At 39.4% G+C, this 230,686-nt stretch carries 226 protein-coding genes, 20 tRNA genes, 2 rRNA genes, 3 pseudogenes and 1 riboswitch (2 of these 252 only partly in view); of the genes and pseudogenes, 239 read left to right on the top strand and 12 right to left on the bottom strand.

Annotated elements, in window-relative coordinates; genetic code table 11:
* The 20 genes from H9L19_RS01500 to H9L19_RS01405 all read left to right on the top strand — a co-directional run.
* A 23S ribosomal RNA gene (locus H9L19_RS01500) occupies positions 1 to 1,109 on the top strand; it begins 1,807 nt to the left of the window's first position.
* A gap of 86 nt (positions 1,110 to 1,195) precedes the next feature.
* Positions 1,196 to 1,312: ribosomal RNA gene (rrf, locus tag H9L19_RS01495) — 5S ribosomal RNA — on the top strand.
* Positions 1,313 to 1,318: 6 nt separating this feature from the next.
* Positions 1,319 to 1,391, top strand: a tRNA-Val gene (locus H9L19_RS01490).
* A 2-nt stretch (positions 1,392 to 1,393) separates the two neighbouring features.
* Positions 1,394 to 1,466 (top strand) — tRNA-Lys (locus H9L19_RS01485).
* Positions 1,467 to 1,491: 25 nt separating this feature from the next.
* Positions 1,492 to 1,564, top strand: a tRNA-Thr gene (locus tag H9L19_RS01480).
* A gap of 73 nt (positions 1,565 to 1,637) precedes the next feature.
* A tRNA-Leu gene (locus H9L19_RS01475) sits at positions 1,638 to 1,721 on the top strand.
* A 14-nt stretch (positions 1,722 to 1,735) separates the two neighbouring features.
* Positions 1,736 to 1,809: transfer RNA gene (locus H9L19_RS01470), tRNA-Arg, on the top strand.
* A 35-nt stretch (positions 1,810 to 1,844) separates the two neighbouring features.
* Positions 1,845 to 1,918: transfer RNA gene (locus tag H9L19_RS01465), tRNA-Pro, on the top strand.
* Between the two features lie 36 nt (positions 1,919 to 1,954).
* A tRNA-Met gene (locus H9L19_RS01460) sits at positions 1,955 to 2,028 on the top strand.
* Positions 2,029 to 2,042: 14 nt separating this feature from the next.
* Positions 2,043 to 2,116, top strand: a tRNA-Ile gene (locus tag H9L19_RS01455).
* A gap of 27 nt (positions 2,117 to 2,143) precedes the next feature.
* Positions 2,144 to 2,233: transfer RNA gene (locus tag H9L19_RS01450), tRNA-Ser, on the top strand.
* Positions 2,234 to 2,263: 30 nt separating this feature from the next.
* Positions 2,264 to 2,337: transfer RNA gene (locus tag H9L19_RS01445), tRNA-Met, on the top strand.
* 3 nt (positions 2,338 to 2,340) lie between these two features.
* Positions 2,341 to 2,414 (top strand) — tRNA-Asp (locus H9L19_RS01440).
* 5 nt (positions 2,415 to 2,419) lie between these two features.
* Positions 2,420 to 2,492: transfer RNA gene (locus H9L19_RS01435), tRNA-Phe, on the top strand.
* Positions 2,493 to 2,523: 31 nt separating this feature from the next.
* Positions 2,524 to 2,595, top strand: a tRNA-Gly gene (locus H9L19_RS01430).
* A gap of 7 nt (positions 2,596 to 2,602) precedes the next feature.
* A tRNA-Ile gene (locus tag H9L19_RS01425) sits at positions 2,603 to 2,676 on the top strand.
* Between the two features lie 25 nt (positions 2,677 to 2,701).
* Positions 2,702 to 2,789, top strand: a tRNA-Ser gene (locus tag H9L19_RS01420).
* A 526-nt stretch (positions 2,790 to 3,315) separates the two neighbouring features.
* The gene (locus H9L19_RS01415) at positions 3,316 to 4,182 is read left to right on the top strand and encodes a helix-turn-helix transcriptional regulator (protein WP_187529416.1); all 867 of its coding nucleotides are present in this window, start codon (positions 3,316 to 3,318) and stop codon (positions 4,180 to 4,182) included.
* A 169-nt stretch (positions 4,183 to 4,351) separates the two neighbouring features.
* Positions 4,352 to 5,029, top strand: coding sequence for a glycoside hydrolase family 73 protein (locus H9L19_RS01410; RefSeq protein ID WP_187529415.1), 678 nt, complete (start codon positions 4,352 to 4,354; stop codon positions 5,027 to 5,029).
* Positions 5,030 to 5,062: 33 nt separating this feature from the next.
* Positions 5,063 to 6,151, top strand: coding sequence for an ATP-grasp domain-containing protein (locus H9L19_RS01405; RefSeq protein WP_187529414.1), 1,089 nt, complete (start codon positions 5,063 to 5,065; stop codon positions 6,149 to 6,151).
* A gap of 90 nt (positions 6,152 to 6,241) precedes the next feature.
* On the opposite strand, the gene H9L19_RS01400 is transcribed toward H9L19_RS01405, so the two are convergent.
* Positions 6,242 to 6,358, bottom strand: coding sequence for a DUF4044 domain-containing protein (locus H9L19_RS01400; protein ID WP_187529413.1), 117 nt, complete (start codon positions 6,356 to 6,358; stop codon positions 6,242 to 6,244).
* Between the two features lie 109 nt (positions 6,359 to 6,467).
* Here H9L19_RS01400 and H9L19_RS01395 point away from each other — a divergent pair, with 109 nt between their 5' ends.
* The 46 genes and pseudogenes from H9L19_RS01395 to accA all read left to right on the top strand — a co-directional run bounded on the left by H9L19_RS01395 (position 6,468) and on the right by accA (position 48,589).
* Positions 6,468 to 6,836, top strand: coding sequence for a DUF3397 family protein (locus tag H9L19_RS01395; protein WP_187529412.1), 369 nt, complete (start codon positions 6,468 to 6,470; stop codon positions 6,834 to 6,836).
* Between the two features lie 5 nt (positions 6,837 to 6,841).
* Positions 6,842 to 7,051 carry a cold-shock protein gene (locus H9L19_RS01390; protein ID WP_187529411.1) on the top strand — a complete coding sequence of 70 codons (210 nt, stop codon included), beginning with the start codon at positions 6,842 to 6,844 and terminating at the stop codon, positions 7,049 to 7,051.
* Positions 7,048 to 7,608, top strand: coding sequence for an NUDIX hydrolase (locus H9L19_RS01385; RefSeq protein WP_187529410.1), 561 nt, complete (start codon positions 7,048 to 7,050; stop codon positions 7,606 to 7,608). Before H9L19_RS01390 ends, H9L19_RS01385 begins: the two co-directional genes overlap by 4 nt.
* A 12-nt stretch (positions 7,609 to 7,620) precedes the next feature.
* The gene (locus tag H9L19_RS01380) at positions 7,621 to 7,905 is read left to right on the top strand and encodes a hypothetical protein (protein ID WP_187529409.1); all 285 of its coding nucleotides are present in this window, start codon (positions 7,621 to 7,623) and stop codon (positions 7,903 to 7,905) included.
* A gap of 52 nt (positions 7,906 to 7,957) precedes the next feature.
* On the top strand, positions 7,958 to 8,647 hold the full coding sequence (locus tag H9L19_RS01375; protein ID WP_187529408.1) for a 5'-methylthioadenosine/adenosylhomocysteine nucleosidase: 690 nt from the start codon (positions 7,958 to 7,960) through the stop codon (positions 8,645 to 8,647).
* 146 nt (positions 8,648 to 8,793) lie between these two features.
* Positions 8,794 to 9,749: pseudogene (locus tag H9L19_RS01370) on the top strand (VOC family protein).
* A gap of 135 nt (positions 9,750 to 9,884) precedes the next feature.
* On the top strand, positions 9,885 to 10,754 hold the full coding sequence (locus tag H9L19_RS01365; RefSeq protein WP_187529407.1) for a DegV family protein: 870 nt from the start codon (positions 9,885 to 9,887) through the stop codon (positions 10,752 to 10,754).
* A gap of 56 nt (positions 10,755 to 10,810) precedes the next feature.
* Positions 10,811 to 11,236: a JAB domain-containing protein gene (locus tag H9L19_RS01360; protein WP_187529406.1), complete on the top strand. Its 426-nt coding sequence runs from the start codon at positions 10,811 to 10,813 to the stop codon at positions 11,234 to 11,236.
* 77 nt (positions 11,237 to 11,313) lie between these two features.
* Positions 11,314 to 12,318, top strand: a complete 1,005-nt coding sequence (locus H9L19_RS01355; RefSeq protein WP_187529876.1) for a rod shape-determining protein — start codon at positions 11,314 to 11,316, stop codon at positions 12,316 to 12,318.
* Positions 12,319 to 12,376: 58 nt separating this feature from the next.
* On the top strand, positions 12,377 to 13,225 hold the full coding sequence (gene mreC / locus H9L19_RS01350) for a rod shape-determining protein MreC (RefSeq protein WP_187529405.1): 849 nt from the start codon (positions 12,377 to 12,379) through the stop codon (positions 13,223 to 13,225).
* A 293-nt stretch (positions 13,226 to 13,518) separates the two neighbouring features.
* Positions 13,519 to 14,343 (top strand): alpha/beta fold hydrolase, encoded by an 825-nt coding sequence (locus H9L19_RS01345; protein WP_187529404.1) that lies wholly within the window; start codon positions 13,519 to 13,521, stop codon positions 14,341 to 14,343.
* 796 nt (positions 14,344 to 15,139) lie between these two features.
* Positions 15,140 to 16,057, top strand: coding sequence for a hypothetical protein (locus tag H9L19_RS01340; RefSeq protein ID WP_187529403.1), 918 nt, complete (start codon positions 15,140 to 15,142; stop codon positions 16,055 to 16,057).
* 563 nt (positions 16,058 to 16,620) lie between these two features.
* Positions 16,621 to 16,920, top strand: a complete 300-nt coding sequence (locus H9L19_RS01335; RefSeq protein WP_187529402.1) for a hypothetical protein — start codon at positions 16,621 to 16,623, stop codon at positions 16,918 to 16,920.
* Between the two features lie 159 nt (positions 16,921 to 17,079).
* Positions 17,080 to 17,249, top strand: a riboswitch (Lysine riboswitch).
* 96 nt (positions 17,250 to 17,345) lie between these two features.
* Positions 17,346 to 18,818, top strand: coding sequence for an amino acid permease (locus tag H9L19_RS01330; RefSeq protein ID WP_187529401.1), 1,473 nt, complete (start codon positions 17,346 to 17,348; stop codon positions 18,816 to 18,818).
* Positions 18,819 to 19,030: 212 nt separating this feature from the next.
* Positions 19,031 to 19,984 (top strand): 50S ribosomal protein L11 methyltransferase, encoded by a 954-nt coding sequence (gene prmA / locus H9L19_RS01325; RefSeq protein WP_187529400.1) that lies wholly within the window; start codon positions 19,031 to 19,033, stop codon positions 19,982 to 19,984.
* Between the two features lie 3 nt (positions 19,985 to 19,987).
* On the top strand, positions 19,988 to 20,731 hold the full coding sequence (locus H9L19_RS01320; RefSeq protein WP_187529399.1) for a 16S rRNA (uracil(1498)-N(3))-methyltransferase: 744 nt from the start codon (positions 19,988 to 19,990) through the stop codon (positions 20,729 to 20,731).
* Between the two features lie 18 nt (positions 20,732 to 20,749).
* The gene (locus tag H9L19_RS01315) at positions 20,750 to 21,136 is read left to right on the top strand and encodes a hypothetical protein (RefSeq protein WP_187529398.1); all 387 of its coding nucleotides are present in this window, start codon (positions 20,750 to 20,752) and stop codon (positions 21,134 to 21,136) included.
* Positions 21,137 to 21,442: 306 nt separating this feature from the next.
* The gene (gene mraZ, locus H9L19_RS01310) at positions 21,443 to 21,883 is read left to right on the top strand and encodes a division/cell wall cluster transcriptional repressor MraZ (RefSeq protein WP_187529875.1); all 441 of its coding nucleotides are present in this window, start codon (positions 21,443 to 21,445) and stop codon (positions 21,881 to 21,883) included.
* Between the two features lie 19 nt (positions 21,884 to 21,902).
* Positions 21,903 to 22,847 carry a 16S rRNA (cytosine(1402)-N(4))-methyltransferase RsmH gene (gene rsmH, locus H9L19_RS01305; protein ID WP_187529874.1) on the top strand — a complete coding sequence of 315 codons (945 nt, stop codon included), beginning with the start codon at positions 21,903 to 21,905 and terminating at the stop codon, positions 22,845 to 22,847.
* Between the two features lie 54 nt (positions 22,848 to 22,901).
* A complete protein-coding gene (gene ftsL / locus H9L19_RS01300) occupies positions 22,902 to 23,276 on the top strand; it encodes a cell division protein FtsL (RefSeq protein ID WP_187529397.1) in 375 nt (124 codons plus the stop codon).
* Positions 23,277 to 23,311: 35 nt separating this feature from the next.
* Positions 23,312 to 25,444 (top strand): penicillin-binding transpeptidase domain-containing protein, encoded by a 2,133-nt coding sequence (locus H9L19_RS01295; RefSeq protein WP_187529396.1) that lies wholly within the window; start codon positions 23,312 to 23,314, stop codon positions 25,442 to 25,444.
* 48 nt (positions 25,445 to 25,492) lie between these two features.
* The gene (mraY, locus tag H9L19_RS01290; protein WP_187529395.1) at positions 25,493 to 26,485 is read left to right on the top strand and encodes a phospho-N-acetylmuramoyl-pentapeptide-transferase; all 993 of its coding nucleotides are present in this window, start codon (positions 25,493 to 25,495) and stop codon (positions 26,483 to 26,485) included.
* Between the two features lie 50 nt (positions 26,486 to 26,535).
* Positions 26,536 to 27,885 carry a UDP-N-acetylmuramoyl-L-alanine--D-glutamate ligase gene (gene murD / locus H9L19_RS01285; protein ID WP_187529394.1) on the top strand — a complete coding sequence of 450 codons (1,350 nt, stop codon included), beginning with the start codon at positions 26,536 to 26,538 and terminating at the stop codon, positions 27,883 to 27,885.
* 1 nt (position 27,886) lies between these two features.
* Complete coding sequence (murG, locus tag H9L19_RS01280) at positions 27,887 to 28,987, top strand: undecaprenyldiphospho-muramoylpentapeptide beta-N-acetylglucosaminyltransferase (RefSeq protein WP_187529393.1); 1,101 nt, start codon at positions 27,887 to 27,889, stop codon at positions 28,985 to 28,987.
* 41 nt (positions 28,988 to 29,028) lie between these two features.
* On the top strand, positions 29,029 to 29,955 hold the full coding sequence (locus H9L19_RS01275) for a cell division protein FtsQ/DivIB (RefSeq protein WP_187529392.1): 927 nt from the start codon (positions 29,029 to 29,031) through the stop codon (positions 29,953 to 29,955).
* Between the two features lie 105 nt (positions 29,956 to 30,060).
* Positions 30,061 to 31,401 (top strand): cell division protein FtsA, encoded by a 1,341-nt coding sequence (gene ftsA, locus H9L19_RS01270; protein WP_187529391.1) that lies wholly within the window; start codon positions 30,061 to 30,063, stop codon positions 31,399 to 31,401.
* Between the two features lie 30 nt (positions 31,402 to 31,431).
* Complete coding sequence (ftsZ, locus tag H9L19_RS01265; RefSeq protein ID WP_187529390.1) at positions 31,432 to 32,700, top strand: cell division protein FtsZ; 1,269 nt, start codon at positions 31,432 to 31,434, stop codon at positions 32,698 to 32,700.
* 22 nt (positions 32,701 to 32,722) lie between these two features.
* Positions 32,723 to 33,187 carry a cell division protein SepF gene (locus tag H9L19_RS01260; RefSeq protein ID WP_243198190.1) on the top strand — a complete coding sequence of 155 codons (465 nt, stop codon included), beginning with the start codon at positions 32,723 to 32,725 and terminating at the stop codon, positions 33,185 to 33,187.
* A 12-nt stretch (positions 33,188 to 33,199) separates the two neighbouring features.
* Entirely contained in the window at positions 33,200 to 33,469 is a 270-nt protein-coding gene (locus H9L19_RS01255) for a YggT family protein (protein ID WP_187529388.1), read from the top strand.
* Positions 33,470 to 33,487: 18 nt separating this feature from the next.
* Entirely contained in the window at positions 33,488 to 33,910 is a 423-nt protein-coding gene (locus H9L19_RS08250) for a YlmH/Sll1252 family protein (protein ID WP_243198189.1), read from the top strand.
* Entirely contained in the window at positions 33,907 to 34,272 is a 366-nt protein-coding gene (locus tag H9L19_RS08245) for a S4 domain-containing protein (RefSeq protein ID WP_243198188.1), read from the top strand. The genes H9L19_RS08250 and H9L19_RS08245 overlap by 4 nt, the downstream gene beginning before the upstream one ends.
* A gap of 15 nt (positions 34,273 to 34,287) precedes the next feature.
* Positions 34,288 to 35,052: a DivIVA domain-containing protein gene (locus H9L19_RS01245; RefSeq protein ID WP_187529387.1), complete on the top strand. Its 765-nt coding sequence runs from the start codon at positions 34,288 to 34,290 to the stop codon at positions 35,050 to 35,052.
* Between the two features lie 279 nt (positions 35,053 to 35,331).
* On the top strand, positions 35,332 to 38,127 hold the full coding sequence (gene ileS, locus H9L19_RS01240) for an isoleucine--tRNA ligase (RefSeq protein WP_187529386.1): 2,796 nt from the start codon (positions 35,332 to 35,334) through the stop codon (positions 38,125 to 38,127).
* A 303-nt stretch (positions 38,128 to 38,430) separates the two neighbouring features.
* Positions 38,431 to 38,871 (top strand): 3-hydroxyacyl-ACP dehydratase FabZ, encoded by a 441-nt coding sequence (fabZ, locus tag H9L19_RS01235; RefSeq protein ID WP_187529385.1) that lies wholly within the window; start codon positions 38,431 to 38,433, stop codon positions 38,869 to 38,871.
* 19 nt (positions 38,872 to 38,890) lie between these two features.
* Positions 38,891 to 39,346: a MarR family winged helix-turn-helix transcriptional regulator gene (locus H9L19_RS01230; protein WP_187529384.1), complete on the top strand. Its 456-nt coding sequence runs from the start codon at positions 38,891 to 38,893 to the stop codon at positions 39,344 to 39,346.
* Between the two features lie 21 nt (positions 39,347 to 39,367).
* Positions 39,368 to 40,336 (top strand): beta-ketoacyl-ACP synthase III, encoded by a 969-nt coding sequence (locus H9L19_RS01225; protein ID WP_187529383.1) that lies wholly within the window; start codon positions 39,368 to 39,370, stop codon positions 40,334 to 40,336.
* A gap of 31 nt (positions 40,337 to 40,367) precedes the next feature.
* Positions 40,368 to 40,607 (top strand): acyl carrier protein, encoded by a 240-nt coding sequence (locus tag H9L19_RS01220; RefSeq protein WP_187529382.1) that lies wholly within the window; start codon positions 40,368 to 40,370, stop codon positions 40,605 to 40,607.
* Positions 40,608 to 40,747: 140 nt separating this feature from the next.
* Positions 40,748 to 41,701 carry a nitronate monooxygenase gene (locus H9L19_RS01215; protein WP_187529381.1) on the top strand — a complete coding sequence of 318 codons (954 nt, stop codon included), beginning with the start codon at positions 40,748 to 40,750 and terminating at the stop codon, positions 41,699 to 41,701.
* A gap of 12 nt (positions 41,702 to 41,713) precedes the next feature.
* Entirely contained in the window at positions 41,714 to 42,649 is a 936-nt protein-coding gene (locus H9L19_RS01210; RefSeq protein ID WP_187529380.1) for an ACP S-malonyltransferase, read from the top strand.
* Between the two features lie 2 nt (positions 42,650 to 42,651).
* Positions 42,652 to 43,371 carry a 3-oxoacyl-ACP reductase family protein gene (locus H9L19_RS01205; protein ID WP_187529379.1) on the top strand — a complete coding sequence of 240 codons (720 nt, stop codon included), beginning with the start codon at positions 42,652 to 42,654 and terminating at the stop codon, positions 43,369 to 43,371.
* A gap of 66 nt (positions 43,372 to 43,437) precedes the next feature.
* Positions 43,438 to 44,670, top strand: a complete 1,233-nt coding sequence (fabF, locus tag H9L19_RS01200) for a beta-ketoacyl-ACP synthase II (RefSeq protein WP_187529378.1) — start codon at positions 43,438 to 43,440, stop codon at positions 44,668 to 44,670.
* A gap of 1 nt (position 44,671) precedes the next feature.
* Positions 44,672 to 45,127, top strand: coding sequence for an acetyl-CoA carboxylase biotin carboxyl carrier protein (locus H9L19_RS01195; protein WP_187529377.1), 456 nt, complete (start codon positions 44,672 to 44,674; stop codon positions 45,125 to 45,127).
* An 11-nt stretch (positions 45,128 to 45,138) separates the two neighbouring features.
* A complete protein-coding gene (fabZ, locus tag H9L19_RS01190; RefSeq protein WP_187529376.1) occupies positions 45,139 to 45,570 on the top strand; it encodes a 3-hydroxyacyl-ACP dehydratase FabZ in 432 nt (143 codons plus the stop codon).
* 1 nt (position 45,571) lies between these two features.
* Entirely contained in the window at positions 45,572 to 46,975 is a 1,404-nt protein-coding gene (accC, locus tag H9L19_RS01185) for an acetyl-CoA carboxylase biotin carboxylase subunit (RefSeq protein ID WP_187529375.1), read from the top strand.
* On the top strand, positions 46,959 to 47,807 hold the full coding sequence (locus H9L19_RS08365) for an acetyl-CoA carboxylase carboxyltransferase subunit beta (protein WP_187529374.1): 849 nt from the start codon (positions 46,959 to 46,961) through the stop codon (positions 47,805 to 47,807). Before accC ends, H9L19_RS08365 begins: the two co-directional genes overlap by 17 nt.
* The gene (gene accA, locus H9L19_RS08360) at positions 47,807 to 48,589 is read left to right on the top strand and encodes a carboxyltransferase subunit alpha (protein ID WP_187529373.1); all 783 of its coding nucleotides are present in this window, start codon (positions 47,807 to 47,809) and stop codon (positions 48,587 to 48,589) included. The genes H9L19_RS08365 and accA overlap by 1 nt, the downstream gene beginning before the upstream one ends.
* A 173-nt stretch (positions 48,590 to 48,762) precedes the next feature.
* Here the strand turns inward: accA and H9L19_RS08425 are convergent, their stop codons facing one another.
* Positions 48,763 to 49,413 carry a class Ib ribonucleoside-diphosphate reductase assembly flavoprotein NrdI gene (locus tag H9L19_RS08425; protein WP_338061920.1) on the bottom strand — a complete coding sequence of 217 codons (651 nt, stop codon included), beginning with the start codon at positions 49,411 to 49,413 and terminating at the stop codon, positions 48,763 to 48,765.
* A 345-nt stretch (positions 49,414 to 49,758) separates the two neighbouring features.
* Here H9L19_RS08425 and nrdH point away from each other — a divergent pair, with 345 nt between their 5' ends.
* The 3 genes from nrdH to nrdF all read left to right on the top strand — a co-directional run bounded on the left by nrdH (position 49,759) and on the right by nrdF (position 53,285).
* Positions 49,759 to 49,992: a glutaredoxin-like protein NrdH gene (gene nrdH, locus H9L19_RS01165; RefSeq protein WP_187529371.1), complete on the top strand. Its 234-nt coding sequence runs from the start codon at positions 49,759 to 49,761 to the stop codon at positions 49,990 to 49,992.
* Between the two features lie 119 nt (positions 49,993 to 50,111).
* Positions 50,112 to 52,283 (top strand): class 1b ribonucleoside-diphosphate reductase subunit alpha, encoded by a 2,172-nt coding sequence (nrdE, locus tag H9L19_RS01160; protein ID WP_187529370.1) that lies wholly within the window; start codon positions 50,112 to 50,114, stop codon positions 52,281 to 52,283.
* A 36-nt stretch (positions 52,284 to 52,319) separates the two neighbouring features.
* Complete coding sequence (gene nrdF, locus H9L19_RS01155; protein WP_187529369.1) at positions 52,320 to 53,285, top strand: class 1b ribonucleoside-diphosphate reductase subunit beta; 966 nt, start codon at positions 52,320 to 52,322, stop codon at positions 53,283 to 53,285.
* A gap of 89 nt (positions 53,286 to 53,374) precedes the next feature.
* Here nrdF and H9L19_RS01150 read toward each other — a convergent pair whose 3' ends face one another.
* Positions 53,375 to 54,475 carry a M24 family metallopeptidase gene (locus tag H9L19_RS01150; protein ID WP_187529368.1) on the bottom strand — a complete coding sequence of 367 codons (1,101 nt, stop codon included), beginning with the start codon at positions 54,473 to 54,475 and terminating at the stop codon, positions 53,375 to 53,377.
* Between the two features lie 217 nt (positions 54,476 to 54,692).
* On the opposite strand from H9L19_RS01150, the gene ccpA reads away from it, so the two are divergent.
* The 9 genes from ccpA (at position 54,693) to H9L19_RS01105 (ending at position 64,231) form a co-directional block, all read left to right on the top strand.
* Complete coding sequence (gene ccpA / locus H9L19_RS01145) at positions 54,693 to 55,694, top strand: catabolite control protein A (protein ID WP_187529873.1); 1,002 nt, start codon at positions 54,693 to 54,695, stop codon at positions 55,692 to 55,694.
* A gap of 228 nt (positions 55,695 to 55,922) precedes the next feature.
* Positions 55,923 to 56,011: transfer RNA gene (locus H9L19_RS01140), tRNA-Ser, on the top strand.
* Between the two features lie 288 nt (positions 56,012 to 56,299).
* Positions 56,300 to 56,986, top strand: coding sequence for a ribosome maturation factor RimP (locus tag H9L19_RS01135; RefSeq protein ID WP_187529367.1), 687 nt, complete (start codon positions 56,300 to 56,302; stop codon positions 56,984 to 56,986).
* Positions 56,987 to 56,999: 13 nt separating this feature from the next.
* A complete protein-coding gene (gene nusA, locus H9L19_RS01130; RefSeq protein ID WP_187529366.1) occupies positions 57,000 to 58,163 on the top strand; it encodes a transcription termination factor NusA in 1,164 nt (387 codons plus the stop codon).
* Between the two features lie 16 nt (positions 58,164 to 58,179).
* Positions 58,180 to 58,479, top strand: a complete 300-nt coding sequence (gene rnpM, locus H9L19_RS01125) for an RNase P modulator RnpM (RefSeq protein ID WP_187529365.1) — start codon at positions 58,180 to 58,182, stop codon at positions 58,477 to 58,479.
* Positions 58,469 to 58,789: a L7Ae/L30e/S12e/Gadd45 family ribosomal protein gene (locus tag H9L19_RS01120; protein ID WP_187529364.1), complete on the top strand. Its 321-nt coding sequence runs from the start codon at positions 58,469 to 58,471 to the stop codon at positions 58,787 to 58,789. Before rnpM ends, H9L19_RS01120 begins: the two co-directional genes overlap by 11 nt.
* Positions 58,786 to 61,077, top strand: coding sequence for a translation initiation factor IF-2 (infB, locus tag H9L19_RS01115; protein WP_187529363.1), 2,292 nt, complete (start codon positions 58,786 to 58,788; stop codon positions 61,075 to 61,077). The genes H9L19_RS01120 and infB overlap by 4 nt, the downstream gene beginning before the upstream one ends.
* 49 nt (positions 61,078 to 61,126) lie before the next feature.
* On the top strand, positions 61,127 to 61,513 hold the full coding sequence (rbfA, locus tag H9L19_RS01110; protein ID WP_187529362.1) for a 30S ribosome-binding factor RbfA: 387 nt from the start codon (positions 61,127 to 61,129) through the stop codon (positions 61,511 to 61,513).
* 66 nt (positions 61,514 to 61,579) lie between these two features.
* The gene (locus H9L19_RS01105; RefSeq protein ID WP_243198187.1) at positions 61,580 to 64,231 is read left to right on the top strand and encodes a DNA translocase FtsK; all 2,652 of its coding nucleotides are present in this window, start codon (positions 61,580 to 61,582) and stop codon (positions 64,229 to 64,231) included.
* Positions 64,232 to 64,305: 74 nt separating this feature from the next.
* Here H9L19_RS01105 and H9L19_RS01100 read toward each other — a convergent pair whose 3' ends face one another.
* Positions 64,306 to 65,031 (bottom strand): MIP/aquaporin family protein, encoded by a 726-nt coding sequence (locus tag H9L19_RS01100; protein ID WP_187529361.1) that lies wholly within the window; start codon positions 65,029 to 65,031, stop codon positions 64,306 to 64,308.
* 229 nt (positions 65,032 to 65,260) lie between these two features.
* On the opposite strand from H9L19_RS01100, the gene H9L19_RS01095 reads away from it, so the two are divergent.
* The 16 genes and pseudogenes from H9L19_RS01095 to H9L19_RS01020 all read left to right on the top strand — a co-directional run bounded on the left by H9L19_RS01095 (position 65,261) and on the right by H9L19_RS01020 (position 81,984).
* Positions 65,261 to 65,662 carry a DUF948 domain-containing protein gene (locus H9L19_RS01095; RefSeq protein WP_187529360.1) on the top strand — a complete coding sequence of 134 codons (402 nt, stop codon included), beginning with the start codon at positions 65,261 to 65,263 and terminating at the stop codon, positions 65,660 to 65,662.
* A gap of 4 nt (positions 65,663 to 65,666) precedes the next feature.
* Positions 65,667 to 66,257: a hypothetical protein gene (locus H9L19_RS01090; RefSeq protein ID WP_187529359.1), complete on the top strand. Its 591-nt coding sequence runs from the start codon at positions 65,667 to 65,669 to the stop codon at positions 66,255 to 66,257.
* Between the two features lie 25 nt (positions 66,258 to 66,282).
* On the top strand, positions 66,283 to 66,561 hold the full coding sequence (locus tag H9L19_RS01085; RefSeq protein ID WP_187529358.1) for a hypothetical protein: 279 nt from the start codon (positions 66,283 to 66,285) through the stop codon (positions 66,559 to 66,561).
* A gap of 207 nt (positions 66,562 to 66,768) precedes the next feature.
* The gene (locus tag H9L19_RS01080) at positions 66,769 to 67,536 is read left to right on the top strand and encodes a hypothetical protein (protein WP_187529357.1); all 768 of its coding nucleotides are present in this window, start codon (positions 66,769 to 66,771) and stop codon (positions 67,534 to 67,536) included.
* Positions 67,467 to 68,654, top strand: coding sequence for an alpha/beta hydrolase family protein (locus H9L19_RS01075; protein ID WP_187529356.1), 1,188 nt, complete (start codon positions 67,467 to 67,469; stop codon positions 68,652 to 68,654). The genes H9L19_RS01080 and H9L19_RS01075 overlap by 70 nt, the downstream gene beginning before the upstream one ends.
* A gap of 57 nt (positions 68,655 to 68,711) precedes the next feature.
* On the top strand, positions 68,712 to 70,550 hold the full coding sequence (locus H9L19_RS01070) for a ribonuclease J (RefSeq protein WP_187529355.1): 1,839 nt from the start codon (positions 68,712 to 68,714) through the stop codon (positions 70,548 to 70,550).
* A 61-nt stretch (positions 70,551 to 70,611) separates the two neighbouring features.
* Positions 70,612 to 71,523 (top strand): hypothetical protein, encoded by a 912-nt coding sequence (locus tag H9L19_RS01065; RefSeq protein WP_187529354.1) that lies wholly within the window; start codon positions 70,612 to 70,614, stop codon positions 71,521 to 71,523.
* Between the two features lie 196 nt (positions 71,524 to 71,719).
* Positions 71,720 to 72,907: an elongation factor Tu gene (gene tuf, locus H9L19_RS01060; protein WP_187529353.1), complete on the top strand. Its 1,188-nt coding sequence runs from the start codon at positions 71,720 to 71,722 to the stop codon at positions 72,905 to 72,907.
* Positions 72,908 to 73,090: 183 nt separating this feature from the next.
* Positions 73,091 to 74,605 (top strand): phosphoenolpyruvate carboxylase, encoded by a 1,515-nt coding sequence (gene ppcA, locus H9L19_RS01055; protein WP_187529352.1) that lies wholly within the window; start codon positions 73,091 to 73,093, stop codon positions 74,603 to 74,605.
* Positions 74,606 to 74,767: 162 nt separating this feature from the next.
* On the top strand, positions 74,768 to 76,066 hold the full coding sequence (tig, locus tag H9L19_RS01050; protein WP_187529351.1) for a trigger factor: 1,299 nt from the start codon (positions 74,768 to 74,770) through the stop codon (positions 76,064 to 76,066).
* 154 nt (positions 76,067 to 76,220) lie between these two features.
* Positions 76,221 to 77,466, top strand: a pseudogene (gene clpX, locus H9L19_RS01045) (ATP-dependent Clp protease ATP-binding subunit ClpX).
* Between the two features lie 30 nt (positions 77,467 to 77,496).
* Positions 77,497 to 78,141 carry a ribosome biogenesis GTP-binding protein YihA/YsxC gene (gene yihA / locus H9L19_RS01040; RefSeq protein WP_187529350.1) on the top strand — a complete coding sequence of 215 codons (645 nt, stop codon included), beginning with the start codon at positions 77,497 to 77,499 and terminating at the stop codon, positions 78,139 to 78,141.
* A 203-nt stretch (positions 78,142 to 78,344) separates the two neighbouring features.
* Positions 78,345 to 78,572 (top strand): cell division protein ZapA, encoded by a 228-nt coding sequence (gene zapA, locus H9L19_RS01035; protein WP_187529349.1) that lies wholly within the window; start codon positions 78,345 to 78,347, stop codon positions 78,570 to 78,572.
* On the top strand, positions 78,569 to 79,105 hold the full coding sequence (locus tag H9L19_RS01030) for a CvpA family protein (protein ID WP_187529348.1): 537 nt from the start codon (positions 78,569 to 78,571) through the stop codon (positions 79,103 to 79,105). The genes zapA and H9L19_RS01030 overlap by 4 nt, the downstream gene beginning before the upstream one ends.
* A gap of 17 nt (positions 79,106 to 79,122) precedes the next feature.
* A pseudogene (locus H9L19_RS01025) lies at positions 79,123 to 81,500 on the top strand (endonuclease MutS2).
* Between the two features lie 46 nt (positions 81,501 to 81,546).
* Complete coding sequence (locus H9L19_RS01020; protein WP_187529347.1) at positions 81,547 to 81,984, top strand: pyridoxamine 5'-phosphate oxidase family protein; 438 nt, start codon at positions 81,547 to 81,549, stop codon at positions 81,982 to 81,984.
* Between the two features lie 45 nt (positions 81,985 to 82,029).
* Here H9L19_RS01020 and H9L19_RS01015 read toward each other — a convergent pair.
* Positions 82,030 to 82,101 (bottom strand) — tRNA-Glu (locus tag H9L19_RS01015).
* Between the two features lie 104 nt (positions 82,102 to 82,205).
* Between H9L19_RS01015 and coaBC the strand changes: the two genes are divergently transcribed.
* The 44 genes from coaBC (at position 82,206) to map (ending at position 124,229) form a co-directional block, all read left to right on the top strand.
* Positions 82,206 to 83,408 carry a bifunctional phosphopantothenoylcysteine decarboxylase/phosphopantothenate--cysteine ligase CoaBC gene (gene coaBC, locus H9L19_RS01010; protein ID WP_187529871.1) on the top strand — a complete coding sequence of 401 codons (1,203 nt, stop codon included), beginning with the start codon at positions 82,206 to 82,208 and terminating at the stop codon, positions 83,406 to 83,408.
* A gap of 6 nt (positions 83,409 to 83,414) precedes the next feature.
* Positions 83,415 to 84,581 (top strand): hydroxymethylglutaryl-CoA synthase, encoded by a 1,167-nt coding sequence (locus tag H9L19_RS01005; RefSeq protein WP_187529346.1) that lies wholly within the window; start codon positions 83,415 to 83,417, stop codon positions 84,579 to 84,581.
* An 81-nt stretch (positions 84,582 to 84,662) separates the two neighbouring features.
* Positions 84,663 to 84,887: a hypothetical protein gene (locus tag H9L19_RS01000; RefSeq protein WP_187529345.1), complete on the top strand. Its 225-nt coding sequence runs from the start codon at positions 84,663 to 84,665 to the stop codon at positions 84,885 to 84,887.
* Between the two features lie 10 nt (positions 84,888 to 84,897).
* Complete coding sequence (locus H9L19_RS00995; RefSeq protein WP_187529344.1) at positions 84,898 to 85,338, top strand: nucleoside 2-deoxyribosyltransferase; 441 nt, start codon at positions 84,898 to 84,900, stop codon at positions 85,336 to 85,338.
* Positions 85,339 to 85,351: 13 nt separating this feature from the next.
* Positions 85,352 to 86,257, top strand: coding sequence for an N-acetylmuramoyl-L-alanine amidase family protein (locus H9L19_RS00990; RefSeq protein WP_187529343.1), 906 nt, complete (start codon positions 85,352 to 85,354; stop codon positions 86,255 to 86,257).
* Between the two features lie 276 nt (positions 86,258 to 86,533).
* On the top strand, positions 86,534 to 87,856 hold the full coding sequence (hisS, locus tag H9L19_RS00985) for a histidine--tRNA ligase (protein ID WP_187529342.1): 1,323 nt from the start codon (positions 86,534 to 86,536) through the stop codon (positions 87,854 to 87,856).
* Positions 87,853 to 89,655, top strand: coding sequence for an aspartate--tRNA ligase (aspS, locus tag H9L19_RS00980; RefSeq protein ID WP_187529341.1), 1,803 nt, complete (start codon positions 87,853 to 87,855; stop codon positions 89,653 to 89,655). Before hisS ends, aspS begins: the two co-directional genes overlap by 4 nt.
* 23 nt (positions 89,656 to 89,678) lie before the next feature.
* On the top strand, positions 89,679 to 90,560 hold the full coding sequence (locus tag H9L19_RS00975) for a YitT family protein (protein ID WP_187529340.1): 882 nt from the start codon (positions 89,679 to 89,681) through the stop codon (positions 90,558 to 90,560).
* A gap of 105 nt (positions 90,561 to 90,665) precedes the next feature.
* Positions 90,666 to 90,737 (top strand) — tRNA-Asn (locus tag H9L19_RS00970).
* Between the two features lie 183 nt (positions 90,738 to 90,920).
* Positions 90,921 to 92,285 (top strand): cytosine permease, encoded by a 1,365-nt coding sequence (locus H9L19_RS00965; RefSeq protein ID WP_187529339.1) that lies wholly within the window; start codon positions 90,921 to 90,923, stop codon positions 92,283 to 92,285.
* 105 nt (positions 92,286 to 92,390) lie between these two features.
* A complete protein-coding gene (rpsU, locus tag H9L19_RS00960) occupies positions 92,391 to 92,576 on the top strand; it encodes a 30S ribosomal protein S21 (RefSeq protein ID WP_166011014.1) in 186 nt (61 codons plus the stop codon).
* Positions 92,577 to 92,654: 78 nt separating this feature from the next.
* A complete protein-coding gene (locus H9L19_RS00955; RefSeq protein ID WP_187529870.1) occupies positions 92,655 to 93,098 on the top strand; it encodes a GatB/YqeY domain-containing protein in 444 nt (147 codons plus the stop codon).
* A gap of 126 nt (positions 93,099 to 93,224) precedes the next feature.
* Positions 93,225 to 94,229: a PhoH family protein gene (locus H9L19_RS00950; protein ID WP_187529338.1), complete on the top strand. Its 1,005-nt coding sequence runs from the start codon at positions 93,225 to 93,227 to the stop codon at positions 94,227 to 94,229.
* Between the two features lie 2 nt (positions 94,230 to 94,231).
* Entirely contained in the window at positions 94,232 to 94,714 is a 483-nt protein-coding gene (gene ybeY / locus H9L19_RS00945) for an rRNA maturation RNase YbeY (protein ID WP_187529869.1), read from the top strand.
* Complete coding sequence (locus tag H9L19_RS00940; protein WP_187529337.1) at positions 94,692 to 95,141, top strand: diacylglycerol kinase family protein; 450 nt, start codon at positions 94,692 to 94,694, stop codon at positions 95,139 to 95,141. Before ybeY ends, H9L19_RS00940 begins: the two co-directional genes overlap by 23 nt.
* Before the next feature lie 61 nt (positions 95,142 to 95,202).
* The gene (gene era, locus H9L19_RS00935) at positions 95,203 to 96,111 is read left to right on the top strand and encodes a GTPase Era (protein WP_187529336.1); all 909 of its coding nucleotides are present in this window, start codon (positions 95,203 to 95,205) and stop codon (positions 96,109 to 96,111) included.
* 15 nt (positions 96,112 to 96,126) lie between these two features.
* The gene (gene recO, locus H9L19_RS00930) at positions 96,127 to 96,903 is read left to right on the top strand and encodes a DNA repair protein RecO (RefSeq protein WP_187529335.1); all 777 of its coding nucleotides are present in this window, start codon (positions 96,127 to 96,129) and stop codon (positions 96,901 to 96,903) included.
* A 152-nt stretch (positions 96,904 to 97,055) separates the two neighbouring features.
* Positions 97,056 to 98,057: a HoxN/HupN/NixA family nickel/cobalt transporter gene (locus H9L19_RS00925; RefSeq protein WP_187529334.1), complete on the top strand. Its 1,002-nt coding sequence runs from the start codon at positions 97,056 to 97,058 to the stop codon at positions 98,055 to 98,057.
* 152 nt (positions 98,058 to 98,209) lie between these two features.
* On the top strand, positions 98,210 to 99,208 hold the full coding sequence (locus tag H9L19_RS00920; protein ID WP_187529333.1) for a VOC family protein: 999 nt from the start codon (positions 98,210 to 98,212) through the stop codon (positions 99,206 to 99,208).
* A 25-nt stretch (positions 99,209 to 99,233) separates the two neighbouring features.
* Positions 99,234 to 99,488, top strand: coding sequence for a hypothetical protein (locus H9L19_RS00915; RefSeq protein WP_187529332.1), 255 nt, complete (start codon positions 99,234 to 99,236; stop codon positions 99,486 to 99,488).
* A 162-nt stretch (positions 99,489 to 99,650) separates the two neighbouring features.
* Positions 99,651 to 100,163, top strand: a complete 513-nt coding sequence (locus H9L19_RS00910) for a tRNA (cytidine(34)-2'-O)-methyltransferase (RefSeq protein ID WP_187529331.1) — start codon at positions 99,651 to 99,653, stop codon at positions 100,161 to 100,163.
* A gap of 73 nt (positions 100,164 to 100,236) precedes the next feature.
* Positions 100,237 to 101,145, top strand: a complete 909-nt coding sequence (gene truB, locus H9L19_RS00905; protein ID WP_187529330.1) for a tRNA pseudouridine(55) synthase TruB — start codon at positions 100,237 to 100,239, stop codon at positions 101,143 to 101,145.
* Between the two features lie 86 nt (positions 101,146 to 101,231).
* Positions 101,232 to 102,197 (top strand): riboflavin biosynthesis protein RibF, encoded by a 966-nt coding sequence (gene ribF / locus H9L19_RS00900; RefSeq protein ID WP_187529329.1) that lies wholly within the window; start codon positions 101,232 to 101,234, stop codon positions 102,195 to 102,197.
* Complete coding sequence (locus tag H9L19_RS00895) at positions 102,187 to 103,887, top strand: NFACT RNA binding domain-containing protein (RefSeq protein WP_187529328.1); 1,701 nt, start codon at positions 102,187 to 102,189, stop codon at positions 103,885 to 103,887. Before ribF ends, H9L19_RS00895 begins: the two co-directional genes overlap by 11 nt.
* A 95-nt stretch (positions 103,888 to 103,982) precedes the next feature.
* Positions 103,983 to 104,450 (top strand): copper homeostasis protein CutC, encoded by a 468-nt coding sequence (locus tag H9L19_RS00890; protein WP_187529327.1) that lies wholly within the window; start codon positions 103,983 to 103,985, stop codon positions 104,448 to 104,450.
* A 42-nt stretch (positions 104,451 to 104,492) separates the two neighbouring features.
* Entirely contained in the window at positions 104,493 to 105,470 is a 978-nt protein-coding gene (locus H9L19_RS00885) for an ABC transporter ATP-binding protein (RefSeq protein WP_187529326.1), read from the top strand.
* A gap of 5 nt (positions 105,471 to 105,475) precedes the next feature.
* A complete protein-coding gene (locus tag H9L19_RS00880) occupies positions 105,476 to 106,303 on the top strand; it encodes an ABC transporter permease (RefSeq protein WP_187529325.1) in 828 nt (275 codons plus the stop codon).
* A gap of 62 nt (positions 106,304 to 106,365) precedes the next feature.
* Positions 106,366 to 107,481 (top strand): glycosyltransferase family 2 protein, encoded by a 1,116-nt coding sequence (locus H9L19_RS00875; protein ID WP_187529324.1) that lies wholly within the window; start codon positions 106,366 to 106,368, stop codon positions 107,479 to 107,481.
* Positions 107,482 to 107,670: 189 nt separating this feature from the next.
* Positions 107,671 to 109,056, top strand: a complete 1,386-nt coding sequence (locus H9L19_RS00870) for a gluconate:H+ symporter (protein ID WP_187529323.1) — start codon at positions 107,671 to 107,673, stop codon at positions 109,054 to 109,056.
* 104 nt (positions 109,057 to 109,160) lie between these two features.
* Positions 109,161 to 110,687, top strand: coding sequence for a gluconokinase (gene gntK, locus H9L19_RS00865; protein ID WP_187529322.1), 1,527 nt, complete (start codon positions 109,161 to 109,163; stop codon positions 110,685 to 110,687).
* A gap of 33 nt (positions 110,688 to 110,720) precedes the next feature.
* Positions 110,721 to 112,223: a gluconate:H+ symporter gene (locus H9L19_RS00860; RefSeq protein WP_187529321.1), complete on the top strand. Its 1,503-nt coding sequence runs from the start codon at positions 110,721 to 110,723 to the stop codon at positions 112,221 to 112,223.
* 102 nt (positions 112,224 to 112,325) lie between these two features.
* On the top strand, positions 112,326 to 113,780 hold the full coding sequence (gene cls, locus H9L19_RS00855) for a cardiolipin synthase (protein WP_420832601.1): 1,455 nt from the start codon (positions 112,326 to 112,328) through the stop codon (positions 113,778 to 113,780).
* 39 nt (positions 113,781 to 113,819) lie between these two features.
* Complete coding sequence (yfmF, locus tag H9L19_RS00850) at positions 113,820 to 115,073, top strand: EF-P 5-aminopentanol modification-associated protein YfmF (RefSeq protein WP_187529319.1); 1,254 nt, start codon at positions 113,820 to 113,822, stop codon at positions 115,071 to 115,073.
* Positions 115,074 to 115,075: 2 nt separating this feature from the next.
* Entirely contained in the window at positions 115,076 to 116,338 is a 1,263-nt protein-coding gene (yfmH, locus tag H9L19_RS00845) for an EF-P 5-aminopentanol modification-associated protein YfmH (RefSeq protein WP_187529318.1), read from the top strand.
* Between the two features lie 54 nt (positions 116,339 to 116,392).
* Positions 116,393 to 117,286 (top strand): helix-turn-helix domain-containing protein, encoded by an 894-nt coding sequence (locus H9L19_RS00840; RefSeq protein ID WP_187529317.1) that lies wholly within the window; start codon positions 116,393 to 116,395, stop codon positions 117,284 to 117,286.
* 16 nt (positions 117,287 to 117,302) lie between these two features.
* Positions 117,303 to 117,878, top strand: a complete 576-nt coding sequence (gene pgsA, locus H9L19_RS00835) for a CDP-diacylglycerol--glycerol-3-phosphate 3-phosphatidyltransferase (protein WP_187529316.1) — start codon at positions 117,303 to 117,305, stop codon at positions 117,876 to 117,878.
* A 91-nt stretch (positions 117,879 to 117,969) separates the two neighbouring features.
* Complete coding sequence (locus tag H9L19_RS00830) at positions 117,970 to 118,485, top strand: nicotinamide-nucleotide amidohydrolase family protein (RefSeq protein ID WP_187529315.1); 516 nt, start codon at positions 117,970 to 117,972, stop codon at positions 118,483 to 118,485.
* 41 nt (positions 118,486 to 118,526) lie between these two features.
* The gene (gene recA, locus H9L19_RS00825) at positions 118,527 to 119,663 is read left to right on the top strand and encodes a recombinase RecA (RefSeq protein ID WP_187529314.1); all 1,137 of its coding nucleotides are present in this window, start codon (positions 118,527 to 118,529) and stop codon (positions 119,661 to 119,663) included.
* Between the two features lie 168 nt (positions 119,664 to 119,831).
* Entirely contained in the window at positions 119,832 to 120,524 is a 693-nt protein-coding gene (locus tag H9L19_RS00820) for a VIT1/CCC1 transporter family protein (RefSeq protein ID WP_187529313.1), read from the top strand.
* A 5-nt stretch (positions 120,525 to 120,529) separates the two neighbouring features.
* Entirely contained in the window at positions 120,530 to 121,219 is a 690-nt protein-coding gene (locus H9L19_RS00815) for a VIT1/CCC1 transporter family protein (protein WP_187529312.1), read from the top strand.
* Positions 121,216 to 121,671 carry a Fur family transcriptional regulator gene (locus tag H9L19_RS00810; RefSeq protein WP_187529311.1) on the top strand — a complete coding sequence of 152 codons (456 nt, stop codon included), beginning with the start codon at positions 121,216 to 121,218 and terminating at the stop codon, positions 121,669 to 121,671. The genes H9L19_RS00815 and H9L19_RS00810 overlap by 4 nt, the downstream gene beginning before the upstream one ends.
* Positions 121,672 to 121,773: 102 nt before the next feature.
* Complete coding sequence (locus tag H9L19_RS00805) at positions 121,774 to 122,352, top strand: phosphoribosyltransferase family protein (RefSeq protein WP_187529310.1); 579 nt, start codon at positions 121,774 to 121,776, stop codon at positions 122,350 to 122,352.
* Between the two features lie 24 nt (positions 122,353 to 122,376).
* Positions 122,377 to 123,333 carry a Dyp-type peroxidase gene (locus H9L19_RS00800; protein WP_187529309.1) on the top strand — a complete coding sequence of 319 codons (957 nt, stop codon included), beginning with the start codon at positions 122,377 to 122,379 and terminating at the stop codon, positions 123,331 to 123,333.
* Between the two features lie 110 nt (positions 123,334 to 123,443).
* Complete coding sequence (gene map / locus H9L19_RS00795; protein ID WP_187529308.1) at positions 123,444 to 124,229, top strand: type I methionyl aminopeptidase; 786 nt, start codon at positions 123,444 to 123,446, stop codon at positions 124,227 to 124,229.
* 50 nt (positions 124,230 to 124,279) lie between these two features.
* Here map and H9L19_RS00790 read toward each other — a convergent pair whose 3' ends face one another.
* Complete coding sequence (locus tag H9L19_RS00790) at positions 124,280 to 124,693, bottom strand: YslB family protein (protein ID WP_187529307.1); 414 nt, start codon at positions 124,691 to 124,693, stop codon at positions 124,280 to 124,282.
* 113 nt (positions 124,694 to 124,806) lie between these two features.
* On the opposite strand from H9L19_RS00790, the gene H9L19_RS00785 reads away from it, so the two are divergent.
* The 7 genes from H9L19_RS00785 (at position 124,807) to H9L19_RS00755 (ending at position 132,063) form a co-directional block, all read left to right on the top strand.
* Positions 124,807 to 125,718 (top strand): ADP-ribosylglycohydrolase family protein, encoded by a 912-nt coding sequence (locus H9L19_RS00785; protein ID WP_187529306.1) that lies wholly within the window; start codon positions 124,807 to 124,809, stop codon positions 125,716 to 125,718.
* Positions 125,719 to 125,806: 88 nt separating this feature from the next.
* Positions 125,807 to 126,766, top strand: a complete 960-nt coding sequence (locus H9L19_RS00780) for a glycosyltransferase (protein ID WP_187529305.1) — start codon at positions 125,807 to 125,809, stop codon at positions 126,764 to 126,766.
* Between the two features lie 217 nt (positions 126,767 to 126,983).
* Positions 126,984 to 127,610, top strand: a complete 627-nt coding sequence (gene plsY / locus H9L19_RS00775) for a glycerol-3-phosphate 1-O-acyltransferase PlsY (RefSeq protein ID WP_187529304.1) — start codon at positions 126,984 to 126,986, stop codon at positions 127,608 to 127,610.
* Between the two features lie 19 nt (positions 127,611 to 127,629).
* Positions 127,630 to 128,187 (top strand): cysteine hydrolase family protein, encoded by a 558-nt coding sequence (locus H9L19_RS00770; protein ID WP_187529303.1) that lies wholly within the window; start codon positions 127,630 to 127,632, stop codon positions 128,185 to 128,187.
* A 22-nt stretch (positions 128,188 to 128,209) separates the two neighbouring features.
* The gene (gene rnz, locus H9L19_RS00765) at positions 128,210 to 129,202 is read left to right on the top strand and encodes a ribonuclease Z (protein WP_187529302.1); all 993 of its coding nucleotides are present in this window, start codon (positions 128,210 to 128,212) and stop codon (positions 129,200 to 129,202) included.
* Entirely contained in the window at positions 129,203 to 131,509 is a 2,307-nt protein-coding gene (recJ, locus tag H9L19_RS00760; RefSeq protein ID WP_187529301.1) for a single-stranded-DNA-specific exonuclease RecJ, read from the top strand.
* Positions 131,510 to 131,535: 26 nt separating this feature from the next.
* A complete protein-coding gene (locus H9L19_RS00755) occupies positions 131,536 to 132,063 on the top strand; it encodes an adenine phosphoribosyltransferase (protein WP_187529300.1) in 528 nt (175 codons plus the stop codon).
* 81 nt (positions 132,064 to 132,144) lie between these two features.
* Here H9L19_RS00755 and lexA read toward each other — a convergent pair whose 3' ends face one another.
* Positions 132,145 to 132,756: a transcriptional repressor LexA gene (lexA, locus tag H9L19_RS00750; protein ID WP_187529299.1), complete on the bottom strand. Its 612-nt coding sequence runs from the start codon at positions 132,754 to 132,756 to the stop codon at positions 132,145 to 132,147.
* Between the two features lie 148 nt (positions 132,757 to 132,904).
* On the opposite strand from lexA, the gene H9L19_RS00745 reads away from it, so the two are divergent.
* Positions 132,905 to 133,141, top strand: coding sequence for a DUF896 domain-containing protein (locus tag H9L19_RS00745; RefSeq protein WP_187529868.1), 237 nt, complete (start codon positions 132,905 to 132,907; stop codon positions 133,139 to 133,141).
* A gap of 83 nt (positions 133,142 to 133,224) precedes the next feature.
* Positions 133,225 to 133,449, top strand: a complete 225-nt coding sequence (locus H9L19_RS00740; RefSeq protein WP_187529298.1) for a YneF family protein — start codon at positions 133,225 to 133,227, stop codon at positions 133,447 to 133,449.
* A gap of 78 nt (positions 133,450 to 133,527) precedes the next feature.
* Here H9L19_RS00740 and H9L19_RS00735 read toward each other — a convergent pair whose 3' ends face one another.
* On the bottom strand, positions 133,528 to 134,172 hold the full coding sequence (locus H9L19_RS00735; protein WP_187529297.1) for a lysophospholipid acyltransferase family protein: 645 nt from the start codon (positions 134,170 to 134,172) through the stop codon (positions 133,528 to 133,530).
* A gap of 130 nt (positions 134,173 to 134,302) precedes the next feature.
* Here H9L19_RS00735 and H9L19_RS00730 point away from each other — a divergent pair, with 130 nt between their 5' ends.
* From H9L19_RS00730 to H9L19_RS00465, 54 genes are all read left to right on the top strand, one after another.
* Entirely contained in the window at positions 134,303 to 135,055 is a 753-nt protein-coding gene (locus H9L19_RS00730) for a tRNA1(Val) (adenine(37)-N6)-methyltransferase (protein ID WP_187529296.1), read from the top strand.
* On the top strand, positions 135,055 to 135,342 hold the full coding sequence (locus tag H9L19_RS00725; RefSeq protein WP_187529295.1) for a GIY-YIG nuclease family protein: 288 nt from the start codon (positions 135,055 to 135,057) through the stop codon (positions 135,340 to 135,342). Before H9L19_RS00730 ends, H9L19_RS00725 begins: the two co-directional genes overlap by 1 nt.
* A gap of 317 nt (positions 135,343 to 135,659) precedes the next feature.
* Entirely contained in the window at positions 135,660 to 136,445 is a 786-nt protein-coding gene (gene rpsB / locus H9L19_RS00720; RefSeq protein ID WP_187529294.1) for a 30S ribosomal protein S2, read from the top strand.
* 172 nt (positions 136,446 to 136,617) lie between these two features.
* Positions 136,618 to 137,049: a pyridoxamine 5'-phosphate oxidase family protein gene (locus H9L19_RS00715; RefSeq protein WP_187529293.1), complete on the top strand. Its 432-nt coding sequence runs from the start codon at positions 136,618 to 136,620 to the stop codon at positions 137,047 to 137,049.
* A gap of 331 nt (positions 137,050 to 137,380) precedes the next feature.
* Entirely contained in the window at positions 137,381 to 138,259 is an 879-nt protein-coding gene (gene tsf, locus H9L19_RS00710; RefSeq protein WP_187529292.1) for a translation elongation factor Ts, read from the top strand.
* Positions 138,260 to 138,279: 20 nt separating this feature from the next.
* Entirely contained in the window at positions 138,280 to 139,002 is a 723-nt protein-coding gene (pyrH, locus tag H9L19_RS00705) for a UMP kinase (protein WP_187529291.1), read from the top strand.
* Positions 139,003 to 139,007: 5 nt separating this feature from the next.
* The gene (frr, locus tag H9L19_RS00700; protein ID WP_187529290.1) at positions 139,008 to 139,553 is read left to right on the top strand and encodes a ribosome recycling factor; all 546 of its coding nucleotides are present in this window, start codon (positions 139,008 to 139,010) and stop codon (positions 139,551 to 139,553) included.
* Between the two features lie 134 nt (positions 139,554 to 139,687).
* A complete protein-coding gene (locus H9L19_RS00695) occupies positions 139,688 to 140,884 on the top strand; it encodes an ammonium transporter (protein WP_187529289.1) in 1,197 nt (398 codons plus the stop codon).
* 165 nt (positions 140,885 to 141,049) lie between these two features.
* The gene (gene glmS / locus H9L19_RS00690; RefSeq protein WP_187529288.1) at positions 141,050 to 142,876 is read left to right on the top strand and encodes a glutamine--fructose-6-phosphate transaminase (isomerizing); all 1,827 of its coding nucleotides are present in this window, start codon (positions 141,050 to 141,052) and stop codon (positions 142,874 to 142,876) included.
* A gap of 114 nt (positions 142,877 to 142,990) precedes the next feature.
* Positions 142,991 to 143,776: an Mbeg1-like protein gene (locus H9L19_RS00685; RefSeq protein ID WP_187529287.1), complete on the top strand. Its 786-nt coding sequence runs from the start codon at positions 142,991 to 142,993 to the stop codon at positions 143,774 to 143,776.
* Between the two features lie 81 nt (positions 143,777 to 143,857).
* Positions 143,858 to 144,502, top strand: a complete 645-nt coding sequence (locus H9L19_RS00680) for a deoxynucleoside kinase (RefSeq protein ID WP_187529286.1) — start codon at positions 143,858 to 143,860, stop codon at positions 144,500 to 144,502.
* A gap of 130 nt (positions 144,503 to 144,632) precedes the next feature.
* The gene (locus H9L19_RS00675) at positions 144,633 to 145,256 is read left to right on the top strand and encodes an HAD family hydrolase (protein WP_243198186.1); all 624 of its coding nucleotides are present in this window, start codon (positions 144,633 to 144,635) and stop codon (positions 145,254 to 145,256) included.
* 14 nt (positions 145,257 to 145,270) lie between these two features.
* Positions 145,271 to 146,107: a glutamate racemase gene (gene racE / locus H9L19_RS00670; protein WP_187529285.1), complete on the top strand. Its 837-nt coding sequence runs from the start codon at positions 145,271 to 145,273 to the stop codon at positions 146,105 to 146,107.
* A gap of 1 nt (position 146,108) precedes the next feature.
* Positions 146,109 to 146,708, top strand: coding sequence for an XTP/dITP diphosphatase (locus H9L19_RS00665; RefSeq protein WP_187529284.1), 600 nt, complete (start codon positions 146,109 to 146,111; stop codon positions 146,706 to 146,708).
* Positions 146,708 to 147,226 carry a YfcE family phosphodiesterase gene (locus H9L19_RS00660; RefSeq protein ID WP_187529283.1) on the top strand — a complete coding sequence of 173 codons (519 nt, stop codon included), beginning with the start codon at positions 146,708 to 146,710 and terminating at the stop codon, positions 147,224 to 147,226. The genes H9L19_RS00665 and H9L19_RS00660 overlap by 1 nt, the downstream gene beginning before the upstream one ends.
* Positions 147,227 to 147,273: 47 nt before the next feature.
* The gene (locus H9L19_RS00655) at positions 147,274 to 147,618 is read left to right on the top strand and encodes a cysteine desulfurase (protein WP_187529282.1); all 345 of its coding nucleotides are present in this window, start codon (positions 147,274 to 147,276) and stop codon (positions 147,616 to 147,618) included.
* Positions 147,619 to 147,994: 376 nt separating this feature from the next.
* Positions 147,995 to 150,184, top strand: a complete 2,190-nt coding sequence (gene nrdD / locus H9L19_RS00650; RefSeq protein WP_187529281.1) for an anaerobic ribonucleoside-triphosphate reductase — start codon at positions 147,995 to 147,997, stop codon at positions 150,182 to 150,184.
* The gene (gene nrdG, locus H9L19_RS00645) at positions 150,126 to 150,713 is read left to right on the top strand and encodes an anaerobic ribonucleoside-triphosphate reductase activating protein (RefSeq protein WP_187529280.1); all 588 of its coding nucleotides are present in this window, start codon (positions 150,126 to 150,128) and stop codon (positions 150,711 to 150,713) included. The genes nrdD and nrdG overlap by 59 nt, the downstream gene beginning before the upstream one ends.
* 125 nt (positions 150,714 to 150,838) lie before the next feature.
* The gene (purB, locus tag H9L19_RS00640) at positions 150,839 to 152,164 is read left to right on the top strand and encodes an adenylosuccinate lyase (RefSeq protein ID WP_187529279.1); all 1,326 of its coding nucleotides are present in this window, start codon (positions 150,839 to 150,841) and stop codon (positions 152,162 to 152,164) included.
* A 172-nt stretch (positions 152,165 to 152,336) separates the two neighbouring features.
* Complete coding sequence (locus H9L19_RS00635; RefSeq protein WP_187529278.1) at positions 152,337 to 152,999, top strand: histidine phosphatase family protein; 663 nt, start codon at positions 152,337 to 152,339, stop codon at positions 152,997 to 152,999.
* A gap of 58 nt (positions 153,000 to 153,057) precedes the next feature.
* On the top strand, positions 153,058 to 153,711 hold the full coding sequence (locus H9L19_RS00630; RefSeq protein WP_187529277.1) for a tetratricopeptide repeat protein: 654 nt from the start codon (positions 153,058 to 153,060) through the stop codon (positions 153,709 to 153,711).
* Positions 153,704 to 156,187, top strand: a complete 2,484-nt coding sequence (gene recD2 / locus H9L19_RS00625) for an SF1B family DNA helicase RecD2 (RefSeq protein ID WP_187529276.1) — start codon at positions 153,704 to 153,706, stop codon at positions 156,185 to 156,187. Before H9L19_RS00630 ends, recD2 begins: the two co-directional genes overlap by 8 nt.
* 61 nt (positions 156,188 to 156,248) lie before the next feature.
* On the top strand, positions 156,249 to 157,463 hold the full coding sequence (locus tag H9L19_RS00620) for a CCA tRNA nucleotidyltransferase (RefSeq protein WP_187529275.1): 1,215 nt from the start codon (positions 156,249 to 156,251) through the stop codon (positions 157,461 to 157,463).
* A 1-nt stretch (position 157,464) separates the two neighbouring features.
* Positions 157,465 to 159,369 carry an ABC-F family ATP-binding cassette domain-containing protein gene (locus H9L19_RS00615; protein WP_187529274.1) on the top strand — a complete coding sequence of 635 codons (1,905 nt, stop codon included), beginning with the start codon at positions 157,465 to 157,467 and terminating at the stop codon, positions 159,367 to 159,369.
* A 12-nt stretch (positions 159,370 to 159,381) separates the two neighbouring features.
* Positions 159,382 to 159,882: a dihydrofolate reductase gene (locus H9L19_RS00610; protein ID WP_187529273.1), complete on the top strand. Its 501-nt coding sequence runs from the start codon at positions 159,382 to 159,384 to the stop codon at positions 159,880 to 159,882.
* A gap of 167 nt (positions 159,883 to 160,049) precedes the next feature.
* Entirely contained in the window at positions 160,050 to 160,298 is a 249-nt protein-coding gene (locus H9L19_RS00605) for a YjzD family protein (protein ID WP_243198185.1), read from the top strand.
* 110 nt (positions 160,299 to 160,408) lie between these two features.
* Positions 160,409 to 163,786 (top strand): DNA polymerase III subunit alpha, encoded by a 3,378-nt coding sequence (locus tag H9L19_RS00600; RefSeq protein WP_187529272.1) that lies wholly within the window; start codon positions 160,409 to 160,411, stop codon positions 163,784 to 163,786.
* A gap of 153 nt (positions 163,787 to 163,939) precedes the next feature.
* Positions 163,940 to 166,177 (top strand): RelA/SpoT family protein, encoded by a 2,238-nt coding sequence (locus H9L19_RS00595; RefSeq protein WP_187529271.1) that lies wholly within the window; start codon positions 163,940 to 163,942, stop codon positions 166,175 to 166,177.
* Positions 166,178 to 166,195: 18 nt separating this feature from the next.
* Positions 166,196 to 166,642 carry a D-aminoacyl-tRNA deacylase gene (gene dtd / locus H9L19_RS00590; RefSeq protein WP_187529270.1) on the top strand — a complete coding sequence of 149 codons (447 nt, stop codon included), beginning with the start codon at positions 166,196 to 166,198 and terminating at the stop codon, positions 166,640 to 166,642.
* Between the two features lie 135 nt (positions 166,643 to 166,777).
* Positions 166,778 to 166,951, top strand: coding sequence for a type II toxin-antitoxin system RelB/DinJ family antitoxin (locus H9L19_RS00585; RefSeq protein WP_187529269.1), 174 nt, complete (start codon positions 166,778 to 166,780; stop codon positions 166,949 to 166,951).
* A gap of 201 nt (positions 166,952 to 167,152) precedes the next feature.
* Positions 167,153 to 168,034 (top strand): CvfB family protein, encoded by an 882-nt coding sequence (locus H9L19_RS00580; protein ID WP_187529865.1) that lies wholly within the window; start codon positions 167,153 to 167,155, stop codon positions 168,032 to 168,034.
* A gap of 3 nt (positions 168,035 to 168,037) precedes the next feature.
* On the top strand, positions 168,038 to 168,943 hold the full coding sequence (xerD, locus tag H9L19_RS00575; RefSeq protein WP_187529268.1) for a site-specific tyrosine recombinase XerD: 906 nt from the start codon (positions 168,038 to 168,040) through the stop codon (positions 168,941 to 168,943).
* A gap of 27 nt (positions 168,944 to 168,970) precedes the next feature.
* Positions 168,971 to 169,342 carry a hypothetical protein gene (locus H9L19_RS00570; RefSeq protein WP_187529267.1) on the top strand — a complete coding sequence of 124 codons (372 nt, stop codon included), beginning with the start codon at positions 168,971 to 168,973 and terminating at the stop codon, positions 169,340 to 169,342.
* On the top strand, positions 169,335 to 170,102 hold the full coding sequence (locus H9L19_RS00565) for a segregation and condensation protein A (RefSeq protein ID WP_187529266.1): 768 nt from the start codon (positions 169,335 to 169,337) through the stop codon (positions 170,100 to 170,102). Before H9L19_RS00570 ends, H9L19_RS00565 begins: the two co-directional genes overlap by 8 nt.
* Positions 170,099 to 170,716: an SMC-Scp complex subunit ScpB gene (gene scpB, locus H9L19_RS00560; protein WP_187529265.1), complete on the top strand. Its 618-nt coding sequence runs from the start codon at positions 170,099 to 170,101 to the stop codon at positions 170,714 to 170,716. The genes H9L19_RS00565 and scpB overlap by 4 nt, the downstream gene beginning before the upstream one ends.
* Positions 170,709 to 171,455 (top strand): pseudouridine synthase, encoded by a 747-nt coding sequence (locus H9L19_RS00555; RefSeq protein WP_187529264.1) that lies wholly within the window; start codon positions 170,709 to 170,711, stop codon positions 171,453 to 171,455. Before scpB ends, H9L19_RS00555 begins: the two co-directional genes overlap by 8 nt.
* Before the next feature lie 16 nt (positions 171,456 to 171,471).
* Entirely contained in the window at positions 171,472 to 172,032 is a 561-nt protein-coding gene (locus tag H9L19_RS00550) for an ECF transporter S component (RefSeq protein ID WP_187529263.1), read from the top strand.
* 83 nt (positions 172,033 to 172,115) lie between these two features.
* Complete coding sequence (locus tag H9L19_RS00545) at positions 172,116 to 173,156, top strand: helix-turn-helix domain-containing protein (protein ID WP_187529262.1); 1,041 nt, start codon at positions 172,116 to 172,118, stop codon at positions 173,154 to 173,156.
* A 2-nt stretch (positions 173,157 to 173,158) separates the two neighbouring features.
* Positions 173,159 to 174,604 (top strand): RecQ family ATP-dependent DNA helicase, encoded by a 1,446-nt coding sequence (locus H9L19_RS00540; RefSeq protein WP_187529261.1) that lies wholly within the window; start codon positions 173,159 to 173,161, stop codon positions 174,602 to 174,604.
* Between the two features lie 82 nt (positions 174,605 to 174,686).
* Positions 174,687 to 175,247: a LysM peptidoglycan-binding domain-containing protein gene (locus H9L19_RS00535; RefSeq protein ID WP_187529260.1), complete on the top strand. Its 561-nt coding sequence runs from the start codon at positions 174,687 to 174,689 to the stop codon at positions 175,245 to 175,247.
* An 85-nt stretch (positions 175,248 to 175,332) separates the two neighbouring features.
* A complete protein-coding gene (gene cmk, locus H9L19_RS00530) occupies positions 175,333 to 176,007 on the top strand; it encodes a (d)CMP kinase (protein WP_187529259.1) in 675 nt (224 codons plus the stop codon).
* A gap of 125 nt (positions 176,008 to 176,132) precedes the next feature.
* Positions 176,133 to 177,386, top strand: coding sequence for a 30S ribosomal protein S1 (gene rpsA / locus H9L19_RS00525; RefSeq protein ID WP_187529258.1), 1,254 nt, complete (start codon positions 176,133 to 176,135; stop codon positions 177,384 to 177,386).
* A 157-nt stretch (positions 177,387 to 177,543) separates the two neighbouring features.
* The gene (der, locus tag H9L19_RS00520) at positions 177,544 to 178,854 is read left to right on the top strand and encodes a ribosome biogenesis GTPase Der (RefSeq protein WP_187529257.1); all 1,311 of its coding nucleotides are present in this window, start codon (positions 177,544 to 177,546) and stop codon (positions 178,852 to 178,854) included.
* Positions 178,855 to 179,062: 208 nt separating this feature from the next.
* Positions 179,063 to 179,335 (top strand): HU family DNA-binding protein, encoded by a 273-nt coding sequence (locus H9L19_RS00515; RefSeq protein ID WP_187529256.1) that lies wholly within the window; start codon positions 179,063 to 179,065, stop codon positions 179,333 to 179,335.
* A gap of 273 nt (positions 179,336 to 179,608) precedes the next feature.
* Positions 179,609 to 180,574, top strand: a complete 966-nt coding sequence (locus tag H9L19_RS00510) for a GRP family sugar transporter (RefSeq protein ID WP_187529255.1) — start codon at positions 179,609 to 179,611, stop codon at positions 180,572 to 180,574.
* Positions 180,575 to 180,669: 95 nt separating this feature from the next.
* Positions 180,670 to 181,482 (top strand): Cof-type HAD-IIB family hydrolase, encoded by an 813-nt coding sequence (locus H9L19_RS00505; protein WP_187529254.1) that lies wholly within the window; start codon positions 180,670 to 180,672, stop codon positions 181,480 to 181,482.
* 64 nt (positions 181,483 to 181,546) lie between these two features.
* Positions 181,547 to 182,056, top strand: coding sequence for a GNAT family N-acetyltransferase (locus tag H9L19_RS00500; RefSeq protein WP_187529253.1), 510 nt, complete (start codon positions 181,547 to 181,549; stop codon positions 182,054 to 182,056).
* Between the two features lie 194 nt (positions 182,057 to 182,250).
* A complete protein-coding gene (locus tag H9L19_RS00495) occupies positions 182,251 to 183,249 on the top strand; it encodes a lipoate--protein ligase (protein WP_187529252.1) in 999 nt (332 codons plus the stop codon).
* A 13-nt stretch (positions 183,250 to 183,262) separates the two neighbouring features.
* The gene (locus tag H9L19_RS00490; RefSeq protein WP_187529251.1) at positions 183,263 to 184,399 is read left to right on the top strand and encodes a thiamine pyrophosphate-dependent dehydrogenase E1 component subunit alpha; all 1,137 of its coding nucleotides are present in this window, start codon (positions 183,263 to 183,265) and stop codon (positions 184,397 to 184,399) included.
* A gap of 1 nt (position 184,400) precedes the next feature.
* Positions 184,401 to 185,381, top strand: a complete 981-nt coding sequence (locus H9L19_RS00485) for an alpha-ketoacid dehydrogenase subunit beta (protein ID WP_187529250.1) — start codon at positions 184,401 to 184,403, stop codon at positions 185,379 to 185,381.
* Positions 185,374 to 186,675 (top strand): dihydrolipoamide acetyltransferase family protein, encoded by a 1,302-nt coding sequence (locus tag H9L19_RS00480; RefSeq protein WP_187529249.1) that lies wholly within the window; start codon positions 185,374 to 185,376, stop codon positions 186,673 to 186,675. The genes H9L19_RS00485 and H9L19_RS00480 overlap by 8 nt, the downstream gene beginning before the upstream one ends.
* Before the next feature lies 1 nt (position 186,676).
* A complete protein-coding gene (lpdA, locus tag H9L19_RS00475) occupies positions 186,677 to 188,083 on the top strand; it encodes a dihydrolipoyl dehydrogenase (RefSeq protein ID WP_187529248.1) in 1,407 nt (468 codons plus the stop codon).
* Positions 188,084 to 188,143: 60 nt separating this feature from the next.
* Positions 188,144 to 188,938 carry an alpha/beta fold hydrolase gene (locus H9L19_RS00470; RefSeq protein ID WP_187529247.1) on the top strand — a complete coding sequence of 265 codons (795 nt, stop codon included), beginning with the start codon at positions 188,144 to 188,146 and terminating at the stop codon, positions 188,936 to 188,938.
* A 177-nt stretch (positions 188,939 to 189,115) separates the two neighbouring features.
* Positions 189,116 to 189,205: transfer RNA gene (locus H9L19_RS00465), tRNA-Ser, on the top strand.
* 328 nt (positions 189,206 to 189,533) lie between these two features.
* Here H9L19_RS00465 and H9L19_RS00460 read toward each other — a convergent pair.
* The gene (locus H9L19_RS00460; protein ID WP_187529246.1) at positions 189,534 to 189,899 is read right to left on the bottom strand and encodes a hypothetical protein; all 366 of its coding nucleotides are present in this window, start codon (positions 189,897 to 189,899) and stop codon (positions 189,534 to 189,536) included.
* Positions 189,900 to 190,563: 664 nt separating this feature from the next.
* Between H9L19_RS00460 and H9L19_RS00455 the strand changes: the two genes are divergently transcribed.
* The 4 genes from H9L19_RS00455 (at position 190,564) to H9L19_RS00440 (ending at position 193,637) form a co-directional block, all read left to right on the top strand.
* Positions 190,564 to 190,653 (top strand) — tRNA-Ser (locus H9L19_RS00455).
* 293 nt (positions 190,654 to 190,946) lie between these two features.
* On the top strand, positions 190,947 to 191,756 hold the full coding sequence (locus tag H9L19_RS00450) for a DUF5677 domain-containing protein (protein ID WP_187529245.1): 810 nt from the start codon (positions 190,947 to 190,949) through the stop codon (positions 191,754 to 191,756).
* 346 nt (positions 191,757 to 192,102) lie between these two features.
* Entirely contained in the window at positions 192,103 to 192,816 is a 714-nt protein-coding gene (locus H9L19_RS00445) for a hypothetical protein (protein WP_187529244.1), read from the top strand.
* A 26-nt stretch (positions 192,817 to 192,842) separates the two neighbouring features.
* The gene (locus H9L19_RS00440) at positions 192,843 to 193,637 is read left to right on the top strand and encodes a hypothetical protein (protein ID WP_187529243.1); all 795 of its coding nucleotides are present in this window, start codon (positions 192,843 to 192,845) and stop codon (positions 193,635 to 193,637) included.
* Between the two features lie 948 nt (positions 193,638 to 194,585).
* On the opposite strand, the gene H9L19_RS00435 is transcribed toward H9L19_RS00440, so the two are convergent.
* Positions 194,586 to 195,077 carry an Ltp family lipoprotein gene (locus H9L19_RS00435; protein ID WP_187529242.1) on the bottom strand — a complete coding sequence of 164 codons (492 nt, stop codon included), beginning with the start codon at positions 195,075 to 195,077 and terminating at the stop codon, positions 194,586 to 194,588.
* Between the two features lie 1,342 nt (positions 195,078 to 196,419).
* On the opposite strand from H9L19_RS00435, the gene H9L19_RS00430 reads away from it, so the two are divergent.
* From H9L19_RS00430 to H9L19_RS00405, 6 genes are all read left to right on the top strand, one after another.
* Positions 196,420 to 196,590, top strand: coding sequence for a type II toxin-antitoxin system RelB/DinJ family antitoxin (locus tag H9L19_RS00430; RefSeq protein ID WP_187529241.1), 171 nt, complete (start codon positions 196,420 to 196,422; stop codon positions 196,588 to 196,590).
* A 205-nt stretch (positions 196,591 to 196,795) separates the two neighbouring features.
* A complete protein-coding gene (locus H9L19_RS00425) occupies positions 196,796 to 196,939 on the top strand; it encodes a hypothetical protein (protein ID WP_187529240.1) in 144 nt (47 codons plus the stop codon).
* 381 nt (positions 196,940 to 197,320) lie between these two features.
* A complete protein-coding gene (locus H9L19_RS00420) occupies positions 197,321 to 198,652 on the top strand; it encodes a Y-family DNA polymerase (RefSeq protein ID WP_187529239.1) in 1,332 nt (443 codons plus the stop codon).
* Between the two features lie 61 nt (positions 198,653 to 198,713).
* The gene (locus H9L19_RS00415) at positions 198,714 to 199,274 is read left to right on the top strand and encodes a dihydrofolate reductase family protein (RefSeq protein WP_187529238.1); all 561 of its coding nucleotides are present in this window, start codon (positions 198,714 to 198,716) and stop codon (positions 199,272 to 199,274) included.
* Positions 199,255 to 199,668, top strand: coding sequence for a hypothetical protein (locus tag H9L19_RS00410; RefSeq protein WP_187529237.1), 414 nt, complete (start codon positions 199,255 to 199,257; stop codon positions 199,666 to 199,668). Before H9L19_RS00415 ends, H9L19_RS00410 begins: the two co-directional genes overlap by 20 nt.
* A gap of 290 nt (positions 199,669 to 199,958) precedes the next feature.
* Entirely contained in the window at positions 199,959 to 200,504 is a 546-nt protein-coding gene (locus H9L19_RS00405) for a GNAT family N-acetyltransferase (RefSeq protein WP_187529236.1), read from the top strand.
* 210 nt (positions 200,505 to 200,714) lie between these two features.
* Here H9L19_RS00405 and H9L19_RS08480 read toward each other — a convergent pair whose 3' ends face one another.
* A complete protein-coding gene (locus H9L19_RS08480; RefSeq protein WP_420855813.1) occupies positions 200,715 to 200,777 on the bottom strand; it encodes a hypothetical protein in 63 nt (20 codons plus the stop codon).
* 195 nt (positions 200,778 to 200,972) lie between these two features.
* Positions 200,973 to 201,425 (bottom strand): GNAT family N-acetyltransferase, encoded by a 453-nt coding sequence (locus H9L19_RS00395; RefSeq protein WP_187529234.1) that lies wholly within the window; start codon positions 201,423 to 201,425, stop codon positions 200,973 to 200,975.
* Between the two features lie 381 nt (positions 201,426 to 201,806).
* Here H9L19_RS00395 and H9L19_RS00390 point away from each other — a divergent pair, with 381 nt between their 5' ends.
* The 28 genes from H9L19_RS00390 to H9L19_RS00255 all read left to right on the top strand — a co-directional run.
* Positions 201,807 to 201,965, top strand: a complete 159-nt coding sequence (locus tag H9L19_RS00390) for a hypothetical protein (RefSeq protein ID WP_187529233.1) — start codon at positions 201,807 to 201,809, stop codon at positions 201,963 to 201,965.
* A gap of 213 nt (positions 201,966 to 202,178) precedes the next feature.
* The gene (locus H9L19_RS00385) at positions 202,179 to 203,408 is read left to right on the top strand and encodes a MucBP domain-containing protein (RefSeq protein WP_187529232.1); all 1,230 of its coding nucleotides are present in this window, start codon (positions 202,179 to 202,181) and stop codon (positions 203,406 to 203,408) included.
* Positions 203,409 to 203,520: 112 nt separating this feature from the next.
* Complete coding sequence (locus H9L19_RS00380) at positions 203,521 to 204,243, top strand: IS30 family transposase (protein ID WP_187529231.1); 723 nt, start codon at positions 203,521 to 203,523, stop codon at positions 204,241 to 204,243.
* A gap of 634 nt (positions 204,244 to 204,877) precedes the next feature.
* A complete protein-coding gene (gene dnaG / locus H9L19_RS00375) occupies positions 204,878 to 206,797 on the top strand; it encodes a DNA primase (RefSeq protein ID WP_187529230.1) in 1,920 nt (639 codons plus the stop codon).
* On the top strand, positions 206,775 to 207,911 hold the full coding sequence (rpoD, locus tag H9L19_RS00370; RefSeq protein WP_187529229.1) for an RNA polymerase sigma factor RpoD: 1,137 nt from the start codon (positions 206,775 to 206,777) through the stop codon (positions 207,909 to 207,911). The genes dnaG and rpoD overlap by 23 nt, the downstream gene beginning before the upstream one ends.
* 105 nt (positions 207,912 to 208,016) lie before the next feature.
* A complete protein-coding gene (locus H9L19_RS00365) occupies positions 208,017 to 208,928 on the top strand; it encodes a WxL protein peptidoglycan domain-containing protein (protein WP_187529228.1) in 912 nt (303 codons plus the stop codon).
* Between the two features lie 280 nt (positions 208,929 to 209,208).
* Positions 209,209 to 210,231, top strand: a complete 1,023-nt coding sequence (gene hrcA / locus H9L19_RS00360) for a heat-inducible transcriptional repressor HrcA (protein WP_187529227.1) — start codon at positions 209,209 to 209,211, stop codon at positions 210,229 to 210,231.
* A 15-nt stretch (positions 210,232 to 210,246) separates the two neighbouring features.
* A complete protein-coding gene (gene grpE, locus H9L19_RS00355; RefSeq protein ID WP_187529226.1) occupies positions 210,247 to 210,798 on the top strand; it encodes a nucleotide exchange factor GrpE in 552 nt (183 codons plus the stop codon).
* Positions 210,799 to 210,955: 157 nt separating this feature from the next.
* Positions 210,956 to 212,776: a molecular chaperone DnaK gene (dnaK, locus tag H9L19_RS00350; RefSeq protein WP_187529225.1), complete on the top strand. Its 1,821-nt coding sequence runs from the start codon at positions 210,956 to 210,958 to the stop codon at positions 212,774 to 212,776.
* 92 nt (positions 212,777 to 212,868) lie between these two features.
* Positions 212,869 to 213,771 (top strand): DnaJ C-terminal domain-containing protein, encoded by a 903-nt coding sequence (locus H9L19_RS00345; protein ID WP_187529224.1) that lies wholly within the window; start codon positions 212,869 to 212,871, stop codon positions 213,769 to 213,771.
* Between the two features lie 201 nt (positions 213,772 to 213,972).
* Positions 213,973 to 214,251, top strand: a complete 279-nt coding sequence (locus tag H9L19_RS00340; RefSeq protein WP_187529223.1) for a hypothetical protein — start codon at positions 213,973 to 213,975, stop codon at positions 214,249 to 214,251.
* A gap of 25 nt (positions 214,252 to 214,276) precedes the next feature.
* A complete protein-coding gene (locus tag H9L19_RS00335) occupies positions 214,277 to 215,005 on the top strand; it encodes a hypothetical protein (protein WP_187529222.1) in 729 nt (242 codons plus the stop codon).
* A 48-nt stretch (positions 215,006 to 215,053) separates the two neighbouring features.
* Positions 215,054 to 215,686: a sugar transferase gene (locus H9L19_RS00330; RefSeq protein WP_243198184.1), complete on the top strand. Its 633-nt coding sequence runs from the start codon at positions 215,054 to 215,056 to the stop codon at positions 215,684 to 215,686.
* Between the two features lie 74 nt (positions 215,687 to 215,760).
* Positions 215,761 to 216,951, top strand: coding sequence for an MFS transporter (locus H9L19_RS00325; protein WP_187529220.1), 1,191 nt, complete (start codon positions 215,761 to 215,763; stop codon positions 216,949 to 216,951).
* Positions 216,952 to 217,031: 80 nt separating this feature from the next.
* On the top strand, positions 217,032 to 217,742 hold the full coding sequence (locus tag H9L19_RS00320; RefSeq protein WP_187529219.1) for a response regulator transcription factor: 711 nt from the start codon (positions 217,032 to 217,034) through the stop codon (positions 217,740 to 217,742).
* 11 nt (positions 217,743 to 217,753) lie between these two features.
* Positions 217,754 to 219,130 (top strand): sensor histidine kinase, encoded by a 1,377-nt coding sequence (locus tag H9L19_RS00315; protein ID WP_187529218.1) that lies wholly within the window; start codon positions 217,754 to 217,756, stop codon positions 219,128 to 219,130.
* A gap of 27 nt (positions 219,131 to 219,157) precedes the next feature.
* Positions 219,158 to 219,787, top strand: coding sequence for a uridine kinase (gene udk / locus H9L19_RS00310; RefSeq protein ID WP_187529217.1), 630 nt, complete (start codon positions 219,158 to 219,160; stop codon positions 219,785 to 219,787).
* A gap of 15 nt (positions 219,788 to 219,802) precedes the next feature.
* Entirely contained in the window at positions 219,803 to 220,879 is a 1,077-nt protein-coding gene (gene pepA, locus H9L19_RS00305; protein ID WP_187529216.1) for a glutamyl aminopeptidase, read from the top strand.
* 2 nt (positions 220,880 to 220,881) lie between these two features.
* Positions 220,882 to 221,529, top strand: coding sequence for a YtpR family tRNA-binding protein (gene ytpR / locus H9L19_RS00300; RefSeq protein ID WP_187529215.1), 648 nt, complete (start codon positions 220,882 to 220,884; stop codon positions 221,527 to 221,529).
* 12 nt (positions 221,530 to 221,541) lie between these two features.
* Positions 221,542 to 221,937: a hypothetical protein gene (locus tag H9L19_RS00295; RefSeq protein ID WP_187529214.1), complete on the top strand. Its 396-nt coding sequence runs from the start codon at positions 221,542 to 221,544 to the stop codon at positions 221,935 to 221,937.
* A gap of 15 nt (positions 221,938 to 221,952) precedes the next feature.
* On the top strand, positions 221,953 to 223,293 hold the full coding sequence (gene murC, locus H9L19_RS00290) for a UDP-N-acetylmuramate--L-alanine ligase (RefSeq protein ID WP_187529213.1): 1,341 nt from the start codon (positions 221,953 to 221,955) through the stop codon (positions 223,291 to 223,293).
* A gap of 71 nt (positions 223,294 to 223,364) precedes the next feature.
* Positions 223,365 to 224,087, top strand: a complete 723-nt coding sequence (locus H9L19_RS00285) for a Bax inhibitor-1/YccA family protein (RefSeq protein WP_187529212.1) — start codon at positions 223,365 to 223,367, stop codon at positions 224,085 to 224,087.
* Positions 224,088 to 224,244: 157 nt separating this feature from the next.
* Entirely contained in the window at positions 224,245 to 226,107 is a 1,863-nt protein-coding gene (locus H9L19_RS00280) for a heavy metal translocating P-type ATPase (protein WP_187529211.1), read from the top strand.
* A gap of 68 nt (positions 226,108 to 226,175) precedes the next feature.
* Complete coding sequence (locus H9L19_RS00275) at positions 226,176 to 226,412, top strand: heavy-metal-associated domain-containing protein (protein WP_187529210.1); 237 nt, start codon at positions 226,176 to 226,178, stop codon at positions 226,410 to 226,412.
* Complete coding sequence (locus H9L19_RS00270) at positions 226,409 to 226,948, top strand: ferritin-like domain-containing protein (protein WP_187529209.1); 540 nt, start codon at positions 226,409 to 226,411, stop codon at positions 226,946 to 226,948. The genes H9L19_RS00275 and H9L19_RS00270 overlap by 4 nt, the downstream gene beginning before the upstream one ends.
* Positions 226,949 to 226,957: 9 nt before the next feature.
* On the top strand, positions 226,958 to 227,629 hold the full coding sequence (locus H9L19_RS00265; protein WP_187529208.1) for a Crp/Fnr family transcriptional regulator: 672 nt from the start codon (positions 226,958 to 226,960) through the stop codon (positions 227,627 to 227,629).
* A 158-nt stretch (positions 227,630 to 227,787) separates the two neighbouring features.
* Complete coding sequence (gene polA / locus H9L19_RS00260) at positions 227,788 to 230,466, top strand: DNA polymerase I (protein WP_187529207.1); 2,679 nt, start codon at positions 227,788 to 227,790, stop codon at positions 230,464 to 230,466.
* 12 nt (positions 230,467 to 230,478) lie between these two features.
* Positions 230,479 to 230,686 carry the 5' portion of a bifunctional hydroxymethylpyrimidine kinase/phosphomethylpyrimidine kinase gene (locus tag H9L19_RS00255; RefSeq protein ID WP_187529206.1) on the top strand. The gene runs 605 nt beyond the window's last position, so 208 of the gene's 813 nt are visible here — the first part of the coding sequence; its start codon is at positions 230,479 to 230,481; its stop codon lies beyond the right edge, outside the window.

The following is a 230,686-nucleotide window of genomic DNA, read 5'->3' as shown; positions in this document are numbered from 1 at the left end:
ACAGGTTTCTGCAAAATCGTAAGATGACGTATAGGGGCTGACGCCTGCCCGGTGCTGGAAGGTTAAAAGGAGTGCTTAGCTTCGGCGAAGGTGCGAATTGAAGCCCCAGTAAACGGCGGCCGTAACTATAACGGTCCTAAGGTAGCGAAATTCCTTGTCGGGTAAGTTCCGACCCGCACGAAAGGCGTAACGATCTGGGCACTGTCTCAACGAGAGACTCGGTGAAATTTAAATACCCGTGAAGATGCGGGTTACCCGCGACAGGACGGAAAGACCCCATGGAGCTTTACTGTAGCTTGATATTGAGTGCTTGTGCAGCTTGTACAGGATAGGTAGGAGCCGTAGAGATCGGAACGCTAGTTTCGATGGAGGCGTTGGTGGGATACTACCCTCGTTGTATGATCACTCTAACTCGCATCACTAATCGTGATGGAAGACAGTGTCTGGCAGGCAGTTTGACTGGGGCGGTCGCCTCCTAAAAGGTAACGGAGGCGCTCAAAGGTTCGCTCAGAATGGTTGGAAATCATTCGCAGAGTGTAAAGGCACAAGCGAGCTTGACTGCGAGACTAACAGGTCGAGCAGGTACGAAAGTAGGACTTAGTGATCCGGTGGTTCCGCATGGAAGGGCCATCGCTCAACGGACAAAAGCTACCCTGGGGATAACAGGCTTATCTCCCCCAAGAGTCCACATCGACGGGGAGGTTTGGCACCTCGATGTCGGCTCATCGCATCCTGGGGCTGTAGTCGGTCCCAAGGGTTGGGCTGTTCGCCCATTAAAGCGGTACGCGAGCTGGGTTCAGAACGTCGTGAGACAGTTCGGTCCCTATCCGTCGCGGGCGTAGGAAATTTGAGAGGAGCTGCCCTTAGTACGAGAGGACCGGGGTGGACGTACCACTGGTGTATCAGTTGTTCCGCCAGGAGCATCGCTGAGTAGCTATGTACGGATGAGATAAACGCTGAAAGCATCTAAGTGTGAAACTCGCCTCGAGATGAGATTTCCCATTCGAAAGAAGTAAGACCCCTTATAGATGATGAGGTAGATAGGCTAGAAGTGGAAGTGCCGCGAGGCATGGAGCGGACTAGTACTAATGGTTCGAGGACTTAACCAAGTTGAATAAAACGTGGTGGTTCAATTTATTTCATAAATTTACTTGACAATATGGTTCAGTTTTGAGAAAATTAATTCTCGTAAGCGTGTCGTGATGATGGCACTGAGGTCACACCTGTTCCCATACCGAACACAGAAGTTAAGCTCAGTAACGCCGAAAGTAGTTGGAGGATCGCCTCCTGCGAGGATAGGAAGTCGCGATGCAATTTTGGACGTTTAGCTCAGCTGGGAGAGCACCTGCCTTACAAGCAGGGGGTCACAGGTTCGATCCCTGTAACGTCCATTGGATCGTTAGCTCAGTTGGTAGAGCAGTGGACTTTTAATCCATGGGTCCAGGGTTCGAGCCCCTGACGATCCATTGCCGAGAGGCATGGCAATAAATTGCCGACTTAGCTCAGTTGGTAGAGCATCGCTCTTGTAAAGCGGGGGTCGAAGGTTCGAGTCCTTTAGTCGGCATGGTAGTAACGAATGTAGTTTGGTTTAAGAAACTAATGTTTCTTAACAGGTTCGAATCCTGTCATTCGTTTCTGCTGGATTGGCGGAATAGGTAGACGCAGGGGACTTAAAATCCCCCGATAGAAATATCGTACCGGTTCGATTCCGGTATCCAGCATTTTAAAATTTAATGCACCTGTAGCGCAACTGGATAGAGTGTCTGACTACGAATCAGAAGGTTGCAGGTTCGAGTCCTGCCAGGTGCATCAGCTAATTTTATTAGCTATTTAAAAATTTAATTCGGGATGTAGCTCAGCTTGGTAGAGCACCTGGTTTGGGACCAGGGGGTCGCAGGTTCGAATCCTGTCGTCCCGACTATTATGACTACTCTTGAAGAGATCAGTTGTATTTCGCGGTGTAGCTCAGCTGGCTAGAGCGTCCGGTTCATACCCGGGAGGTCGAGGGTTCGATTCCCCCCGCCGCGATTTGACTTAACCACGGACCTTTAGCTCAGTTGGTTAGAGCAGACGGCTCATAACCGTCCGGTCGTCGGTTCGAGTCCGACAAGGTCCATTATTCGGTCCTTTATTTATTAATCATGGAGATGTACCCAAGTCTGGCTGAAGGGAACGGTCTTGAAAACCGTCAGGTCGGGAAACCGGCGCGTGGGTTCGAATCCCACCATCTCCTTTGGTTCGTAAGAACTTTATTATTTATTATCGCGGGTTGGAGCAGTCTGGTAGCTCGTCGGGCCCATAACCCGAAGGTCGTAGGTTCAAATCCTGCACCCGCAATTTGGTCGCATGGTCTAGGTGGTTAGGACGCCTGCCTGTCACGCAGGAGATCACGGGTTCGAGTCCCGTTGTGACCGTTAATGGCTCGGTAGCTCAGTTGGTAGAGCATACGATTGAAGCTCGTAGTGTCGGGGGTTCGATTCCCTCCCGCGCCATTGGCTTTATGCCATGTATTAATTTAATTAAGCGGATGTAGTACAATGGCTAGTGCTCCAGCCTTCCAAGCTGGGAATGCGGGTTCGATTCCCGTCGTCCGCTCTTATATGGGCCTGTAGCTCAGTTGGTTAGAGCACTGTGTTGATAACGCAGGGGTCACAGGTTCGAGTCCTGTCAGGCCCATTATCAAATAATTATTTTTGATAATGGGGACATACTCAAGAGGCTGAAGAGGCGCCCCTGCTAAGGGTGTAGGTCGGGAAACTGGCGCGAGGGTTCGAATCCCTCTGTCTCCGTCAAATAACATTAAGAATTTGCTATATCAGTCGTCACGCTGATATAGCATTTTTTTGTTTATCTGTCGTATACAAATTGGCGTTATGAAATGACATGTAAAGGTCTTGTATATGATAATGATGATCATAGGCGAGCCTGCTAGTGTATGCAAGCTAAGAACGCATCACTTTTAAACTGTCGGCTTCAAGATGATATGTATTTTCAATGTGGCTGAAAATTGTTTTTTTAAATGGTGTGTCATCGATTATTACGCATTGTGAATAATGCAGTAAATTAAATACGGACATAATGACGCTAGTTTTTTGAAAAAAATTTGATGAAAAAAGACATGATGACATTAGAATACATCTAATAATTCTATTGTGAGGTCCGATATAATCAACTTTGTTGAACAAATATGATTTATGACATGATGAAAACTTGCACAAGTAAAATTCCGAACATCAAAGGAACTAATCAAGGGGTTGTATTGGTATTTGATACAAAATATACTAAGAATAGTTCATAGAATTGGGAGACACTGATATGATTATCCGAGGGAACTTATTAAGACAGCATAGAGAAGCAATGGGATTAAGTCAGCGTGCTTTAGCAGATGGTATTTGTCATCAATCGTTAGTGTCAAGAATGGAAAGTGAAAATCATATTACAAGTATGGTCATTTTACAGGAATTGTGTCATCGCTTGCAGCTTAACATGGAAAACATTGTTTCTTTTGATGAGCCAAACCACAATAATTTAAGTGCTGTGAGAAATGCCATTAACAATGGTGATTATGGAACAGCCAAAAACTTATTAAAAAAACAATGTCATATTAATCGGTTACCTCAAGAAGCTAAACCTTTATATCATGTGTTGCATGGCAAACTTGAATTAAACAAAAAGAATTATTATGGTGCATTGAATGATTTACAGAATGCTTCGATGGCAGTTACTGCCTTACAAAGAAGTTTAATTTTGGAAATAGAAACGGTGACAACGGAGGTGTGGTTAGGTTTGCATGATTTGGCAAAAGCTAGGTTCTGTAATGAGGTCGCATTAAGTAAGTTGCGGTCGTTCATTCAAATGAAAAATAGTAATATTGATCATAATACAATCGTGACAATTTATCGTCAAAGTGCACAGCTAGAGTTAGCAAACGAAGCAACTGAGAGTGCAGAACGTTTCTTAAATCAAGCCCAAAGATATGTTTCTGCTCAAACGTTTGCATGTGAAATTGTGAAGCTAAATTTTATTCGTGGCCGTGTCCATCAAAAAGATAATGAAATAAAGGCTTCGTGTCGGGCATATCTTAGAGCATATACTGCAGCTGAAGAGTTAGGCGACACTGTAATGATGGATGACATTAAACCATACTTATTGGCTCAAAACGTGGATATATTTGATCAATGATGTTGTAAGCAAACTGTTGACACAACTCTGACTAAGGTTAACGTGTTGTTTAACACATCGGTAGTTAGAAATATTTTGTTGCTATCGGAGCCTGAAAAATATTTGTTATAATGTTAGTCTATAATGGTAAAGATGTAAATTATGATTAACATGATTGAGGGGGAATATCGTGACACGTAAAAAAAGAAAAAGAAAAATGAAAGGTTGGTCACGGTGGCACCCCGCAAAATTTTTTATCAGAGCTGGTCATTTGCGCCCCTGGCGTATCATTATAGTCATTAGTGGCATTATGTTCATTTCATGGCATATTAGTGATTTAAGACAGGTTAAAGTTGCTGATCCAGAAATGGTTGATGTCACCAAGTTGCCGATGAATCAATTGACAAAAGATCAATTTATCAGACGATTGGCACCTGAAGCTCAAACCATTCAATTACAGTACGGCGTACGTGCATCAATTACACTTTCCCAGGCTGCCCTGGAGTCAGATTGGGGACAGTCTGAGTTAGCTTATAAATACAATAACTTTTTTGGGGTTAAAGCTTCCAGTGGGATGAAACAAGTGAGTTTACCCACAAGTGAGTATGTCAATGGTAAGTGGATTAAAGTTGATGCGCCATTTCGGGCATATGATTCATGGCAAGAATCAATGGTTGATCATGCCAAATTATTAGTGAACGGGACAGCTGATAACCATGCGCGATACCTTAAAGTAATTCAAGGATCGACAGCAGAGGAGTCCGCCAAAGAATTGGTTGAAGGTGGGTATGCAACTGATCCAAAATATGCGGAGAAACTAATTTACATTATAAATACGTATCATTTAGAACAGTATGATTATCAATAACGGCAAAAATTGAAAATGAAGATAGGAAATGAAATGACATTATTACCAGGTGCAACAATCGGTATTATTGGCAATAACCTTGTAAGCTGGCGAATTGCACAAGCAGCGAGAAATACAGGGTATTTAGTTGCTATGTATTTAGAAAATGCAGATACAAGACAAAATACAAGTGCTGACTATATATTTATTGGTCGTAAAGATTGGGAAAGCTTTGTCAATCTGTCCGCCATCGTGATTTATAATGATTTAGGTTTGCCATTTGAGCTTGTGTCCGAATTGGACCAATTAAATTTACCACAGGGTACTATGACCTTAGATTTGGCAGATGATTTATCATTGTCACGTAGTTTTTTTGATGAACATGCGATTAATATCCTACCATACAAATTGGCAAGTACCTTAGATGAAATTGCTTTAGCCGCGACTGCACTCAGTTACCCAGTCGCAGTAAAACCAATATTTAAGCATGCTGAAAGTGCAGAAACAGTCATTTTGTCTGGTGCTTGGGACTTAGGATTGGTTGCACCATTAATAGATGGTGGTCAATTACTGGTTGAAACATGGTTAGAAGATGCAGTTGAATATCGCGCATCCGTTGTACGAGATGCCAATGGTAATGTCATTAATTATCCATTAACTCAAATTCGACGGAATTCGCAACATCAAGTAACGCAAATATGGCTAGAAGACGGACCAACGACTGACGTTATAGAGGCAATGCAACAGACGATTCAACAAATTGCACGACCCTTGGATTATGTTGGTGCTTTTTATGTCACGTTTTTGTATAGTACAACTGGTAATTTGTATGTTGGCGATATTTTCCCAGGTATTGGATCAGAACAGTTCGTTTATTCAGCTACGATGACAACTGACTTAATTGAGCAACATTTGCGAGTGTTAACTGGTCAAGCTTTAAAACCAACGCGTCAACATTCAGTAGCTATTTATCGACCAATGAATGATGAAGAAATTTCGCGATTATATCCGCAGTGGGCGATTAAACCTAATTGGCAAATAACGATTGATACTGAAAAAAATGAAGGTTATGTTATCGCCAGTGGTGAACAATTAGTTGCATTGGAAGCGCAAATGGCCGTTGCTGACATTTGGATTGATTGAAGAATGATTGAAAATACTATCAGTTCTCAAATAACTGACAAAAAATAAAAAAGCCTAATGTACCTGATAGTACTACTAGGCTTTTTTTATTTAATTCATAAATGCTTGGAGTAAAACGACGAACACACTAGCAAGCGATAAGATTAGCATAATCACAACAAATACTTGATTGATTCGTGTTAGTCTTGATTTCTTTTTTTTAGCCATGATAATGCCTACTTTCATTTCAATAATAGTTTAATTGTATCAAATCCTATCCAGCTTGAGTAGACGAACATGCTATAATGATAGGATAAATAATGAGTGAGGGACAACCATGTTATCTTTTCTTGATTGGAAAGCTGGGTTAGGTATCTTAGTGATTGTGTGGGGGATACTTTTATTCAGTCAGCGGATTGGGCTGAAAAATTTAATGCCAACACAAATTAAAACATTTGATTTAATGATTCCGCTCATTTGGTGGGAAATTGGTGCGATTACTTTTCAAAATTGGCAGCATGCTTTCGTTCCATATATGTGGCTAACCTTCATCTTGTGGGGAATGGCTGTTGTCATTTACCAGGCATTTGTCCGTCAGAATTACACACTTCGTCGCTTTGTGGTCTTGTGGTGGCGAATAATTGGACTTGTATCATTGTTGATCTTAATCGTTTGTGTGGTAGCTGTGCTATTGAAGCTGAGGTGAAAAATATGGAAAAAATAATTGGAAAAGTTAAAAATTGGGAATCAGAAAAAGGTTATGGCTATATTGAAGTTTCAGGAGAACCAGATGTGTTTGTACATTTTTCAGGATTAGAAGGTTCTTTGAGAAATTTAGTGCCAGGTTCAGATGTGAAACTAGTTGTGATCCAAGGTGTTAGAGGACCACAGGCGGCACTAGTTGAGGAGATTAGTGAATGATAGATGAACCAGAAAAAAGTCAATTCGAAGAAAAAGTAATCGATGAGCAATTAGTGTATGATGGGCACATTATTCAAGTTGTCAACGAAACAGTGACGCTGCCTAATCGACAGGTCAGCCATCGGGATGTTGTCCATCATGCTGGCGCAGTTGCGATTTTGGTGTTAAATGCTAAAAATGAAATGTTAGTTGAACGGCAATGGCGGGCACCAGTTAGAAAAGTAACGACTGAAATACCGGCTGGTAAGATTGACGCGCGTGACAGTACACCCCTTGATGCGGTTGTTAGAGAATTAAACGAAGAAACCCGATTAGAAGCTGCAGAAATCAACAAAATTACTGGTTTCTATACTTCAATTGGCTTTGCTGACGAGTATATGCATTTGTATGTAGCAAAAAAATTATCACCAGTTGCATCAGCTTTACCGCAGGATATAGACGAACATATCGAAATGATTTGGCTCGATTTTAACATGGCAACAAGGATGTTCCTTTCGGGTGAATTTGAAGATGGCAAAACCATTATGGCTTATTTATATTGGCAGACGTTGCAATAGCGGAGGACAAATGTGTTTAAGATAGTAAAAAATCTTTTTAAGCGAAATGAAGTGGCCGAACAAAATACTAATTCCACGTTTGAGCAACTCAAACAACAGGCCGGAGACGACCTTAAACGGCCGTTAACGCGTGAAGAACGACGATTGACGCGCAAAGGAAAATATGAATTGGATGAAGTGACACGGCAGCTGACGCCAACAGGTAAGACAGCTAGGCTAAAATATCGGTTGAATTGGTTAATTGTATTCTTAATGACTAGTATTGTTGTGGTATGGTTAATTTTATTTTTTGGGTAGTGACATTAATATTACGTGATTAGACTTAATCACAGGAGTAAAGAGGTTCTTTATGCGTTATGGAATAATTAATGCTGAGCAAACTGAGATGACAGCCTTAGTTGCAGCGATGGTAGATGATCATGTTTCGACAATTGCGGGGAAAGTATTTCATCATGGGAAAATTGGTCATGTTGATGTGGTTGTGGTGAATGGTGGCATTGGTAAGGTGGCGGCAGCCCTAACGACAACTTTGTTGATTACCAATTTTGGCGTGGATCGTTTAATTAATTCTGGGTCAGCTGGTGCGTTAGATGATCATTTACAGGTTGGGGATATCGTTATTGCGCAGTCATTAGCATATTTTGATGCAGATGCGCAAACTTTCGGATATACTTTTGGACAAGTACCACAACAGCCTGCCCGTTTTATAACAGATGTTGAATTATCAGAAGGATTAGGCCGAGCTTACCAGAGTGAACAAGCAAAGGTAGTCCATGGGCTTATTGTTTCAGGTGACACATTTATTGATTCACAAGAAAAGCGCATGGCCATTAAACAACATTTCTCCGATGGCCTATCAGGTGAAATGGAGGGCGCAGCTGTCGCACAAATCGCCCATCATTTTGATGTGCCATTTACAGTTGTCCGCGCAATTTCAGATAATGCTAACGGAGATGCGGGTGTCTCATACGATGAATTTGTGATTCAGGCAGGACAGCAGTCTGCTCAAGTACTGATTGATTTTTTCAATCAGAAATGATTAAACGATTGAATTTAAAAACTAGTTAGTAAGCACACTGCTGTTTATTGACTGGTTTTTATTTTTGGGATTAGTCCCTTTTTTGTTTAAAAGCCATATTGTGCGTGGTAAATTCAAAGCAATACTTTTAATTAAGGAGTAACTAAATGACTCATCAAATATTAGGACTACATCATTTAACAGCAATGACATCAAGTGCACCAAAAATATTTCATTTTATGTCGCAAATATTGGGCTTGCGTTTGGTAAAAAAAACAGTTAATCAAGATGATGTATCAGCCTACCATCTATATTTCACAGATGATATTGGTCAAATTGGAACCGATATGACATTCTTCGAATTTAAGCAACTACACCAAGCACAAAGAGGGACGGACGAGATTACTCGTACAAGTTTTCGAATTCCGAATCAGCAGGCGTTTGATTATTGGATTGACCGATTTGATGCGTTTCACGTCAGACATGATCAAAAAGTTCATGAACAATTTGGCGTACAATATTTGAATTTCTATGATTTTGATGATCAACAATATGCTTTGGTGTCAGACGAAGACAACCAAGGTGGCTTCGTTCAGGGGCATCCATGGGTAGCGGCCACAGTTAAGCCCGAATATGCTATTTTGGGTCTTGGTCCAGAATTGATGACAATCAATAATGAAAACGCAATGCACTTAATTCTAACGAATGTGTTAGGGCAGAATTGCTGACAACAGATGTTCAGAGTAATTTGTATGAATTTAATCATGGTGGATTGAGTGCCCAGATTCAAACGCAATTCAAGTCAAATTTAAGGCGTAGTGTACCAGGATTTGGCATGCCACATCATTTAGCTTTGGCAGTTGACACGACTGAAAATTTGATATGGTGGCTGAATCGATTTAATCAAATTGGCATGCCACATTCAGAATTGGTTAATCGATTTTATTTTGATTCGATTTATTTTCAAGCAACTCCAGGTATTTTATTAGAATTAGCAACGTCTGGGCCAGGATTTTTTACAGATGAAACTTATGAAGAGGCGGGACATCAACTTGAATTACCACCGTTTTTAAATCATCGGCGCCAAGTAATTGAATCTCAATTAATACCGTTTGAATCATAATTCATCAAGGATGTCTCAGATGTCATGAGGCATTTTTATTTTGGTAATCAACTAGTATTTGTATATATCATTGACTGGGGTATGGTTAGAATATGCTATGATGAAAGCAAGAATGATTTTTTAAAGGATGACAAAATGGAAAAAATTGCGGTTTTAGTTGATAGCTCTAGTAATGTGACACAAAGTGAGCAAGCGGCATTAAACATGTATGCAGTGAATGCGCCAATTTTAGTTGGGGAACGTGTGTATCATGAAAATGTTGATTGGCAAACACAAACTGATTTTTTTAAATTTCAATCACAAACGCAACAACCATTAACCACGTCACAAGTCGAGATTGGTGCTTGGTTGGAAAAGTTTGCTGAAATCGCAGCAGATGGCTATACAGATGTGATAGTAGTGACGATTTCGAGTGGTATTTCCGGGACATTCTCTACCGTAGAGAGTTTGAGCGCAACGGTAGATAGTATTCATATACACGCATGGGATTCGCGGATTGCTGCAGCTGGAGCAGGTAATCAAGCCCGTCTTGCTGCTTATTTAGCACAGTCAGGTGCTCATTTAAATCATATTTTTGAACAATTGACTCGTCTACGTGATAGTACACACGTCTTGTTTGTAGTTGATGATGTGAAGCATCTCAAGCGAACGGGGAGAATTTCAAATAGTGCTGCTTTTTTAGGAACAATGATGAATATTAAGCCAATGCTCACTTTTAATCCCCTTGGTCAAATTATCGCAATTGATAAGGTGCGACAAATGAAGCGTGCATGGGTGCGTATCCAACAACGCTTTGTAGAAGAAATAGACAACCAAGATCAAATCCGCATATCAATTATTGATGCCAATAATCCTGAAATCGCGGATGAGTGGGCAGCAACGATGCGTCAAAAGTATGAGAATTTTGCGATTGAAAGAGGACCAATTGGGGCATTCATCGGTGTGCATACTGGCGAAAAAGCTTTGGGTTTCATCTGGGCGCTTGATTGGCAGAAATTAATTTAAAAAGAATGTCATACTTTTTATGAGTCATACTCCTTATTGACATAAGGAGTATGCAAATGAAAGAAACGATTGATAGGGTGATGTTGAAAATGCAAAACCATTTAGTCGACTTACCACAAGAAGAATGCTGGGTTATCTATCTTAGTCCACAAATGACATGTTTGGGTAAACAATGTATTGCTAAAGGTAGTCTGACCGCTGTTAACATTCATCCAAGAGATGTTTTTCGGTATGCAGTTGCTTATAATGCTTATGCGATACTCGTCATTCATAATCACCCAAGTGGACAATATTGGCCATCAACAGCTGATCGAGAATTGGCGCGACAACTTGTATTGTGTGGCACCATTATGCAAATGCCATTACAGGATTTTGTGATTATTGCCAGAATGGGTACCTATAGCTTTTTTAATCAAAAGGTATTACCAAAAATGACACGAAAAACAATTTTAGAATTATGGACGCTGGCTACGAATTTGTGATAAAATTTATTATACTGTTTAGAACATTTATTCAAGAATAAAAATAAAAAAATTAAAAAGAAAAGTGGGTGAAAGCTGTGTTTTCATTTGGAACTCGAAATGTGGGAATTGATTTAGGAACAGCCAATACACTTGTCTATATTGAAGGTAAGGGTATTGTGTTACGCGAACCGACTGTTGTTGCACGTAATACGAAGACCAACGAAGTCGTTGCAGTAGGTGCAGCAGCTAAGGATATGTTAGGACGGACGCCTGAATCAATTAAGGCAATTCGGCCAATGCGAGACGGTGTAATCGCCGATTATGACACAACGGTAGAGATGTTAAAGCACTACTTAGGTACAGCATTAGCTGGACGTGGGTCAAAGCCATATGTCACAATTGGTGTACCTTCAGGTGTGACAGCTGTTGAAAAGCGTGCCGTAATTGATGCGGCTCGTGTGGCGGGTGCAAGAGATGCATACGTTATTGAAGAACCATTTGCAGCGGCTGTTGGTGCTGGATTGCCAGTCATGGAGCCTATGGGATCAATGGTTGTTGATATGGGTGGTGGTACTACTGATGTTGCAACTATTTCGCTTGGCGGAATTGTTTCATCACGTTCAATTCGAATGGCAGGCGATAAATTAGACGAAGCCATTGCATCATATATTCGACAAAAATACTCAGTATTAATTGGAGAACAAACGGCTGAGCGATTAAAGGTCGAGATTGGTTCAGCTGATGTTGAGGCAGCAAAAGATATGGCAGGTACGACAGCACGTGGTCGTGACTTAGTGACTGGATTACCAAAGACAATTGAAGTCACAGCCGTGGATGTTGCCACTGCGATCAAAGATGTCATCGCTGAAATTATTATGGCAATTAAAGAAACCTTGGAAGAAACATCACCAGAAATTGCAGCTGATGTGATTGACCATGGTATTGTCTTAACGGGTGGTGGTGCACTATTGCAACATATTGACGAAGCAATTGCCGAAGCAACTAAGGTACCAGTGTTCATTGCGCCTGAACCATTAGAGGCAGTTGCAATTGGCACTGGAGAAGCATTAAAGTCAATTGATGTTTTAAAGAATAATTAATTCATTGAAACATTTGTGACAGGAATAATGCGTAAATAGATCAAAGGATAGTCAAATAATGAAAAAATTTTTTTCATCACGACGACTGGTAGTGGCAGTTATTATCGCAATTTTGACCATTAGTGTCATTACGGTTAGTTCGCAGGCAAAACAGTCTCAAAAAGAGCCGTCGATTCCAAGTCGAATTATAAGTGATATTACTGGTTGGTTGTCCGATGTCGTTTCTGTGCCGATTGGTGGAGTGCATAATGGCTTTGATAGCTTAGGAAATTTGATGAACACGTATTCTGAAAATCAAAAGATGAGTGCACGTGTTGATGAACTGGCGCAAGCTAAGGTACAATTACAAGTTTTAAAGGCTGAGAACAAAGCATTAAAAGATCAAATAGAAATTAATACGACTTTGACCGATTATTCAATTGTGAGTGCGTCAGTCATTTCTCGTTCCCCTGTCAATTGGCAGTCACAATTGATTATTAACAGGGGTAGCAATGCGGGTGTCCAAAAAGGAATGCCAGTCATGGGTTCAGGCGGATTAATTGGACGTATTGCACAAGTGAATACGACGAGTGCGAAAGTTGAATTATTATCTGATAATAGCCAATTGACTGATCGCTTTGCGATTCGCGCAACAAATTCAGATGGGCAAGTGGTCGACGGTATTATCACCGGTTTTGACCAATCGAAGAATGAAATCGTTATGGCCGATATCACTTCAGATGTTAAGTTAAAGAAGGGTGACCTCGTTACGACGTCTGGTTTGGGTGGCGTCACACCGGCTGGGCTTTACGTCGGAAAGGTGAGTTCTGTTGAGGCTAACGACTATGGTCTATCGAAAAAAATTTACATTAAACCATCAACTGATTTTAATAATATTCCGGTAGTATCAGTAGCTATCCCTAAATAATCGTTCACATATATGTCCGTTTCATCCTACATCTTAGTTGTAGGGTGGACGGACTTTTTTATGTATTATGTGCCTGAGATAAAGAAAATGTTTACTTAATTGTGTGTAAAAACTTCAAACCATCGCGGTATAATGACATCAGTGATATTTTTTTGGAATCTGAATCTGTAAATGAAACCGTTGTTGGTAATAATTTTGGCAAATGTTGCCGATGTATAGAACATTTAACGATTCTTAAACACGATGAGCAAACTGAATGACTATGAGTGTGTGTAAAAATAGAGGATGAGGAAATGCCAGAAGTGAAGCGAAAATGGTTAGATGTAGTGGTGATGGGGCTAGTAATAATGGTTGCCTTATTGCCGATTGGTGTTGAAGCCTATTACAACTATCAAGTTGAGGATGGATTAATTCGAAATGCTAAGTTAGTGCCGACATTATTGGTGCCAGGTTCATCGGCATCACAAAATCGATTTGATACATTGGTGTCTGAATTAGACCAACATCGGAGAAAACATAGTGTGATTAAAGTAACTGTTAGCAAAACGAGTTTGGTTTCAATTCGTGGTAAGTTAAAACGCGATGATCATCATCCATATGTTGTTGTGGCATTTCAAGATAATGCTGATGGTTACGACAATATTAAAAAGCAAGCACAATGGTTGGATCTAGCACTAAAAAAATTACAGAATAAATATAATTTTGGCGCAATTAATGCAATTGGGCATTCAAATGGTGGGTTAATTTTAACCCGGTACCTTGAAAAGTATCATCACGAAAAACAGTTTAACGTCAAGAAATTAATGACAATCGGGACGCCATATAATGGGGATGAAGAAAATTGGGAGACGCAAACGATGATGTTGAAAGATCTGATTGCCAACAATACGCACTTGCCAGAAAAAATGACAGTTTTTAGTGTTGGTGGAGCTGATGTCGATACTAGTGATGGGATTGTACCTTTTCAAAGTGTTGCAAAGGGTCGGCAAATTTATCAGAATCAGGTGGCACATTACACATTAATTATGGTGACAGGCGAAGATGCTGATCATTCGGCACTACCCCAAAATGATGAGATTATAGACTTGATTCAGCAGTTTATCCTAACGAATAAATAAGTTTCGAGAGTTTAGTTAGAACCCAAAAACCCCATCATATAAACGTTTGAAGGAATAGAGAAATTTATTCCTTTTTTTGTTTTTTGGAGAGATGGTTAAAAAAATTCATGAGATTGGGCGATAGATTTTTTGAGATTTACTGGCGGTGCGTATGAATTTATGATGGCCACACATATTGAGTGGGGAGACAGTCATAATCACCTTGGTTTTAATTCAACGAATATGGTGACTGATAAATAATTTGATGGAGAGGTACTAGTGATGAATAATGGGAAGCCATTAAATTGATTTTTGATTGGATTGCATCAAAATATGAACATTCCTCAAAAATACGTACCCAAAGTATACGCATTGACAGGTAGCGTCAATTTATAAAAGTAAAAGCAAACAACGTTTAGATTATCCATTAATGTATCACTCTGATTCAGATGATTTTAAATTGAAAGCGAAAGCGTCGAATTTTAAATTTTTTTAGGCCAGCAAGGTTAGTCAAAATTGTGAATTAAAAACTAAAACTGCCTTAAAAACTAGCAAAAACAAGGCGGGAAAAGTCCGGAAAAACAGACCATAGAAAATGGTGTGAAATTTGCAAGATTATTTTAAGAACAAACGTCGGAATTACTTGTTTAATTGATTTATAAACATTAATATACTTTTTAAGTGTTAACTAATTATTTCAATCGTCCATTAATGATTTTGCTGATTACTCTGTGTATTGGGTGATTAATTAATGTATTTTGTTTTAGTTAGTTGTTGTGAATGTAATATTACATTTGCGGGAAAATGGAGATTTTTCATGAAAAAATACATAACAATTTTTTTTGCTACGGTTACTTTAGCATCGTCAGCATTGGTGCTAATCGCACCGGTTTTAGCTGATGAACTCAATGCTAAAGAATACACCATGGATAATGGTAAGAAAATTACTATTAAAGATAGTGATATTGTCGATACTATTACAGGAGATCCAAAGGGCGATCGTTCGGAGGTTTACGCAGGTGATGATAATAAATCACTGATCCAAACTGCAGATTTTGATTTAGTCCCTCATGTTGATGGCAAATGGGATAAAATGTTTCACAATTTAGGAGATAATAAAACTGCTGTTCTTCAATCTGTACAAAATATTGGTGGTATTTATGGAGATTGGCACACTGATGATAAAGCGTATGATGCTAATGGTAAGTATGTACCAATGACTGGAGCAGATGGGTTGAGCTATGCACGATCATTGCAATTGTACGGTGCAGCTAAACAAGCAAAATCGAGTATGGGAACAGTTTCTGATTGCGTAAATTTGTTGGCTAAAGCCATGAACATTGGAAATGTAAAGATTAGTTTACCTGGGTCGGTATTGACATTCTTTTCTGATTGGGCAAGTTTAACCGTTAGTGGATTTAATGCAAAATGTGACAACATTATTCATGCAACCGATAAAACGACTGATCGTGGATTTGGGACGGTCATTACTTATACATGGGGTGATTACCCCAATAAAGGAAGAGTGTATACATACAAAGATTATTTTTATAATGATAGCTGGGATACGCCACAAGTTGCGCTAAGTAAACCAGATGGCTCAGATCCAAGGACGCCTAATGATTGGCCAGGCGGATTGAATTATATTCGTAAAGATTTTTATGGTGGATGGTCTTGTGATTATAATAAGAATGCTCATTGGGTAGGAGTAGGAGGGGTTAAAAATGCGTACTAAAATTTCACAGGCTCTGATGTGTTTACAGTTCTTTTTTGTGATTTTGATTATTTTTTTGGATTTCATACCAATTAATTTTATTAATTATTTTAGAATAAATAATTTGTCCCCTTTTTTGTTGTTAATTCTCTTTTTTTTAATAATTATTCCGAGACTATTATTGCGATATTCAGATAAGACAAATCATGAGAAATGATTTTTTATTATTTATTCGACTTGATTTTTACCGTGTTCTGATTGGGAGAGATACCAATAGTCTTTTATGGCGGTTGGTCTTGCGACTATCGTAGTAATGGTACTTGGACAGGAGTTGGAGAAGTTAAGAATGATTATTAGATTTCTAAATATTTCAATCATAACTATAGTGTTATTACAAATTTTTATTTATTTGTTTATTGAAGGGTATTCTGTTTGGATTTCTTGTGGTTTGTCGATAATCTTGGCTATTGTATTGATACTGAAAGAAATTATGATGAAAAAAGACTAAAAGCAGATTCTCATAGGAACAAGATACTAAAGAAAATGAAGATTATAAATATTATCAGGATGACGAATTGATCCAGATGAAAAAAGTTAATGAAATTTATCTTGAGAGCGATGGCATCCAGATTAAAATGATAGAGGGTGAAACACACAGGAATGATTTAGTGCATCTTGTCACACATGAAGGCGTGGCAAAAATTCAGCCGAACAGAAAAGCATTGATCAATAGGAAAGAATTTATGGCTGAAAGCACTCATCAAGCCGTGATAATGGATGAGATTATTTGTATAACATTAATGATATTAATGGAGATACAGGGTTGGTTGCAAGTTCTGACATGGGTCACTATACGTTTTTCGCGTACTTGTCAAAACGTTTAAATGTAAGCATGAACATTTTTGGAATACGCACCATTTAACAATGCGGATTGAAAATGAATACAAGCAGTACCTGAAAAACTAAAACACCGTCAAATATAATAAATAATATTAATTTGACGTCACAAAGATAAACACGTATACTGAACGCATGTAATTAAATAAATGATTAGAGGTCGCAACCAACAAAAGTAACTAATTGAACCGACAGGTCAAGAGATTAGTGAAAGGGGCGGTTGCCGAAATGGAGTGCAGGTATGTTGACTCTGTTGGTCTAAATGTTAATAGCATTTGGACTGTCGTAACTTTTGTTACGGAGCGCTATCGACAAATACTATCGACTAATTGAATGTCTGTAGTCTGTTTGATGGAGCAGATTGCAGACTTTTTGTTTATTACAAATTTATGCTAGCCGAGGAGTGGGTTACATGGCAAAAGAAACAGGCGAATTAAAACGAACAATGCAGACGAGACATCTTTCAATGATTGCTTTAGGAGGCACTATTGGAACGGGTCTTTTTGTAACATCAGGTGCCACAATTTCACAAGCAGGGCCCATGGGTGCTTTAGTAGCCTATGGCGTTATTGGTATTATGGTATTTTTCTTAATGACATCGTTAGGGGAGATGGCCACGCATAATCCAGTTTCTGGGTCATTTTCAACCTATGCAGATATGTATGTTGAACCAGCGTTTGGATTTGCAATGGGGTGGAATTATTGGTTTAATTGGGCAATTACTGTGGCGGTTGAGGCGTCGACCGTGGGGGTAGTGATGGAATTTTGGTTCCCACATGTGCCAACATGGATTTGGTCAGCAATTGTCCTTGCGTTAATTACGGCGATTAATTTAATGTCGGCAAGAACATATGGTGAAACTGAATTTTGGATGGCCTTAATTAAAGTTGTAGCAGTGATCGCCTTTTTAGCCATTGGTATTCTAACCATCGTGGGTGCTTTTCATTATCATCCTGATGTTACTAAAAACCTTTCAGCTAATGGACATTTTGGTTTTGTTGGCGGAATAAATGGTATCTTGGCTGTTTTCATGGTGGCAGGGTTCTCATTTCAAGGAACAGAACTGATTGGTATCACAGCTGGTGAATCAGCAACGCCTGAAAAATCAGTGCCTAAAGCGATTAAACAGGTATTTTGGCGTATATTATTATTTTATATTCTTGCAATTTTCATTATTGGGGCATTAATTTACTATCGCGATCCTAATCTGTTAAAAGCATCTGAAACTAATATTGCAGTTTCGCCATTTACATTGGTCTTCAAACAAGCGGGCTTTGCAGCAGCGGCCTCATTGATGAACGCTGTGATTTTAACCGCAGTTATTTCGTCGGCTAATTCTGGTGTGTACGCATCATCTCGTATGCTTTGGTCAATGGGAAAAACTGGTATGGCACCAAAGATTTTTGGGCAAGTTAATCGACAAACAGGTATTCCGGTACCAGCACTGTTATTGACGGTCTTCATTGGCTTATTAACATTTTTAACAGCCATTTTAGGACCCCATGTTTACTATTATCTTGTTGCTGCCTCTGGCTTATCAGGTTTCATTGCTTGGATTGGGATTGCTATTTCACATTTCCGCTTCCGTCGCGCATTTATTAAACAGGGACATCATGTTTCTGAATTGCGATATCATGCTAAATGGTTCCCAGTGGGGCCAATTATTGCGTTAGTTTTGAGTATTGTAGTTGTTATAGGACAAGATACAGCAGCTTTCTCGGGTACAATTACACATTGGAATTGGCAAGGAATTATAACGACCTACATGGCATTGCCATTGTTTATTGGGCTATATCTTTACTATAAAATCAAGCATCATTCTAAACTACGACCATTAGAGACCATTGATTTGGGCGACAATGTATCAAAAAAACAGAATGATTAATCTGACCTTAACATCGATTGTTGATCGATGTTTTTTTTGTGGCTAATCTTTGTCTGCCGATGACATTTAATGATTTGTTCATTCATCGTATTAAATCGATGTAGGTTAACAAAAAATGTTTTTTAAGGAACTGGGATACGCGTAAGAAGGGCAAGAAGTATTTAAAATAATATGGTATTCTATAGTAAATAAGCAAGGATGAGGGACGAATAATGAGCTGGCACGAAGTGAGCGTGGACACACAAACAGAAGCAGTTGAAGCGATTAGTAATATTTTGATGGAGGCAGGTGCTGAAGGGATTCAAATTGATGATTCGGCAGATAAGGCGACATTTGAGGCGCATGATTCAACTGTGATGGTTGATTGGGAGACTATGCCACATCGAATCTCAGGGGCTGTTGTTACTGGTTTTTTTGCGACGACCATTGATGTTGAAAAAATTGCTTTGGACGTACAAACACGTGTCAATCAGCTGGCAGATTACGGGCTTAATGCGCTGCCTGGTTCTGTTAAGACGAATATTGTTAAAGAAGAAGATTGGGCAACGGAATGGCAAAAGTATTATCATCCGGTTCGAGTGACTCGCCATCTGACCGTTTTACCAAAGTGGGAAACAATCCCTGCTAGTCAACCTGATGAAAAATATATTATATTAGATCCTGGAATGGCATTTGGAACTGGTACCCATCCGACGACTCAATTGATGCTTCAAGCACTAGAGATTGTCGTTCGCGGGGGTGAGCGTATGCTAGACATTGGCACTGGTTCGGGTGTGCTTAGTATCGGCGCTAGACAACTTGGAGTACACCAAATATTGGCAACGGATATTGATGAAGTTGCAGTGCAATCGGCACAGCAAAATATTGATCTTAACCCAAGTGCAACGGGAATTAAAGTGATTCCAAGTGATCTTTTAACTTCAGTACCAGTGCAACGATATGATATTATTGTTGCAAATATGTTATCCGAAGTATTAGTCTTATTGATCCCTGATTTAAAAACATATGTCACACCAAACGGATATGTATTACTTTCAGGCATCTATTTTGACAAAAAAGAAGCAATTGTATCACAACTAGGTTCCGCCGGTTTTGAGATAATGGAAACACTTCAAATGGGTGATTGGTTTGGTTTGATTTGTCAATTAACGACTACAGAGGAATAACATATGCAAAGATATTTCCTAAAGCAAACACCTAAAGCAAATACCTTTCAACTGGATCAAGAGACACAGCATCATTTAATGACTGTTTTACGTGGAAAAATAGGGACCCGTGCTGAGTTTGTATATCCCGATCATTCGGTTCATGTCGCTGAGGTAGTTAAAATTAGTGCTGAAGCGATTGACATGTTAGTCATTGAGGATCAATCGAAACAAGTCGAACTACCTGTTCGTGCAACTTTGGTCTTAGGATTAGCAAAGGGTGATAAACCAGAACTCGTTGTTCAAAAGGGCACTGAATTAGGTGCGGCGAATTTTATTTTTGTTGAAACTGATTGGTCGGTTGTGCATTGGGGGATGAAAGTTGAGCGTAAAATTGAACGCTTGCAAAAAATTGCTCAAAATGCAGCTGAGCAGAGCCACCGATTAATTATTCCAACAGTGGGGTATGTTAAACAATTGTCAGATTTGTCACAGGCGCTATTGCAAAATGCGACCAAAGTGGTTGCGTGGGAAGAAAGCGCAAAAATGGGTGAGACACAGCAATTAGTTAAATCAATTAGTGATGCAAAAATATCCGGCGAAATTGTATTTTTAATTGGTCCTGAGGGTGGTTTAACGCCTGACGAATTAACTGAATTAGAACGACAAAATTTTGTTGCAGCCGGATTTGGCCCAAGAATTTTACGTGCTGAAACAGCGCCACTATATGCATTGAGTGCATTGAGTTATAGCCTAGAATTAGAATAAAAAAGGAAGAGATTAGTTATGCGAGAATTTAAAAAAATCAGTAATTGGCGTTTTTGGATTTGGATGCCAATTCTAGCGTGGGGTGTGCCATTGTTGTTTAATAGCTTACCAAGCGGCTTTAAACAATATAAATTAGTGCTTTCACTCTTTTTGATCAATATGATATTTAGTATTTTTGTGGGGATATATTTACGTAAGCATGGGTCGTTTTGGATGCTATTGCCTGTATGGCCAATTATTTTTGCGATTGGTGTCATTTTTGGGCTAAATGCGCTAAGCTATGGTTTTTTTCTAGCGTTAACGTATTTAATTATTGAATTGTTCGCATATACATCTGGTCAAGAAGAAGAGGTTGATGTAGAACAACAGATTCCAATCGATGGTGGTATCAAAGAGGTGAAATAATGCCACCACTTTGTCCCACTCAATAATAAACTTGAAAAAGCTGACAAATGTTAATTTGTCGGCTTTTTTTAGTGTAATTTGAATTAAAACATCAATGTTAATAAATTATTAACAAATTGTAACCAAACTGCAACATATTGTATTTTTAGCGCTATCAGTGGATTTGTCGGCTTAAAGTATGGCTATACAAGGTGGGGAGTGGTGGTGGATAGTGGTAAATGGTGGTGGAAAGTGGTAAATTATACATATTGAATGACTAAATTTGGAACTAAAGACGATGAAATTGACGAAAGGGGGATGATACCAATGTTTATGGGTACATACGAACATACGCTTGATACAAAAAATCGGTTAATCATTCCCGCAAAATTTCGGAATCAATTAGGTGATAGTTTTGTTATCACTAAAGGTAACGAACAGTCACTTCATGCTTATAGTCAAGTGGGCTGGGAAGCATTTGAAAATAAATTGAACCAATTACCATCAAATAATCCAAAAGTACGGCAATACAAGCGTGCCGTGTTAGCGGGTGCTACTGAAGCTGAGTTTGATAAGCAAGGTCGAATTGTGATACCGATGAATTTAAAAGAACATGCCGTATTAAACAAAGAAGTTGTGATTATTGGTTATGGTGAAAATGAATTTGAGATTTGGGACGCACAACACTTCAAGCAGTACAATACCGAAATCACTGAGAACTTCGATGATATTTCTGCCGAATTGGCAGATTTAGGCTTTGAAATTTAAACCAACGTTAGGAGAAATGATGGTCGAATTTAATCACGTCACAGTATTACTTAATGAAGCCATCGATAACCTAGCGGTAAAACCGAATGGGATCTATGTTGATGCAACCTTAGGCGGTGGTGGCCACTCAAAATTATTGGCTAGTCATATTACCAGCGGTAAATTATGGTCTTTTGATCAAGACATCACGGCCATTAATTATAATCAAAACCATTTAACGGATGAATTAGCGGATGGGAAAATTGCTTTTATTCAAGATAATTTTCGTCATTTAACAGCAGCGCTTGCCAAACAGGGTGTACATGCAATTGACGGTATTGTCTATGATTTAGGTGTTTCATCACCACAGTTTGATGATGGTCAGCGCGGTTTTTCTTATAACTATGATGCGCCACTTGATATGCGTATGGATCAGAGTCAAACGTTAAATGCGCGAACAATTGTGAATACATGGCGGTTTCAAGATTTAATGCGAATTTTTTCGCGTTACGGTGAAGAAAAATTTGCAAAGCAAATTGCGCGAAAAATCGAGCAAGCCCGTGAAGTACAACCAATTGAAACGACTTTTGAACTTGTTGAGATTATTAAGTCAGCGATTCCGATGGGCGCACGACGCACAGGCGGACATCCTGCTAAAAAAACCTTCCAAGCCATCAGAATTGCGGTCAACGATGAACTAGGTGCGGTTGAAGAATCATTACAACAAGCTTTAGATTTATTGAAGGTTAACGGACGTATTTCTGTCATTACTTTTCATAGTTTGGAAGATCGTCTGGTTAAAACGATGTTTAAAGAACGCAGCTCGCTACCTGATTTACCAGCTGGATTGCCGGTGATTCCAGAAAATATGCAACCTGATTTCAGACTAGTGACACGCAAACCAATTACAGCGTCGGAAATAGAATTAGCAGATAATCACAGAGCACATTCAGCTAAGCTGCGAGTGATTGAACGTATTCGATAGATAAAAATGAGTAGTCAATTAAGCTAAAAAGCAGGATAATGAAAGGAAAGGCCTATGGCTCAGTCAGTGCAACAGATTCAAGCAACTAATGTGGCACCTCAAATTCGCCCATTGCCCAATCGACAAACTAAAACGCAACCGCGGCGTGTGCCGTATGCACCTGTGTCATGGGGCCGAGACATCAAACATTTAATTGGCGCGATAGCACTAATTACCATTTTTGCAATTGGTAGTGTTTGGGTTACCAATCAGACAACTGCTTATAATGATGAATCACGGGTTAAATCGGCACAATTAGATAAACTACGAAATTCAAATACCGATTTAAAAGAACAAATTAGTGCATTAACCACACAGGATCGGTTAAATGAGATTGCTCAAAAAGCGGGCATGACCCTAGAAAATGAAAATATTAAAAACGTTAAATAGATGATTGAAACATTAATAGTAATCGAGGAAGACGGATGTTTAATAAAGTGAACTTAAAACGGTCTAAGTCTGCAATTTTAATTATGTTGCTTGTGCTCACACTGGTAGTTTGCTATATCGGCTACCGTTTTTTTTGTGTCGCCATAACAAAACGTGTTGACAATGTTAATTTAGAACAGCGTGCCCAGACACTATATCGTACCCAAAGTAAGGTTACAGCAAAGCGTGGACAGATTTATGATGCTGTTGGAAATGTTTTAGCTGAAAATGCATCAGTTTATACGATTCAAGTGGTATTACAAAAAGATCAACCAAGTTATGTTAAAGCCAGTCAGATTGGCGAGGTGGCGCAACAACTTGCGAAATATCTAGGTGGGTCTGCTAGTGATTATGAAAAAACAATGACGAATGGTCGTAAGAATAAATATTTTCAAGTTCAATTTGGTACACGTGGTTCAAATATTGCGCAAGATAAATATTTAGAGATAAAAAAAGCCAAAATTCCAGGTGTTACCTTTGAATCTCATCCTGCTCGGCTCTATCCAAATGGACAATTCGCGTCTGATTTAATCGGCGCGGTCAGTGCACAAGGGACTGATTCTTTAAAAGGTATTTCAGGGATTGAAGCTGCATGGAATAAAAAATTGACGGGTAAAGATGGGATTAATACGACAAGTCAAGATAGTACAGATGTCGATGTTGCCAAAGTGAGCCTAGCGACAAAAAATGGTTACGATATCTATACCACATTAAATACGAAACTGCAGTCTGCATTAGAATCAAAAATGGATGCCTTGCAAAGCGATTTACAACCTAAACAGGCATTTGCGGCAATGATTGATACGAAAACTGGTAATATTGTGGCTGAAACGCAAAGGCCAACCTATAATGCGACAACCCAAAAAGACTTTGGAAAGTTTTGGTCAAATTTGTTGGTTCAAGAACCGTATGAGCCAGGATCAGTGATGAAAGGTATCACCTTAGCGTCAGCCATTGATTCAGGTAATTGGGATGGTAACGCAACATATCAGTCTGGGACGATTCAGATTAATGATAAAGAAGTAAAGGACTGGAATGATGGCGTTGGTTGGGGAAGAATTTCTTATTCTGATGGGATTGCTCTGTCATCCAACGTGGCAATGGTTTTGACCGAACAAAAAATGGGTGCTGATACTTGGCAAAAGTATCTCAACAAGTTCTTGTTCTTAAAGCCCACGCAAATTGGTTTTAATTCTGAAGCATCAGGCTCAATGAATTTTAGATACCCAATTGAACAAGCTAGTACTGCATTTGGCCAAGGTATTAAAACAACACCAGCCCAAATGTTACAAGCTTATTCAGCAATAGCAGATAATGGGGATGAAATTAAACCACATATTATTTCTAAAATTGTTGACCCGAACACCAAAAAAGTGATTTACGCTGCAAAACGTGAAAAAGTTGGGAAGCCTATTACGGCTGAGACGGCCAAAGCGACACGTGAAGAATTGGAAAATGTTATTTATAGTTCTAAGGCAATTGGGAGAATGTATGCCATTCCAGACGTTCGAACAACTGGTAAATCTGGAACGGCTCAAATTTCAACCGCGAGTGGTTACTCATCGCCGGGTGATAATAAAAATGAAATTCATTCATGGATGGGGATGGCACCTTCGGATAATCCGCGGTATATGATGTATATTGTTGTGAAAGAACCACAAAAAAATACAGGTAATCTCGCTAAAGATATGTCAAATGTCTTTGTGTCTATGATGCAACAGGCATTACAAATGACACCGGCTGATGATAAAATTGTGGTGAGTTCAAAACAACAGGTCAAAATCCCAACGGTTGAAAATGAGAGTATTTCGGCCGCAAAAAAAGAGATTGAAGCTAATCGCTTAGCAGTTGAAGTGATGGGGAATGGTAAAAAAGTAATTACGCAGTATCCAAAAGGTGGTCAGGCATCATTAATTAATCAGCGTATTATATTAAATACTGGTGGTGATATTTCAGTACCTAATATGCAAGGCTGGTCAAAGTCTGACGTGATGGCTTGGGGTAGTTTAGCAAAAATTAAAATCAATGCCAGCGGTGAAGGATTTTTAACCGAGCAATCAGTCTTAGCAAATACTGCGTTATCAGACGGGATTCATGAAATAACGGTTAAGTTTGTGACACCGCAATAAGAAAAACGTGATGGCATGTAATGAATGATGATTAAAGGAGACAGTTGAATGATAGTGAGTTGGTTGCCAGGCATGATAATTGCATTTTTGATGACATTTATTGGAACTCGAATTTTACGAGACTGGTTTATGAAAATTAAAGTGCAACAATTAGTGATTCGAAATGCAGGAAAAGGGCCAGATCATCAGGCAAAGGCTGGCACACCGACAATGGGTGGTGCAGGATTTATTAGTATTATTTTGGTTCTCTTTTTGATTAAGCAGTTTTTCTTTGGGGGAATGAACTTAACCAGTTGGTCAGCCATGATGGGGATTGTGTTGTACGCTGCTGTAGGTGCATTTGACGACAGCATTAAGATTTTTGAACATCGTGATGAAGGCTTTCGGTTTATTCCTAAGTTGAGTGCACAAATCTTTGCTGGTATCGTTGCATTGTTATTCTTGATTCTGGGGAAATTTGATTTCACAGTTAATATTTTTGGTATGACAACAAATCACTTAATTGTTTTTGGAATATTAACGATTATCTGGTTAGTCGGCTGGTCGAATGCAGTAAATTTAACGGACGGTCTGGATGGGTTAGCCACCGGATTATCTGTGATTGCGTATGCAGTGTACCTCATCATTGCCTTACATCAAGGCAATTTAGACATGGTTTATCTTAACGGGTTGATTATTGGCTCACTTTTGGCATTTTTTGCTTGGAATCAGTTTCCTGCCTTTATATTTATGGGGGATACAGGTTCATTAGCATTGGGTGCCGGACTTGCGATGAATGCTTTGGTCTTACACACGCCATGGTCCTTATTACTCATTGGGTTAGTATTTATGTTAGAAACTTTGTCTGTCATGATTCAAGTAGGTAGTTTTCGACTAAGGCATAAGCGTGTGTTCTTAATGACACCGATTCATCATGCTTTTGAAAAAGGTGGTATTACGATGAACCCGGAAAAGCCTTGGCGTGAATGGCAAGTTGATCTACTATTTTGGGCAGTTGGACTCGTTGCAGCATTAGTATTTTTAGCAGTTTATTTTTATTAGACATTAGACATAAGCTTACGTTGGATTTGATTGAAAGAAGGAATGCTTAAATGGGAAAGCATGTATTGGTTATTGGATTTGCACGTTCTGGTTCAGCAGTTGCAACGTTATTAGTTAGGGAGGGGGCTGAAGTCACAGTGTCTGACCCAAAGTTGGATATGACTGATCATCAAGTTGTGGCCCTTCAAGAAAAAGGTGTGCACTTCACACAGACGCAGGATATTCGTTTACTCGATCAAATTGATTTGATTGTCAAAAATCCAGGCATTCCGTATTCTGCACCAATTTTGCAAGCGGCATTAGAACAACATGTGCCAATTGAAGTTGAGGTTGCAGTAGCTCAAAAATATATTCAAGGTAATTGGATTGCAGTGACAGGGTCAAATGGTAAGACGACCACAACAGAGATGATTGCAGCCGTGCTTAGGGCTGATGCGGACCAGCAACATCAAGTGAAAGTGGCGGGAAATATTGGCGTACCAGTATCAGAGGTCGCACCAACATTACGTCAGACGGACACGATTGTGACAGAACTGTCGAGTTTTCAATTATGGGATATGCCCGATGCACGGCCGCATTTTGCTGTCATTACTAATATTTTCGCATCACATTTGAATTGGCATGCGGATCGGCATGAATATATTGAAGCTAAGATGAACATTACGCTGTATCAACAACCAAGTGATTACTTGTTAATCAATTGGGATCGGGAAGAATGGCAGCGTTTGTCAGAACGAACACAAGCCCAGGTCGTTCCTTTATCTCGTGAGGGTCGTTCGACGCAAGGCGCTTATCAAAAAGATGGCATACTTTATTTTAGAGATGAAGCAATTATGCCGGCCGACCAATTGGGTGTTCCTGGTGAACATAATATTGAAAACGCATTAGCTGCAATTGCCATTGGCCGTTTGAATCAAGTGAAAGCTGAGACAATCGCAGAGGTGCTTCGACAATTTTCTGGCGTCCCACATCGGTTGCAATACATTGGTGACTATGCAGGTCGAAAAATTTACAATGACTCCAAAGCAACTGATATCGAAGCCGCACAAAAAGCATTGTCAGGCTTTAAAGCACCTGTCATATTGTTGGCAGGGGGATTAGATCGGGGTGATGATTTGAAGCGATTATCAGATGATTTCAAAACACATGTCTCTGCTTTAATCACATTTGGAGAAACTGGTCCAAAATTAGCACAATTGGCCAACCAATTATCAATTCCCAATCAAGCTGTTGAACGGGTTGAGTATGCTTTTGAGCCAGCATTTAAAATGAGTCAACCTGGTGATGTTATCTTGTTGTCACCGGCCGCAGCATCTTGGGACCAATTCCCTGACTTTGAAACCAGAGGCAATTTGTTTATGGATTCGGTCCAGACGTTTATAGAAAAAGAGGAACAATAACATGAAAGTCGTTTTTTCAGGTGGTGGTACTGGCGGTCATATTTATCCAGCTTTAGCGACGATTGATGAATGGCTGAAACGTGATACGACTTTAGAGGTGCGATATATTGGTGGTGAGCGTGGCTTAGAGAAGGAAATCGTGCCTGCTGCGGGAATAAAATTTGATGCCGTAGCCATTCAAGGTTTTGTGCGTGCGTTATCACTACAAAATGTGAAAACTGTTTACTTGTTTCTAAAGGCGGTAAAACGTGCTAAACGTCAATTGCGTACTTTTCAACCCGATGTAGTCGTTGGGACTGGTGGGTATGTCTCAGGACCTGTTTTATATGCGGCGCAACTTTTAGGAATCCCAACAGTCATTCATGAACAGAATTCAGTTGTTGGTGTGAGTAATCGTTTCTTGGCTCGGCATGCGACAAAAATTGGTGTTGCCTTCCCGGCAGCTCGTAGCCAATTTAAACAAGCGACAGTGGTTGGCAACCCGCGTGCTCAGCAAGTTGTTGCTGGACAAAAAGATAATCGGTTTGATTTTGACACATTTGGTTTGAAAAATGATCAGCCAACTGTATTGATATTTGGTGGTTCACAAGGGGCACCAAAAATCAATCAGGCTGTGGTTGAGGCACTATCTCAGTTTAATAATCAAAATTATCAAATACTGTTTGCCACTGGTAAAAGTCGATTTGATGAGGTACAAGCGATGATTAAGCAACGACAAATGACAGTCGCAAAAAACATTGCAATTGTACCGTATATAAGTAATATGCAAGAATTAATGCCTCGTGTGGAATTGGTCATTGGTCGAGCCGGTGCAACAAGTATGGCTGAACAAACAGCATTGGGTAAGCCAATGATTTTGATTCCAAGTCCGTATGTGACAAATGATCATCAAACAAAAAATGCTAGAAGTATGGCTGATGCTGGTGCAGCGGCAATGATTATAGAATCAGAATTAGATGGGGCAGTCTTGTTTAAGACCGTACACCAATTAATGAGCGATGTTGCCAAACGACAGGAAATGGCTCAGCACGCCGCACAACTTGGGGTTCGTGATGCTGCGGACGAATTCATCGCATTAATTCAGTCAGCTGTTAAAAAGTAGTGCCAATTATCGGTCAATGATTTGGAAAGGAGGGCGAGTGGATGACGAAAGAAGAGCAATCAGATGAAAAGATTCTTGATAAAACTAATCAAATCAACACATCGAAGAAAATTACACAACATTTAGATGAACTGTTAGGCCTCACGGAAGATCAAAATCAGCCTGAATTGGTCAGTGAACAATCGCATGACAAGCAATCTAAATGGACGTCAGGCTCGCCCGTGTTCTCAACTCGATTTGTATCGACGCATTGGAGACATGTGCAACGGAAATTAACATTAACAATGCGCGAGAAACATGCCATAATTATGTTATTAGTTTTACTTGTTTGTGCGATAGTCTTAACATGGATGATTTCACCACTTGGGAAAGCTAAGCAAATTGAAGTGATTGGGAATTCTGATTTGACGCGACGAGAAGTCTTAAACACAGTGGGGATTAATCATCAAACAGCCATGAGCGAAATCATCATGGAGAAATCACACTATTTGGCACAGGCTAAACAAAATCCACAAATTCAACAAGTTCAAATTAAAGTCACAAAGATGAATACAGTTCAGATTCAGGTCAAAGAAGTTGTTAAAGTTGGCTTTATTCGCAAAAATAATCAGTACCATTATATTTTGGCGGATGGTAAGAGTCTACAACAACCGATTAATCTGCAACAGACGCGTAATTTACCAATTTATAATCAATTTAAAAGTGATACGACTTTGGCGATGGTCGCTAAACAAATTGGACAACTTTCACCCGCATTACGTAACGGTATTTCAGAAGTTGTTTGGTCACCAACTAAGGACAATCCTCAGCGCATTATGATGTTCATGGATGACGGTAATGAGGTCTTAGTTAATGCCAAAAAGATCTCAGATAATATGAAATATTATCCGGGGATGGTCGTGCAAGTATCCCAAAAAGGAGTGGTTGATTTACAGGTTGGGGCGTATTTTAAACCATATGGGCAATAATATGATAAATACCATAGTTACCAAGCGGTAATTTATGGTATTATTTTATTTATAAGGATTAAAATTAAAATGATAATAAATGCCTAAAGAATAGGAGGGTTGCAAATGGCCAATCACGGAATGATTGTTGGCTTAGACGTCGGGACAAATACAGTTAAAGTATTAGTTGCTGATGTTCGGGACAAACAAGTAAATGTGATCGCTGTTGGGCGGGCCGTTTCACATGGTGTCAAGCGTGGGGTAGTAGTCGATATTGATGCTGCAGCAAATGACATCCGAATGGCCCTTGCTCAAGTAACCGAACAAACCAATCAAGAAGTAAAAGAAGTGATTGCAAGTATTCCGGCAACCGCGATTCAAATGCGGGCCGTTAACGGGACAGTCGCGGTACACGACTCACAACATATTTCATATGCTGACGTAGCGGCAGCAGTCCAAGCAAGTATTTCACAGTTGACACTGAAGGATCAGACCGTTGTTGACTTGACCCCGCAAGAATTTATTGTAGATAATTTTGCTGGTGTGACAGACCCAAATGATATGGTTGGTACACATTTAACGATGCGCGGTATCGCTTACGTTGGACCACATCAATTAACTGACAACTTACGTGCTGCAATCGAACGTGCTGGCTTACGATTACGTGACATGGTGCTTGCGCCATTAGCAGCCAGTCAAACCATTGTTTCTGATGCAGAACAAGAATTTGGCACGATTATGCTGGATATGGGAGCCGGTCAGACGACTGCTGCCATTGTGCATAATCATCAGATGAAATTTATCGCAACATTTTCAGCTGGCGGCTCGAATATTACAAAAGATATCAGTACTGTTTTCAATATTAGTCATCAAGATGCTGAACGTTTAAAACTGGATGCTGGATTAGCTGCACCGCAATTTGCTAATAATAGTAATCAGTTAACGATTCAGCCAGTGGGTCAATCTGATATGCGAATTACTGAAAGTGAATTAGCTGAAGTCATTGGCGCGCGCGTGCATCAAATTCTGACAAAATTAGGTCAGCGAATTGATACGGTATCTGGCTTCCAATTACCAGGCGGTTTAGTGGTCTCCGGTGGTAGTGCGGCATTAAGACATACACAAGATGTTTTAAAATCGACGTATGGGGTTAATGTTAAACTCTATATGCCAAATGAAATTGGCCTAAGGCACCCAGCATATGTTGGAGCTTGGAGCATTGTCAATTATGCGGCGCGTCAGACGCAGGTCGCTTTGGTCGTCAAACAGGCATTATATGGCTTACCTATATCATTTATGACAAATGGTAGTCAGAACTTAAGGCAAGGTAATCATCGACCACAAACAGTGAAAAAGCAAAACACGCCACAAAATTTTGAAGAACCAGCGCGTGAATCTGAACCTGTAAGAAATCGCATGTCGTTTGGGCAACGCGTGAATACGTGGTTTAAAGAACTATTTAACTAATAAATGCTAATTATGAAAGAGAGTTATCCCATGGATATGCAAATTGAAAACCAACCAATTGGCGCAGCAATCAAGGTTATCGGTGTTGGTGGTGGTGGTGGTAATGCCATCGCTCAAATGGTGGCAAGTGGTGTTTCTGGCGTGCAATTTATTGTTGCCAATACTGATGCGCAAGCACTGGCTGACTCGCCAGCTGAAGTAAAAATTCAAATTGGGACCAAAGCAACTAAGGGATTGGGTGCTGGTGCACGACCAGAAGTTGGTGCAGAAGCGGCTTCAGAATCCGAAGCTGAAATTGCCGATGCTTTAGCTGGTGCTGATATGGTCTTTGTCACTGCAGGTATGGGTGGAGGAACTGGTACTGGTGCAGCTCCGATTGTGGCTCGAATTGCAAAAGAGGCCGGGGCCTTAACAGTTGGTGTTGTGACCCGCCCATTTAGTTTCGAAGGGCCTAAGCGTGGGACTGCCGCAGCTGAAGGATTAGCTAATTTAAAGAAAAATGTTGATTCGTTAATCGTAGTTTCAAATAATAACTTATTACAGGTACTTGATCGTAATACAACAATGATTGACGCCTTTAAAATGGCCGATTCAGTGCTTGTGAATGGTGTGAGTGGTATTTCACAATTAATCACAAATCCTGGCCTAATCAATGTCGACTTTGCGGACGTTAAAACGGTAATGGAAAATAAGGGTACGGCTGTTATGGGAATTGCAACTGCGACTGGTGAAAGTGCAGCGGCTGATGCGACAAAGGCTGCCATTAAATCCCCATTATTGGAGTCAAAAATCGATGGTGCAACAGATGTCTTGCTATCTGTTAAAGGTGGGTTAAGCATGCCATTGTTCGCAGCTCAAGAAGCCGCAGACGCAATTAAAGAGGCAGCTGGCGATGATGTGAATGTTATTTTTGGAACCACTTTGGATGAAGGTCTCGGTGATGATATCATGGTAACAATTGTTGCTACGGGTATTGATCGACCAGCGGCCACTAAGATGGGATTGAATGTTAATCAAACAGCACAATCTGCTGCCAGTGCATTTACTCAAAGTAATCCGGCAAATGAAACGACGACTACCCAAGCAGTAAAACCTAGCGTGACTACTAATGATCCGTTTGCAGGTTGGAATGCGTTTGAAACGAAGCCAGAAAAACGTGAAACTGAAGAAAATTTGGCGCAACAAGCACCAGCTGCTGCAGATCAACAAGCATTTGATTCATTTTCAAACGATGAAACAGATGAGGATGAGGTTGAACGTCCACCATTCTTCGCATGGAAGAATCGGGACAACAACTAACGGAGAATAGGAAATGGGATTCATGGACACGTTTAAAAAGTTTTTTAATTCAGACGAAGATGATTATGAATATAGTGCCTCGTCACAAGGCTATTATGAAAATGATGACGCCACGTTTGACAATCAAGAAAATGTGAGTCAACCACAAACAGAGTCACGGCCAAAAGCTAACAAACGAGCTAATGTTTTAGCAATGGATGCGGCTCGTCAAGGAGAAGCGGCAAAGATTGTCGTTTTTGAACCTCGCATTTATTCAGATGTCAAAGAAATTGTTAATGAAATTCTTGGCGGTAATGCGGCCTTGGTAAATTTTAGTTCAATTGACAATGCGCAATCAATGCGAATCGTCGATTACCTAGCGGGAGCAGCACAAGCAGTCGATGGTAGTGTGCAACGTATTGGAGAATCAATTTTCCTAGCTGCACCACATAATTTTGAAATTTCAGGCACTATCTCTCAAAATTTAGGTAATGCATTTAGTAATTAATCTGGAGATTGTATGAATTTAATCATTGCTTTACTACATTATCTGATCCAAGGATTAGAACTTATTATTGTTATTTCTGCATTAATGTCATGGTTACCCGGTGCTAGTCAATCGCCGCTAGGACGCTGGGTTAATAGTGTGGCAAGTATCTTGGTCAATCCGATTCGGCGAATCATGCCAAGGACTGGCATGATTGATTTCTCACCACTAATCGCGCTGTTGGTTTTGCAAGCAGCAGAAATGGGAATTCGAATGTTGGCCCAAATATTATTTATTTACTAAAAAGAAGGAGGCAGCGCTATGGCTGATAATGTGAAACAACATTTTCGTCCAGACGAGGCCTCTTTTATTGATTTCGCAGTGGCTTTAATCCGTCAAGTCGAGGATGAATACCGCTTAGTGGCAACGAATTTTCTTAATCCACGGCAACAATATATTTTAACGACCTTAATTAATGCCCAGGATACGGTAAAAATGCAAATGTCAGGTGGCTTTTTGGACGCAGAGAATCAACGCGCTGTATTATTCCCTGCTTATTATGAGCCGACGCCTACCGATTATGACATGCAGGCCCTACAAATAAATTATCCAATTAAATTTTCCGTGCTACATCATAGTACAATTTTAGGGGCGTTAATGCATGCTGGTATTGAGCGTGACAGTATTGGTGATATTGTTTCCAATGACCAAGGTGTTTGGCAACTGATGGTGACAACCCGATGAGCAGGTACATTCTTGCAACTTTAACGCATATTGGTCGAACAAAAGTTCGAATGCTGGCCATTAATCAGCAAGATTTGATTATCCGAAATGAAGTGTGGGAAACGATCGAAAAGACAGTTTCATCACTTCGATTGGATATTATTGTGGCAAATGGGTATAATATATCTAGAACGCATGCAAAAGAGTTAATTGAGCATGGGAAAGTTCGGGTCAATTGGGCTGAAATTCGGCGCCCCGACTATGTGTTAGCCATTGACGATTTAGTTTCAGTGCGTCAATTTGGACGTTTGAAATTACTAGCAGAAAATGGATTAACTAAAAAAGAAAAATGGCGAATTATACTTGCTGTTATAAGGAAATAGGAAGAGGTTAATTGTATGACACTTACACCACAAGAAATTCATTCAAAAGAGTTCACTAGTCGTGGACGCGGATTTGATAAGACAGAAGTTAATGACTTTTTGGATCAAGTTGTGATTGATTTTGAAACATTGATTAATGAAAATCAAACTTTGAAAACAAAGTTGGCTGAATCAGAAGCCAATGTTAAACAAGTTGAAGATATGAAGCAATCAGTTAACTCATCAATCCTAATTGCCCAAGAGGCTGCAGAGCGTTTGAAGAAGCAAACTGAAGCTGAAGTTGAAGCCACAAGAAACCAAGCAGAAGAACAAGCACAACAAACGGTCTTAGATGCAACTGCTAAGGCGAATACGATTGTGACAACTGCTAACGAAGAAGCAGCGCAAACTGAGGCAGCATCTGCCGCAGAAATTGCTAAGTTAAAGTCTGAGAAAGAAGCGTTAACTCAAGAAATGGCTGGCTTCAAAGCAAAATTGACTGGTATGCTACAAAATCAAATTGATTTGGTTAATGGTGACCACAATTGGACCGATGTTGCCGTTGCTGCTGAAAAATTAGCACCGGCGGAAGCAACGACTGAGGCTAATAACAACAAGGAAGCAGCACAGATTGAGAAAACAAGCACGCCTGACTCATCTGCTTTGAGTGAAGAAGAATTTGAAGCTGCTGTTCAAGCTAAATTAGCTGAGTTTTCTGAAAAGGAACAAGCGGAAAATGCTTCTGAGACAGTTGTTGTTTTCCCTGAGGCAGATTCTGAAAGTGACAAGTTTTTGAATTAGGATTGATGGTGGCTTGTCGATAATATTTTTTGACCAAACGGTATTAATGATACTTTAAAGCGACCTGGAGATGGTGTGAGCCAGGAAAGTTCAAACAGTAATACTTATCAGCAAAAAATTAAAGTTAATACCAAATTGAGACCCAGTGATGGGTGAATTCGGGTGGTACCACGTTGTTATAGACGTCCCGCACTGATGCATTTGCGTCAGCGCGGTTTTTTGATCTTTTAATGTCGTCGGATAAACCGAATGTTAGTCATTTGAAAGGATGATTGGAATATGAAAATTAAAGAAACATTGAACATTGGAAAAACAAAATTTCCTATGCGAGGTAATTTGCCAACAACTGAAGCCCAACGTGAGAACATTTGGTTTGAAAACAAAGTGTACGAAGCGCGTCAAAAATTGAATGCAGGTAAGCCTACCTTCATGCTTCATGATGGGCCACCATATGCCAATGGTAATATTCATATCGGACATGCGATGAATAAAATTTCAAAAGATATCATTGTTCGATATAAGTCAATGAATGGCTTCCGTGCACCATACGTTCCTGGCTGGGATACACATGGGTTGCCAATTGAGCAACAATTGACAAAAATGGGAAAGGATCGCAAGGCGGTTGGCCCCGTTGTTTGGCGAAAGATGGCCGAAGAATTTGCGCGTAAGCAAGTTAAAACCCAGATGGCTGACTTTAAGCGCTTAGGTGTTTCAGCGGATTGGGATCACCCATATTTGACATTATTACCTGAGTTTGAAGCGGCGCAGGTGCGAGTTTTCGGTGAAATGGTCAAAAAGGGTTATATCTATAAAGGTAAGAAACCTGTTTTCTGGTCATGGTCATCAGAATCAGCCCTCGCGATGTCTGAAATTGAATACCATGATGTGACTTCACCAACTGCATTTTATGCTGAACAGGTTAAAGACGGTCAAGGTAAACTTGATACAGATACTTACTTTGTTGTTTGGACAACAACGCCTTGGACGATTCCTGGTTCACGTGGTATTTCTGTTAATGCCAACTTTAAATATAGTCAAGTTCAATCAAAGGGTTCAGATAAGAAGTATATTATTGCAACCGAATTGTTAGCCAAAGATGCTGAAATGTTTGGTTGGGACGAGTATACTGTACTGGCTGAATTTGAAGGAAAAGATTTAGAGTACATTACTGCTCAACACCCATTTTATGATGATGTCTCATTATTGGTGATGTTAGCTGATTTCGTGACACTAGATGCAGGAACAGGATTAGTGCATACCGCACCAGGATTTGGTGAAGATGATTTCTTTGTTGGTCAAAAGTACGGCTTAGAAGTAGCCGTACCGGTTGATTATCAGGGAAAAATGTTGCCAGAAGCAGGCGAAGATTTTGCGGGTGTTTTCTATGAAGACGCTAATGCGATTTCATTGAAAAAATTAGCCGATTTAGGTGTTTTACTTAAACAAGAAGACATCACTCACTCATATCCGTTTGATTGGCGTACAAAAAAGCCGGTTATCTACCGAGCAGTGCCACAATGGTTTGCCTCAATTCAATCCTTTAGGGATGATTTGTTGAATGAATTAGATCAAGTCTCATTTTCACCTGAATGGGGTAAGAAACGTCTGTATAATATGCTAAAGGATCGTGGTGACTGGGTCATTTCACGTCAACGCGTTTGGGGAGTGCCTTTGCCAATCTTTTATGCTGAAGATGGTACGCCAATTATGGAGCCTGAGACAATTGAGCATGTCGCTGAATTGTTTGCAGAACATGGATCAACCTATTGGTTTGAAAAGGAAGCTAAAGAATTATTGCCAGAGGGTTATACGAATAGCCATTCACCAAATGGTATTTTCACCAAAGAATTAGATATCATGGATGTTTGGTTTGATTCAGGTACTTCGCATCAAGGTGTCTTGGCTGCCCGTGATGATTTAAGCTTCCCCGCTGATTTATATTTGGAAGGCTCAGATCAATATCGTGGTTGGTTTAATTCATCACTGATTACTTCAGTTGCAGCGACTGGACAGGCACCATATAAGCAAATTTTGTCACAAGGATTTACGCTTGATGGCCAAGGCGAGAAGATGTCAAAGTCACTGGGAAATATCATTTCACCAAACGATGTGGCAAAAGAAATGGGTGCAGAAATCATTCGCTTGTGGGTATCATCAGTTGATACCTCTCAAGATGTTCGTGTTTCAATGGCTGGCTTCAAACAGACAGCGGAGGCATATCGTAAAATTCGTAACACAATGCGCTTCTTATTGGCCAATACCGCTGATTTCAATCCAAATGAAAATCAAGTTGCTTTCAAGGATTTGACACCGGTAGATCAATATTTCTATGCACGATTCAATGAGTTGGTTCGTGATGTTAAAAACGCCTACGACCAATTTGATTTCCAGACGGTCAATAAGTTAATGATGAACTTTATCAACGTTGATTTGTCAGCATTCTATCTGGACTTTAATAAGGATGTTTTGTATGTTGAAGCACCAAATGGTGATTTGCGACGCTCAGTTCAAACTGTGTTGTATAAAATGTTAGTTGATATGACAAAATTGTTGTTGCCAATCTTACCACATACGGCTGAAGAAATTTTTGAATATTTACCATTCGAAACAGGCGATTTTGCTTATTTAACTGGCATGGCAACGGTTGAGGATCTTGGTGATACCACTGATTTAATTGCTAATTGGACAAAATTTATGACCGTACGCGATGCTGTTAATAAGGCACTGGAAGTAGCACGAAATAATGAATTGATTGGAAAACCAGCTGAAGCAGCGGTAACATTATATTTGACTGATGACCAAGCTAAACTAATCGATAGTTTGCACCAAAATGTTCGGGTAACGCTGTTGGTGTCACAACTGACATTGATGCATGTGGAAGAGGCGGATGATACGGTTGCTAGTTTTGATGGTTATCAGATTCGAGTTACTCGGGCGGCTGGTGAGATGTCGCCTCGTGATCGTATGTACCATACTGACTTAGGGGCGGATTCAGCTTTTCCTATGTTGTCAGCACACGAAGCACAAATTATTCGTGATAACTTCCCAGAGGCATTGGTGGAAGGTCTTGAATAACTAGAATCAAACGAAAGAAAGACTTACTTCATATTGGTAAGTCTTTTTTGTTTAAAACTATTTACTTAGCTATCACCATTTATTCATACCTCTTATTTATGATGATAGTAAGTGTTTGGTACTGATTTGAGGTGAATAGTTGCTGTTCTTTTGCATGGGTTGCTTTTTAGTTAATTGATATTGATATGAATGTGCATGTCATTGAAAAGATTAAATGATTAATTGACAAATTATTTTGATTTTATTATTATTAGTCTATCGGATATTTCGATAACCGAAACATATTTAGAAAGGAGGTTGATTATGGCAGTTCTTACAACAACAGAAATTATGGCCATTATTCCTAATCGCTATCCGATATTGTATATGGATCAAGTCATCGAGATGGTCCCAGATGAATCATTAGTTGCAATAAAAAATGTCACAATTAATGAACAATTCTTTCAAGGCCATTTTCCAGGAAATCCGGTAATGCCTGGCGTATTGATTATTGAATCACTGGCTCAGGCTGCGTCAATTTTAATTTTGAAGTCGCCGCAGTTTACAGGTAAAACAGCATACATGACAGGCATTGATAATGCGAAATTTAAACAAATGGTACGACCAGGAGACGTCCTAGAATTACATGTCAAATTAGGTGCAGTCAGGGGCAATATGGGAACGGTTGATGTTGAAGCAATTGTTGCTGGAAAGATTGCAACCAAAGCGACACTAATGTTTGTAGTTGCACCAGAGGACAAATAGAATCGCTAAAATTAATGCTATGACAAAAGAAAAAGAATATTCCTTTGAATTGGTTAATGAAGCACTTGTTGACGTTTTTAATAATGTGATGTGGATTGAGGAAGCCTCACTTCGTGAATCAGAATTTAATGATATTACGATTAAAGATATGCATATCATTGCTGCTATTGATGGTAAGAATGATGTCCCAGCTTCAAAATTGGCTGAAATTGTTCATGTGACGCCTAGTACAATGACGAGTGCAATCGATAAATTAGTAAAAAAGGGTTATGTTGAGCGTCATCGCGATGAAACGGATCGGCGCTTGGTAATGATTAAACTGACTCATAAAGGCCGAATTGTGAATCGTGCACATGATGCATTCCATCGTGGGTTGACACATGCATTATTCGATCAAGTTGAACAGAAGGATACGGGAACGATTCAGACAGCCGTGATGGCATTACAGGCATATTTACATCAATTAGTTGAATGAGCAGTGGGTGTGGAGACATAGATGGAACATATTAGAATTTCAGGTTTTGCCAAATCAATTCCAAAACGTATTGTGACAAATGATGAATTAGCGCAACAGTTAGATACCTCTGATGACTGGATTTATTCCCGAACGGGTATTCATCAGCGTCACATAGTGACTACTGAAAATACCAGTGATTTGGCAATTGATGTGGCCAAGCAATTAGTTGAAAAAAATCAGATTGATGTATCCACACTGGACTTTGTGATTGTGAGTACGATGTCACCTGATACTTTGACGCCGAGTGTGGCGGCAAAAGTACAAGGCGCTATTGGTGCAAATCATGCATTCGCTTTTGATCTAGATGCTGCTTGCTCAGGGTTTGTATATGGTTTATCTGTTGCCAATGCACTTTTGTCGACACAATATCAGCGTGGTATTTTGATTGGTGCGGAAGTTTTGAGTAAGTTAGTTGATTGGCAGGATCGATCAGTGGCTGTGCTATTTGGAGATGGCGCAGCAGGTATTTTACTTGAGCGGACACAAACGCCCAGTCGAATTATGAGCGAGTCTTTGAAAGCATACGGTGCACAATCGGATGCGTTGACTGCGGGTGAATTTCCTAACCAAAATTTATTGGGTACGATAACATCAGGTGATTCTTTTTTTCACATGGATGGACGTGCAGTCTATGGTTTTGCAACTCGGGAGGTGCCAAATGTGCTTAATGATGCTTTGTCGAAAGCACACCTAACTGCTGACGATATTGATGTGTTTATATTACATCAAGCTAATCGACGGATTATTGAATCAATCGCTAAACGTTTTGGTCAGTCAATTGAGAAATTCCCGATGAATATGATGGCTTATGGTAATACAAGTGCGGCTAGTATTGGAATTGTTTTGACGGAACTATTTGAGCAACGTCAGATACATGAAGGTCAATTAATTGCCTTAGCAGGCTTTGGTGGTGGTCTAACCGCCGGAGCAATGATTATAAAACTATAAATTAATGAGAGAAAAGAAAGAGGATTAAATAATGACAAATGAAGTAATTTTTGAAAAAGTACAAGAAATTTTAATGGATCAATTTGACTTAGAAGCAAGTGAAGTTGAGATGACAACGAATATGGCCGAAGATATTGACGCTGATTCGTTGGATCTGTTTGAAGTGCTTAATCGCGTTGAGGATGACTTTGATATCAAACTTGAAGCCACTGAAAATGTAGCAACTGTAGAAGATTTAGTTGCTAAAATTGCTGAACAAGTTAATAAGTAAGTAGTAAGTGATAAATGATAAATAAAGTCCCTGGATAAGGTGACTTCATGACATATGTTGTGCCAGTAAAACATAAAATGTGTCATGAAAGCATCTTATCAATATGACATGGGTTGAAATGAAGAAAAGGAAAAAGGTATATGAGCGTGAATTTAACGAATCCGTTGTTTGAGAAGTTAGGGATGAAGTATCCTATTATTCAAGGCGGGATGGCGTGGGCCGGAACTGGTGCTTTAGCCGGCGCAGTATCGGAAGCTGGTGGGCTTGGTATCATTGGTACGGGCTATTGGCATGCAGAGGATGTTCGTCGTGAGATTCATCGGGCGCGTGAAATTACTGATAAGCCATTTGGTGTCAATGTGATGCTTATGTCGTGGCATATTCGGGAAGTATTTGATGTCATCATCGAAGAAGGTGTCAAGGTTGTGGCCACAGGAGCGGGTGATCCGTCGCCTTTTATCGATGAATTACATGCACATGATATTATTGTCATTCCTGTTGTTCCCTCAGTTGCTATGGCCCGAATGATGGAAAAAAAAGGTGTTGACGCCGTGGTTGCAGAAGGAATGGAATCTGGTGGGCACATCGGAAGCTTGACCACTATGACGCTAGTGCCTCAAGTCGTGGACGCTGTATCGATTCCAGTTATTGCAGCTGGTGGTATGGCGGATGGCCGTGGTGTTGCAGCAGCTTATATGTTGGGTGCAAACGGTGTGCAAATGGGGACTCGTTTCCTAGCAACCAATGAATCAGAAATTCATGATAATTTCAAAAATGCGGTCTTAAAAGCAAAAGACGTCGATACAATTGTAACGGGTGAATTGATTGGCAATCGGGCCAGAGTTTTAAAAACTAAAATGTCAAAAAACTTTGTCAAAAAAGAACGAGAATTAATTTCACAGCCAGCATTAACACCTGAGCAACGTGAAGAATTAGAAAATGGGACACTTCGAAATGCTGTCGTTGATGGTGATAAAGATAACGGTGCCTTTATGGCTGGTCAAATTGCCGGAATGATTCATGAAATCAAACCAGTTGCTGAAGTGATGGCCGATATATGGACACAGGCTGAGTCATTATTAAATCGAAAGTAAGGGAATAAGACTGTGAAAATTGGGATTTTAATGAGTGGGCAGGGCGCACAGACAGTTGGTATGGGACAAGATTTGTTTGACAATTTACCTGTTTATCAAGCATATGTTCAGCGTGCAAATCAAGTTCTGGGCTATGATTTAATGGCTGATGTATGTGGCAATGCGAATCGCATTCAGCAAACGGCTTTCGCACAACCCGCAATTATGACGATGAGTGTCGGTATTTATCAAGCACTTTTTGAAGGGCTTTCGCAGCCAAACTACCTTTTGGGACTGAGTTTGGGCGAATATTCAGCGTTAACAGCGGCACAAATTTTTAATTTTGAACAGTCAGTTGCCATTTTGGCCGATCGTGGCCGCTATATGCAAGATGCTGGTGAGACCCAACCTGGCAAAATGGTTGCTGTGATGAGTGATAATCAGTCCCAGATTGTTAACCTGTTAACTCAACTTCAAGCACAAGGTAAGCGCGTTTATCCAGCAAATTTTAATACATTTAGTCAATTGGTAATTGGTGGTGTGGCTACAGATGTAGATGTAGCAGTTGAACAACTGTCTCAATTAGGAATTTCACGAATGGTCGAGTTGCCGGTTGCCGGCGCATTTCATACGCCACTCCTAGCAACAGCAGCTGAAAAATTAAAACAAAGATTAAGCCATGAGAAAGTTATGGCTTCTGACAAGATTGTATTTTCAAATACTACAGGACAACCGTTTTCAGGAGTCTTGCCAACGCTAGAAAAACAGATGACCCATCCAACGTATTTTGCACAAGCTTTACAGGCGATGATTGATCAAGGTGTTGATACATTGATTGAACTGGGCCCCAGTGATACTTTGAGCAAATTTGCGAAAAAAGTTGTTGGGAAAGAAATTAAGCGATATGCAGTCAATGACTTAGTCTCATTTCAACAAGTGCGAACATTGTTGTTAACGGAGGGGAAATAGGCATGGAAATTGAAGGAAAAACAGTTTTAATTACTGGATCAGTCCGAGGAATTGGGTTGGCAATTGCTAAAGCCTTTGATTTAGCAGGGGCAAAAGTTATCTTGCATGGTCGCCAAATACCATCGGCAGAAATTTTAGCCCAATTCTCAAAGGATATGCCATATATTACAGGTGACATTTCAAACGCTGAATTGATTCAAAATGAGATAAACAACCTCTATCAACAAGGCACACAAATAGATATTTTAATTAACAATGCTGGTATGACCAATGATAAACCGGCAACAATGCGTTCAGAAGATTTTGCTCAGGTCATTAATGTGAATTTAAATGGTACTTTTAATGTCACACAACCAGTCTTCAAACAAATGCGTAAAAAGAAACAAGGCGTCATTATTAATTTAAGTTCAATTATTGGGTTGATGGGCAATATTGGCCAAGCTAATTATGCGGCTTCAAAGGCTGGTATTATTGGCTTGACCAAGTCGTTGGCTCGTGAAGGGGCGACAAAAGGCATTCGAGTGAATGCGATTGCGCCAGGTATGATTGAATCTGATATGACAAACGCATTATCGGAGGCGCAACGTGAGACAATTTTGACAAATATTCCATTAAAACGCTATGGCCATGTGGATGAAATCGCACAAACAGTTCTTTTCTTAACTCGAAATGATTATATTACTGGACAAACAATAACTGTTGATGGTGGTTTGTATATTTAACAGATGAATCAGAAATATTGCAACTGAATAAGCCTATGAATAACGTATAATGAAATGGAGATAGATATGACACGAGTCGTAATTACAGGTATGGGTGCGATTACACCACTTGGCAATAATGTACAAGACTTTTTGGACGGCATCTATTCTAATCAAGTTGGGATTGCACCAATCACACACTTTGACGCCAGTGAAACGGGCATTACGGTCGCTGGTGAAGTGAAAGGGTATGATCCAGCTGAGCGTGTGGGGAAACGTGAAGCTCGGAAAATGGATATTTTTGCGCAATATGGTGTTCATGCGGCAGGTGAAGCGCTTGAACAAGCAGGATTAAAAGATGGGTTTAAAAATCCAGCAAGAGTTGGTGTGGTCTTAGGTAATGGTATCGGTGGTTTAACAACAATTCAAGATAATGTCATTAAAATGAATCAAAAAGGGCCACAGCGTGTTAGCCCACTATTCGTGCCCAATGGCATTCCAAATATGGCCTCAGGTAATGTGTCACTTCGATATGGCGCACAGGGAGTCAATTATACAATTTCAACAGCGTGTGCATCTGCAACAAATGCCATCGGTGAATCATATTTAAGAATTAAACATGGTTTAAATGATATGATGATTACAGGTGGGACTGAAGGTACCATTAATGAAATTGGGATTGCTGGATTCGCGGCATTAACAGCTTTATCAACGGCAACAGATCCATTACAAGCATCGACACCGTTTGATGTTAATCGGCATGGCTTTGTAATGGGTGAAGGGGCTGGTGTTCTAATCTTAGAATCTTTGGCGCATGCAACAGCACGCGGTGCAAAGATTATTGCTGAGGTCGTTGGATATGGTGCGAATTCTGACGCGTATCATCTAACGAGTCCAACACCAGACGGTTCTGGTCCAGCGGGTGCGATGCAATTAGCGATTGATGATGCGCAATTAGAACCAGCAGATATTGATTACGTAAATGCGCATGGAACGGCAACCGGCGCAAACGATGCAGCCGAAGCAAAGGCTTTAGCATTGACCTTTGGACCGCGGGGCGTATTGACGTCTTCGACAAAAGGTATGACTGGTCATCTTTTGGGCGCAGCGGGTGCGATTGAAGCCATTGCTGCAATTGGCGCCTTTGAGAAGCATTATTTGCCTGAAAATGTTGGCTTAACAAACCAAGATCCGGATACTATGGACGCATTATTAGTTGATGCTGAAAATAAGCAAGTCGATCCAAAATATGTTTTGAGTGCGAATTATGGATTTGGTGGGCATAACGCCGCGATAATCTTTAAAAAATGGGAGAATTAAAATGAGCTTGGATTTTTCAGAGATTCGTCAATTAATGGCGGAATTGGAACAATCATCATTGCGAGAGTTGCGTATCGATGATGGTGATTTTCACCTTCATTTGAGTAAAAATGAACAATTAGCGGCAATGTCCACTGGGTTAACTAGTGAACCAACAGTAGACCCTGTATCTGATGAAGTGAAAGTCAATCCAATGGACAAACCTGCAAAACCAACAAGCGCCATTAAGGCACCACTAGTTGGGACGGTTTACTTAAAAGCTAAGCCCGATGCCGCAGCATTTAAACAAGTTGGGGATCACGTGGCAGTTGGTGAGCAAGTTGCCATTATTGAGGCGATGAAGTTAATGACGCCAGTTAAGTCTGAAGTGTCGGGCGTGATTACTGAAATTTTAGTCGAAGAAGAAGAAGTGGTAGATTTTGACAAGCCATTGTTTTTGGTCACAGAAGAAGGGTAGGTCGTGGTGAGATGACAATTTTAAACACAACTGATATAATGGCAATTTTGCCGCATCGTTATCCAATGCTCTTATTGGACACGGTCGAAGAACTTGAACCGGGCGTGAAATGTGTTGCAAAGAAGAATATTTCGATTAATGAAGAAGTGTTTTTAGGTCATTTTCCAAATAACCCCACATTTCCTGGTGCTTTAACCGTGGAGGCGCTGGCGCAAACTGGTGCAGTTGCGTTATTGTCAATGCCTGAATTTAAAGGGAAAACTGCTTATTTTGGGGGAATTAAGAAAGCGCGTTATCGGCAAATGGTTCGACCAGGTGATCAGCTGCGATTAGAAGTGACCCTGGACCGTATGCGTGGGCCAATTGGTCAAGGGAAGGGCGTTGCATATGTTGGCGATAAGAAGGTAACGACTGCTGACTTGACGTTTATTATTGGTGATTAAATTGTTCAAAAAAGTATTAGTTGCAAATCGTGGTGAAATAGCAGTTCGGATTATTCGAACGCTGAAAGAAATGGGCATTCAGTCAGTTGCAGTTTATTCAACTGCCGATAAAGATAGTTTGCATGTCAAGTTAGCAGATGAAAAAATTGCGATTGGTGGACCACGTGCAAAAGATAGTTATTTAAATATGAAAAATATCTTGAGTGCGGCACTGTTAACTGGTGCTGAGGCTATTCATCCCGGCTATGGTTTTTTAGCTGAAAACGAATTGTTTGTTGAGATGGTTGAAGCTGTTGGATTGAAGTGGGTTGGTCCAAGTCCACAAGTGATTGAGTTGATGGGAAATAAGGCAAATGCACGTGAATCCATGCGTCAAGCTGGTGTACCAGTGATTCCAGGATCCGATGGTTTTATTAAAAGTCGGGATGATGCACGAGCTGTTGCAGCACGAATCGGTTATCCTTTACTAATTAAAGCTGCTGCAGGTGGCGGTGGTAAAGGTATGCGTTTTGTCTACAATGAAAAGGAATTATTTGATAAATTTTCTGATGCTCAAAATGAGGCAAAAGCATCTTTTGGGGATGATCACATGTACATTGAAAAAGTGATGACTAATGTGAGACATATTGAGATGCAAATTATGCGTGACCAGTTTGGACAAACAGTGTATTTTCCAGAGCGTAATTGTTCACTGCAAAGGAATAATCAAAAAGTACTTGAAGAATCACCAGCAATTGGCGTGACAGAAGATATGCGACGTCAACTGGGCGAGATCGCCACTAAAGCGGCGAATGCAATTAATTATGAAAACACCGGTACATTCGAGTTTTTACAAGATTCTGACGGCCATTTTTATTTCATGGAGATGAATACACGGATTCAAGTTGAACATCCAGTAACAGAAATGGTTACTGGTTTGGATTTAATTAGAATGCAGATTGAAGTAGCTGCAGGAGAACATTTACCATTAACACAGGCGGATGTTCAATTAAATGGCTACGCGATGGAAGTCCGGTTAACGGCCGAAATTCCAGAGCGTAATTTTGCACCTTCAGCAGGTGAAATAAACTTCTTGTTCTTACCAACTGGTGGACCAGGTATTCGAATTGATACAGCGCTATATAGTGGTGATAGAGTGCAACCATTTTATGATTCAATGATTGCAAAACTTTTAGTGCATAGTGCGACACGTCAGCAGGTGATTGTTAAAATGCAACGTGTTTTAGATGAATTGGTCGTTTATGGTGTGCAAACTAGTGCGGATTTTCAGGCCGCGCTTTTGCGTGATCCACAAGTAGGACGTGGTGATTTTGATACGCGCTACTTAGAGGAAAGTTTCTTGCCTCGTTGGCAAAAAACGCAACCATTGACGGAATTAGGGGGCGGAGATGGATTTATTCAATAATCAAAGTAATGATCACCCAGCACCCAAGTTGAAACGGAATGCGCAATTAAATAATCAGATACCAGATGGTCTATTTTTAGCTTGCCCATATTGTGGGGCACAAATTTATTCAAAACAGTTAGGACGAGAACGTGTTTGTCCTAATTGTGCGTATGGATTTCGGCTCCAAGCGCATGAGCGCGTGGCATTGTTGACGGACGAATTCATTGAATTGGATGCCGATTTAGTTTTGCCACCAGACGATTTTCCAGGATATCAAGCTAAACTAGATCGGGCGCGACAACAAACTGATTTAAATGATTCGGTTCTAACTGGGCTCGCAAAACTTGGTCAAGAAAAAATTGCGCTTGGTATTATGGACTCATACTTTATTATGGGGTCATTAGGCGTGATAACTGGTGAGAAAATTGCGCGTTTATTTGAAACGGCAACTCAAAAAAGCCTACCAGTTGTTTTGTTTACAGCATCAGGTGGTGCACGGATGCAAGAAGGTATCCAGTCATTGATGCAGATGGCAAAAACGTCGGCTGTCATTGCCGCCCATCAAGAAGCAGGATTATTGTTTATCGTTGTCATTACCGATCCCACGACTGGCGGTGTCACCGCATCGTTTGCAAATGACGGCGATATTACTTTAGCTGAACCACATGCACTAATTGGATTTGCTGGTCGCCGGGTGATTGAACAAACCATTCATGAGAAATTGCCAAGTGATTTTCAGCGCGCTGAAACCGTCTTAGAAAATGGCTTTATTGATGCGGTCGTTGATCGACGTGAATTAAAGTCGATGTTGATGACATTGATTGGCTTCCATACGAAGGAGAAAATCTAATGGCTTTATTTAATCGAGAAAAGACAGCCGCACAGGTGGTCAAAAAATCACGAGAAGATACGTATCATGCAGAAGAATTAATTCAAGGCATTTTTGATGAGTTCGTCGAACTGCATGGCGATCGTTTGGCTGGCGACGATCCGGCTATTATTGGTGGTATTGGACGTTTACAGGGGCAAGCGGTAACTGTCATTGCAATTGATAAAGGGTTAGATATTAATGACAAAATTAATAAACGAAATGGTTCGCCTGAACCATGGGGTTATCGGAAAGCATTACGTCTGATGAAACAGGCGGAAAAATTTCACCGGCCAATTATTACGCTAATTAATACACCAGGGGCATTCCCAGGTAAAACGGCTGAGGATCAGGGTCAAGGCGCTGCTATTGCGCAAAGCATTTTAGCTAGTATGTCATTATCCGTTCCAATGATTGCCATTATTTATGGAGAAGGTGGATCTGGCGGTGCCTTGGCACTTGCGACAACGGATCGATTATGGATGTTTGAAAATGCGACTTATTCGATCCTATCACCTGAAGGTTTTGCGGCGATTCTTTGGAAAGACGCGAAACGTGCTGATGAAGCCGCAGAAATGATGGGCTTAACGGCAAATACATTACTTGCAAAGCAAGTTGTTGATGCCATAATTCCTGAGAATCGAAATAAATTGAAACTTTATAAAGGCCTTCAAGAAAAGTTAGGCCATGAAATTAATGCATTAATGCAATTGGACACGGAGACACTAATTGCACAACGACGAGCTCGTTTTCGTGCGTTTTGATGACAAGACGGTCTAAATATAATAAAAGTCTAAGTTAATCGGTTAGCCAGTCGAGATAATGCAAGCCATTATTCTGAGCGGTAGTTGATTAGCTTAGACTTTTTTTGTTGGTATGATCAACGAGTCGATTGTAGGAATTTCCAATGAAATAGATTAGTTTGTGCACTTAAGCATCATTTAAAGGTTAATGATTTTTTCTTAATTGGGCACATCCAGTAATGTTCATTGGCAATGAGATTAATCTGTTCTGTATAAATGTTTTCAGGTGACGTTACAGTTGTGATATTAGTAATGTGTTCAAATTGATGTTGATCGGCAGGCAAAATTTGTGAAACATAGCGAGCATCGTCATCGATGACAATTGCTTCACCATGTTGTTCTTGTTCGAAAAGTAACATTCTTAAATTTGATTGTATTTGTGTCGTATCAGATGCGCTTGTCGTTGAGGTTGTTAAGCGGCGTAAGATGTTTTGATAAATTCGTTCGATATCGGCTTGGGTCCCACGTAGTTCGTATTCTCCAATCATTGGGACGTTAAAATGGGTTGCATATCGACGTGCGGTTAGTAGATATTGGGCATTAAAATTTTTATTACCAGAGCCGATAAGACCTAATAATTGATGATTAGTGTCATTTAATGACAGATATTCCATTAATCCATTAGTCATGATTTCTTTGACGCCACTGTGAATACCATTACCACCATCAAGATAAGTCGGCACAAAGGCAAAAAAAGGTGTCGTGAGCTCGATGTCATCGCTGACATCAGAAATCTCAATTGGCGTAAAAATGTAAGTTGATTGAGCGTTTGCATAGGTAGTCAAGCGGTTAACAAAATTTTTAGTATTACCCGCGATTGAAGTGTAAAGAAGTTGAATATTCATGTCAGAGACCTTTCTAACTGGTTATTTAGCTATAAAGATACACTTTTAATGAAAATTAAACAAGCCTGTTTTTACATAATGTAACAGAGCGTTAGATTTACTTAATATTTAAATAAAACGTTTAAGCGCTTATTTAAAGGCGTTTTGAGCGATATGTAATCAAATAGAAACATAATCGTCAGGATTTAAATGTTGCTTTCTGTTATATTCATAGTTATACTGAATGACATAGAAAACATGATAGATTGAAAATAAGAACTTATAGTAAGGAAGAGGATGAAAACTATGGCAATTACCGTTTATACAAAGAATAACTGTGTACAATGCATGATGACTAAGAAAACATTAATGCAATATGGTGTAACGTTCGATGTCAAAAATGTTGACGAGGAGCCAGAGGCACTTGCTTTCCTAAAAGCGGAAGGCTTTCAAGCGGTTCCTGTTGTATTCTCAAATAATAGTGAACCAATTAAGGGCTTCCGGCCTGACCTGCTAAAAAATTTAAAAGAAGCAATGTAATTAGTGTTTATTGCTAGAGAAGTAATGACCACTGGTGACGAATGACGGTCGTCAGGGCATTAACTTCTCTTTTATTATCAAAAAATTAAATGATTTAAAAAATGGGAGGCGGTGCATTTATGGCACTAGGTACACTTGATCAAAATACTGTGACATATTTTGACTTAAATAATGAGCTCAATATTCCAAAAAATGGCACAATTCAGTTAGATAAGGATAAAGAAGCGTTAGCCGCATTTATCCGTGAAAATATTGAACCAAATACGTTGCAATTTGATTCTTTGAAGGCGCGTTTTGATTATTTAATTGAAAATGATTTTGTTGATATCGCAATGGTTGAGCAATATGAATTTTCATTTATTGAACAGCTCTATCAATACCTCCGACAAGAAAACTTTCAATTTAAATCATTTATGGCGGCCTATAAGTTTTATGCGCAATATGCGATTAAAACGAACGATAAGCAGTTTTATGTTGAAAATTATATTGATCGTGTGGCGATGAATGCATTATTTTATGCGAATGGTGATGAGCGTTTGGCTTTGAATCTGGCTGATGAAATGATTCACCAAAGGTATCAACCAGCAACACCTTCATTTTTAAACGCAGGACGCTCACGACGTGGTGAGTTGGTATCATGTTTTGTGTTACAAACAACTGATGATATGAATGCAATTGGTCGGACAATCAATTCAGCATTGCAACTCTCTAAAATTGGTGGCGGTGTGGGAATTAACCTGTCGAACTTACGAGAAGCTGGTGCGACAATCAAAGGCATTGCAAATGCTGCATCTGGGGTAGTCCCAGTCATGAAATTATTGGAAGATTCATTTACGTATTCCAATCAAATGGGGCAACGGCAGGGCGCAGGTGTTGTTTATTTGTCAGTATTCCATCCAGATATTATGTCATTTTTGGCAACCAAAAAAGAGAACGCAGATGAAAAAATTCGGGTTAAAACTCTATCACTTGGATTAACTGTCCCGGATAAATTTTATCAATTAATTCGCGAAAATGCGGATATGTTTTTATTCTCACCATATGACGTTGAACGTGAATATGGGACAGCCTTTAACTATGTTGATATAACTGCAGAATATGACAACATGGTAGCCAATCCAAAAATTAAAAAATACAAAATTCGTGCACGTGATTTAGAGAATGAGATTTCAAAAATGCAACAAGAATCTGGTTATCCTTATGTGATTAACCTTGATATTGTTAATCGGGCCAATCCGATTGCTGGAAAAGTCGTCTCATCCAACTTGTGTTCAGAAATTTTGCAAGTCCAGACGCCTAGCCAAATTGATAATCAGCAAAACTATACGCAATTAGGTTCAGACATTTCATGTAACCTGGGATCAACTAATATTGTTAATATGATGGCAACCACAGATTTTGCGACTTCAGTCGAAACAATGGTTCGAGCCTTATCGTTTGTTTCTGATCAATCACAATTAGATATGGTACCGTCAGTTCAGCATGGTAACCAAGAATTGCATGCCATTGGCTTAGGTGCGATGGGCTTGGCGGCTTACTTTGCTAAGAATCAAATGCACTATGGGGATGAAGAAGCGTTAGACTTTACGAATGTTTACTTTATGATGTTAAATTACTATACGTTGGTTGCGTCAAATAAAATTGCTAAAGAACGGCATGAAACTTTTGCCAATTTTGAACAATCTGACTATGCAAATGGCCAATATTTTGACAAGTATTTGCACCAAGATTTTGGACCACGCACACAAAAGGTTGCTGATGCTTTTGCTAGTCATCATGTGCCAACACCAGCAGATTGGGCGCAATTGATGGCAGGTATTAAGCAATACGGACTTTACAATGCTTATCGATTGGCTATTGCGCCAACGGGGTCAATCTCATATGTGAATGATTCAACGGCGTCATTGCACCCAATCATTAATAAGATTGAGGAGCGACAAGAAAAGAAAATTGGTAAAATTTACTATCCAGCACCTTATTTAAGCAATGAAACGTTGCCGTATTACCAATCTGCATATGATTTAGATATGCGTCGTGTGATTGATGTGTACGCAATTGCACAACAACATATTGATCAGGGGATGGCCTTGACGTTGTTTATGCGGTCGACATTACCAAGTGGCTTGTATGAATGGAAGGATGGTCACACCGATAAAATGACCACGCGTGATCTGAATATTCTTCGTATGTATGCGTTCCATAAACAAATCAAATCAGTGTATTATGTTCGGACGTATACTGATGATGCTGGTGAGATGGGTGTTAACGAATGCGAATCGTGTTCGATTTAAACGATTGTCATATGTGGATATGAAAGAAGGGTAATTATGACGGAAAATTACATTGCCATTAACTGGAATGAAATTGAAGATCAAGTTGACAAGGCGACTTGGGAGAAATTGACTGAACAATTTTGGTTGGATACACGAATCCCATTGTCGAATGATTTAGATGATTGGCGGCAGATGTCTTCAGATGAACATTATTTAGTTGGGCATGTTTTCGGTGGTCTTACATTGTTGGACACACTACAATCACAAGACGGGATGTCGTCACTTAAAGAGCAAACACGCACACAACATGAAGAAGCTGTTTTAAATAATATTGAATTTATGGAATCGGTGCATGCCAAATCATACTCATCAATTTTTGAGACCTTAAATACGCCAGATGAAATTGACGAAATTTTTAATTGGACGAATCAAAATGAGGCACTTCAATTTAAGGCACAACGGATTAATCAGGTGTATCAAAAAGGTACAGCGTTACAAAAAAAAATAGCGTCAGTGTTCCTTGAAACATTTTTGTTTTATTCAGGCTTCTACACGCCATTATATTATCTTGGTCACAACAAATTGAATAACGTTGCTGAAATTATTAAATTGATTTTGCGTGATGAGTCAGTGCACGGCACATATATTGGGTATAAATTTCAGCTTGGATTTAATGAGTTATCCGATGCGGAACAAGATAAATTAAAGATGTGGATGTATGACCTACTAATGGAACTATATGCCAATGAAGAGGTTTACACCCATGCACTTTATGATCAAATGGGTTGGTCTGAGTCAGTATTAACGTTCATTCGATACAATGCAAATAAAGCGTTGATGAATTTGGGACAAGATCCATTGTTTCCAGATGGGGCAGATGACGTTAACCCGATCGTTATGAATGGTATCTCAACGACAACATCAAATCATGATTTTTTTTCACAAGTTGGAAATGGCTATCGATTAGGTCAAGTCGAAGTGATGGAAGATGAAGATTATAATTATGGGTTAAATGATTAAAGTAAAAAAGGCTTGCAGCATTGCTGTAAGCCTTTTTGTTATAGACAAATTCGTCAATGATTAACTTAAAATTGAAACTGACCAATGGCCTAATCAATGATCTGTAAATCTTTAGTATGGTGAGTGAAAGATTCAGCGCCATGTTCGGTTAAGACAATTGAATCTTCAATTCGAACGCCCATGTCGCCAGGAATGTAGATACCGGGTTCAATGGAGAAGGCCATCCCTGGCTCCAAAATGAAATCATTACCAGCCATAATTTGAGGGAATTCATGGACGGATGAGCCTAATCCGTGACCCAAGCGGTGCACGAAATACTCCCCAAATCCAGCCTTGGTAATGATTGTCCGTGCGATATCATCAAGCTCACCAGCTGTCATCCCCGGCATGACCATTGATTGGGCTGCCAATTGGGCTTCGAGGACAGTTTGATAAACTAAACGTTGATGGTCCGAGACGGCGCCATAGGCAACGGTTCGTGTCGCATCAGACACATAACCCTCATAAATCGTCCCAAGATCAAATAGGGCCATATCGCCGCGCTTAAGTTGAGTTTTCCCGGTTGCACCGTGGGGTTCGGCGGCATGTGCGCCAAATTGAACCAACGTTTCAAAAGACATACCAGGGATACCACGCTTTTTTGTTTCAAATTCTAAAGCTGCCGCAACGGCTAGCTCTGAAACACCATCGGCTAAGGCTGCAAACCCATATTCGAATGCACGGTCAGCATCGCGACCAGCACCGTGCATTTTTTCGATTTCTTGTGCGTCTTTGTGAAGGCGCATCGTTTGAATCTTAGGGGTGATATCTGCTGTGAATATGACTTGTGGTAAAGCTGTTTGAATTTTTTTGGCACGCTCTACGGTTAATTGACTTTCTTCAATCGCCCAGCGTTTAATTGAAGGGGTAACTGCCGTAATATGACCAGCAAGGCGTTCCCAACCATTTTCATGATCTTGATAACCAAAAACAGGTGCAGTCCATCCAGTACTTTTAACTGCTTGTACCTCGAGGGCTGGTGCAAAAATTAGTGGGTCGTTTTGAGCGAAAACAACCAATGCCAAGATTCGTTCGATTGGGTCAGATTCAAAACCAGTTAGATATGAAATTGTATGGTAATCAGATAAGAATGCAACATCTAATTCGTTTTCATTTAACCATTGTTGGATGGCTTGAATTTTATTATTCATGAAAGTTCTCCTTTATGTGAATTTACTCTAGTGTACGCTTTTTTTAGTTTTATTTCACGCTCATGAATTGCGCTTGAAAATGAAAATATGATGAATGATATTTGTGAAAATACAAATGAAAGCGAATGTAATCAAGGTTGTAACCGGTTGCAATTGATTTCATAAATCGGTATACTTAACAATTAATACGGTAAAAATGATAAGGAGGTAGCAAATGATGGAAAAACAAGCCATTACAATTTATGATGTTGCCCGTGAAGCTAAGGTGTCAATGGCTACCGTGTCACGAGTTGTGAACGGTAATACAAATGTGCGTGGGGAAACAAAAAAGAAAGTTGAAGAGGTTATTGAACGACTAGGTTATCGGCCTAATGCGGTTGCACGTGGATTAGCGTCTCGCAAGACAACCACCATTGGCGTGATTATTCCAGATGTAACAGATGTCTATTTTTCCGAATTAGCTCGAGGAATTGATGACGTTGCGCAAATGTATAAATACCAAATTATTTTGGCAAATTCTGATGAATCGAATGCTAAAACAGAATTAGTTTTTGAATCATTACTTGGTAAGCAAGTGGATGGTATCTTATTTATGGGCGATATGCTGGATGATAATCTACGAGCAAAATTTGCCGCTTCAAATGTGCCAGTTGTCTTAGCTGGGTCAGTTGATGTCACCGGAAATGCGGCATCAGTTAATATTGATTACATTTCTGCGGTGGCAGAAGTCACGACACGTTTGATAAAGGCTGGGCATCAAAAGATTGCATTTGTGTCTGGGCCAATTGATCATTCTATCAATAAAGATTTTAAGCTAAAAGGATATCAACAAGCACTTGAGGTCGCTGCGGTGCCATTCGATGAGTCACTTGTGATTACAGCGGATTATGATTATCAAAGCGGTTATCAACTGGGCAAGATGGTCCAAAGCGTCCATGCGACTGCAGCAGTGGTAGTTGATGACGAAATGGCAGCTGGTCTTTTGAATGCATTAACGGATGATGGTGTCCATGTGCCTGATGATTTTGAAATCATTACGACGAATAATTCTCATTTGACGGTGATTACACGCCCGCAGTTGAGTTCAATTACACAGCCCATTTATGATTTAGGTGCAGTTGCGATGCGAATGCTTACTAAATTAATGAATGATGAAAAGTTGTCGATGAATACGATGATTTTACCGCACGGTTATGTTAAGCGTGAAACGACGAAATAATGATAGAAACGACTAAAATGTTTTGGTCGTTTTTTATTTTGAAAATAGATTTGACTTTGAAATCAGATGAGTTTAGTGGTGTACTAAAATGTTGTTCGTCTTGCAAACTGTTAGAAATGAAAAATTTATTCTATCGAATTAGGCGTATTTTTGGCGCAAAGCGTGGTCAATACCATCGCTACTTGTTTATCGTTTAGATTTTGTATATAATAAACTAGGTATTTCCATGGAGATATGGCAGAGTGGTAATGCAGCGGACTCGAAATCCGCCGAACCGGTGTCGAGCCGGCGCACGGGTTCAAATCCCGTTGTCTCCTTAAAATAATGGTTGGTATTTGGTACTTTTTTATTTTTGCTTCAATAGATATGTTGAGGCTTTTTTTATTCATTCGGACGTTTATGTACTCTGTAGCGATGGACACACTATCGATTGTGGTTGGTCAGGCGTAGGGCAAGGCTTGCCATTTTACAAAATTTAGTAAAATATGTTATAATTAAAATTGTAAATAAAGCTCTTAACTGAGTGGCCTGGAACTTTCTTCCGAGGCCGCTTATTTTTTTGAGAAAACATGTCGATGTGCATGATAATCAAAGGAGGGATACAAGTGACAGAAATCGTTGAAACGGTCCGGTTGGCAATTGCTCCCAGCTTGGCAACACAAGGCTATCAGCTTTGGGATGTTGAGTATGAGAAACTCGGGTCAGACATGATTTTGCGAGTGTTGGTTGATCGTCAACAAGGACAAATCAATATGGATGAGTTAGTGGATTTGACGGAAGTCATTGGTGATTTGATCGATGAGATTACACCTGATCCATTCCCAGCAGCGTATATGCTGGACGTCTCATCACCGGGTGCAGAACGGGATTTGAAGCAACAATCAGATTTTGAATGGGCACAAAATCATCAGATACAAGTTATCTTGGCTGCGACTAATGAACAACCTGAAATGGAATTGGTAGGTGAGCTATCGAGTGTCTCAGAAAATGGCGTGACACTCTTGATACCTGAAAAAACAAAACGTGTCCCTCATCAAATTGATTGGCAACAAATCAAGCATGCACAAATGGCCTTGAATCAAGACCGCCTATTAACAACCAATGAAGATTTTGAGTGGGCAGTCAATAAATTGGTTCAAGTGACGACCTATCAAAAAATTGATGGTAAAAAGGAGTTCATTGGCGAACTTGTAGCAGCGACACCAAGCCATTTGATGGTTGATGTTGAAGGAAATCCGTTTGAGATACCACGACAGAGCATCGCAAAAGCGCGACACACAACTACTTACTAATGGAGAAAAAAAGATGAGTAAAGAAATTGTAGCAGCTTTGGACGCGCTTGAAACAGAGCGAGGAATTAAAGCAGACGTTTTAATTGAAGCGATTGAAACAGCGTTGGAAAAAGCATATGAAGAGAATTACCATGATGCAACCAATGTTGAAGTTAATTTTGATCGAAAAAAAGGAAACATTAAAGTCTTTCAAGTGAAAACGGTTGTTGCCGATGATGATGTGTTAGATCACAACGTCCAGTTATCACTAGAAGATGCGCACCAAATTCATAAAGATTATGAAATTGGTGATGAAATTAAGTTTGAAGTCACACCTAGTGACTTTGGACGTTTGGCAGCTGGAAAAGCCAAGCAAATTATTATCCAAAAAGTACGCGAAGCTGAGCGACTCAAGGTTTATGACGAATTCAAAGATGATTTGGATGAATTATTAACTGGTGAGGTTGCCTATCAAGATGCACGCTATTTATATGTGACATTACCAGGTGGAAAAGAAGCAGCAATGCGGACGCAGGATCAGATGCCAAATGAGAATTATCGTAACGGTGATTTGATAAAAGTTTTGCTGACTGAAGTCGAACAAGAGAGCAAACGTGGTCCTCAGATTTTTGTTTCACGGACGGCACCTAGTTTGGTTAAACGTCTGTTTGAAGCTGAAGTACCAGAAGTTCAAGATGGTACAGTTGAAATTAAGTCAATTGCACGTGAAGCGGGTGATCGTTCAAAGGTCGCAGTTGTTTCTTATAACGATAACTTAGATGCTGTTGGCACATTAATTGGACAACGTGGGGCACGTGTGCAAACCGTGATTTCTGAATTGTCAGGTGAAAACTTAGATATCATCCAATGGTCTGAAGATCCAACCGAGTTTATTGTCAACGCCTTGCGGACAACTGATAAAGCAGAAGTATTGGAAGTGATTTTTGATCCAAGTAATGACCGTGGTGTTACGGTGTTAGTCCCAGATGATCAACTATCATTATTTATTGGAAAGCGTGGACAGAATGCGCGTTTGGCTGCTAAGTTGACTAATTTCTCGATTGACATTAAACCAGAATCACAGCGTGAGGCGGTTTACACTGATATGGAAGAACGCGCTGTAAAAGCGACCCAATCTGATGTGGTAAGCACTGCTTCAGAAGATGATGTGTCATTTGAGGATGTAACTCTCGATTAGATTACGGAGGTTTAGCATGAAAGAACGCAAGATTCCGATGCGCAAAGACATAGTAACTGGTGAGATGGTGCCTAAAAATGATTTGATTCGAGTAGTGAAAACGCCGGATGGTCAAATTGAATTAGATCCAACTAGCCGGGCAAATGGTCGTGGCGCCTATATAAGCATTGATGTTGAGATCGCAAAGCTGGCCAAAAAGAAGCGTGTGTTTGATCGCACGTTTGAAACAAAATTAACGGATGACTTCTATGATGACTTAATTGCATATGTTGATCATCAACAAGGTCGACGGGAATTATTTGGACATGCAAAATAAGCAAAAACTATTAGGCTTATTAGGCCTAGCTAGACGTGCTGGTAAATTGGTTACTGGTGAAGATATGGTACTGGCTGCGATTCGTAAGGGCAAAGTTAATCTTGTATTCTTTGCACAAGACGGTGGTCAAAGTACGAAAAAGAAATTTACAGATAAAACTAATAGCTATGACGTGGCATTCACAACTGCATTAACCCGTCAAGAAATAGCTGATGCAACAGGCATGGCCCGCTCACTAATTGCGGTTGCCGATCGTGGCTTTGCACGGAAAATGCAGGAGTATTTGAAACAAGAGGAGGATATTCAATGACCAAGCGAATTTTTGAATTAGCAAAAGAATTGAACGTGCCATCAAAGGAATTAGTCGCAAAAGCGCAAAAAGCTGGGTTAGACGTCAAATCACACATGTCGACAATCGATGATGCACAAGAAAAATTATTGCGACAAGGTGGGAAATCATCAGCACCAAAAGCCGCGGACAAAAAAGTAACCCAGGATACCCCTAATAAAACAGCAGCAGTAAAGCATACAAAAGCCCAACCTGCTGTTAAAAAAGATACGAAAGCAAACACAAATAAGCAGACTTCAACAGAACACAAGACTAACGAGACAGCTAAGCCCAAGCAACCGGTCGTAAAAAAAGTTGTCGTTTCACAAAATAACCGATCAACGACAAATTCAAGTAATAACAACCGCAATAATAATCGCGGTGGCAACAATAATGGTGGTTGGAATGACCGCCGTGGGAATAATAATAATCGCCGTGGTAAGAAGAACAATCGGAATAATCGTCGGGATGAAAATCGGCCAGCACCAACGGTTCGAAAAGATCAACCATTACCAGATGTTTTGATGTATTCAATCGGAATGAATGTTCAAGATATTGCAAAATTGATTCATCGAGATGCAACTGAAATTATTAAGAAGTTGTTTATGCTGGGTGTGATGGTCAATCAAAATCAATCCTTGGACGCTGATACAATTGAAATTTTAGCGGCAGATTACGGCATTGAAGCACAACAAAAAGTTGAAGTTGATATTGCTGATATTGATAAATTCTTTGAAGAAGAGCAAGACAATACTGAAAACAATGTTAGTCGGGCACCTGTTGTGACTATCATGGGCCACGTCGATCATGGAAAGACAACGTTACTTGATTACCTCCGGAATTCACATATTACTGAGGGTGAAGCTGGTGGTATTACGCAACATATTGGGGCTTATCAAGTTAAATTGCATGATCGAGTGATTACTTTCTTGGATACGCCTGGTCACGCGGCCTTCACAGCAATGCGTGCGCGTGGGGCTGATATTACCGATATTACGATTTTGGTTGTTGCGGCTGATGACGGCGTGATGCCACAAACCATTGAGGCAATTAATCACGCCAAAGCTGCTGGCACACCAATTATTGTTGCAGTTAACAAAATTGACAAGCCAGGTGCAAATCCTGAAAATGTGATTAACCAGTTGATGCAACATGAGTTAATTCCAGAAGAATATGGTGGTGATACGATCTTTGTTAATATTTCGGCTAAATTTGGTCAAAATATCGACGAGTTACTAGAGATGGTCTTACTACAAGCCGATGTGTTAGAATTACAAGCCAATCCTGACCAACGTGCAGCCGGATCTGTGATTGAAGCGCGTTTGGATAAAGGACGTGGAACAGTTGCAACAGTGCTAGTACAACAGGGAACAATGCACGTAGGTGATCCAATTGTGGTCGGAAATACGTTTGGTAAAGTTCGAACTATGACCAATGATCGTGGCCGCCGTATTAAAGAGGCTGTTCCTTCGACACCAGTTGAAATAACAGGGTTGAATGATGTCCCTGGTGCTGGTGATCGATTCGTGGTCTTTGAAGATGAAAAGACAGCGCGCGCAGCCGGAGAAGAACGTGCAAAACGTGCCTTATTAATTGATCGTCAACGCAATAATGTTGTATCGGTTGCTGACTTGTTTAACAAGATGGCTGAAAACCAGATGAAGTCTGTTCCGGTCATTATCAAAGCGGACGTTCAAGGATCAGTTGAAGCATTAAATGGTGCTTTGAAGAAAATTGATGTTGAAGGTGTCAAGGTTGATATCATTCACACTGCTGTTGGTGCAATTAATGAATCTGACATCACGTTGGCCGAAGCATCAGGGGCCATTATTATTGGATTCAATGTTCGGCCAACGCCACAAGCAAGGCAACAAGCCGAATCTGATTCTGTTGATATTCGTTTGCACTCGGTAATTTATAATGCGATTGATGAGATTGAAGCGGCCATGAAGGGTCAGCTAGAGCCAGTGTATGAAGAACAAGTTATTGGAACAGCACAAATTCTTGAATTATTCCGTGTGTCAAAGATTGGAACAATTGCTGGTTCAATGATGATGAGCGGAAAGATTGTTCGCGATGCTAGTGTTCGCTTGATTCGTGAAGGCATTGTTGTCTTTGACGGAAAGATTGGTTCATTACGTCGTGGTAAAGATGACGTGAAAGAAGTTAAAAATGGTGTTGACTTTGGAATGACCATTGAAAACTTCAATGATGAAAAAGTCGGCGATGAAGTTGAAGTTTATCAAATGGTTGAAGTTAAGCCAAAATAATGCGTCACTTAATGAGATAAATTGTTATTTAATTTAGAAAGGAGATCTTATGGCACAACAAAATTTTCGCGTTGGTCGTTTAGAACAAGAAATTCAACGGTCAGTGAATGACATCCTCTTAAAACGAATTCGTGATCCACGAGTTGAAGGAGTGACGGTTACCGGCGTTGAAGTTACTGGTGATTTACAACAGGCAACTATTTTTTATAGTGTGTTGTCAGAATTAGCATCAGTGAATCAAAAAGCTGCTGACGGATTGGATGCAGCAAAGGGCTTGATACGAAAAGAAGTCGGTGCACGGCTTAATATTTATAAAACACCTGAATTATTCTTTAAAAAAGATGATTCTGTTTTATATGGCAATAAGATTGATGATTTGATTCGACAACTACATGCAGATGATAAACCAATGCATGAACAGGAAAATCAAAATTAAAGACCTGAATAAGGTTTAATAGAGTATAGTTTTGCAAAGAAAGTAAGCATGCTATACTTTTTTTATATGTTTAAAAAATTAATTTCGCATTTTAAACGCAAGATTAGAAATGAGATGGAGTGGTTTATGGCAGCAACTAGAAAAACAGCAGCGCGCAAACCAAGTAAAAAAAGAACGGTAAGCAAAAGTAAGCAAAAGCAAGCTGAGCAAAAACGCCTGGTACTGCACACAAGTGGCATTATTGGGCTATTGATTGTTATTACGGCAATTGGTCAATTTGGCTTAGTTGGAAAGTTTTTGGCTAACTTATCACGTTATTTTGTTGGTGGCACTTATCAGCTAGGATTAATTTTAATCTCGTATTTTTTGGTCGGTTTGGCGGTCTATGGCCAATTTCCTAAACCAAAATTGCGCCATATCATTGGGACGAGTTTATTTTATTTAGGGGTAATCCTTGTAAGTGCAATTATTTTGTTCAATCAATTAGATTTACATCATGATTACATTCAAACGATCACAAAGTTTATTAATCAAGATTTGAATAATCATTTGGTTAAAACACCAGTTGGTGGCGGTGTTATTGGTGCAAGTATTTTATCAGTGACATATTTGGCGACCGCTAATCTTGGTTCATGGTTGCTAGCAATTGTTCTTTTGTTTGCAGGTATTGTTGTGACCTTTGACTTGCCAATTCGGGCACTATTCGTTAGTTTGTTTGGCGCTACCGAGTACGCTGCTAACGTCGTGCAGGATAAGACACGTGAAGCAGTAACGACAGGTGCACAGAAAGTAACAGAAATTAATCAAAATTATAAGGTACGCCAAAATCAAATTACGAGTGAATTATTTGAGAAAGATTTTGCTGTCAATCAGCCAAAGTCTGATGCTGAATTGACAACTTCACTATCTGCATCAGAGCCGGAGTCGCCAGCATTTGTGATGCCTGAAATTGTGGCGCCAGAAGTGACGAACGAAGAGTTGATGACAACTGTTGCTCCAGGTTATGAAGGGGAACAACGACATGTCGATTTGGAAACCGGCGAAATTTTGTCTTCGGTTCAAACCGTCGTGGCACCGCCAGATGATGAAAACGTTAGCCATGTTGATTTGATACGTAATCAAGAGCAGTATCTAGAAACACAACATTTGGAGACACAACATCAACCAGTCACCTCAACACCAGAGTTAGGGGTGGACATTAATGGCTTTGGTCGTCAAATTGATGATGCACAATACGTTATGCCATCAGTTAGCTTGTTGACAAAGACTGGGTCGACAGATCAGACAAAGGAAAAGAATCAGCTGGCAGAGAAGTCACGTATATTGCAACAAACATTAGAAAGTTTCAATATTAAAGCCACTGTCGAAAAGGTTGTGTTGGGGCCAACCATTACGCAGTATGAAATTAAGCCAGCTGTTGGGGTTAAGGTATCGAAAATTACTAATTTGTCAGATGATTTGGCAATGGCTTTGGCAGCAAAAAGTCTTAGAATTGAGGCGCCGATTCCAGGTAAATCATTGGTTGGGATTGAGGTGGCAAATGAGCAGCAAGCAATGGTTGGTTTCCGTAATATGTTTGAACAATCAGGAACCGATCATGAACACGTTTTGAAAGTACCGATTGGTAAGAGTGTGACCGGTGAAATTGTAAAAATGGACTTAACAAAAATGCCACATCTTTTGATTGCTGGCTCAACCGGATCGGGAAAATCAGTTGCGATTAATGCCATTTTGGCATCAATCCTCTTACAAGCCAAACCATCTGAAGTGCGACTTATGCTTGTTGATCCTAAGAAAGTTGAACTAAGTGTTTATAATGATATACCGCACTTGATTACGCCTGTAGTGTCAGAACCACGGAAAGCCGCTGCAGCTCTGAAGAAGGTCGTTGCTGAAATGGAAAAACGCTTTGCTCGGTTGGCTGAATATGGTGTGCGAAACATTGACGGTTATAATAAAATGGTCGAAACGCACAATGCAACTAACAGTGATCAGTTGATGAAGATGCCTTACTTAGTCGCGGTTGTCGATGAATTGGCCGACCTGATGATGACTGTGGCTAGTGAAGTTGAGCCAGCAATTGTCCGGATTGCACAGCTAGGACGTGCCGCAGGAATTCATCTAATTGTGGCGACACAAAGGCCATCGGTTGACGTTATTACCGGCTTGATCAAAGCCAATGTACCTTCTCGGATTGCCTTTGCAGTTGGATCAGGTGTTGATTCTCGAACGATTTTGGATACAAATGGGGCCGAAAAGCTACTTGGGCGTGGCGATATGTTGTATAAGCCTATTGGTGCTAATGGCGGTGTACGTGTGCAGGGTGCATTTTTGTCGGATGAAGATGTTGAAAAGTTAACGGATTTTGTCAAAAATCAAGGTGGTGCACAGTACGACGAGAGTATGGCTGTTACGGACGATGACTTGAATGCAATGACTGGGAATGGCGACGAATCAACGGATAGTGCGAACGCACTGGATGAAAAGTGGGATGAAGCGTTAGACTTTGCGTACGCTGAGGGTGAGGTGTCGGCTTCAATGATGCAACGTCACTTTAGAATCGGCTATAATCGTGCGGCGCGACTTGTCGATGATATGGAAGATCAAGGCGTAGTTGGAACAGCCGAAAGTGGTGGTAAAAGACGACCAGTATTGATGAGCAAATCTCAATGGTATGCGCGTCAAGCGGCCATTAAAAATGTTGACCAACAATATTAACAAAAAAGCAGGGTGGTTCTAAACATCGTTTAGAACCACCCTGCTTTTTTTAATGATTAATCGAATTTATGAAATTAAATTGTGATAAAGAAATGCATATAAAGTAGTGCAGCAGCAATTCCACCTAGGGTTGGTCCGATAACTGGTACCCATGAATATTCCCAATGTGAAGAACCTTTGAAGTGCATTGGCAAAATGGCATGCATTACACGAGGTCCCAAGTCACGTACTGGATTTAAAGCCGGACCTGTTGCGCCACCTAATGACATTACGAGGCCTGCGACAAGAACACCTAACATAATCCCTTTTACCACAAGGTTATCAATTGTAGAGGCAACAGAAAGGAAGCCAAAGATTAAGATGAAGGTACCAACAAATTCATTGACGAGCCCATTGAAACGCGACTCAGCCGCATCAGTTGTGGCAAATGGTGTGAAAATAATTTCTGGGTCTGTATTCACATCGAAGTATGGCTTATATGATAGCCATACAACGAATTGACCAAACATTGCGCCTAACATTTCAACTGAGATATAGGGCATTACTTCTGACCAAGGCATCTTACCAATAACGGCTAGTGCGAAAACGGCTGCCGGATTAGCATGAGATGAGATAGTGCCAAAAAACATTGTGGACATGGCAACGGCAATTCCAAAGCCCATGGCAATATTCAACCATCCAGCGCCGGATCCTTTTGTACGCTTTAACTCAGCATTGGCAACTGCGCCGTTACCAAGAGCGACCATGAGCGCTGTTGCAAAAAATTCTGATAATAAACGTATCAATAACGTGTGTGACATGACTTCCTCCGAAAAAAGTGCATAATTAATCAATGTCTCATAAATTTACCATGAAAAGCCCTTGTTATCAAGGGTTTTCGTGAAGTTTATCTTGGGAATGAATTTACTCTGATTGACGTGGATTAAATGATTGCCCTTGGAAACATTTACCGATGACGTGTATACTTAAATAAAGCATGGAATGGTATGTTCGTTTATGCTTGAGATAATAAATTTGGAGGGACATAGCATGACACCAGGAGATATTGCATTCTTGATGATTGCCGCAGCAATCTTAATTTTTGTACTCTTTATTGGTTATTTTTTAATCCAATTGGGGCGTACGTTAGAATCAGTTACCAAAGACGTAAAAATGTTGTCAAATGATGCAGACGATATCTTAGCTAATGCCAATGTGATGTTAACCGATGTTAATGGCAAATTGGTGACGGTTGATCCATTGTTTCATGCGGCTGGAGATTTAGGACAAAGTGTTTCAGACTTAAATGCCTCAGCGCGTGATTTAAAAGAAAAAGTATCAAGTAAAAAAAGAAATCGTTCAGGCGCTGGTATGGCGACTGCCATGGCAAGTTTGTTGTTTGGCTTGGCCAAAAAAAATCAAAATAAGCAAAATTCAAAGAAAGTAGGGTAAAATCATGGGAAAAGTAGCTAAAGGGTTCGCATTTGGTGCATTAACAGTAGGTGTGGCAGCTGTAGCAGCAGCGGCATATTATAAGACGCTATCACCACAAGAGCAAGAAGCATTGCAAGACAAGTTCTTAGACGGGATTGAAGCAGGAAAAGAAAAAGCTGTTGTATTAACTGACTTAACACGTGATCAATTAGCGACATTGACTGAAAAAATTAACCAAATTGATTTATCTGATGATAGTGAGATCAAAACAAAATTGGCTGGGTTTAAAACAAATTATGCGTTGTTGAGTGAGCGTGCCAAGACGTTGTATGCTGAAGGTAAGCAGTTTTTACAAGCACAAAATTCGACTAATTTGAGTGTCGAGGCACAAGAAAAGTTAGCGCAAATTAAGCAGAGCTATGCTGATTTACGTGCTCAAGCTGATGATTTGTTTTTGAACGCAAAAGATATCGCCGTTGAAAAATCAGCCCAATTGAAAGCTAAAGCTGAAGAAAAATTTGGTGCTGCTCAAGAAGAATTTGACATTGTGTTAGACTCTCAAGCTGCTGAATTTGAAGCGCAGTTGACTGATGATACACCTGAAAATATATAGGCGTAAACGCTAAAGGAGAATCAGTATGGTATCAATTATAGCGTGGTCAATAATTGTTCTTTCAATGATTCTATTATTTGGTTTTGTGGTTATATTTATACGACACATCAAGCCTTTATTTGATGAGCTTGTATTAAATGCTGATATATTGCAGCGAGAAATAACACCTATTTTAGATTTAGTGACAAAGATAGCACAGATTGCCAATCAGCACACAGAAAGATTAACTGAACTAGGGCAACAGTGGCAACGATTCAAGCACATTTTGACTGACGAAGTAACGCCATTTGAAAATGACGATTAAACACAGAAAAGTTGACACAAAACGTATGTCTATACATACTCTAAATGTGTTAATTTTGATCAATCGATGAAAGGCCTTGCTCATTAAGGCCTTTTTATTTTAGCGTGTGGATTTTAACAAATGGATAAAGATTCAGACTGTGATTACCGCAGATTGTTAAAATTGTGCGATACTAAAACAACGAAAATAAGTTTAAAGAGGCCAAAAATGAAATCCTTAACAGAGCATTTATTTGAAATAAAGAGTCTCACTAATCCATTTGTGATTGATGGACAAATTTTCATTACTGTCAGTCAAGCAGATAGTGAAAATAATAGTTATCGACATGATTTGGCACGTGTGATTGATAATCAGCTTGAAACTGTAGTCACTGATATCACAGATGTCCAAGTAACAAATGAACATATTTTTTATTTGAAAGCGAATCAAATTTATCAGTATTTCGAACATTCGGAAGATAAGCAACTAACTCGTCAAAGTGAGATAATCACGCAAATATTACCGTTGCCAGATGATGAGCATATTTTGTATGTGGCGCAAATAACCGCCAGCCAACCAGGTTTGAATGTGGATCAAAAACGTCCCCAGATTCATCAAGTCTCTCAATTGACGTATAAGGCTGATGGGAAGGGCTTTATTTTCAGTCAACCACAATTCGAGTTGCGAAGTGTAGACGTGACATCAAATGACCGATTGCTTAAACAATTTGAGCAGGAGATTCAAATCGCAGATGCTCGAAGTGAACAGAAAATCTTGTTAATGCTTGTTGATTATGACAAAGATGGATTGGGTCAAAAAAAGCAATTAGTTGATTTTGATTATCGGACCGATTTGACACGGATCATTTCTGACAAAACCATGGTAATGGTTGATGAGGCGATTTATAACCCGAGGGTTCAGCAATTTTGTTCACTGCAAAAGACGCCGCTTTTCCAAACCGACGCGTGTCACAACTATTCTTATATCAGATGTTAGATCATGAAACTTTTCTACAATTTAGTGCCGAAGAACTTAGTGAAACCCCACTTTCAGATACGGTTTTTAAAGCACAAAATCGATATGTTCAATGGTTAGACAATACAACGTATGCTTTTGAAACTGGCTATCATGGACATAATCGTTTGTATTTAGCAGACATTTCGGGTGCTAGAGAGTTAGTTCGCGATGAGGCTGAAGCGCTATATGATTTCAAATTTCTCGATGATTTTGCACTGGCAGTCCGCTCAACATCTATGCACCCTTCTCAGTTGATTAATTTGACTTCTGGCAAAGTGATTTTGGATCCCAATCAACGCTATGAGGAACATCAAAAATATGTTTTTCGTAGTAAAAATGGTGATATCGTTGATGGTTGGTTTTTACCCAATCAACAGCACAAGAAAGCACCGGTCATTGTGTACGTTCATGGTGGACCACATAGCGCGTATGGTGAAGCTTTCTTTTGGGAATTTCAAATGCTTAGTCGTGCTGGTTATAATTTGGTATATGTTAATCCTCATGGATCTACAACGTATGGTCAATCATTCATTGAAAGTGTGATTGGTCACTATGGTGAACAAGATTTTGAAGATATATTAACCGGCTTAGATGTTGCAATAGCACAGCATAGCGATTTAATCGATGAACAAGCCCAATATATTATTGGTGGCTCATATGGTGGTTTTATGACTGGGTGGGCAATCACGCATACCAATCGATTTAAGGCAGCAATTGCGCAACGTTCAGTGATGGACTGGCAGTCGTTGGTAGGCACCTCAGATATTGGCTATTATTATGTGGCGAGCGAGATGGATGCGGCACCTTATACGGCTCGTGGTAGAAAGGTTTTGGCTGAAAAATCGCCAATTACGTATGCTGAACAGGTTGTTACACCTTTGTTATTAATGCATGGTGAATATGATATGCGGACGCCAATTGAACAATCAGAGGCTTTTTTTGCGGCCGTTAAATTGACAACGTCTACCGACGTAGTCATGGCAAGATTACCACAGGCTTGGCATGATGTTTCTAGACATGGATTGCCTAGTTTACGACTAGATCGAATGGACTTGATAGTTGAATGGCTCACACGATATGGTACACTGAGAGTATAACAATATCGTTTGGGAGAAATCTCCCTTTGAAATAAAATGAAAATGGAATAAGAACATATGAGCACAAATTTAACAGTGATGCCGTTTGGTGGTATGCGTGAAAATGGAAAGAACATGTATGCTGTTACGGTTGGAGAAGATATTTTTATTTTGGATGCCGGGTTACAGTATCCAGAAAGTGATTTACTTGGGGTTGACGTCGTTATCCCTGATTTTCAATATTTGGTTGACCATGCTGATAAAGTGGCAGGTATTTTTTTGACCCATGGTCACGCCGATGCAATTGGGGCTTTGCCATATTTATTAAGTGAGCTTTCGGCGCCAATTTTTGGATCTGAATTAACGATTGAATTAGCTAAATTGGCGATTGATGCAGAACCAAGAACCAAAGGGTTTGATGATTATCATGTTGTCCGTGGGGATCAAGAAATTGATTTTGGCGCGGTAAAGATTTCATTCTTTGAAACGACACACAGCATTCCAGAATCATTAGGGATTGTTGTTGAAACACCACAAGGGTCAGTCGTATATACTGGCGATTTTAAATTTGACACAACCGCTGCGCCATATTATCGAACGGATATGCTCCGCTTAGCCGAAATAGGGCGTAAAGGGGTCAAAGCGCTACTAATTGATGCGGCAGGTACGGCTAATTATGGACAAGCGGCACATGAGTCAGAAATTGCAGATTATATTTATGATGGCTTTAGGCATCATAAGGGACGTATCGTTGTCGCCGCAGTGGCATCTAATATACAACGGATCCAGCAAGTGATTTCGGCAGCCTATCGGACACACCGAAAAATTATCTTGTCAGGTAACGATCTGGAAAAGGTTGTTCGAACAGCATTGCGCTTAGGTAAATTACATTTACCGGTATCAGAAAACGAGTTATTCGTATCACTAAAGAATATTAAAACACTCGCTCCAGAAGAAACAGTGATTTTAGAGACTGGTAAGATGGGGGAGCCTATCCGTCATCTACAACGCATGGCGCATGGTGATGATCGACATATCCAAATTACAACTGGCGATTTAGTATTCATCACAACCACCCCCTCAACAGCAATGGAAGGGTATGTGGCACGTACTCGTGATATGTTGTTCCGCGCGGGTGCAACGGTTAAGCAAATTTCGACTGATTTGAAATCATCAGGTCATGCTTCAAAAAATGATTTTCAATTGATGTTGAATTTGTTGCAACCTGAAAATGTAATTCCAGTTCAAGGCGAATATCGCATGTTAAATGCTGGATTACATGCGGCAGAAGAAGTCGGATATACGGCTGAACATGTCTTTATTTTGCAAAATGGCGACCGGTTACATTTGACGGATAAAGCCGCTGAATTATCAGGCTCAATTCAAGTGAATTCAACGATGATTGACGGCTCTGGTGTCGGAGACATTGGGTCAATTGTGTTAAACGATCGACGAATACTATCAGAAGATGGTGTCTTTATTGCAGTTGTGACGATTGATCGAAAGAAAAAGAAAGTCATTGCTGCACCAAAAATTGATTCACGTGGCTTTGTGTATGTTAAAACCTCAAAAGATTTATTGCATGAGGCAGCTGAGTTAGTGCAAACAACAGTTGCAGATGGGATTAAAAATACTAAGGAATTTGATTGGGGCAAGTTAAAAGGTTCCGTCCGAGATGCATTAGGTAAGTTTTTGTATGAAAAGACGCGTCGCAAGCCAGTCATTTTACCAGTTATCATGGAAGCTAACCAGAATGGTCGTCGTCGAAAGACTAACTTAAAGCACGCTGCTAAGTCAGCGGGCAATAAGGCGACAAATAATAAAAAAACAACAAATGGTAATCAAAGCCAAAATGATAAAAGTATGCCACACGTAGCGCAAACAACAAACCAAAAACAAGTGCAACATAAAGCATAATGATGAGTATTAAGGTTAACCAATTGGTTGACCTTTTTAGTTTTTAATTAGGAGGATCAAAATGACAGCTTTTGAATCAGATGAATATCAGAAAATAGTTGACAAAGCGCAACTAGCAGTTGAACAGCAAGAAATTGGACGCGCTTTAGAGTTGTTAAATCAAGCCTATGAAATGCAGCAAACGCCGACGTTAAATCACTTGCTAACGCAGATCTTATTATCAGATGGTCAGAATCAATTGGCGCATACATTGGCTGATGAGTTCATTGATTCATATACTGAAAAAAAAGTTTTAGCGGAGCAATACGTTGAAATTGCGTTGAAGAATCATCATTACCTTATCGCAAGAGAGTTTGCCTTAGCAACTAAGTGGCAATTAGCGCTTTGCGAGAAAATAAATCAACAGGAACAAGCAGACCGAGAATTATATGCACAAACGTTGCAAACGACGGCTAAACATTTTTATCATTTAAGTGATGGTGACCTGATTCAGCAACAAACGCGATTAACAGCAGCCGAACATTTACCATTAGCTGATTATGTAACTGGCGCGAGATTTGTGCTTGTTGATCCATTTTTAACACCGATTACACGGGTTACTGTTTTAGATCGCTTGCGACGACTACAGGTCGATCAAGAGGTTAAAATGCTCTGGTTTGACGGTAGCGAGTTAATAGTTGTCCCTAAGTCCCTATTAGCGATTGAAGAGATGCCAATTTATCAGCAATTAATGGCTATCTTAGACACGAATGACATGCAGGTAGATGGCGCCACCTTAGCAGCAATCAAAGCAGGATTACGTCTAAATATGTTAGTTGCGTACCCACAACTTAATCAGGTCGTTCAGTCACCAACTGATTGGATTAAAGCAATGTTAGCCGAGGCAAAAGGCGAGACTTTATCAAATGAAAGCACCGCTCAACGCCAAATTCGTCAAAAATTACACCAAATCATTTTAGAACTGATGCCGTAGAAAAAAATTACGGATAAAATTATTTACAAAAGGGAAAGTGTCTTATATAATTGTTTACAGCTTCCCATAGGGGAGAAATCAATTAAATTATTTTCGCCAGGTTGTTTCTGATACGCTAAGAATAGTGTATACTAGTAATAACAACTTTTAAGTTGTAAACATGTTTTCGACTTACGAAAATTAGGAGGATAAGCTTTTGGCTAAGGAACATTACGAGCGCACTAAGCCGCACGTTAACATTGGAACTATCGGACACGTCGACCACGGTAAGACGACTTTGACGGCTGCTATCTCAAAGGTATTGGCTGATAAGGGCTTGGCTGAGCAACAAGACTTTGCTGCTATCGACGCCGCTCCTGAAGAGCGCGAACGTGGAATCACGATCAACACTGCTCACATCGAGTATGAGACTGAAGCACGTCACTATGCCCACATCGATGCCCCTGGGCACGCGGACTACGTTAAGAACATGATCACTGGAGCCGCTCAAATGGACGGTGCCATCTTGGTTATCGCTGCAACTGACGGTCCTATGCCACAAACACGTGAGCACATCTTGTTGGCACGTCAAGTTGGTGTTGAATACTTGATCGTATTCTTGAACAAGACTGACTTGGTTGACGACGAAGAATTGGTTGACTTGGTTGAAATGGAAGCACGTGAATTGCTTTCAGAATATGATTTCCCTGGGGATGATATTCCATTCATCCGTGGATCAGCCTTGAAGGCTTTGGAAGGTGACCCTGAACAAGTTAAGGTTATCGAAGAATTGATGGATACTGTTGATTCTTACATTCCAACACCAGAACGTGACACTGACAAGCCATTCTTGATGCCTGTCGAAGACGTATTCACAATTACTGGACGTGGAACTGTTGCTTCTGGACGTATCGATCGTGGAACTATCGTTTTGAACGATGAAGTTGAAATTATCGGTTTGAAGGAAGAAATCCGTAAGACTGTTGTTACTGGAATTGAAATGTTCCGTAAGACAATGGATCAAGGACAAGCTGGAGATAACATCGGTGCTTTGTTGCGTGGTGTTGATCGTACAGAAATCGAACGTGGACAAGTTTTGGCAAAGCCAGGATCAATTCACACTCACACTAAGTTCTTGGCCGAAGTCTATGTTTTGACTAAAGAAGAAGGTGGTCGTCACACACCATTCTTCACTAATTACCGTCCTCAATTCTACTTCCACACAACTGACGTAACTGGTGTTGTTCAGTTGCCAGAAGGTGTAGAAATGGTTATGCCTGGTGATCACGTGACATTCGATATCGAATTGATCTCACCAGTTGCCATTGAGCAAGGTTTGAAGTTTACTGTTCGTGAAGGTGGACGTACTGTCGGTGCCGGAACTGTTTCAGAAATCAAAGACTAATACGTTAGATCTTACTTTTTGAAAAGGTAAATTTTTAAGAAAAGAGTTTCATACATGTATGAAACTCTTTTTGTTTGCCATAAAACCCGCTGAAAACCTAACATTAAACTATAAAATTTGATGAATGTATGTAATACTAGAAAGAGTACAGGATACGAGAGTTGAATAAAAGGGGAAAATAGCATGGCACGAAAGATTCCAGTAACGATGGGTACGCAACATCCAGACAATGCAAATGCGGCATTTTGGGATAATACTAATAGTCCATTCATTTCTGCATATAGTGAAACCTATGAGGCCTTCCAAAATTTTTCAACACTGAATGTTGATGAATACATGTGGGATTGGGAAGGAAAACATGCGGATGCAGCTGTGATTGATCGACTGTTTTCAAGTGAATACGACTATTTTAAGGACCACGCACTCGGTCGTGATGAATTTATTACCTTCAGATTTCCGAATATTTGGGAGGAAACTGGTTATAATTTAATGCAAGCGATGACAGCTTTTCTTTCCGCTGAAGACTTTGGTCATGATTTGGGATTTCAACAACGACCATTATTCGAAGCAATTCTACCGATGGCGGAACGTGCCGATCAAATTATCGAAATGCAGCGTCTATTTGAACGATTAGCTTCGTTTAAAACTAATGTTTTCACCGAAGGGCGCAAGAACTCATCGTATATTAAGATGATTCCATTATTTGAAGGATTTGAAACGCAATTGCATGCACCGGAAATCTTGCGGGAATATCTTACTTTACATGAAAAGCATTTTGGGGTTAGGCCTGAATATATGCGTGTTTTCCTTGCGGGCTCTGATTCAGCATTGTCTTCAGGCTTTATGAGTTCAATTATTGGTAATAAGTTAGCAATTGCCCGGTTACACGAGTTTTCAGAACAAGAGAGGTTGCCCATTTATCCGATTGTCGGTATGGGGTCAGCTATTTTCCGTGGGGGACTATCACCAAAACGGATTCCACGATTTATTGAAGAATTTAGTGGTGTTAGAACGGTAACCGTTCAATCGGCTTTCCGATATGATTATCCACTGGTAACGGTTAAACGTGCGATTGCTGATTTAAATGAGGCACTGCCTACTGCACAGCCAATAAGCTTTACGGCAGCTGCTCAAGCAATACTTATCACGATTGCGGAAAAGTCAGCTAAAATTTATAAACAGACGTTAGACGAACTTGTACTAGATATGCAACCAGTATTTAAGGCGTTTCCAAAACGGCGCGATCGACGACAACACGTTGGTGTTTTAGGTTATTCACGCGAAGTTGATGGCATTTCATTACCACGAGCAATCACATTTACAGGTGCTTTTTATTCGGTCGGTGTGCCACCAGAGTTTATTGGCTTTGGACGTGCGTTGAAGGCCTTGAGCGCAGATGAATTAGCGGTATTAGTGCAAAGTTATCCTAATATGGCAAAGGACTTTTCCGAATTGTCAGCATATGTTAGTCAATCGGCATTGCGGAAGTTAGCTCAGAGTAATGCCGCATGGCAAGCTGTGATCGAAGATATCGAAATTTTGACAGATGTCTTTAATTTACCAATTGGGCCAGTAACCGACGAACAGCGACAACATGCCGAATTAGCTGATCATTTGGTTGATGACTTATCGGGGGCACCCGTAGCATTGACGGCGATGATCGAACGTCAAGCCCAATTACGCCATTTTTTGGGATAAAAAATTAAAATAAGGTGTCGTTGAAATGTTTTTGTCTAAGTTGCAGGGGAGTTTGTCTTTTCAAAGTGTGCAAAGTAGGGTAAACTAGTTAAGTATGTTAAATAGAAATTTAACTAGTCATTTTAATGTGTTTAGAGTGACTTGTTATGGAGGAATTTAAAAATGGTTGCAAACAACGCAGAATTTACACGTGGAGACGGGAACAAGGGAACATTAAAGTTTGAAATTCCAGTTGAAGATCACGCCGCAGCAATTGATGCTGCATTTAATAAAGTTAAGGGTACTTTGAATGTGCCTGGATTCCGTAAGGGAAAAATGCCAAAGCAAATGTTTATTTCTCGCTTTGGAGAAGAAGCATTATATGAAGATGCATTGAACTTTGCGCTACAAGAAGCTTATCCAGCTGCGATTTCAGCAACAGCAATTACACCTGTTAACCAACCACAAATTGGGGTGGAATCACTAGAAAAAGGAAAGCCTTGGGTGATTACAGCCGAAGTTGAAGTGGCACCTGAAATTGAACTTGGTGAGTATAAAGGGGTTCAAGTTGCTAAGCAAGACGTTGAAGTGTCTGATGCAGACGTGGATGCTGAAATTGAAAATATGCGTCAAAACCAAGCTGAACTTGTTTTGGTTGAAGACCAAGCTGCAGCAAAGGGTGACACTGTTGTGATCGACTTTGATGGTTCAGTCGATGGTGAGCACTTTGATGGTGGAAAAGGGGACAACTTTAGCCTTGAACTTGGTTCAGGTCAATTCATTCCTGGCTTTGAAGACCAATTAGTTGGACATAAAGCTGGTGAATCAGTTGAAGTGAACGTTACTTTCCCAGAAGACTATCAAGCAGAAGACTTAGCAGGTAAAGAAGCATTGTTTGAAACAACCATTCACGAAGTTAAGGTGAAGGAAGTACCAGCTTTGGATGATGAATTTGCTAAGGATGTGGATGAAGAAGTGGCAGGCTTGACTGAATTAAAGGCCAAGACAAAAGACCGTTTGACTGAAGCTAAAGTTCAAGCAGCTAAGGAAGCAAAAGAAGACGCAGCAGTTGCTGCTGCTGTTGACAATGCAAAAGTTGTTGGTGACGAAATTCCTAATGCAATGATTGAAGAAGATGTTCATCGTCAAATGAATTCATTCTTTGCTTCAATGCAAAATCAAGGTATTTCACCTGAAATGTATTCACAAATTACTGGGCAATCAACTGATGATATTCATCATCAATATGAAGAAGGTGCCGAAAAGCGTGTGAAGACGAACTTGGTTTTGGAAGCAATTGTAAATGCTGAAAATATTAAGCCATCACAAGCTGACATTGATGCCGAAGTTAAAGCATTGGCAACTGAATATAACATGGATGAAGCAGGTATTCGTAATGCTTTGTCAGAAGACATGTTGGCCCACGATATCGCGATTAAGCAAGTAGTTGCTTTAATCGTTGATTCAGCGGTCGAAGCTTAAGTTTTGGATAAGCGTTAAAATTGAAAAAATCATCAGCTCGTCTTTGATCGAGATGATGATTTTTCTTTAGTGTCCATTCTGACGTTTCAGCATTCTTGACGTTAGTTTGGTACAATGGAAGTAATAAATTTAATCGAAATCAGGAGCTATTAGTATGTTTAATACCACCGATAATACTAATGGGCCAGCCTACTGTTCATTTTGCGGTAAGTCATCGACTGAAGTAAAGAAATTAGTTGCTGGACCAGGTGTGTTTATCTGTAATGAATGTGTTGCTTTAGCACAACAAATTATCGAAGAAGATCTTCGTGAAGATGCTAAAGAACAAATGATTACGTTAATGACGCCACATGAAATTGTTAAAAATCTTGATGAATACGTGGTTGGACAGGCGGACGCTAAGCGCACACTAGCGGTTGCCGTATATAACCATTATAAGCGAGTTAATGCGATTTTGGCTGAGGATGGGTTGGAATCTGATGTTGAATTGCAAAAGTCAAATATTGCAATGGTTGGTCCAACTGGTTCGGGTAAAACGTATATTGCGCAATCGTTGGCCAAGATGTTAAACGTACCCTTTGCGATTGCCGATGCCACAACGTTGACAGAGGCAGGTTACGTTGGAGAAGACGTTGAAAATATTTTGTTGAAATTGATTCAGGCTGCAGATTTTGATGTTGAACGGGCTGAAATGGGTATTATCTACATTGATGAAATTGATAAAATAGCTAAAAAGTCAGAAAATGTATCAATTACACGTGATGTTTCAGGTGAAGGTGTTCAACAAGCTTTACTCAAAATGATTGAGGGCACCATTGCAAACGTGCCGCCTCAAGGAGGTCGAAAGCATCCCAATCAAGAGTTTATCCAAATTAATACAACAAATATCCTCTTTATTGTTGGTGGTGCTTTTGCAGGCATCGAGGAGATTGTTAAGAATCGATTGGGTGCTAAGACCATTGGTTTTGGGATAAACTCAACTGACGTCAATCAACAGGCCGGTCAATCAATTATGCAACAGATTCAAACTGAAGACCTAATGACGTTTGGATTGATTCCTGAGTTTATTGGTCGCTTGCCAATTTTAACTGCTTTAGAAACATTGACTGAAGATGATCTTGTGCACATTTTGACAAAACCTAAAAATGCACTTACAAAGCAATATGAAGCCCTATTAGCGCTTGATAATGTGACGTTAAAGTTTGAACCCGCCGCGTTAAAAGCAATGGCTCACTTAGCGATTGAAAGAGAAACGGGTGCTCGAGGCTTGCGCTCAATTATCGAAGAGGTCATGCGCGACATTATGTTTGATGTTCCCAAGCCGACATGATATCTCTGAAGTCGTTATTACAAAAAATAGTGTGATTAAACATCAAACGCCAAAATTGATTTTGAAATAAAAAGAGGCGTTGATTTGAGGAGATAAATTCATGGAAGTTCATAATGTCGAAATGGTGATGTCAGCGGTACAACCTAGTCAGTATCCAACAGATGGTTTGCCAGAAATTGCTTTAGTTGGTCGATCAAATGTTGGTAAGTCTTCTTTGACTAATACATTAATTAACCGTAAGGCGTTTGCTCGAACTTCATCTCAACCTGGAAAAACGCAAACATTGAATTTTTATAAGGTCGAAAATCAAGTATTTTTCGTTGATGTCCCTGGTTATGGTTATGCAAAAGTTTCAAAATCAGCACGTGAGAAGTTTCAAGTAATGATCGGTGAATATTTAGAAAAGCGGCAGGCTTTACGCGGAGTTGTGCAATTAGTTGATGCACGACACGCGCCGTCACGTGAAGATATTGAAATGTATCATTGGTTAACTTCCGAAGAGATGGGTGGATTACCAGTGTTAGTGGTCGCAACTAAGGCGGATAAAATAGCACGTGGTCGTTGGAATAAGGCCGAACGTGAGATAAAAAAAACACTTCAGTTTAGTGACCAAGTCTCTGATTTTGAAATGTTTTCGTCAGAGACAAAATATGGTAAAGAAATCGTCTGGGAGTGGATTGAAGCCCGTATGCTTGATGGCACAGACTTTTCTGTAGATGACGATACACCAGAAACATCAAATTAACGATTCAATAAAAGACTGTGTTAATAGAAAAAACCGATGGCTTTGACCAAGATAGTGTCAGTTATCGGTTTTTGTGTGTCATAATGGGGTGATTTTGGTGGCACATGCCAATCAAATGTGGTGATGCTGTGATTGATTGACACATATTCACTACCTTGATTATGGTAAAATAAGAACAGAAAATAAAACGGTAGGATGATTTGATGGTAAAGAAAATTCGGTTTAAGGGAACCATTCAAAATAAAGAATATGTATTAACAACGACTGAAAACCAAACGCATATGGAGGCGGTTTTTGAGTTGGCGAATCAACAATTAGATGCTATCAAGGTGCAAAGCCAAGAGTTAAGTGAGACAGATGCGATGACATTATTGGCCATTAATGCATTGTCTGAACAATTGAAAATGGCATCAGAGCGTGAACAATCGTGATTATTTCAGTAATCATTATTTTGGCGATGGTGGTAGCTGGCTATAAAGGTTACCAATATGGGTTCTTGCGTACTTTCGCGATTTCGGTTGGTCGAGTGATTATATGGACGTTAGCTGTTTTATTAGCACATAATTTGGGCACAGTCATGCAAAATTTTTTCACCTCAGCCGTTAACGCACAATGGTCAACAGAAGTAGGCGGTCAATTTATCGGGAAAGCCACTGAATTTTTATTTTCAGGCATGGGTTTTGCAATAATCACAATCATAGGTACATTGCTTTTACGTATTATTGTACGGGGGCTGAAATTCATCAATCATTTGCCACTCTTAGGTTTCACTAATCGATTAGCGGGCCTATTATTAAATATGATTATGATGTATGTTACTGTATTTTTTACCTTGCAAATTATTGGTATTTGGCCCATATCAGAATTGCATGTGCAACTGACACATTCGCCCGTTGCGCAAATGATTATGCAAAAAACGCCGGTCTTATCGAGAACGATTTATGAGTGGTTCTTATTAATTTAATGACATTTGAGGGACATATGAATACAAAAATACTAAAAACTTTAGAATATGACGCAGTAAAAAATAAATTGACACCTTTTATTACAACAGCGGGGGGGGCACTAGAATTAGAGAAGTTACAACCAACTACCAACAGTGATGAAATGCAAACGTGGCTGGCTGAAACAACTGATGCCATGCAAGTGATTCGGTTAGCTGGTGGTATGACGATTCCGCAGTTGGCAAATATTAATCCGCATATGCAACGTCTGATGATTGACGCTGATTTAAATGCAACGGAGTTAGCACAAGTTGGACGTGTTTTATATACGACCAATCAGCTTAAAAATTTTTTTGATAACTTCATCCTTGATAAGGATGAAGCATTAATCGCGTTAAAACCATACATTGAACGACTATTAACGTTGCCACAAGTCAATCAACGTTTGAATGAAGCGATTGATACTGATGGTCGAATAACTGATGAAGCCTCACCAGAATTACATCGGATTCGTCAACAGATTAAGGGGACGGAGGCGGCAATCCGTCAAAAAATGCAGGATTACACACGTGGTAAGTCCGCACAATATTTGTCTGAACCCATCGTGACCATCCGGAATGAACGGTATGTTGTACCGGTTAAAGCTGAATATCGCAGTAAATTTGGTGGTGTTATTCATGACCAGAGCCAAACGGGTCAGACACTGTATATTGAACCAGCTGACGTTGTGGATATGAATAACCGATTACGTGAAAGTCAATTGAAAGAGCGGCATGAAGAGGCGCGTATTTTGCAAGAATTATCGGCCTTACTACGACCAGAAGCGCAGATAATTTTAGAAAATGCAGTCGTTTTAGGCCATCTAGACTTTGTTAATGCAAAGGCGCGATATGCAGTGACAATTCGGGCGATTGCACCAGAATATAGTCCAAATAATGTCGTGCGCTTATTACAAGCACGCCATCCCTTATTAGATCCACAGCTTGTTGTCCCTAATGATATTGTGATAGGTGAAGAATATTCAGCCATCATCATTACCGGGCCAAACACTGGTGGTAAAACAATCACATTAAAAACGCTAGGCTTGTTACAAATTATGGCACAGTCGGGCCTCTTTATCCCAGTTGCTGAGTATTCAACAGTTGGAATTTTTGAAGAAATCTTTGCTGATATTGGCGATGAACAATCTATTCAACAATCGTTATCAACATTTAGCTCACACATGGTTAATATTGTGAGCATTTTAGAACATCTCAATGACCGATCGTTAGTTCTGTTTGATGAATTGGGTGCAGGAACTGATCCGCAAGAAGGGGCAGCCTTGGCGATGTCAATTTTAGACGCGGTTGGGGCCGCAGGTGCCTATACAATTGCGACAACGCATTATCCTGAATTGAAAGTTTATGGCTATAATCGAGTTGATACAATTAATGCGTCAATGCATTTTGATCTTGAAACGCTTCGACCAACCTATCAACTATTGATTGGTGTGCCCGGTCAGTCAAATGCCTTGGAAATTTCAAAACGCTTGGGATTAAATCCAGAAATCATTCAAGAAGCACGTGAATTAGTGAAAAAAGATTCACAGGAATTGAATGCGATGATTCAGGATTTGGTTCTGCGACGTGATGAGGTTATGACACAACAAAAGCTATTAGACACGCAAATCAATGACAATCGCCAGCTTAAGTTAAATTATGAGACAAAGTTAGAAAAGTTAGATCAAGAACGGGCAAAATTGATTGAGAAAGCCAAACAAGACGCCAATCAAATGGTGTCACAATCGCGTCAAACAGCTGATAAAATCATCAAGGATTTAAGACAGCGACAATTGGCGGGGATGTGGTTAAAGAAAATGAATTGATTACCGCAAAAAGTGCATTAAATGCGCTGAAACAAGCGCCGTCGGCTGATAATAACCGTATTTTACGACGAGCAAAGGCCGCAAAATCAGTCAAATTCGAAGTTGGAGATACGGTCTTAGTACGGGAATATGGTCAACAAGGTACAATCGTGCGAGCCTTAAAAGATGGCAAGTTTGAAGTACAAATGGGTATTTTAAAGATGATTGTCGCAGCACCGGAAATTGAGAAACAAAACATTCAAAATCAACCCAAACAAGCTTCTCGTCACCCCAAGCATACGGGTGTAACAACAGCTAGGGCAAATAATCGTGCACAGGCTTCAGCGACACTTGATTTGCGCGGCGAGCGGTATGAACCAGCAATGGCTAAATTAGATCGCTTTATTGATTCTGCGTTATTGAATAATTTACCAAGTGTCGAAATCATTCATGGGAAAGGGACTGGCGCAATTCGTGAAGGTGTCTTAAGTTATTTACGCTCACATCGCTCAGTTGCTAACTATCAGTTTACTGGGCCTGATCAGGGCGCGACCTATGCAGAATTAAAATAGGCCGTTTACGGTGACATGAATGGGTAGGTTTAATTGGAGGTGAATTATGGAACAAACGTCAATCAGCACAAAAAAACTTTGCGAAAAGTATTTAAGGGGTTCACATATTTTGAATTTAGCGACTTCAAGTCAAAATCGACCTAGTAATCGTGATATGTTTTATATCGTACCAACTGATTTTACGCAGACGATTTATGTCATGACACCGACCAATGCGCAAAAGCTCATTGAAATTGAAGACAATCCGTATGTGGCATTTTCAACTGAACCAACTAAAGAAGATCAAGGTGTTGTGACATCGAATACGGCCATGATTGCGCGTTCGAATTTATCATTCAATGACGTTGCACACCTAGTAGCAAAACAGGTGCCAGAGTGGGAAAATCAGGTAGGTAAGGGCCGTGATAATTTTGTGGTGTTAGCCATCACTTTTCCAACTGCTAAAATCTTTGGTAAACAGGGCATTGAATCAATTGTTCTATAGATATAAAAAAGTCATCCAACAAGTGTGGATGACTTAATAGGACGATAGCCCATCAGGGAGTCGAACCCTGGATGCCGGTGTGAAAAACCGGAGTCTTAACCGCTTGACCAATGGGCCATAAAATATGGGTTGTTTAAACAACAAATAATAGTATAGCAGATTGTTTTAAGCAATGCAAGTGTTTTTGAAGAATTAAGCGCTGTTCAATTTGGGAGAAAATGATGTTTAAAGATAAAAAGGTGATTTTGATTGTTACTGGTGGCATTGCAGCATATAAAGCAGTTATTTTTGCGCGTCTCTTAATGAAACGTGGCGCCTTCGTCCGCGTTGTTATGACGCGGTCGGCAACTGAATTTGTAACGCCAAAAACATTTGCGACGCTTACAAATCAACCGGTTTTAACCCAGCTGTTTTCAGATACACCAGACGTGCCACATATTGCTTTAGCTGACTGGGCAGACCTCATGTTTGTTGTTCCGGCAACAGCTAACATAATTGGTAAAATTGCTAATGGTATTGCAGACGATGCGGCGTCAACAGTATTGTTAGCACGCCATACCCCACTCGTGATTGCGCCCGCAATGAATGAACACATGTATCAAAATCCAGCTGTTCAAAGAAATCTTGACCGTTTAAGCGCCGATGGGGTGCTGATTGTGGCACCGGTTACTGGTCTATTAGCAGAGGGTTATCTTGGTCAAGGCCGATTGCCTGAGCCGGAAGATATTTTGACCGTAGCTGAGATGCAATTACAACAATTAACGCATCACGCATTGAATGGAAAACATTTTATTGTGACAGCTGGTGGTACTAAAGAGGCAATTGATCCGGTGCGATATATTACCAATTATTCATCTGGTAAGATGGGTTATAGTTTGGCGCAGGCATTGGTTGAAAACGGGGCTACAGTGACTTTGATCTCAACAGTTGATGATTTAAAGCTACCGTTTGGTGTTAAGTATATAGCTGTATCAAGTGCTGAAGAGATGAGAAACGCGGTTGAATTAGCATTTGATCAAAGCGATGGGCTGATTATGGCCGCAGCTGTGGCGGACTATCGACCAGAAAATGTCGCACAACAAAAAATTAAAAAGCAAACGCATGATCCAATGACAATGACCCTCATTCAGAATCCAGATATTGTGGCAATGATGGGAGCTAAAAAGGCCAAACAAATCGTTGTTGCATTTGCAGCGGAGACACAAGATCTGTTAAAAAACGCTAAAGCAAAGCTGCTCAAAAAAAATGCTGATATGTTGATTGCAAATGATGTGACAGCGGTTGATGCCGGCTTTGGCGTTGACACGAATCGTGTCACCATTTTGCAAAAGGATGGTGACAGCATATCATTACCGGTGATGTCAAAAATTGAAGTCGCGCGGCAAATAGTTGAACACATGATTATCAATATGACAAAGGAGTAAGACAACATGACAAAAATTGGAATTGATCGGATGAGCTTCTTTTCGCCACATCTGTATATTGATATGACAGATTTAGCGTTAGCTAGGCATGAAGAACCTGACAAATTTCTAATTGGAATTGGACAAAGTGAACAGGCGGTCATTCCACCAACACAAGATGTTGTCACAATGGCAGCCAATGCGGCTGATCAAATATTGACCGATGATGATCGACAAGCCATTGATTTGATTTTATTTGCCACTGAATCTGGTATTGATAATTCAAAATCAGGGGCAGTATATGTTCAACGCCTATTGGGCATGAATCGTTATGCTAGAACCATTGAGTTAAAGCAGGCATGTTATGCCGGAACTTTTGGCCTAATGACGGCCCGTGACTATATTAAAGCGCACCCAGGTAAAAAAGTGTTAGTACTAGCGACTGACATTGCACGCTATGGATTACAATCAAGTGGTGAGGTGACACAGGGTGGTGGTGCCGTTGCGATGATTGTGTCTGAGAATCCGAAAATAGCGGTTCTAGAAAATGATAATCAGTATCAATCTGAAGATATAATGGATTTTTGGCGGCCAGTTTATGCAACTGAAGCTTTGGTTGACGGCAAGTATTCGAGTGAGGTCTATCAAACTTTTTTCAAAGATCTATGGCAACGTTACCAAAAAAACAGTCAAAAGACCATTGCTGATTTTAATGCATTTGTATTCCACTTACCATTTACCAAGTTGGGGTTAAAGGCTCTACGCCAAATCTTGCCAGAAGCAAATGATGAACGACAAAATCAGTTGTTAGCTAATTTTGAAGCTAGTCGTGTCTTCAACCGTCGCATTGGTAATTTGTACACTGGATCAATATATTTGAGTTTAATGTCCTTACTTTTGAATAGTGAGACGTTGCAGTCTGGTGATCGCATTGGATTATTCTCCTATGGATCTGGTGCAGAGGGTGAATTCTTCTCAGCTATTATTCAACCTGAATATCGAACGGGAATGGTCACAAATCAATTTGAACAATTATTCGCACATCGACAACGTGTATCGATTACAATGTACGAAGGAATTTATCAGGCAGCATTGCTTGAATCATCTGATCAGTCCCTAAATCATGCTGATGATCCTGCAAAATTCATTTTGACTGGCTTAAAAAATCAGCAACGCCAATATGAAACACATTAATTTCTTCAATTTTTTTACGCAACACGTCCCAATTTGTTGCGTAAAGTCTAAGTTAAATGATTAGACAGGAGGAATTGGGGGATGAACGATCAAATTACTATTGGAGACCTAGTTTACTGTCAAGGGATACAAGCCATACCGCAAGCATTTATTGGAGAGGTCAGACAGGTTAATCATGATTCTTATTCAGTACAAATAAAGTATGTTGGTGATTTGGGCGTCAGTGGGTTAGAATTAATAAATCAGGTTTTTTTGGTACCTAAACGCGGTACGAAAATTTTTATGCAGAAAACACAAAGAGAATAAGAGAGAGAATATGACAAAAGTATATTTGGCAGGCCCTTTTTTTGATGATGAACAAATTGCACGGTTAGAACGAGTTGAAGCTGCATTGCAAGCAAATCCTACGGTGGAATCTTTTTATAGTCCATTTCGTGATTCTTTTGACGATTATGAATTTGGTAGTAAAGCGTGGGCCAAAGTCGTCTTTGAATCAGATCGTCAGCATTTGCATGATGCGGATGTCGTTGTCGGAATTGTTGATTATGACCAAGACTATGTTGACCCAGGTACGGCATGGGAATTGGGCTATGCCGGTATGCAAGGAAAAAAAGTTGTCATCTTTAAAGAAAAAGAAGGTGGCATTAATATCATGATTTCAGTACCAGCACATACCTTTATCCGACAAGCAGATCAGCTGGCCACGTATGATTTTAATGTGATGCCAGCGAGCGAATGGGATGGACCAGTGTTCTAATCGAGGGGAAAATATGCTAGGTATTCGACGACTCACTAATTTGATTTTTAAATTTATTACACGATTTTGGGTGCCACTAGCAATTACCATTGGTATGCTGACAGTCGCAATCACTTTTACGATGGTCTTATTGGTGAAACAACAGATTACGGTCCAAATTCCCAATTTGACGTTGCGTGTTGGCCCAGATGTTTTAAAAGCAGCCAAAGGCACTTTAAAACAAGGTGAACATTTAAATATATTAGCCAAAGACAATGGTTGGTATCAGGTACAAAGAGAAGATGAATCAACGGGATGGGTTGCTGGATGGTTGCTGGAACGCAAGGTGCCTTTAAAGCATATGAGTTTACTGTCTGAAGCAACGATTGAGTTGGACCCAGGTCATGGTGGGTCTGATTCAGGTGCCCAGAGTATTGATGAAAAACATTTCGAAAAAACATATACATTGCAATTGGCAAAACGTGTTCGAAATGAACTTGTTGAAAACTATGGTACACGCGTCGTGATGTCACGAGATACAGACAAATTAGTCTATTTGGCAGTGATTCCAAAAGTTGGTGAAGCTAATCGAGCAAATGCTTTTATCTCGTTTCACTTTGATTCGGCAAAACCAGATAATTCAGCGAGTGGTTTTACAACCTATTATGGCCGTGAGAATAATGGCTCAAAAGACTTAGCAACACAAATGAATCAGGCAATGAGTCCGGTGATGCCGTTGACTAATCGCGGCGTTGAGCAAGCGGATTATGTGGTTCTGGAAGCAAATTCAGTGCCAGCCATTTTGCTAGAAAACGGCTACATTAACACGAGCAAGGATTTTAGTTACATTAAATCACCTGCGTATCAGCAAAAAATTGCACAACGCATTCCAATTGGTCTACAACGTTATTTGAATGCAGCAGCTAAAACGAGTCATTAGCTTGAAAAGTATTTAGGAATGGTGCATAATAAAACATATTATAAAACCAATGAGAAAGCCTAACTTATGTTGGATGCTTAGCGAACGGGGTCTGGTGTAAGCCCGTCATCTATCAGCATAAGGGGACACTTTTGAGGTTCGCCTCGGCGCGTCATGGCCTCGTTACGGCAAAAGCATAAAGCAAGGTGGTACCGCGCCCACATCAGCGCCCTTGACGATTTTTTCGTTAGGGTGCTTTTTATTTATAATTTTCGTTAAATATGAAAGGATGAAAAAATGGCAAAAGCAACATATCAAAAACCCAAAGGGACAGCTGATCTCTTACCTGGAGAGTCAAGTAAATGGCATTTTGTTGAAGAAACGGCTCGGTTACTATTTAACGATTACCAATATCACGAAATCCGAACGCCAATTTTTGAAAACTTTGAAGTCTTTTCACGTACCTCTGGGGATACTTCAGACGTTGTTACAAAAGAAATGTATGATTTTTTTGATAAAGGCGAGCGTCGAATGGCGCTCAGACCAGAAGGTACGGCAGGTGTCGTCCGCGCGTTTGTTGAAAACAAATTATTTGGACCTGAGTTTCAAAAGCCTTATAAAGCCTTTTATATTGGCCCCATGTTTCGATATGAACGACCACAAGCGGGTCGTATGCGTCAGTTCCATCAAATCGGGGTGGAGGCATTTGGCTCAGAATCACCAGCCTTAGATGCTGAAATGATTGCGATGGTTGTTGATTTATTCCAAACACTTGGTCTGACACAATTAAAGGTTGCGGTAAATTCATTGGGTGATATTGAATCACGGCACAATTATCGTGAAGCGCTCATTGCTTATTTAACCCCATTTTTTGATGAACTATCAAAGGATTCACAGGTGCGATTAGAAAAAAATCCATTACGTGTCTTAGATTCAAAGGATCAAGCAGACCAAGCAATTGTGGCCAATGCACCGTCAATTCTTGACTATCTTAGTGATGATGCAAAAGTTCGATTTGAACAATTGCAGCGTTATTTAGACGCTCTAGGTGTTGAATATGAGGTTGATGCCACAGTTGTTCGGGGACTAGATTATTATAACCATACAATTTTTGAGGTGATGACACAGTCCAAAGCCTTGGGAACTGGTTGGACTACGATTGCCGGTGGTGGTCGTTATAGTGGCCTCGTATCTGAATTAGGTGGTCCTGAATTGCCGGGAATTGGTTTTGGGATTGGTTTAGAGCGCCTGATGTTGTTATTAGCTGATGAACAGGCTAATTTACCTGGGATAGCACCACTTGATGTGTATGTTGCACATCAAGGCGAAGGAACTGAAGTGACGGCTTTACAGATGGTTCAAGCAGTACGTGCATTTGGTTATTCGGCTGATTGCGATTTCTCAGATCGAAAGTTGAAAGGGCAGTTTAAAACGGCAGATCGTGAACAAGCACGTTATATCATTGTGATTGGTGAGCAAGAATTACTAGCGCAATCCGCCAACTTAAAGAATATGACAACGGGCCATGAAATAACTGTTAAATTGGCTGAACTATATACAAATCTGCCAGCATATATTGATGAATCTATCGAACAAAACGAAGGGGAGAATAACGCATGAAAAGGACAAATTATGCAGGATTAATTGATGAAAAGTATTTAGGTCAAACTGTTGTTTTACAGGGATGGGTTCAAAAGCGACGTGATTTGGGGGCGCTTATTTTCGTTGACCTTAGAGATCGTGAAGGACTGGTACAGTTAACATTTTCTGAGGCAATTAATGCCGATGCATTAACCGTGGCTGATCAAATCAGGACCGAATTTGTGATTGAGGCGACTGGTGTCGTTGTTGCGCGTGATGAAAATGCGATTAATGCGCAGATGCGTTCAGGTAAAATTGAAGTGCAGGTGCAACAAGTTGAGATTTTATCAACTGCTAAAACAACCCCATTTTATATTGAAGATGATATTAATGTATCAGATGAGCTCCGTTTGAAATACCGATATCTTGATTTGCGTCGTCCTGAAATGCAAAGGAATCTACGCATTCGGTCAAAGGTCACCGCAGCAACCCACGAGTTTTTAGATGCTAATGGGTTTATTGATATTGAAACCCCATACTTAGCTAAGTCGACGCCTGAAGGTGCGCGTGACTATCTGGTACCATCACGGGTTAATCCGGGTTCATTTTATGCATTACCACAATCACCACAACTATTTAAACAGTTATTGATGGGAGCTGGTTTTGACCGTTATTATCAAGTAGCGCGTGCGTTTCGTGATGAAGATTTACGAGGTGACCGTCAGCCCGAATTTACACAACTTGATTTGGAGACCTCATTCATGTCGCAAAGCGAAATTATCGCATTGGTTAATGAATGGGTTGCTGCGATTATGAAAAAAACAGTTGATTTTGACTTGAATATAGCTGAAATTCCAACTTTAGATTGGGCTGAATCAATGGCTCGTTTTGGAACTGATAAACCTGATATGCGTTTTGGTATGGAGTTGATTGATTTATCAAGTTTACTAGCGCAATCTGAATTTGGTGTCTTTTCAAAAGCTATCGCAAATGGCGGGCAGGTTAAGGCAATTGTTGTGCCAGGGGCAGCAGAACATTATTCACGCAAAGATATTGACAAAATGGCACAATATATTGAACGCTTTGGTGCCAAAGGGTTAGCTTGGTTAAAAATTACAGCAGATGGCATTACTGGTCCAATTGCTAAGTTTTTGACGGCCGAAAGTGATGCACTGCTTGCAGCTACAGAAGCAAAAGAAGGTGACTTAGTGTTGTTCGCAGCTGATAAACCGGCTGTAGTTGCGGCAACCCTTGATGCATTGCGACGTATGACAGCTAAAGCGCAGGGATTAATTGATGAATCAAAGTGGCAATTTGCATGGATTGTTAATTGGCCATTGTTTGAATATCAACCAGATGAAGATCGTTGGATTTCAGCTCACCATCCATTTACAATGCCAAATGAGGAAGATTTGCCATTGATGGATACGACTGAGGGTGCACATCAAGCACACGCACAATCTTATGATTTGGTGTTGAATGGCTATGAATTGGGTTCAGGGTCAATTCGTATTCATCGAATGGATATTCAGCAAAAGATGCTTGCTGCACTTGGCTTTACACCTGAAGCGGCTGAAGAGGCCTTTGGGTTCTTACTTGAAGGTATGACCTATGGATTCCCACCCATGGGGGGGATTGCTCTTGGGTTAGATCGCTTAGCCATGTTATTAGCTGGTGTTGATAATATCCGTGAAGTAATTGCATTCCCTAAGAACTCAAAAGGGAGTGAACCGATGACTGATGCGCCATTGCCAGTGGCAAAGGCGCAATTAGATGAACTTGGTTTGGTTGCACCAATTTATGCTGAAACGTCAACGCCAAATATGGCAGAAGAATAGACTGAGAAAGCTGGATTGAATAAATGCAATCATTTGAAGATTATATGCGTAATCATGAGTATACTGGTCGCTTAACGGCAGCCGTTGTTTACGCTGTTGCAGCAGCTATTGCTTTGAATTTTTTCTGGACTAACGGTCATATTTATTCTTCTGGGATCACTGGGTTATCACAATTAGTCAATACTTTATTTGAACGTCTATTAGGATTTGACTTACCGGTGTATATCTTATTAGTTTTATTGAATATTCCGCTATTGTTCTTTTCATATCGCAATATTGGGGCTAAATTCACTATTTTCACCGCAATTGCCATTGTTATGGCATCAATGGCAATGCGTTTTATTGCGGGACCTGTTGTGCCCTGGACCAAAGATCCGCTTATGGACGCTATTTTTGGTGGCTTGATTAATGGTTTTGGCACTGGATTTGCTTTACGTAATGGCCTTTCAACTGGGGGGCTTGACGTCATTGGGATTGTCTTAAAGCGTAAATATGGGATTAATATGGGAAAAGCCAATTTGATGTTTAATTTCTTCATTTTGCTTGGATCGGGATTCTTATTTGGCCCCAAATACGCTTTATATACAGCGATTGGCTTAGTAGTGAATGCACGAATGATTGATACGGTTTATACACGGCAGCAGAAAATGCAATTAATGGTGATTACTGAAATGCCACAAGAAGTTGCGATGGCATTGCAAAGTCAGTTACGCCGTGGTATTACGATTGTGCACCATGCGGAAGGCGCCTATAATCATCATCCAAAAGAAATTTTGTTTACAGTGATTTCTTTGTATGAAGAAGTTGATGCTTACGCGGCAATTCATCAGGCGGACCCAGGCGCTTGGGCATCGATGTGGCGAATCGAACGGACATTCGGGCGCTTTTATGAACCACGATTGTGATAATTTAACAGTACAATAAGTTTTCACTCATAAAACACTCACTAAAAATAAATAAATTATTGATATTCTCTAATTATCCTTGTATGATTATTGGCATAGGGTAATTGCTCCATAGTTCAGCGGTAGAATAACGCACTGTTAATGCGCAGGTCCCTGGTTCGAATCCAGGTGGAGCAGTCAATGATTGTAAATGAAATCGAGTTATCAATTGATAACTCGATTTTTTATTAGAAAAAATTAATTTCGAAACGGATGAGAATAATTTGTATGTATTTTTTTGTTATTTAAAGTAACTATCTTTGTATTATTTTAGCAATGTTAATTTGTTATTCTAGGTAGAATAAAATTTTGGAGGAAGATATGACAACACGTGAGATTAAAGTTGACAGTGATCAACACATTACACAAATGGGATTTTGGGATGAACTTGCGACATGGATTGGCGCAAACGCAAATAATGGGACTTGGTATATGGGTGGTGTTTTGGCCGCACTTGGGTTAGCCGGTGCTCTAGGTGTCATCTTAATTTCTGGCCCTTTAGCGTATGTCTTTTTGGCAGCAGTGGGTTATATTGGTTATCGCGTGGGTGCTTCGACGATGAACCTGATGCGGCCCGCTTTTGGCGTTCGTGGCTCGATTGGACCGTCATTAATTAACGTCGTTCAGTTTATGGGCTGGGCAGCTGTTAACACATATATTGCCGCAATTTCAGTGAGTTATTTGCTGAGTGATCTTTTTGGCACAAATTATTTTAAGCCAGGGGGCCTAAATGGGATGGTGATTGGGGTTGTCATCATGGGATTGTTGCATTTGATTTCAATCTCATTAGGTCAAAGGTCAATTCGACTCATTGAGCGAATCGGAATTATACTTGTGATTGTGCTTGTTTTGTGGGAAACAGTTATCGTCCTTAAGTCAGTGCCATTGTCAAAAATCTTTGCTTGGCAACCACCCGAGACAGCACATTTGTCATTTGGGACAGCCATTGATATTTTTGCTGCGTTTAATCTAGCGTGGGTTACTGCTGCGGCTGATTTTACACGATTTGCTAAACATCGTTCAGCTGCAACCAAAGCCCCATTCTTTGGGGCGACAATGGGCCTTTATTGGTTTTCAATCGTGGGTTCATTGACAACCATTGCGGCTGCTATTAGTACGAACACGTTCAGTACTGACAGCTCAGATCCGTCAACTGTCGCATCAAAATTGGGCCTAGGCGTTTTGGCATTGCTCGTCATTATGATCACGTCAACGACGGCCAATGCTGTTAATTTAATGGCAGCTGGCTCAGCATTGAATAATATTGTGCCACGAGTTAAATTAACACCAGCATTGTGGATTGTGACAATCATTGCCACCTTGATGAGTTTCATTCCATTTGTTGTCGGTGGGTTTTTAGCAACTTTCACATGGTTTTTAGATTTAGTGGGCATGATTTTAGGGCCAGAAATCGCCATTTTGTTAGTTGACTATTTCCTCATCCATCAACAAAAGTACCAATTGTCATCATTCAATCAAGTCAAGGGTCCATATTGGTATACACGTGGATTTAATGTTAAAGCCTATCTCACATGGGGTTTGAGTGTCGGTATTTATTTTGGTTTGCAACAGCTAACAGTAATTAAAGAAACGATTGGTGCGACATGGTTAACAATGGGAATTGCAGCAATTATCTATAGTAGTCTGGTACGTTTTTCGATGCATTTCAAAATGAGAAAAAAGTGAATTTTATTCTGCTTGATTTAAGCAGTTGAGTTTGCTAAACTAGTTAATTGAACAGAGTGTGGGCTAGTGATAGTTAATTAAACACGAGAAAGGAGGGAATTTATCATGACTAAGACTGTTGTTCGTAAGAATGAGTCTCTTGATGATGCTCTCCGTCGTTTCAAGCGTGGTGTGTCAAAGGATGGTACTTTGCAAGAATATCGTAAGCGCGAATTCTACATCAAGCCATCTGTACAACGAAAGCTTAAAGCTGAAGCTGCACGTAAGCGTAAGAACAAGAAGAGCCGTTAATAGGTTCATAGCCGGGCTACTTTGTAGTCTGGTTTTTTGTTTGAAACTATAATAGGTAAATGCATGAAGGAGAACATGATGGCATTATTAGAAACGCTAACCGCTGATATGAAAACTGCAATGCGCGCAAAAGATAAAGAAACTTTATCAGTTGTTCGCATGTTAAAAGCAGCAGTCTCAAATGAACAAATTAAATTAGGACATGATCTAACGGCTGATGAAGAATTGGCTGTGTTATCACGAGAAATGAAACAGCGTGTTGAGGAATTGGAATCATACAAGGCCGGCGAACGGACAGAATTAGCCTTAGAAGTAGAAAAACAAATTGCAGTTGTTAAGCAATATATGCCAGCTCAAATGTCTGAAGCTGAAGTGATTGCAACAGTTAAGGAAACAATTGAACAAGTCGGTGCAACCACAAAAGCGGATTTAGGCAAAGTAATGGGTGCTTTGATGCCTAAGGTTAAAGGCAAGGCTGACGGTAAGCTAGTTAACGCCACCGTTCAATCATTATTGAAATAATCATAATAAAAGAATCATGATGATGATTCTTTTTTTGTACATAAAAAATACCTCAGTTGTCATTTTTGTTATTGCCTATTGTGCGGTATAATTAAATGAATATTTAGATGATAAGAGGGCCTATTATTGGCAACGATTGAGAAAGATTATAAGTTTGAAAATGCTGAACAAGAAATTGGTTTATTAGGTGTCCAAGATGCTAATTTAGCTTTGATTGAAGAAAGTTTGTCAGTATCTGCTGTGACAATTGGTGACCAAGTGAAGTTATCAGGTGAAGAAGATAATGTTTTGGCCGCTGTTCAGATTATTGATGAACTCGCGCAGTTAATTAAAAAGGGAATTAAAATTTCTGCCGCTGACATTGTCAGTGCCATTAAAATGAATGAGCGTGGGACTTTAGAATATTTTTCTGATTTATACAGTGATACATTAATTCGTGATAATAAAGGACGTGCAGTCAGGGTTAAAAATTTTGGGCAACGCCGGTATGTTCAAGCCATTGCCCATCAAGACGTCACTTTTGGGATTGGCCCTGCAGGAACAGGAAAAACTTACCTTGCTGTTGTGATGGCAGTTGCAGCGCTTAAGCGTGGTGAAGTCAGCCGCATTATTGTGACACGACCAGCGGTTGAAGCTGGCGAAAGCCTAGGCTTTTTGCCAGGTGATTTACGCGAGAAAGTTGACCCATATTTGCGACCTATTTATGATGCGTTATATCAAATTATTGGTAAAGAACATACTGAAAGACTACTCGAACGCGGTACAATTGAAATTGCACCTTTAGCGTATATGCGTGGACGTACGCTTGATCAAGCGTTCATCATCTTAGATGAGGCGCAGAATACAACGCCACAACAAATGAAAATGTTTCTGACACGGTTAGGATTTGGATCAAAAATGATCGTCAACGGTGACATTTCTCAAATTGATTTACCACGACAAGTAACATCGGGATTACTTATGGCACAAAAAATATTGAGTGATGTTAACCACATTGAATTTATTCAATTTGAAGCGAGCGATGTGGTTAGGCATCCAGTAGTTGGTGCGATTATTAATGCATATGACCAATTTGATCAGCAACAAAATCGACGGCAGCAAAATGTAGTAAAAGATTCGGAGGGCGAATGACAATGGATTTGGCGATTTATGACCAAACACAAAAAGGCGTTTCAACTGAACATATTGAGTTGGTGACGTCAGTATTAAATTATGCAGGTGATTTTTTAAAGCTGCCTGAAACGACCGAAATGTCGGTGACGTTTGTTAATAATGATGAGATTCAAAGAATCAATCGTGAGTATCGGCATTTAGACAAAGCAACGGACGTGATTTCATTCGCACTTGAAGATGAAGATGATGATTTACCAATCGTTTTTGACGATGAGATGGCTGCTGATTTGGCGAAGAATATTGGTGATATTTTTGTTTCAGTTGATAAAGTGCAAGAACAAGCAGACTTTTTGGAACATTCATTTGAACGTGAACTTGGCTTTTTAGTTGTTCATGGTTTCTTACATTTGAATAATTATGATCATATGCGTGGCGAAGCGGAAGAAAAAGAAATGTTTGGTTTGCAACGGGAGATTTTGGATGGGTATGGACTTACACGATAAGAAAGGCCCACAACCAATTAAACCAGAACAGCAAATGCAGGTAGAGAAAAATTCGCATTTTTTACAATCCTTTGGTCATGCGATTGAAGGTATCGGCCAATTATTGGTTCGTGAACGTAATATGCGTTTCCATATCTTTGCTGCGCTGGTTATTATATACGTTGGGCTTTCATTACATGTTAACCGACAGGATTGGTTATGGTTGGCGATGGCAATTTTTGCAGTCGTCATGTCTGAATTTGTTAACACCATGATTGAAACCATGGTTGATTTGATTGTCGGTGAGACGTATCATCCATTGGCTAAGACAGCAAAAGATGTTGCAGCAGGGGCGGTTGTTTTTGCTGTACTGTTTGCTATTGCGGTTGGTGGCATCGTTTTTTGGCCTTATCTTTGGCCCTTGATTAAACAAATGTTTACCGTGTGAACAAATGCAAAATATGAAGTATGTAACGTGCACTTAGAAGCACGCAAAAAAAGGAGTAATAATGAGCGCAGAAGATTTCAAATCCGGTTTTATTGCCTTAGTGGGACGTCCTAATGTGGGAAAGTCAACACTGCTCAATCAAATGATTGGGGAAAAGATTGCCATTATGTCACCCAAAGCGCAAACGACGCGAAATAAAATTCAAGGTATTTATACAACCGATGAAGGACAAATTGTTTTTCTAGATACACCGGGGATTCATAAACCACAAAATTCCCTAGGTGATTATATGGTTAAAACGGCCATGTCAGCGATTCGAGAAGCAGACATGGTTTGGTTCCTAGTAAATGCTGATCAACCTCGAGGCGGTGGTGATGATTTTATTATTAACCGACTCAAAGATACAAAAACCCCGGTATACCTAATTATTAATAAGATTGACTTGGTTAATCCAAGTGATTTACTAGCTATAATCGCTGATTATCAAGCACAAATGGGTTTTGCTGAAATTTTCCCGATTTCTGCATTAAAAGGCGATGGTGTGTCAGAATTGTTGACATTTGGTATGGACCAAATGGCGGCTGGTCCCCAATATTATCCGGCCGATCAAATCACAGATCACCCAGAACGTTTTATTATGGCTGAATTAATTCGTGAAAAGGTCTTGCAATTAACACGACAAGAAGTCCCTCATTCAGTGGCAGTCGTGATTGACAAGATTGAACGACAAACGGAAGGACACTTACATGTTCAAGCAACGATTGTTGTTGAACGGCCGACACAAAAAAATATTGTGATTGGTAAACAAGGTGCTATGATCAAAGAGATTGGTATCCGTGCCCGGCGAGATATCGAACGCTTACTAGGTGATAAAATCTTTTTGGAGACCTGGGTTAAGGTTGAAGATCGTTGGCGGGATAAACCACAAGCATTACAATCCTATGGTTATAAAGAGGATGCAGAGATTTAACACAAGGGGATTTGAATGGTTGATAAACGTGAGATAACATTTGATGGCATTGTCATGTATCAACGAGAACATAAAGAACGTGATTTACTGGTGAAAATTTTAACCCGTAATTCGGGGAAAAAAATGTTTTTCATAAAAAATGGTAAATCAAAAAGTAATCGGATTGCTGCGGAATTACAACCACTGACGCAAGCAACGTATGAAGGAATATTAAATCAGTCGGGACTTAGTTTTGTTGATGACGTAAAAGCCGTTCATTTTTATCGTTCTTTAGTGAATGATATTGAAAAAAATGCTTATGCTACTTATATTTTAGGTTTAATTGATTCGGCTTTTGTCGATAATCAACCGATTACCCTTTGGTTTGACCGTGTGCAACAGGGATTAGAAAAGATAGCAGACGAGTTTGATGCACAAGGTATTGCTAATTATTTTGAAATCGCCTTATTACCAGCGTTTGGTTTGTCAATCACTTGGCAACATTGCGTTGTTTGTGGCCGTTCGGATTTACCGATGGATTTTTCTGAAAAGATGCAAGGTACGATTTGTCAGAATCACTTTGGTGTTGATGCTAATCGCATGCAAGTTGACTCACGCGCAATTCTGGTGCTCTCAAAATTAGCGCAGATTTCATTATCACAATTAGGTTCATTAGAGTTAAAAGAAACAACCAAAAAAGAAATGGCACGTGTGTTAGATCGGATTTATGATGAACAGGTCGGTGTGCATTTAAAAAGTAAAACGTTTATTCAACAATTGGGTGCCTGGCAAAGTCGATTACGTGATCGCTAGTTAATAATCTCTCACTGCAAATTATTAAATGTAATTTGCAGTGAGAGATTATTTTTTTATCACAAATCGTGAAAAGTTGATAATCGAAAAATACACACATTTTGGGCATAATTTAATCTTAGAATAACAGATAGTAAAGGAGAGTTCACACGATGAAATGGGACGGGTTACGCTATGGTGGATTTATTGTTTTGTTATTAGTCGCTGGGATACTACTGCTTGGATCAAGTGCCAGTATGCATCCGGAAATGATTGGGATGGCAATTTTATCATTTACTTTTGGCCTGCGACATGCGTTTGACATTGATCACATTGCTGCGATTGACAATATGACACGAAAAATGCTCAACGATGGGAAAAACACACGTGGTGTGGGGTTTAATTTTTCGTTTGGTCATTCTTTAGTTGTGATTTTAATGACGGTTGCTACAGTTCTATTTGTTTCTTGGGCAAAAAATACAATGCCAGTTTTACAAGCAATTGGTGGTCAAATTGGGACCGTTGTTGCCGCAGTGATGTTAATTGGACTATCTATCATGAATAGCTTTATTTTAGCAACCATTTGGCAAAATTTTCAGTGGTTACGACAGCACCCGGGCGAAAAGCAACCAGAAACACAAACTAAAATTTATCAATTATTTGAACGACTACTTAATTTGATTCAGTATAACTGGCAAGTGATGCTGGTCGGTTTCTTATTTGGGTTGGGCTTTGATACTGCAACTCAGATTGCTGTTTTGAGCACTTCTGCTACGGCCACTGGCGCTGGTGTTGCGTGGTATGGTGCACTGGCGTTCCCACTGCTATTTACTGCGGGGATGTGCCTGATGGATACGCTTGATGGTTTTTTCATGAGTGGGGCATATAGTTGGATCTTTTCTTCGGCGTATCGAAAAGTATATTTCAATTTAATTATTACTAGCATTTCAATTCTAGCAGCCGGGTTTATTGGTCTTGTTGATCTCATTCAAGCTGTTAAGAGCATTTTCAATTGGCGAAATCCATTAACTGATTGGGCAAGTCATTTAGACTTTAATACAATGGGCTTTGTCTTGGTATTCATTTTTGGTCTGACATGGGGCACTGCGTTATTAATTTGGCATGTCTTTGGTCTTTCACAGCATGAAACACAGAGAGGTACGAATATCATTTGAAGTGATATGAATTACATGGCTAATTAGTTGGCATGATGTGGTGAATGTCAGCGGTGATGCCTATTTTCTTGGACAATTAATTCAAACGATTTTATACTTGCTATTAAGAAGTAGATAGAATTGCAATGATGTTTATCACAGTGGAGGCAATCATGACTTTAAAAACGCACCATATTTCATTATTGACATCAGATGTGGCCCAAAATGAGCTGTTTTATACGTCAGTCTTAGGTTTGAGGTTTATTAAAAATTCGATTAATCAAGCTAACCCCAAAATGCGCCACATTTATTATGGTGATTTTATGGGGACGCCAGGAACGGTCGTCACTTTTTTCCCAATTGAGCATTTAAAAGACCGTGTGGATGGTAAAATGTTTTTCTCGGGCATTCACTTTTCCATTCCAACAGGCACGAGTTCATTTTGGCAACAAAGGTTGATTGAGCATGGTTTTCCGGTGACCGTCGATGGACTGGGCCGTTTGCATACGGCTGATCCGGATCAAATTCCCTTAAGGTTACAAGAAGTACCGGGGACATTGTTTGATTGGCATATTAATTATTTCTCAGATATTTCAGCTGATTCACAAATTACGGGTGTCGTTGGGGCAGAATTGCATGTACCGGATGTGGAAGCGACGGGTCAATTTTTTGAAGCTTTACTGGATTTACCGGTGAAGGGCAATGTTGTCTCACTTGATGGTGTTCAGGCGATTGAATTGTATGAAACAAGAAAACAGGCGCCAGAATCCCGATTTGGTCGAGGATCAACGGATCATTATGCATTAGCTGTTGAATCAGGTGCAGATTTATTAAAGTATTGGGACCGAGCTAAAACGTTAGGGTTTAAGCGTGAGGTGTTAATTGACCGTGGGTATTTCCGGTCGGTTTATTTTATTGAACCAGGTGGTAATCGGGTTGAATTAGCAACAACGAACCCTGGCTTTACCTTAGACGAATCATTATTTGATTTAGGAACAACGCTAGCGCTACCACCTCGATTTGAAGCACAACGCGAAAAAATTATGGCTTATTTTGCAGAACGAGGGGTTAAATTCGATGAATTTAAGCCGTATACAGGTACTGGACACCTTGAGGCCGACGGTAAAGTACGCGCCATTCATGATGAACAAGGAAATACTCGGAACGATTAAGTAGAAAAGAAATTGAGAAGAGACAATGGCATATACAAAATCAGAAATTCAAACATGGATTAAGCAATTGCAGTTAGATACGTGGGGACCTGTTGAAGTCAATTGGACGGATGATATTCATCGTGTCCACGTTATTGCTGGTGATCATCAAGCTGACATTGTACGTGCACAAATTGAGGCAGCCACGCAGCGTGAAATTGATGCACGGACGACTAATCCTAACGATGCACAAGACTTCTTAACACATTTATTTGTGACTGACTATGCGCAAGAAGACTAATGTGGGTTTGATAAATTAGTACCAAAAAGCTAGTCGCAGACTAGCTTTTTTTGTAATTGAGCTTGTGATTGCAACAACGATAACTTGGAATCATGGTAAAATAAGGCTTAATACATTGGTTATTATCAGAATAATCAGCCGTTTGAAAGGAAATAACATAACATGACGAATCATATTGTATTATTTGAACCATTAATGCCTGCAAATACCGGTAATATTGCACGGACCGCAACAGGAACCAATACAAAGTTGCATTTAATTGAGCCTTTAGGATTTCAATTGGACGATAAGCATTTAAAGCGTGCAGGCTTAGATTATTGGGATACAGTTGATTTAACAATTCACCCCAACTTAGAACAGTTTTTGTCAACTTTGATAGCTACTGATGAGTTGTTTTTGATTTCAAAGTTTGCCCCGAGAAGTTATCATGAAGCAAATTATCAAGCGCAAGACCATGATTATTATTTTATCTTTGGTAAAGAAACAACAGGTTTACCAGAGGATTTCATGCAAAAGTATGCGCAACAGGCTTTGCGGATACCGCAAAATGATCACCATATTCGAGCATTGAATTTATCGAATACAGCTGCAATTGTTATTTATGAAGTCTTACGGCAACAATCATTTCCAGGGCTTGAATTAACGCATACTTATGTGGATGATAAATTAAAGTGATTGTGACTGTGTAGCCGAAGTTACTGGATTTTTGGTATACTGTTTGTATTAACATTAATAGATGAGGCGAAATATGGACGGGATTTTAGCAGTTCACAAACCGAGTGGTATGACATCACATGATGTGGTATTTAAATTACGCAAAATATTGCAAATGAAAAAAATTGGGCATGCCGGAACGCTGGATCCTTCTGTTGATGGTGTCTTACCAATTGCATTGGGTAAAGCAACAAAGGCAATTGAGTTTTTACAAGCGACTGGTAAAACGTATGTTGGTGAGGTAACGTTAGGCTTTGCGACTGAGACCGAGGATCTTGATGGTGCAGAGGTGGCCAGACAAGCGATTATCAAGCCGTTTACGCGACAGCAAATTGAAGCCAAAATGGCAGAATTAACTGGTAATATTACCCAAATTCCACCAATGTATTCAGCAGTGAAGGTTAATGGTCGACGATTATATCACTATGCACGAGCCGGAGAAACTGTTGACCGACCAGAGCGTCAAGCGATAATTTACCGCTTTGAATTATTAGATGAGCCACGATACGATGCAATTAATCAACTACAAAAATTTAAATTTGTCGCAGAAGTATCGAAGGGAACTTATATCCGAACATTAGCGGTTGATTTAGGGATGAAACTTGGTGTTCCAGCAGTGATGAGTCAGTTGACTCGGACCGTAGCTGGTGGGTTTTCATTAGCAAATGCGCATACTTTAGAAGAAATCAAAGCACGCGCTGCGGAAGGATTAGGTGACTGGTTACGACCAATTGATGAAGCTTTAGGTGATTTACCAAGGTATGAATTGACGCAGGCACAATGGCAATGGGTACGCGACGGTAAGGGCTTGCCTGCGGAAGCAATTCCATTTACGGCACCACGGATTGTATATACGTATTCCGGTGAAGTTAAATCCATTGTTGATTGGCACGCGGATAAGCAACTGTACCGACCATACCGAACTTTTACAATTTTTGACTGATAATGGCTGTTATGGCGGTTGACAAACGAATTTAACAGCCTTTTTTGATGTTAAAAGAAGATCAGTAAATTGATGGGAGAAATAATATGCAAGTGGTTCATTTACACCATCCATATGACAAAACAAAAATCATTGCAGGACCAGTCGTATTGGCAATGGGTTTTTTTGATGGTGTACATATTGGGCATCGTGCAGTCATTGACCGGGCGAAAAGAGAGGCGCGTGCGCGTGGCGCGCAACTTGCTGTTCTTACATATAATCAGCATGCGTCAGTGGTTTTTGAAAAGCATGATACACCAATCAAATATTTGACGACTATTCAGCGGAAATTAGAGATTTTTGAACAACTGGCGGTTGATGTGGTTTATTTGGTTGATTTTACATCTGCATTAGCCCATGTGGCGCCGGTTGATTTTGTTCAGCAATATATGGCTGATTTAAATGCTGTGGCAGTTGTTGCCGGCTATGATCATACCTTTGGTCCAAAATTGACTGCTAATATGACGACCTTGCCAAAATTAGCTCAGGGACGGTTTGATGTGATTGAGGTGCCACCGGTCTATCTGGCAAAACAAGCGAGTGCATCAACCTTAGCGCGTCAAGTCTTAGCAGCTGGAGATTTACAAACGCTCACGCAATTATTAACGATACCTTATGAAACGACTGGGGTCGTTGTTCACGGTGAAGCCCGTGGTAGAACTATGGGTTTTCCAACGTTAAATATTGAAACACCGATTGATGAAAGACTACCAGGTGAAGGGGTATACATTGCACAAGTTGCCATTGCTGGACATTGGTATCAAGGTATGGGACAGATTGGCTATAATGTGACATTTGGCGCTGGACGAGCGCAGACCGTTGAAATCAATTTGTTTGATTTTAATGAAGAAGTCTATGGAGAACAGGTTCATGTCAAATGGGAGAAATACCTTCGCGATGAGCAAAAGTTTTCGGATATGAATGCGCTCATTCAACAACTTCATCAGGATAAAATTTCAGCAGGAAATTATTTTTCTCACCTTGAACGGCAGGGAGGTCACGATGTCATTTGATGGGTTATTCACACATGCGATGGTGCATGAGTTAAAGCAACAATTAGTTGGTGGACGGATTATGAAAATTCATCAGCCATATCCAAATGAAGTGTTTTTAATTATTCGAAATAACCGCACCAACTTTCCATTATTATTAAGTGCGCACCCAACGTTTGCGCGGACACAAATTTCAAAAATTAAGTACGCTAATCCACAAACTGCACCTAATTTTGCGATGATGCTACGTAAACACTTAGAAGGCGCACAATTACTAAATATTGAACAAATTGAAAATGATCGAATCATAAAATTGTCGACAACTGGGCGCAATGAATTGGGTGATGAAGAAAAAACATCGTTGTATTTAGAAATGATGGGTCGGCACTCAAACCTCTTTCTTGTTGATGAAGCTTCACAAAAAATTATTGATTTGATTAAACATGTGTCGCCGGATCAAAATCGCGTTCGGTCATTAATTCCTGGTGGGCAATACGTCATGCCACCTAAGCAAGACGTGATTAATCCTTATCAGTCTTTAAGTGGTTTGGCAAAAATGGTTTTGGATTTGCCAAAACTTGATGATTTGGTCCCAGCTATTCAACATCATTTTCAAGGCTTCGCCCGAGATTCAGCGCGCGAATTTGCCATGGTGGTGCAGTCGGAGGGGGATCCAATGGCGAATGCACAGGCATGGTTAAAGCACTTTGAAAATCCGACTCCTCAGCTGATAATGTCGGATAATGGGGTGTCATTTGCGCCATTTGATTGGTTGAGCTTATCTGGAGAGCGTGTTCATTATCCAAGTTTGTCTGAAATGCTAGATCAATATTTTTCTGAAAAATCAGAACGTGATCGCGTACAACAACAAGCGGGGACAGTGATTCGTATTGTAAAAAATGAATTAAAAAAGAATCAAAATAAAATTAAGAAATTTCAACAGGAATTAAAAGCAGCGGACAATGCAGATGAGTATAAGATTAAAGGCGAATTATTAACTACTTATATGCATCAGGTCGAACGGGGAATGACTGAAATTTCGTTACCAAATTATTATGATGATAATCGGCCACTAAAAATTGCACTTTCAAATCAGATTGGGCCGTCACAAAATGCGCAGAAATATTTTACCCGTTACAATAAATTAAAAGTGTCAGTTAAGTTTATTAATGAACAAATGGCTCTGACACAACTTGAAATTGATTACTTTGACAGTTTGATGACGCAAATTGAATTGGCTGCCCCTAAAGATATTGAAGAAATTCGACAAGAATTAATTCAAGGGGGTTATTTGCGTGTTCAAACCAAGAAAAAACAAAAGTCGCAAATTAGTGCACCGGAAAAATTTTATACGCATGATGGCACCCTGATTGAGGTTGGGAAAAACAATCTTCAAAACGAACGCTTATCAATGAAAACTGCCGCAAAAAACGATATTTGGCTTCATACAAAAGACATTCCTGGATCCCATGTCGTCATTCACGCTTCAGAACCAACAGATGAGACCTTGATAGCTGGTGCTAAATTAGCGGCTTTCTTTTCAAAAGCTCGAGCATCAACCCACGTGCCCGTTGACTATTTACCGGTTAAACGGTTAAGAAAGCCCAATGGGTCAAAACCTGGTTTTGTTATTTTTGAGGGGCAACAAACGATGACGGTGACGCCAGAGCTGGAGTTTGTGCAGCGTTTACGAGCAAATAAGCCCTCATGATTCGTTAAAATTTATTAAGGATACCAGGTAGAATACCCCAATCTGAAACAAATTGTGATAAATTCAATGATAATGACCATAAGGAGGACCTGAATGTGCTCACTGAAATGGCAGTTACCGATTTTATCACGTTGCAAGCGAGCGTTAAACAAAGTGCTCGTAAAATTAGACTGACGGTTCGTATGAACGCAACCGGACGCATTGAAAATCTTGATTTGTTGAATTCAGCTGTAGAGGTTGCACAAGATAATCAGATGCTACTGGTAGTGCATGTCTGGTCTCGAAATGGTGATTATCAATTTGATACGAAGGATGTTGACAGAACGATTCGTTTATTCCAACTATTACGCACATCCGGGGTGCAATGCGTATCATTTGCTGCCTTGAACGGTCAATTTGAATTAGATCGTAGTGCGATGATTAAATTAATCGAGGCAGCTGGGTCGATGCAGATATTTTATGCTGCGGCACAACTTGAAATGATGCCAGAAATACGACAGAAAAACCAACGTTGGCTAGATTGGTATGGTGTACAGTCTGAATCATCAATTATATGTAATTAACATGATTATTTAACAGTCATGATAAAGCAAAGCGAGAATAAAATGTCGAATGAAAATGATAAATTTAGTGTCAGAGCGAAAGGTATTACGAAAAACTTTCAGCTTTTTTCGACACAATCTGAAAAACTAAAATCAATTTTTACTGGAAATAAAGACGGGGCAAATTTTTGGGCCTTACGGGGCTTATCTTTTGAAATTGAACCCGGTGATGTGGTTGGTATTGTCGGAACAAATGGTTCAGGGAAATCAACCCTACTGAATGTTTTAAGTGGTGTTATTCCACAGACGTCAGGTTCGCTTGAAATTAACGGTAAAATTGGCGTTGTTGCCATTAATGAAGGCCTGAATTGGGATTTAACTGGGCGCGAAAACATTAGGCTGAAACAATTAATGATGGGGATGTCAAACCGAGAAATCGATGCGGCCATGCCAAGTATTATTGAGTTTTCGGAGTTAGGTGAATTTATTGACCAACCGGTTAAAGACTATTCTTCTGGTATGCGTTCGAAACTAGGCTTTTCAATTGTTACGCATAATGATCCGGATATTTTAATCGTTGATGAGGCCTTGTCAGTTGGTGATCAAAATTTCTCAAAAAAGGCATTGGGAAAAATTCGTGAATTTATCGCAGAAGGCAAAACCATTTTCTTTGTGTCACATGATTTAAATCAAGTACGTGAGTTCACGAATAAAGTGATGTGGATTCAATATGGAGAAATGCGTGCTTTTGGTCCAACGAAAACAGTAGCTGATCAATATCAAGCCTTTACACGGCAGCTTGATGACATGTCAGAAGACGACCGCGCACGGTATGTGACTGAACAAAAGCATTACCAACAAATTTTCACAATTGACCAACTAAGGGATGACTATGCTAGAAAAGGGTTGCCTGAATCGGAGATTCGACGGGTTACCAGATTAAGAAGCTTCGAGGGCTTTAGTCGGTTAAGTTTAATGATTACTCTATCAGCAATTATTCTCATGATTGCCGTGGTAATCTGGATGAAATTTGGTAGGTAAATTAAATGTGGATAATTATTAAATCGATTTTTGGACTTGCCGCTGATCAAATTAAGCATTTAGGGTTGACGGTTCGTTTAGCAATTTATGATACACGTGCTAATAATGCACATAAGTATTTAGGTAGTTTGTGGGAAATTTTGGACCCATTATTTCAAGTGTTAACCTATGCGGTTATTTTTGGGGGCGGTTTTCAAACACGAGCACCACAAGATGGGATGCCGTATTTTACATGGATGGCGGTTGGATTTGCCGGCTGGTATCTGGTCAATCAGGGTTTTTCCGATACCATTCGTTCCATTCAAACACAACTATTTATGGTTCGAAATGTTAAGTTTCCAGTAGTTATTCTTCCGATGATTCGTGTTGTGCAGGTAATACCAGCCGTGATGTCGATTTCAGTTGTCGCAGCCATCGCCATGATTACAACGGGACATTTCCATCCTAACCTTTACTGGTTTCAAATCATATACTATGGGTTCGCGGCGGCTGTGATGCTGTTTTTCTTGGGTATTTTTAGTGCCACAATCAATATTTTGATTCCTGATTATGATTTGGCCATTCGTCAAGTGCTACGCTTATTATTCTTCGTTTCAGGTATCCTTTCTGAACCAGTACAAGGTAATAGCTTTAATAACTTTATTTATTTTATTTCTAGAGTTAATCCGTTCTACTATATTGTGAATGGTTGGCGTGCAACATTTTTAAATAATCAGTGGTTTTGGAATTCGCCAACTATGATGGCAATCTTTTGGTTAGAGATGGCTTTCTTTGCAGTCATTGGTACGCATTTATATCTGAAGTTTAAAGATCAATTAATTGATTTTATTTGATTCCATTTTACACGGATGATTAGTCATAAATACAAGAATAAAACCAATTTAGGGGTAAATTAATGAGTAATAAACAAGTTACAGCAGCAATCGTCACGTATAATCGTTTGGATCTGTTAAAAGAGTCTCTGGCTGCTGTATTGAACCAAACTGAATACCTTAGTCATGTGATTGTCGTGAATAATTTGTCGACTGATGGGACGGCAGCGTATCTGGATACGATTCAAGATGAACGGGTGATTGTTTACAATTCAACCGAGAACCTAGGCGGTGCTGGTGGCTTTAATAAGGCTGTTCAACTCTTTGCAGAGAAATTAGATGATGAATATGTTTGGTTAATGGATGATGATACAATTGTTGAACCAGACGCATTAGTACATTTGGTTGATTTCATTGAAGATAATGAACATGTAGGTTTTGTTAACTCAGTTGTTCGATGGGGAACCAAAGATGGACATCCATCATGGATGAATGTGCCTGCACCACGTGGCTTTACTTGGCAATCACCTCTGAATAGTGATAATCCGGGTGTTGAAGTCGTTAACTCGACTTTCGTCTCGGTTCTGTTCTCACGTCAAATGGTGAGCATGATTGGATTACCACAAAAGGAATACTTTATTTGGGGTGATGACATGGAATATACTAATCGTATTGCTGACGTCAATCGTGGCTACACAGTATTGAAGTCGGTTGTCGTCCACAAGTCAAAAGAAAACTCGATGCCAGGTGATATTGTTCGAGAAGTTGATGCAAGTCGTTTGTGGCGTTATGCATATGAATTTAGAAATCGTATCTTAACTGCGCGCCGTATTTCAAAACGCGATATGCGGCATAGTGCATTAGGGGCAATTCGTTTTGAATTACCACGGGTGTTATTAAAGCGTAATGTTAAATACCGTTGGCAAAAAGCTAAAATGATTGTCGGTGGTGTTTGGCGGGGTATTTGGTTTAATCCTAAAATCGAGTTTGCTGCCGGTATGCAAAGCTCAGACGTACGTTCAATTAATGCCATCTTACGTGCTTATCAGTTAGCACATCCAACAGAGCGCATGACTTTAGATCGTGAAATTGAATTGATTAATCATTGTCAATTAGAAGATTTAAAGGGCATTAATCAAGCAACTGATCGCTTTATTATGGATTATAAAGTTCAAATGGCGAATAAGTTCAAAAAATAAATGAATCGTATTAGAAAGGGATAATATCGAAATGATATTGTCTTTTTTTGTATATTTTTGCAGAAAATGAAAAAACTTTTCACTTTTAGCTTGCAAAATGTAAGCGCTTTACTTATAATTTATGAGTGGTCTTAAATTGATGAGACTGGCGCACAGCATTTATTCCGCTAAATAGGAGAGGAAAATACTATGTCATTTTTGGTATTATTTTTAGGAATTTTATTCTTATTGTTATTAATTATTAAGTTTAAGGTCAATACATTCATTGCATTGATCCTAACTTCAGTTGTTGTCGGATTGGGATTGGGTATGAATTTTGCCCAAATCCCGGTTTCAATTCAAAATGGTATTGGTGGGTCATTAGGTGAACTAGCCATTGTCTTTGGATTTGGTGCCATGCTTGGGCGATTAGTCGCTGATGCAGGTGGGGCTTATCGAATCGCACATACTTTGATTAATGTTTTTGGTAAAAAACGTGTGCAAATTGCGATTATGGCCGCATCATTTATCATTGGGATTGCATTGTTCTTTGAAGTTGGAATGGTTTTGTTGATTCCGATTGTCTTTGCCATCGCTTTGGAAGCCGGAATTCCTTTGCTGACGCTTGGAATTCCAATGGCGGCAGCATTGTCAGTTACTCATGGTTTCCTACCACCACACCCAGCACCAACAGCAATTTCAGGTGCATTAGGTGCGAATCCGGGTCAAGTCCTCATGTACGGGGTGTTGATTGCAATTCCAGCGGCAATTATTGCTGGACCATTGTTTACAAAGTTAGCACAGAAGTTTGCACCAGATGCTTTCCAAGTTAAGACTAAGTTAACAGCATTTGGCGCACAAAAGACATTCAAATTAGAAGAAACGCCTGGTTTTGGATTATCAGTTTTGACGGCATTAATGCCAGTTATCTTTATGGGAATTACGACGATTTTCAATGTCGTGATGAATGACGGACAACCATTTGCAATTGCTAAGAATGCCGCCGGCTTGATGGTTGGTAAAAATAATGTTGAAGCATTCTTAACGATGATTGGGAATCCCGTCACAGCTATGATTTTCTCGTTGGTCTTTGCAATGTGGTCAATGGGACTACATCAAGGACTCGGCTTTAAGACAATGATGGTAACGGTGGAAGAGTCCGTTAAATCAATTGCCATGTTGCTATTAATTATTGGTGGTGGGGCAGCCTTTAAGCAAATTTTGATTGATGGCGGAATTTCCGGCCAAATCTCAAATTTATTTGCCGATTCAAATATTTCACCGTTAATCCTAGCTTGGTTGATCACCGTGCTGTTACGTGTTGCATTAGGCTCAGCCACAGTGGCCGCTTTGACCGCCGCCGGATTAGTGGCGCCATTGATGACCGCCGCCGGTGTTAACCCAGCCTTAATGGTACTTGTCATTGGTGCTGGTTCATTGGCAGCTTCACACGTAAACGATGCTGGCTTTTGGATGTTTAAAGAATATTTTGATTTGGATGTTAAACAGACCCTTCAAATCTGGACAGTGCTGGAAACAGTCATCGCCGTGGTTGGTTTACTAATTGTATTATTACTAAATGCCATGGGTGTTTAATCAATGTAAATAAATTACTATAAAAACGCTTGCTATATGTAAGCGTTTTACATTATAATAATCATATTGCGTTCATGATTGGTAATTTCACAACGGAGGATCAAATGGACTATTTAATTGGTGTTGACATGGGAACGACCTCGACAAAGGCCGTCCTATTTGATAAAGCAGGACATGTTATTACGTCTGCAAATAAAGGTTATAACTTATATCGTGATGCGCCGGACATGGCGGAAGAAGATTTGAATGAAATTTTCGAAGCATTTTCTGATGCCATTCGAGAAGTCGTTCGGTTTGATAAAGATGCCAATATTTTGGCTGTGTCATTCTCGTCGGCAATGCATTCTTTAATCGCTTTTGATGAGCAATGGAATCCATTGACACGTGTTATCACATGGGCTGATACACGTGCGGTTAAATATACAGAAGAATTACGTGCAAATGGGGTGGGACAGGAGATTTATAATAAAACTGGGACCCCAATCCATCCAATGGCACCTTTATCAAAGATGCTATGGTTGAAAAATGAACGAACGGATATCTACAATCAAGCTGCACACTATTTGGGTATCAAAGAATATATTTTCCATCGACTATTTGGTGCTAACAAAATGGATATCTCGATTGCTTCTGGGACCGGAATGTTTAATATTTTCGAACTCGATTGGGATAAGCAAGCCTTAGAAGTTACAGGTATTCGAAAGGAACAAATGCCAACGCCGGTTGAACCCTATGAAATCGAACGGGGTATGGCCGATGAATACTCGGCACTTTTGGGCCTACCAAAAGACACACCATTCGTATATGGTGCTGGTGACGGACCACTATCAAATTTGGGAGTGAATGCCGTACAACCTGGTGTAGCCGCAGTTACAATTGGGACTTCTGGTGCCATTCGAGTCGTTGCTGATGCACCAATGATTGATCCAAAAGGACGAACATTTACTTACGCCTTGGATAAGGAACATTGGGTAGTTGGTGGGCCGGTTAATAATGGTGGTGACGTATTCCGCTGGGTGCGTAATAACTTATTTGATTCAGAAAAATCGACCGCTGAATTATTAGGCATGGATTCATATGATTTGATCACAGAAATTGCTAGCAATGTGCCAGCCGGTGCCGATGGTTTGTTGTTCCACCCTTATCTTGGTGGTGAACGAGCACCAATCTGGGATGCTAACGCACGTGGTTCATTCTTTGGATTAACGCATGGACATACGCGTGCGCACATGGCACGGGCAGTCCTAGAGGGTATTATTTTTAATATCTATATGGTTGAATTGGCTTTGGAAGAAGTTGTTGGCGATTTGAAGTCAGTACAAGCGACAGGTGGTTTTGCACGTTCAGCTTTGTGGCGTCAAATGCTAGCGGATATATTTGAACAACCGGTTACAGTACCTGAGGCCTTTGAATCTGGGGCACTTGCTGCCACAGTGATGGCCCAAAAGGCGCTTGGGTTGGTTGATTCACTAGATGTGATTGGGGATATGGTTGGTCAAGCCAATACGTATGAGCCTAATCCAAAAAATTACGAAGTATATCGCGAGTTAGCGCCGATCTTCATTCGCTTGAGTCGACAGTTGCAAACTGAGTACGCAAATATTGCGGATTTCCAGCGAAAGCATAATTAATATTGATCGAAAAAGGAAGCAGGAAAAAGAAATATGTTTAATGTAGCATCAGGATTAACAACTAATCCTGAGACGGGATTTTATCAATGGATGTTAAATGGATTGAATGTTTGGCCATTCTTAATCTTAGTATTGGGAATTATTGCCTTACTGATCTTAATCTTGAAGGTTAAAGTCAATACGTTTGTCTCTTTGATTATTACATCGATTTTAGTGGCCTTGGGATTGGGTATGAATCCAGCCGGGATTGCGGATGCTTTGAAAAATGGTATCGGTGGTACGATGGGCGAGCTGGTCATTGTCTTTGGATTTGGATCAATGATTGGTCGTTTGGTCGCAGATGCGGGTGGTTCTTATCGTATCGCGTCGACATTAATTGCACGATTTGGTAAAAGTAAATTACAATGGGCAGTTGCAATCGCATCATTTATTATCGGTATTTCATTATTGTTTGAAGTCGGAATGGTTGTTTTAATTCCAATCGTCTTTACGATTGCGCTTGAAGCTGGTGTATCACTTCTTTACTTGGGTATTCCGATGGCAGCTGCTTTATCAGCCGCGCAAGGTTTCTTGCCACCCCAACCATCACCTACTGCAGTGACGAATATTTTAGGCGCTAATATGGGCGTCGTCCTCATGTATGGGGTGATTGTTGCAATCGTGGCTTTGGTGATTGCCGGGCCATTATTTACACGGGTGATTCAAAAGATAGAACCATCTGCCTTCAAAATAACTAAAAAGTTAAATGCCATTGGTGAAGTTAAAAAATTCGAACTCGATGAGACGCCAAGTTTTGGAATTTCAATTTTAACGTCATTATTACCCGTATTTTTCATGTTGATTTCAACCGTTTATACAATGGTGCACAATGGTGGAAAGCAAGTCTATAGCGGTGAAATTGGTGATACGGCTTGGCAAGGAATGACTGCCGCCGCACAACATGGTTATTTAATGCATCCTTCAACAATGGATCAAGTCGTAGCGATGTTTGGTAATCCTGTCATTGCAATGGTGATTGCAATGTCATTTGCAATTTGGTCAATGGGGCCAAAGCAAGGCCGGACAATGACCGAAGTCGGCACATCATTGTCAGACGCCTTAAAGTCAATTGCTAACTTATTGATGGTTATTGGTGGTGGTGCAGCCTTTAAGGGTGTTTTGACAGCAGGTGGTATCTCAACTGCAATTGCTGCTGCATTTTCACACACATCACTTTCTCCAATTATCTTTGCATGGTTAATTGCGGTTATTATTCGAGTGTCCGTCGGTTCAGCCACAGTTGCGGGCCTGACATCGGCCGGAATTGTTGCACCTTTAGTTGCTAGCCAAACGGCAGTCAATCCAGCCTTCGTGGTCTTAGCCATTGGGGCAGGGTCGTTAGCCGCTTCACACGTCAATGATGCAGGATTCTGGATGTTTAAAGAATTCTTTGACTTGAGTGTGCCACAGACATTGAAAATTTGGACTGTGTTAGAAACGCTTATTTCCGTAGTCGGACTAATTATGGTGCTTATATTAAGTGCTTTATTCTCATAGTGAATAAATTAATTCGAATTGAAAAACGCCTTATTATTAAGGCGTTTTTATGTTAAACTCAAACTATTACACTAAACGAAAGGTAGAGGCAGCATGCGTCTGATGCTACTACATTTTAATTTAAATTTTATTACAATTAGCTTACTTGCTATTAATGCCATTTTGGCATTTATTATTGTTTTTCGAGGAAAACGTGAGGTGACGGCCATTTGGGCTTGGTTGCTAGTTCTTTTAGGTTTACCATTCATTGGCTTTATTATCTATATGTTTATTGGTCGTAATTTGACGAGTGCCAAAATTTTTAGTCTTCAAACGCAAGAGGTTTTGGGTATTGATAAAATTGTGACCAATCAAAAGGAACTGGCTAATTCAAATGTCACCACTGATCATTTTGATGAAGAAAATAGTTTTGTACGGCTGTTTTTGCAAAATGATGAAGCAATATTAACTTTTCATAATGCAGTCCGTATTTTTACTGATGGTCATAAAAAATTTGAGCAACTTTTTGATGATATTCAAAGGGCCAAGCATCATATTAATATTGAGTATTTCACAATTTATGATGATGAAATTGGTAATCAATTAGTGGACTTGCTAGTCGCTAAAGCCAAAAAAGGCGTACGTGTGCGTGTCCTATTTGATCAATGGGGGTCACATGGTCGGCATGAAAAAATGTGGCGTCGTTTGAAAGAGGCGGGTGGTCAGGTTCTACCCTTTATGGCACCAAGATACGTATTAATCACATTTCGAATGAATTTTCGTGATCATCGAAAACTTGTGGTGATAGACGGTAATGTCGCTTATATTGGTGGTTTCAATGTCGGTGATCAATATTTAGGTAAGAGTAAGAAGTTCGGTTATTGGCGGGATACACATCTTAGAATTGAAGGTGACGCAGTTTTGGCTGTGCAATCACGTTTCTTTACTGATTGGAATGCAACAACGCATAAGCAACAGTTGACATTTTCAGATGATTATTTTCCTAGTCGACGTGAATTGGTGAATGACACAACTGCTATTCAGATTGTGTCATCAGGACCCGATAATTCGGATAAACAAATTCAAACTGGCTATTTAAAGATGTTTGCAACGGCAACAGAAAGTATTACGATTCAAACGCCGTATTTTATTCCTGATCAAGCGGTCTTAGAAGTCTTACGAATGGCAATTCAATCGGGTATTCGTGTTCGATTGATGATACCATCAATTCCTGACCATCCTTTTGTGTATCGAGCAACGGAGTACTACGCCTCACAATTGTTAGAAGTTGGTGCGGAAATTTATCGTTATGATAATGGATTTTTGCACGCAAAAATGGTCAGCATTGATGGGCGAATTGCTTCAGTCGGCTCTGCAAATATGGATATTCGTTCGTTTGTGTTAAATTTTGAAGCGAATGCATTTTTATACGACCATGAAATCGCAGGCGCACTTGAAAAAATATTTGAAATAGATATGCAGAAATCAACACGTTTGTCAAAGGCATACTTTAGCAAACAACCAGCTTGGAAACATGTTTTACAACAAGTTTCGCGTCTATTATCACCTATTCTATAGGCCAACGCGTTAATACCAAATAGAAATCGGGTAATACCATTGAAAACAATTGAACTAACAAATGGTGTCTATGTGCACATCGTTCAGACGACACAATTTGCGACAAATCAAATCAGTATTAATTTTTCCCAGCCGAAAGCTAAAGCACATTTCGCTGAACGTTTTTTAGTGAGTAACATGCTTGAAACGGTTTCAAAACAATATTTTAGTCAGACATTGATGGCAAAAAAAATTAGTCAAATGTATGGGGCTGATTTTAGTGTCGATGTTTCAAATCTAGGTGCGATTCACAATCTAAGGTTAAATTTATCATTAGTGAATGATGTATTCACTAATGATAAGACTAATATGGTGCAGACTGGGTTGGAATTTTTACAAGAAGTTTTATTAAGACCACTCGGTAATGACGAGATTGGATTTGATTTAACAGTTTTTTCTCGACAGCAAGAAATTGCCCTGGATGAAATCGCAGGCTTATTTGAAGATCGTGAATATCAAGCGATTAGAACAGCTCTAACAGCGTATTTTCAGACATCATATCTTGGAGAAACCGCCTTCGGTCAGTCTGAGTCCATTGAACACGTCACACCATTAATGGCGTGGCATGAATTGAAACGTATGTATCAAAATGATCGTGTCGATATTATGTTGCAAGGTGATTTTAGTGACACAAGTATTTTACCGCTTTTGAATCGTTTTAATTTTCAACCTCGTATGAGTCAAATATCGCCATTTGAGCAACAGACACAGCAGGTACTTCAGATGCATTCACTGGCTGCAAACGTTAATCAGGCACGTTTAGTTCAAATATACCAATTGAATTTAACAGTGCAACAACGATTTGTTGGTTACGTTTTTAATGCACTTTTTGGTGGATTGGGTGTCTCACGATTATTTTCGAATGTTCGTGAGAAGGCTGGATTGGCGTATGCTGTTTATTCTGATTTTAATCCCTATACAGGTGTATTATTAGTGTCAGCCGGTTTGGAACTTGATGATTTAGCACAAGCTAGGCAAATGATTGCACAACAAATCGAGCAACTTCAAACACAGCCGATTACAGCTGAAGAGTTATCAATCGTGAAACGGCTGATGATTAATGATTATGTTGTGGCGTTAGATCGACCAGAACGTCAACTCGATTATTTATTGTCACAGCAGTTAACAGGATTAATTTTAACTGATCAACAGTGGACTGAACAAATAAATGCTGTCACGGTAGCGGCAGTGCAAAAGGTTGCACAAGCTTTGATTTTGCAAATTGACTTGATGTTAACAAGGGAGAGGAATTAGACATGGCGCACAAAATTTTGCAGGTGAGTCATGATCAATTAGATAATGGGCTGAAAATTCATTTAGTACCACGTTCGGATTATCATCAGATGATGGCGATGGTGACAGTTGATTATGGCGCTCGTGACCAGATTTTTGAAGACAAAGGTGTGCTTACGCATGAACCAGCTGGATTAGCTCATTTCTTAGAGCATCGATTGTTTGCACAACCAGCCTATGATGCTTTCACCAAAATTAGTAGTTTTGGTGATAACGTGAATGCATTTACATCACAAACCCGAACAAGTTATTTTTTAACTTCGCGTGGTTATCAATACGACAGTTTTGAAGAATTATTATCTTTTACACAAACCCCTTATTTTCCGGAAAAAGAACTGAAGAAAGAAATTGGGATTATTGGACAAGAAATCGAGATGTATCAGGATGATCCAGCTTCTCGTTTGTATCGTGCAATTTTGAATCGACTTTTCCCACAAGACCCATTGGGCACTGATATTGCTGGAACACTTGATAGTATCAAACAGATTGATGCGAGGGCACTAATGACGGCATACACCCATAATTATGTGCCAAATAAAATGGAAATCGTGGTGGCTGGCGCATTTGATCCGATTCAGATTCGGACATTGATTGCGCAGTCAGAACTTGGCCAAGCTAGGCCACAAATTACGGGCCATTATCACTTACCAGTTTTATCAGCTGTGGATACGCTACCAGTAGAGATTGAATTAGAAACGGTGCGGAATAAAGTAGCGATTGGTCAACGCTTTTATGAGGGTCAAATGTTACCAGTTGGGAAGGCTGCATTAAATGATGCTATTGCATGGTCGCTGGTCATGGATCTGGTTTTTGGTGAATTTTCACCAGTTTATATGAATTGGTACGATTCAGGCTTAATTGATGATAGTTTTAGTGTGGAGTTTGATTGGGAACGTGCCTTTGCATTTGTGACCATTATTGCTGAAACATCGGAACCAGAGGAGTTAATCAGCTTAGTATCAGATGAGTTACAAGTGTTGAGTGACAGATTTGAAGATCTAAAAAAATGGTATGATTTAGCCAAAAAAGACATGTTAGGACGTATGGTAGCCAAGCTGAATTCATTAGAAGAGATTGTGACGCGATATGAGGGGAATACTTTTGGCGGAACGTTGTTGGATGATGAGATTGAGATTCTTCAAAATTTGTCGGTTATGACGGTGCACGAAATGATTCGGCGTGTTGCTGTTAGTCCAATTGCTAGTATAATTGCCCGTCCAAATTAACTTTTGTATGGTAAAATAAAAGTATAAATATTAGTTAATTAAGGAATTAGAAGCATGACAGAAGAGCAACAGCGTGGTATTGGTGAGGAATTACAAAAAGCTCGTATTGAAAAGGGACTAACACTAGACGACATTCAAGCCCAAACGAAGATTCAAAAACGTTACCTACAAGCAATTGAAAATGATCAATTGGACCAGTTGCCAGGTCAGTTTTATGAGCGCGCGTTTACTCGACAGTATGCGGCAACTGTCGGGTTAGATGCTGATTCGTTATTGGAATCACATGAGATTATTGCACCAACGGTTGCACCTGATTTGGATAAATCTCGAGTTGATGCTGATAACGTGACGCGTGCTGGCATGCACCGACAAGAAGAGTCAACCATCGAAAAAGCCAGTGTCATGATGCCAAAGGTTATCTTGGCGATTGTGGCGCTAATTGTTGTGATTGTTGTCTGGGCGTTTGTTGCCAATTTTGCTGGGAAAGCTAAGCAAGAACCAGCGAATAACTCACAAGTCTCAGTAGCAACGTCTAAGGTGGCTTCAAGTAGTTCAGAGACGTCAGCAACTTCCACATCAAAAAAGCAAAAAGAAAAGCAGGCTTCGAGTGCGTCTGAAAAGCCTAAGACGGAAGTTGCACCTGCTTCTGTCGCTGGCACAACGTCAACTTTTGCGGTCAAAGTGCCAGTCAATGAAGCGCGAAAGTTAAAAATAACGGGTCGTGGCGCATCATGGACACAAGTAACAAATAATGCTGGGGTTGTATTGTATTCAGGGACCATCCAAGCTGGTGAGACGCATGAGGTTGATATTCCAAGCGACAACACTTTTGTCACACTACAAACGGGTAATGCTAATAATTTAACCCTCCAATTTAATGGGATTGACGCACCTTTGAATAATACAGGTTTAGTCTGGCGTGCAGTCTTTAATGTTGCACAAAAATAGTTTTAGGAAGTAAGACATGAATTTACCAAATAAGTTAACAGTTTTTCGTATCGTTTTAATCCCGTTATTTGCCATTATTTTGATGGTACCAATCAATTTATGGGGTGGTAGCGATATGTTACCTACAACCCATTTGATTGCTGCGTTGATTTTTATTGCTGCATCACTAACAGATACGCTGGATGGTCAGATTGCACGTCGCCAACATTTAGTGACTAATTTTGGGAAGTTTGCTGACCCTTTGGCTGATAAGTTATTAGTCATGACGGCATTGATTTACTTTGTCCAATTTGGATGGGTACCAGCTTGGATGGTGGCTGTTATTGTCATTCGAGAATTAGCTGTAACTGGATTACGGACCCTAATTGTTGAAAACAATGGTCAGGTGATGGCTGCAGCGATGCCTGGAAAAATTAAAACAACAACGCAAATGTTAGCCATTACGTTTTTCTTGTTGCATAATTTTGGCTTTGCGACAATTGGCATTCCTTTTGCCCAGATTATGTTGTGGATTGCAGTATTCTTTACCGTTTATTCGGGAATTGAATATTTTTGGAAGGCACGATTTGTGTTTGCCGATGGCTTAAAATAAGATAATAAAGGTGACCAACGTCGCCTTTTTTTATTTCAAAATGTAACGTTTATCGTTATATGGTTCATTATTTAGTAGGAGGTGGATTAAAATGACTGAACAAAAGATCCAATTAGGACAGAAATTAATAAAAATGGATGAAACCATCACTGCTGTTGAAAGTCTAACGGCCGGCTTGTTTGCGGCAACACTTGCAGAAACACCGGGGATATCAGCAGTGTTTCCAGGTGCTTTTGTGACTTATTCAGCGACAGCAAAAACGTTACTGACGGGAGTGCCGCAGGCATTAATTGCACGATATGGTGTGGTTTCAGAACAGGTCGCAGTCGCAATGGCATTTGGGGCAGCTAAAAAAATGCAGACCGATTGGGCCATAAGTTTTACGGGTGTGGCGGGTCCTGATTCACTAGAAGGGCATGCAGCTGGCACTGTATATATCGGAATTGTTTACGGTCAACGACTAAGCTACGTTCAAGCTTTTCAATTGGAAGGCGATCGCCAAATGGTGCGTGAAGCTGCTGTGTCAGCGGGAATGAACTTATTGAATGCAGTTATTTTGACACCAGATAAATATTTTGAAAAAATAGTTACAAAGTCAGGTAATTAGGTTATACTTAATTTATTAATAAAAATATGGAGGCCGATTAAATGGCAAGTGGGAAAAATATTAACCCAAATAAGAAAATCGAAGGTAAAATAACAGACCCTAAAGCACGGGATGCAGCGTTGAATGAAGCACTAAAGAAAATTGAGAAGTCATTTGGAAAAGGTGCGGTTATGAAGATGGGTGATTCTAAGTTTACTAAGGTTGAATCAACATCGACTGGGTCTTTGAAGTTGGATATTGCACTTGGTGTTGGTGGCTACCCTAAGGGGCGTATTATTGAAATCTATGGTCCCGAATCATCAGGTAAAACAACATTAGCGCTCCATGCCGCGGCTGAAGCGCAAGCAAATGGTGGTATTGTGGCCTATATCGATGCGGAAAATGCCATGGATGTTGAGTATGCTAAAGCGTTGGGGGTCAATGTTGATGAATTGCTTTTGTCACAACCAGATACAGGTGAACAAGGTTTGTCGATTGCTGATGCTTTGATTAATTCAGGTGCCGTTGATATGGTCGTAGTTGATTCTGTTGCCGCTTTAACGCCGAAGGCAGAAATTGACGGCGAAATCGGTGATACGAGTGTTGGGCTACAAGCGCGTATGATGTCTCAAGCCCTTCGTAAATTGTCCGGTGCTATTTTGAAAACTGGCACGACGGTTATTTTCATTAATCAATTACGAGAAAAGATTGGGATCATGTTTGGTAATCCTGAAACAACACCAGGTGGACGTGCGCTTAAATTCTACTCAACTGTTCGATTAGATGTTCGTCGAAAGGGTGGTATTGATGCGACAAAGGCTGATGATGATAATGTTAAGTCAGTTGGAAATATTACGCGCATTAAAGTGGTCAAGAATAAAGTGGCTGCGCCTTTCCGCGAGGTGGAAGTCGAAATTATGTTTGGAAAGGGTATTTCTAAAACCGGTGAGATGATTGACTTGGCGGTTGATAAAGATATTATTGATAAGGCTGGCTCATGGTTCTCATATAATGGGGACAAGATTGGTCAAGGAAAGGTTAATGTTATTCGTTGGCTTGATGATCCTGAAAATAAAAATGCTTATGATGATATTTTCAAACGGGTGAGACAGGCATACTTGGGCGAAGGTGAAGCACCAGCCGAGGAAGTATCTAACGCAAAAACAGAAGATGATATTGCATTAGACATTGAAGAATAGAAGATAACCTTTTATCTCAATAGCAGCTGTAAAGAATTAATTGTAACCACTGGTCTGTTTTGGACCGGTGGTTTTTTTGTCGCGTCTTAGTTGCTTGGACTTGAATATGAAGAATCAATTTGGTATATTTAAAATTATAATGATTCTAAATTAAAAAGGAGATGACGAATGGTACATAAGCAAACAAAAAGTCTGGCACAACGCAATAACATTATCCGAGCATCCGTGATGGGAGCTAATGACGGCATCCTGTCTGTTTCGGGGATTGTTATTGGGGTGGCAGGCGCAACAACCAATACTTTCTCGATTTTAATTGCTGGGTTTGCCGGCGCGTTAGCTGGTACGGTCTCAATGGCGATGGGTGAGTATGTTTCGGTACACGCGCAAAATGATGCGCAGAAAAGGGCAGAAAAAGAACAACAAAATCGATTAGAGTCAAGCTTTCAACAAGAACAGACTTGGTTAGAAAACAAATACGTCAAGTCAGGTATTCCGAGTGATTTAGCTCGACAGGCGGTTTCAGAAATGATGATTGTTGATCCTTTGGGGACAACAATTCGTGAACGTTATGGCTTTACATTACACGAAGAGATGAATGCGATGTCAGCGAGTGTCGCATCTATGATTTCTTTTCCGTTAGGTTCAATTTTACCGATGTTAGCTATTTCAACAATGCCGCATGAACATGCAATCAATGTCATGGTAACTGCTTTGTCAGTTATTATTGCTTTAGCTTTCACTGGGTACTCTTCGGCTAAATTATCAGGTGCTAATCTATATCGTGCGACTTTGCGCAATGTTTTGGCAGGTATTTTTACGATGTTAGTAACATATGCTATTGGACTAATGATGGGGAGATAGGAGCGATGAAAAATATTAAATCGGCGCCAAATGAGACCATGGAAGAACGCCTGAATGTTATTCGAGCCGGTGTGTTGGGTTCAAATGATGGTATTCTAACCGTTGTTGGTGTGTTATTCTCTGTCGGTGCTGCAACATCCAATTCATTTACGATTTTTATTGCTGGGATTGCAGATTTATTCGCATGCGCTTTGTCAATGGCATCGGGTGAATATGCTTCGGTTAGTTCACAAAAAGATGCCGAAGAAGTAGTTGTTGATTTAGAAACAAGGCGTTTAGCGGCTAATCCACAAAGTGTTGAAGCTGATATCTATCAATTTTACTTGCAAAAAGGTGTTTCAGAAATGACAAGTCGGAAAATTGCACAGGCTTTGATGGCAACGAAACCCCTGGAAGCTGTGTTGACTGCAAAATATGATGTTCAATTAGGACACTATGTGAGCCCGATGGGTGCAGCAATCTCATCACTGATATGCGCGGCAATGGCTGGTGTTTTTCCTTTATTGACAATGACCTTTGTGACAGGAGAAAATGGTATTGTAGGAACCATATTAATCACAGCTATCATATCAGCGATGATTGGTTTGCTAAGTGCTTATCTTGGTCATGGTTTCATGAAGCGTGCAATGTTGAGAAATGTCGTAATTGCATTGATTACAATTGCTATTCATTATGGGATTGGTAAATTATTTTGACAGAAAATAAAGTAGAAGCTGCTTTTGCAGCGGTAAAAAGGTCAGGTTTTAAATTAACAGAGCAACGTTCAATTATTGTCCGATATTTGGTAGAAAACCGAATGGTACCGACCCATCCGACAGCCAAGGCCATTTATCATGATTTGCAAGCGGTATCTGAGAAAATCAGTTTAGCGACTGTCTATAATACGTTAGATATGTTAGTTAATGCGCGACTAGTTTTGGCGATTGATAATAAAACGGATGGTAAGATGCATTACGATTGGTTTGGTATCCCGCATTATCATGTGATTTGCACCAATTGTGGCAAAATTGTCGATGCTGACAATTTCCCATTAACGGAATTACCAAAATTGGCAGCTGAGGCAACGGGATACAAAATTGGGTCATATCAAGTGGAAGTGCGGGGGATTTGTCCTGACTGTCAGCGCCGCTTAGGTAACCAGGGTTAAATATATTTAGTCTAAATCATCGGAGTTATTTTGAACTAATTTTTGTTAGTTATGGGAAAATAAAGGTGTAGTCAATTAGATGCAATATAGGAGGTAGTTATAATGGTCAAGAGTTATTTATTAACGGTCGGTGATTATACGCGACGGTTGCCAATTATCCCCATTGATGAAACACATGGTATGGCTGTCTTTGTCTTATTAGGTGATGCACGGATGACACATGAGTCAGCAAAATTGTTGGTCGATAAAATACCGGATAATTTTGATTATCTGGTAACAACAGAAAGTATGGGCATTCCGCTCGTGCATGAAATGTCGGTTTTGAGCCTGCATTCAGAATATATTGTATTGAGGCAGTCAAAAAAAATATATATGCAATCGCCAATCGCCCAAAAAGATTATGTTGATCGATGGGGTAATACCAAAAATATGTATTTAGATGCTATTGATTCAAAACGACTAGTTGGGAAAAAAGTGGTCATAGTTGATGATATTGTGACAAGTGGTGCTTCAATGGCGGCAGCCTCAGAATTATTAAAGTCAGTAGGCGCCAAGGTCGTTGCCCAAGCTGCAATCTTGGCGGAAGGTGATGCGGTACATCGTAAAGATTTAGTTTTTTTGGAAGGATTGCCGTTATTTGAACAAAATGGTGATGACTTTGAACCGGTATCACTTGATTAGAATAGTTAAATTTGGAGGGGAAAGATGACGGAAATAATGAATCCAGATCAGGCACAAGATGTTTGGAAAGATGTTGGTCGTAGTGTTGCATTTGTTGTATTAAAATTATCTCGAGATAGTCAGGTAGAGGCGCAGAATGTGATTCAGGAATTTGCCGATCGCTCACAAGCGATTATCCGTTCAATGCGTATTCGAGCAAATCAGGATAATCTGCGGGTTGCAATTGGATTTAGTAATGCGGCTTGGGATTACTTATTTCCAACGGCTGCAAAGCCCAATGAGTTAGAGACGTATACGACTTTAGAGGGGCCAGAATACACGATGCCTGCGACTGAAGGTGATATTTTTTTTCATATTCGAGCTGCGAATGAGGCAGTTGTGTATGAAGTGGTGACGCAATTTATGCGCTTCTTAAAGCCAATTACAACATTGATAGATGAAACAAAAGGCTTTAGGTATTTTGAAGGTCGCGCTATTATTGGGTTTATTGATGGGACCGAAGCGCCAGCACCTGAAGATGCGGCAGATTATGCTATCATTGGCTCAGAAGATCCAGCATTTATTAATGGGTCGTACGCCTTTGCACAAAAGTGGCGCCACGACATGGACTTTTGGGGTCATTTGAAACATGAAGAACAAGAAAAAGCCGTTGGCCGTGAAAAATATACTGATTTAGAGTTACCGGATGATGAAAAGTTTAAAAATGCGCATAATGTTGCCTCAAAAGTAGATATAAATGGCGTTGAGCAAAAAATTGTGCGGATGAACGTTCCTTATTCCGATGAGGCTAGTCAAAACACTGGAACATATTTTATTGGGTACGCAAGACATTGGACCGTCACAAAGGCGATGTTAGAAAGCATGCTAGCTAAAACAGATTATTTGTTAACTTTTTCAACTATCCTAACGGGACAATTATATTTCATTCCGTCGCGTGAATTATTGGCGAAGATCGCAGATGGTGAATTAAACGAAGCATAAAACTTTGGATTAAAAGGTCAGGTGTTAGCCTGACCTTTTTCATTGTAGATTGAACGAGATACGATAAAGCGTGGTATAGTTAATAGTGAATGTTAAACTGGAGGACGAAAATGATTACGTTAAAATCACAACGAGAAATAGAAGCAATGGCGAAGTCTGGTGCAATTATCGCAGGCATGCATCAAGGCCTGCGTCAAATTATTAAACCAGGTATCTCAACTTGGGAAATTGAGGTGTTTGGCCGTCAATATATTGAAAGTCATGGCGGTCGAGCTGCACAAATTGGCTTTGAAGGTTTTGAATACGCAACGACAGTATCGGTTAATGACGAAGTTGCGCATGCGTTCCCACGTAAGGCGTTGTATTTAAACGAGGGGGATATTGTTAAGGTCGATACAGTCGTTGAACTGGATGGGGCATATTCTGATTCAGCATGGACGTATGCGGTTGGTGAGGTGAGCCCCAAAGTACAACGTTTAATGGATGTAACGCACAAAGCGTTATACTTAGGGATTGACCAAGCGCAAGTTGGTAATCGTTTGGGAGATATTGGTGCAACCATTAATGCTTTTATTGAAGATGAAAATGGGTATGGTAATGTCCGCGATTATATCGGACATGGAATCGGACCAACGATGCATGAAGAACCAGCCGTGCCGCATTATGGTGTTGCTGGCCGCGGGTTAAGATTAAAGCCTGGCATGACAATTACCATTGAACCGATGGTTAATCTCGGCGGCTTTGAAGTTGAAACGTCTGAGGAAGATGGCTGGACAGTGACCACGTTGGACGGATCATGGTCAGCACAATATGAACATACAATTGCAATTACAAATGATGGACCAAAAATATTAACGTCACAGGATCCAGAATTTGATGCCAAGTATTTACTATAAAATAATAAAAGGTCAGTTAATGGGCATCTGCTCATTGACCGACCTTTTATTTAGTCTTGTAGTGTCCCCGCTGATTCAGTCAGAACAGTTAGAATGACAATGTTTTTATTAATTTCAACCTGTGCTTCAGCCCCAAAGCCCAATTGCTGTTGTGTTTGTTGTGCAATAAATCCAGCTTCGAGGTTAAAGTCTGGTACTTTTTCTTCATTTAGTCGGGTTTCAATGACTTGCCCTGTCAGATGCCATTTTTGCATTGTTGCTTTTTGACTGTGCATGGTAAGCGTACCAAATCCGGCATCATTAAAGAAATCAATAATCGCCTTAATGCCGTGGAGTTCAAATTCACGGGCTAGACTTTTCCCAGCCCAATAGGTAATATCGGCAATGTCTTCATTAAATAGATTGGGCATTAGTCGATCACGTAGTAAGACAATTGGGAAAATATTAGTTATTTCTTCAGCCATTTGAGAGCTCCTCGTTTGAATTGAATATGTCAATTATAACGAAATAAACTTAATTTGCCAAATACGTTGCAAAAATGTTACAATTTCTGAATGGAAAGGAAGGGGAATTAAACATGGACTTACCGAATAATCCATTAATTAATAGCACCCTCGGTTTGCTGGATGGTGATTTAAAATCTCAGCAAGACCATACAGAAGGTACCCAAGTATGGGGTAGTGACAGCTCATTAACTTTGGCAACCATTAATGCCCTATCAAATGGGTATAATTTAATCGATATTATGAATGAATTTGAGAAATGGTATGCAGAAGGCAAGTATACTGCGAATGGTCAAATTCAAACCATTGGAAAAACGACTCAAGGTGCTATTTTGCGTTTCTCTGAGAATCATGATCCTTTTTCTTCAGGCGGAATTGCTGAAGATGACAACGGAAGTGGTGCTTTGACGCGAATGATGCCTGTGATTCTTTATCTGTATTCGCAGTATGGCTCTGATTTTATCAATAATGAAACAGCTATGCTAACTTTACATCAAATAGCTGGGTTAACCCATAATCATCCACGAGGCTTGGTTGGAATTGGCTTATATGCAATCTTAATCGGGCAAATTCTAGATGGATTTGATTTGGAGATGGCCTTAGATCGCGCAGTCGGATTGGCTTATGAGTATTATTCTGAACACGATATCTTTGCAGAGGCATTGTCTGAATTCGAGAATTTAAATACACCTGATTTTGTTAATAAACCAATGAAGGAGCTCAAAGCAACTGGTTATATCGTGGATACCCTTGAAGTGATTACATGGGTTTTGCTTAATACTGATTCGTATGATGCCGCCATGAAACTGACCGTTGAAATTCCTGGAAAATCGCATGCTATTTTACCATTAGTGGGCACGGTGGCCGCTATTATATATCAGCAGCATGATTATCCAAGCGACATTGTTACGCATGATATGCAAACTGAGCTGGAAACATTATTGAATAAAGCCGTATTAAGTGGTAAATTCGCAATTTATTCATAATGTGGGCAATTTTAAATAAAAAATATAGTTGATACTTAAGATGATAGTCTTAGGTATTTTTTATTTAAAAGGGCTGGGGGAACTTAAAATGAATAAATTTGTTATATATGTATCGTCACAGCAAAAAGAAGTCGCTTTAAAAGTTCGAGCAGATATCGTCGACATTGCATCCAAGTTAGGATATATTCCAATTCCAATTAATCGCGTTTTGACCGGCCATTTTGCTAAAGGAGACATTGTATTATATCCAGTCTTATCAAATGAAGATGAGAAAAATGCAGATTACACGCGAGTTGAATTTCTAAAATCACTTGATGTGTCATTGATTTTAGTTGCCTTGGATATTGACTGCTTTAACTTAGGCAATGATAAAATGATGGTGGAGATACTTAATTTAGCAGATTGTTTGTTGATCCAAAATAATGACATCTTGTCACAATTACGGGAAATTGGAATTGTTACCCGCGTGAGGACGGTTGAGATCCATGATTATTTGATACCAGCACCTGTGACGATTGCCGAATTTAGCCGCGAAGTTTCAGTAGTCAATGCGCCAACCAAGAAATATATTAAAAATTGGCAGCTTCAAACGCCAATTAATGTCTTCCAAGAAAAAATTCACGAAAAAGACAGTTTGCTTAACCAGGTGTCTGAATTAGATCCCAATAAAGTTAATGATGTACCACATAGTGGATTTGGTTTGGTATTTGAAGATGATCGAGCGAACGATAAACGATTTCTTAATTTATCCTATGAAATATCGATGTTTTTAGCTGGTGGGGTGCCTGTCATTATTTCAAAACATGATTCGGCGGCACATTTAATTCGCAGTTTTGGTTTGGGGCTAATGATTGAAAGTCTGGCGGACATTGATCGTTTGATGCAAGATACCACACGAGAAAGTTACTTAAAGATGGTTGAAAACGTGAGCGCCTTTAGTAAATTTATTCGTCAAGGGGCTTATTATAAGCATGCCATTGAAGCATGTGAGCACGAGGTGCGTTTATCTCAATTAGCAAAAACAGAAACTAAAAATGAAAAGATTTAAGTGTATACGTTTTGTGCGGTTTATTTAAAAATTAAGCAAATACAATTTGTATTTGCTTTTTTTGATTCGTATTGGGTAATGACGGCAGATTAATAATTGCGATTGTGGTACTAATAATTCAATAGTTTTCGTGATAAAATGAGTAGGTATGTAGAAAACCTTGTTAGATAGATAAGGGCTTCAATACAGAAAAATTAATACAAATGATGGAGTTATTATGACCGGAACACATGTGGTGATTAGCATTATTATTGCTTATTTATTAGGCGCCATTCCTTTTGGATACTGGATTGGGAAATTTATTTATCATAAAGATTTGTTGACTTTAGGGTCTGGAAATATTGGAACTACTAATACATTTCGGATTTTGGGGAAAATTCCTGGGACGGTGGTTTTTGTATTAGATATCTTAAAGGGAACGGCAGCAGCATCGATGGCGTATGTTTGGGGGCCGTTACCAACTTCACAACATTATTGGGTCCTCATTATTGGGGTTGTAGCAGTGATTGGACATACCTTTTCATTTTGGTTGAATTTTAAGGGCGGAAAAGGCGTTGCAACTTCGTTGGGGATTTTATTGGCATACTCACCAACACTATTTGTTTGGTCATTTTGTTTCTTTGTTTTTGGTTTACTGATTTCGAGCATGGTTTCGGTTGCATCAATTTTAGGTTTTCTAATGAGTTCCATTCTATTTTGGGTGATTGACGATACCATTTTGGCAACTGTCTGCTCAATATTAATGCTTTTTGTTGTCTATTTACATCGTTCAAATATTCAACGAATTATTCACGGTACTGAGAATACAATTAAGTTTGGTTTACCTTATTGGATTAAAAAGTGACAGCTAAGGAGTATGTCTAATGAAAGCACTAATTTCGATTGATTACACGAATGATTTTGTCGCTGATGATGGTGCGTTAACCGCGGGCAAGCCTGCACAAAATTTACATGCTAAAATCCTTGAATTGACAAAACAGGCCACCGAACAGCAAGATTTTGTCGTCTATGCTATTGATCGCCATACAATTGGGGATGAGTATCACCCTGAAAGTCGATTATTCCCTGCGCATAATTTAGCAGGTACGAATGGGCGTCAGTTATTTGGTGCGTTACAGGCTTACTATGAAAAAACGGCAGATCAGGCAAATGTTTATTATATGGATAAACGACACTATTCAGCATTTGCAGGGACCGATTTAGATCTTCGATTGCGTGAACGGAAAATTACAGAGATTACGCTAGTGGGTGTCTGCACAGATATATGTGTCTTACACACCGCAATTGATGCTTATAATTTAGGTTATCAAATTAATGTGCCTGAAGCGGCTGTTGCATCTTTTGATGCAGCAGGACATGCTTGGGCCTTGCAGCACTTAAAAAACACATTAGGTGCAAATATTATTGAAGAAAATGATTGATTGAAGGACGGTACACTGACATATGCAACTTGAATTTTTGGGCACAGGTGCTGGCGTTCCAGCACGCTATCGAAATGTCACGAGTATCGCATTAAGACTATTAGAAGAACTAAATGAAGTTTGGTTATTTGATGCTGGCGAAGGCACGCAGCAGCAAATGTTACGTTCAACCATTCGGCCACGAAAGGTTACTAAAATTTTTGTGACGCATTTACATGGTGATCACATTTTTGGATTGCCTGGCTTATTGTCATCGCGTTCATTTCAGGGTGGTGAAGAACCATTGGATATTTTTGGCCCAAGAGGGATAAAAAATTATATTGAAACTAGTTTGCGAACATCTCAGACCCATTTAACCTATCGCATTAACTATCATGAACAACCAGATGCTGGTGGGACCGTTTTTGAAAATGAAAAATTTAAGGTTGAAGCATTGCCGTTAGACCACCGTATTTTATCGTTTGGGTATCGGATTATTGAGGCTGATCATGCAGGAGAATTATTGGTTGATCGGTTACGTGAGCTCCAAATACCTGCAGGACCAATTTATGGTCGCTTAAAGCGTGGCGAAGATGTTGTTCTGTCTGACGGTCGCACTATATTGGCTGCCGACGTTGTTGGACCATCTAAGAAAGGACGTGTTGTTACCATTCTAGGTGATACCCGTAAAACAGACAATGTTCGGCCTTTAGTCCAAGATGCGACGGTTGTTGTCCATGAGGCAACTTATGGTAAAGGTGAGGGGAAGTTGGCCCGAGCATACTATCATTCAACAAGCATTCAAGCAGCAGAAAGTGCGGCTAATGGCCATGTTGGACGTCTGTTATTGACCCATATTTCAGCTAGATATCCCGGCCGCTTAGCAAATGAGTTGGCATATGCGGCGCAAACTGTTTTTGCCAATACAAGAGTTGTGCAGGACTTTGATGTTTACGATATTCCAATGGGGTTGCAGACCAATGCTGGCCCAATTAAATTGGTTGAACATGTGGCGCAGGAAGATGAGGAAGTATAAATGATTGCCTCAAAATACAACTGGCAAGTCTTAGCATCACAAGATAATCAGACAGTTAAAGACATTCAAGATGCATTTGGTGCGTCTCAATTAATTGCGCAAATCTTGGTTTCACGGGGCTATGACACGTTAGATAAAGTGAACCGATTCCTTCATCCAGACTTAGATATGTTGTACGACCCTTTTTTATTTTATGGGATGACAACTGCTGTTGATCGTATCATGGCCGCGATTGATAACAATGAGAAAATAGTTGTGTATGGTGATTATGATGTTGACGGTATGACAGCAACGACAATCATGACGTCTGCTTTGGAAATTATGGGGGCAAATGTTACTTATTTTGTACCAAGTCGGTTTAATGACGGCTATGGGCCAAATTTGGCAGCCTATCAACAATTAGTTGCCGAAGGAATGGAACTATTGATTACCGTTGATAATGGGGTAACGGGTTATGATGAAATTGCTTGGTTAAAAACGGTTGGTGTGGATACAATCGTTACGGATCATCACGAGTTACCAGATCAGCTACCGGAAGCTGTTGCGGTCATTCATCCAAGGCATCCGATGGGTGACTATCCGTTCGGTGCACTTTCTGGAGCGGGAGTTGCTTTTAAGGTAGCTTCGGCATTACTTGAAGCACCAGCAGATGAAATGCTTGACTTAGCAGCTATTGGGACGATCGCTGATGTCATGTCTTTGACCGACGAAAATCGAGTCATTGTTGCGTTAGGCCTTAAAAGTATTAATCAGGCACCACGTTTGGGAATTGAAGCCATTTTATCTTTGCTGTCTGGTCAAATTGATCAAGTCACTGCCGAAACAGTTGGCTTTCAAATTGCTCCCCGGCTTAATTCGCTGGGCCGTTTAAAAGACGCAACAGATGGGGTTAGATTACTGTTGAGTGATGATGACGATGAAGCTAAGCGCTTAGCAACACAGATTGATAGTTTAAATGATGAACGTAAGGCGTTGGTGGATTCAATCACTGAGCAAGCTTTGCAGCAAGCCGCAGGTGAGCGACAAAACGATGCAGTCTTGCTGATTGTCGGACAAGGTTGGCATGAGGGCGTTTTAGGTATCGTTGCCGCCCGGGTTCTTGAACACACAGGTAAACCGACAATTATTTTAAATCATGCTGGCGATATGATGAAGGGATCAGCCCGCTCGATTTCTGCATTCAATTTATACCAAGCTATGCAGCCCCATCGAGCGTTATATCATGCTTTTGGCGGACATGCGCTAGCAGCTGGAATGACTATTCCATTTGAAAATTTAGTTGCGGTACGAGAACTATTGAATCAAGCTGCGTTGACACAACATTTGGCAGAAGATAATCAATTGCCTTTATCGATTACCGCATCTGTTTCAGGACAAGACTTTAATCAACAAAATTTTGATCAATTACAATTATTAGCACCATTTGGACAAGATAATGCTGAACCTATTTTTTTGGTTGCACTGACAAATACACAAAATGTTAAAACAATGAGTGATGGGAAGCATTTACGATTTACGGGTCAAACCTCAGATCAACCATTACCAATTATTGGTTGGCAAATGGGAATGTATGCTGATGCTTTGACAGGGCATTATGATAGTTTAGAAGTTGTGGGGACGATGAGTAAAAACACTTTTCGTGGCGCTACAAATTATCAGATGATTGCTAAAGATATGCGAGCACAAGGGTCAGGCATTCTTGATATTCGCACATCACGTTTAACAAGGCAGACCTTTAACCATACCGCAACGTACATTTTCTTTAATCAGAAGGTTTATGAACAGCTTAATTCTGTGATTCAAGGAAACAGTCGTGCAATTTGGTGGGAGGATGCATTTAATTTGACGAATGCCGGTCTGATGGCGTTTGTTGATTTACCAGCGGATTTAGACCAATTACACCAAGTGTTGGCATATGTACCGGCAGATGGCTGGGCGCCTATTTTTTATACATCACACCCGGCATATTTACAGAAAGTACCGGGACATGCTGAATTTGCAACGTTTTATAAATTTATGATGCAGCAAAGACAGGTGGCATTGAAACAGTACTTCGATCAAATGGCTGCACATTTAAAAATGAGTCCGGAAACATTAAGATTGATAATCAATGTGTTTTTAGATGCAAAATTTGTTACAATTGAAAATGGTTTTTTAAATGCAGTTCAACAACCAGTGTCCACCGAGTTAGAACAAACGAAAAGTTATCAAGCGTATCTCAATAAACGTGAGATCGAGCGACAATTAATCTATAGTTCAACGAGTGAGCTTGAGCAACTGCTAAATGAATTAGCGAAAGCCGACTAAGTTAATCGGCAATAGGAGCATAAAATATGACAATTGATTTGCATGATTACGTTGCATCAATTCCTGATTTTCCGGAATCTGGGATTATTTTTCGAGATGTAACACCGTTGTTAGCAGATGCTGCTGCTTTAAAAATGGCAACGCATCAGTTAGCAATGTACGCACAAAAACAAGGTGCGACAGTAGTGGTAGCCCCCGAATCACGAGGCTTTTTGTTAGGAACGCCCATTGCAATTGAATTGGGGATTGGATTTGTACCAGCGCGAAAGCCGGGTAAATTACCAAGAGAAACCGTATCTGAGCACTATGCTTTAGAGTATGGCTCAGCGACTTTAGAAATTAATCGCGATGCGATTAAGCCAGGTGACAAAGTTGTTATTGTTGACGATTTATTGGCTACTGGTGGAACAATTGCAGCAACCATTAACCTAGTCGAAAAATTAGGCGGTGAAGTGGTTGGGCTTGGCTTTTTGATTGAACTTAATGCATTGAGTGGCCGTGATATCTTAAAGGGTTACGATATTCATGCTTTGTTGGCTTATGAAGGCGAATAGAGATTAAATATATGATATAAAAACGCATGCCATAGTCTGACATGCGTTTTTCTGCGGTTTATAACGATAATAGGCAAGTTGTTAATAAATTGAATTACGAAATAGCGACACTACACGGCCGATGATGGTGAGTTCAAACATAATTTCTGGATGGTATTGATTGTTTTCAGGTTGAAAACGATACTGAGCACGCTCTCTAAAGAAGCGTGCAATTTTAACCTTTTGATCTTGACCAATATAGGCGACAATTTCACCGTTTTCAGCATCATTTTGTTGACTGATGTATAAGTCGTCGCCATCAAAGATACCAATTTTCTGCATGTTATCACCAGTCATTCGCATTAAGAATAATTTGCCGGCGTAACGAATCAGATTATCTGGTAAGGGTGAGCGATGCGCCGTTTCCGGATTAAATTTTGACCAAGGACCATCTAAGTATGGAATGGTTGGATTTTGTTGGATGCCCATTGCATTTAAACCACTTGCTGTTATTTCGAGCGCTCTGGGTTTATCTGGATCCCTAAACAAGTACCCTTTATCTTGCAAACGAGTCAGGTAGCCATGAACTGTCGATGGGGAAGTCATGCCCAATCCGTCCCCAATTTCACGAATCGTTGGTGGGAATCCATTTCTGTGACTTGTTTCATAGATAAAACGTAAAACGTTGAGTTGTTTCTCTTCTTTTTTTGCCATCAACAAACTCCTTCATATTAGGCCATTTGTTTTATATTATACTGTGATACTGACAATTAAACTGCCTCATATCGACCATTGTAATAAAATGTTATAATGTTGAAGAGATGGTTGAATGGAGGAATGAATATTGGCAGAAGATTCACATATGTTAGCTGTTCGGACAAGAATTAATGAATTAGCAGCAAAAGCAAAGACGGCGGCGGGCCTAACACCTGAAGAGGAAGCAGAACGTAAAGATTTAAGGGCTGAATTCCTAGCAAATTTCCGGGCCGCTTTTCGTTCACAGGTTGAAATGCTACAAGTCTTTGATAAAGATGGACAAGAGGTAACACCTGAAAAGGTGAAGCAGATTCAACGTGAAAATGGTATTCGTGAAGATTAACGCGTTAAAATTGATAGGGGTAGTAATTCATATCGGTTTTGGGTACAATGAAATAGTGAATTTATAGACAAAAGGACGTAATTATGAGTACTTCAATTTGGATTGTATTAGTTGTTTTGGCATTGTTGGTTGGCGGTGTGGCTGGATTTTTCCTTGCACGTCGCTCAATGGAAAGTTATTTGAAAAAGAATCCACCGATTTCAGAAGAAATGATGAAATCAATGATGACATCAATGGGTCAAAAGCCTTCACAAAAGAAGTTGAACCAAATGATGGCACAAATGAAAAATAACACGCAAACAAAATAAGTTAATGTCATTGAAAAGCGCGACTAATTTCTGTAATTAGTCGCGCTTTTTAGATGTTTCAATATAAATATTGAGCGTCTATTTCAAATAATTTTCCCGTCGTTCAGGGTGAACATCAACGTAGTGCCAATTTGGATTGATTTGGGCATCAAGCGCCTCAAATGAAGCAGTTAAGACAGCATTAAATTCTTCGGATGCTAACTCTTTTTGTTTTGAAAATTGGTCTGGATAGATGGGGTCGCCATAAGCCATCGTGACATTATTTCGTTTGAAGAGGTCTGAAAATTTTAAAGGGCCTTGATATACGAGCGGTACGATTGGCTTTTTTGCCAAGCGCGCGATGACGAGTGCCCCGTCTTTCATCTCTTGGGAATGGCGTGAACCTGATGGAAACATGATGAGGCTAAGGTTATCCTTTTTGAGCCCGTTGACTGGAATTTTAATCACGGAAGGCCCAGGATTTTCGCGATCAACAGCAAATCCGTGAGAATGACTGATAATCCACCCAATAATTGGGTTTTTAAATAATTCTTTTTTAGCCATAAACATGTAGACGTTTGGATAGCCAGCAACGGCGAAATATAGGGGATCCCACCATGTACGATGTGGGCCAACCAAAATATAGTTATCATCAGGCAACTTTTCTTGATTTAAAAGCGTATATTTGCCGTTAATTAACCAGATAATAAATTGAACAATGCGCGCAGCAATGTGATAAAACATAATTCATTCCCCTTGATCAATACTTGTGCCTTCTATTATGCCATAAATTTAACGAATGCGAAATGAGTTGACAATTCATTGTACGCACTAGACAATAGGTTAAGATAGATTATACATGGAGAAGTTGATAATGACGGTTGAATTAAGAGACGGTGAGCGAATAGATATGCTTTATCGAGATGAAGTTAAAATCATTCAAAGTCGTGATGTTTTTTCATTCTCGTTAGATGCGGTTTTGTTGGCCCATTTTGCAAATCCCCGAAATGGTGGTCGCGGCACAATCGTCGATTTGGGTACTGGTAATGGGGCTATTCCACTGTTTATGGCTCATAAAGTGACGGGAAAAATTATTGGCATTGAGATTCAGCCACGCTTAGCTGATATGGCGCAACGTTCAGTAATGATGAATGAATTGGATGATAAAATTAAAATCATTAATGCTGATATGCGTGACGTTTTTGAGACGCTTAAGCCCGGTTCAGTCGAAACGGTAGTTTCAAATCCGCCGTATTTTGCGGCGACTGAACAATCACATAAGAATCCTAATCAACATTATGCAATTGCTCGGCATGAAATCAAGGCGGATTTAGCATTGGTCACACATACTGCCAAAAAATTGTTAAAATCTGGAGGTCACTTCTTCATGGTGCACCGACCGGATAGGTTATTTGAAATATTGGATGCATTACGCGCTAACAATTTAATTCCTAAACGGGTACAATTTGTGTATCCAAAGGTGGGACGTGAAGCCAATATCGTTTTAATTGAAGCTATCAAGAACGGCCGTTTGACAGGTACGCAAATTTTACCACCGATTGTGACCCATCATGAAGATGATACTTATCGGGATGAGGTATGGGCAATTTATGAAGGCCGTAGTTAATGGTAGATAAAAATTATTATATGTATGTCTTGTTGACCGCTGACAATACCCTCTATACAGGGTTTACTGATAATGTTCAACGTCGCTTGGCAACGCATGCGGCGGGTAAAGGCGCTAAATACACGCGGCCAGCAAGTCGACACCCACTGAAGTTATTGTATGATGAAGTGTTTACTTCGAAAAGTGATGCTCTCAAAGCTGAGGCGCGTTTTAAGAAATTGCCGCGTCAAAAGAAAGTGAAATATTTAATGGCGCATGGTGTGACTGATTTCACGCCGTTAAGTTAAATCGCTAAGACAAGGTGTATGGGATGCGCAGTATCGTTGACTGTAATGATATGAACTGTACCGTTAATGTTTTGGGGTAAGATGAAAAAATAAAAAATACAAGGCGATGCACGTTATGTGTATTTTCTTGTATTTTATTTTGGATGCATCCTGTGACGTGTTATTTAGTTGACTTTCGCTGTTGAATCACGTAAAATTAAATATTGGTTTAATAACCAGAAAATACTCACTAATACCAATAGTTGAACGGGTGCCCTGTAGGGTCGTCGAACTACATGCGGTATTAGGTGGAAAAACATTTTGGAGGAAGTTTACTCATGGCAGTAATCTCAATGAAGCAATTGCTTGAAGCTGGTGTCCATTTTGGTCACCAAACACGTCGTTGGAACCCAAAGATGGGTGAATACATCTTTACAGAGCGTAATGGTATTTACATTATCGATTTGCAAAAGACAGTTAAATTGGTTGACCAAGCGTACAATTATGTACGTGATGCTGCAGCTAATGGGGCAATCGTTTTGTTCGTTGGAACAAAGAAACAAGCCCAAGACGCTGTGTCAGAAGAAGCAACACGTGCGAACATGTACTTCGTGAACCACCGTTGGCTTGGTGGTACAATGACGAACTGGTCTACTATCCAAAAGCGTATTGCACGTTTGAAGGAATTGCGTTCATGGTCAGAAGATGGTACTTTTGATCGTTTGCCAAAGAAGGAAGTTGCCTTGTTGACAAAGCAACGCGAGAAGTTGGAAAAGTTCCTAGGTGGAATTGCTGACATGCCTCGTATCCCAGATTTGTTGTTTATCGTTGATCCACATAAGGAACAATTGGCTGTGCAAGAAGCACAAAAGCTTAATATTCCGATTGTCGCTATGGTTGATACAAATGCTGATCCTGATCAAATTGATGTTAAAATCCCATCAAATGATGATGCAATCCGTGCCGTTCGTTTGATTACTGCAAAGATGGCTGATGCTGTTATTGAAGGTAACCAAGGTGAAGATGCAGTTGCAGAATCTGTTGAATTTGATAAAGAAGCAGGTGCCGATAAGGCCACTTCAATTGAAGAATTAACAGAAATCGTTGAAGGCGACAATAATTAATTTGTATCTTTTATTAAAAGGCATACACAAATTTGTGTATGCCTTTTTTGTTTTTCGGCGTAACGCACTAGATTAGAAGGCATTAAATAAGGTTTATAGACAAAAAAACACCATACTTTGTTCACAAAATACGAGTAGTATAAAAAATAAGTAGAATAAGGGAGTGAAAATCATGGATAATAATAATCACGCAATGATGTTAAAGTATTTACGCGAATCGCATGTATTGAATTTAGCAACCGCAGTAGATAACATTCCAAGTAATCGTGATGTGTTTTTCTTTTTGCCGGACGATTTCAGCAATGTTTTATATATTACATCACCAGCGTCATCCAAAAAAGTTATGGATATTCAAAAGAATCCGAATGTTTCATTTATGACTGTCCCAACTGACCATGATAATGGTGTCGTGACTTCTAATGCCGCGACTGCTAAATTATCTGAGAAGTCAATGGCAGAGATTTGCCCGTTGATTGCCAAACAAATTCCAGAGTGGGAAGATACAGTGGGCGAAGCGGTTGCTGACTTCATTGTTATTGAAATTGAATTTGAAACAGCAAAGATATTTGGTGATCAAGGTATATTTGATTTAGAGTTAGTTTAGTTGAATAGTGATAGCGGTGACGTTTGTATAGAGGATAACTGAGTACAGACGTTTTTTGACTGTCTTAAGAAGCAACAAATAATAAGCAGGGCAGACAAATTTAGAATAAGTAGGACTTGGGGTGGAGTAATCAGCTGACTTTAATGTTAAATTGGTGTGCAAATGACACGTTATCAATTGGTATGTCCTTATTAGATACGGTTTAAACGTGTGATTTGAAACAAATGTGATGATTCTGACGATGAATTGACTGGTTTGTAGTGATAAAAGCACGAGAATTGTGTATAATTGACTAGATAAAACTTTTGAATTTTGAAGGAGACCATTGAAAATGGCTATTACTGCAGCTCAAGTTAAGGAATTACGTGACAAGACCAACGTTGGAATGATGGATGCTAAAAAAGCATTAGTTGCAACTGAAGGTGATTTAGATAAGGCAATTGATTTTTTGCGTGAAAAGGGAATGGCAAAGGCTGCTAAAAAGGCTGATGCAATCGCTGCTGAAGGTATGACATATGTCGCAACTAAGGGTAATGCGGCTGCAATTATTGAATTAAATTCACAAACTGACTTTGTGGCCGGTAATAAGGAATTTAATGACCTATTGCATGCTGTTGCCAATGCCATTGTTGAATATAAGCCAGCTGATGTTGAAGCAGCACTTGAATTGAAGGTTGGTGCAGATGGTGCCACTTTGAATGAAGAAATCATTCATACAACTCAAATTACTGGTGAAAAGATTACGCTACGTCGCTTCGCTGTTGTTGAAGCAAAAGACGGTCAAGTTCTTGGTGCATACTCACATATGGGTGGTCGTATTTCATCACTTGTACTGCTTAATGGTGCATCAGCTGATGCAGCTAAGGATATTGCGATGCACGTTGCCGCAATTAACCCACAATATGTTTCTCGTAATGAAGTACCAGCTGATGTTTTGGCGCATGAAAAAGAAATTCAACTTGCAGCAGACGATTTGAATGGTAAGCCAGAAAACATTAAGGAAAAGATTGTTGAAGGTCGTTTGACGAAGTTTTTGGCCGATATTTCATTGGTTGACCAACCCTTTGTTAAAGGTGATGGCGAGACTGTTGAAGCCTTTGTTAAGGGGCAAAATGGAGAAGTAGTGTCATTTATTCGTTATGAAGTTGGTGAAGGCATCGAAAAGAAAGAAACTGACTTTGCCGCTGAAGTTGCTGCACAAATTCAATAGTAAACTGGAGTTTTCACAACATGGCAGATATAAAGTATAAACGCGTACTATTGAAGTTATCAGGTGAAGCCATGGCCGGTGAAAAAGGTTACGGAATTGATCCACAAACAGTTAACGCGATCGCAGCGGAAATCAAAGAGGTTTATGAACTTGGCGTTGAAATTGCGATTGTGATTGGTGGCGGAAATCTTTGGCGCGGTGAAGCTGGCGCTGAATTGGGCATGGAACGTGCACAGGCCGATTATGTTGGAATGCTTGGAACGGTGATGAATTCATTGTCGCTACAAGATGCCCTAGAAACGCTAGATGTCCCAACTCGTGTTCAAACCGCGATTGAGATGCGCCAAGTTGCCGAACCATATGTGCGACGTAAAGCGGTCCGACATCTCGAGAAGGGGCGCATTGTGATTTTTGGTGCGGGGACTGGTTCGCCTTATTTCTCAACTGATACAACCTCAGCATTGAGAGCGGCTGAAGTGAATGCTGATGCTATTTTGATGGGTAAAAATGGTGTTGACGGTGTTTATAATGATGATCCACGCAAAAATCCTGCAGCCGTAAAATATGAGCATCTCACACATATGGATGTTTTGTCACAAGGGCTAAATATTATGGATTCAACAGCTTCAACGTTGTCGATGGATAACGATATTGATTTAGTCGTATTTAATTTAAATACTAGTGGCAATATTAAGCGTGTTGTTTTGGGTGAGAATATTGGAACAACTGTAGGAGGACATTGATAAACATGGCAAATGCAATCTTAGAGTCAGCAAAAACTCGAATGGAAAAGGCTGGTCAAGCACTACAACACCAGTTGGGTAATATTCGGGCTGGCGTAGCAAATCCACAAATTTTGCGGTCAGTGACTGCTGAGTATTATGGGGCTGAAACGCCTTTGAATCAATTGGCATCAGTGACTGTACCAGAAGCGCGCGTTTTATTGGTAACACCTTTTGATAAAACAGCTTTAAAGGCCATTGAGCAAGCTATTTTTGCGTCAGATCTTGGTCTCACTCCAGCTAATGATGGCTCAGTTATTCGCTTAGTTATTCCAGCGTTGACTGAGGAGACACGTAAGGATTTAGCTAAGGAAGTTAAAGCTGAAGCAGAAAAGTCAAAAGTCGCGGTTCGTAATATTCGACGTGATGCTTTGGACGCTGCTAAAAAAGAAGAAATTTCAGAAGATGAGCTACGAAAATTGGAGAAAGATATCCAAGTTGTTACTGATGACGGTATTAAAAACATCGAATCAATTGCTTCTGAAAAAGAAAAAGAGTTATTAACAATTTAATTGTGATTGAAGCTGGTGGTCTATACCAGCTTCTTTTTTTATGTCGTTAAAGTTAACATGTTTTACACCGGTGATAACGCTTATCGTTAGAATGCTTGATATAGAGACTATGAATATCGCTGGAGGTAAGGATAATGACGGCAGGAAATATTGCGTGGGTCTTAATGGCTACGGCACTAGTTTGGCTAATGGTGCCTGGATTGGCATTATTTTATGGGGGATTTACCCATCCTAAACATATGGTTAATACTTTTGCGATGGTTCTCATTGCGATTGCAATCGGTGGTGTCCTTTGGTTTGTGGTTGGTTATTCGCTTGCTTTTAGTGGTAATCAGGCCATTATTGGTGATTTCCACGATGCATTTTTGCATGGTGTATCTATGGTTGATAGTACAAAGGGCTATACGATTCCAGATGGGCTATTCGCACTCTTTCAAGGTATGTTTCCAATGATAACAATGGCAATTATTGCCGGGGGTGTGGTTGGTCGTATGAATTTCAAAGCATTTATTGTTTTTCTTATTTTGTGGCTATTTCTAGTTTATGTACCACTCGCACATATGGTTTGGGGTAACGGTTGGTTTGCACGGTTAGGGGTCCTTGATTTTGCAGGTGGCACTGTGGTGCATATTTCATCAGGGGTTTCGAGCCTCGTTTTGGCACTATGTCTTGGGCGCCGGCAAGAAATGACGTCGACTGTGGCGCATAATATGCCAGCAATTGTGATTGGTGGCGGGTTACTTTGGTTTGGTTGGTTTGGATTTAATGCAGGGTCGGCATTAGCCGCTAATGGGCAGGCAATTTTAGCTTTCATCAACACATCGGTGGCTGCATCGATGGGAATGGTAACGTGGTTGATTATCTCGTTGGTATTGGCACAACATATTAAGGTAACTGATCTTTTGTCAGGTGCATTAGCCGGACTTGTGGCAATTACGCCTGGGGCTGGCTATGTTAATCCAGGAAGCGCTGCTGTCATCGGGTTGATTGTCGCGTTTGTTGTCTGGTTGAGCATTACGTATGTGAAAAATCATTTAGGTTATGACGATACATTAGATGCCTTTGGTATTCATGGTATTGGTGGTATTTTTGGTGGTTTGTTAACTGGGGTTTTTGCGATTAAATCATTAGCAGGCCATGCAGGCCTAATTGAAGGACAAGGTCACTTGTTTCTTGTCCAGACGTTATCAATCAGTGTGACGTTATTGGTTGTGGTGAGCATCACGTTTATGATTGTGAAATTCATTAAACATGTCATGCCGTTACGCGTTGATCAAAGAGTTGAACTGGCAGGTATTGATGTTGCGCAACATGGTGAAACAATTTATTAAGGCTGGCTGTAAGTATGTATTTATTCAAAGTATACCAATGTATACCATTTATCGATTCGTTTTGAGAATGAAGCTTGACCGTGCTGATTTAAAGGCTATAATTTAATTTTGTAAGTTAAATAAAAACTAGACCAATTATGAAAAGTCTTTACACGAGGTATAAATATGTTTTACTGTGGTATCGTCGGTTTTACTGGTACGAATCAAGATTCAACGCCAATTTTGTTAAAAGGGTTAGAAAAACTCGAGTATCGTGGGTATGACTCAGCGGGTGTCTTTGTGCCAAATGCTGATGCAGATGCAGATACATTGGTTCGAGAAAAAGGTCGAGTTGCAGACTTAGAAGCATTAGTGGCAACGAAAAATATTTCAGGTACTTCTGGGATTGCACATACACGATGGGCAACACATGGCGTGCCGGCTGTTAAAAATTCTCACCCACATGTTTCGGCTGATGGTCGTTTCTATCTTGTGCATAACGGTGTGATTGAAAATTATTTAGAATTAAAGCAAAAGTACTTATCAGATGTCGATTTCCAATCTGACACTGATACAGAAGTTGCTGTCCAGTTAATCGCAAAATTTGTAACAAATGAGAGCCTATCAACTTTTGATGCGTTTAAAAAAGCGTTAACATTGTTTGGCGATTCAGCATATGGCTTTTTGCTTATGGATCAAGCAGAACCTGATCGGATGTATGTTGCTAAGCGTAAGTCACCACTCTTAATTGGTGTTGGTGATAATTTTAACGTTGTGACATCAGATGCCGTAGCAATGCTTGATGAGACTCATGATTTTATTGAATTACACGATGGCGAAGTTGCCATTGTTGATCCAAATCGTGTTCAATTGTTTGCTGCTGATGGGCGTTCGGTCACACGTGAGCCTTTCCATTTGGATATCGATGCTGCTGAAACCGATAAAGGAATTTATCCATATTACATGTTAAAAGAGGTTGATGAGCAACCGGTTGTGATTCGTCGCTTAGTGGCCCGTTATTTGACGGATGATGGTCAAATTAAGTTAGGTCAAGCCATTTTGGATGAAATGGAAGCGGCAGACCATATTTATATTGTTGCTGCTGGAACTTCATATCATGCTGGATTAGTTGGGGCACGTATGTTCGAGCAATGGTCAAACAAGCCAACCAGTGTCTATTTGGCATCTGAATTTGCCTATGAACAGTCAATCTTATCACAAAAGCCGTTCTTTATTTTCTTATCACAATCGGGTGAAACAGCTGATTCGCGTGAAGTGCTTCAAAATGTTAATGAACAAGGGTTCCACTCATTAACTTTGACCAATGTTGAGAAATCAACATTGTGGCGTGAGGCCACTTATGCATTGCCATTGATGGCTGGGCCAGAAATTGCAGTTGCATCTACTAAAGCTTATGTCGCACAGGTCACGTTACAAGCTATTCTTGCCTATGCTTTGGCTGATGCTAATCAGATGACGTTCAATCTCCATGAACAGCTGTCTGAAATTGCAGTTGCAATCCAATCAATTGTTGATGATAAAGCGGTGTTTGAAAAGGTTGCCAATCAAATGTTAGTTCCTGAAACAACCCATAGTGCTTTTTATATTGGTCGTGGGGCCGATGCCGCGGTAGCATTAGAAGCAGCATTGAAATTAAAAGAAATTTCATATGTTCAAGCTGAAGGGTTCGCTGCTGGCGAACTAAAACACGGTACGCTAGCATTGATTGAAGAGGGAACACCAGTAATTGCGCTTATTACGCAACCGAAAACTGCTGGTTTGGTACGTGGTAACCTATCAGAAACTACTGCACGAGGCGCGCGACCATTCACGATCGTGACAAAGGCCTTGGCTCAAACAGGAGACGATTACATCTTACCTGATGTGAACCCATTGTTGACGCCATTAGTTTCGGTCGTGCCAACCCAATTGCTTGCTTACTATACATCGCTTGGTCGTCATCTTGATGTTGATCGACCAAGAAACCTTGCAAAATCAGTTACCGTTCAATAATGATAGAAAAAGGCATTGGTATGAAACCAGTGCCTTTTTTGGGTAGATTTGATATTTGATGCCCACTTCTGCTAGAGTAGTACGTGTAAATAATTGTCGGGATGAGTGAAAAAGATGCGAAAATTAACGAATGAAAATCTGGTGCTTTTAGATACACTCATTTATACGATTTCAGATAATGATTTCAATGATGTGACAGGCAAAACGGTTGCTGAATTAGTGCGATTAGCACAAGCGCAATTAAGCCAACACCAATTACCGATTATGATGTCTGAAGCAAGTTGGCAACAAATATTACAAATTATTCAAAATAATTATTGGCTGCAGGCGCATCGTGTTGTGTCAGTTTATCATGACGAGCTAGCAACGGCATTGGTATTTGAAAGTCCAACTCAAACGAATTATTCTGTTATTTTTAGAGGCACTGTGAGCGCGGTTGAATGGCTAGATAATTTTCGGAGTATGTTTGTTGCTACGGAAATATATGGGGCTGTACGAACTTTTATTGACCAGTTGCCCGCTAAGTATGGCAAGTTAGTGGTGAGTGGGCATTCACGTGGTGGTAAGTTTGCGATTTATGTTGCGATGTTGTGTCAACGTGTTGAACGAGCAGTATCAGTGAATGGACCTGGTTTTTCGGTTGATTTTGCGATGAAGCATCGACACATCGCGACAAGTGAGCATAAAGAATTGGTATATATTGATAAGGTGGGCGATGTCATTCATTCAATAGGTGTGCGATTACCGGGGACAACGATTAGTATTGCTGCTGAGCCAGAAGTGACATCGCCATATAAAAATCATATGACTGACGTAATGCTTGATAGTTATGGTTATTTTAAGGATTACAACAAAAATAAGACAAATATTACAACCGATGTAGTTGTTTTTAAGTCGTGATTTCGTTAATATAGTTATAGCATATTCCTAACGTTCTGTTAGGTGGATGATGAAGATAAAATTAACGAAAGAAGGACAATCATGGTGATTATCACGGCAGGCATGATTGGGGTTGGTAAGACAACCTTAACGGATTTAATAGCAAAGCATAAAGGCACGCAAGCGTTTTTCGAACCTGTTGGTGAGAACCCAGTGCTACCATTGTATTATGCAGACCCAAAGCAATATGGATTTTTGTTGCAGATTTATTTTTTAAATAAGCGGTTTGCGATGATTAAAAAAGCACTAGCTGATGATAACAATGTCTTGGATCGGTCAATTTATGAAGATGCATTGTTCACTAAAGAAAATCATAGTTCAGGTAATATATCTGACGCAGAGTTAGATGTCTATATGAATTTATTGAACAATATGATGACTGAATTATCAACAACGCAAAAAGGTCGACCTGATTTAATGGTGTTTGCTGATGCAGATTTTGATACGATTTTGTATCGTATTAAAAAACGTGGTCGTGATTATGAACAGTTCGAAGATAATGCTGAATTGCGGGCATATTATTTGAAGATGTGGCGTGCGTACCAAAATTGGTATGAAGAATATGACGCTTCACCAAAGATGCGAATTGATTTGCAGAAGTATGACCTTGAAGACGAACAAAATCGTGCAACGGTCTTAGCATTAATTGACCAACGTCTTGCTGAATTAGAAGTAGAAGTGCATTAAAGATAAAAGACTAGTGGTGTGGGCTGGTCTTTTTTTGTAGCTAATCTTTTAGTTAGTGACGTCTTAGTACTTCGTCAGATGAGGGAACATGGTAGAATATAGATATAAATGATGAGATGAGGAAGATATTGTGGCGATTATTTTTGATGTTGATGGTACATTACTTGCGACTGAGGAAATGTATATTGGTGCTTTGGATTATACGTTAAAACAACAGGGCATTGAAAAACCGTACGATACACTGTATCGAGTTTTTGGCTTACCTGCTTATGAATCACTTGTGAATTTAAAAATTCCTAACCCAGAGGTCATTCAAGTGGCGTGGCGCAAAAATTTGGAGCAATATCGCGATAGTATTCGACTGTATGATGGTGTTGCGGACATGTTGGCTGCTTTGTCTGCACAGCAGGAAACACTTGGTGTTGTTACATCGAATACACCAGAAGAATTTGAAGCGCATCATGATCGATTTGGGATCGAACAATTCTTTTCGGATTTTGTTTTTGCTGGGATGACCAAAAAAATGAAGCCTGCACCGGATCCAATCTTATTAGCACTTTCGCGTTTGTCAATTCAACCGGAAGAGACAATTTATATTGGTGATTCTGTCCATGATATGGGTGCTGCACATGCAGCTGGTGTTAAATTTGGCATGGCAGCTTGGGGTGTGCCGAATCAAGAGGTGTTTGAGCAACAGGCAGATTATATTTTTGACCGGCCAAGTGATGTTGTAAATTGGGCGCAGAATAATTAGAAAGTGTATGAAAAATGAATAATCGAGCAATAGGTTATATTGATTCGGGTGTTGGTGGCTTGACAGTGGTGAAACAAGCGTTGAATCAGTTGCCGAATGAACAAATTTATTACGTTGGTGATACAGCTAGAATGCCATACGGTCCTCGCCCTACAGCGGAGGTTGTGCACTTCACTGAACAAATGGCAGCTTTCTTAGTTGCAAAAAAAATTAAATTATTAGTTGTGGCATGTAATACAGCGACAGCGGCAGCTTTGCCACAGTTGCAAGCGTCGCTATCGATTCCGGTGATTGGCGTGATTCAACCCGGAGTCGATGCCGCCATTCGTGCAACGACTGATGGTGAAATTGGCGTGATTGCGACGGCCGGTACAGTTAATTCAATGAGCTATTATGATGCGCTATTGGCACAAGACCAAACCGCAAATATTGTGCAATTACCAGTACCTGAATTTGTTGAAATTGTTGAAAAGCATGATTATGAATCAGAAGATGCGCGTCGGGCAGTACAGACCAAATTGCGTTATTTTGAGCAACATCAAGTCGATACACTCATCCTGGGCTGCACACATTACCCATTATTAGAACCATTCATTCAAGAGGCGATGGGCAATTCAGTTAAACTTATCAACTCTGGTGCTGAGGCCGTTAACTTGGTCGTAAAAACATTATCCGGTAAAAACTTGCAGCATGATGATACTGTAGTTGATCGACAAGCAGATCGTTATTTTACAACTGGTGCAGTTGACCAGTTTAAAAACTTAGGTGAGCACTGGCTGAACCTCGATAATTTACATGTTGAGCAATTGACAATAACGGCTAATGGTTTGGCCCAGCCAGGAAAGGAATAGTATGCAATCAATAATTTTTGCGACGAAAAATGAAGGTAAAGTACGTGAATTTAAAACGGCTTTAGCTCCCTTTGGATTAAACCTAATCTCGTTAAATGAGTTGACAGATGTACCTGATATTGTCGAAAATGGTCAAACTTTTGAAGAAAATGCACGGATTAAAGCCCAAACCATTGCGACATACCTTAATCAACCAGTAATTGCGGAGGATTCAGGATTAATTGTTGATGCGTTGAATGGGGCACCAGGAATTTACTCGGCGCGTTATGCTGGGGATCACGATGATAAGGCTAATAATCAAAAATTGTTAGTTGAATTGAAAAAAGTAGCACCTAGTACACGTGAAGCGGCTTTTCAAACTGATATTGTTGCCATTAAGCCGAATGGGAGTGAGCTTGTTGCTTCAGGTCAAGTTCAAGGCATGATTTTGGAGCATGCGCAGGGGACAAATGGATTTGGCTATGACCCATTGTTTTACTATGAGCCTTATCATAAAACACTTGCAGAATTATCCGTTGCGCAAAAAAACGAGATTTCACATCGTGGGGCAGCATTGCGACAATTTGTTGCAAAGTTTGATTTATGGTGGGAGGAAAAATAATGGATTATTTATTTGTTTCTGATGCGCATGGGGATCGGGCAGTTTTGGGAAAAATTGTCACTGCCTATCAAAATAAGGTGCACGCAATTTTTTATAATGGTGATTCTGAATTACCAGCTGATGATGAATTGTTTAATACAATGTTGCCAGTGATTGGAAATATGGATTTTGACGCAATGTTTCCAGATGATCGCCAATATCACGACGCAACAATTGATATTTATCAAACGCATGGTCATTTATATCAGACTGAGCTTAATTTGAATCAGATTCGACAAAAAGTTAGTACACTTAATATTGAAGTAGTCACACTCGGACATACGCATCAATTGGGGGCTGAGGTGATTGATAATAAACTATTTATTAATCCAGGTTCGATTGCTTTGCCTAAGGGACCTTATGCGTATATTGGGGGCACGTTTGCGATACTTACGGTGACGGCTGATACTTTGCAGGTGCAGTTCTATAATCGAGATTTGCGGGCTGTGCCGGAATTACAATTTAGTTTTCCCCGCTAACATGATTATGATGTATTAATTAAAACAGATAAGATGGAGGAATAGTAATGGCATTTGAAAAAGCAGTTCAAGTTCCTGGTGACTCAAAGACATATCGCTTTAATCCTGAATTAAAGCGGTACGCATTAGGTGACACTGGATTTGTGCAAAATAATGCGGGTGCGTATGTTATGCAATGGGCACTAGAGCCAAGTAAAGGGTTAGCGAGTGCAATTAAGCTAAAAGTTGTGGTTAATAAAGAGTTATCAGGGGTTAAAATTAAGACGATTAATCCCAGTGGCAACGATACGGTTAATATTTTTAAGCTGAACCAACCCGAAATGATTGAGTTATATCGCTTTTATTTGCAAGAATTAGTGCAACGGGAAATCCTGTTTGAAGAAGGGGCATAACGAATTGATTGCAAGCTGTTGCTTAAGCTAATTGACTTGTAAAGAAAACTATATATATACATTTATGCACATTACAAAATGAGAAAACAGATGAAAACGCTGATAAAATAACGTTGTGTTATGTTCTTATTATATGTTAGTAATGAATATGCATTTAACAATCAATACTAAAAATGACTAAAAACACCTTTAATTAGGTGTTTTTTGGTTGTTTACAAAACGTAAAAATGAATATTTATTCTTATGTTTTGATTTTGACACAATGGGTTTTGACGTGCATAATGCTATTATAGTCGCTAATAACGAAGAAATGTAACATTATGTTAGCGAATAAAAATAATAATGAATACATACTATAGTGAGGAGATGAGGGTTAATGGCGATTGTAGAAACTTCAACGTTAATTACAAAACGTTCAGGCGAAAAAGTTGAATTTCATGCTTATAAAGTTGAATTAATTCTTGATTTATTGGGCGTTGATGAGGATGTACGGCAGGCTGTCATGGCAGATGTACACCGGGTGAGTTCTCAGCCGTACTTAAATACGGCGATGATCTATGAGGCTGTATTGCTACAGCTAGAAACGGTGGCCCCAGAAGCTGCACATGAGTATCAAGAGGTCCATGCAATCAATGAGAAAATTTGGGCGCGGGCGATTGATCCTGAAACAAAATTGGGGTCACTGGTTAATAGTGATGACAAAACTATGCATGAAAATGCAAATAAAGATTCGCGTGTTTTTAATACCTTTCGAGATTTAATGGCCGGTATGGTTGGTAAATCGATGGGATTAAAGCTATTACCTGAGACGGTGGCAAAAGCTCATTTACGAGGAGATTTACATTGGCATGATTTGGATTACACGCCATTGGGACCAATGTCGAATTGCTGTTTGGTCGATTTTAAGCATATGTTTGCCAATGGTTATGTCATGGGCAATGCGCAAGTTGAACCGCCAAAATCAATTGGTACGGCAACAGCGCAAATGGCACAAATTATTGCTAATGTCGCCTCTTCGCAATATGGTGGGACCTCGGTGAATGCCGTCGATGAGTTATTAGCACCTTATGCGGCGTTAAACTATCAAAAACATTTGCAAATGGCTAAGAAGTTTGTCACACCTGAGAAACAAGTTGCGTATGCAACAGAACAAACTAAAAAGGATATTTATAATGCCATGCAAGCGTTAGAGTATGAAATTAATACGCTGGCATCAGCCCAAGGACAGACCCCGTTTACAACGCTTGGGTTTGGATTAGGAACAAACTGGATTGAACGTGAAATTCAAAAAGCGATTTTTGATATTCGCATTGCTGGTATTGGGCCAGATCACCGGACTGCAATTTTCCCAAAACTTGTTTTTTCGCTCAAACGCGGTGTGAATATGACGCCTGATGATCCCAATTATGATATTAAAAAATTAGCCATTACTTGTTCAGCTAAGCGAATGTACCCAGACGTATTAAATTATGAAAAAATTGTTGAACTAACAGGCTCGTTTAAGGCACCAATGGGATGTCGCTCCTTTTTACAAGGTTGGCGTGATGAAAATGGGGTTGAAGTCAATGAAGGCCGGATGAATTTAGGAGTTGTCACACTCAATATTCCACGTATTGCTATTCAGGCACGTGATGATCGAAACTTGTTTTGGCAAATTTTGGAAGAGCGTTTGGAACTAGCCAAAAAAGCATTAAAGTTTAAATTGGCTCGTACGAAAGAAGCCATGCCTGAGAATGCCCCAATTTTATATAAAAATGGGGTCTTTGGTAAGAATCTAACAGATGGCGATGATGTTGATATTTTGTTCCGAGATGGTCGAGCAACATTGTCGCTAGGCTATATCGGGTTGTATGAAGTAGGGACGCACTTTTTTGGCCCGGATTGGGAGCAAAATTCAGCTGCGCATGATTTTACGGTGGCGATTGTTAAACGACTAAATGAAGCCTGCAAGGCATGGGAAGCAGAAGATGGCTACCATTATTCTGTTTATTCAACGCCTGCAGAATCCTTAACTGATCGTTTTTGTGAATTGGACAAAGTACGTTTTGGACTAATAGCTGATATTACCGATAAAGAATATTACACAAATTCTTTTCATTACGATGTACGCAAGCATCCAAATCCATTTGAAAAATTGACGTTCGAAGAGGCGTATCCAAAGTATGCATCGGGTGGCTTTATTCATTATTGTGAGTACCCTAATTTAAAACAAAACCCTGCTGCTTTAGAAGCTGTTTGGGATTTCGCTTATGATCATGTCGGTTATTTAGGAACGAATACGCCGATTGATAAATGCTTTAAATGCGGATTTGAAGGTGATTTTCAACCAACTGCGAGAGGTTTTCGTTGTCCTGAATGTGGCAATCGTGATCCGCAAACGTGTGATGTTGTCAAAAGAACGTGCGGTTATCTGGGCAATCCACAAGCTCGACCAATGATTCATGGGCGACATGTTGAAATTGCATCACGAGTCAAACATATGTCACAAACGGAGGTGAATCAAGAAGATGTCAACGAAACTTTCGAATGGCATTACAGTGCCGGAGAAGCAGGAATGGCGGACTGAAGACCTGTCATTAAGCAACATTGCAGATTATAAGCCATTTATCATGGTTGATGGCCCGGGTGTGCGCTGTTCAGTCTATGTTTCAGGGTGTAAATTCTTATGTCCAGGTTGCTATAATGTTGCTGCACAAAATTTTAATTACGGGACACCATATTCAAAAGCATTAGAAGATCAGATTATTGATGATTTACGTCAACCTTATGTTCAAGGGTTAACCTTGTTGGGAGGAGAACCATTTTTGAATACCGGGGTTACTTTGCAGCTGGTACGTCGGGTCCGCGAGGAGTTTGGGCATACAAAAGACATTTGGTCTTGGACCGGTTATACTTGGGAAGAGTTGCTTGAAGAGACTGATGATAAAAAAGCACTTTTAAAAGCGATTGACGTAGTAGTAGATGGTCGGTTTATACAAGCGTTGATGGATTTGACTTTACGTTTTCGGGGGTCATCGAACCAACGCATGATTCGGGTACCAGAAAGTTTACAGACTGGTGAAATTGTTCTATGGACAGATGAATATGATCAATGATTATTGGGCTTTGTTCGGATTTTAATGAATTTTTCAATGAATCTCTTTTTTTAGTTAATGTTTTGCGGTAAAATAGTAGATGTATGAGATGACAATATTTAAATTGAAAAAGATGAGGGCAACGCATGATTGATCGATATACACGATCTGAGATGGCAAATATTTGGTCACTACAGAGTCAGTATCAAGCTTGGCTTGATGTTGAAATTGCGGTAACAGGTGGGTTAGTTCGCGAGGGTGAAAAACATCCTGAATTAGCAAATGAGCGGCCAACGGCATCTGAATTAGACGCGATAAAAGAAAATGCAAAATTTGATGTCAAAGAAATTGCGGCGATTGAAGAGACGACGCGTCACGACATGGTCGCTTTTACACGAAATGTGTCTCAGTCTTTGGGCACAGAACGCAAATGGATTCATTACGGTCTCACCAGTACTGATGTTGTTGATACCGCACAAGGACTTCGGTTGCAGGCAGCAAACAAAATCATTAAAGCTGATTTGATACGTTACAGGGATGCTTTGGCAAAGTTAGCATTAAAATATAAAGACACAGTCATGATGGGACGGACACATGGTGTGCACGCTGAGCCAACAACATTTGGATTAGTGATTGCGCGTTACTATCAAGCGGCGGTGCGCGATATTGAACGTTTTGAAAATGCCTCAACGGTTGTGGAAACTGGTAAATTATCTGGGTCAGTTGGAACGTTTGCAAACATTTCACCTGAAGTCGAAACAGACGCGATGACGATTTTGGGGCTTACGCCACAGCCAATTGGTTCACAAGTGCTACCGCGTGACTTGCATGCCGAGTATGTCTCAACTTTGGCTTTAATTGGTACAACTTTAGAAGAGCTTGCAGTTGAGATCCGAGGATTACAGCGTTCAGAAATTCATGAAGTTGAAGAAGGTTTTGCTGGTGGGCAAAAGGGATCTTCTTCGATGCCACATAAACGAAACCCAATTGGTTCAGAGAACATAGTTGGCTTGTCTCGTGTACTGCGTGGCTACGCAGTAACGGCGTTTGAAAATGTGCCGTTGTGGCATGAACGAGATATATCACATTCTTCAGCTGAGCGGATAATCTTACCAGATGCGACTGCAACGCTGGACTATATGGTACATCGATTAACGGGAATTGTTGAAAATTTGCAAGTTTTCCCTGAAACAATGCAAAAAAATATGACACGAACTTATGGTTTGATTTATTCGCAACGCTTAATGTATGCATTAATGGATGATGCCAATTGGTCTCGTGAACAAGCATATGATGCAGTTCAACCTTTAACGGCTATTTCATGGGATCAACAAGTCCAATTTAGAACACTAGTTGATCAAGATGAAGCAATTACTGCTGTTTTAACTAAGACTCAAATTGATGATGCATTTGATTACCATTGGCATTTACGTCATGTCGATGATGTCTTTAAGCGAATTGGTTTAATTTAAATGGGATGATTGAGATGGCAGGTCGGTGCCATCTTTTTTTATGGCTTTTGTGTCATTTGATTACTGATGGGAAATTAGTACAAATTTTAAATGTATGCTAGGTCTAGATTCGGGTTAAATCAAAATTGAAATTGAGATATAATGAACAGATAAGCATAGAGGAGAAAATGAGATGACAAGATTATATTTTATTCGGCATGGTAAAACGGAGTGGAATAATGATGGCCGCTTTCAAGGGGCAAATGGTGATTCACCATTGTTACCAGAATCTTATCATCAGATAAAGCAATTGGGTGCACATTTGAAACACGTTAAATTTGCCCATGCTTGGTCTTCACCTTTGGCAAGGGCACGCCGGACAGCTGAAAATACGTTGTCGTTGTTGGATGACCAACCGGCCTTAACCTTGTCATCAGGTTTGATAGAGTTTAGTGTCGGCTCTTGGGAAGGTCAGATGTTTGCTGACGTACAAGCTAAGCAACCACAACAATATGATGCATGGCGTAATCATCCAGATCAATTTGATGCTAAGCAAGTTTTGGGTGCTGAAACATTTGAAGCGGTACAGTTACGTTTTCAACATACCGTTAAACAGGCGATTGCGAGCTATGGTGGTGATGATGTGAATTTAATTTTCTTTGGGCATGGGATGTTGTTGACGATCGGTATGGAAAGTCTGTTACAGACACCTTTGAGTCAGATTAGGGCCCGTGGTGGATTAGGCAATACATCAACGTCAATTCTTGAAACCAAAGATAATGTTAATTTCACTGAAATTATTCGCAATGATACATCGTATTTAGATGTGCAAGCTGATGCTAGCAATACGATTTAATGGCAATTTGCTCAGTTTTTTTGAAGTAAGTGTTTATATATAGAACAGGATGGGTGACATGGCAACAACAAAAGATTTGCAGGCAGATTTGAAAATGTTGGTTGCGCGTATCAATGATGATGCTCATGACTGGCGTGCATATGTTGATTTAATTAATGTTTTAGTAACGAGTGAAAATTTTGTTGAGGCAGAAGAATTAGCGCTCAAAAGTTTGACGCTGTTCAAATCGTCAACAGAAGCACAACAACAACTGTTGTATACGACTGGTAACCTATATTATTTAGCTGGAAAATATGAATTGGCTAATCAGTTTTTTACGCAGGTTGATGATCGGAATTTAAAACATGATGCCACAATGATGCAAGCCCAAAGTTGGTTTAACCAAAAACGGTACCAACAAGCATTGGCTTTTGCATTAACAGGGGTTGAACAGCAACCAAATGATGAAGCAGCCCAAGTTTTGCTGGGCAATATTTGGATGAGCTTACAATCATTTGAGCAAGCAGCTACGCAATTTGAACAGGCCCTAAAGGTTAATCAGGATAACTTTGATGCAAATTTTGGTCTTGGGGTGCTTGCTGCCATTAACGGTGAGCGAGAAAATCATGGTTTCACGATGGCAAAACAGATTGATGCAGAAAAATTTGAACGACAGACGCGACAACTTGATGATTTGTTGCAAGTGATGGTAGGAAATCGAAACGATGAATAATCAAAATCATTTTTTTGAAACTGAAAAATCAATGCTTACCGGTCAAGTTGAGGGGATTATTTTTGCAGCACAGGATAGTTTTTATAAGGTGTTAGCTGTCACGATTGAGGATAAAAATTTTGATTATGATGCTGATGAGATGACGATTACTGGGTCATTTGGTGAACTCCAAATTGGTGCGACATACGAATTTGTTGGACGGGTAACCAGTCATGCACGTTTTGGCGAACAATTTAGTGCCCAACAATATAAACGGTTAGCAGCTAGTTCAAGTGTTGGATTAGTTAAATATTTATCAAGTTCTGATTTTGATGGCATTGGTGAAAAAACCGCTGAAAAAATTGTTGATGCGTTAGGTATAAATGCCATTGACGTTATTTTGGACTCGCCAGATCAATTAGCCACATTGGGCTTGTCATTTAAGCAGCAAAAAACGATTGTGACTCAGCTTAAACAAGCTAATGGTATGGAACGTGCGATTATTGCTTTGAATGATTATGGGTTTAGCGCCAATCTCGCAGCACAAATTTATGCCAAGTATGGCAATGCGACATTAGATATATTGCACGATAATCCTTATCAATTAGTCATTGATATCGAAGGGGTCAGTTTCACTCGCGTTGACCAATTGGCTATGCAAAGTGGGATGTCAGCCTTAGACGAACGTCGGGTTCAAGCTGGATTAATTGCTGCATTAAATCGGGCAACTTTTGAGAATGGCGATACTTATATTACGATTGAGCAACTATGCATTGTGACCATCCGTTTGTTAGAACAAGCCCAAAACGTGCGAATTGACATGAGTTTGGTTAAGCAAGCTATTCTGGGTATGACGCAAGCTGGCTATTTGATTGCGGATGATAATCGTATTTTTATGGCTGATATCTATCTATCAGAAGTCCAAATTGCTCAAAAAATTATTGAGTTAAACACGCAAATTGGTCAATTTAAACGTGCTGAAGTTGTGCAAGCATTAAATGCGGCAGAAAAAGACAATCCATTTCCATATGCGGAAGAACAACAAGAAGCAATGATTGCGGCTTTGACCAATAAATTATTTATATTAACGGGTGGACCTGGTACGGGTAAAACGACGATTATTAACGGGGTTGTGGCTGCTTTCCAGCATTTAATGCAAAAGGCAGGTTGGACTGAAAAAAAGATCAATGCAGCGATTAAATTAGTGGCACCAACAGGAAGAGCGGCAAAACGTCTGTCTGAAGCAACAGGCATGCCAGCCTCAACCATCCATCGACTCTTAGGAATCACTGGTCGCGAGAAAATGGCCGATTTAGATATTGATAATATTGAAGGCCAATTATTGATTGTTGATGAAATGTCGATGGTGGACACTGAATTGTTCAGTATTTTATTGAGTGCGACACCGCAAAATATGCAGGTGATTCTCGTTGGTGATAAAGATCAGTTACCCTCAGTTGGACCGGGCCAAGTATTCTCGGATTTATTAGCTAGTGGGAAACTTAATTTTCGCGAATTAGAGCTGATTCACCGACAAGGAGATGGCTCTTCCATCGTGACATTGGCCAATGAAGTCAAACATGGTACGTTGCCAGATGATTTGATGCAGCAGCAGAACGATCGGGCATTTTTTGCTGGACATGTCGGACAAGTTGCGGATGCGATTGAAAAAATTGTCAAAAGTTGGATTGCGCATGGTAATAGTGCAGCTGATATGCAAATTTTATCGCCGATGTATCGGACTGACGCTGGCGTGAACCAACTCAATCTGATTGCACAGAATTTATTTAATCCATTAAAGGCGAAAAGTCGTGAGATGCGTTGGCGAGAAGGTGATTTTGAATTTGGGTTCCGCGTTGGCGATAAAGTGATGCAAAAAACGAATGATCCAGAGAATAATGTCTTTAATGGCGATATTGGGTATATCACAACAATTTTATTTGCAAAGGATAAACAAAACACGGAAAAATCCGATGTGATTGAAGTGGATTTTGAAGCGCAACATGTGACATATCAACGGTCTGAATTTATGAATTTGACCTTAGCTTATGCAACAACGATTCACAAAGCACAAGGTGGCGAATATGATTTAGTCATTCTACCGTTAGTTCGACAATTTAACCGAATGCTACAACGGAATTTATTGTACACAGGTTTGACGCGTGCTCGAAAGTCGTTGGTTTTAATTGGTGAACCTGACGCGTTTCAGGCTGCAGCACAGACCCAAGGCGCCGTTCGCAAAACAATGTTACCAGTGCGGTTATCAGCTGCAATTGATGGTGTGTTACCAAAAATGCCGACTGTAGCAGAAATGACAAAAGAAGTGGTTCAGAACGATGACGCCTCAAATTTGGTAGAGAGTAGTCAGTCAGATACTACGTTTGAGACAGTCGAAAACGAAGAAAAGATTGAGCGTTTGACCGTAGAAAAAATAATGGCAGCAACCATCGAACCAAACATTGGGATGGCTGATTTAACGCCAGCTGATTTTATGTGACAGGTATTGGCGTTGTATAGTAAACTTAGCGTGAAGTTTTATTAGAAAGGATGTCGGGAAAATGCAGATTAAACATTTACCAGAAGAATTTAAAAGTGCATTGCCAATTATTCATACGTTGGAAGCAGCAGGATATGAAGCGTACTTTGTTGGGGGAGCCGTCCGAGATACTTTACTTAATAAACCAATTCATGACGTTGATATCGCCACATCTGCGTATCCAGAAGAAGTGAAGCAACTATTCGATCGAACCGTTGATACAGGAATTGAACATGGGACGGTCATGATACTCGATCATGGACAAGGTTATGAAACGACTACTTTTCGAACTGAATCAACGTATACTGATTTTAGGCGACCGGATCAGGTCACTTTTGTCCGTTCTTTATCAGATGATTTAAAACGCCGTGATTTCACAATTAATGCGTTGGCACTAAGGGGTGATGGACTAGTCGTCGATTTATTTAATGGTGTATCTGATTTAGAGCATCAAACGTTAAGGGCAGTTGGACATGCATCTGACCGATTTCAAGAAGATGCTTTACGCATGATGCGTGCCGTTCGATTTGCTGCACAATTGGATTTTACAATTGAACCTGACACTAAACAAGCAATTGTTGATCATGCGCCATTATTGGAAAAAATTGCGATCGAACGTGTGAATGTTGAACTAACTAAAATGTTGCAAGGTCGTAATGCGCAATATGGGTTACTTGAATTGTTGGCAACCCGATTGAATGCCTATATGCCTGGGCTAAAAAATGTTGAGATTGATTTATGGGGTTATGCGGAACTATTAGCGAAAGACCAACCCGATACACCAACTGTCGCATGGACATTGCTTGCATTTGAACTTGGATTAACGCCAAAAGACACCGAGACTTTTCTTCGACTTTGGAAACATGGTAACGAATTAATTCAGCAGGCACAAAAAGCAATTACCTTATTAAATGTTTTGCGTCAATCAGAGGCAACTAATTGGCAGTTGTATATGACTGGTGATGCCTTTCCAAATGCGATGCGCGTGTTACAGCTAAGTCAGCTTCCTAATGACGTTCTAGAATTAAAAAATCGATATATGCAACTGGCGATCCACCATCGCGATGAGTTACAAATTAGTGGTAAAATTTTGCAGTCAGCCATCAATCTGCAACCAGGTCCGATGTTTGGGAAAATACTGGGTGAACTTGAAAAATTAGTGGTTGCTGGTCAAGTAGCGAATAATCAATCCGACTTAATTGCCAGAGCCAAAGCAATCGCAGAAAAAGAGAAGTAGAATGAAACAATTTCGAGCAACAAAACTATCTAGTGTATACGGCGAAAAGACCCTCTTAGATACTGTTTCTTTTCTGGTAGAAACAGGTGATCGAATCGGTATTGTTGGGGTCAATGGTGCGGGGAAAACAACGTTGCTAAACGCGATAGCTCAAACGACGCCAGCTGATTCAGGATTAATTGAGACGCCTAATGACTATTCAATTGGTTATTTGACACAAGAACCCCAATTGGATGAAGATAAATTAGTGATGGATGCCATTTTTGCTGGAGCACAGCCAATTTTTGCATTAATTCGTGATTATGAGGCGGCCTTAGAAACTTATTCAATGGATCCAAATGACGCTAAATCGTTAAGGCGATACACGCAATTAGAAGAACGAATGACGCAAGAAGACGCTTGGTTAGCTGAGTCGGAAGTGAAAACGATTTTAACGCAATTACATTTGCCTAATCTGAATTTACCGGTTTCTGCACTATCTGGTGGTCAACGTAAACGTGTTGGATTGGCACAGATTTTGATTCAAGCACCCGATCTTTTACTGCTTGATGAGCCAACAAATCATTTGGATTTTGATTCAATTGAGTGGTTAGAAAAATATTTAACCCATTATAAAGGGGCAGTGATGGCCGTTACACACGATCGTTATTTTCTTGATCATGTGGCAAATCGTGTATTTGAACTCTCGTTTGGTCAATTATATGAATATACCGGTAATTACGAAGCATATGTTACGGCTAAGGCAGAACGTGTTGCGGCAGCAAAGGTTGCTGATCATAAGCAGGCACAGTTATATAAACAAGAATTAGCATGGATGCGTACTTCTGCTAGAGCGCGTTCAACGAAGCAAAAAGCACGAGAAAACCGTTTTGCTGAAGTGGCTGAAAAGCAGGGGACATTAAAACTTGATAGCGATGTTGAAGTGAATTTGGGACAGACGCGATTAGGCAAGAAAGTGATCAATATTGAACAAGCCGATTTATCGTTTGATCAATTGGTCATTTTAGAACATTTTGACACGTTGATTCAAGCTAATCAACGCATTGGAATTACTGGCCCAAATGGTACAGGTAAGTCCTCTTTGTTAAACGTGATTGCTGGGAAAGTGGCATTAGACGCGGGGACAGTTGAAATTGGTGAGACTGTCAAGTTAGCTTACTATACACAGCAAACAGAACCGATTCCGGATGATAAGCGAGTTATTGCTTATTTGTCAGAAGTGGCTGAAACAGTGACAAATCGCGACGGTGATCGGGTATCAGTAACGGAATTACTGGAACAATTTCTATTTCCTAGTTTTATGCATGGTACGTTAATCCGAAAATTATCAGGTGGCGAAAAAAGACGTTTGTATTTGCTCAAATTACTTTTGGAACAGCCAAATGTCTTGCTATTGGATGAACCGACTAATGATTTAGATATTGGGACATTGACTGTGCTCGAAGATTATTTGCAGAAATTTGCGGGGACTGTAATTACGGTTTCCCATGACCGATATTTTTTGGATAAGGTTGCTGACCGGTTATTCATTTTTCATGGACAAGGGCAAATTGAGACTTACGATGGTCAATTCTCAGATTATTTGTTGAAAAATGGTGCCCCAATGCTCTCTTCAGGCGACCATAAGCCAGCAGCAAAACAATATGTCGCAGAAAAAGAGGTAACGCGACATGACAATAAAGGCAAAAAGAAGTTAACGTATGCTGAACAAATCGAGTATGGTTCGATTGAAGCCGAGATAGAACAGCTTGAGACAGATATTAGTGATATCACTGCTAATATGAATCAGAGCGGGACTGACTTTGAAGAATTAGCAGTACTCCAGCAAACGCTTGATGCAAAGAATGAATTGTTAGAGACAAAGATGAATCGTTGGGCCGAATTAGAAGAGCGGTCTGAATCATAAAGGAGATTGAATATGGTTGATACGATCTTAGTCTGGGCTCAGACTGAAAACGGGACAATTGCGATGAACGGTGAAATACCATGGCGTGAAAAAGCCGATATGCGTTTCTTTCGTGAAATCACTCAAAATCAGGTTGTTGTTATGGGACGCCATACAATGCAATCATTTCACGGCCGCCCATTACCGCATCGAACGAATTTGGTCTTGTCACATGACAAATCATTAGTTGTTCCTGAAGGGTTTCAAGTCGTACATTCTATCGACGAGGCTAAAACGATTGCAAGTCAGCAGAATCAGAAGCTCATGGTAATTGGTGGTAAGGCTATTTATGAATCCTTTATGCCTGATGCCACTCAATTGTATGTCACTTATTTAAACACTGATTTTACAGGTGATGTGATGATGGCACCCGTTGATAAAACAATTTGGCAGGGAGAGTCAATTCGTTTGGGACATGCAGATGATGAGAATGATTTTGATTATGAGATTATCAAATATTCAAGACGGAAATAGTACACGTATTTTACAATCATAAAATGACAATTGATGGTATTTCATATCAAAGCAATTAAAATTTCTATTTGGAACAGTTGAAGTACTGGTTAAAAGTATGAGTTGTGGATGATCGAAATCTGAAAAACGTAAGATTTCATGTGACATCTGTCTTTGAAAAGCGTAAAATGAAGATAAATTATAATTCAGTGGGGATGACAAACATGCGGTACATCGTAACATTTTTCTGGACAGCCATTTTAGGTGCGGTGATTGGTTATATTGGTAGTGCGCTACAAAATGCACATGCCGATTACCAACAAACGATTATTGTGGCATTAGTGACAGGCTCAATTGGCGCTATTGCGTCATACTTTATCTCAAAGGCTCATGCACCAAAGGTTGTTATGGACTCGGACGAAGACGAAGAAGCGTAATTTAAAATTGATCATAGAAGGTGCAGGACACTTGTTCTGCGCTTTTCTTTTAGATTATTAATCAAGTATAATTAAACTAAATGACTTGATATCGTGAAAGGGGGAGGCTAATGGTACCCTTAAACATTCGAAGTACGTATACGCTACTTCAAAGTCCACTTCAGCCAACCGTCTTAGTTGAAACAGCCCAAAAACGCGGTTATCGTGCGGTTGGGTTGGCTGATGAAACAGTGCTTTATGCGCTTGATCAATTTTATCAAGCAACACAGAATAATGAGATACATGCAGTATTGGGCTTGACGATTGAGGTGCAAGGCTTAATCAATGCAGCAACACAGTTTCCCTTGACTTTGTACGTTGAAAATCAACAAGGTTATCATCATTTAATTCAAATCTCGAGTTTTTTGAAAACACGTAAAGCAGGTCAAACAGTATCGCTTACTGATTTGCAACCTTTTTTTGGCGGTTTATTTATCGTTGTCCCAGGTATTAGTGAATTGTCGTTGTTACTGATGAATGGCACGACGGGCGCAAATGAGTTTATCGCTGAATTGGTGCATTTCTTTTCGTCTGATCACATTTTTATTGGTGTTAACTTAGAAATGAGTTCAGAAGAGATAGAGACGATAAGGACCATAGCTGAGCCCGCCGCATTGCGATTAATTGCGTTTGATGAAGTGCGGTATCTTGATCCGGAAGATCAATTTACAAGGCGAGTGATACAAGGTATCGGACAAGGCGAGGTGTTAACTAATTTAGGGGCATCGATGAGTCAAGCCGGGCAGCAGTTTTTACAGCAAGCTGAATTATGGGAAAATGCATATCGAGCCAAAAATTTGAGTGATGCTGCATTGAATTCGGATTGGCTAGCAGCCCACAGCCAGTTTGAAATGGCTAAAGTATCAACCAACTTACCCCAAGTCATTGCAGATAAAAAGCTAAGCGCCAAGGATTATCTGGCTGACTTATCTATGCAGGGTCTGAAACGGCGCTTACGTGACCTGCAAGGTGAACCAACACAGTATTATCAACGTTTATCAGATGAATTAGCAGTCATTGATCAATTGGGATTTAATGAGTATTTCTTAATTGTGTGGGATGTGATTGATTTTGCGCATCGGCAGTCAATTAGAACTGGCCCTGGTCGAGGCTCAGCTGCTGGGTCGTTGGTTGCATACGCGTTATACATTACTGATGTCGATCCAATCGCCTTTGATTTGTTGTTTGAACGGTTCTTAAATGCTGAACGAGCACAAATGCCAGATATTGATATTGATATTCCTGACAACAAGCGTGAAATTGTATTGGAATACTTGCATGACAAATATGGACATCAGCAAGTGGCACAGATTATTACGTTTTCAACTTTTGGCATGAAACAAAGTATGCGCGATGTCGCACGCGTGTTTGGGTTAAAACCAGCTGAAATGGATCAACTTTCAAAAGCAATTCCAAATGATGTCAGCACTTTGGACGAAGCAGTTAAAAAATCGCAACGCTTGCAAAATGTATTGATTGATTTGCCGGTTGATGGCCAATTACTATTAAATACAGCTAAAAAAGTCATCGGGTTGCCAAGAAACCATTCATTGCATGCTGCGGGGATTGTTTTATCCGCCACACCGTTGGTTCAAACGATTCCGGTACAATTGGGCGAAGACGGTCGATTGGTAACGCAATTAACTAAAAACCCAGTTGAGAGATTGGGTTTGTTGAAGATGGATTTTTTAGCGTTGTCCAATTTGAACATTTTAGATATTGCGCTAAATGAGATTACTAAGTATGAAAAAGGGTTTAGTATTAATCAAATTGATTTAAATGACTCACAGACATTAGAGCTATTTAAACAAGGGTATACGAATGGTATATTTCAGTTTGAATCATCTGGTATGAAAAATATGCTGCGCCGATTAAAACCAGACCGGTTTGAAGACTTAGTCGCTGCAAACGCGTTATTTAGACCAGGACCAATGCAGAATATTCAAACGTTTATTGCGCGTAAGCACGGACAGGAAGCAATTGATTTGTTAGATGATAGTGTTGCTGACATTTTGTCACCAACCTATGGGGTGATTGTGTATCAAGAACAAGTGATGCGTGTCGCTGAGAAGTTTGCCGGTTTCTCATTGAGTGAAGCCGACTTGTTACGTCGTGCGATGTCTAAAAAGGATGCTGATAAAATTGCAGCAATTAAAAATCAATTTATTTCTGGTGCGATCGCAAAGGGACATACACAAGACTTGGCACAAAAGGTGTATGGGTATATTGAAACATTTGCTGAATATGGATTTAATCGCTCACATTCAGTTGCATATTCGAAATTGGCATTCCAACTGGCCTATCTAAAAGCGCATTATCCAACTGCCTTTTTTAAAGCCGTTTTGAATGCAGACATTAACAATCAAGAAAAGGTTCGCCATTACATTTTAGAAGCAAAAAATGCAAAAGTTATGATCAATCGACCTGATATTAATTTGAGTTGGGCTGGTTATTCGAGTAATACAGACGGGTTACAGATGGGCTTTGCAAGTATTCAAGGGATGCGTCGTGATTTTCGAGAAAACATCATTGCTAGTCGACAGGCACAGGGTGCATTTAAAGATCTGGCAGACTTTATTGGTCGAATTGATAATAAGTTTCGTTCGGTTGAAGCCATTACTCCGCTGGTAGACGTTGGCGCATTTGATCGTTTTAATCCAAATCGCAAAGCCTTGGTCGTGTCGTTGCAAGGGTTCATTGATGCAATCGGCTTAGCAGGTGAATCGTTATCGCTTTTCAAATCATTGACACCAAAAGTCAGAGAAATGGATGATTATAGTCAAAATGAACGGCTACAACATGAAAAGCAGTATTTAGGCGTGTATCTCAGTGGTCATCCGCTTGAACCAATTTTAGAAGCGGTTAATCGGGATGATTTGACCACCGTTTCAAATTTATCAGTTGATCAAAAAAGTATCAAAATTCTGCTATATATTGAAAATGTTAAGCTGATTCGGACGAAAAATGGTGATGCTATGGCATTTGTTGATGCTATGGATTTGACAGGTCAAATTTCGGTTACTGTCTTTCCAAGAACGTACACGCTGATTAAACCGCTATTACAAGCAGAACAAATTGTTGCCGTTTATGGTACAGTACAACAACAAAAAGGGCGGGATGGCCTACAAATTATTGCAAATCAAGTTGTTTCTGCGCAACAACTATTACAAAACAATCAGACGCGAGCTGATAATAGCGATGAATCACCATCAAAGGGGCAATGGTATTTACGTGTACCAATGTCTGCTGAAAATCAGACAATCAATACTGAGCTAGAGGCTGTTTTCCAAGTGCATCATGGTAATAATCCCGTCTTGGTTGTCTATGAAGCAGATAATCGCAAGCTTGCATTACCTCAATCTCAATGGCTTCAATCAGATCAAGCAACGATGCGTGCATTACAGTCGATTTTTGGCACGAATAATGTTGTTTTCAAAACTATTAAGTGAAACAGGTTTGTAGCGTACTCTAGTGGCTAGAAATTTTTGTAAATCACAGGTTTTGGGGTACAATAAAAGCAAATATCCGTATGGATAAATCCGGTGTGGCGCTGCGGGTGGAAATCCCAATCGGTGTGGCATCGATAAACTAAGGATAATCAAATGGCAGATGCAAAAGTTTTAACCCAAGCAGAAGTGCATGCACTATATGCAACCTATATGAACACAGAACATATTCAAGCAGTTGACCATGCGTATGAATATGCTTTTAATTTACATCGAGCACAAAAAAGGAAATCTGGTGAGCCATATATTATCCATCCGATTCAGGTTGCGGGTATTTTGGCCGACTTGAAAATGGACCCAGATACTGTAATTGCTGGTTATTTGCATGATGTTGTTGAGGACACAGATGCTGAAATCGAAGATGTCGCACATGAATTTGGGGCAGATGTCGCAGCGATTGTCGATGGTGTGTCTAAAATATCAAAGATTGAATATAAGTCGGATTCAGAACGTTTAGCTGAAAATCATCGAAAATTATTATTAGCGATGTCTCATGATATCCGCGTTATTTTTGTTAAATTAGCTGACCGTTTGCACAATATTCGGACATTATCAGCGTTGCGACCAGAAAAGCAAAAACGTATAGCAGGTGAAACATTAGAAATATATGCCCCCTTAGCTGACCGTTTGGGAATCATGACAATCAAGTGGGAACTAGAGGACACATCGCTACGTTACCTTGATTATGAGGCTTATCATCAAATTGCAAAATCGATGCAATTACGCCGAAACGAACGATTAGAAATTGTAGAAACCGCGGTTCGCGACATTGAACAAACCATTGTCGATTTAAATCTGACAAATGTAACAGTCTATGGTCGACCTAAACATATTTATTCAATTTATCGTAAGATGCATGATAAACATAAAGCATTTGATGAAATTTATGATTTATTAGCTATTCGTGTATTGGTAAATACGGTTGGTGACTGCTATGCTGTTCTAGGTGCAATTCATTCGCATTGGACCCCGATGCCAGGCCGTTTCAAGGATTATATTGCTTTACCAAAAGCAAACGGGTATCAATCATTGCATACGTCCGTAATTGGTCCAGGTGGGCGACCACTTGAGGTGCAAATTAGAACGCATGAAATGCATGAAATTGCTGAATTTGGTGTGGCAGCTCATTGGGCATACAAAGAAGGTAACTTCAAGGGCGCAGATGTTCAGAATACGGATCAACAGAAGTTAAATGTGATTCAAGGAATTTTGGAATTACAAAATGAGTCTAGTGATTCTGGCGATTTCATGGAATCAGTCAAAAGTGATTTATTTGTGGACCGTGTATATGCATTCACGCCTAAAGGTGATGTTTTTGAGCTATCTCAAGGGGCTGGTCCACTTGATATGGCATACACGATTCATACGAACGTTGGTAATATGACAACGGGGGCCAAAGTTAACGATAAAATTGTGCCGCTAGATTATGAAATTAAGACGGGTGACATCGTTGAAATTTTAACAAGTGCAAATGCTAAACCGAATCGTGATTGGCTGAAACTTGTTAAAACGCGACGTGCCAGAAATAAAATTAAGCAATATTTCAGAAAACAGGATCGTGATGAAAATATTGAGGCTGGAAAAGCTGAACTTGCTGGGTATTTAAGTGCGCAAGGCTTTGACCCTGAAACACTAATGTTACCGGATAATGCAGCACGTGCCATGGAGAAACTGCATTACCATACCGTTGATGATATGTATGCATCAATCGGATTTGGTGAATTATCAGCTCAAGGTGTTTCAAATAAATTTACTGAAGAAATTCGCGCTAAAATTGAGGAACAACGATTAGCAGCCGAACAGAAGTCGATTTTTGAAGACCATGAAACTGTGGGGACAACCAATACGCAAAGTAAAAACACACGACAGCGTAAGGGTGATGACCCGATTCTGATTCAGGGAATTGATTCCATGTTAGTTCGCTTGGGCCATTGTTGTACACCGGTGCCAGGAGATAACGTTGTTGGTTATATCACAAAAGGTCGAGGTGTTTCTGTTCATCGCGTAGGATGCCCAAATCTGGCAGCTGCCGATGAATTGGGACAACGTTTGGTTGATGTTGCTTGGGAAGAACCACAGGGTAATTCAAAACGTGAGTATGACGCTGATTTGATTATCACTGGCGAAAATCGTTCTAAGTTTTTAAACGATATCATTCGAATGGTGGGGAATCAAACCAAGATGGTTAGCTCGATTAATGGGCGAGTTGATAGCAATAATCATGCGGTTGTATCAATGACTGTTGGGGTTAAAAATCTTGAACAGTTACAAAGAGTGATGGATTCAGTTAAAAATGTAAAAGATGTTGACGGTGTAAAGCGCGCCTTCAAGTAATCAGGAAGGGTATATTGAATGCGAGTATTATTACAGCGTGTAAAATCAGCTAGTGTATCGGTTCAAAAACAAATCATTGGTCAAATTGAGCAGGGGTATGTGTTATTGGTAGGTATACAAGATTCAGATACGGTCGCTGAATGCCAATATCTTGTACGTAAAATTTTAGGGTTACGTGTCTTTTCTGATGCTGATGACAAAATGAATCTCAACCTTGAACAAGTGAACGGTGCCATTTTATCAATTTCGCAGTTTACGCTTTATGCAGACACAAAAAAAGGGAATCGACCAAGTTTTGTCCGAGCTGGGCAACCGGCACATGCACAGCAGATGTATCAGTATTTTAATCAGGCCCTTGCGCAAGCAGGTGTTCAGGTTGAAACTGGTGAATTTGGTGCTGATATGCAAATTTCATTGATAAATGATGGTCCTGTGACAATCTGGTTTGACACGGATAAACAGTAGTCGCATACGAAAATATGCATAATAGGGTGCTCTTGTATAGTTTTTCAAGTCTTATCTTTTGACGGTTTTAATATGTGTGTGATATTCTAATAACGTGATTAAAAATCGATTAAAAGATTGAAAGAGGATGTTGATATGGCAGAAAAATTGATTCAATTGCGCGTAGAAGAAAATGTGAAAGATTCAGCAGATGAAATCTTTAAGCAACAAGGATTAACAACACAAACCGCAATTAAAATCTTTTTAACACAGGTAGCAAATAACGGTGATTCACCATTTTCAAATTTGTTTACCAAAAAGACTAACTAAGCGAGTGTTATACTTGTATGTTAATCAATAGACACCTTAACCGTGGATTAGAGAATGCTAATCTAGGGTTAAGGTGTTTTTGTTTGGAAATAACATGAGAGGCTAGTGTGGATCTTCTATGGTAATTCGAATTGTTTTTTGGTATTCTATTAACAGACAAGCTAGTTGACATAAAATATTCAAAACATGAAAGAAATGATAATGACTTATAAAGTTGGAGAAATACTCACGGCAATCGTGACAGATGAGAACACGACAGATTATTTTGCACAAGTTGCAGGTTTAACTTATGAAATAAATAAAAGTGAATTACAAAAGCCACTTCACATTGGTGGGCAGGTTACTGGTTTTGCATATGAAAATCAGTCAGGGCAGCTACAAATCACTAAAAATGTGCCAGATGTCAGATTGGGTCACTATGCGTTTGGTACTGTTACTGATGTTCGACGCGATCTCGGGGTCTTTGTTGATATCGGATTGCCGAACAAAGATGTGGTGGTTTCATTAGATGAATTGCCAACAATTAAAGAGTTATGGCCACAGCGTGGTGATCGATTGATGATTACTTTACGGGTTGACCATAAGGACCGTTTATGGGGTGAATTAGCAACTAATGATATTTTGAATGCCATTCGTATTCCTGCAAAAGCAGAGATGAAGGGCAACAAAAATGTTAAGGCCACTGTATATAGGCTAAAGATGGTGGGGACCTTGGTCATTACTGATGATTATCAAATCGGATTTATTCATCCAAGTGAGCGGTTTTCTGAACCACGTTTAGGTGAACAACTTGTCACGCGTGTGATTGGTGTACGTCAGGATGGCTTATTGAATCTGTCATTGAAACCATTGGCCTACCAGGCCATCGATGGGGATGCCAAAATGTTGCTGACTTTATTGCAAAGGTCAAAGCAACACACATTACCATACAATGATAAATCTGATCCAAAAGCAATTCAGGCTTATTTTAATATGTCAAAAGGACAATTTAAGCGAGCACTTGGTCATTTATATAAACAACATCTCATTGAACAGAATGAATCAGGCATTTACCTCGTTGAATCAGATTATCAAGGAGAGTAACTTATGGCACAAGATATGTATGATGAGTATCTTCAATCATATTTAAATTATGTTGTCGTTGAACGTGGTTTATCATTAAATACGCGGACATCATACCAACAAGACTTAAACCGCTTTTTTAAGTTTTTACGTCATCAATCGCCTGTGCCTAAGATAGAAACCATTGATCGACTGTTGATTATGACCTATTTAAATGAACTCAGTAATGAAGGTAAAGCACGTAATTCAATCATTAGAATGGTCTCTTCGATGCGTAAGCTTTTTCAATACGCATTACGTCAAAAGTGGCTGATGGCCGATCCAATGGCTCAAGTTCATCCACCGAAAAAAGCAGCATACTTACCAGCTGTTTTGACTTTGGAGGAAGTTGAACGTTTATTAGCAGTACCCGATGTTACGACTAATTTAGGTATTCGTAATCGTACTATTTTAGAAGTGATGTATGCCACTGGCTTACGCGTTAGTGAACTGGTTAATTTAAAATTGGATAATTTGCATCTTGATTTAGGTTTAATTCAAACCGTTGGGAAAGGTGATAAGGAACGAATTATTCCGATTGGTGATTTGGCTGCTTATTGGCTGAAGAAATACTTAAAAGAGGTTCGTCCGATGTTAGGCCAAGTTCAAGATGAAAGTATTATTTTTTTGAATGGTCATGGTCATGGATTAACCCGACAAGGTGTTTGGAAATTAATCAAAGCCTGGGTTAGTGCTGCTGGAATTACTAAGGATGTTTCACCGCATACCCTACGCCATTCCTTTGCTACACATATTTTAGAAAATGGCGCGGACTTACGTATTGTGCAAGAATTGTTAGGCCATTCAGATATTTCGACAACACAAATTTATACACATGTTTCAGACAAACATTTACGAGAAGTATATGAAAAAAGTCATCCGCGAGCATAGGAAAAAACAAAGGGAAGGGTATTCGATATGTTAGTGATTGTTTCAGATGAACAACCAAAAATTGCCATGGGATTAATGTCATATATTCCGAGTTTGCCGACTTATGCAGAAGTCACACGTGAATTACAATGGTATCAAGTCTCAGATGCTCGTACTTTGATGTTGTGGAAAGATCCAATCACCAAACATTTTACTGCAGTATTGGGTGTTGAAGAAGTTTACGATGCCGTATTACTACGGCTAGTTGCTTTTGGACCAGAAGTGCCGGTTGTAGAACGTCAAAAAGTTGGGCATGATATTTACACAGCTTTGAGCAATTGGTTTCCTGAATTAACCTTGATGGGTACGATTACAACGCAAAAATTAGTGAATGAATGGAAAATGACGAAACATGACTGAAGAAATCACATATCATTTAAAAGATTTTGATGGCCCGTTAGATTTGTTATTACATTTGATACGAGTGAATGAGATGGATATTTTGGATATTCCGATTGTTGATATCACAAGTCAGTATTTACTGTTTTTAGCTGAAGAAAAACAGCGAAATTTAGACGTAGCGGGTGAATTTCTTGTGATGGCAGCAACTTTAATGCGAATTAAATCACGCTTTTTATTGCCACAACCTGAGATAGATGAAAGCGAGTTAGCAGAGATTGAGTATGAACCCGATCCGCGTGAGGCGTTGATGAATCAGTTGCTTGAATATCAAAAATATCAGAATGCAGCTGATGAGCTACGTGAACGCGAAGAAGGACGTATGCTGCAATTTAGCCGGACCCCAATGACGGTGCCGGATGACGTTCAGATGGCCCCATTGCCTGAAGGATTGGCTATTTTAGATTTACAGTTAGCATTTAATGATATGTTAGCTCGTCGAAAGCGAGTGCAAAAGCGACCACGGACTATGGTGAGAGAAACTTGGTCAATCAAGGCGCAAATGCAACTTGTCATGCAGCGCATTCAAACTGAAGATCAAGTTGCTTTTCAATCATTATTTGGTGCGCAAGCCACCAGGGACGAATGGGTCACAACATTTCTGGCCGTTCTTGAATTGGTCAGACATCAGCATATAAAAATTCAGCAAAATGACAAATTTGGTAAAATTGACATGATGATGAGTGATAAAGCATATCAAGAAAAGGACGAAGCGGAATGACAAATTTACAACAAATTGAAGCGTTGTTGTTTGTTGCGGGAGATGAAGGGGTCACAATTGCTGAATTGGCGCATGCAACTGAGTTTGCAAAGCCTGCTGTGAAGGGATTACTTGATTCGTTGACGCAACGTTATGTGAATGATGATGATTCAGCCTTGGCTTTATTACAAACAGCCGATCGGTATCAATTGGTGACCAAAACGTCATTGGTTAATGTCGTTCAGCGGTATTTCACAGCACCGTTAACGACTGCACTAAGTCAAGCTTCGCTGGAAGTTTTGGCGATTGTTGCTTATCGCCAACCGATAACACGGATGGAAGTTGACGAAATTCGCGGCGTTCAATCAAGTTCGACTTTGCAAAAATTAGTCATGCGAGATTTAGTGACGAGTAAAGGTAAAGCAGATGAACCAGGTCGACCTAATTTGTATGGGACAACGGACTATTTTCTGAATTATTTTGGGCTTAGTCAAATCACAGAATTACCACCGTTGGTTAATGCTGCGGCTTTGGATGAGTTACAAAGTCAAGCCAATCAGACGGTACCATTGATGCCAAGTGGCGAACAACAAACAACAGAAAACACATTAGAAAATGAGGAACAAAATGGCTGAACGATTACAGAAAGTGATGGCTCAAGCAGGTGTTGCATCACGGCGAGCATCTGAAACGTTAATCTTAGCAGGTCGCGTCACGGTAAATGGACAAACGGTGAAAACATTAGGAACTAAGGTTGAACCGCATGATAAAATTGAGGTAAACGGTGAGCCGATTGAAGGTGCAGAAAAAAAGGTTTACTATCTATTAAATAAACCTCGAGGCGTTGTCACGACGAGTGCTGATGATAAAAATCGACGGACCGTCATTGACGTTGTCAGCGATATTCGTGAGCGGGTCTATCCCGTCGGTAGATTGGATTATGATACAACAGGTGCATTGTTACTAACTAATGATGGTGAATTGGCGAATCAATTGATGCATCCTCGTTACAAAATTGATAAAGTTTATATTGCCAAAGTTAAAGGTATTCCAACAAACGATGCCTTAAAAGCCCTTCGTTTGGGCGTTCAAGTGGATGGGAAAAAGACAGCTGAAGCACGTGCGGAAATAGTCAAGTTTGATAAACATAAGGGCACAGCGACGGTTCAGCTAACAATTCACGAGGGACGTTACCATCAAGTAAAAGAAATGTTGAAAGCTGTTGGACATCCAGTGATTAAATTGCATCGCGAACGCTATGGTATGCTGGAGGTAAATGATTTACTTTCAGGAGAATATCGTGAATTACGTTATGAGGAAGTACAGCAATTGAAATCTGGAAAGCAAGTACGAAAGAGTGCCGGACGCTTATAAAAGTGAGGATAGAAAGATGAAAACACGTCAATTGACAGTTATTGCATTATTATCGGCGGTGGCATTCGTTTTAATGGTTTTTGCATCATTCCCAATAATTCCAAGTGTATCTTTTTTAAAAATTGATTTATCCTTTGTACCTATTTTTATTGGTGCGACATTGTTGGACTTAAAAAGTGGCTACGCCATATTACTCGTTCGGTCAGTCCTAAAATTGTTATTAAATAACGCTGGTGTCAATGATTATATTGGGTTACCGATGAATATATTGGCGTTTGCATTGTTGTTGACGATTATGGTTTATTATTTAAAGCGGACGCGTTGGCAGCTTTGGTTGCGTATTAGTAGTGCGGTTGTTATTGGCTCAATATTGACGACGGTTTTGATGGTGGCGCTTAATTATTATTATGCGGTGCCGCTATATGCACAATTTGCCAATTTTGATATTAGCAAAACATTTGGTGTATTCAATTATTTAATCATGGCAGTGGTACCATTTAATTTGTTACAAGGCGTTATTTTATCAGGATTAGCAGTTATTATGGCAATGCCAATTCAACGCGCATTAAAGGTTTAATTGGATACCGAAGCAAGTTATTTGCTTCGGTATTTATAGTTTATAAGCGGCTATTTTTTACAATCACGGTAGAGGGGAGATAAATGATGGAAACCTTTTTGTTAACGTTATTTCATCAATCACAACCACGACGAGCACGAGTTCTATATGGGCTATTGCGGAATCAGATGACTGTTTCGACGAACTATCATGGCTTAAGATACGACTTATTATATTTGATAAATATTTGGCCGAAATTATCGCGTGAGAAATATAATCAGGCAATCAATCGTTTAGTACAGACACAATATATTCAAGAAATTGCGCCTGGCCAATTCATCCGTACATCATTAGGACAACAGATGATGTTGAGTCAGCAATCCAAACACTATACGCTTCAAAATAAACATGAATTATTTGTCGCAGACGTTATTGGTTTTCGTGAGGTGTTTTTATTAGCTAATCAAGTTGTTTCAGAGTCAGCCTACCATAATTCAACTTATTATCCCTTACCAAGCTCATTATTGACGCAACAACTGGTTAAACGTTGGTATCAGCAAAATCGATCGACAGATATGGGGGTTACTTGGGTTGACGCGTTGCAGACATTCTTGCAGACTCGACTAGAGAGCGATGCTGATAATTTGGTCGCTAGTTGGCCTGGACATCAAATTCCTGGCCGTGTCTTTGAACAGCTGAATTTTGATGAGAATTGGTCGCGATTAGATTATCGCCTTTGGGAGTTAGATCAGTATGCAGCACTAAGCCATTTTTTGCGTGAATCAAAGTTGTCGCCGTTAAAGGCGCTTTGGTTACCGTTTAGTCAACGTCAATTAATGTCACAATCGATGCAGCAAACTTATCAAGAATTCATGCAAGGGGCATCCATTGAGTTGATTGTGAGAAATCGGGGGTTGAAAGTCAGTACTGTGCGCGAACATTTACTTTCGGCGGCCATTATGGTGCCGTTAAAAGCATTTGATTATCTGCGCTTTTATGATAAAAAAACGTATCAATGGCTTAATGATAATTTGCAGGGGTCAATTGATAACTGGAATTACGAAGCTGTACATCAACAAAATGCCAGTCTTGATTTCTTTCAATTCAGATTATATTGTATTCAACAAACAAAGGTGGATCGTTGATCATGACACAAAAAAATGATTTACGACGAATTTTAAATGCCCGTTTTGGATTTGATCAATTTAAAACGGGGCAGGCAGAAATCTTAGAAGCCTTGATTGCTGGGAAAAATACTTTGGCCGTATTACCAACGGGTGGCGGGAAAAGCTTAATTTATCAGATGATGGGAGCTATTCGGCCAGGATTAGTGATTATTGTCAGCCCGCTATTATCACTGATGCAAGATCAGGTGGTGCGATTAAATTATGCTGGTGAACAGCAAGTCATTGCATTTAACTCAAATTTATCACATGCTGAACGACACTATGTATTATCAAATTTGGCGCGCTATCATTATTTGTTTATTTCACCAGAAATGCTGGGTGAGGCAACAGTTTTAAGGGCTCTACAAAAGGTGATGATTAATTTGTTAGTTGTTGATGAAGCACATACAATTGTGAGTTGGGGACCGGATTTTCGACCAGAATATTTGAATTTACCCAAAATACATCAATCATTAAAGCAACCACAATTGCTCTTGTTGACAGCGACCGCAACTGTTGAGATGCAAAAAGAGATGCTGCAACCATTTCATTTATCAAAAGCGACACTTTTTCATTATCAACAATCGGTTAATCGAGAAAATATCTATTTAAGAACAGAACATGTACCTGATGAGGCCGCTAAACAAGCACGCCTGTTGGCGTTAGTTAAGGCATTGCAGGGCCCAGGTATTATTTATTTTTCGTCACGCCGTATGGCAACAAAAATGGCACATTGGTTGGCACAAATGACCGGTCTGACCGTCATGAGTTATCATGCAGGTCTAGATCAACACGACCGATATCGTATTCAACATCAATTTATGCAGGGACAAGTTGACGTGATAACAGCAACTTCTGCATTTGGGATGGGGATTGATAAAGGGGATATTCGCTATGTGATTCATTATCATTTGAGTACTGATTTAACGGCTTATTTACAAGAGTTCGGTCGAGCGGGTCGTGATGGCAAAGTAGCAGTTGCAATTTTGTTGTATGCAACTGGTGATGAATCGTTGGCATATGCCATGTTAGCAGCGACGATTCCGTCTACACAAGTGCTGAGTCATTGGATTAACCATCAGCATACAAATGAGATGTTATCCCAACAACAACACGAATTGTTAGCTTTTTATCAAAAGCAAGGCCAATCTGATCAACAAATTGCAACAATATTAGAACAGCGGCGTCAAAGTCGACAAGCAGATATCAATGAAATGGCCACATATGCGCAGCTATCAACAGGTTTAAGGCGGTTTATCTTGACACATTATGAAGATGTGCCAGGAGAAGTCTTGCAATTTGAGTCAAGCGATGGTGATTGGCAACCGGCAATGATTGGATTAGCGCAAACTGAAGTGAAACATCAAATAGATAAAAAAAATAGGGGTTGGCAGCTTCAAATGAATCAACTGTTTAATATAAAGTAAAGACATGTGGCGACAATTTTATTTCAAATGTTATTTATGATACCTTTAAAGTACTAAATAACAAGTATGGGGGTTCCCTAAAATGAGTCAGCAAGATCCAAATCAAGAGAAGCCATGGGATGCATCATTTGAAGAACAAGATGTTGTCAAAAAATATTCACGTACAGCAAATCGTAAGAAAACAAAGCGAGTGAGTCTTGTCGTTGGGTTGTTACTAACGATTATTTTGATATTGTCATTTATTCCGGTCTTTAATTATCTTAAAGAGTTGAATAAACCTGCACAGACAACAGCAGTCGCTTCATTATCAGAAAATTCGACAACGACATCAACATCAAAGGTTGAAAAGAATAATTCAAGTTCGAAAAAAGCGGCTTCTAAGAAGGATGAAGCTAAAAAGGCAGCGTCAGAAAAAGCGGCCTCAGAGAAGGCTGCTTCAGAGAAAGCAGCGTCGGATTCAGAAAAAGCAGCTTCTGAAGCCGCTCAAAATACAGTTAAGTTAGAATTACCGTCTGGTCGACCAACTTTGTTTGGCTTTGCGGCTGAACATAATGTATCGGTTTCTGATTTGTACAATTTAAATCCAGGGTTAACGGCAGATAATTATACTTCATGGATTGGTAAAGACGTAAAAATCAAGTAGTGATGAGCAAATCACCTTCAATTGTTTTGAAGGTGATTTTTATGTTAAGATTATTTATTGAAATCAAGAGAGTTAGGTAGATAAAATGAACGCAATTCAAATTGCAATTGATGGACCTGCATCAGCAGGAAAATCAACAATTGCTAAAATATTGGCAAATGATTTTGGTTATATTTATGTTGATACGGGCGCCATGTATCGTGTTGTTACTTTGGCTGCTTTGCGAGCAAAAATTGATCTTAATGATGAGCAAGCAGTAACACAGTTATTGCCACAAGTTGATATTACTTTTGCACCCGGTGAACCGGTCCAAAAGGTCTTTTTAAATGAGACAGAAGTGACTACTGACATCCGATCGTCAATTGTGACCGCTAATGTGTCGCTTATTTCATCATACGAAGCCGTGCGGCAAGCAATGACTCAACTACAACGTGATATTGCTGCACAGGGTGGTGTCGTAATGGATGGTCGAGATATTGGTACAACTGTTCTACCAAATGCAGATGTCAAGATATTTTTAATTGCGTCAGTTGAAGAACGAGCGGCACGTCGTTTTACTGAAAATCAGACAAAAGGTATGACGGATACATTAGAAGAAATTCAAGCAGCAGTTGCTCATCGTGACTATTTGGATTCACATCGTGAGATTAGTCCTTTAAAAAAGGCTTCAGATGCGGTAGAATTAGATACTACAGGTCTTTCAATTCAAGAAGTTGTTGCTGCTGCAAAGCAGATAATTAATCAAAAAATTGAGCGGTGATGTAGATCGACGTGAAAACGTTAAAATTAATGTTGAAAATGTCACACGAAACACTAGTAATTAGAAAAGTTTTACTTTATAATTATGGTATTATCACATTCGTGTGACCAGGAGGATTTATTGTAATGAACGAAGAGAACAACGAGCTATTGGCTGCCCTAGATGCACAACCAGACGTTAAAGTTGGAGATGTTGTTAAGGGTGAAGTCTTGGCTATTGATGATGCACGTCAAGTTGTAGTTGGAATTGATGGTGCCGGTGTTGAAGGTGTCATTCCAGCCCGTGAATTAACTGCTGATCGTGACGCTGACGTCAATGAATTGGTCAAGGTTGGTGATGTTATTGAAGCAGTCGTGAAGATGCCAATTACTTCTGAAAAAGAAGGGTACTCATGGATTCTTTCAAAGCGCCAATTAGAAGCTCGTCGTGCATGGGATGAAATCGCAAGCAAGTACAATGAAGATGACATTGTTGAAGCCCCTGTTACTCAAGTTGTAAAGGGTGGTTTGGTTGTTGACGTTGCGGGTGTTCGTGGATTCGTTCCTGCCTCAATGATTGAGAATCGTTTCGTGCAAGATTTGAACCAATACAAGGGACAAACAATCAAAGCTAAGATTATTGAAATTAATTCAGCAGAATCTCGCTTGATTTTGTCACGTAAAGCTGTTTTGAATGCTGAACGTTCAGAAGCTTTGAAGCGTGTCTTCGAAGAATTGAATGTTGGTGATGTTGTTGAAGGTAAAGTTGCTCGTATGACTAACTTTGGTGCCTTTATCGACCTTGGTGGTGTTGACGGATTGGTTCACGTTTCAGAAATTTCACATGAACGTGTTTCTCAACCATCAGATGTATTGTCTGTTGGTGAAGACGTTAAGGTGAAGGTATTGGGATTAGATGCTGAAAAGGAACGTATCTCATTGTCAATTAAGGCAACGCAACCAGGACCTTGGGAAGCTGCTGCTGAAAAGGCACCTGAAGGAACTGTTCTGGAAGGAACAGTTAAGCGTGTTGTTGACTTCGGTGCATTCGTTGAAGTGTTCCCTGGCGTTGAAGGTTTGGTTCACGTATCTCAAATCTCACACCAACACGTTGACAACCCATCAGACGTTTTGAAGGCTGGAGATAAGGTTCAAGTGAAGGTACTTGAAGTTAACCCTGATAAGCAACGTTTGTCATTGTCAATTAAGGCTTTGACTGAAGCACCTGCACGTGAAGGTGGTAACAACGATGGTGAGCGTCGTCCACGTCGTAACAACAATAACAACAACGGTGGTCGTCGCAATAACCAACGCGAATCTGCCCCAATGAATTACTCAACTTCTGAAGAAGAAGGTAATGCAACTTTGGGTGATTTGTTTAATTTGAAGGATTTTGATTAAAATCAATTGAATTACTAATGAAGAGGTAGAACTTTCATGGTTCTACCTCTTCTTTCATTTTCTGACGACAAATCAATTCTTTGGCTTCGAAAATGTTATAATATTAACATGAATTAGTACGTTAATAGTAGATAAGAGTATTAGAAAAGAGGTAGCTATGGCCTATCCAGTGGTAGCCATTGTCGGACGTCCGAACGTTGGGAAGTCGACAATTTTTAATCGTATTGCAGGTGATCGTATTTCGATTGTTGAAGATACACCCGGTGTGACGCGTGATCGGATTTATACGCGTGCTGAGTGGCTGACTCAAGAATTCCGTCTAATTGATACTGGTGGAATTGAAATGAGTAATGAGCCATTTATGACTGAAATCAAGCAACAAGCTGAAATTGCGATGGATGAAGCGGATGTCATTGTTTTTATGGTTTCTGGTCGTGAAGGGCTGACTGATGCTGACGAACAAGTCGCAAAAATATTGTATAAAACAAATAAACCGGTGGTACTTGCGGTTAATAAAGTTGATAATTTTGAGATGCGCAACGACATTTTTGATTTCTACGCCCTCGGACTGGGAGAACCTTTCCCAATTTCTGGGTCGCACGGTACAGGGTTAGGTGACTTATTAGATGAAATCGTTAAGCACTTTCCAGAAGATACGGGTGCAACTGATGATGAAACGATTCGTTTTTCATTTATCGGACGGCCCAATGTTGGTAAGTCATCATTGGTGAACGCCTTACTTGGTGAAAATCGCGTGATTGTTTCAGATATTGCGGGTACAACGCGAGATGCAATTGACACGAAGTTTACAACGGCTGAAGGCGATGAATTTACAATGGTGGATACAGCCGGTATTCGGAAACGTGGTAAGGTGTATGAGAATACAGAGAAGTATTCGGTTATGCGTGCCATGCGTGCGATTGATGACTCAAATGTTGTTTTGATGGTCTTAAATGCTGAAGAAGGTATCCGAGAACAAGATAAACACGTCGCAGGTTATGCGCATGAGGCAGGGCGGGCAGTCATTATTGTTGTCAATAAATGGGACACACTTGAAAAAGATGATCATACGATGAGCGCTTTTGAAGAGATGATTCGAACTGAATTCCAATATTTAGCTTATGCCCCAATTATTTTTGTCTCAGCTTTGACAAAACAACGGTTGAACAAATTGCCTGCCATCATCAAACAGGTTAACGAAAACCATCAACGTCGCATTCAATCATCAACGCTAAATGAAGTGATTATGGATGCACTTGCGTTGAATCCGGCGCCTAATCGAAATGGTAAACGGCTACGTGTGTATTATGCGACGCAGGTTTCAATTCAACCACCGACCTTTGTTGTGTTTGTCAATGAACCTGAGTTAATGCATTTCTCATATGAGCGTTTCCTTGAAAACCAGATTCGAAAGGCATTTGATTTTACAGGCACACCAGTACACTTGATTAAACGTGCACGGACGTAATTTTTTTGCATTTTCATACAAAAAGTAGGGAAAGTACAGAAAAATAGCGTTTTATTTGATAAAATCGGTTACAAAACGCAGTATAACGGCATTTTTAATATAAAAAGGCTTGTTATAAGTTTTAAATTATGATAAATTTAATTACGACATAAAGTATTTTACTTTATGGAATTAAAATGTGATTTTCACAAATCAGGAGGATAGTCTAATGGCTAACAAGCAAGACTTGATCAACAAGGTAGCAGAAGCAGGTTTCTCAAAGAAGGATGCAACTACTGCAGTTGATGCAACTTTCGCAGCGATTCAAGAAGAATTGACTGCTGGAGAAAAGGTTCAATTGATCGGTTTCGGAACTTTCGAAGTACGTACACGTGCTGCTCGTAAGGGTCGTAACCCACAAACTAACGAAGAAATTGATATCCCAGCATCAAAGATTCCAGCTTTCAAGCCTGGTAAGGGATTGAAGGACGCCGTTAAGTAATTAATGGGTCAATTGAGCGAGAGAATTAGATTATTCTTTAGTTAGGGTTCAATTTTCCAAATGGAAGATTAACAGCTAATAACGCTTACGAAAACGAGTACGATGCTGTACTCGTTTTTTTGTTACCATAGTTTGCGCATAATATAACGATTGAATTGAATAAATAAAAATAATAAAATTCGGAACATTTTTACGTAAACGCTTACATTTTATGGTAAACTTTTACAAGTGGAGATAACCACGCATATTTTAGAAAAATTTGAGGGACTTACAATGCATTTATCAATTTTAATTGCGCTGATTCCAGCGCTCGCATGGGGAGCTACCGGGATTGTTACAACGAAAATGGGCGGGTCTGCCGGACAGGGAACGTTAGGGATGACTTTTGGTGCTCTAATTTTTGGATTAGGCACAATGTTCTTATATGTTTTACCAATGGCGGGCGCAGATTTCGCCTTTAATCCAAGAATTTGGTTGGTTGGCTTCATCTCAGGTTTATTCTGGGCTGTGGGGACCGCTGGCCAATTTATTGGCTTTAAAAAGGTCGGTGTTTCAGTTGGGAATCCTTTGTCTACGGCTGGCCAAATCATTACGAACGCTTTAATGGCTGCAGCAGTCCTTGGCGAATGGCGTACAGGTAAGATGTGGTTATTTGGTTCATTAGCAATTATTTCAGTGGTGGTTGGGGCTATCTTAACTTCGTTGCCAGATGCGCATGGCACTAAAAATATGAATCCAAATTATAATTTTGGTGCAGGTATGTTTGCGATTGCGATTTCAACGTTAGGGTATATGATGTATTTCGTATTTCCTAATTTGTTGCATAAAATTGGTTACATTTCAAATGCAGTCCATGCAGCACCAAATGATACGGGGCTATACTATATGACATCGATTGTTGGACCACAATCGATTGGACAAGTTTTAGGTGCATTGATTATTGTTGTGTTCTTTTTGAAAGAAAAAGATATAATGTTCCAAAAATGGACTTGGCGTAACATTGTGACCGGCTTGGTTTGGGCGACAGGAAATGTCTTTATGTTTATTTCGGCCGCTAATCCACAAATTGGTCAAGCAGTCGCAACTACATTGTCACAAATGGGAATTGTCGTTGGCGTGTTTGGTGGTATTTATATTCTTGGTGAGAAAAAATCTAAGCGACAGTTGGTATTTGCCGCAATTGGTGCCGTACTCGTTGTCATTGGTGGAGTCATGATTTCAAATCTTGGTCATTTATAAGATAAACGATTCATAATTGGGGCTAAACAGAGTTTGGCCCTTTTTATTTGCAAACTTGCTATAATAGTAGGAGACAAAGAATAGGAAGAGTAGTTATGAGTGATATTAAAATTGTATCAATTGACATTGATGGTACATTATTAAATGATAACCATGAAATTACAAAAGACGTTAAGGATGCGATTCAACAAGCAATTGCACAAGATGTCAAAATTGTTATTACAACGGGACGACCATTGCCTGGTGTTCAACCAATCTTAGATGAATTAAATATTAAAGGTGCTGATCAATATGTCATCACCCATAATGGTGGCTTGATGCAAACAGCAGACGGCTCAAAAATTTTGTTTTCAGCACCGTTAGCATTTGACGAGTGGCAATTAATCAACCAATTTATGCGTGAACAAGCGACATATATTCAGGTGGAGAGTCAATCAATGGCATATACAACTAACCATCTTGTACATCCATGGGCAAGTTTTGAAAACTCGTTGGTTAACTTACCCCTTCGAGTATTGGATGATGAAACGGCATTAAAACATGTTGAAATTACAAAAGGAATCGCCAATGCTGAGTCAGCCGAATTAGACCGGGTACAGGCATTAGTGCCAGACAGTATAATGAATGCCGTATCAGTTATTCGATCGACGGCTAATAACTTAGAATTTATTAATCAAGCTGCATCAAAGGGAAATGCATTAATAGCCTTAGCAAATGAGTTAGGCGTTGAAATGACACAAACAATGGCTATTGGTGATCAAGAGAATGACTTATCGATGATTGAGGTAGCTGGAACCAGTATTGCGATGGGTAACGCGATTGAACGGATTAAAGCAGCAGCTCATTTTACAACTGCGGACAATAATCATTCTGGTGTTGCACAAGCACTTCAAACATATGTGCTTTGATTTTGAATTTGCTATTATTGACGGTCAAAATTAAAACATAATGTCGGAATAATAGAGGTATTAAATGGGAATAACAACTTATAAAAAGCAGATGGCAACAGAGGTTCAAACAACGATCCAAATGGCATTTGCACAATCAAAATATGGGTATCAGGGTGAAAATGAGCTTGTATTTGATTTGCGGCAGGATCAAAAAAATAAAATTTTTGAATTGGTATGGCAACAAGCAGCCAAGGTCGTTGGCCATGTGATGTTGAGTGAGGCTAGTGTTGGTCAGACGACAGGTCTGGTTTTAGCACCGTTATCAGTATTGCCTGAATATCAACACCAAGGGATTGGGGGTGAATTATTGCGTGCAGCTGAACAATTGGCTGCTGATAAAAAATTTGCTTTTATCAGTATCCTAGGTGAACCAGCATACTATCAAGTATTTGGTTATCAAACAGCAAGCCAATTCAACATTACCGCACCAATGCCGGTACCTGATGATTATTTTATGGTTAAGCCTTTAGTTGACTTGGCTCAAACAAATGGCAAATTGGTTTACGCACCAGCATTCAAATTAAATGCGTAAGATACGCTAGAAGGGCATGTAAGTTTAATAGTGATGCCATGGAAAGATTAACGATTGACGTTAATCTTTTTTCTTTGCAACGAAAAAATAGAATCATGATTTCAGACGTTATAAAAGTGGTATACTAAATGTATAGATAAAGTAAGCGCTTACATAATTGACTTACATGTTGAAATGATGAAGCAGGTGACGTGATGCGATTTATTAATTATTTGGGTACTGATGCCTATATGAATATCGCGATGGATAGTTGGTTGTTGTACAACCTGAAACCGCGTGAACCAGTTTTTGCACTCTGGCAGAATAAAAGAGCGGTGATTATTGGGCAAAATCAGAATACATTTGGTGAAATTAATCATGACTATATTGAGCAATCTGACATTCAGGTTGTGCGACGGATGTCCGGTGGCGGTGCCGTCTATCATGATTTAGGAAATGTTTGTTTCACATTTTTTGTTCCAGTTGAGCAGAGTGGTCAAGTTAACTTTAAACAGTTTGTACAGCCAATGTATGATGCATTACATTCGCTGGGAATAGATGCGCAGTTGTCTGGTCGTAATGATCTAGAAATAGATGGCAAAAAAGTATCAGGTAATGCGCAACGTTATGCAGGTGGCTACCTCATGCACCATGGCACATTGTTGTGGGATACCGATGTGGAGGCCATGGTTCGGGCATTAAATGTTGCTGATGAAAAATTTATCTCCAAAGCGGTAAAATCTGTTCGGGCTCGCGTGGGTAACATTAAAGATTATGTTGACCAGTCGCAAACACTTGATGATTTTATCAATGCTCTGAAATATTATTTGACTAATAAAGGGCAAGATGGCGAATACCATTTGAGTGATGCGCAATTAGCCGATATTAAGCGTTGGCGCGATGAACGATTCGCAACGTGGGATTGGAATTATGGTCGAAGTCCAACCTTTGATTTTGAGAATCATGCAAAATTTCAGGGCGGTAGCGTAGATGTCCAAGCGAATATTGCACATGGTAAAATCCAAGCAATCAATTTTACGGGTGATTTTTTGGGGGTTCGTGATTGGCGAGAAATTGAAAAAGATTTCTTAGACCAACCATTTGAACCACAGACGATTGCTAAAATATTAACCAATCATCAAGATGGTCAGTATTTTGGTGGGATTACTAATGATGAAATGGCATCGTTGTTTACCGGTGATGGTAATGATTAGAAAGGAGCCAAATATGGCAAATATTATTGAATTAAACCAAAAAATTTTAGACTTTGATTATCAAGTTCAGGCTCAAGATGATCAATTTCCAATGTTGCAAGTTTTAAATAATGCGGGTGAAATCATTGATGAAGATGCATTATCTCGAGCTGAGTTGGCTGATGATGATTTAATTAATATCATGAAGCGAATGCTTTGGAGTCGACAACTAGATATTCGATCAACCAAACTTGCAAAGCAAGGACGTTTCGGATTTTTCGCTCCAACGGCCGGGCAAGAAGCATCACAAATGGCATCTTCGTATGCCTTCAAAGATGATGATTGGTTGTTCCCTGGGTATCGTGATATTCCACAAATTGTTGCTAAAGGTTGGCCAATTTGGAAAGCCATTTTATGGTCACGTGGGCATGCTAAAGGTAATGAGTATACGACTGAGGATGATAAGCCGGTTAATTCTTGGTTCCCACAGATTATCATTGGCGCTCAGTATGTCGAAGCAGCCGGAGTTGCACTGGGATTAAAAAAGCGGCATAAAGATGCGGTGGCATATGCTTATACTGGTGATGGTGGGACATCGCAGGGTGATTTCTATGAAGGCATTAATTTTGCTTCAGCTTATAAGGCGAACGCTGTTTTCTTCGTGCAAAATAATGGCTTTGCTATTTCAACGCCACGCACATTACAAACTGCAGCGCCACATTTGGCGGCTAAGGGCTGGTCTGCAGGACTACCAAGTCTCGTCGTTGACGGGAATGACCCAATTGCAATGTATCTTGCAGCTAAACAGGCACGTGCCTGGTCAGTTGCAGGTAATGGACCTGTCTTGATTGAAACGATGACTGATCGATTGGAACCACACTCAACAGCGGGTGATGATCCACTTCGTTATCGGCAACAAGCAGATATTGACGATTGGTGGAAGAAAGAGCCATTGATTCGGATGCGGACCTTCTTAACAAATAAGGGGATTTGGAATGAGACATTAGAGTCGGCATATATTGATGAGACGAATACCTTAATTGATGAACAAATTAAAATTGCAGATGGTGTGGAGAAACAAAAAATCTCTGACTTCTTGAAGCATACGCTTGAAGTACCAGGTCAAGTGATGCAAGAACAAATTGCAAAGTTTGAAAGCGAGGGAAAGTAAAATGGCTGAAAAAACATATATTGCAGCAATTCAAGAAGCACTTGATTTGTCCTTAGAAAAAGATGATAGTACCTTAATCTTTGGTGAAGACGTTGGTAAAAATGGTGGTGTTTTCCGAGCAACTGATGGTTTGCAAGCCAAATATGGCGAGGAACGCGTCTTTAATACGCCATTAGCTGAATCAGGTATTGGTGGGCTGGCGATTGGGCTGACAACACAAAATTATCGACCAATTATGGAAATTCAATTTTTTGGTTTCTTATTTGAAGTCATGGATTCAATTGCTGGTCAAATGGCACGTAATCGTTTCCGTTTCAATAATACGCGACAAATGCCAATCGTTGTTCGTTCACCTTATGGTGGTGGAACTAAGACACCTGAGATGCACGCTGACAACCTGGAAGGTTTAGTTGCGCAGGTACCGGGTCTACGGGTAGTTATGCCATCTAACCCAGCTGATGCCAAAGGTTTACTCTTGAGTGCGGTTGAGTCAAATGATCCAGTGGTCTTCTTAGAGAATATTCACCTGTATCGATCGATGAAGGGTGAAGTACCAGAAGGTTACTATACAACGCCATTAGATCAGGCAACAGTTGTTCGAGAAGGACAGGATATCACCTTAATTTCGTATGGTGGTGCTGTGCCATTGGTGATTAAAGCAGCTGACGAATTAGCAAAGAATGGGATTGATGCTGAAGTGATTGATTTACGGACAGTTTCGCCAATTGATTTAGACACAATCGGGAAATCAGTTGAAAAAACAGGCCGGGTTGTCGTTGTACAAGAAGCACAGCGTATGGCTGGTATTTCTGCGACAATCATGGCAGAAATAGCAGAACGGTTCATCTTAAGCTTGAAGGCTCCAATTGGGCGTGTTGCTGCGCCAGATACGGTTTATCCATTTGCACAAGCTGAAAATGACTGGATGGTTAAAGCAGATGATGTCGTTGCAAAGGCGCAGGAGGTTATCAATTATGACTGAAATTTTTAAAATGCCAGATATTGGTGAAGGTATGGCCGAAGGTGATATTACGAATTGGCTAGTTAAGGTTGGTGATACGATCAATGTCGATGACCCTGTCGCTGAGGTGCAAAATGATAAGCTGATGCAAGAAATTCTGTCGCCATATGCTGGTAAAATCACCAAGTTATATGTTGAACCAAATACAACGGTCGCAGTTGGCGATCCTCTGATTGAATTTGATGGTGATTCGAGTGAATCAGCACCATTGTCAGCGCCGAAAGTGGCCGCAGAATCAGCGTCAATCAAAACTAACACTGCACAAAAAGAACCGGTTAAACAAGTTGTTGAGACAGAGCGTGCCCCTATAACCGCAAATGGGCATGTGTTAGCGATGCCATCAGTTCGGCATTTTGCCAATGATCATCAGATCGATCTATCACAGGTGACACCAACTGGTCGGCACGGTCATATTACTTTGGCTGATGTCCAAAATGTGACACACAATCAAGACCAGCAAGTACAAATGAGTCAACCAGTGCCAGATGCGGAGCCGATTAACGTTTCAACGTCAATGGCTGTAGCACCACAAGTAGCAGCTGAAACAAATGATAAGCATGTGGGTCGTGAACCAATGACAGGTGTGCGTAAAGCGATTGCTAAAGCAATGGCACAACAAACAACGATTCCAGCTGTGACTAATTTTGATCAAGTTGAAGTTTCGAAATTAGTGGCGCATCGGACATCGTTTAAAGAGATGGCAAAAGATGAAGGCATTCATTTGACTTATTTGGCTTATGCCGTCAAAGCTTTGACTGCGACTGCACAAAAGTATGCCGATATCAATGCAACAGTTGACACGCAGGCTGGTGAAATCGAGTATCATGATACGGTCAATGTGGGAATTGCGGTTAGTGCACCGCAAGGTTTGTACGTACCAGTTATTATGCATACAGAAACAAAGTCGATTTTAACAATTGCCAAAGAAATCGAAACGTTAGCACAGCAAGTCCGAGCTGGAACAATTAAGCCTGCCCAAATGCAAGGGGCAACTATTACCATTTCCAATTTAGGTTCTGCACGAGGAAATTGGTTTACACCAATTATTAATGGGAATGAAGTGGCTATTCTTGGTTTGGGATCGATTGTTAAAGAGCCAATTGTGAATGAATCAGGGGAGTTAGCAGTTGGTCAAAATATCAAATTATCGCTAAGCTATGATCATCGATTGATTGATGGTATGTTAGGTCAAACGGCGATGAATTATCTTAAGCGATTGTTATCAGATCCAGCGTTAATGCTGATGGAGGTTTAAAATGGTCGTTGGTGCACAAGCAACAGAAATAGATACGGTTATTATTGGTTCGGGTCCCGGTGGGTATGTCGCCGCTATCCGTGCGGCTGAATTGGGACAAAAAGTAACTTTAATTGAGCGTGACCAGATTGGTGGTGTTTGTTTAAATGTTGGCTGCATTCCGTCAAAAGCGCTGATTAATGTTGGGCATCATTTTCGGGCTACACAGGAAAAAAATCCTTATGGATTGACAATGACTGGCTCACTTGATTGGCAACAAACGCAAGATTGGAAGCAACATCAGGTCGTTGAAAAGTTAACTGGCGGGGTGGCAATGCTGCTAAAGAAACATCATGTGACAGTGATTCAAGGTGAGGCGACCTTTAATGATAATGAGACATTAAATGTTGTTCAAAGTGATGGGCATCAATTATTACAGTTTAATAATGCTATCATTGCTACTGGTTCAAGGCCAGTTGAAATTTCAAAATTTAAATTTGGCGGACGCATTGTTGATTCAACAGGTGCTTTGTCATTACCGGAGATTCCAAAGCGTTTGATTGTATTGGGCGGCGGTGTCATTGGTTCTGAGTTAGGGAGTGCCTATGCAAATTTGGGAGCTCAAGTGACCATTATTGAAGGTCTTGATCATATTTTAAATGGATTCGATTCTGAAATGACCAAACCAGTCATTGACGATTTCAAGGCCCATGGTGGGGAAATTTATACATCTGCAACTGCAACATCTGCCACGCAAACAGATGATGAAGTGACAGTTACTTTTGAGATGGCAGGTCAAACACAGACAGTGACGGGTGATTATTTGCTCGTGGCAGTTGGTCGTCGGGCAAATACGGATACGCTAGGCCTCAATAATACCGATATCCAATTGTTAGATAATGGTTTGATTGAAGTTAATCAAGCGATGCAAACACAAGTCAAGCATATTTACGCGATTGGGGATGTCGTACCTGGACCAGCTTTGGCGCACAAAGCTAGCTTTGAAGCCAAAATCGCTGCTGCGTCAATTAGTGGGGCACCACATGCATACGATGATCACTATGCTTTGCCAGCAGTTGCATATACTCACTATGAGTTAGCAACAACTGGTGAAACACCAGAAACGGTTATCGATAAAAAGATTGATGCTAAAATCAGTAAGTTTCCATTTGCAGCCAATGGTCGAGCGCTTGCAATGGATGCGAGTGTCGGCTTTATTCGCTTAATCACTGATAAGCAAACTGGGGCAGTTTTAGGTGGACAAATTGTCGGACCAAGCGCATCTGATTTAATATCAGAGTTAACATTGGCAATTGAGAACGGGGTGACCGCAGAGGATATTGCGTTAACCATTCATCCACATCCAACGTTTGGTGAAGCAATCATGGATACTGCTGAAGTAGCAGATGATTTGGGGATTCATATTTAGTTTAAATATAAAAAGCGACTGATATCAGTCGCTTTTTTATCCGAAAGGTAGGTCAATCGAATGTCTTTTTTTCAAACCAATGATGGTGTCAAGCTACATTATCAGGTGAGTGGACAAACGGGAATACCCATTGTGTTTGTTGGCGGCTATACAAGTAATATTGCGACTTGGGCAGCTCAGATACCAACTTTTGTTGCGGCAGGTTATCGTGTTATTCGGTTTGAATTCCGTAATCATGGGGAGAGTCAAATTGTTGATTATGGCTTAAAAATTTCCCGTTTAACAATGGATTTACAGTTGTTGATTCGACATCTCAATTTAAAAAAGTTTGTTCTGATTGGACATTCAATGGGAGCGATGGTCATTGGTGAATATATGTCATTATTTGATACAGGCAATGTTTTGGCAGTTGTTACTGAGGATCAACCACCAAAAATGTTAAACGATGCCACATGGCAGTCAGGAATTGCTGATTCATCTTTTAGGTCCATTGATCAGATTGCGGATGATTTTCCAAAACAACGCTTAATTCATCAACCAATTCAACCAGAACTTAAGCAAGTCATAACGAGCCATTATCAACCATTCGATTTCGCCTTAAATCGACCATTATTAATTGATGGCATTGTGCAAGACTGGCGAGATAGTTTAAGAATAGAACGGGTACCACATTTCTTTCTTGCCGGTGATGCATCACCACTATATCCAGTGCGTCATTTACAGGATGCAGTAGCGTTACATCAACGTGCTACCGCTGAAATGTATACTTTTAATTCAGTTGGACATATACCGCATTTAGAACAACCAGATGAGTATAATCGCGTCGTATTATCATTTTTAAAACAGTTGTACTGATATATATTAGAAACGTTAACAGTGTGTGTGTCGATGATAATAAAAAAATTCTAAATGATATTTGTCACTGATAGTAGCTGGTTGAGCGAACGAATCAGAAACTTGGGTAAATTGTTAGGCTAACAAAGTGATAATTGAATGCGCCAATATGACATGCTACAATAAGTATTGTTATTTGGAGAATTACCCAAGTCTGGCTGAAGGGAACGGTCTTGAAAACCGTCAGGTCGGGAAACCGGCGCGTGGGTTCGAATCCCACATTCTCCTTGAATAAACTAAATTTATCCAAGCACTATTGTTTCTGACGTTTGGAGAAATTTAGTTATAGATTATCAAAAGATTGTCAACTATGATGATAAATTGTACTAAAAGCACCAGCACGCAAGAAATATTGCATGCTGGTGCTTTTTTGTTATGTTACTGAAATCATGTGTAGTGACATAGGAATTGATTGCTATGATTACAGAACAATTAGTGTCGTTAAATTGGATGTAATGCCATATATTGATGATGAATGAGTAATCATTTCTCGTCTCATAAAATAAAAAAATCTCGAGAAAAGTTAAACTTTAGTCGAGATTTTCAAAGATTGTAATTATGCTTCACTAAGTAATAATTTCATGAAGATTGCCGCTAGAATCATGAAAGTTGCTGGTACAATCAAGAAGAAAGAGAAGATGATTGGTGCTAAAGAACCAATCATGCCCAGAATGAGACCGATGTTTTTCTGTGCAGGATAGGCCTTTTGAATCATTAAGTAAAGAATTAGCGTGAAGATAACAATACTCAACATACTAAGAATTGACCAGTACATCACACCAGAAAAAGTTTGGAATGAATAAATATTGATCCATGCTGTATTCAAAGTAGTCAGGGCGACACCGTTGAAGAAACCAAATAGCATGTAGAGTGATTGAAAAATGCTGAGCGCAAAAATAGTTGTAGTGAATTTCTTATTCATGATATAAATACTCCATATAATACCTATTGTTGCGTTTTAAAACAAAACGCATACATAAGTATATTATAAAAATAAAAATTTTGCACAATTAAGAATATGAATGTCGCTTGAGACCTGCAAAAGCAAATTACAATGCTATCAATTGGTTATTAGGGGAAAAATGAAATAGATTATTATTGAATTGAAAAATAATATTAATAGGGTGGCTTAACTAAAAGATGAAAAATTTTATTAAGGTTATAAACATGAAACTAAAATAAATATTTAAATACAATTATATAATTAAACCTCAGTCGTTTAATTGCAATAAAACGAATCAGTTATTGTTGATTTTTTATTAATCGTTGTTCACAATACTCAGTGTATTCGATATGCATGTAGAAAACATTAATTTTTATGTGGTAAATTTGTAAATATTTTGAACTAATAGATTGAGTCGATAATCTGAGAATAATTACTGAATTGTCTATGAAGTTAAGAAAGATATTTATTTAAATAAATATTTAGCTTCAGTTATTAAATTGGTAAAAAGGAAAAATAATCATCAATTAAAAGATTTCTAAAAGGCATGTATATACATAAAATGTATTATGACCAATTGTTAGGCTAACAAATAAGTATTTGAATGTATAAATATGACATGCTACAATAAATATTGTTATTTGGAGAATTACCCAAGTCTGGCTGAAGGGAACGGTCTTGAAAACCGTCAGGTCGGGAAACCGGCGCGTGGGTTCGAATCCCACATTCTCCTTTAAATTCATATATTTGTATGAACTGTATAAAAAAATGAATGTGAAGGCATGATGAATTGACAATAATGTAAATATATTTCAATATTTGTCCTTGTATGAATTATGTTTAGTTCATTGGTTTTCTAATTGGAATCCGAAATTAGAGAAGAAAATTATCTAAAATTATATTTTGTATTTTGCGTTTTTATCTTAGTAGTTAGAAATAGTTTTGATGAAAATTTAACAAGAAGTCTTCTGCGAAGGCAGAAGGGACGTTGTATAGATGGAAGGAAACTGATATTAGGGAAGAATAATGCAGTATGAAGTAATACCACAGCAAATATTCAAAGATTTAAAACAAATATCGCAGAAAATGTATGATAATAGCGAACAGAGAAATATTGATACGTTTTATTACGATTTCTTTTTAAATGTTATATATCAGATTGAAGCCGTTAATATTTTACTGGCTATTGGAAACGATTATGCACTAGACGGAATTGATCGGATGGCATATGAATCATCGATAGGTTTTATGGTCCTTAATTTAGATGGTTTTGATAGTCATGAGGCTGTTAAATTTTTTGAAATTAAAAAAATTTATGAATTAATAAAAATTAAAGACGGCACGATAGATAAATCTAGTTTGATTTCATTTGAAGAAGCAAATGCAGCATTCAGAGCATGTTTTCCAGATAATGACCGAATATTGAGAACAATTAAAGATATTGTTGAGGAAATTGCTAATAAAATACCGATGATTAACAAAAATACATGGTATCAAGTATTTTTAAATCGTTCCTTCGTTAGGGTAGTAGAGCTAATTGATAAACAGGTTAGACAAGATTTTCGTGATGATTGGTTTACAAAACTTTACCCTCTTTTTTATAAAGTCGCATCACAAGGTACACATAACCTAAGCGTTAAAACTAAATATGGTCAACGGACATTAATTCCAAAATCTGTAAGAATTATGGGTGAGTCCGTTTTACTATCGATTACATTTTCGTATTTTGTCCGTTATTTTGGAAACGGGATAGTGAAAGAAGAAAGCGACGATTTACTAATATATTTGAAAAAAATTCGAGAACAAGCTGCAAATGATTTTAAAGACAAGCAATAAACTAGATAGTCTTGATAGTAAGAGTGATGTACTTTGGTGATAATGCTGCTTTTGTAAGTTAATAAATGTAAAAGTAGGCTTGGCAGAATTAAACACCGAGAAAATTGAGATGAAGATTTTGACATTTTTTTATCTAAAATTTGATTGATTTTCAGTTGAGATAGAGTTTTGCATGTTTATCGTAGAAAAATAAAGCACATCATTAAGCAGAGTATTAAATTGGTGAATATTTCAAAATATTAACTTGTAGTTAAAAAAACAATACGTTATCTATTTTTAAAATGGTTGCATATAATACTTAAGTAATATATTCTTATTTTAAAATGAAAAATAAAAGGGTGTATAAATGAATAATAATGTAGTTATAGCTCAGTATTTAATTAATTTACATGATGCTCAACGTTCTAATTCGGTGGCTACACTTTCAGATGGTGTAGTAACAAATATAAAAAAGATGGTTATTTCTTCAGTTGCAAGAGGGTCACGGGTTGTATTGATAACTAACGATGAGAATGTAAATATTGATATTCCTGGGTTAGAGCTTGTGGTTGAAAAAATACCAGATGTTATTGCAGCAAATAGTATGTACTTTATCAGATGGGTAATGACACTTCAATATTTGTACAAGCACCCTGAATTTGATAAAGTTGCGCTTGTTGATGCAACCGATGTTATTATGAAAAAAGCACCTTTTTTTGAAATGAAAGATGATGTTTTGTACGTGGGAGATGAACAAGCAGATTTATCATCCAGTATTGTAAAATTTGAAAAAACGAATGATGAAATTAAGGCATTTAATGAAAAATATAGTTATTTACAGTTATTAAATCCAGGTGTCATTGTTGGTGGATATAATATCGTTCTCGAATTTTTAGAGATAATGTGCAGCTATATTTTACAAGACATACGACATGACAAAAGCTTTGGGTCTTTAGAAATGGCATTGTTTAATTTTGTTGTGTATAAATTTTTCTCAGGCCGGGCAATACATGGAAGATTAGTAACTACTTTATTTGATCAAGGATCGGAAGATTTCGTTTCTTGGTTTAAACATAAATAATTATTTGAGGTATGAAATTAATGAGCATGTATGATTTATTAAAGAACAAATACTGGATTTTTCAGAAAAGATCAGGAACTTCTTACTGGACATCTATCGCTCTGCAGTCTGGAGATAAAATTGCCAGATGGGGAGGAACTTTTAATCCAGATGGTACGTTTGATTTTTTTGAAGGTGTCGGATTTAAAACTGAGGAAGTTGCATGGAAAATAGAAAATGATGTATTGCACTTTTTGTCAGCGGATGGTGAAATCGTAAGAACAGTTGAAAAAATTGAGATCACTGATCGCGAATCTCACTTATGGTTTAATGAAATGGAACGTTTTCAAGCATATAATTTCTTTGACGTGACAGTTTCCAATGAAATGAGAATTTCTGTTAATGCACCGAATGTCATGTTAAGGGAAAAGGATCAAGTGAATACTAAGTGGTTTTATTGTGGCAGTCAAACCGTAGTTGATCCTAAAAAATTACCGAATGTTATTTTTGAAAACTATACGGACCAGACAGATAGTAGTTATGAACATTTTGTTATTACAAAAGCAGTTAACCAGCCTAATATTAAAAATATAACTGTTATTGTTGAGACAGTAAATGATTTAATGGAGCTTATGGGAAATATCAACGAAGCAACTTGTGATGGTATTAACGTTATTACGCAAAATGGCAAGTTCATTGGTATATCGGGAAAGAAAGATTTTGTAGTGAAACTAATTATGGAGATAAATATTTTGAATGATCAGCTTCAAAAAGTTACAAAAGATAATATCGAAGGCCTGTTGAAGAATTTAAAAATACCATTTGATATGATGTCTGTATAATGAAAGTATTTCTACAATTATTTAAGTACTATAGAGTATGCTTTTACGACTAAGCAAAGTTATAAGTGGGCAGATCCGGTCTGCCTTCTATATTAATAAAGTAAACATGAAAAGCACGTCATCTATTTCTTAAGGTGACGTGCTTTTTGCATTTACATTGTGTTGGGTGATTAAAATTTCTTTGAAAGGTGTTAATTCTGTCCTTTAACCATGGAGAAGCCGGCATAAGATGTTTTTATGTTTGCTATTCTTTGAATTGAACCATGCATAGAGAAGTAGGTTCGCAAAAAAAATTGTAAAATGAATCATGAAAAGGAAAGTTGAATTTTTTGCAATCAATTGAGTAGAAAAATTTTGCTATTGTCTGAGAGCCTGATTATGTCATTGCTGCAGAATAGTAGTTTTTGATAAAATTCAGAATTTCATAACGCTGGAAGTGGGCGCTTATATTTATATTTATTTTTATCTTTAAAATCTAGACTATGTGCTTGGCTGTTACAGTGTTTAAACAAGTCATCTTGTGATTTAAAGTTTGGAATATATGGTTAGTTTTTATTGGCACAACATTTATTGAACTTGTTAGCCACTTTGAGTTGGCTATTATAAAACATTATATTGAACACAGCGATGGAAATTACGAAAAAATGTGTTTGGTTGAGATTCATATTTAACTTCTTGAATGGAATAATGAGTAAGTTATAACATAGTGTGAAGAATCAATTCAAAAAAGAATATACAAAATAATCATAAAGAATGACATTTTTTTCGCAGTGTTTTCTTAGAATTGTATCCAAAAGAAGCGCAAACAAAATACCAATCATTTGATTTTTTAATTTATTCCTATCTGATTTTTTCTTAATTGTTCAGCATTGATTTGAAAATGTGTAAATTGTTTTTTAATTGATTCGAATTTATATATGTATCCTGCAAAATAGCAGGAGATGTCTTTTATTTTTTTGACAGATTACTGATTGCAAAGTTTATTTCGTCGTTTGTAAATGCATAGTAGGTTTTTAGTTCAAACCGAATCTTTTTATTTGTGAAAGATGGTGATTCTGATTTAATTGTTTTAGCTCGTTTTAAAGCATTTTTTTTATAATCAACATCAATATTGTCGATTGCAAACTGACTGGCTTTTGAACTATATTGTTTTCCTGAATCTGAAGTTAATTGATTATAGATTCCTTTTTTTGACAGAAAAGTAACCGTCGCATATAACTTTGCACGTTCCACAGCACTTTTATATTCTGTTGGTGCATTTTCGATGCGATTCTCTCGCATTCTATTTTTAACATAATCGCTATTAAATATCGAAACGCTGATGACAATGGCAACTATGACGATTCCAATCCAGAACCAAACATTTTTTAACAAGAAGCGTTTTGTTTGAACGTGCCGTTTATCTTGAATGTTTCCAAGCCTATTCACGTTTTTTTTCATAATTATTTTCCTTCTAGCTTTTAACGTCAATCATATATTGGACGTATGTACTGCGAAAGAATGGGAAAGATTTTATAATGACAGCAGTTTTGCTTTGACGGATTGTAAAGGCATTAAGCTTGATTTTAGAGGGTGCCTTAATGTGTGCGATAGCAGTGTATAATTCATGCTTATCATCGGTTGCAAGGGTAGTATCGTAAGGCCAGAAATTTAAGGATTCTTTTTTTACCAAAGTGGTGTTATCGTGTTCAAAGATAGTTAGTGAAATAAGCTATACAAACTCAACTGTTGTTAATGAGGAGTATAGAAGCATTAGACTACTTAGAAAAAAAGCATACGCAAATTTATTGTATGAAGTTTTTTTCGAAGCTTACAGCTCAAACAAAACGGTATAGAATGACTTGTTGAAAGTTGGCACTTATAAAAAGAATTAATGCCTTACTTGAAAAATTGATGCCTTGATCGAATTTCAAAGGCTACAACTTTATCATTAGCGATAGTTACACTTTCCAAAGCTGCATGCAAATAGAAGTAAAAGATTGTGTTGGATTGGCATGCCCCAAAATATCGTTTTAATGATAATTAAAATTCATATTTAATATAAAATTTATTTTTTTAAATTAAAACACATGATTAATTATATAGTAATAATTAATTTTTGAACAATTTTACAAGGAAGAGATTTGAAAACAGACAGGTAGAGAATACAGGTAGAAGAATAACTGAGTTATAAAGGCAAACTGTATTAGGAATGATTCAATAAGATTTCATTTATGATTAGTATGACTGAAAGTAAAGTTATGACGTGTTAAACGCTAAGTTTTTATGGAGAAATGCAAAAGCAGTGATAAAAGACTAAATCATATTTAAATATGATGATTTTTATATGCTAAAAATACACATGTAAGTGGCATATATTCGCTTGATAACAGTAAAAATAAACGGGTTATATTGGGCTGACAAATGAATGTTGATTTTTGCTAATTGGTACCCTAAAATGACAAGTATATTTAATATATAAATGCAGTAAATATCAATTTGATTGTATTTTCAGTGAAAGATATCAATCCGCAATCGAGGCATGATATGGGGATAAGAATTTAGATAACTTTGCAAATCAATGCAGTCGTATTTGAATGAAATTTTTTTGGAAATGGAATTATGAGATTGGTATTTGTAGATATTAAAAATGTTCGATTGATTGTAATAACAGCTAGTTCGTCATGTGAATAGTGGAAGAGTAACAAGTTTATGCGATTGTCGAATGACATGTTTAGTGAGTGCTTAGATAAAGCTAAGGTTGTCGTAGAGTAAGATAAATATTTTTCCAAAGGATAAAAAAATGACAGAGAAGTTAATTCAATTGCGCGTTGATGATGATGTAAGAGAAAAAGCAGATGAGGTTTTTAAACATCAAGGACTAACCACACAAGGGGCGCTTAAAATTTTTCTTACACATGTTGCAAATTCAGGTGATTCACCATTTTCAAAAATATTTGATTCACATCAGTAGTAAGAAATAGTAATAGTAATTGACTTGGACTTTACTGATAACTTATTCTTTAAGCTACTGAATAAAAGCCAAGGAGATATAAATGGTTTAGTATATTTAAAAAAGGCGTCAATTAAAAATATCGATAGGATTATGGATATTATTTATGATGCCCAATTTTCTCTTAAAAATGACGGTGTGCCATAATGGCAAGATGGATATCCTGATGGAGCAAATATTAGGAATGATTTACGATGATCAACGTTATACAATCATGATTGACGACGAAATTGCTGGTATCATTGCCATTCAATTTACATCAGAACCAAACCATCTATCGCTTATTGGTGAACCATTGGCGTCCTGGTAAGTATGCAACGATTCATCGGTTAGCTATTACCTTTAATTCTTCGGGACAAGGGCTTGCAAGAATGGTATTTTATTCAGCTATCACACTAATTGCGAATGAAGGTATCAGAAATATTCGAGTTGATAAACATGCTCTGAATTTTAAGATGAGAGGCCTGTTGAGCAACTTAAATTTTGAAGAGAAAGGAACTATCACAATCGAAGATCCTCACGGAGATCTAGAAACGATCGGTTTTGAATTGTTTCTTTAAATCTGTGGTCAAATGAAATTTTAATATATCAGGTAAAGGTCTTAAAATTAAGACCTTTTTTTAGTTGCGATTCTGGTATATAATTTGTAACAGATTAGGTTAAACTTAATTTTGTATAAAAGGAGATTGAAATGAAAGCTGAAGAGGTCACCGCCAAAGAACCACGGCGAAAGATCATGTTGATTGATTCAAAAAGCTTTTATGCCAGTGTCGAAAGTGTCGATTTAGGACTTAATCCTTTGAAATCAATACTTGTTGTGATGAGTCAACAAGAAAATACGAACGGTGGCTTGGTATTAGCAGCTTCTCCTAGGGCAAAGAAAGAATTGGGCGTTAGGAATGTGATGCGTCAACGTGATGTGCCAAAAGACCCACGATTGATTATCGTTAATCCACGTATGAATCGATATATTGCGGTAAATAAGCAAGTTAACAATATTTATCGGCAATTTGTGTCAGAAGAAGATTTGCACTTGTATTCAATTGATGAATCAATATTGGATATCACACCAACGTGGGAATATTTGCGACAACAATATGGTAAAGATTTGACGATGAAGAAGTTGGCCAGAACGATTCAATTAAAGATGAAAAAAGAATTAGGATTATATCTCACGGTCGGTATTGGCGATTCGGTTGCGATGGCAAAAATGGCACTCGATATTGAAGCAAAGCACGCGCATAGTTTGATTGGTGAATGGCATTATGAAACAATACCTGAGAAGTTGTGGCCAGTATCTGATTTTAGTGAGGTTTGGAGTATTGGTCGCCAAACAGCTAAAAAATTAAAACAATATGGTATTACAAATATGTATGATTTAGCAATGTATGATCCTTATCGATTGATTGATAAATTAGGTGTGAGGGGCGCTGAATTGTCAGCCTTAGCCTGGGGTGTCGACCGTAGTATTGTTTCGCATCGATATGAAGTAAAAGAAGGTAATATTTCAAATAGCCAAGTACTACCCAGAGATTATTATCAATCAATTGAGGTTAAGAACGTCATTCGCGAAATTGGTGAACAAATCTCATCCCGTCTAAGAGCCAAAAATAAACAAGCTGGTGTCATTTCATTACAGATAGGGTTTTCGTACGCTAGTTCAGAAAATGCGCACCAAGGTGGCTTTAGTGCGCAATTAAGTATTGAACATACGGATAAGTCAAAACCAATCGTAGCTGCTTTGTGGCGTATATTTGATGAACATTATGCAGGCCAAGCTATTCGTCATATAGGCGTTTCTGCAGGTAAACTAATCGATGCTGGGGCAGAACAAATGGATTTGTTTGTTGCACCAAAGGTACTGGAAGAAGAGTCCAACATCGAGAAAACAATAGATGCTATTCGGGCTAAATTTGGGGTGACATCAATTGTTAAATCATCATCGATGATTGAGGGTGGAACGATGATCAATCGTGTAGGATTAGTAGGCGGACACAATGGCGGTAATGCGTATGGACGATGAGTGTGATAAATAACATTGCGTGTAGTCCTATGAAACATAAAACAGAAAAAGGAATAAATAGATGACAAGAAAAGTGATTCTCTATATTGCAACAAGTCTTGATGGTTATATTGCAGATGAACACGGGGCGATTGATTGGCTCACGGCTTATGGGGAACAAGATATCGTTGCTGAAGATGAAAGCTATCAAGCATTATTAAATAGAATCGATACGGTTTTGTTGGGACGAACAACATATGATCAAATCATTAATGAATTTATGGTAGAGCATAACGATGATTACTATTATGAAAACATGAAAAATTATGTCTTTACTAATCGACCAGCGGAAGCACGCAAAAATGTTGTCTTTATAAATGGTTCAGTCGTAGATTGTGTACGTCAGCTAAAAGTACAAGATGGGCAAGATATTTGGCTAATTGGTGGTACATCAATTATTACGCCGCTAATTGAAAAAGATTTAATTGATGAGTATCAAATCACGATTATTCCAATGATGCTGGGCAACGGGACGAAATTGTTTGAAAAACTGACTAAAAATCGGAATAAAACATTGAAATTAACGAATAGTCGAGCTGTGGGAGATATGATGTATCTGACTTATGCACGACAAGACTCTTAGTGGCATGGTAAAAATAGCGATGGCAGACGATGTATTAAAGAAAATGGCACGTTTCTTTGAGAATGACTATCATGACCGAGGCATGGTTAAATGGCAGGGATATTACTTGTCTGATCATACTGAGGACGTAGCGGACGACACATCAAAAAGAAAGGCTCAAGCTAATCAAGTTGCAATGCCTGAGATGACTATCGAAGAAATCAGTCGCGTGTTGGCATATGCGTATGTCAATTTTATGGCAGTGAGCATACAAGAACGTAATCGTAACGAGGAAGGATTTAATGCTAGTATCATTACTGGTTTTGTATCGGGGCAAAATGATGATTGGGTTTATATCGGCAAAAAGGCGTTTAAGATGGATGACATTATGTGGGCAGAATATGTAATGAAATAATATTGTATTGAAATCCATTGCTATACCATGTAGACTGAAAATAAGCAGATAGAAAAAGGAGGAATTTTATTTTAAGTACGCTTTTTAGATAAAACTAAATTGACGAATGAAAAGGCAATGTTTTTTATGTTCTTTTTGTGATGCTTACTTAAAATAAAAGTCTATAAATCTGCTGCCATATACTGACATGATAGGAGATGGGGACCCATCTCTTTTTTTATTTATTTGAGTATCACATTAATATATTAGGCATTAGTCAAAGAATGTGAGAAAGAAGGATTATAACAACAATGGTATTACAAACAGAACGAATGATTCTGAGAAATTTTAAATTGAGCGATGCACTAGCTGTCTTTGAATATGCTAAGAATCCAAAAGTTGGCCCGATTGCTGGTTGGCCGGTGCATAAAAGTGTAGCAGAATCGAGAGATAATATTGAAAACTATTTTATGAGTCCGCATATTTTTGCTATGACTTTGAAAGAAAATGTTGATCATGTTATCGGATTAATCGGCTTGGAACTCGTTGATGATGGTAATGGTAAATCATTTATGAAACCTGGAGAAGCTGAAATTAGTTATTGGATTGGAGAGTCGTATTGGGGGCAAGGATTAACACCAGAGGCAATTGAAGCAGTAGTTCGTTATGGATTTGAAACCCTTAATTTGTCTAAGATTTGGTGTGGCTATAAAGATGGTAATCAGCAATCAAAAAGAGCACAGGAAAAGCAGGGGTTTACTTATCAATTAACGATGGAGAATATGTATAATCCGTATTTAAATGAAGTGATAGTTGAACATTTTACTGCTAGAACTGCTCGCAGAGGTGATGAATAACTTGGAATAAAAGCACTGATAGTAATTAAAGTGAAATGCAAATTGTTGTTAGAGTTATCAAGCAATACTTTTTGAGTATTACTGTTTATATTAGAAAAGTGGAAATACTAATAAATGATGTTCTGTATTTAGAAATAGAATAATTGACATGTGTAGATAATCCATTGAAAAATTTGTGATATTGTTCTGGTGTTTTCCCAATTCTCTAAATTAAGTGTTAAGAACTTTTCGAGAGATATTTGGAATTACTCTTAATAGCTCGGTGCTCCGCACAGGCTGATGGTGTAAAGAGCAAAGAATAATTGCTTTCACTAATGGGTTCGATAGTAGCTGCAACGCTAATAAAATAAACTTTTTTCAGACAGACGTGTTTCGATAATAAATTAATTTAACTGGGTGGTCAAAAAAACTATCTGGACAATGATAATGTTGCAGATAGTCTATTAATTTAATAGCGTTAAGATTATATTAGACATCTAGTATCATATCTACGTGAGGAATATTATCTTCCAAATACACGGGTGAAATGTTTTTAAAACCAAAAGAATGATAAAAATTTTGGAGATAATTTTGAGCTCCAATTTGAATCTTTTTCTTCGGGTAATTCAGCTTAATATAATCTAAAGTAGCTTGCACAATTTTACGGCCTAATTTAAGATGACGATATTTTTTAACCACAAGAACGCGACCAAAACTTATGATGTTTGGATCTTCGCCGGTAATTATTCGTGTATAAGCGACAATATTATTATTTGTATCGGTCAAATAGACATGGACGGCAATATAATCTTTATCATCAACTTCTTGGTACGGACATTTCTGCTCTACAACAAATATGTTTACACGTTGTTTAAAGATAGAAATGAGTTCTTCTGCGCTTAACTCATTTGTTCTTTTAACATTTAAAGTATATTCTTCCATAAAATGAATCCTCCTAAAATACAAAACAGCAGTATGCATATTCCTCACCAATTGTTGGCGCCCTAGTAGAATATACAAACTGCTGTTACCGCGTTATCCGGGGATAACGATCAGCTATTAAATTAATAACTTAATTTTAACATATTTTTGAATGGCTTGTTTGCATGTGGAGACCTAGTAGCCATAAAAGGTTTTGATTGTAGTATTGTTCTGCATTGTTATGAAATAAAAGAGGGTAACGATTCTAATAGTCAGATGTCGTCTAAGGACTACTATTATCCCATTGAGGTAAAGAATGTAATTAGAGAGTGGTGAGTGAATAGGATCACGTTTAAGAACTAAAAAACAAGTAAAAAGGAAATGTATGCTTATGCCAATTCTATGAAAGTGAAAATACAAGAGCGCAATCATAGTGAAGAGGGGTTCAATGCGAGTATCATTACTGACTTTGTGTCAGGTCAAAATGATGATTGGGTTTATATCGGAGAAAGTCTTTTTAAAATAGACAACATCATGTGGGCAGAATACACTAAAAAGTAGAAAAGTAGAAAAGTAGAAAAGTAGAAAAGTAGAAAAGTAGAAAAGAATATAAAATGTTAGATGCATTTCCTAACGTCATCAGCTATAAAAAATATGTGATTAAATAAGAAAATTATTTTGAATGCATACTGAAAGTAATTACTTTATGTATAGAAAATGTTAAAATAGTGTTGTGATAAATAGCAATAATAACAATATTCTAGGGGAATTAAAATGAAGAATAAGATATTGAGGGTGGCAATGCTTGGGGCGTTGCTGGGAACTATAATTTCACCACTTGCAAATCAGGTGCATGCAGATAGTAATCAGAATAATACAACACAATCTACACAAGAAAGTAATATTACTGATGAGGCATCTAAGCCGATGCAAAGGAATTTGGGTGGTGTAACGGGTAGATGGTTAGTGATCAATGGACATAATGAATATTTTAGTCCAACGATAAAAATAAAAAAAGATGATCCAAGTAATGTTGAAATATCAAAAATCGTATCGCAAAATTCTGGATACACTAATAAATTTGTACAGACAATCCTGTTTTCAGATGCTGTTGTGATTCAAGCTCTTCCGAAAATTATTGCACCGTCTAAAACAACATACACCATTCAGTACACAGAAGATAAGACGACGTTTAGTCAAACACCGCCGAATGATGTGACTAAAATTAAGGGCATTAAGATTGAATTCGCAAACATGACACAGGCCGATCAAGTTGAGGTGAAAAATACAGCTAAGATTTCTTGGGATAAAACACACTCAGGTGTAAATGAGCTAGGTAAATTCTATGAAGATGACTATTTGAATAATACTGTATACTTTGATAGCTATCGTATGGTTACTGCAAGTTATATTAATGAAGATGGACAACAACTTGCAGAGAATAAGTATTTTTATGGAGAAGTAGGACAGAGTTATCAAACACAAAAACTTGATATACCGGGCTATGAGCTAGCCTCTGTAGTTGGTTTTGAGTCAGGACAGTTTAAAAATGACGACCGTACGGTTAAGTATATATACAAGAAATTACCTATTACTAGCACGAATGTCACAGCAAAATATATTGATACTGATAATAATGTTCTTGCAAAAGACGTCGTAAAAACGGGTAATGTTGGAGAGAAGTATGAAACAGATCAACTTACATTCACCGGATACACGCTTAAAGAAGTGCAAGGAAATGCCAAGGGTGTTTTTGATACAAACAATCAGGTAGTTACTTATGTATATTCTAAAGATGCTACTATTACTAACCCAACTCAACCGGTTAGTCCTTTAAAACCTGGTACAACAATTACATCTAATTCAACTAGCCCAGTTTACAATGGTAAACAAGGGAATACGTTGCCAAGTACGAGTGCAACAAATCTAATGTTGTACTCTGGATTGGTGGGTGTTTTGTTATCAATTCTTGGATTCAGCTATATCTTGTTGAAAAAAATATAGATTAAATTTGTTTTCTAATTAACACTAAATGTCATTTTGATGATGTTTAGTGTTTTTTATATATGTTTTGAGATAATTAATTGTATTTATTTTTAATAAGTGAGGATATTTTATGGGTAGGAAATTCATACATTTAACATATGCTGAACGAGTTCAAATTCAGATACTTAGAAAGCAAGGGCTGTCGTATTTAAAGATAGCCAAAGAAATAGGACGTGCGAAATCAACTATCGTTGATGAGGTACACAGGAACACAAGGAGACCAAATATTAAGAACCATACGCGTGTCTTTGATTATGAGGCTGACTTTGCGCAGTTCACAGCGCAGACGCGGCTACATGAAACGACACGTCGAGAATTATTGTTGACTAATCGACGACAAAGAAAAATTAATGAGCTATTAGACAAGCAGTGGAGTCTTGAACAGATTGCGATGGGGACGACGTTACCGATGTCGACAGCGACGCTCTATGCGTATGCACATCGAGGTCTAATTCCGTACCGAACTAAAAAGTATCGGACTAAACCAAAGCCGTTTAGATCAAACGTTCCTGATAAACAGTTTTTTATTGAACACCACATATCACATCGCAGTAGAAGAATTGAGGAGCGCCTTGATTTTGGACGCTGGGAGGTCGATGGTGTTGAGGGACCAAAAGATAGTAAGGCACTAGTCCTAACGTTCGTAGAACGTAAAACACGCTATACTGTTGCACTGAAAGCCAAAGATAAAACGGCAGATGCTATCAATAATGTCATGCAATTATCATATCAGGGTATTCTATGCAGATGCTTATTCACCTTGGCAGAGAGGTACAAACGAAGAACGCAATAAACGGCTAAGATCATATTTTCCTAAAGGCACTCGATTTACTAAGGTACTTCAGGTCAATTTAAATTATGTGACCAGGGAGATAAACAATAAACCAATGGGTGTGTTAGACTGGCATGCACCAAAACATCGTTTTGAGGTTGCGCAGAAACGCATTCTAAGGTCAAAACAGAAGTCAGCGTAACCAATTACCAATGAAATAGTAAATGATGGCTTGCTATAAATATGGTAGGTCTGTTTAACTGTACCCAAATGTACAAATTGACCAATTACTAGACATCAGTAGACTGAAAAATGAGAAAGAGAGACCGTGAAAAATGGTCGGATAAGGAAGACAAAAAATGTAGATAAAAACATTTAATTTTTACGATTTTGTAACCAAATTGTAAATTATCTCGTTATACGTTGATACAACTATGTTTGTTGCGTGTTCTATTTATGTTTTTGACTTTTTATATAGAAATTCGGTCGGTTTGCTATTGACATCTCTCGGCACTGCCTAGTTTACATAATACAAATCGATTAAATTAAAAATGCCCATATATCAACCTATAACCCGTTTCAATAGGGGTTGACAAACCATGATACAAAGTGAGATACTTTAAGCTGCTAATTATTGTATTTGATTAGGAGGAGGTTGACTATCGCACTCTCTATTCCAAATGAAATTGTCGAAAATATTCGACAAAATGTTAATATCGTGGACATTATTAGTCCATATGTCTCTTTGAAAAAGCAAGGACGTAATCTTTTTGGAAAATGTCCTTGGCATGAAGAAAGAACACCATCGTTCTCCGTGAACGAGGATAAGCAGATTTTTCATTGTTTTTCATGTGGCCGCGGTGGTAATGCTTTCGTTTTTCTCATGGAAAAAGAAAACCTGTCATTTCCACAAGCTGTAGCAAAAGTTGCTGAAGTTGGGGGTATTCCCTTGGATGCGAGTTATTCGAACCCAACTCGTGAAGCTCGTTTGCCAGAAAATGAACGACAATTATTAAAGTTATACGATGAAGCAACTAAATTCTACCATCATCTTTTGATTAATACTGAAATTGGCGATACTGCATTGCAGTATTTGTATCAGCGAGGTGTAGACGATGCAACGATTGATGCATTTATGCTTGGCTATGCACCGACTGATGACGTCTTGTTAAAATATGTCACAGAGAAGAAGTATGACTATCAGTTGTTAAGAGAATCAGAGTTATTTATTGAGTGGGATGATGGGTCATTGCATGACCGATTTACAGACCGAGTGTTATTCACTATACGTAATCAAACTGGCGCACCAATCGCATTTTCAGGACGGCGGCTATCAAATGATGCCGATGTGGCTAAATACATGAATAGTCCAGAAAGTATCCTATTTAATAAGTCAAACGAATTATTTAATTTAGATTTAGCAAAAAACGATATTAGTAAGTCCAAAACAGTGATTCTCTTTGAAGGCTTTATGGATGTGATTGCGGCCTTCCAGGCGGGTATTAGAAATGGTGTGGCGTCGATGGGAACCAGCTTGACGCAGGATCAAGTCCAACGACTTAATCGGATAGCACAAAAGATCAATATCACCTATGATTCAGATAACGCTGGACAGGCAGCAACACAACGAGCGTTAGAGTTAATTGGACGTTTTAGTCAAATGAAGGCGCAAGTGATTCATATTCCTGACACTCAAGATCCTGATGAATTTTTGCGTAGTCAAGGGGTGGAAGCGTTTCAAAATGTGTTACAACATAATACAGAAGACCCAATTGCCTTTAATTTACGTTATTTAAAGGGAAACTATGATTTAAATAATCAAGTCGAAATATTTTCATATATTAGAGAGATATTACCGATAATTGCTAGTGTTAATGAACCAGTTGTCCGTCAAACCTATCTGCAAAAATTGGCAAGCGAATTTAATTTGAATTATGATGGATTAAATGAGCAATTGCAGCCATTGTTGTTGACAAAGATTGCACAGAATACATCGGTGAATCAAGAAAAGTGGCATCAAAGAGAAGCACCGAATATGCCGAGTCAATCAATAGCGCAGTCAACATCAGTTGAAAAGCCAAAATATACGCGACTTGAGCAAGCCGAGCGAACACTATTTGCTTGGATGTTAAAAGATCTAGACATTTGGTTAAAAGTGACAAGTAACGTCGACTTTCATTTTGTTGATGTGGCATTTGAAACGTTACTGATGTTAGCAAGTGATTACAAAAGTAAACATCAACTAGATAAAATTGTTGATTTAGCTGGATTTATGAATTTTGTTAAAGAACCGGGACTGATTCGAATTTTAGCTAGTTTAGATCAAGTGCCAGATGAGTTGATGCGTGATAGCAGCCAAGTACCTGAGTACTTAGCAGTTATCTTACAACGTGCGCCACTCACTATTCGAATTAGTAAGAAAAGAAAAGAATTAAGTGAAGCAAAGCAGATTCATAATGATACGTTGGCGGCTCAGATCAGTTTTGAATTAATCGCATTATTACGCGAACAAGAACTAGCCAAGCTGTCGCGTCAAAATAAGGGGAATAAGTATGGTAGAGAAGAAAAAGGTTGAGGCAACGTCTGAATTTGACCAAAAAGGTTTTGATAAGGCGATTAAGAAGTTAGTTAAAGAATATAAAGCAGCAACTTCAATTAAAGAAGACGAATTGCAAGAAACACTAGTTAAGCGTTGGAATTTAAATGCTGATCAAATTGATGAATTATATGATAAAGTCGAAGCGGCTGGCATTTCAATTGTTGATGAAAGTGGTGAACCTTCAGTTCGTGCATTAAATAATAAGAAGACAGCGTTATCAGATAAAGAAATGAAACAAGCAGCTGATGCGCCGACCGGGATGAAAATTAACGATCCAGTTCGGATGTATTTGAAAGAAATTGGTCGGGTTAGCCTGTTAAGCGGGGATGAAGAAGTTTCTTTGGCTGAACGAATTGAAGCTGGGGATGAATCTGCAAAGCAAGAGTTGGCTGAAGCTAATTTACGATTGGTTGTTTCGATTGCTAAGCGGTATGTTGGCCGAGGTATGCAATTCTTGGATTTGATTCAAGAAGGAAACATGGGCTTGATGAAGGCGGTTGAAAAATTTGATTATCGTAAAGGATTCAAGTTTTCGACTTATGCGACTTGGTGGATTCGTCAAGCCATTACTCGTGCGATTGCTGATCAAGCACGAACAATCCGAATTCCAGTTCACATGGTTGAAACGATTAACAAATTAATTCGCATTCAGCGTCAATTGCTGTCTGACTTAGGTCGTGAACCAACGCCAGAAGAAATTGGGGCAGAAATGGATATTGCGACAGATAAGGTCCGCGACATCTTGAAAATTGCGCAAGAACCAGTCTCGCTGGAAACGCCAATTGGTGAGGAGGATGATTCTCACTTGGGTGACTTCATTGAGGATAATGAGGCTGTGTCACCAGCTGACTCGGCAGCTTATCAGATGCTAAAAGAGCAATTAGAATCAGTGTTAGATACATTGACTGACCGGGAAGAAAATGTTTTGCGGTTGCGTTTTGGACTTGAAGATGGTCGAACGCGTACATTGGAAGAAGTTGGGAAAGTATTTGGTGTCACACGTGAAAGAATTCGTCAAATTGAGGCGAAGGCCTTACGTAAGTTGCGTCATCCATCACGTTCAAAGCAATTACGAGATTTTCTTGATTAATAAAATGTTAGGTATAAATCGAAAGAAGTGGGCTTTAGAATGAAAAAATACATGAAATTAACAATGCTATTAGCTGTGTTTTTGGGTATGATTAGTTTCTAAGGCATGACCTTTGCTGATGATTCAGTGACGCGGTTTGATGTGACAGCATATGTGCCGACACATCAAGTGCAAAACAATTCAAATCAAGCGATTGATTTACGGTTGGCACCTGGTCAGACTGAAGATATTATGTACCATGTTAAAAATAATACAGCGCAAGAACTTGTTTTTAGTGTCGCTACAGGAACTGCAATAACTTTGTCAAATGGGAAAATTCATTTTGTTGGGACTAATTCTGATGTTTCAACGACGCTGCCAGCTAAAGTTGGTGACATGATGAAGATTGACAAACTGATTACAGTGCCAGCAAATTCAACGGTAGACGTCCCTGCCACACTTACTACGCCAACGAGTTCGTTTGATGGAACATTAGTCGGTGGCGTTTCATTTACGGACGTTTTTTCAAAAGACGCGACACAAATTCCTGTATATTTGACGGAGACTGATAAAGAGGTAACGCCATTTGTGACACTATCAGGCACAAAATTTTACTTGCCTAAGACTAAGAAAATTTTACAGTTGCAAATCGCTAATACCGAAACGAAGATGGCAAAAGATTTGCTAATTTCGTCAACTTTAACTAATAGTGATGGCAAAGTTGTCTTTACTAAACATGATCAAAAGGTATCGTTAGTGCCAAAAGCTCAGACAGCCATTAATCTAAAAAATAATTTGGCCGACTTAAAAGCTGGTCACTATAAGTTAAAAGTAACCATTAATAATGGTAGTGAGAAGCAAACCTCAACCCAAACGGTGAAAATTAGTCAAAGTTTAGCCCACAAACTATCAACAACGACGCAGACTAAAAATAACTTGCGTCCGATCGATTGGTTTTGGTTAATCTTTTGGCCTGTCGTTGTCTTTCTGATTGTATTCTTTGGGGGACGTTTGTTATTACAAAAACGTCGACGTTAAACATCTAGTTTGGATAAATAATGTTTAAAGCTAAATAGTGTAGCGCAAGATTTATTTTGACAACATTTTCTTAATTTCTTAAAATCAATGATTGATTTTGAAAGATTAGAAAATGTTGTTTTTTATTTGATTTCCATAAATTTTAGGTAGAAAACTCTTTTTAGCACTCTAATAAATTAAGTGCCAAAAAGAGTTGACATGGTTTTTAAATAGTGTATGATTAAGTATGTTAGCAAATGTTATTAACGAGTGCTAAATTCAAGTTGAGAGGAGCGGGCAGATGTTAACAGAACGACAAAGGTTAATACTGGGTGCGATTATTACTGACTATGCCCGTTTGGGAAAAGCAGTTGGGTCAAAATCGTTACTTGTCGATATTGGCTTACCTGTTAGTTCAGCAACTATTCGAAATGAGATGGCACAGCTAGAAGGACGTGGCTTACTTCAAAAAGAGCACACGTCATCAGGTCGAATTCCTTCGCAACTTGGGTATCGTTATTATGTTGATTACTTAATGAAAAAAGGCCAGATTGCAAAAGATGTGCAACGTCAAATTCAGCAAGTATTTAGTCGACGGTTTCAACAGGTTGATGACTTGTTAACTCAGGTGACAAAAATTGTAGCGGATATGACAGGGTATACCGTGATTGCGCTAAAACCAGAGGCGTTTGATGTGCGATTGTCAGGATTTCAGTTGATTCCCATTGATGGTCAACAAAACATGGCTATCGTGGTAACAAGCGATGGACAGACAACCAGTCAAAGTTTTCGGTTACCTAAAGGGGCATCGATCGCGGAATTACAAAGCATTGTGAGTTACATTAATAATCAACTTGTTGGGCGACCAATTCGAGAGGCGCTGAATAGTCTAAGCGGCGATTTGCCGCTTGATTTGGAACGAACGATTCGTTCACCACAAGCATTTTTACAGTTGTTTGGTGACATATTGGCACGTTCAATTCAAGACCAAGTCTTTATTGGCGGTCGCTTAAATGTCATGGATTTTACGACTGATACACGGTTAAGTGATATGAAGGCGTTGTATCAGCTTTTGGAAAATCCAAAGGCAATGCGACAGGCAATTGGTACAGTAAACGATGGCGTTTTGATCCAAATTGGAGATGAGAACCCTAATCCGTTACTTGTACCTTATAGCCTGCTGTCGATGACGTATCAGATTCCAAAGCATGGTTATGGTGAGTTGGCAATTCTTGGGCCGACGAATTTACCGTACGATGATGTGGTGTCGTTGATGGTTACGATTCGACAGTTAGTCGTTGATGAATTAAAAGAATATTATTAGAAAAGAGGTGTTGACATGGCAGAAGAAAAAGAAAACCAAGTAGTTGAGGACCAAGAGAGCGTCGATGAAGTTGTTGAAACTGAAGGGGCCGAAGCTGAAGTAGATACTGTTGAGGATGATTCACTTGCGACGCTACAGACGCAATATAACGAATTAGAAGATAAGTACTTACGAGTCAATGCTGAAATGCAAAATATGCAGACGAGATTTGCTAAAGAGCAGGCGACGACTTTAAAGTATGCAACGCAAAAATTAGCAAAATCGATATTACCAGCATTGGACAATTTAGAACGTGCCTTGATGGTTGATGCTGATGATGCAGCAGCTAATCAGATTAAGACAGGCGTTGAGATGGTTTATAAAACCTTGGAAAATGCGCTGAAAGATAATGATGTCATAGCAGTCGGAGAAGTTGGTGAAGTGTTTAATCCAGAATATCACCAATCAGTACAATCACAGCCAGCTGATGATGAGCATCCAGTAGACACAATTGCCCAAGTTTTGCAAAAGGGATACGTCCTAGCTGATCGTGTTGTACGGCCAGCAATGGTAGTTGTTTATAATTAGTGAATTAAGAATGTCAAAGTGATAATCTAGGTTGTTGGGAATAGGGTAAATAAACTAGTTTTAGACTTTAAACTAGAACTCGTTTATTTGCCCTGTTCCGAATGATTTCGGATTATTTCGCAAATAAATAAAAAAATTAAAATCGAGGTATTTAGATATGTCAAAGATTATCGGAATTGATTTGGGAACGACTAATTCAGCAGTTGCTGTTTTGGAAGGTGGCACACCAAAGATTATTACTAACCCAAATGGTGGACGGACAACACCATCTGTTGTTTCATTCAAGAATGGTGAGACACAAGTGGGTGATACAGCTAAGCGTCAAGCGATTACTAACGCTGATACGATTATGTCAATCAAGTCACACATGGGTGAAGATGGTTACAAAGTTTCAGTTGCTGGTAAGGATTACACACCAGAAGAAGTTTCAGCCATGATTTTGCAATACATTAAAAAGTATGCGGAAGATTATTTGGGTGAAGATGTGACTAAGGCCGTTATCACGGTACCTGCTTACTTCAATGACGCTCAACGTCAAGCAACGAAGAATGCTGGAAAAATTGCTGGCTTGGAAGTTGAACGTATCATCAACGAACCAACTGCAGCAGCATTGGCTTACGGACTAGATGATTTAAATAAGGATGAAAAAATCCTAGTTTATGATTTGGGTGGTGGAACATTTGACGTGTCTGTCCTTGAATTAGGTGATGGTGTCTTCGAAGTACTTTCAACGGCTGGTGATACACACCTTGGTGGTGATGATTTTGACCAAAAGGTGATTGATTGGTTAGCTGAAGACTTTAAGTCAGAAAATGGGATTGATTTGAAGCAAGATACGCTTGCATTACAACGTTTGAAGGATGCTGCAGAGACAGCAAAGAAAACTTTGTCGCAAGCAACTGAAGCTCAAATTGACTTGCCATTTATCGCTTCTTCAGATAATGGACCATTGCACATCCAAACAACTTTGACGCGTGCAAAGTTCAACCAATTAACGCGTGATTTGGTTGAGCGCACAAAGGTTTCTGTTGAAACTGCTTTGAAGGATGCTGGTCTATCAAGTTCAGATATTGACCAAGTCATTTTGAATGGTGGATCAACACGAATTCCAGCTGTTCAAGAGTTCGTTAAAGATATTACTGGTAAAGAACCAAATCACTCAATTAACCCTGACGAAGCGGTTGCCTTAGGTGCTGCGATTCAAGGTGGTGTGATTACTGGAGATGTTAAGGATGTTGTTTTGCTTGATGTGACGCCTTTGACATTGGGAATTGAAACAATGGGTGGTGTCTTCACAAAGTTGATTGATCGTAATACGACCATTCCAACTTCAAAGTCACAAGTATTCTCTACGGCAGCCGATAATCAACCAGCAGTTGATATTCATGTCTTACAAGGTGAGCGTGCTATGGCAGCAGACAACAAGACATTGGGTCGTTTCCAATTGACTGATATTCCAGCTGCACCTCGTGGTGTACCACAAATTGAGGTTAAGTTTGACATTGACCGTAACGGTATCGTAACGGTTTCTGCTAAGGACTTAGGTACGCAAAAGGAACAAAAGATTACAATTCAAAATTCTGGTGCTTTATCAGATGAAGAAATCGAAAAAATGATGAACGACGCTAAAGCAAATGAAGAAGCTGACGCAAAGCGTAAGGAAGAAGTTGACTTGCGCAATGATGTTGATCAATTAATCTTCTCATCAGAAAAGACACTTGAAGAAGTTGGGGACAAGTTGGAAGATGCAGACAAAAAGCCTGTTTCCGATGCCTTGACTGAATTGAAGTCAGCCAAAGAATCCGATGACCTTGATGTTATGAAGGAAAAGAAGGAAGCTTTGGAAAAGGTTGCACAAGAATTAGCGGTTAAATTATATCAACAATCAGCCCCTCAAGAAGGCGCCGATGCTGAAAAGCCAAAGGATGATAATACCGTTGATGGTGACTTTGAAGATGTTTCTGACGACAACAAGTAATTGTTTGAGTTGAGGAACGCTGAGAATATTAAAAGTGAGGGTTTAGGCCTCACTTTTCTACATAAAAACTTAAAAAATGGAGGCTGTTCCTCATGAACAATACAGAACTATATCAAACACTTGGTGTGGACAAGAACGCATCACAAGACGAGATCAAAAAAGCATATCGAAAGTTATCAAAAAAGTATCATCCAGATATTAATAAAGAACCTGGTGCTGAAGACAAGTATAAAGAAGTTCAAGAAGCATATGAGACATTAAGTGATGAGCAAAAACGTGCTGCTTATGATCAGTTTGGTACGACTGGAGATCAACAAGGCTTTGGTGGCCAAGGTGGCTTTGGCGGCTTTGGTGGGCAAGGTGGTTATTCGGACTTTGGTGATATCTTTAGTCAAATGTTTGGTGGTGGTTTTGATCCCAATCGGCCACGTAAAGGGTCGGATTTGCAATATCGGATGACGTTGACATTTGAAGAAGCTGTATTTGGAAAAGAAACTGAAGTTGAATATAACCGTACAGGAGCTAATGGACAAAGTGAGCATAAGAAAGTCAAAGTGACAGTACCTGCTGGTATTGAAGATGGCCAACAAATGCGCATGTCTGGTTATGGAGAAGTAGGTTCGAATGGTGGGCCATTTGGTGATCTATTTGTGGTATTTCGGGTCTCAGCTTCAAAAGATGGCTTTGAACGGGATGGAGCAGATGTCTATCTTGAACAACCATTAGATTATGCAACTGCAACTTTGGGTGGCGAAATTATTGTTAAAACAGTGCATGGGGAAGCAAAGTTAAAGATTCCTGCAGGTACGGCTAATGGTAAACGTTTCCGCCTGCGTGGTAAAGGTGCCCCTTATGTTCGAGGCAATGGTATGGGTGATCAATATGTGATTGTTTATATTGATGTGCCAACTAAATTGACTAAGGAACAACAGGAAGCCTTGAAAGCTTATCAACGGTTGTTGACTGACAAACCTAAAAAGAGTTTCTTTGGATAGAAAGTGACTTAATTTGTATGATGAAACACTTCGAAAGTGGGCTATGCTTTCGAAGTGTTTTTTGTTGTTGTCATTGATTATGATCTAGTCTCTCGAGATAATCTGATGATAAATGTTAAACAGATTGATAGTTGGTATAAATTTTTTTGACGTATATGGGAAAACATTGGATAATGGAACTAATGGTTTGAGGTGCAATCGATGAATTTTAAGCAATTTAAGGCTGCCACGAGTGGCATGAATATGACATATGATTTAGTGGTGAAATTAGAGACTAAATTATTTTCGATTGGACGGATTGATTGTCAGGCTGATGCGCTTTATTTGTGTCTTGATCAAAGTCATCAATTACAATTAAAAGACCTAGTTATGATGGCAATCCCAGATGATCTGATATTGCGAATTAAAGATGAAAATAATGACTATCCGATCTATGGGTATCGAATTATTAGAGATAAAAACCAACTTGTTTTGGGATAATACACAAAAGTAAGGAATAAATATAATGCGAAAAACAATGATTGGGGTATTATCGGTGGTTATCCTCACTGGTATTAGTACGGCTGGTTACTTTGGTTATCAGTACCATCAAAAAAATCAGGCAACAGAGTTGAAGCCTTTGCAAGGCAATGCAAAAGGTAAAATCAATAAAAGAACCTACACAATTCCAAAGAAAGATCAGCAATCAGCTCATTTTGTGGCCTCTGGTAAGCTAGAGAAAGTTGGTGATTATTCAATTAGCGCTGCCGGTAGTAAAGCGCAATTAGATGCGATTAATAATCAACTGAATGTGTCTTTACAAAATAACCAAATTCAATATCGTGTGACTGAGGTTAAACAGATGCAAAATGAACCACGAACAAAAGAAGCAATTGAGATGGCTCAAATGGCCCTTAATTCACGCGATATCGATGGCCCATATACGACGCTGATCATTAGTTATGATATCACCAATCAAAGTAACGAGACGATAAGGACTGATGGTGTGAAGCAAGTTGGTTTTCAAGCAAAGCAAGCGGTTAATACTCTGAGTGGTTTAGATAATGATGTGAAATTAAGTGCGGCTCAAATTGACGCAGGTAAGACCGTTTCAACCTTTGTGATTGCGTTAGTGCCAGAAAAATCAACACAATCATTGCACACAATAAAAGTGCAATTTGACCAGGTTCAAAAAGTGAGTGATGCGAGTGAAATCGCACCAGTTTCAAATAGTTTAACGGTGCAATTTAAATGAAAGTACAATGGCTTTAGGCTGTTATAAAATGTTATGAGGTGGATGAACATGGCTAGACGGCCTCAATATGTATATGCAAAAAGGTTCTTAGATATTTCAGTGGCGTTGTTTGCCTTGATTAGTTTATCGCCAGTTTTTGCTATTATTATCCCGTTCTATTGGTTTGGCGAAAATCGGGGTCCTATTTTTTATCGTCAGCGACGAATTGGTGAATATGGGAAACCATTTTATATTTTTAAATTTCGTTCTATGGTAGTTGGCGCGGAACAAAAGTTAGCTGATAATCCACGGCTTTATCATCAGTTTGTGGCTAATGGATATAAATTACCAACTGCTGAGGATCCTCGTATTACGCGTTTTGGGGCCTTTGTCCGAAAAACAAGTTTAGATGAGTTACCACAGTTTTTTAACATTTTAATTGGTGATATGACTGTGATTGGTCCAAGACCTATAGTAGAAAAGGAACTAAAAGAATATAAGACACCAGAACGCGTGACCAAATTCTTGTCGGTTAGGCCTGGCGCAATGGGACTCTGGCAAGGTAGTGGTCGCAGTGACGTTCAGTATCCAAAGCGAGCAGATATTGAATTGGAATATGTAGACAATGCAAGCATGTGGTTTGATTTTGTTGTATTATTCAAAAATTTCATTGCAATTTTTACAGCGCGAGGAGCTGAGTAATAATTAAATGGAACTGAGCTGATACGTATGGGAATCACGTTTCAGCTTATTTTTTAAGGTGGGGGATCAAACGTATGGAGATGAATCAAAAGAAGCAATTGTTTAGTTTGCCATTATTGGCATCTAATTTTGCATCAGTTTTTGGAGATGGTATTTACCGATTTGCACTCAATTGGTTTTTGGTCGCAACTTTTGGAGATGCAAAATTACTCGGATGGCTAACTGGATTTGGCTTTGTCGTTTTTTTAGCCTGTGACTTATTAGTGGGCATTTTGCTTGATCGATATAATCGAAAACTGCTATTAATGGGTGCAGACTTAGGTGGCGGAATTGGATTACTGATTTTAGCATGGTTTTTAAATCCAAATCAGCCGCAAATTTGGCTGTTGTTTGTGATTACATTTATTCTGAATGTGGATATTTCATTTGCGTATCCAGCGGGTCGTTCCATCTTACCAGATGTGATTCAACGTGATCGCGTTGCTCGGTTCAATGCTTGGATTAGTATGGCATTTACTTCCGGTCAGGCACTTGGACCACTGGCTGGCGGTGTTTTATTATCATTTAAATGGATAGATTTACGTATCTTTTTGCTAATTTATGGTGTGATGTTAATCATTACGGCTGGAATCAATGCATTGATTCGTTATCATCCAGAACCAATGGTACGTGAAGATACACCAATTTTTCAGAGCATTATCGCTGGTTATCAATATGTGTTTAAGACGCCTAAATTATTTGAATCGATGTTATTAGCCATGTGGGCTAATTTCTTCTTTGAAGGTTTTTTAATTGCAACGCCATACTTAGTTCAGAAAATTTATGGGGGCGACGCAAGTTCATATTCATCGATGCTATCCTTTGCAGCCATCGCTGGTTTGCTTGCTGGAGTAGTGTTAGCACGTCTGCCACAGCTAAATAGCCTTAAAACTGCGTATCTTGACTTGATTGTGATGGGGGTGGCATTAATTATTGGTGCCTTCTTACCGATTTTGCCAGTGCTAACGCTGTTAGTGATTTTAGCGGGATGTGTTCGAACTGCTGTCACGGTTAAGGTGAATACAGTTAATCAACAAGAGAGTCAACCAAATTATTTAGGGCGAGTAATGAGTATTTCGTTTTTCTCAATTGATTTATGGGTGCCATTGATTGTGATTATGATTGGTTACATTGTCGAGCCTCTAGGTGCGAAGATATTACTAATGTTTGGCCTTTTGTTATTAATTGGGATTGGTACAATTTATTGGTTTGTGAAAAAACGATGATAATTAGCGCCGGAATGTCATTAATTTTGTTAAAATAGACAATAGAATGAGTGTAGTAACGATATTGGAGAAGATGATACATGCTAAAAATTTTGGTTGTTGATGATGAGCCGTCAATCGTAACGTTATTAAAGTATAATCTTGAGAAAAATAACTTTAGTGTGATTACTGCAGATACTGGTTTGACTGCTATTGAAATGGTAAAAAAAGAACAACCGGATTTGATTTTCTTAGATGTGATGTTACCTGGATTAAGCGGTGTTGATGTGACTAGTCAATTACGTCACGATCAAATTGAGACACCGATTATTATGATAACGGCCTTAGATGATGAAATCGACAAAGTACTAGGATTGGAAATTGGGGCTGATGATTATGTCACAAAACCATTTAATCCCCGTGAAGTGATTGCACGAGCGCGAGCAGTTTTACGCCGTTATGACGTTAAAAAGCAGTCAAACGTTACAGAATTAACAAATGGTGTGACTGTGGGTGATGTCACGATCGACTTTGATAAAATGGTCGTTCAAAAAAATGGAAAATACGTTAAATTAACGCCAAAAGAATATGAATTGTTGGCTTATATGGCAGAACGAGCAGGCCGTGTTTTGGATCGTGAAACAATTTTGCATGGCGTTTGGGGCTTTGAATTCACAGGACTCGATACGCGAATGGTTGATATGCATCTGTCGCACTTACGTGACAAAATTGAAGATAATCCAAAAGAACCAACAATTTTAAAAACCGTGCGTGGTTTCGGATATCGTTTTGATTTATCTCCTGAAAAATAGAGGTTGGTAAGATGAAGTACGTTCAAAGATTTATCATAACTACAATTCTGGCCACGATGATTGTGACGGCTTATCTCATTGTAATTAATGCCTTTTTCTATCATATACAAATACACTCGTTAAAATTAGCGTTTGGTGTTGTCAGTATGATTGGTGCTGTCACAGCGCTAATTATGGCGTGGCGTCGCTATTTGTGGGATAAACAATTAAATATGTTTATTGAGCGATTGGAACGTATCCAAACGAATAACCGCTTTGATTCCGGCAATATTTTATTGCCACCAAAGCACAGTCTGCACCATCTAGCGACAGCGGTGAATAAATTACAAGCCTGGCAACGTGCACAAATTGAAGTGACAACACAGAATGAAAGCGCACTTAATACATTATGGAATAATATGCCAATTGGTGCGATTGAAATTGCGCCAGATCGACGCATTTTGCGCATTAATTTACAAGCACTACAAATGTTAGATATGACACAAACCAATTTAGGTCAACATTATGATGATGTGATTGTTAATCATCAATTAATGATGTTATTAGAAAAGACATTGACTGATAAAAAACATGCACAGGACATGATTACATTACAGCATGAAGGCGTAAAACACATATTAGATACGACAACGGAATATTATGAAACCTCTGCTGGACATTTTGTCCTGTTAGCATTATTTTATGATGTGACAGAATTGGTGAATTTACAGCTTACCCAAAATCAGTTTATTGCTAATGCATCACATGAATTAAAAACGCCGTTAACATCAATTATTGGTTTTACTGATACGTTATTGCAAGGCGCGGCTGATGATGAGCAAGTGCGAGCGCAGTTTTTACAAATTATTGCAGATGAGGCACGCCGTTTATTAGCATTAACGCAAGATATATTGGCTTTAGCTAAGGTTGTTGATCAATCAGAGTCAGTGACAGATAAGGATCATATTCATTTGGCAACTTTAGTTAATGATGTGACCCTGAGTCAACAAACAAGTATTGTCGTGAACCAGTTACAGGTACAAAATTTAGTTTCAAATGAGATTGCCTTTGATTATCCAATTGATGCTGTTCGTCAGATATTAACTAATTTAATTTCAAATGCAGTTAAATATAATCGACCATCGGGGCAAATTGTTATTGAGTCTCATATGACCGATAAGGTGCTGAAAATCATGGTCAGTGATACGGGAATTGGTATTTCGAGCCTGAATCAAGAACATATTTTTGAACGATTTTATCGTGTTGATAAATCGCGAAATCATAATATTCCAGGTACAGGTTTAGGTTTGGCAATCGTCCATGATTTAGTAACGCAATTGAATGGTAAAATAGCATTAGAGAGTCAAGTCGGTGTTGGCACACGCGTGAGTGTGAGTTTGCCGCTTTAGAAATATTACGAGGTTAGGAATTTAAAAATGGCATTATCACGTCCAGTAGTTATTGGTGTTACAGGCGGATCGGGGTCTGGAAAAACAACGGTCAGTCATGAGATATTTAATCGATTACAAGGTGAATCAGTTGTGATGTTAGCACAAGATGCATATTATAACGACCAGACCGATTTGACGATGGCACAAAGGCGTACCGTAAACTATGATCACCCAGACTCATTTGACACGGCATTAATGGTTCAGCATCTCAAACAATTGATTAATCGCGAAGCAATTCAAGAACCAATTTACGATTATGTTGAATCAAATCGTGCAAAAGAGACGCAATTAGTTGAGCCGGCAGATGTTATCATTGCCGAAGGCGTACTGTTGTTTGTGGACCCTGAATTACGCGATTTGTTAGATATTAAAATTTATGTTGATACTGATGATGATATTCGTTTCATTCGTCGCCTCCAACGGGACATGGTTGAAAGAGGACGTTCGGCAGATTCTGTGATTCAGCAATATTTAGCAACGGTTAAACCGATGCATCATCAATTCGTAGAACCAACCAAACGATACGCAGACGTCATTATTCCTGAAGGTGGCGAAAATCTGATTGCGATTAATATGCTCGAATCGCAAATTCGAGCTATTCTAAACCCTGATTAAGAAAGTGTGAATGAAATGGATGATAAAACATGGGACAGAATTGTTAAGTATACAGAATTACAAGGGACATCTGGCCAAGAATTTATGGTTAGAAAAGCTTTTCGAGAGGATCTCGCGGCTTTAGTTGATGAAATTTATCAAAATGGATTGGGCGGGATTTATGGTGTCCGTCAGCATTCTGAATCATCAGCACCACGTATCATGTTTGGTGCACATTTTGATGAAGTTGGATTCATTGTTAAATCAATCACTGAACAAGGATTATTTGAGGTAAAGGCAGTTGGTGGTTGGAATCCGTATGTTGTTTCGGCACAACGGTTTACCCTGTTTACTCGTCATAGTCATTTAACGGTTGTCTCGTCTTCAGTTGCCCCTCATTTATTGCGGGAACAAAGTGGTGTCAATGGGGCACCGACAATTGATCAAATTTTATTTGATGGTGGTTTTACATCGTCAGATGAAGCAATTAGTTTTGGAATTCAACCAGGCGATTTTATCGTGCCACAATCGCATACAGAGAAATTAGCAAATCAGAAAACTGTTGTCTCAAAGAGTTGGGATAATCGTTTTGGTTTAGTAACGATTCTAGATGTGTTAGAAAAACTAAAAGGTCAATCATTACCCAATACGTTAATTATGGGGGCTAATGTTCAAGAGGAAGTGGGATTACGTGGTGTTGGACCAGCCGTTCATCAGTTACAACCAGATATATTTTTTGGCCTCGACAGTTCGACAGCCGATGATATACATGGACAACATGGACAAGGTCATCTAGGTGGTGGCACAATTTTACGTGTCTTTGACCCAGGTGTTATCATGCCAAAGAAGCTTAAAGAGTTTATTCTCGACTTAGCAAATGATGAGCATATTCCGTTGCAATATTTCGTACCTAATGGTGGTACCGATTCAGCTGGCGCCCAGTCTCAAAACAATGGTATTCCTTCCGTCACGCTAGGTGTCGCATCACGGTATATTCATACACATCAAACGATTTGGTCAATTGATGATTTTGAAGCTGCAAAACAATTGGTTGAAACTCTGGCATTGAAGCTAGATTCTGCAACTATCAAAGATATTATTTATGGAGATTAAAGATGTTAATTGCAAGTTATAACTTAGAAGCGATGGGGGATGTTTTGGTTATCATGACCGCACCATCAAACAAAAATGATACGGCTGAAACAAAAGATGATGTGACGGTCATTAAGAATGCTGATGGCGAATTGGTTGGGGTAAACCTTCTCCATGCAAGCGAAATACTTAATTTGACTGGCGCTAAAGGTCAAGTGTTCTTAACGGCTGATCAGGTAGCAAAAATTAATGCACATTTGGCAGCTACTGATTTTGATAGTACATTAATTGCAGATTTGGACTCTAAATTTGTCGTCGGATATGTTGAAAAGGCTGAACCACATCCTGATTCAGACCATTTACAGATTACAACAACTCGGATTTCAACGGACGACACAGTTCAAATCGTCTCTGGTTCGCCTAATATGCGGGCGGGTATCAAGGTAGTTGTCGCTAAAGTTGGTGCCATGATGCCATCAGGGTCGATTATTTGGCCAGGGGCATTACGTGGTGTTGTGTCAAATGGAATGATTGTTTCAGGACGTGAAATGGGATTACCAAATGCACCACAAGTACCTGGTGCCATGATTTTGCCAGATGATTTTGCTGAAGTTGGCACATCGTTTGACTGTCAATCAGTTGCAGCACAAAATATTTTTGCATCTGAATAAGGAGAGTGACAAATGAATCGGCCAGTTGTCCAATATCGTTCATTTTTGCCTAATTATCAGAAACAAGTGGCACAATTGATGAGTCGAAAACAGAATTATATTTTATTGGTAGAACAGTCCGATTTGGCTGAATTTCGCAATGAAGACTTGTTAGAAAATGCCAATCAGATAAGCCATGTTAATGATAAGTTGAATCAGCCACTTGGCGTTGAATCAGATCCTGAAATAAATAATGAACGGGACATTAAGCAGATGCAGGTCGATTTATTAACACGTGGTGAGCAACCAGTGGCTGAAGACCGGCAACAATCAACTGGGCTGGGGCTTGATTTAAATGCCATTTTATCTGAAGAAACCGCGGTGTCACGTAAAGCACATTCACATTATTTTGACGAGCAGCAGAGATAGGAAAAACTGAAAATTATGAATAAAGACAATGTTTATTATTTTATTGGGATTAAGGGGTCAGGAATGAGTGCGTTGGCACTTATTTTACATGACCAAGGGTATCAAGTGGCTGGTTCAGATATTGATCAGTATACTTTTACACAAAAGCCACTAGAGCAGGCTGGCATTCCAATTTATTCATTTGATGCAAATAATATTAAACCTGGTATGGTCGTTATTCGTGGTAATTCCTTTGAAGACGATCAAGTAGAGGTGGCAGCAGCATTAGAGCATCAGGACGGTGTCATTGTTGTTTCGTATCCAGAAATGGTCGAAGCGCTAATCACACAATACACCTCAATTGGTGTTGCGGGTGCCCATGGTAAAACGTCAACGACAGGTTTGTTGGCTCACGTTTTATCAAGGATTGCACCAACGTCATACCTAATTGGCGATGGGACTGGGAAAGGTATTCCAGACGCACGTTTCTTTGTCTTTGAAGCGGATGAATATCGACGCCATTTTAAAGACTATACCCCTGATTATTCAATTATGACGAATGTTGATTTTGATCATCCTGATTATTACACAGGCATTGAAGATGTTTTCCAGGCATTTAATGATTTTGGACAGCATGTTAAAAAAGGCATTTTTGCATGGGGAGATGATCCCAATTTACGCCAATTGATTGTAGATGTACCAGTTTATTATTATGGTATTGATTCTGATGATGATTTTGTCGCAAAAAATATTAAACGTTCTACGAATGGATCAAGTTTTGATGCGTATTATCACGATGAATTGCTAGGCAATTTTCAAGTGCCATTGTTTGGGAAGCATGGCATTTTGAATTCATTAGCCGTGATTGCTGTTGCTTATTTTGAACAAATTGACCTTGATTTGTTGCGCAAAGAGTTAATGAGTTTTCAAGGCGTTAAACGCCGTTTTACTGAAAAAACGGTTGGTGACGTGACAATTATTGATGATTATGCACATCATCCATCAGAGATTACAGCAACTTTAGATGCTGCACGTCAAAAGTTTCCTGACCGCGAATTAATTGCAGTCTTCCAACCGCATACATTTACGCGAACTATCGCTTATCTTGATGATTTTGCTAGTTCACTTAATTTGGCGGATCGGGTTTATTTAACTGAAATATTTGCTTCAGCACGTGAAACGGTTGGTGACATTTCTTCCAGTGATTTAGGGGCTAAAATGACTAAGTTTGGGGGCATTGTTTCTCCTGAAAATGTTGCGCCATTGATGACCCATGATTCGAATCCGGTTGTGGTCTTTATGGGTGCTGGTGACGTGCAGAACACGGAATTTGCGTATGAAAAGATTTTGGCGAACACAACGATGAATTTACAATAATTATGGTTGTTTTAAGCCATTTCGCATACAATAGTCTTGTTAAGTAAAATATAAAACGTAGGGGTGTTAAAATGGATAATTTTAGTTTTAATCATGAGGAACCGCGTATTGTTAACCCCGATGCATCAGGGTTAAACGCGTTCTTTCGAAAAGTGTATAGTTTCATGGGCATGGCGTTACTTGTAACGGCAGCCTCATCGTTTCTTGGCGTAACAGTCTTTGCAAAACAAGTAATTGCTTTGACAACTGGGCTTGTCCCTTCGTTGATTATGTTTGCCTTGTTAATGGGGATTGGTGTGATGGCCGCCCGCGCAACGATGTCTAATCCAGGCCGTGCTTTTGGTCTCTTAATGGCATATAGTGTGTTAATGGGTGTGTTCTTGACGACACTCTTCATGATGATGAATTTGCAAACAATTTTTGCGGCGTTTATCACAACTGCTGCATTGTTTGGTGGGATGGCAACGTATGGCTTAGTGACGCGACGCGATATGACTAAAATGAGTTCACTCTTGTTTGGAAGTGTAATCGCATTAGTTGTCGGTGGCCTCATTAATCTATTTTTCTTTAATAGTATTGTTTATTTAGCAATCTCAGTCATTGGTGTTGTTGTCTTTGCATTAATGACGGCATATGATATGAATAAGTTGAAGCAAATGTACTATCAAGTTGCTGGACAACAAACTGCTGAGCAAGGTGTGGCTGTTTATGGCGCCTTGACACTATACTTGGATTTCATTAATTTGTTTATCTATATTTTGCGATTATTTGGTATTTTTGGTAATCAAGATTAAATATACGCAATATAAAACTAGATTGTAAATGATAAAAAGGCTGGTCAAATTCTTGATTAGCCTTTTTTATTTTGCAAAATGACATGTAAAATTGATGGTTATCAATTTAAAATCATGTGATATTACTTATCCTAAGAGTATTAGGAGGTAGTAAGTGATGATTCAAAAGAAGTATCAACAGTATCAAAGCCCAATAATTCTCAGTGCCTTAATTTTAATTCTGATTAGTTCAGCACTAAACTTAGTGGCATCAGAGACATTTTTTATTTGGTTAGGATTCGTCGTGGCGACATTGCTAACTGGATTGCCAATAATTTTTCAAGCCTTACAATCCATACGCTTTCATATAATTAGTATTGAGTTGCTAGTTAGCATTGCAGTGGTCGGGGCCTTTGCCATTGGTGAGTTTTCAGAAGCCGCAATTGTGACATTTTTATTTGCTTTGGGTAATTTATTGGAACAGCGAGCCATTCACCGTGCACGCGCTTCGATTAAGGCATTGACTGATTTGACGCCAAAATTTGTGCATAAATTAATGCCCAATCAAGCTTGGCAAGATGTACCGGTGGCGCAAGTGGATGTTGGTGATCAAGTCAAAACAAAGGCCGGTGAAGTTATCGCAGTTGATGGGGAAATTATTGCTGGTACGGGGTCAGTTGACGAATCTAGTTTGACTGGTGAAGCGCAACCAGTTGAAAAAATCCAAGCAGATGGTGTTTATTCAGGCACAATGTTGGTTGACGGTGCATTGACAATTCAGGTAACGCAGATCGGTGATGATACACAATTTGCTAAAATTGTAGCATTGATCGAAACGGCTCAAGATACAAAGTCGCCAGCTGAACGGTTTATTAATCGATTTGCAGCACGTTACACACCAATTGTCTTGCTGATTGCGGTGGTAACATTTATTGCCACACATAATATTCGGCTTGCGATTACCGTGCTTGTGTTGGGGTGTCCAGGGGCTTTAGTCGTTGGTGCACCAGTGTCGAATGTTGTTGGTATTGGACGTGCAGCACGACAGGGCATTGTGATTAAAGGTGGTGATATTATGACAAAATTACCATCGACTGAGGCGGTTGTTTTTGATAAAACGGGCACATTGACAACCGGCAATATGAATGTGACAGATAGCGTTTACACCGTTGCTAATGAATCACATGTGATGATTAATACCATGATTAAAAGTATAGAGATGCAGGTTGGTCACCCAATTGCGAAAGCCTTGGTTCGATATCTTGATCAGCAATCCTCGTCAGAATCAATGTTAGATGTCAATCATTTGGCAATTCAATCTGGGTTAGGTGTGCAGGCAGAAATAGGAAAAGATACAATCTTAATTGGTAATCAAGCACTAATGACGAAAAATCAGGTCAAAATGACAGGTGCTATTAGGCATCAAATTTTAAAAATGCAAAGCCAATCTGTGTCACTGGTCTATGTGGCAATTTCAAACCGATTGACTGCGGTTTTTGGTGTCGAAGATGATGTGCGTCCAGAAGCTAAAAATGTCATTAAGGAGTTACGACAAGCTGGCATTAAACACGTGGCAATGTTAACTGGTGACCGTATGACGAGTGCACAATTAGTGGCTAAACAACTCGACATTTCAGATGTTCAAGCACACTTATTGCCTGATGATAAAGTAGCCTATTTAAGGCAACTTGAACTGAACGGTCAGCGGACTGCGTTTATTGGTGATGGTATTAATGATGGGCCGGCTATTGCAAATGCATTTGTTGGCATCGCCTTGGGGAGCGGGACCGATGTGGCAATTGAAACTGCTGATATTATTTTACCTAATGCTAATCTCAAACATTTAAACGATGCATATTTAATAGCTAAACAAACGACAAAAAATATGTATGAGAATATTTTTATCGCGATTATGGTGGTACTTTTTTTATTTATCGGCTTGTTTAATCAATTAATTACAATGACTACTGGCATGTTTGTCCATGAGCTGAGTATTCTTGTTGTTATCTTTAATGCCTTACGACTGGTGCACTCGAAGTGACTTGATTTAAATCAAGTACAAATCGCAATGACAAAGGTACAATCAAGATTGAAAGTTGAGGTTTTGAAATGAAAAATAGTGCAACGTTACAACTGGAGGAATTAAGTTGTCCATCATGCTTGATAAAAATTGAACGGGCACTTTCTAAATTAGATGGTGTCAGTCAAGTTCAAGTATTATTTAATGCCAGTCGAATTAAGGTTGGGTACCTGCCAGACATCATTACAATTACCCAAATTGTAGATCGTATGACTGCTCTGGGATATACGGTTAAATCAGTAAAAATAAAGGAGTTGGTTAAATGAATGATAGCATTGAAGAAAAATATCAACATGAATTAGAATTGACAGAAAAAAGTCATCATCAACCAACTGCAGGTGCAATGAGTAGCCATATTATGGCGAATTTATGGTATCTTGATGTTAAATATCATCAAATAAAGTGGTATTTAGAGGGCACAGATATGCCAGCGCTATCAGCGCGTTATCAAAAAATGATTAGCCACAATCGAGAACAAATTGATCAATTGGGTGAGTTGTTATTGAGTGAACGAGAGATTGTTCCAAGTACGATTGCTGAAATCACTGAATATGCGCAAATTAACGAGGATGGTCGTTTAAAATATATGACGGCGACAGAAATGGTTACTGCAACCGTAAATGACTTAAACATTGCTAATTTATTCATGACACGCGCAATTAAATTAGCACAGCGAGAGGATCGACCGATGCTGGGGCTAGTGCTGACACAAATGTTGGGGTACAATAATGACGCAATCCGATATTTAGAAGCTTTTTTACGACAAGCTGCATGGCAAGATATGAAAACGGATGATGAATAGGGGCTTGAAATGGCAAAACATGATGCAATTCACTGTGTAGGGATGGTGCCAATTTTTAAAGGATTAACCAATGAAAACCAACAAAAAATTGCAACTTTAGTCCATGAGTCACGACTGACAGCTGGTGATTATATTAATCACGAAGGGTGGTCAGGAGAAAAGCTGACAATTTTAGCCTCTGGTGAGGTAAAAATTAGTCAAACTACACCAGATGGGCATGAACAACTAATCAGAATGATGCAACCAGGTGATTTTGAAGGTGAAACGGTGTTATTCACCGATGGTCGTTATTCGAATAATGCAATTGCGAATTTGGACAGTCAGATTTGCCAAATTAGTAAACATGATTTTCACAGATTATTAATGAGTGATAATCAGTTAATGCTTAATGTCATTAATCAATTGGGACAGCGTTTGTTAGTGCTTGAAAAGCAGCGAGTGCAAATGCTAAGCAGTGTGCGTGAACGCGTGGCAAATTACCTATATGAAATGCAAATGCAAAAGGGAACAGATTGCTTTCGTTTGCCATTATTGAAAAAAGATTTAGCATCCTTTTTGAATACGACACCAGAGTCAATTAGTCGAACGTTAAAGGAATTTAGCAATCAAGGTCTTATTCGTTTAGAGGGCCGACAGATGATTGAAATTATTGATAGTAGTGCATTAAAGCGCATCAATTAATGACACGTGTTAACAGAACAGGTAAGAGGGGAAATATGATTCTCGTCGACAATCGGTATGCTAGGGAATAATCTTTGAAAGAGATGACCATTTTGACATGGCATGTCTTTTTTTTGTTACAATGAGAGGAGCAGAAACAAGTTAGAAAGAGGTTTTTAATGGCTAAACCAAAATTACTTTTAATCGATGGCAACTCGTTGGCCTTTCGCGCATTTTACGCGTTGATAAATCAGGTTGACCGTTTTGTGAACCACGAGGGCCTTCATACAAATGCACTAGTTGGTTTTAATAATTTATTAGATGGTATTGTTGATCCGTTTAAACCAGACAAGGCATTGGTCGCTTGGGATGCAGGTAAAACAACATTTCGTACCAACACTTATGATGATTACAAAGGTAATCGAGATAAAACACCAAGTGAGTTAGTGGAGCAATTTGAACCATTAAGAAAAATGGTTGAATTGCATGGTATAAAGAATTATCAACTGGTTGATTATGAAGCAGATGATATCATCGGCACGATTGCTAAACAAGGAGAGCTGGATGGCTTTGCGGTCACAATTGTGACTGGTGATCGTGATATGCGACAACTTGTTAGTGATAACATTACCGTATGGTTAACGAAAAAAGGGATAACCGAAATCGACAAGTATACGCCCGAATTGGTTGCTGAAGTTTATGGTGGGTTGACGCCAGAACAGGTTGTAGAGGTTAAAGGTTTGCAAGGTGACCCATCAGATAATTATCCAGGTGTACCCGGAATTGGTGAAAAAACTGCCATTGCACTGATTCAAGCGTACAATACAATTCCTGAATTGTATGAAAATATTGATGCAATGAAGAAATCAAAACGCAAGGAAAATCTGATTGCTTATAAACATGATGCTTTTTTGTCGCGTGATTTAGCACGTATTAGAACGGATGCACCATTACAAATTAGCTTGAGTGATTTAGACTACCAAGGTATTCAATATGAAGCCTTGATTCCATTTTATCAACACCTTGATTTTAAGCAGCAATTGGTCAAAATGGCTAATCAAGGTTATACCATCTCAGGTGAAAAAGCGTCGGCACAACAGCCAATTGAAGTCCGTGAATTAACAGCAAATAATCTCGCCCATATTGAAAATCTGGGAAATGAGGTTGATTTTTATCTTGAAATGGATGGTGAAAACTATCATCGTGCGGCTGCAGTTGGGTTTGTAATCGGTAATGCAGAGCATGGTTATTTTGCTTCCAGAGATTTAGAATTGTTATATCAAGACACACCAGTTTATCGTTGCCTAGTTAATTCAGACGTTAAAAAGAATGTTTTTAATGCCAAGGCAACTTATGTCGCCTTGCATCGATTGAATGTACCGTTAGACGGTGTCGATTTTGATTTACTCTTAGTCGCATATTTACTCGATGTTAACGACAATAATAACGATCTTGGTGCTTTGGCACATGAAAACAATTATTTTGATGTAGCAACCGATGAAGAAGTATACGGCAAGGGTGCGAAGTTTGCAGTTCCAGAAAATAATCAAGACTTTTTTGAACATCTGGGACGAAAAGCCCAAGCGATTGGGTGCCTAAAAAATGACATGTTTGAACAGCTTAAAGCACATGAACAAATGGCGCTATACACCGATATTGAATTACCATTAACTTTTGTTTTAGCTGAGATGGAAATTACAGGGATAACAGTTAATGCTGACCGTTTATTAAGTATGCAATCAAAGCTCATTGAACGCCTTTCTGAGCTGGAGCAAACAATTTATCAGCAAGCTGGTCATGAATTCAATATCCAATCGCCAAAACAACTTGGTGTGATTTTGTTTGAAGAAATGGGACTTAAACCATTAAAGAAAACTAAGACTGGCTATTCAACCTCAGTCGAAGTCTTGGAGCAAATGACAGATGTGCCAATGGTTGAATCAATCTTACAGTATCGCCAATTAGCAAAAATTCAGTCGACCTACGTTGAAGGCTTGCTACGAGTCATTCATGGGAGTGATTCAAAAGTGCACACGCGCTATTTGCAAACCCTAACGCAAACTGGCCGGTTGTCATCGGTTGATCCTAATCTACAAAATATTCCCGTGCGACTTGAAGAGGGGCGCCAAATTCGGACCGCATTTGTGCCGAGTCATGCAGGCTGGTCAATCTTAAGTGCCGATTACTCACAAATTGAATTGCGAGTTTTAGCCGATATTACTGGTGATCCACATATGAAGGATGCGTTTATTAACGATGAAGATATCCACGCAGCAACGGCTCGACGTATCTTTAATATTCCAGCTGAAGTCCCAGTTGATGGTAACATGCGACGTCAGGCCAAAGCAGTTAATTTTGGGATTGTATACGGTATTTCAGATTTCGGTTTAGCTAAGAATATTGGGACCGATCGCGCGACAGCTAAACAAATTATTGATACGTATCTCAACGAATATGCCGGTGTCAAAACTTGGACAACTGAGATTATCGAATTTGCGCGTGAACATGGCTATGTGGAAACCATTGCCCATCGACGCCGATATTTAGCAGATATTAAAGCTAAGAATTTTAATTTGCGTAGTTTTGCCGAACGCACAGCCATGAATTCGCCAATTCAAGGGTCTGCGGCCGATATTATCAAGATTGCTATGATTAAAATGCAACAAACGCTGCAAGCCAAGCAATTGAAATCAAAAATGTTATTACAAGTCCATGACGAATTGATTTTTGAAGTGCCTGCAGAAGAATTAGATATCATGCATGAATTGATTGTAAAAATCATGGATTCAGCAGTTAAATTAAGTGTCCCTTTGAAGGTAGAGACGCACGAAGGAAAGACTTGGTATGATGCAAAATAAGGGGGGATTATAGTGAAGAAAAAACCCAAAATTATCTTGACGATTGCCGGGGCAGACATTTTTTCAGGTGGTGGCGTGCAAGCTGACTTAGCTACATTTAATACGCTTGGTCTGTATGGATTAAGTGTCATTACAAGCATTGTCACGATTGACGATGAGAAATTAGCAATTCATCCAATGGCGTTAGACGTGGTGAAAGCACAACTAGATGCGATACATG

The organism is Weissella diestrammenae (assembly GCF_014397255.1).
Classification (GTDB): domain Bacteria; phylum Bacillota; class Bacilli; order Lactobacillales; family Lactobacillaceae; genus Weissella; species Weissella diestrammenae.
Note: the sequence above shows the minus strand (reverse complement) of the source record. Positions and strands in the feature narration are given on the sequence as shown.

Excerpts from the sequence above, each read along its gene's own strand:
- H9L19_RS01415 (WP_187529416.1), top strand. The coding sequence starts at position 3,316 with ATGATTATCCGAGGGAACTTATTAAGACAGCATAGAGAAGCAATGGGA.
- H9L19_RS01405 (WP_187529414.1), top strand. The coding sequence starts at position 5,063 with ATGACATTATTACCAGGTGCAACAATCGGTATTATTGGCAATAACCTT.
- H9L19_RS01400 (WP_187529413.1), bottom strand. The coding sequence starts at position 6,358 with ATGGCTAAAAAAAAGAAATCAAGACTAACACGAATCAATCAAGTATTT.
- H9L19_RS01395 (WP_187529412.1), top strand. The coding sequence starts at position 6,468 with ATGTTATCTTTTCTTGATTGGAAAGCTGGGTTAGGTATCTTAGTGATT.
- H9L19_RS01390 (WP_187529411.1), top strand. The coding sequence starts at position 6,842 with ATGGAAAAAATAATTGGAAAAGTTAAAAATTGGGAATCAGAAAAAGGT.
- H9L19_RS01385 (WP_187529410.1), top strand. The coding sequence starts at position 7,048 with ATGATAGATGAACCAGAAAAAAGTCAATTCGAAGAAAAAGTAATCGAT.
- H9L19_RS01375 (WP_187529408.1), top strand. The coding sequence starts at position 7,958 with ATGCGTTATGGAATAATTAATGCTGAGCAAACTGAGATGACAGCCTTA.
- H9L19_RS01365 (WP_187529407.1), top strand. The coding sequence starts at position 9,885 with ATGGAAAAAATTGCGGTTTTAGTTGATAGCTCTAGTAATGTGACACAA.
- H9L19_RS01360 (WP_187529406.1), top strand. The coding sequence starts at position 10,811 with ATGAAAGAAACGATTGATAGGGTGATGTTGAAAATGCAAAACCATTTA.
- mreC (WP_187529405.1), top strand. The coding sequence starts at position 12,377 with ATGAAAAAATTTTTTTCATCACGACGACTGGTAGTGGCAGTTATTATC.
- H9L19_RS01345 (WP_187529404.1), top strand. The coding sequence starts at position 13,519 with ATGCCAGAAGTGAAGCGAAAATGGTTAGATGTAGTGGTGATGGGGCTA.
- H9L19_RS01340 (WP_187529403.1), top strand. The coding sequence starts at position 15,140 with ATGAAAAAATACATAACAATTTTTTTTGCTACGGTTACTTTAGCATCG.
- H9L19_RS01335 (WP_187529402.1), top strand. The coding sequence starts at position 16,621 with ATGAAAAAAGTTAATGAAATTTATCTTGAGAGCGATGGCATCCAGATT.
- H9L19_RS01330 (WP_187529401.1), top strand. The coding sequence starts at position 17,346 with ATGGCAAAAGAAACAGGCGAATTAAAACGAACAATGCAGACGAGACAT.
- prmA (WP_187529400.1), top strand. The coding sequence starts at position 19,031 with ATGAGCTGGCACGAAGTGAGCGTGGACACACAAACAGAAGCAGTTGAA.
- H9L19_RS01320 (WP_187529399.1), top strand. The coding sequence starts at position 19,988 with ATGCAAAGATATTTCCTAAAGCAAACACCTAAAGCAAATACCTTTCAA.
- H9L19_RS01315 (WP_187529398.1), top strand. The coding sequence starts at position 20,750 with ATGCGAGAATTTAAAAAAATCAGTAATTGGCGTTTTTGGATTTGGATG.
- mraZ (WP_187529875.1), top strand. The coding sequence starts at position 21,443 with ATGTTTATGGGTACATACGAACATACGCTTGATACAAAAAATCGGTTA.
- rsmH (WP_187529874.1), top strand. The coding sequence starts at position 21,903 with ATGGTCGAATTTAATCACGTCACAGTATTACTTAATGAAGCCATCGAT.
- ftsL (WP_187529397.1), top strand. The coding sequence starts at position 22,902 with ATGGCTCAGTCAGTGCAACAGATTCAAGCAACTAATGTGGCACCTCAA.
- H9L19_RS01295 (WP_187529396.1), top strand. The coding sequence starts at position 23,312 with ATGTTTAATAAAGTGAACTTAAAACGGTCTAAGTCTGCAATTTTAATT.
- mraY (WP_187529395.1), top strand. The coding sequence starts at position 25,493 with ATGATAGTGAGTTGGTTGCCAGGCATGATAATTGCATTTTTGATGACA.
- murD (WP_187529394.1), top strand. The coding sequence starts at position 26,536 with ATGGGAAAGCATGTATTGGTTATTGGATTTGCACGTTCTGGTTCAGCA.
- murG (WP_187529393.1), top strand. The coding sequence starts at position 27,887 with ATGAAAGTCGTTTTTTCAGGTGGTGGTACTGGCGGTCATATTTATCCA.
- H9L19_RS01275 (WP_187529392.1), top strand. The coding sequence starts at position 29,029 with ATGACGAAAGAAGAGCAATCAGATGAAAAGATTCTTGATAAAACTAAT.
- ftsA (WP_187529391.1), top strand. The coding sequence starts at position 30,061 with ATGGCCAATCACGGAATGATTGTTGGCTTAGACGTCGGGACAAATACA.
- ftsZ (WP_187529390.1), top strand. The coding sequence starts at position 31,432 with ATGGATATGCAAATTGAAAACCAACCAATTGGCGCAGCAATCAAGGTT.
- H9L19_RS01260 (WP_243198190.1), top strand. The coding sequence starts at position 32,723 with ATGGACACGTTTAAAAAGTTTTTTAATTCAGACGAAGATGATTATGAA.
- H9L19_RS01255 (WP_187529388.1), top strand. The coding sequence starts at position 33,200 with ATGAATTTAATCATTGCTTTACTACATTATCTGATCCAAGGATTAGAA.
- H9L19_RS08250 (WP_243198189.1), top strand. The coding sequence starts at position 33,488 with ATGGCTGATAATGTGAAACAACATTTTCGTCCAGACGAGGCCTCTTTT.
- H9L19_RS08245 (WP_243198188.1), top strand. The coding sequence starts at position 33,907 with ATGAGCAGGTACATTCTTGCAACTTTAACGCATATTGGTCGAACAAAA.
- H9L19_RS01245 (WP_187529387.1), top strand. The coding sequence starts at position 34,288 with ATGACACTTACACCACAAGAAATTCATTCAAAAGAGTTCACTAGTCGT.
- ileS (WP_187529386.1), top strand. The coding sequence starts at position 35,332 with ATGAAAATTAAAGAAACATTGAACATTGGAAAAACAAAATTTCCTATG.
- fabZ (WP_187529385.1), top strand. The coding sequence starts at position 38,431 with ATGGCAGTTCTTACAACAACAGAAATTATGGCCATTATTCCTAATCGC.
- H9L19_RS01230 (WP_187529384.1), top strand. The coding sequence starts at position 38,891 with ATGACAAAAGAAAAAGAATATTCCTTTGAATTGGTTAATGAAGCACTT.
- H9L19_RS01225 (WP_187529383.1), top strand. The coding sequence starts at position 39,368 with ATGGAACATATTAGAATTTCAGGTTTTGCCAAATCAATTCCAAAACGT.
- H9L19_RS01220 (WP_187529382.1), top strand. The coding sequence starts at position 40,368 with ATGACAAATGAAGTAATTTTTGAAAAAGTACAAGAAATTTTAATGGAT.
- H9L19_RS01215 (WP_187529381.1), top strand. The coding sequence starts at position 40,748 with ATGAGCGTGAATTTAACGAATCCGTTGTTTGAGAAGTTAGGGATGAAG.
- H9L19_RS01205 (WP_187529379.1), top strand. The coding sequence starts at position 42,652 with ATGGAAATTGAAGGAAAAACAGTTTTAATTACTGGATCAGTCCGAGGA.
- fabF (WP_187529378.1), top strand. The coding sequence starts at position 43,438 with ATGACACGAGTCGTAATTACAGGTATGGGTGCGATTACACCACTTGGC.
- H9L19_RS01195 (WP_187529377.1), top strand. The coding sequence starts at position 44,672 with ATGAGCTTGGATTTTTCAGAGATTCGTCAATTAATGGCGGAATTGGAA.
- fabZ (WP_187529376.1), top strand. The coding sequence starts at position 45,139 with ATGACAATTTTAAACACAACTGATATAATGGCAATTTTGCCGCATCGT.
- H9L19_RS08365 (WP_187529374.1), top strand. The coding sequence starts at position 46,959 with ATGGATTTATTCAATAATCAAAGTAATGATCACCCAGCACCCAAGTTG.
- accA (WP_187529373.1), top strand. The coding sequence starts at position 47,807 with ATGGCTTTATTTAATCGAGAAAAGACAGCCGCACAGGTGGTCAAAAAA.
- nrdH (WP_187529371.1), top strand. The coding sequence starts at position 49,759 with ATGGCAATTACCGTTTATACAAAGAATAACTGTGTACAATGCATGATG.
- nrdE (WP_187529370.1), top strand. The coding sequence starts at position 50,112 with ATGGCACTAGGTACACTTGATCAAAATACTGTGACATATTTTGACTTA.
- nrdF (WP_187529369.1), top strand. The coding sequence starts at position 52,320 with ATGACGGAAAATTACATTGCCATTAACTGGAATGAAATTGAAGATCAA.
- H9L19_RS01150 (WP_187529368.1), bottom strand. The coding sequence starts at position 54,475 with ATGAATAATAAAATTCAAGCCATCCAACAATGGTTAAATGAAAACGAA.
- ccpA (WP_187529873.1), top strand. The coding sequence starts at position 54,693 with ATGGAAAAACAAGCCATTACAATTTATGATGTTGCCCGTGAAGCTAAG.
- nusA (WP_187529366.1), top strand. The coding sequence starts at position 57,000 with ATGAGTAAAGAAATTGTAGCAGCTTTGGACGCGCTTGAAACAGAGCGA.
- rnpM (WP_187529365.1), top strand. The coding sequence starts at position 58,180 with ATGAAAGAACGCAAGATTCCGATGCGCAAAGACATAGTAACTGGTGAG.
- H9L19_RS01120 (WP_187529364.1), top strand. The coding sequence starts at position 58,469 with ATGCAAAATAAGCAAAAACTATTAGGCTTATTAGGCCTAGCTAGACGT.
- infB (WP_187529363.1), top strand. The coding sequence starts at position 58,786 with ATGACCAAGCGAATTTTTGAATTAGCAAAAGAATTGAACGTGCCATCA.
- rbfA (WP_187529362.1), top strand. The coding sequence starts at position 61,127 with ATGGCACAACAAAATTTTCGCGTTGGTCGTTTAGAACAAGAAATTCAA.
- H9L19_RS01105 (WP_243198187.1), top strand. The coding sequence starts at position 61,580 with ATGTTTAAAAAATTAATTTCGCATTTTAAACGCAAGATTAGAAATGAG.
- H9L19_RS01100 (WP_187529361.1), bottom strand. The coding sequence starts at position 65,031 with ATGTCACACACGTTATTGATACGTTTATTATCAGAATTTTTTGCAACA.
- H9L19_RS01095 (WP_187529360.1), top strand. The coding sequence starts at position 65,261 with ATGACACCAGGAGATATTGCATTCTTGATGATTGCCGCAGCAATCTTA.
- H9L19_RS01090 (WP_187529359.1), top strand. The coding sequence starts at position 65,667 with ATGGGAAAAGTAGCTAAAGGGTTCGCATTTGGTGCATTAACAGTAGGT.
- H9L19_RS01085 (WP_187529358.1), top strand. The coding sequence starts at position 66,283 with ATGGTATCAATTATAGCGTGGTCAATAATTGTTCTTTCAATGATTCTA.
- H9L19_RS01080 (WP_187529357.1), top strand. The coding sequence starts at position 66,769 with ATGAAATCCTTAACAGAGCATTTATTTGAAATAAAGAGTCTCACTAAT.
- H9L19_RS01070 (WP_187529355.1), top strand. The coding sequence starts at position 68,712 with ATGAGCACAAATTTAACAGTGATGCCGTTTGGTGGTATGCGTGAAAAT.
- H9L19_RS01065 (WP_187529354.1), top strand. The coding sequence starts at position 70,612 with ATGACAGCTTTTGAATCAGATGAATATCAGAAAATAGTTGACAAAGCG.
- ppcA (WP_187529352.1), top strand. The coding sequence starts at position 73,091 with ATGGCACGAAAGATTCCAGTAACGATGGGTACGCAACATCCAGACAAT.
- tig (WP_187529351.1), top strand. The coding sequence starts at position 74,768 with ATGGTTGCAAACAACGCAGAATTTACACGTGGAGACGGGAACAAGGGA.
- yihA (WP_187529350.1), top strand. The coding sequence starts at position 77,497 with ATGGAAGTTCATAATGTCGAAATGGTGATGTCAGCGGTACAACCTAGT.
- zapA (WP_187529349.1), top strand. The coding sequence starts at position 78,345 with ATGGTAAAGAAAATTCGGTTTAAGGGAACCATTCAAAATAAAGAATAT.
- H9L19_RS01020 (WP_187529347.1), top strand. The coding sequence starts at position 81,547 with ATGGAACAAACGTCAATCAGCACAAAAAAACTTTGCGAAAAGTATTTA.
- coaBC (WP_187529871.1), top strand. The coding sequence starts at position 82,206 with ATGTTTAAAGATAAAAAGGTGATTTTGATTGTTACTGGTGGCATTGCA.
- H9L19_RS01005 (WP_187529346.1), top strand. The coding sequence starts at position 83,415 with ATGACAAAAATTGGAATTGATCGGATGAGCTTCTTTTCGCCACATCTG.
- H9L19_RS01000 (WP_187529345.1), top strand. The coding sequence starts at position 84,663 with ATGAACGATCAAATTACTATTGGAGACCTAGTTTACTGTCAAGGGATA.
- H9L19_RS00995 (WP_187529344.1), top strand. The coding sequence starts at position 84,898 with ATGACAAAAGTATATTTGGCAGGCCCTTTTTTTGATGATGAACAAATT.
- H9L19_RS00990 (WP_187529343.1), top strand. The coding sequence starts at position 85,352 with ATGCTAGGTATTCGACGACTCACTAATTTGATTTTTAAATTTATTACA.
- hisS (WP_187529342.1), top strand. The coding sequence starts at position 86,534 with ATGGCAAAAGCAACATATCAAAAACCCAAAGGGACAGCTGATCTCTTA.
- aspS (WP_187529341.1), top strand. The coding sequence starts at position 87,853 with ATGAAAAGGACAAATTATGCAGGATTAATTGATGAAAAGTATTTAGGT.
- H9L19_RS00975 (WP_187529340.1), top strand. The coding sequence starts at position 89,679 with ATGCAATCATTTGAAGATTATATGCGTAATCATGAGTATACTGGTCGC.
- H9L19_RS00965 (WP_187529339.1), top strand. The coding sequence starts at position 90,921 with ATGACAACACGTGAGATTAAAGTTGACAGTGATCAACACATTACACAA.
- rpsU (WP_166011014.1), top strand. The coding sequence starts at position 92,391 with ATGACTAAGACTGTTGTTCGTAAGAATGAGTCTCTTGATGATGCTCTC.
- H9L19_RS00955 (WP_187529870.1), top strand. The coding sequence starts at position 92,655 with ATGGCATTATTAGAAACGCTAACCGCTGATATGAAAACTGCAATGCGC.
- ybeY (WP_187529869.1), top strand. The coding sequence starts at position 94,232 with ATGGATTTGGCGATTTATGACCAAACACAAAAAGGCGTTTCAACTGAA.
- H9L19_RS00940 (WP_187529337.1), top strand. The coding sequence starts at position 94,692 with ATGGGTATGGACTTACACGATAAGAAAGGCCCACAACCAATTAAACCA.
- era (WP_187529336.1), top strand. The coding sequence starts at position 95,203 with ATGAGCGCAGAAGATTTCAAATCCGGTTTTATTGCCTTAGTGGGACGT.
- recO (WP_187529335.1), top strand. The coding sequence starts at position 96,127 with ATGGTTGATAAACGTGAGATAACATTTGATGGCATTGTCATGTATCAA.
- H9L19_RS00925 (WP_187529334.1), top strand. The coding sequence starts at position 97,056 with ATGAAATGGGACGGGTTACGCTATGGTGGATTTATTGTTTTGTTATTA.
- H9L19_RS00920 (WP_187529333.1), top strand. The coding sequence starts at position 98,210 with ATGACTTTAAAAACGCACCATATTTCATTATTGACATCAGATGTGGCC.
- H9L19_RS00915 (WP_187529332.1), top strand. The coding sequence starts at position 99,234 with ATGGCATATACAAAATCAGAAATTCAAACATGGATTAAGCAATTGCAG.
- H9L19_RS00910 (WP_187529331.1), top strand. The coding sequence starts at position 99,651 with ATGACGAATCATATTGTATTATTTGAACCATTAATGCCTGCAAATACC.
- truB (WP_187529330.1), top strand. The coding sequence starts at position 100,237 with ATGGACGGGATTTTAGCAGTTCACAAACCGAGTGGTATGACATCACAT.
- ribF (WP_187529329.1), top strand. The coding sequence starts at position 101,232 with ATGCAAGTGGTTCATTTACACCATCCATATGACAAAACAAAAATCATT.
- H9L19_RS00895 (WP_187529328.1), top strand. The coding sequence starts at position 102,187 with ATGTCATTTGATGGGTTATTCACACATGCGATGGTGCATGAGTTAAAG.
- H9L19_RS00885 (WP_187529326.1), top strand. The coding sequence starts at position 104,493 with ATGTCGAATGAAAATGATAAATTTAGTGTCAGAGCGAAAGGTATTACG.
- H9L19_RS00880 (WP_187529325.1), top strand. The coding sequence starts at position 105,476 with ATGTGGATAATTATTAAATCGATTTTTGGACTTGCCGCTGATCAAATT.
- H9L19_RS00875 (WP_187529324.1), top strand. The coding sequence starts at position 106,366 with ATGAGTAATAAACAAGTTACAGCAGCAATCGTCACGTATAATCGTTTG.
- H9L19_RS00870 (WP_187529323.1), top strand. The coding sequence starts at position 107,671 with ATGTCATTTTTGGTATTATTTTTAGGAATTTTATTCTTATTGTTATTA.
- gntK (WP_187529322.1), top strand. The coding sequence starts at position 109,161 with ATGGACTATTTAATTGGTGTTGACATGGGAACGACCTCGACAAAGGCC.
- H9L19_RS00860 (WP_187529321.1), top strand. The coding sequence starts at position 110,721 with ATGTTTAATGTAGCATCAGGATTAACAACTAATCCTGAGACGGGATTT.
- cls (WP_420832601.1), top strand. The coding sequence starts at position 112,326 with ATGCTACTACATTTTAATTTAAATTTTATTACAATTAGCTTACTTGCT.
- yfmH (WP_187529318.1), top strand. The coding sequence starts at position 115,076 with ATGGCGCACAAAATTTTGCAGGTGAGTCATGATCAATTAGATAATGGG.
- H9L19_RS00840 (WP_187529317.1), top strand. The coding sequence starts at position 116,393 with ATGACAGAAGAGCAACAGCGTGGTATTGGTGAGGAATTACAAAAAGCT.
- pgsA (WP_187529316.1), top strand. The coding sequence starts at position 117,303 with ATGAATTTACCAAATAAGTTAACAGTTTTTCGTATCGTTTTAATCCCG.
- H9L19_RS00830 (WP_187529315.1), top strand. The coding sequence starts at position 117,970 with ATGACTGAACAAAAGATCCAATTAGGACAGAAATTAATAAAAATGGAT.
- recA (WP_187529314.1), top strand. The coding sequence starts at position 118,527 with ATGGCAAGTGGGAAAAATATTAACCCAAATAAGAAAATCGAAGGTAAA.
- H9L19_RS00820 (WP_187529313.1), top strand. The coding sequence starts at position 119,832 with ATGGTACATAAGCAAACAAAAAGTCTGGCACAACGCAATAACATTATC.
- H9L19_RS00815 (WP_187529312.1), top strand. The coding sequence starts at position 120,530 with ATGAAAAATATTAAATCGGCGCCAAATGAGACCATGGAAGAACGCCTG.
- H9L19_RS00805 (WP_187529310.1), top strand. The coding sequence starts at position 121,774 with ATGGTCAAGAGTTATTTATTAACGGTCGGTGATTATACGCGACGGTTG.
- H9L19_RS00800 (WP_187529309.1), top strand. The coding sequence starts at position 122,377 with ATGACGGAAATAATGAATCCAGATCAGGCACAAGATGTTTGGAAAGAT.
- map (WP_187529308.1), top strand. The coding sequence starts at position 123,444 with ATGATTACGTTAAAATCACAACGAGAAATAGAAGCAATGGCGAAGTCT.
- H9L19_RS00790 (WP_187529307.1), bottom strand. The coding sequence starts at position 124,693 with ATGGCTGAAGAAATAACTAATATTTTCCCAATTGTCTTACTACGTGAT.
- H9L19_RS00785 (WP_187529306.1), top strand. The coding sequence starts at position 124,807 with ATGGACTTACCGAATAATCCATTAATTAATAGCACCCTCGGTTTGCTG.
- H9L19_RS00780 (WP_187529305.1), top strand. The coding sequence starts at position 125,807 with ATGAATAAATTTGTTATATATGTATCGTCACAGCAAAAAGAAGTCGCT.
- plsY (WP_187529304.1), top strand. The coding sequence starts at position 126,984 with ATGACCGGAACACATGTGGTGATTAGCATTATTATTGCTTATTTATTA.
- H9L19_RS00770 (WP_187529303.1), top strand. The coding sequence starts at position 127,630 with ATGAAAGCACTAATTTCGATTGATTACACGAATGATTTTGTCGCTGAT.
- rnz (WP_187529302.1), top strand. The coding sequence starts at position 128,210 with ATGCAACTTGAATTTTTGGGCACAGGTGCTGGCGTTCCAGCACGCTAT.
- recJ (WP_187529301.1), top strand. The coding sequence starts at position 129,203 with ATGATTGCCTCAAAATACAACTGGCAAGTCTTAGCATCACAAGATAAT.
- H9L19_RS00755 (WP_187529300.1), top strand. The coding sequence starts at position 131,536 with ATGACAATTGATTTGCATGATTACGTTGCATCAATTCCTGATTTTCCG.
- lexA (WP_187529299.1), bottom strand. The coding sequence starts at position 132,756 with ATGGCAAAAAAAGAAGAGAAACAACTCAACGTTTTACGTTTTATCTAT.
- H9L19_RS00745 (WP_187529868.1), top strand. The coding sequence starts at position 132,905 with ATGTTAGCTGTTCGGACAAGAATTAATGAATTAGCAGCAAAAGCAAAG.
- H9L19_RS00740 (WP_187529298.1), top strand. The coding sequence starts at position 133,225 with ATGAGTACTTCAATTTGGATTGTATTAGTTGTTTTGGCATTGTTGGTT.
- H9L19_RS00735 (WP_187529297.1), bottom strand. The coding sequence starts at position 134,172 with ATGTTTTATCACATTGCTGCGCGCATTGTTCAATTTATTATCTGGTTA.
- H9L19_RS00730 (WP_187529296.1), top strand. The coding sequence starts at position 134,303 with ATGACGGTTGAATTAAGAGACGGTGAGCGAATAGATATGCTTTATCGA.
- H9L19_RS00725 (WP_187529295.1), top strand. The coding sequence starts at position 135,055 with ATGGTAGATAAAAATTATTATATGTATGTCTTGTTGACCGCTGACAAT.
- rpsB (WP_187529294.1), top strand. The coding sequence starts at position 135,660 with ATGGCAGTAATCTCAATGAAGCAATTGCTTGAAGCTGGTGTCCATTTT.
- H9L19_RS00715 (WP_187529293.1), top strand. The coding sequence starts at position 136,618 with ATGGATAATAATAATCACGCAATGATGTTAAAGTATTTACGCGAATCG.
- tsf (WP_187529292.1), top strand. The coding sequence starts at position 137,381 with ATGGCTATTACTGCAGCTCAAGTTAAGGAATTACGTGACAAGACCAAC.
- pyrH (WP_187529291.1), top strand. The coding sequence starts at position 138,280 with ATGGCAGATATAAAGTATAAACGCGTACTATTGAAGTTATCAGGTGAA.
- frr (WP_187529290.1), top strand. The coding sequence starts at position 139,008 with ATGGCAAATGCAATCTTAGAGTCAGCAAAAACTCGAATGGAAAAGGCT.
- H9L19_RS00695 (WP_187529289.1), top strand. The coding sequence starts at position 139,688 with ATGACGGCAGGAAATATTGCGTGGGTCTTAATGGCTACGGCACTAGTT.
- glmS (WP_187529288.1), top strand. The coding sequence starts at position 141,050 with ATGTTTTACTGTGGTATCGTCGGTTTTACTGGTACGAATCAAGATTCA.
- H9L19_RS00685 (WP_187529287.1), top strand. The coding sequence starts at position 142,991 with ATGCGAAAATTAACGAATGAAAATCTGGTGCTTTTAGATACACTCATT.
- H9L19_RS00680 (WP_187529286.1), top strand. The coding sequence starts at position 143,858 with ATGGTGATTATCACGGCAGGCATGATTGGGGTTGGTAAGACAACCTTA.
- racE (WP_187529285.1), top strand. The coding sequence starts at position 145,271 with ATGAATAATCGAGCAATAGGTTATATTGATTCGGGTGTTGGTGGCTTG.
- H9L19_RS00665 (WP_187529284.1), top strand. The coding sequence starts at position 146,109 with ATGCAATCAATAATTTTTGCGACGAAAAATGAAGGTAAAGTACGTGAA.
- H9L19_RS00660 (WP_187529283.1), top strand. The coding sequence starts at position 146,708 with ATGGATTATTTATTTGTTTCTGATGCGCATGGGGATCGGGCAGTTTTG.
- H9L19_RS00655 (WP_187529282.1), top strand. The coding sequence starts at position 147,274 with ATGGCATTTGAAAAAGCAGTTCAAGTTCCTGGTGACTCAAAGACATAT.
- nrdD (WP_187529281.1), top strand. The coding sequence starts at position 147,995 with ATGGCGATTGTAGAAACTTCAACGTTAATTACAAAACGTTCAGGCGAA.
- nrdG (WP_187529280.1), top strand. The coding sequence starts at position 150,126 with ATGTCAACGAAACTTTCGAATGGCATTACAGTGCCGGAGAAGCAGGAA.
- purB (WP_187529279.1), top strand. The coding sequence starts at position 150,839 with ATGATTGATCGATATACACGATCTGAGATGGCAAATATTTGGTCACTA.
- H9L19_RS00635 (WP_187529278.1), top strand. The coding sequence starts at position 152,337 with ATGACAAGATTATATTTTATTCGGCATGGTAAAACGGAGTGGAATAAT.
- H9L19_RS00630 (WP_187529277.1), top strand. The coding sequence starts at position 153,058 with ATGGCAACAACAAAAGATTTGCAGGCAGATTTGAAAATGTTGGTTGCG.
- recD2 (WP_187529276.1), top strand. The coding sequence starts at position 153,704 with ATGAATAATCAAAATCATTTTTTTGAAACTGAAAAATCAATGCTTACC.
- H9L19_RS00620 (WP_187529275.1), top strand. The coding sequence starts at position 156,249 with ATGCAGATTAAACATTTACCAGAAGAATTTAAAAGTGCATTGCCAATT.
- H9L19_RS00615 (WP_187529274.1), top strand. The coding sequence starts at position 157,465 with ATGAAACAATTTCGAGCAACAAAACTATCTAGTGTATACGGCGAAAAG.
- H9L19_RS00610 (WP_187529273.1), top strand. The coding sequence starts at position 159,382 with ATGGTTGATACGATCTTAGTCTGGGCTCAGACTGAAAACGGGACAATT.
- H9L19_RS00605 (WP_243198185.1), top strand. The coding sequence starts at position 160,050 with ATGAAGATAAATTATAATTCAGTGGGGATGACAAACATGCGGTACATC.
- H9L19_RS00600 (WP_187529272.1), top strand. The coding sequence starts at position 160,409 with ATGGTACCCTTAAACATTCGAAGTACGTATACGCTACTTCAAAGTCCA.
- H9L19_RS00595 (WP_187529271.1), top strand. The coding sequence starts at position 163,940 with ATGGCAGATGCAAAAGTTTTAACCCAAGCAGAAGTGCATGCACTATAT.
- dtd (WP_187529270.1), top strand. The coding sequence starts at position 166,196 with ATGCGAGTATTATTACAGCGTGTAAAATCAGCTAGTGTATCGGTTCAA.
- H9L19_RS00585 (WP_187529269.1), top strand. The coding sequence starts at position 166,778 with ATGGCAGAAAAATTGATTCAATTGCGCGTAGAAGAAAATGTGAAAGAT.
- H9L19_RS00580 (WP_187529865.1), top strand. The coding sequence starts at position 167,153 with ATGACTTATAAAGTTGGAGAAATACTCACGGCAATCGTGACAGATGAG.
- xerD (WP_187529268.1), top strand. The coding sequence starts at position 168,038 with ATGGCACAAGATATGTATGATGAGTATCTTCAATCATATTTAAATTAT.
- H9L19_RS00570 (WP_187529267.1), top strand. The coding sequence starts at position 168,971 with ATGTTAGTGATTGTTTCAGATGAACAACCAAAAATTGCCATGGGATTA.
- H9L19_RS00565 (WP_187529266.1), top strand. The coding sequence starts at position 169,335 with ATGACTGAAGAAATCACATATCATTTAAAAGATTTTGATGGCCCGTTA.
- scpB (WP_187529265.1), top strand. The coding sequence starts at position 170,099 with ATGACAAATTTACAACAAATTGAAGCGTTGTTGTTTGTTGCGGGAGAT.
- H9L19_RS00555 (WP_187529264.1), top strand. The coding sequence starts at position 170,709 with ATGGCTGAACGATTACAGAAAGTGATGGCTCAAGCAGGTGTTGCATCA.
- H9L19_RS00550 (WP_187529263.1), top strand. The coding sequence starts at position 171,472 with ATGAAAACACGTCAATTGACAGTTATTGCATTATTATCGGCGGTGGCA.
- H9L19_RS00545 (WP_187529262.1), top strand. The coding sequence starts at position 172,116 with ATGATGGAAACCTTTTTGTTAACGTTATTTCATCAATCACAACCACGA.
- H9L19_RS00540 (WP_187529261.1), top strand. The coding sequence starts at position 173,159 with ATGACACAAAAAAATGATTTACGACGAATTTTAAATGCCCGTTTTGGA.
- H9L19_RS00535 (WP_187529260.1), top strand. The coding sequence starts at position 174,687 with ATGAGTCAGCAAGATCCAAATCAAGAGAAGCCATGGGATGCATCATTT.
- cmk (WP_187529259.1), top strand. The coding sequence starts at position 175,333 with ATGAACGCAATTCAAATTGCAATTGATGGACCTGCATCAGCAGGAAAA.
- rpsA (WP_187529258.1), top strand. The coding sequence starts at position 176,133 with ATGAACGAAGAGAACAACGAGCTATTGGCTGCCCTAGATGCACAACCA.
- der (WP_187529257.1), top strand. The coding sequence starts at position 177,544 with ATGGCCTATCCAGTGGTAGCCATTGTCGGACGTCCGAACGTTGGGAAG.
- H9L19_RS00515 (WP_187529256.1), top strand. The coding sequence starts at position 179,063 with ATGGCTAACAAGCAAGACTTGATCAACAAGGTAGCAGAAGCAGGTTTC.
- H9L19_RS00510 (WP_187529255.1), top strand. The coding sequence starts at position 179,609 with ATGCATTTATCAATTTTAATTGCGCTGATTCCAGCGCTCGCATGGGGA.
- H9L19_RS00505 (WP_187529254.1), top strand. The coding sequence starts at position 180,670 with ATGAGTGATATTAAAATTGTATCAATTGACATTGATGGTACATTATTA.
- H9L19_RS00500 (WP_187529253.1), top strand. The coding sequence starts at position 181,547 with ATGGGAATAACAACTTATAAAAAGCAGATGGCAACAGAGGTTCAAACA.
- H9L19_RS00495 (WP_187529252.1), top strand. The coding sequence starts at position 182,251 with ATGCGATTTATTAATTATTTGGGTACTGATGCCTATATGAATATCGCG.
- H9L19_RS00490 (WP_187529251.1), top strand. The coding sequence starts at position 183,263 with ATGGCAAATATTATTGAATTAAACCAAAAAATTTTAGACTTTGATTAT.
- H9L19_RS00485 (WP_187529250.1), top strand. The coding sequence starts at position 184,401 with ATGGCTGAAAAAACATATATTGCAGCAATTCAAGAAGCACTTGATTTG.
- H9L19_RS00480 (WP_187529249.1), top strand. The coding sequence starts at position 185,374 with ATGACTGAAATTTTTAAAATGCCAGATATTGGTGAAGGTATGGCCGAA.
- lpdA (WP_187529248.1), top strand. The coding sequence starts at position 186,677 with ATGGTCGTTGGTGCACAAGCAACAGAAATAGATACGGTTATTATTGGT.
- H9L19_RS00470 (WP_187529247.1), top strand. The coding sequence starts at position 188,144 with ATGTCTTTTTTTCAAACCAATGATGGTGTCAAGCTACATTATCAGGTG.
- H9L19_RS00460 (WP_187529246.1), bottom strand. The coding sequence starts at position 189,899 with ATGAATAAGAAATTCACTACAACTATTTTTGCGCTCAGCATTTTTCAA.
- H9L19_RS00450 (WP_187529245.1), top strand. The coding sequence starts at position 190,947 with ATGCAGTATGAAGTAATACCACAGCAAATATTCAAAGATTTAAAACAA.
- H9L19_RS00445 (WP_187529244.1), top strand. The coding sequence starts at position 192,103 with ATGAATAATAATGTAGTTATAGCTCAGTATTTAATTAATTTACATGAT.
- H9L19_RS00440 (WP_187529243.1), top strand. The coding sequence starts at position 192,843 with ATGTATGATTTATTAAAGAACAAATACTGGATTTTTCAGAAAAGATCA.
- H9L19_RS00435 (WP_187529242.1), bottom strand. The coding sequence starts at position 195,077 with ATGAAAAAAAACGTGAATAGGCTTGGAAACATTCAAGATAAACGGCAC.
- H9L19_RS00430 (WP_187529241.1), top strand. The coding sequence starts at position 196,420 with ATGACAGAGAAGTTAATTCAATTGCGCGTTGATGATGATGTAAGAGAA.
- H9L19_RS00425 (WP_187529240.1), top strand. The coding sequence starts at position 196,796 with ATGGAGCAAATATTAGGAATGATTTACGATGATCAACGTTATACAATC.
- H9L19_RS00420 (WP_187529239.1), top strand. The coding sequence starts at position 197,321 with ATGAAAGCTGAAGAGGTCACCGCCAAAGAACCACGGCGAAAGATCATG.
- H9L19_RS00415 (WP_187529238.1), top strand. The coding sequence starts at position 198,714 with ATGACAAGAAAAGTGATTCTCTATATTGCAACAAGTCTTGATGGTTAT.
- H9L19_RS00410 (WP_187529237.1), top strand. The coding sequence starts at position 199,255 with ATGCACGACAAGACTCTTAGTGGCATGGTAAAAATAGCGATGGCAGAC.
- H9L19_RS00405 (WP_187529236.1), top strand. The coding sequence starts at position 199,959 with ATGGTATTACAAACAGAACGAATGATTCTGAGAAATTTTAAATTGAGC.
- H9L19_RS00395 (WP_187529234.1), bottom strand. The coding sequence starts at position 201,425 with ATGGAAGAATATACTTTAAATGTTAAAAGAACAAATGAGTTAAGCGCA.
- H9L19_RS00390 (WP_187529233.1), top strand. The coding sequence starts at position 201,807 with ATGAAAGTGAAAATACAAGAGCGCAATCATAGTGAAGAGGGGTTCAAT.
- H9L19_RS00385 (WP_187529232.1), top strand. The coding sequence starts at position 202,179 with ATGAAGAATAAGATATTGAGGGTGGCAATGCTTGGGGCGTTGCTGGGA.
- H9L19_RS00380 (WP_187529231.1), top strand. The coding sequence starts at position 203,521 with ATGGGTAGGAAATTCATACATTTAACATATGCTGAACGAGTTCAAATT.
- rpoD (WP_187529229.1), top strand. The coding sequence starts at position 206,775 with ATGGTAGAGAAGAAAAAGGTTGAGGCAACGTCTGAATTTGACCAAAAA.
- H9L19_RS00365 (WP_187529228.1), top strand. The coding sequence starts at position 208,017 with ATGACCTTTGCTGATGATTCAGTGACGCGGTTTGATGTGACAGCATAT.
- hrcA (WP_187529227.1), top strand. The coding sequence starts at position 209,209 with ATGTTAACAGAACGACAAAGGTTAATACTGGGTGCGATTATTACTGAC.
- grpE (WP_187529226.1), top strand. The coding sequence starts at position 210,247 with ATGGCAGAAGAAAAAGAAAACCAAGTAGTTGAGGACCAAGAGAGCGTC.
- dnaK (WP_187529225.1), top strand. The coding sequence starts at position 210,956 with ATGTCAAAGATTATCGGAATTGATTTGGGAACGACTAATTCAGCAGTT.
- H9L19_RS00345 (WP_187529224.1), top strand. The coding sequence starts at position 212,869 with ATGAACAATACAGAACTATATCAAACACTTGGTGTGGACAAGAACGCA.
- H9L19_RS00340 (WP_187529223.1), top strand. The coding sequence starts at position 213,973 with ATGAATTTTAAGCAATTTAAGGCTGCCACGAGTGGCATGAATATGACA.
- H9L19_RS00335 (WP_187529222.1), top strand. The coding sequence starts at position 214,277 with ATGCGAAAAACAATGATTGGGGTATTATCGGTGGTTATCCTCACTGGT.
- H9L19_RS00330 (WP_243198184.1), top strand. The coding sequence starts at position 215,054 with ATGGCTAGACGGCCTCAATATGTATATGCAAAAAGGTTCTTAGATATT.
- H9L19_RS00325 (WP_187529220.1), top strand. The coding sequence starts at position 215,761 with ATGGAGATGAATCAAAAGAAGCAATTGTTTAGTTTGCCATTATTGGCA.
- H9L19_RS00320 (WP_187529219.1), top strand. The coding sequence starts at position 217,032 with ATGCTAAAAATTTTGGTTGTTGATGATGAGCCGTCAATCGTAACGTTA.
- H9L19_RS00315 (WP_187529218.1), top strand. The coding sequence starts at position 217,754 with ATGAAGTACGTTCAAAGATTTATCATAACTACAATTCTGGCCACGATG.
- udk (WP_187529217.1), top strand. The coding sequence starts at position 219,158 with ATGGCATTATCACGTCCAGTAGTTATTGGTGTTACAGGCGGATCGGGG.
- pepA (WP_187529216.1), top strand. The coding sequence starts at position 219,803 with ATGGATGATAAAACATGGGACAGAATTGTTAAGTATACAGAATTACAA.
- ytpR (WP_187529215.1), top strand. The coding sequence starts at position 220,882 with ATGTTAATTGCAAGTTATAACTTAGAAGCGATGGGGGATGTTTTGGTT.
- H9L19_RS00295 (WP_187529214.1), top strand. The coding sequence starts at position 221,542 with ATGAATCGGCCAGTTGTCCAATATCGTTCATTTTTGCCTAATTATCAG.
- murC (WP_187529213.1), top strand. The coding sequence starts at position 221,953 with ATGAATAAAGACAATGTTTATTATTTTATTGGGATTAAGGGGTCAGGA.
- H9L19_RS00285 (WP_187529212.1), top strand. The coding sequence starts at position 223,365 with ATGGATAATTTTAGTTTTAATCATGAGGAACCGCGTATTGTTAACCCC.
- H9L19_RS00280 (WP_187529211.1), top strand. The coding sequence starts at position 224,245 with ATGATTCAAAAGAAGTATCAACAGTATCAAAGCCCAATAATTCTCAGT.
- H9L19_RS00275 (WP_187529210.1), top strand. The coding sequence starts at position 226,176 with ATGAAAAATAGTGCAACGTTACAACTGGAGGAATTAAGTTGTCCATCA.
- H9L19_RS00270 (WP_187529209.1), top strand. The coding sequence starts at position 226,409 with ATGAATGATAGCATTGAAGAAAAATATCAACATGAATTAGAATTGACA.
- H9L19_RS00265 (WP_187529208.1), top strand. The coding sequence starts at position 226,958 with ATGGCAAAACATGATGCAATTCACTGTGTAGGGATGGTGCCAATTTTT.
- polA (WP_187529207.1), top strand. The coding sequence starts at position 227,788 with ATGGCTAAACCAAAATTACTTTTAATCGATGGCAACTCGTTGGCCTTT.